The sequence below is a fragment of the Methylophilus sp. DMC14 genome, assembly GCF_056314085.1.
This window is the reverse complement of the sequence record NZ_JBQUZA010000005.1, coordinates 1-230,686: the sequence shown is the minus strand read 5'-3', so window position 1 is coordinate 230,686 and position 230,686 is coordinate 1. Positions and strand designations below refer to the sequence as shown.

Here is a 230,686-nt window from a genome sequence, read left to right as displayed (position 1 = left end):
GGCATCAATAATAAAAAAGGCGCGAATCTTTATCATCGCGCCTTTTTTATAGTTTGCCTGAAATAGCTTCTGATGGGGAATCAGCTCATTCACTAGCCTGCTGCACGTGGGGCCGGTCGCACCCATTGCATTTTGAGGTTGGGCGCACGTGAATCTAAGTCGGCGACCAGCTTGCAGCTCAAAATTTCGCAACGCCAATACATCTGGCGAATTTTCTCATCCGCTTCGGCACGGGATTTACCGTACACCTGCAGATTCTCTACCAACACCCCATTGGCGCTACGTATGGAGTACAAATATTTTCCAGATCTTTTAGCCATAATCGAATTTACCCACCCCGGGAACAATGCGTTGTAAAACATCGTAATTCTTTTAGTTATAAACACCATAACAGAGTTTTTTGCTGATGTATACACCGCTAAGCTGTAGATAAGTGATTCAATTCAATACTTTAAGGGGCTATTTGCATAAAACACCTAAAATTTAGTGCCTAAGTTGAACTTTATGGCTCGAAGATTGCGCGCCTATCCTAATAGATAATGCTATATTTACATTAATTAACAATATCGCATCACACGTTTGGCAATTGCTTGCGTTTGTACTATTTAAGGGTATAGTTTATGCTCACCATCGTTGAGACCAGCATCTTTATCAAGTACGCCAAGATGGTATGGAATGATGAAGAGCGCGTTGAATTTATCAACTGGATTGCCGCAAACCCACTTGCTGGCGATGTGATTCCAAACAGTGGTGGTTGTCGCAAAGTGCGTTGGTCGCGCGATAGCATGGGTAAGCGCAGTGGCGTACGGGTGATTTACGTTAACCAGCTCGAGAAGGGAGAAATTGGCTTGCTGATCGTGTATGCAAAAGCCAAATTTGACAATCTCCCCAGTGAGTTCTTGAGTGCTTTAAAACAGGAGTTCATCAATGACTAAAGTTGATCAAGAGATGGCGCAATTCAAGGCAGACTTGCTGGCATCAGTCAAAGAGCTTAAAGCTGGCAAGGTGGCGCGTAGCACGCAGGTAGATGTTTCCTTTGTGGTTTCAGCACGCAATCAGGTGGGGTTGTCGCAAAGCGAGTTTGCTCAATTGTTGGGGGTATCCGTGCGCACTTTGCAAGCCTGGGAGCAGGGGCGGATTAAACCTTCAGGTGCGGCGCAAACCTTGATGCGCATTGCGCATAAACATCCAGAAGTGCTGTTAGAGGTGCGTTGAGATCGCCTCAACTATTTGTGCAAACTCATGTTGATCGTTATAAAGAAGTTCAGTGAGTATCTGTTCACGTATTGTATGCTTAGCCACATGACGCCCCATAACAGCTCATAAAAAGCTGTGCTTGAGTCCGAAAGTCTTTACTCCAATCTCCCTTCTGTTTAAACTAAACTAACTAAACTTAGTTTAATTTGGACATCATGCAAATTATCAATATTCACGAGGCAAAAACACAACTCTCTAAACTGGTTGATCAGGCTGTCAATGGGGAGTCTTTCATTATTGCCAAAGCGGGTAAGCCGTTGGTAAAAGTCACCCGGTTAGAGGCGACTGAGCCGCCCGCAATCAAGCGTATTGGCTTTATGCAAGGTCAAATTCAGGTGCCTGCAGACTTTGACGAGATGGGCAAAGCCGAAATTTCAACCCTGTTTGGCCTCGAGTAAGATGAAGCTGTTACTCGATACCCATATTTTGCTTTGGGCAGCGGCGGGGGTAGACCAGCTGCCAAGCAAAGCAAAAGCCCTCATTGAAGATACAGGCAATCAACTCTACTTCAGCAGCGCCAGTCTGTGGGAAATTGCCATCAAAAACACCCTGGGCCGGGCGGACTTTAAAGTGGACTTGGCCGTATTGCGGCGTAACTTGCTGGAGAACGGTTTTGAGGAGATCGCGATCAATAGCAGCCATGCCATGAGCGTCGCTACCTTGCCAGAGGTGCATAAAGACCCCTTTGATCGCATGTTGCTTGCGCAGACGCAGGTCGAAGGGGTGACGTTAATGACGGCAGATCGCCAGCTCGGCGGCTACCCGGTCGCCTTAATCATGGTGTAGCGGCATATTGTTAGGCTGCACTCAGCAGCGTGATATCCATCTGCTGAGTGCAAGGCTGATGCTGTTGTGGCTTGCATTAAAAAATCCTTTTAAAAAATAGCTCATCATTTACAATCATTAAAAAAATAGCGCGCCAGACTGTTTGATCCACCGTGATTAAACGCATACAAAAAAACTAGGTGTGCAACGATTTCCTCATCTTGATTCGACCATGACTGGAATGGTTTTGGCTTTGGTGTAAAGGGGTAGGTAGCGCATGCGTGAAACATCTTTAGAGAACCTGATTACGCGGTCCGAAAGGCTGGCCGAGCAAAATTACAGTACCTATTTTGTCCGCGTCATCCTCGTGAGCCTGCTAGGCTTTTTGATTCTGGGATTTGCCATCTTGATGGCCTTGATCCCGCTGGCCTTACTCATCGGCTTGGTCGCGTTGACCTTTGTTGCTGGTGGTGCAGTGCTACTCATCTTGCTCAAACTGGGCAAATTGCTGATTTTGATGATCTTGCCCGCCTTCTTGATGCTTAAAGCTTCCTTCAAAGTCTTGTTCAGCCGCTTTGATAAGCCAGTGGGCACCGAGCTCACGCCCGCCCAAGCTCCCGCGCTGTGGCAAAAAATCAAGTCACTCGAAACCGCGCTCGCAGGCCCAAAAATCAGCCATGTGTTGCTCACTCACGATATCAATGCGGCGATTATTCAATATCCGCGCTTTGGCCTGTTTGGCTGGGAAACCAATTACCTGATGCTGGGCCTGCCGCTGTTGCAAGGCCTCACCGAAGGCGAGGCGATGGCGGTAATCGCGCATGAGTATGGGCACCTGTCTGGCGACCATAGCCGTTGGTCCGGCTTTATTTACCGCTTGCGCTCGACCTGGGCGCGCCTGCACGACATGGCCAGTGGCTGGCGTGACTGGGGCTCGCGCTATGTAGCCAAAATGTTTGGCTGGTATGCGCCTTATTTCAACGCCTACAGCTTTGTGTTGGCGCGCAAAAACGAATATCAGGCCGACCATGTCTCGGTCAAAATCGCTGGGGTAGAAAACACCGCCAGCGCCTTGTTACGCGTGCACGTGCTCTACCAGCTCGAAAAAGAATGCCTGCATGCGCAAATCCAGCAACGCGTTGCCACTGAGCCCACGCCCATGCAAGATAAAAGCGCCGTCTGGCAATCTATCGTCAACCAAACGCTAGAAACCGACACCCTGCATCGTTACATAGACCTCGCCTACACCTACGAGACCAACCATCTCGACACGCATCCCGCCATCAAAGATCGCCTGAAAGCCATAGGCGTTGAGCTTGAGACCCTGAAAACCCTGCCACGCGCAGACAACAGCACCTCCGCCGCTGATGCCTGGCTAGGGGCCGAGCTGCCACACTTCACCCACAAGCTCGATCAAGAATGGCAGTCCAGCATCGAGCAAAACTGGAGCGCACGCCATCAGGATATTCAGGCGCAAACCGCCACCGTGAATGAACTGCTCGCCAAAGAAACGCTGAGTGCCGACGAGCAATGGCAAGTCATCGCCATTAAAGAAGACCTGACGCCAGACGAACCGCAACGCGCGGCCATTGAAGCCTTTGTGCAGCAACACCCTGAGCATTTGCAAGGCCGCTATAGAGTAGGGGTGTACAAACTCCTCGACGACGATGAAACCGGCATTGAAGATTTAGAGTACGTCATGGCGCAAGACGAATCCGCCATCCTCGCCGCCTGCGAGCAAGCCTACCATTACTACGCCGCCAAAAACCCGGCACGCGCCGATGAATACCTGCAACGCTACCAAGCCCGCGCCAACAAGTTGCAAGCCATCCACCAGGAGCTCTCCACCTTAACCCCAGCCGCCACGCTGGCACAACACGACCTCGACGACGCCACCGTGCAACAAATCCGGGCCGTCATCGCCAGCGACGCCAAAGATATTAAAAGGGTTTACTTGCTCAAGCGCGTGTTAGATGCCGACAACACCAAGGGCGACTATTTGCTCGCCTTTGAAATGCCTACTTTTTCACTCACCGACCCCTCGAAAAAAGTCATCGAGCGCCTGGTCAGCAAAGAGTTTCCCATCCATTTGTTTATTGTTTCGCTCAAGTCTGGCGCGTTTAAGCCATTTAAGAAAATGATCAAAAAGCTGGGAGTGGAGCCGGTTTATGAAAAGCGGTAGTTTTGTTGAGTATTGATAGCCAGCGCTACCCAAACTTCCGATTTATTGATCAAAAGCGTCATTGATTAGTTTAAGTAATCTGTTGGTCAAGAATGTTGATAGTTGTTTTTCACATTAATTTTTAAATTCTTAAATTTACAATATTTTAATTATTGTTGAGTTCGTCTCTGTGGACGTTTGTGTGGTGTACATGCTAAATTTTTTAAAAATATTATTAATTAACGTGGGAGGCTAATATGAATAAAAGAAAATATCTTTTGCCTTTGGCTGTATTGGCGAACGCATTAACCGCAACTCAATCGCACGCGAACTCCATCGATAGCGTTTCAATTGATAATCAGGAAAAGTCTAAGTTACTTGAAATTGAGACCGCAGAAATCAATAAGTTCGACTTTAGTGATAAGAGCGCATTGAAATTTATTCTTAAACCTAATAGTGACGGTATTTTTTACGCTGATCACTACTCTCATTCGTCGCATAGCTCACATTCCTCGCATCGTTCACACTCATCTGGTTATTAAGTGAGTAAGACTACAACAACGCTCACATTTGATGAGCGTGTTTATTCTGTTGAAACAATACAGAAAGCGGCATATCGATTTATCAATAAACTTTCGGTTGATTTTGAGTTAAAGGATAAATCGATACTTTGCCGTATTACCTTTGATGGGGATCACACAGAACTACACCTCAAAAAAGTAGAGGCGGATTTTAAGAAGGAAGTTCTTGATCAGCACTTACGTCAATTGATTTCTAAAGAAACCGAGACGGTTAGAAATTTAATACTGAGTGCGACTTTCTTGAATACGGATTTGCAACAAATTGAGTAAATTTAAAGGGATTGAAAGCTATTCCGCAAAAGACTCGTCTTATGAGTTGCTACCCTTTAAATTTGATAGATTTAATGATGAGCGTTACATCATAACTAATCTTGTTGGCGAGTATCTGCTCATCGAACATGATGATTTAGAAGATTTGGTTCATCGGAAACTAGATGTTACTAGTAGCCTATATTCTCAATTAAGATCCAAGCATTTCATAAGATTGCCGAAAGAAAAGTCACCAATTGAATTATTGGCATTGAAACTGAGAACGAAGTTATCTAGGCTTTCTCAATTTACTAATTTACATATCTTTGTCGTCACACTTCGCTGCGATCATAGTTGCCCATATTGCCAAGTTTCTAGGCAATCAGAAGATAAATCTTCATTTGATATGACTAAGGAAATGGCTGACAGATCTCTTGATTTTGTATTCAAGTCCCCATCTCCAGCTATAAAGATTGAGTTTCAAGGCGGTGAACCATTACTGAATTTTGAACTTATCAAATATATTGTTGAATCTGCTGAGGTTAGAAATCAGATTGCAAATAGAGATCTTGCTTTTGTAATTGCCACAACTCTTTCGTTAATAACTGATGAAATGCTAGACTTTTGCAAGTTGCATAAGATTCAGCTTTCAACTTCACTAGATGGTCCTGAGGTTCTGCATAACTCAAATAGACCAAGACCAAACAAAGATAGCTACCAAAGATTCCTTTCCGGATTAGAGCAAGCAAGAAACAGGCTTGGCTATGATCAAGTCTCAGCTTTGATGACAACAACAGAGTCGAGTCTAGATAAAGTTAAAGACATTATCGACGAATATTTAAAGCTAGGATTTAAGGGTATTTTTTTAAGGCCACTGTCACCTTACGGTTTTGCGATAAAAACAAAAAAATTTATGGCATACAACACCGAGCGATGGTTACAGTTTTATAAAGCTGGCCTTGATTACATCATTGAGCTGAATCGAAATGGAGTTGAGTTCTCAGAGTATTACTCTAGTTTAATTTTGAAGAAAATTCTTACTGCCCAAGAGTCTGGGTATGTTGATTTAATGAACCCTGCTGGTATTGGAATTGCAGCAATTGTTTTTAATTATGACGGCAAAGTTTACGCTTCTGATGAAAGCAGAATGCTTGCTGAAATGGGGGATAAGACTTTTGAGTTAGGTAATATTTTGTCTGATTCCTACGAAGATATCATTCTCTCAGATAAGTTACTTGATGCAATTGAAGAGTCTTTTACGCTAAGTGCTCCAATGTGTTCTGAATGTGCATTTGAGCCATACTGTGGCTCCGAGCCAGTTTATCACCATGCAATACATAAGGATTTTTTGGGGCGGAAGCCTGAGTCAGAGTTTTGTAAAAAGAACATGAGTATTTTTAAACACTTAATTACCCTCATGGAAAATGATTCTGATACAAAAAAATTATTCCTCGGATGGGCTAACCGATGATCAAACTTGGGGGTAAAGTAATCCAAGTTCATGAACTTACTTCTGAAAAAGCAAAGTTATTTTCGTTAAGCTCTAATCCAAACCTACCTCAGGTTTTAAGAAGCGATAAAGCATTCATTACTAGGGCCAAGAATGCACCGAAGGGATTTTCTCATTACATTACGTTTGAGTCTCTAGCCGAAGATATTGAGTTCTCTCAGGGGGAGAATTTTACTGTTTTGCCAGATGAGTTTAGTTACTTGAACGATGAAGATATTGTTCGTATCACACCAAATAAAGAACACATACGGGTTCTATACCGTAAAAGGGCAACAAATAATACGATTATGATTACAGAGCAATGTAATCATTATTGTTTAATGTGTTCACAACCTCCTAAAAATCACGATGATTCCTATTTATTAAGTGAAGCTTTCAATCTCATCAAGTTAATACCCAAGAACACCAAGGAAATCGGTTTTTCTGGAGGGGAGCCCACGTTATTTGGAGAGAGGTTTTTAGAGTTATTAGAGTTTACTAAAAGCCATTTACCTCAAACTGGTATTCATATTCTTTCCAATGGTCGATCTTTTAAAAACATAGATTTTGCTAAAAGATATGCCGACATCAATCATTTTGACATGATGGTAGGTATCCCAATTTATTCAGCAAATCCCTCAACACACAACTATATAGTTCAAAGTTCAGGTGCGTTTGATGAGACCCTGGCAGGTGTTTTAAATCTTAAGAAGCTCAATCAAAAAGTCGAAATTAGAGTTGTTATTCATAAACAATCTATTGATGGCTTATTGGATCTCTGTGAATTCATTGGCCGGAATTTATTGTTTGTTGATCATGTAGCTTTGATGGGGCTTGAAATGATGGGGTTTACTCGTGCAAACTTGGATAGTCTATGGATTGACCCGTTTGCGTATAAAAATATCTTGAGTGATGCGGTGAATGTCTTGGCTAGTTATGGATTAACAACCTCTGTTTATAACCACCAGCTTTGTACTATAAACGAGGATGTTTTGCCTTATTATCGTAAATCAATTTCTGACTGGAAGAATGAATTTGCACCTGAGTGTGAAGGATGTAAAAGAGCACACGAGTGTGGAGGGTTTTTCTCATCTAGCTTGCTTCATAGATATAGTGATCACATCAAACCTTTATGAGGCGCTTTCGTAGCAAGTCTCATGAATCTACCTTTTCTAAAGCTAAAAGCTTTTTAGAGGTTATTAAATATCTCGTTGAGATACTTGCAATACTTATTGCGGGGGCTTGGGCTTATTCTAAATATGTAAAAATAGAAAAGCCTTTAGAAATCAGAACTGCTTCAACGGGTTTTCTTAATTGGAGCAAGTTACCAACAAAAGAGATCTGCTTAGCAAGCTTAGGAGTAACGATAAGGAACATTGGTACCCTTCCATTTGAGGTGAATAAAGTTGTCATCGAGTCTTGGTCGCTTGATGATGCATCACTCAAAAATGCGCATAATTATTTCTCACCTTTTGGCGATAAGAATAAAAAGTTACTCGTTAGGAAAGAGTTTAAAGGGGCGGACTCTACGAGTTTGATTGGAACGTATGGGGTAAACGAAGAAAATGCTACTGACTTTAGTTTCACTTTTAAATATCAACCAAAGAGTGCTGTGTATTTTCTTGCAACAGTTACTGGGCCATACGTGAATATAAAAGAAGGGCGCTGGGGCTTTGTGTGTGATGTCGGGGCAAACTAGGCGGCTTAGCAAATTCATGAGTAATCTGGTCTTTTGCCAAAACCTTAAGTAAATTCATTCTTCACCAATCACATCGCCTTTAATCGGCGCTTGCCCACCTGATTTATTCATAATGGCATCAAATTTTTCATAGTCTGCCTGTAGTTGCCGCGCTCTAAAAAAACTCGGCGGGTTTTAAAGCGTCTTTGACTGATTTTGAGAAAGATGGCGGGTTGGTCGATGTATTTTTCATTCAAAGTCCTTCGCTATTTTCATTAATGAATGATAGCACCGACGAGGTTGTTACTTTTAAAGTTCAGATTTATCAGCTTGTAAAAAACTCGTTTAATCATATATTTAGCAATTAGTTTTAGGCAGCATGTCTGTGTTGAGGGATAATAGCGCCCTCAACATTTTTTGCAGCACATCTGGAATATCTCAATGGAAGTTAAAGTCAATTTTCTCGATAAGCTCCGCCTTGAAGCCAAGTTTGATGACTTCACCGTGATTGCCGACCAGCCTATCCGCTACAAGGGCGATGGCTCGGCGCCGGGGCCGTTTGATTACTTTTTGGCTTCGTCGGCGCTGTGTGCGGCGTATTTTGTGAAGCTGTATTGCAGCACACGCAATATTCCGACTGAAAACATCCGCTTGTCGCACAACAATATTGTGGACCCGGAAGACCGCTACAAGCAGATTTTTAAGATACAGATTGAGTTGCCTGCGGATATCTCTGAAAAAGACCGCATTGGCATTTTGCGCTCGATTGACCGCTGCACGGTGAAAAAAGTAGTGCAGACCGGGCCTGAGTTTGTGATTGAAGAAGTGGCAAGCCTGGATGCCGATGCGCAGGCCTTGCTGACGGTGAACCTGGCGGCGGAAACGCAGACGTATATCACCGGCAAGGATTTACCGCTGGAGCAAACCATTGCCAATATGACGGGCTTGCTGGCGAGCCTGGGCATCAAGATCGAGATCGCTTCCTGGCGCAATATTGTGCCTAACGTGTGGTCGCTGCATATCCGTGATGCGCATTCGCCCATGTGCTTTACCAACGGCAAAGGCGCGACCAAGGAAAGTGCGCTGGCCTCGGCGTTGGGTGAGTATATTGAGCGGCTGAGTAACAACCATTTTTATGCCGGGTCTTATTGGGGCGAAGACATTGCCAATGCCGACTTTGTGCATTACCCGAACGAGCGCTGGTTTAAACCGGGGCGCAAGGATGCGCTGCCGAAAGAGATTCTGGATGACTACACGCGGGCCATTTATAACCCGGATGGCGAGTTGCGTGGCTCACATTTAATTGATACCAACTCTGGCAATCGTGAACGCGGCATTTGTGCGCTGCCGTTTGTGCGGCAGTCAGATGGCGAGGTGGTGTATTTCCCGTCTAACCTCATTGAAAACCTGTACGCCAGCAATGGCATGAGCGCGGGCAATACGCTGGCCGAGGCGCAGGTGCAATGCTTGTCCGAGATTTTTGAGCGCGCCGTGAAGCGCGAGATTATTGAAAGTGAAATGGCATTGCCGGATGTGCCGCCAGCGGTGCTGGCGAAGTACCCTGGCATTGTGGCGGGCATTGAGGGGCTGGAGGCGCAGGGCTTTCCGGTGCTGGTGAAAGATGCGTCGTTAGGCGGACAATATCCGGTGATGTGCGTGACGCTGATGAACCCGCGCACCGGCGGCGTGTTTGCCTCATTTGGGGCACACCCGAAGCTGGAAGTCGCGCTAGAGCGCAGCCTGACCGAGTTGCTGCAAGGCCGCAGTTTTGAAGGCCTCAACGACTTGCCACAGCCGACCTTTGTCAGCGAAGCGGTGACCGAGCCGAATAACTTTGTTGAGCATTTTATTGACTCTAGCGGTGTGGTGTCGTGGCGCTTTTTTAGTGCCAAATCGGACTACGAATTTGTCGAGTGGGATTTTTCAGGCAAGGGCGACAATGCCAACGCTGAAGAAGCCGCGACCTTGTTTGGCATTTTGGCCGAGATGGGCAAAGAGGCCTATGTGGCGGTATATGACCAGCTGGGCGCGACGGCATGCCGCATCTTGGTGCCTGATTATTCTGAGGTGTATCCGGTGGAAGACCTGGTGTGGGATAACACCAATAAAGCGTTGTTGTTCCGCGAAGATATCCTGAACCTGCATCAGCTGGACGATGACAGCCTGCAGGCCTTGCTGGAGCGGCTGGAGAATAACGAGCTGGATGACTACAGCGATATTGCGACCTTGATCGGCATCCAGTTTGACGAGAACACGGTATGGGGCCAGCTCACGGTGCTGGAGCTTAAGCTACTCATCAACCTGGCGTTGCAGCAGTTTGAGGAGGCGCAAGATCTGGTGGGGGCGTTTTTGCAGTACAACGACAACACACTGGAGCGCGGTTTGTTTTATCAAGCCCTGAATGCCGTGCTTGAGGTGGAACTAGACGAGGAGCTGCACCTGGCCGATTACGAGCTAAATTTCCGCCGCATGTTTGGTGACGCGCGCATGGATGCGGTGCTGGGCACTGTCGATGGCAGTGTACGTTTTTATGGCCTGACCCCGACCAATCTGCAGCTGGAAGGGCTGGACAGACACCATAGACTGCTGGATAGCTACCGTAAATTGCATGCCGCGCGCGCCAAGGCTGCGGCCGCTTAGGCGCGCTGACCAAGTGCAATTGGCGAATACTTAGGCATGAAGCCCGTCAGTTCTTCATCTGCATTGCACCCACGCAATTTGCATCGCGAGGGCTATGACTTTGCGCTGCTGGTGCAGGTGCATCCGTCCCTGGCGCCCTATGTGCGCCCGAATGCCTATGGCGATGACTCGATAGACTTTGCTCATCCGCAGGCAGTGAAAACCTTAAACCAGGCCTTGCTCAAGCAGTATTATGGCGTGGCGGTGTGGGATATTCCCAAGCATTACTTATGTCCGCCTATCCCTGGCCGGGCGGATTATGTGCATTACCTGGCGGATTTGTTGACAGAGTCTGGTCATACAAAATCTGTGCGTTTGCTCGATATCGGCACCGGCGCCAACCTGGTCTATCCGCTGATTGCGGCTCAGGCTTATGGCTGGCAGTGCTTGGGCGTGGATATTGACGCCAAGGCCTTGCGCAATGCACAGCAGCTGATTGAAGCCAATCGCTTGCAGCCACTGATTTCTGTGCGCCAGCAGCCAAATATGGCGGCGATTTTTAAAGGTGTGATCTTGCCGGGCGAGCAATGGACGCTGACCATGTGCAACCCGCCTTTCCATGCCTCTGCGGCTGAGGCACAGGCGGGCACACAGCGTAAATGGCGCGGGCTGGGCAAGCGGCCGCCGCAGGCACTGAATTTTGGCGGCCAGGCCAATGAGCTGGTTTACGAGGGTGGTGAGGCGGCCTTTTTAACCACCATGATTCATGAGAGCAGGTATTTTGCCCAACAGTGCGTATGGTTTACCACGCTGGTCTCTAAAGCCAGCAACCTGCCGCTGGTGATGCGTGAACTCAAAAAAGCGCGGGCACTGACGGTAAAAACGGTGGAGATGGCGCAAGGCCAGAAGCAAAGCCGCTTTGTGGCGTGGACGTTTCGCTAGTCCGGCAAAAGCCAAGGCGATTAGCTAGGTGGTCATTAACTAGGTTAAAGCGATATTAATCGCCAAATTTATCAAGCAATGTCAGTGCCGTGTTCGCATCTCCCTGCTTTGCTCTGGCTTCAAAGCGTGTTTTTGCATCAAAGTTTGCAAGGGCGACAGTCGCTAACTCATCCACCAGTTTGTTGACGCTGACCTTATGCGCTTTGGCGAGGGATTTCAGTCTTTCGTGTTTGTCATCCGGCAGACGAATCGTCAATATGCTCATGTTGACTCCTTAGGGGTTCTGATCATCTTTAAAAAATACTCTGGACCTACAATTTGCAGTTGATTAAAAATCAGCTCACCTCTTGTGAGGTCCTTCAGGTTGCGTGTCACAATAAAGTCTGCCTGGCCGGCAATGGCGAGTTCAATCAAGTGGTTATCCGCTTCATCTGGCAGATTCGGCCGCCATGCATAAAAAACCTCTGACCATTTGCACACAGACAAAAAGCCATTTAAAACCATGTCGCGCTCTTGTTTATTGAGTTTGCTGCCTTGAAACAGAAGTTCACGATTTAAAACATCTTCGTACTCTGCAAACAGAGCAGCGCCTATCAGGGGTTGAATCTGACCATGCAGGCATAGACGCAGAATCGCTCTGGCGACACTGCCTTCATTTTGCAAGGCTGCAACCATGATATTGGTATCCAGAACAATCTTGATGGTCATGGCTCAATGATAGCGCATACGCTATCATGAATAAAGTGCGGCAGACTTGTCCCTCTCACAAAGCAATTAAATATATGAGTCGTTAATAAACCACGTATAATGTAGCTACCCTGTGAACTACCAATCCTCACAGCGGCCTTGTCATAAATCATCGATATAATCCTCGTTTGTCCAGATTGGTGTTGCTGCGGCAACAGACCAACGCCCAATAATTTGTTGCATGTCTGTCGTTTGTGATGGGCGATGCACACTATTAAAGTTGAATAACCTTGTCACAAGAAAATACCCCTGCAAACACGACGTTTGCTGATTTGAATTTGTGCGCGCCTTTGTTGCGCGCGATTGCCGATGCCGGCTATACCTCACCGACGCCGATTCAGGCGCAGGCGATTCCTTATGTATTGCGCGGTGGCGATTTACTGGCCGGAGCGCAAACCGGGACAGGCAAAACCGCTGGCTTTACCTTGCCGATTTTGCATCGCTTGTCTGAAACCCCGTTAAAACAAACCGCCGCAGGCAAGCCGCGTTGTCTGATTCTGTCGCCAACGCGCGAGCTGGCGGCGCAGATCGGCGAGTCAGTGACCACTTACGGTAAATATCTGCCGCTGAAAAGCATGGTGGTGTTTGGCGGGGTGGGCATTAACCCGCAAATCAGCCGCTTGAAAAAACCACTCGATATCATGGTAGCGACGCCGGGTCGCTTGCTCGACCTCACCAACCAGAAGGCGCTGGATTTGTCTGGCATTGAAATTCTGGTGCTGGATGAAGCCGATCGCATGCTGGATATGGGCTTTATTCACGACATTAAAAAAGTGCTGGCCTTGCTGCCCAAGCAGCGGCAAAACCTGCTGTTCTCGGCGACGTTTTCCGATGAAATCAAACAGCTGGCAGACAATCTGCTGAATAACCCGGATCTGGTGGAAGTGGCGCGGCGGAACACCTCAAACGCGCTGATTGAGCAAAGCGTGCATATGGTGCCGCAGTCGCACAAGCGTGAGATGGTGAGCTTTTTGATCAAGCAACATCAGTGGGAGCAAGTGCTGGTGTTTACACGCACCAAACATGGCGCGAACCGGCTGGCGGAGAAGCTGGTAAAAGACGGCATCCCGGCGATGGCGATTCATGGCAACAAGAGTCAGAATGCCCGCACGGCGGCGCTGGCCGAGTTTAAAGCCGGGGGAATCACCGCGCTGGTGGCGACCGATATTGCTGCACGTGGCCTGGATATTGACCAGCTGCCGCAAGTGGTGAATTTTGAGCTGCCTAACGTGCCCGAAGACTATGTGCACCGCATCGGCCGGACTGGTCGTGCTGGTGCCACTGGGGCGGCGGTGTCGCTGGTGGATAGGGAGGAACTCAAATTGTTGAAAGACATTGAGAAGCTGATCAAGCGCGAGATCCCCAAGCTGCAGGTAGAGGGCTTTGTCGCCCCCGAAAAAAGCAGTGAAGAGCCGGATCGGCCATCACGGACTCAGCCGCGCGGTCAACGGCCTGCGCCTAAATCGGGCCAGGCGCCCCGTGACGCATCGCGTAGTCAGAAACCAGGCCAGCCCAGACAACATCAGCCTAAACAAGGCCAAACCCATTCCGCGACAAGCAACCCGCGCAACGCTGGACAACACGCTGGCCAGAAAAAACCGGCGAATGCATCTGGTCATTCTGCAGCCCAGCAAAAATCTGCGCGGCAGCCTAGCGGCCACAAACCACAAGGCGGCGCGTTATTTAGCGCCAGACCGGTGCCGAAAGCCGGTTAATGCGGATTTGGGTGGATGCCGATGCCTGCCCGGGCGTGATAAAGGACATCTTGTTTCGGGCGGCGGAGCGTAGTCAGGTCATGACTACCTTTGTCGCCAACAAAGTGCTCTATGTGCCGCCCTCAGCCTATTTGCGCGCCTTGCAAGTCGCCAAGGGCTTTGATGTGGCAGATAACGAGATCGTGGCGATGCTGGAAGCGGGCGATTTGGTGATTACGGCAGATATCCCGCTTGCCGCGCAGGTGATTGAAAAGCAAGCGCATGCGTTGAATCCACGCGGCGAGTTTTATTCGGCAGAAAATATCCGCGAGAGGCTGGCTATGCGCGACTTTATGGAGTCACTGCGCGCCAGCGGGGTGGAAACGCAGGGGCCCAATGCCATGCAGGCGTCTGACCGCCATGCGTTCGCGCGGCAACTGGATCAGTTTTTGGCGCGTGCGCGCCGGCCCTAGCCGTTTGGCGCCAGCATGTGGGTGCTCATGCGTTGGCTTATGGTGCTTTGGGCACTAAGTACATCACTCGCGCGCGGGACGCTGGTATAAATGGTGTTGCTGGATGTATTGCAGTACGGCTGCAGGCATGTCTGCGATCGTGCTTAATCCATGTTGTGCCAGACTGGCTCTTAATCCGGTGGACGAAATCGCTGGCGGCGTCTGCGTTAAATAGCTGATCAGCCCATGTGCATGAGTTGAGAACGCCGTGTGCGCCTCTTCAATATTGATCAGCTTACCCTTATGCCCGGCATGCAAGGATAAGGTTTTCTCTGCTTCAGCACGGTGAATAACCAAGAGGTGAGCGTAATCCAGCAGTGCAGTCCAACGGTGCCAGGTCGGCAGTTTCTGGTAGCTATCCTGGCCCATGAGCAGGCACAATGATTGGTGGGGGAAGCGCTGGCGGAGCAGGTGCAGCGTCTCTATGGTGTAAGAGGGGCCTTGGCGATCCAGTTCACAGGTATCCAGCACGAATTGGGGATGACCCTGAATCGCCAGCTTGACCATGGCTGCACGGTGCTGGGCAGTGACTGCCGGGGCAACTTTATGCGGGGGCAGGGCGGCGGGCACAAAGCGGATTTGCGTGCAGTGCAGTGTCTCCAGCACGCTCTGAGCCAGAGCCAAATGCCCGTTGTGGATGGGATTAAAGGTGCCGCCGAAAATGCCTATCAGTTCCATCATTAAGATTCTTTGGCCTTGTGGAGGCATCGCGCGTCTGGCGTAACATTCGCCAAACGGCTGCAAGTATGGTTACGCGCGGACGTGGCCGTCACCCAGAACCACATATTTCAACGATGTTAACCCCTCGAGGCCGACCGGGCCGCGCGCATGCAGCTTGTCGGTAGAAATACCGATTTCTGCGCCAAAGCCATATTCAAAGCCATCGGCAAAGCGGGTTGAGGCATTGACCATCACGCTGCTGGAGTCTACCTCACGCAAAAACTGGCGTGCTTTGGTGTAGTTCTCGGTCACAATCGCTTCGGTGTGCTGGCTGGAATACTTGTTGATGTGCTCAATCGCTTCATCCACACCACTGACCACCTTGCATGAGATAATCGCGGCCAGGTATTCGGTGTAATAGTCTTCTTCAGTCGCTGCTTTGGCTTGAGGCACGATGGCGCGGGTTTCTTCACAGCCGCGGATCTCGATGCCTTTGCTGATCAGCATCTCAGCCAATTTCGGCAGCGCGGTGCTGGCAATACTGCGGGCGACAAGCAAGGATTCTGCCGTGTTACAAGTACCCAGGCGCTGGGTTTTGGCGTTCTCAAGAATGCGAACGGCTTTGGCCAGGTCAGCTTCGTCATCCACATAGACATGGCAGTTGCCGTCTAAGTGCTTGATCACTGGAATACGGGCATCGTTGCTGATGCGTTCAATCAGGCCTTTGCCACCGCGTGGCACAATCACATCGACGTATTGTTTCATGGTGATGAGCTCACCCACCGCGGCACGGTCAGTCGTCTCGACCACCAATACGGCGGCTTGTGGCAAGCCCGCCTGTTGCAGGCCTTGATGTACGAGTTTAGCCAGGGCCTGGTTGCAGTGAATCGCCTCAGAACCTCCGCGCAAAATACAGGCGTTGCCAGATTTGATGCACAAGCCAGCCGCATCGACCGTCACGTTTGGACGGGCCTCATAAATAATGCCGATGACCCCGAGCGGCACACGCATTTGACCGATCTGGATGCCGGAAGGACGGTATTTGAAATTGCTCATTTCGCCTATCGGGTCTGGCAGGCTGGCGATTTGTTCCAGGCCTTCTGCCATGGTCGCTACCGATTTCTCGCTTAACGTTAGGCGGTCCAGCATGGCGGCTTCCATGCCATTGGCTTGGGCGGCTTGCAGGTCTTGCTGATTGGCCGCGAGCAAAGCTTTTTCGTGCTGACGGATCAGGGTGGCAATGTTGCGCAGTGCCTGGTTTTTGGTGTTGGTGTCGGCTTTTGCCATCAAACGGGAGGCGGCACGTGCCTGCTCACCCAGTTGCTTCATGTAGTGTTGAATGTCCATAACTTCTTATTCTATCCTAAACCCGATGCCGTCCAAATTGCTGGCGTTTTAACGTGCTCTTACCCTGGCTGATTTATTGGCTGCCATTCTGGCAATCCCGATACATAACCGTGACAGCTCCAGCCAGGCATCACCATCGCCCACGCCTTTTGCCATGCGGTCTATGTCAGACAGTTTTTGCAAAGCAGCTTCGATATGTTTTTGCGGTAAAAATTCCAGTGCACGTCTGACCAATTGCTGGCGATCACCAAATAACCTGGCCTGACTCAAGGCCGCTTGCATGGCAATGCCTTGCTGCATGGCTAGCCTGACTTGTAACAGCGGCCGGAACAGCCAGATGAGTGGGTTCATTACCGCCACTGCGGTTTCCCCTTCTTCGCGCAGGCCTTCCAGCATGCGCATCACGCGTTGCGGGTCCCCTTGCAGCATGGCTTCACCCAATTGCGAGACGTCAAAGCGGGCCACGTTGAGCACGCACTGCCGGATCGCTTCTTCACTGAGCGGGCCGGGCGGGTATAGCAAGCCCAGTTTTTGGATCTCCTGGTGCGCGGCTAATAAATTCCCTTCCACCTGCTCGGCGATAAAGCGGCGGGAAGCTTCATCCGCTGTTTGCTGTTGCATGGCCAACCGCTGCGCAATCCACTCAGGCAATTGCGCCAGCGGGACCTGATTCAATACCAGCAGCACCCCATGTTGCGACAGGGCTTCATACCAGGCGCTAGAGGTCATGTCACGGTCTGGCGCGGGCAGGGTAAGGATAATGGTGGTATCGGCAGCAGGTTGCTCTGCCAGTTGCTGTAATGCCTTGGCGCCTTCGACGCCAGGCTTGCCAGTGGGGATATTAATTTCGAGGATGCGTTGTTCGGCAAATAGCGAAAAGCTCTGCAAAAACTGGCTGACTTGCCCCCAGTTGAAGTAGCGCTCTACCGTAAAACTGGCGCGCTCTTGCGCACCATGCTGACGCGCAGCGGCGCGGATGTGGTCTATCGCCTCGGTGATAGAGAGCGGCTCATCGCCTGCCAGCACAAACAAATGCTGCTTGGGAGGCAAATATTGCGTCAGTTGCGCCGCCTGAATGCGCATGCTTAATCGGCTTTTTTAAGCGCAGACAGTCGCCGCATAATGCCATTGAGGACATCCAGCTGCATGCTGTCGTTGAGCATTTTCTGCTCGGCTTGTTTGGCCAGCAGGTTGGCGTCGTTATAGGTATAGTCACGACGGCCTTCCATGATCAACGGTAGTGCCCAAGTTGGCTCACCGGTGACTTTGGTACGGTATTGCACGCGGTAGTACAGCTCGTATTCACGCACTACACCGGTCCCGCTCAGAGACAGAATACGTTGTTCGTTTTCTTCTTTGAGCAGTTCCAGCTGTAGTTCAGCTTCTTCTGCGTCGGTCACAACCTTGACACCCTGTTCTACCAAGGCCTTTTTGAGCGCAATGTTGATTTGCGTAGAGCCCTTGATGAAAATGGTTTTAAAGGCAATCGGTGACGGTTGGCGCAGGTGAAACCCACACGCAGACAGGAGCGCCGTCAGCACGGCGATGCTGCACCACAGGGTGATCGCGTGAATCCAGCGGGTAGGGGTTGTCTGCTGCACAATGCGCTCCTCGAAAGAAAGGGCTAAGCCACCACAATATTAATCAGTTTGTTGGGCACGACGATGATTTTTTTCACGCTGCCTTCGTTCAGGAATTTTTGAACGAAATCCTGATTGACGGCAGTCGCTTCAATCTGCTCTTTGGCCATGCTCTTGGGGATGCTGATGCTGCCACGCAGCTTGCCATTGACCTGCACCACGTATTCCACTTCGTCCTGTACCAGGGCTGAGTTGGCCGGTTCTGGCCATTTGGCAGACAGAATGTCTTCGCCGAGTTTGAGCGATTGCCACATCACTTGCGTGATGTGCGGCGCAATCGGCGATAACAGGCGCAGCAGGATGCTGTAGCCTTCAAATGCCACGGCGATCCAGTCTTTTTCTGCCTCTTTTTGCACTTTCTCCAGGGTGTTGAGGATTTTCATGCAGGCAGAGGCCACCGTGTTGAACTGTAGCTTGCCCAGATCGACATTGGCCTGTTTGAGCACGCTGTGCACTTCACGTCTGTGGTTGGCCAGCTCGCCGGTCAATTTGTTCGGCAGGTCAGCAGGCGTTTGTTGGGACAAGGCATGGCCAAAATTCCATACCCGTTTCAAGAAACGGTGTGAGCCTTCCACGCCACTGTCTGACCACTCCAGCGTTTGTTCTGGCGGCGCCGCAAACATCATGAAGAAGCGGGCAGTATCCGCACCATATTGTTCAATCAGCGATTGCGGGTCGACGCCATTACGCTTGGACTTGGACATGGTGCCTATGCCCTGATAGTCAATAGCCGAGCCATCTTTGAGCAGCTTGGCACCTGTCACCTTGCCGTTGTTATCGTGTACCAGCTCGACTTCTTCCGGCGCAAAATATTCAATACCGCCTTTAGCCGTACGGCGCGAGAAAATATGATTCAGCACCATGCCTTGTGTCAGCAGGTTGGCAAATGGCTCATCATAATTGACCAGGCCGAGGTCGCGCATGACCTTGCTCCAGAAGCGGGAGTAGAGCAGGTGCAGAATCGCGTGTTCAATGCCGCCAATATACTGGTCTACCGGCATCCAGTGATTGGTCTGTGCATCCACCATGGCTTCATTGCTAAAGCCTGAGGCATAGCGTGCGTAGTACCAGCTGGAATCGACAAAGGTGTCCATGGTGTCAGTTTCGCGCTTGGCGGGCTGGCCACATTTGGGGCAGGTGCAGTTTAAAAAGTCTTCGCGCTTGTTGAGCGGATTGCCTGAACCATCCGGGACACAGTCTTCCGGTAATTTCACCGGCAGCTGGTCGTCGGGCACAGGCACATCGCCACAGCTGTCGCAATGAATGATCGGAATCGGGCAACCCCAGTAGCGCTGACGGGAAACGCCCCAGTCGCGCAGGCGCCAGTTGGTCTGCTTGCCGCCCAGATTTTTTTCTGCCAGATCTGCTGCCACAGCCTCAACTGCTTCTGCATAGCCCAGATCGTTATATTTGCCAGAGTGGATGCAGACGCTTTTGGTTTTATCGCCGTACCACTCTTGCCAGGCTGCCAGATCAAATTCCTGACCGAGCACGCTGATTACTTGTTTGATCGGCAGATTGTATTTTTTGGCAAAGCCGAAATCACGTTCGTCGTGCGCAGGCACGGCCATGACGGCGCCTTCGCCATAGGTCATGAGGACATAGTTGCCTATCCACACCGGCACTTGCTCGCCGGTCATCGGGTGGGTGACGGTCAGGCCTGTGTCCATGCCTTCTTTTTCCATGGTGGCCATGTCGGCTTCCATGACGGAGCCATGCTTGCATTTGTCGATAAATGCTTGCAGCGCCGGGTTTTGTTGTGCAGCTTGTGTCGCCAGCGGATGCTCGGCTGCCACGGCACAGAAGGTCACGCCCATGATGGTGTCGGCACGGGTGGTGAATACCCACAGTTTGCCGTCATCAATCAATTGGCCATCATTGTTTTTGATGTCGTGCGTAAACGCAAAACGCACGCCCACGCTCTTGCCTATCCAGTTGGCCTGCATTGTTTTGACACGCTCTGGCCAGCCTGGCAGTTTGTCCAGGTCATCCAGCAATTGCTGTGCATAGCCGGTGATGTTGAGGTAGTAGCCAGGGATTTCGCGTTTTTCTACGATCGCCCCCGTGCGCCAGCCGCGGCCATCAATCACCTGCTCATTGGCGAGCACGGTCTGGTCGACCGGGTCCCAGTTCACCACCTGGGTTTTTTTGTAGGCGATGCCTTTTTCCAGCATGCGCAAAAACAGCCACTGGTTCCATTTGTAATAGTCAGGCTGGCAGGTGGCCAGCTCGCGGCTCCAGTCAATGGCAAAGCCCAGTGACTTCAACTGCTTGCGCATGTAGGCAATGTTGTCATATGTCCATTGCGCTGGTGGCACGCTATTCTGAATCGCTGCGTTCTCGGCAGGCAAGCCAAACGCATCCCAACCCATGGGTTGCAACACGTTAAAGCCTTTCATATGGTGATAGCGGCTTAATACGTCGCCGATGGTGTAGTTACGCACATGCCCCATATGCAACTTGCCACTTGGGTAGGGGAACATCGACAAGCAATAGTATTTTGGTTTTGGGCTGTCAGCCTTGGCTTGAAAGCTAAGCTTGGTGTCCCAGTGTTGTTGTGCCTGTTGTTCGACTTCTTTAAATGGATACTGCTGTTGCATGTTAGCGGCAATGGAGTGATAAAAAAATCATTATACCTTGAAGCGCTTTAAATGACTGCTAGCCGGGTGTTTTTAAGACACAAAAAAGCCCGCAGCTGCGGGCCTTTTAGAGAGGAGATGCGCTTACTTCAAGGCCGCAAAAATCTCTTCTTTAATGGCATTGAGTTCGCCCAGGCCGTTGACCTTGACGTATTTGGGCGCGCCGCCCTGGCCGGAATTGGCCCAGTCTGAGTAGTAGCCGATCAGCTGTTCGGTCTGATTGTGGTAAACCTCCAGACGCTTCAATACCACTTCTTCCTTGTCATCATCGCGTTGTACCAGCTCTTCGCCGGTGACATCATCTTTGCCTTCCACTTTTGGTGGGTTGAATTTGACATGGTAGGTACGACCTGAAGCCGGGTGGCTGCGGCGGCCACTCATGCGCTCAACGATGGCGGCGTCCGGCACATCAATCTCAACCACGTAGTCAATGCCTACACCGGCCTGTTTCATGGCTTCGGCTTGCGGAATGGTGCGCGGAAAGCCGTCAAACAGGAAGCCATTGGCGCAGTCGGCATCTTTAATGCGTTCTTTGACCAGGCCGATAATGACTTCGTCTGGAACCAGGCCGCCTGCATCCATGAATTTTTTGGCTTCAAGACCTAATTGGGTGCCTGCCTTGACTGCTGCGCGCAACATATCGCCGGTGGAAATTTGCGGAATATTGAATTTTTCTTTGATAAAGGTGGCTTGTGTCCCTTTACCGGCACCAGGGGCGCCCAGCAGAATCAAACGCATAACATGCTCCAAAAATGGGTAAGAATAAAAAAAAGAATTATATCAGGCTCTGTTTTAAAGCAGATTTAAAATCAGCTTAAGGCTGCACACAATCGCAAATTGGCCAGCCTCTGCTAAGTGACTATTTTGTTATTAACTTGTTGATATGAATGGTTTTATGATTGATTTTGGCTTGCCAGATAATTGCTGATCGCCACAAACTCGGCCACGCTGAGATTTTCGGCGCGTAACTGCGAATCGATATTCAACGCGCTGAAGCCCGCATCATCCAGCAGTCCTTTCAGTGTGTTGCGCAAGGTTTTGCGGCGCTGGCCAAACGCGGCGGTGACCACTTTGGCAAACAGGGCTTCGTCCGTCGCCGGGAAAGGCAGGCTGGCGTAAGGCACGCAGCGGACAAAGGCAGACTCGACTTTCGGCGCCGGATCAAAGGCTTCGGGTGGCACGGTGACCAGATATTCCATCTGCAAGCGGTATTGCAGCATGACCGACAGGCGGCCGTATTCAGGGTTGGAGGGGGCGGCGACCATACGCTCGACCACCTCTTTTTGCAGCATAAAATGCATGTCTATGATTTGTGCCGTGTTTTCGAGCAGCTTGAACAGGATGGGGCTGGAGATGTTGTAGGGCAGGTTGCCGACGACGCGGATGCGCTCCCCAATGGTGCCGAAGTCAAACTTGAGCACATCTGAATTGTGGATGGTAATTTTTTGCGCCGGGTAAAAGCCTTGCATCCATTGAATGATGTCACGGTCAATTTCGACGACATGCAAATGGTTCAGCTGTTTGAGCAAAGGCTGTGTCATGGCGCCCAGCCCCGGGCCGATTTCCACCATCAGATCCTCGGCTTGTGGATGAATGGCGTTGATCAGGCTCTGGATAATGCTCTGGTCGATCAGGAAGTTCTGACCAAATTTTTTCTTGGCGATATGTTTCATTTGTGACGAGTCTTGCGGGTATGCGAAAGTGCAATGGCGAGCTGGATGGCACTCAGCATGCTGCCGATATCGGCTTGACCGCTGCCCGCAATATCCAGCGCCGTACCGTGATCGACCGAAGTGCGGATAATGGGCAAGCCCAGCGTCACATTGACGCCTTGGCCAAAACTGGCATGTTTGAGCACGGTCAGGCCCTGATCATGGTACATGGCCAGAAACGCATCGGCATGGGCCAGGTTTTTCTGCGAAAACATGGTATCTGCGGGCAGGGCGCCCACCAGTAGCATGCCCTCTGCGCGCAACTGTTTAAGCACCGGGTTAATCGTGTCGATTTCTTCCATGCCCAGATAGCCATCTTCCCCTGCATGCGGATTCAGTCCGGCGACATAGATGCGTGGTTGCGGGATGCCGAAGGTGTGTACCAGATCATGGTGCAAAATACGCAGCGTGGTGGTGAGCGAGGCTTGCGTAATGGCGGCGCTCACTTGGGTCAGTGGCAAATGGGTGGTCGCCAGAGCCACGCGCATGCCACCTCCCACCAGCATCATCACTACTTGTGCGGTGCCTGTTTTTTCTGCCAGATATTCGGTGTGGCCGGTAAATGCAATTCCGGCTTCGTTAATGATGCCTTTGTGCACGGGGGCGGTCACCATGGCATCAAATTCCCCGGCCTGGCAACCTGCCAGCGCGCGGTCCAGCATCTCTAGTACGGTGCGGCCATTCCGGGGATCTAGTTTGCCTGCCACGACGGGGGCGGCCGTTGGGATGGGCAGCACGGTCAGCGTACCATCGCCTGCGTGGGAGTGAAGTGGCCGGGCGTCCGTGTGTATGGTGAGTGGCATGCCCAGTTGCGCAGCGCGTGCCTGTAAAGCTTGCGGGTCGGCCAGTACCACAATCTCTGCTGGCAGGGCGGTATGCGCCAGCTTGACGCAAACATCCAGGCCGATGCCTGCAGGCTCGCCAGACGTAATGGCAATTTTGGGCAAAGCGTTCATGGATGGTGCAGATGCACCGGTTTCAGTGCGCTGCACTTAAAACTTGTCTTCCAGCCGCATTTCGACAAACGCCTTGTCGCGCAACTCATGGATCCAATCGTTGTACGCTTCCTCCGCCTTGCGCGCACGGATTTCCTGACGCGCTTTCAAGCGTTTGGATTCTTTGGACATGTCCTGTTTACGTCGCTCCAACACCTGGATCAAATGCCAGCCAAACTGGCTGCGGATAGGGGCACTGACTTCGTTGATGGCCAACTCTGCCATGGTTTTTTCAAACACCGGCACGGTGTCACCCGGGCTGATCCAGCCTAAGTCACCGCCGTTGGAGGCGCTGCCATCGTCCGAATACTGACGCGCCATGTCCTGGAATGGCGTGCCGTGGTCTATACGCTCTTTAATGCCTTCAATTTTCTGTCTGGCTTCTTTGTCCGATAACACCTCGTTCGGTTTGAGCAGAATATGGCGGACATGGGTCTGGTCAACAATCAGCGTGCTGGCACCCGCACGTCTTTCATTGAGCTTTAGAATATGCACACCGCTTGCACTACGAATCGGGCGAGATATACCACCTGGTTGCATGGTTTTAACCAGTTCAAGAAACTGGGCAGGCATCTGCTGACCACTGCGCCAGCCCAAGCCACCGCCGTCCAGCGCGTTGGGGGCATCCGAAAAGTTGGCCGAGGCTTTTTCAAAACTCATGCCATTCGCCAGCGCTTTCATGATTTGTTCGGTACGTGCTTTGGCTTTTTGAATGTCTTCCGGGCCACTGTCTTCTGGCAGACGAATCAAAATCTGCGAGATGTTAAATTCATCCAGTTCACCTTCTTTTTCTTGTGTCGTCAGGTAGTTATCAATTTCCGCTTCAGAAACATTCACTTTGTTGTCGACATCGCGCTCACGCAGACGGGCGATGATGATGTCATTGCGGATATCTTCACGGAACTTGTAAAAGTTGGTGCCATCTTCTTCGAGTGCTTTTTTAAACGCCGGCAAGGTGAGGTTGTTTTGTTCGGCAATCCGGTCTATGGTTTTATCCAACTGTGCATCGTCGACCTTGATCCCGGTTTGCGCTGCCATTTGCAACTGCAGGCTATCGACTATCAGTCGCTCCAGTATCTGTTTCTGCAGCGCTTCATCGGGTGGCAGGTCAGCGCCTTTTTTGAGCATTTGTGCTTTCACGTATTCCATACGGTTCAGCATTTCACGCTCGGTAATCACGGATTGATCGACCACGGCAATAATGCGGTCCATTTTTTCAATCGGTTTTTTTTCTGCCGCGAATAAGGCTGCAGACTGTCCTGTGATGAGCAAAGCGGTACTCAACGTGAGGATTAAATTCAGTATATGTTTCATCATTGCGCGTTCTGGTCTCTGTAAATTGCCGGGATATCATAAGTGCGCATATAAGTCGGGATATTGCGCTTGATCACATTCAGCGGGTTGGCACCAATAGAGGTCAGCCCACCGAGTTCGAGTTGAAAAAACATGCCGTAGTTCGCATTGGCCGTCGCTGTTTGCACACGCTGCATGACAGCGCGTGCTTGCCAGCAGCCTGCGTCATACTCCAAACCACCTAGGAATTGTACAAGATTGGAATCACGCATCGAGTAGTTTACACGGCTGATCCCATACCAGCCCGAGCCTAATGGCCATTGTGCAGAGGTGTCGATTTGCTCAAGGATATTTGCAGTGTAGCGGTAGCCGAAAGTAAAGGACTTGCCTGGCTCAGGGTTGTAGCGTAACAAATAGTTATTACGCTGCATATTGCTGTTCTCTGTATCATACTGCCAGAATGTGTCTAGGTTTAGTCGGCTTGAGAGTCGTGCCGTGAAGCCCGCCAGAATGTCCGAAGATTTACTAATATTGGCAACGGTATTAGGCAGCGTGACTTTCTGGTCTTCAAAATAATAGCGCTGTGCCAGCGTGCCGCTCAGGCGTTCAATGCCGGTTTCGCTATCAATCAGGCGGCTGGTGAGCGCCAGTGTCATCTGGTTGGCATTGTTGACACGGTCATCCCCACTGAATTGATTTTCATAAAAAATGGAGTTCTGGTTCAATGTGTTGAGCGAGGTGTCAAAAATTGGAATTTTGCTCTGGTCTTTGTAAGGGATATACACATAGTATGCTCGTGGTTCCAGCGTATGCGTATAGGATGTATCAAACAAGTTGGTCTGACGATCAAAATACAGGCCGGAATCCAGACTCATGATAGGCAGTGTACGACTCAACTGATTGTATTCCTGAGAATATCCCACCGGCGTATTGTTATTCAGGCTGTATTGCGTACTTTGCACGCCAATTTTTGGCGTCACGTAAGCGTAAGAGTTCTTCATCGGATATGAAATCGAAGGATAGACACTCATGCGGCTACCGCTAGGCATGTTTACCATGCCATCCATGGTTTGAAAGTTAACGTACTGCGCCCCTGTCTGGACATGAAAGCCTTTGAAATCATCATTGTAAGTTAATGTAAGCTGGGGTAGGCGCTGATAGACAAAGGACACGTTATCCAGGTTTTGATAGCGTTGAATCATCCCGTTGAACGTGATGTGTTCGCTGTTGTAGTTGGCAAAAACAGCCTGTTGCAGGTTTACGCGGGAAGTCACCTGAATCCGGGTCGCTAAGTCAGAAAAGTAAGTGTCATCCGAGACCTTTTCAAAACTGTAGCCGCCAGACCAGTTGCTGCCAAAGCTTTGCAAATGCGTAAGCTTGGCGTAGTAACGGGTTTGCCCCGTCATGTTGTCTTTATCCAGATACTCCAGGTTATTGATGCCGGAATAGTTTTCTCCCAGATAGCGGAACTCTCCTTGCAGTTGCAGGCCGCGTTTGCTGAAGTAGTTGGTGGATACCGTGGCATCCATATCCGGGCTGATATTGATGTAGTAGGGCGTTAAAAGCTGAAAACCGCTCCGGGAGGTTGTGCCCCACAAGGGCGCCAGAAAACCGCTTTTACGTTGGTTATTATACGAAAAGCTCATCCAGGGCGTGTAGAGGATAGGCACCCCTTTAAACTCCACATAGGCGTTGGTTGCCACGCCGGTTCTGGAGTAATCGTTCAGTTCCAGGCTATTGGTCTTGATATACCAGTCATCCACATCCGCCGCACAAGAAGTATAGCTGGCGCCTTTAAGGCGCTTGATGTTCTGGCCTTCAAACAGCACCTGTTTAGCGGTGGCGCGAATGTTGTCAAATGCGTTGCTTTTGGTGCTGGTCTGGGTGCTGTAAGACTGATTGTCTTCCAGATATCTTTTCGGGTCACTGAGCAAAATTGCCTGGTCATTCAGCAAGGGACTACCGTCCTCATCGTTGGGCGGTGGCGGGCTACTTTTGAACTCAATCGACACGTCGCGCATTTCACCGATGTTTTCGCTCAGGCGCATGCGCAACATCGGGCCGGTGATTTTGGTTTGACCGGCGGTAATCACCGCATTGCCTTCGACTTGCAATTCATCGTTCTGGATATCGTAGCGGATATCATCGCCCGTGACCTGTTGCCCGTCTTTGCGCATCACAGCGTTGCCCGTCGCACGCATTTGACGGTCCATGCGCAGTTGCAGGGTGTCGCCTTCAATCTCAATCGCACCTGGCAAGGTGACCGCCTCTGCCAGCTGAATTTTTTCAGGGGCAGCCTCTTCCTCAGCGCGCAAGTGCTCAGGCGAGAGTGTGCCTATGGCCAGCAATGCCAGAATCAGGCGGATCCCGCGCTCCTGAAAAGTAGATGAGTGAACGTGCAAGTTATTCAAAGAGTGATCGTTTCGGTCAGGCCTGCCGTTGGCAGCGTAATTATTACGGCGAATTTTGGGATGTTAGCCCGATGCCTTGTTTCAATTGCGCTATATTATTCATGAAAACGCTTAAAAAGTCATTTTTCCCTTAAAATGGCTGCCGCATTTTCATCGCAGCGGCCACCAGACAGGCCTATTCAAGATTCGGGATATTTTGTGGATAGAACACAGCACCTTCAGCAATGGCTGACAGACGTACTTCAGCAACCCTTTACGCTCAGCACGGCTTCCGCCGATGCCAGTTTCCGTCGCTATTTCCGCGTACATCTGGCCGCAGAAACCCTGATTGCCATGGATGCGCCACCGCCCCAGGAGGATTGCCGTCCTTTTGTCCGCGTGGCCGAGCAGTTGCTGGCCGCGGGGCTGAATGTGCCCAAGATTCTCGCGCAAGACCTGGAACAAGGGTTTTTGCTGCTCAGTGATCTGGGCAATGACACCTATTTGTCGCAGCTCAATGCCGGCAATGCCAAAGCCTTATATGCTGATGCATGCCAGGCCTTGATCAAGATGCAACTGGCGACCCAGCCCGCCGCCTTGCCGCCTTATGACAGTGCGTTGCTCATGCGTGAGTTACAGTTGTTCCCCGAATGGTATGTGGGCAAGCATTTGGGCAAAACGCTGACCCCGGAGCATCAAGCGGTGATGGACAAGACATTTGCCTTGCTGGTCGACAATATTTTGCAGCAGCCACAAGTGACCGTGCATAGAGACTATCACTCGCGCAACTTGATGGTTACCGCCGAGCATAATCCCGGCGTGCTTGATTTTCAGGATGCCGTGATCGGGGCGATTACTTATGACCTGGTTTCGCTGTTCAAGGATGCCTATATCCACTGGGATGAAGAAATCATGATGGATTGGGTGGTCCGTTATTGGCAGTCTGCCAAGCAGGCGGGATTGCCCGTGAATACTGATTTTGGTGAGTTTTATCGTGATTTTGAATGGATGGGCGCTCAGCGGCATATCAAGGTGCTGGGGATTTTTGCGCGGCTGTATCACCGGGATGGCAAGGCGGGCTATCTCAAGGATATGCCGCTGGTGATGCAATATCTGCAAGCCGCTTGCGAGCGCTATGTCGAGTTGCGTCCTTTCTTCAAGTTGCTGAAGACGCTAGAGGCGGCATGAAGATGCGCGCCATGATTCTGGCCGCTGGTCGCGGTGAGCGCATGCGGCCGCTGACCGACCACACGCCTAAACCCTTGCTGGCAGTGGGCGGCAAGCCCTTGATCGTCTGGCATATTGAGCGCCTGGCGCAAGCAGGAATCACTGAGATTGTCATTAATCATGCGCATCTGGGGGCGCAGATTGAAGCCGCGCTGGGCGATGGTGACCGCTGGCAGGTGAATATCCGTTACAGTGCAGAAAGTACGGCGCTGGAAACTGCGGGGGGGATTGCCTATGCCTTGCAGCTATTAGGGACGCAACCATTTCTGGTGGTGAATGGCGATGTCTATACCGATATTGACTATGCACGCCTGGCGCTCCCCGCCGGTAAACTGGCGCATCTGGTCATGGTGGATAATCCGCCACAACATCCGGCCGGAGATTTTGGCCTGGTCAATGGCCTGCTGCAAGAAGACGCCAGCCATAAGCTGACGTTCTCAGGTGTGGGGGTTTATCATCCAGACTTGTTTGTAACGGTGACTCGCGGGCAGCCAGCCAAACTGGCGCCGTTATTAAAAGCCGCCATGCGGCAGCAACAAGTCAGCGGGCAGCACCATGCGGGGGTCTGGCATGACATTGGGACGCCGGAACGATTAAAACAACTGGATGAATGGTTAAGCAGATCATAACAAGCAGCAAAAAGGGAGCATCATGAAACCACCGTACGAGCATAAAACAGACAAGCTGGCGCATCAGGCCTTGATGTGGATAGAGCGTTTAGGGTTGGGGCTGGTGACACTGGCCACCTTCTTTTCACTGGCGCATGAACTGTCGCGTATGTGGAACGCCGGCATGGTCGGCCTGGGCGATTTGTTGCAGTTGTTCCTGTATCTGGAAGTCTTTTCCATGATCAACAGTTATTTTGGCTCTGGCAAACTGCCGATGCGCTACCCGATTTATATTGCCATGGTGGCCCTGGCGCGATATTTGTTGCTGGATATGAAAGAAATGACAGAGACGCATATGCTGGCGGTGTCTGCCGCGATTCTGATTCTGGCCGTTTCGGTCTTGGTGATGCGTTTTGGCCATGCCCGCTATCCCTATGAGGATATTCCCCAGCAAAAACGGGATTTGTTGTAATTGGCCGCTGAGGTCCTCAGCGGCACGTCTTAGGCAGCAACAAGGGCTTCGCTGGACTGGGTGACACGGTTGCGGCCATTGGCTTTGGCCGTATACAGGGCCTGATCGGCACGGCTGAACAGGTCCTCTGGCTGTTCGCCAGGCTGGTAGGCGGCCACGCCCAATGAGATGGTGATGTTGGAAATCATATGCTGCGTGATGGTGTTTTTGATATTGATCGCTGCAACTTTATGCCGGATTTGCTCGGCGATTTCACGCGCGGTTTCCAGCTGCGTATTCGGTAGCAGCAACACAAACTCTTCACCGCCATAGCGCGCCGCCGTGTAGCTGTTGCCGGCAACGGTTTTAAAAATGCTTGCAACTGCCTGGATCACCTTGTCGCCAAACAAGTGGCCATAGCTGTCATTCACCTTTTTAAAGTAATCAATATCCGCAATAATCAGGCTGGTATCGACGGTGTGCTGTTGCAGGCAATCGTGCAGCGCCACGTCAAAGCCTTTGCGGTTCATGAGGCCAGTCAACCCGTCTTGCAAGGCTTCTTGTCTGGCCTTGATCATTTCGTTTTTGAGCGCGTCCACCTCTTCCAGGCTTGAGCTCAATTTGCCTTGCAAATGGTTGAGGCTATTGGTCATCATCAGCGTTTCTGACAGCAATGAGTCCAGTTGCAAAGCCAGTTGCGGTTCCTGCTGCTGGATCTCGTTAGACCAGGCATCCAGGGTTTTAGTGTATTCGCTTGTTTGCAGCCCGGTTTTTTCGGTCGAGCTGCGCATTTCGGTGACGACTTGGCTGAAACGTTCTACCAGTTTTTTCGCATGATCGGTATCAATGCCGGCAATATGCTTGTTAAAGACATGGGCCGTGCTTTTTTCATTGAGTTTTTTTTCTTTTTCAATCAGTGCGTTGACCTCATCAATCAGGCGCGCATGTTCGCCGGACGAGTATTCATACCAGACTGCATAGCTGACTGGATGAAAGGCGGCATCCTGCATCGACATATGGTGGATGGCTTGCCGCAGGTGCTCTGCACTTTTTTCTTTGGTGACTTCGTATTGCATCATGGTTTTCCGCGATGTTCAGTTCAACACTAGGTAATCTTTATTTTTGATTAGGGCATACTGGATAACATATCGGCAGCTGCACAGAATTCTTGAGGCCAGGCCCTTTGCCTGCGAGGGCCGACAGTTTTTTTAGTAGAATAGCCACGATGATTCCAAGTTGATCCCGCATCAAGTAGCCCCATGAAAAACGAAGATTTATTACAACTGGTCAGCGTCAAAATGCCTTATGGCAAGTATCAGGGACGCTTGATTGCCGATTTGCCCGGTCACTATTTAAACTGGTTTGCCCGTGAAGGCTTTCCACGCGGTGAGTTGGGGCGGTTGCTGCAATTGATGCAGGAGATCGACCACAATGGTTTGTCGCCATTACTCAACCCCTTACGCGAAACGCACAGGCATGACGATGTTTAAAGGGATTGTTTTGCTGATTGCGCTATTGTCTGTGCAGGCCAGCAAAGCCGAAGAGGCTTGGCAGTCGCCGGAGTACCTGCAGCTTGCCTTTGTAGAGGTCGCGTTACACAACGAATACCGGCCGGGGGAGTTTGGGGTGCGCAAGTGGTTAAAGCCGGTCAAGGTATGGCTGGTTCACCATGCCGACGAACAGGAAAAGCATACAACACTGACGCGCTACCACCTTCAGCATCTGGCGCAAATTACCGGGCATGCTGTGGGTTTTGCCAGCAGTGCGGCTGACGCCAATATGATCGTGATTTTTAGCGAGGCGGCACAGTGGCAGCAGGATTTGAGAACGGTGAGTGGCAATCCAAACATGCAGCCGCCAGACGACGCGGTCTGTATGTTTGGGTCTACCGCCGATGCCGGGCAGGCGCTCAAGCGGGCTTGGGTAGTGATTCCGGTAGATCATGCGCAAGCGCACCGGTCACTGGTCTCCTGCATCGTCGAAGAAATCACCCAGGCCATGGGCTTGCCCAATGATTCCGAGCGCGTGTTTCCTTCGGTTTTTAACGATAAAACGCCCGAAGCTTTGCTGACGGGGCTGGATGCCTTGTTGCTCAAAATGCTGTATTTACCCGCCATCAAGCCTGGCATGCATGCTGCCCAGGTGCGACCCATCCTGGCACGTCAACTGCAACAATGGCAACAAGATGGCACCATAGAACAAGCTGAGCAATCGGTCAGGCGATCACCACTGTATGAGATGATGGGATTTTGATTGCGGGTGCCTGGCAGGCAGGGGGAACCAATCCAGCAATCGCCGACCAAATACGCTACAATGCCCAACCATCCAGGATTAGCTTTGAGTGTTTCCATGCAAGAGTTTTCTCGCCGCCGCCAGCAGTTGATCAACCACATGCAGGCCGGTATTGCGATCATTCCTACCGCGCCCGAAGTGACACGCAACCGCGACAGTCACTATCCCTACCGCTTTGACAGCTATTTTTATTACCTGACCGGCTTTAAAGAGCCGGAAGCGGTGTTGGTGCTGATGGCCGGACCCCAGCCCAAAAGTATTTTGTTTTGCCGTGACAAAGACCTGGATCGCGAAATCTGGGATGGTTTTCGCTATGGCCCTCAAGCTGCCAAAACAGTGTTTGGCTTTGATGAGGCTTACTCGATCACGCAGCTGGACACCGAACTGCCCAAGCTAATGGCAAATCAGCCTGTCTTGCATTTCAGTCTGGGCGCAGACAGCGCCTGGGACAGCAAAGTCACTGCTTGGTTGAATGCGGTCAAAGCACAAACCCGCTCTGGCATGCAAGCGCCCGCCCAACTGCTTGATGTGCGTCAAGCGCTGGATGCCATGCGTCTGCTTAAATCGCCCGAGGAGATGGACCTAATGCGCCAGTCAGCACAGATTGCGGCCACCGCGCATAACCGTGCCATGCAGCACACCCGTCCCGGGCAATGGGAGTATGAGGTCGAAGCGGAGTTTTTACACACGTTTTATCGCCATGGTGCGCAAGCGCCTGCTTATACCAGCATTGTGGCCGGTGGCGCCAATGCCTGCACCCTGCATTACAACTTTAACAATGCCCAGCTCAAAGACGGGGATTTGCTGTTGATTGATGCGGGCTGTGAACTGGATGGTTACGCCTCGGACATCACGCGCACCTTCCCGGTGAATGGCCGCTTCAGTGGCCCACAAAAGGACTTGTATGAATTAGTGCTGGCAGCCCAGGCAGCCGCCATGGGCAAAGTGAATACGCAGCAGCACTGGAATGCGCCACATGAAGCTGCGCTCGAAGTGTTGGTGGATGGCTTCATTCACTATGGCTTGTGCCAGGGCAGCCGCGACGCGGTGCTCGAAACTGGCAGCTACCGCCAGTTTTACATGCACCGCACCGGGCACTGGCTGGGCCTGGACGTGCATGATGCCGGTGAGTACAAAACAGCCGACGGTGCATGGGTCATGTTACAGCCTGGTCATGTGTTGACCGTAGAGCCAGGGTGCTATGTGCGTCCTGCAGACAATGTGCCGCCGCATTTCTGGAATATCGGTATCCGTATCGAGGATGATGTGCTGGTCACCGAGCACGGCCATGAAGTGTTGACGGCCGCTGCGGTCAAAACCGTCGCTGATATCGAAGCGCTGATGGCGCAACGCTGATCTTTTGCAGTGGATGTCGGCTAGGTCTAAAAAACTGTTCTAAAAAATGTATTTTTTGAGTGTATTTTTGTCATACAAATGGATGCAGCGTGCAATTGATTAAACATCCCGTCGTGATTGGTGGCGGCCCGGTCGGGTTGGTGCTGGCCTTGTCTTTGCAGCAGGCTGGTGTGCCGGTCACCGTGCTTGAAGCGCAGGCGCCAGGCGCCATGTACGGCGATGGCCGCGCCTTGGCCTTGTCTTTTGGCACGCGCCAGGTGCTGGAGCAATTGCAAGTATGGTCCATGTTGGCCGATGCGGTCACTGCCATTGAAACCATTCATGTGTCACAGCAAAAAGGTTTGGGCCGCACCGTGCTCAAAGCACAAGAACATCAGCTACCGGCGCTGGGATATGTGGTGTCTTATGGCGTGTTGATGCGGGCGCTGGATGCGCGCCTGGCGCAATTGACCACTGGCATTAAGCTGCATTATGAAGCCCCGGTGACGGACTTGCAGGTGCATGCCAGTGCCGCCGATATTGTATATACGGCAGCCGATGGGCAACGGTACTCACTGTCTACGCCGTTGGCGGTGGTTGCCGATGGCGGCCGGAGTCTGGAGGCTATTCCGGGCTTGCAGCGCGACACCAAGCATTATGGGCATGATGCACTGGTGGGCCTGGTGCAAACTGAACTGCCACACCGGCAGATTGCCTACGAGCGCTTTACGCCACGTGGCCCGATGGCGCTGCTACCGAATGGCGACCAGTTTTCACTGGTGTGGACGGGCGAGCAGGCGTATATCGACGAGATTGCTGCGCTTGATGATGCCGCCTTTTTGCACGCCCTGCATGCTGCCTTTGGTGACCGCGTCGGCCGCTTTCTGCATGCCGGAAAACGCTTCAGGTTCCCGCTTAAATTAAGCAAACTGGAACAGACGTTTGCGGCGCATTGCGTGGTCATCGGCAATGCGGCGCAAACCATGCATCCAGTCGCCGGACAGGGCTTTAATGTTGGCATCCGCGATGCGGTGGCGCTGGCCGAGAATGTGGCGTCTACGGCATCGCATGAGTGGGGTGCCGACCACCGCTTGCTCGCCTACCAGGCGTCCAGACAGCGTGATACCGGGCGTGGCTTGCAGTTTACCGATTTTCTGGTCAATGTATTTTCAAATGATCTGATCGGGGTCGGCGTGTTGCGTGGCGCGGGGCTGGGGATGCTTAGCATGTTGCCGATGGCCCGGCGGTTTTTGGTGGAAAAAATGAGTTATGGTCGCTGAAAAGCACTTGATGCGGGCAGACGTAGTGATTGTCGGCGCTGGCTTGGTGGGGCTCACCGCTGCCATCGCCTTGTCCCGACTGGGCAAGCAGGTGGTCCTGACGGATGCCAAGCCAGCATTTGAGCTGCCAGCAGGCTGGGCCGACGATCAGTTACACTGGGACAGCCGGATTTATGCACTGACCAATCAAACCATGGACTGGTTAGCTAAGATTGGCGTCTGGCAGCATGTGCCTGCGCAGCGCGTGAACCCGGTCAACGCCATGCATTTATGGTCACCGACGCAGCATCATGTCCAGCCCAGCCTGAGCCTGACAGCCAAGGAAGCGCATCTGGCCCAAATGGGCTGCATTGTCGAGAGTCAGGCCTTGATGCAGGCGTGCTGGACTGTGTTGGTAGACGCCGACGTAACGGTGATCACCGACGCACCGGCGCAATCCTTGCAACAATTTGGTCATCAAATCCGTGTAGCATTGCCGCAGCAAACGATAGAAGCACAATTATTGATAGGCGCAGACGGCGCGAGTTCATGGGTGCGCTCGCAGTGTGGCATCGGCGTGGAGCAAGTGGACTTTGCGCAGACGGCGCTGGTCACCAATTATGTTGCCACACATGCGCATCAACACGTGGCCAGGCAGTGGTTTGGTGCCCATGAAACGCTGGCCTTGCTGCCGATGCCTGAGCAGCAGGTGTCATTGGTCTGGGCCTTACCTCACGCGGAGGCCGCCCGCATGCAGGCGCTGTCTGCCGGTGAGCTGGCAGTCGCAGTTGAACACCGCTGTGGTCAGGTCTTGGGCCCACTGACGCCCAATGGTGCTGTGGTGGCGTTTCCCCTCAGGCAGAATACAGCTGAAACCATGGCGTTACCCAATATCCTGTTGCTCGGTGATGCCGCACACCAGGTGCATCCCATGGCCGGGCAGGGGGTCAATTTGGGCTTTGAAGATGTGCAAGCCTTGTGTGCAGAAGTCGCACGCTTGCCGGGCATTAAGCCCTTGGGGGATGTTAACGTGCTGCGGCATGTCATGCGTGGCCGTCAACGCGATATCCGTAGCATGCATGCACTGACGCGGGGACTGGATTTTCTGTTTGCGCGCCCACAGGCGCTATGGACGCATGCCGCCTTGCTTGGCTTACGCGGCGTTGAAAACAGTGCTATGCTGAAACGTTTTTTAATTCGCACCGCGACGCAAGCGTAGCGCCCGGTGCACGTTCGAGAAAGAGTTGGTATGAAAAAATACAACGCAACGGCTGTCATCAAGGCCTTAGGGGCCCTCTGTCTGCTGTGGTCTATGGGCAGCGTGGCAGATGAAGCCAGCCTGAAGAAACAGATCGAGAGTGCCTATCCAAAATTCAAGGTGGATAGCGTGACCAAAACGCCTTATGCCGGATTGTACGAAGTGTACATGGGAGGCCAGATCATCTATACCGATGATAAATTCAGTTTTTTGATAGCTGAAGGCCGCCTGGTAGATCCGAAAACCAAAAAAGACCTGACCGGTGAGCGTATGGACGAGCTCACTAAAATTGATTTCAATACGCTGCCTCTGGATCAGGCCATCAAGGTGGTCAAAGGCAATGGCAGCCGCAAGCTGGTGGTGTTTTCGGATGTGGATTGCCCATTCTGCAAGCGCCTTGAGCAAAAAGAGCTCACCAACATTAATGATGTCACCATCTATACATTCCTGTATCCGATTGAACAGCTGCACCCGGATGCGGCCAACAAATCGCGCAGTATCTGGTGTGCCAGCAACCGTGTAAAAGCTTGGCAAGACTGGATTATGAACAACAAGCTGCCGACCACGACGGCCAAGTGCGATGTGCCGTTGGAAAAAGTCGGCGAACTGGCGCATAAAGTCGGGGTCAACAGCACGCCGACCATGTTCTTTGAAAACGGTAAACGCATGCTGGGTGCGCAACCTTACGATGAGATTGAAAAGTCCTTGCAGGCCGCCAGCAAGAAAACCATGTAAGCATATTGAATAATCAGCTGAGTTAAAAACAAACAAGGGGCGTACAGCCCCTTTTTTTACACGGTTGTTTTATCACGCAGGCGCGTGTATTTGCCTAGCCGCCACCACTGACCACTTTACCCATTTTGAAGATGGGCATGTACATGGCGACCACCAGCCCGCCAATCAGCACGCCGAGCACCACCATGATCACCGGTTCCATCAGGCTGGAAATCGCTGCGACTGCATCATCGACTTCGCCCTCATAAAAATCGGCCACTTTGGTCAGCATGCTGTCCAATGAGCCAGACTCTTCACCAATCGCGGTCATCTGGATCACCATATTCGGGAAGACATTGGTGTTTTGCATGGCCACGGTGAGACTGGTCCCGGTACTGACCTCGCTTTGAATCTTTTTGGTAGCATCAAAATACACTTGATTGCCCGAAGCCCCTGCCACAGAGTCCAGCGCTTCTACCAGCGGCACGCCCGCGGCGAACATGGTGGAGAGCGTACGCGCAAAGCGGGCAATGGTGGCTTTGCGGATGAGTTCACCAAAAATCGGCAGGCGTAGCATTAGCCGATCCATGGTCGCCTGTAGTTTTGCCGAGCGTTTCCAGGTATAGAAAAAGAACCACAGGCCGCCACCCAGACTACCAAAAATAGCCCACCACCATTTTACAAAAAAGTCTGACAGGTTAATCACTACCACTGTCGGGCCAGGCAAGTCTGCGCCAAAGCTGCTGAACAGCTCTTTGAACGAGGGCACCACAAAAATCATGATGACGGCGGTAATGACAAACGCCACCACGATAATCGAGGTCGGGTATACCAGCGCTGATTTGATCTTGCTCTTGATGGCGAGGATTTTTTCCTTGTAGGTTGCCAGGCGTTCCAGTAAGGCATCCAGAATCCCGGCCTGCTCGCCAGCGCCCACCAGATTGCAAAATAACTGGTCAAAATGTAGCGGGTATTTTCGGAAGGCCGCGCTCAGGCTGCTGCCTGTTTCAACATCGGCCTTGATGTCGCCCAACAGTTTGGAGACCGCAGGGTTGTGGTGGCCCTTACCGACAATGTCAAATGCCTGCAGCAAAGGCACGCCAGCTTTCATCATGGTCGCCAGCTGGCGGGTGAACAGCGTGACATCTTTTTCTGACACCTTGCCTTTGGTCGCCAGCGAACTTTGCTTTTTCACTTTGCTGACACTGATGCCCTGGCGGCGTAAGGTCGCATTGACGACGGCCTCGCCGTTGGCGCGCATCTCGCCCTTGACCAGCTTGCCTTTGCGGTCTTTACCTTCCCACAAATATACAGATTGTTTGATATTGCCAGTCGCCATAATGTCTTCTTAAAAAGTGAATGCCTACCCGTGTTACTCGTTGGTGACTGCTTCGACTTCCTCAATCGAGGTGAGTCCCTGTTTAACCTTGAGCAAGCCAGACTCGCGCAGATCTTTCACGCCTTCGCGTTTGGCCTGCGCGGCAATGTCCATGGCGTTGCCATGAGACATGATGATGCGCGCGATTTCCTCGGTGATCGGCATCACCTGATAAATCCCCACCCGTCCCTTGTAGCCATTGTTACAATGTTCGCAGCCCCCTGGTTTGGCACCGTATAACTGCCAGCTGCCATCCAGATCAGCTTCAGTAAAGCCCACTTTCAATAGTGCTTCCTTGGGGACATTCAGCGGCACTTTGCAATGCTTGCACAACCGTCTTGCAAGGCGCTGTGCAGTAATTAACGTCACGGCAGAGGCAATATTGAAGGGGGCGACTCCCATATTTAACAAACGGGAGAGGGTAGTAGGCGCATCGTTGGTATGCAGGGTGGACAGCACCATATGCCCGGTCGATGCGGCCTTGATGGCCATATCTGCAGTTTCCAGGTCGCGGATCTCACCAATCATGATGATGTCCGGGTCCTGACGCAAAAAGGATTTAAGGGCTGCAGCGAAGGTCAGCCCCTGTTTGTCATTGACGTTGACCTGATTAATGCCCGCCAGCGGAATTTCGGCCGGATCTTCTGCGGTTGAGATATTGACGCCGGGATCATTGAGTAAATTCAGACAGGTATACAGCGAGACGGTTTTACCCGAACCGGTGGGCCCGGTGACCAGTACCAGACCGTATGGGCGGTGAATGGCCTTGAGTAGCGCCTCCTGTTGTGGTGCCTCGTAGCCGAGCGCTTCAATGCCCAGCGTGGCACTGGAGGGATCCAGAATCCGCATGACAATTTTTTCGCCATGGATCAGGGGCAAGGTGCTGACACGGAAATCAATTGCGCGTGTTTTTGACAGGATCAGCTTCATGCGGCCATCCTGCGGAATTCTTTTTTCCGAGATGTCCAGGTTAGAAATCACCTTGATGCGTGAAGCCAGCTTTTCCTTGATGGCCAGCGGAGGCTGCGACATATCCCTCAACACGCCATCGACGCGAAAGCGGATACGGTAAAATTTTTCATAAGGCTCAAAGTGCAAGTCAGACGCGCCCATATTGATGGCGTCCATCAAGATTTTTTGCAGGAACTTGACCACAGGGGCATCATCGACTTCCTGCATGATATCCGCTTCGGGCTCTTCGCTGCTTTCCTCCAGGCCAAGATCAAAATCATCCCCCCCTGCATTGAGTGCAGACATGCTGGTGTCTTTGGATTCGACAATTTTGTCTATCCATTTGCCCAGTTTGTCATCTTCCACCACAATCGGGAACAAGGTTGCACCCATTTGAAACTGGATGGTGTCCAGCGCATGCAGATTGGTCGGGTCAGACAGGGCAATATAGGCCACATTGCCCTTTTGTTGCAGCAGCAGCACGCGATGCGACTGCATCAGTTTGATATCAATGCCTTTGTCAGGCAGCAGATTCTGTTCAAGCGCATCCAGGTCAAAAAAAGGAAAACCAAACGCTTGTGAGGCAGAGAGCGCGATTTCTTTGGGTGAGATTTTCTTTTGTGCCAGCGTCGCGGCGAGGAAGCTGGCTTTTTGGCTCTGACATTTTTCTTGCAGGGTGGCCGCTTCTTCTTCACTCATCAGCGAAGATTGCACCAGCATGCGGGCCATGCCGCCCAGTTTTTTTGTGCTTTCCAGTGTGGCCATAGCGTTCTGAGTCTGTTTCCAAAATCCTTAAATACGCCGTTTAATCGACTGATATAACAATACTTTCTACCTCAGTATATGGGGTCCAGGCGGGATTCAAATCGCAGAAAAGACGCGTTCTGATGCAGCTTTTGTGCAAATTTTAGGGAGTTTTCTTGACTTAACTCAAAAGATACAAAAATAGTCTTGACTTTTAAATTATGCTCACTTATAAATCCTTAAGGCGTTTGGGTTCAGGTTTTTTGTGGCCGTCTTTAAGTAAAGCAAAGCTTGTTTATTGCGACTGGAGTACTTGAGACAAACTTTTGGGGGCGCCTCCCTGTTAAGTAAAAAAGTAAGGAAGTAAAATGGCAACAGGTACCGTAAAGTGGTTTAACGACTCTAAGGGCTTTGGATTCATTACTCCGGATGATGGTGGTGACGATTTGTTTGCACACTTCTCCGCAATCGTTGAATCTGGTTACAAAAGCTTGAAAGAAGGTCAGCGCGTATCCTTTGATGTGACTGAAGGTCCAAAAGGGAAGCAGGCCTCCAATATACAAAAAGCATAATTTTTGTTTTAGGGGTAAAAAATACAAAACGGCTCGCCATAGCGAGCCGTTTTTTTATGCTGGGCCTTGCGTGTCTGCTTACGCCATCTGTTTGATAATCTCGTCACCAAACTCAGCGGTGCCCACTTGCGTCGCGCCTTCCATCTGGCTGCTGAAGTCGCCGGTCACACGTTTGCTGGCAATGGCCTTGGCCACACCGTGCAACACCAGGTCTGCGGCTTCCACCCAGCCCATGTGGCGTAGCATCATTTCGGCTGACAAGATCAGGGAGCTGGGGTTGGCCAGGTTTTTACCGGCGATTTTAGGCGCGGTACCATGTGTAGCTTCAAACATGGCAACGGTGTCGCTCAAGTTCGCGCCTGGGGCAATGCCAATGCCGCCGACTTGGGCTGCCAGCGCATCACTCATGTAGTCACCGTTCAGGTTCAGTGCAGCGACAACATCATAATCTTCTGGATGCAACAGAATCTCTTGCAGGAAGGCGTCGGCGATACAGTCCTTGATGACGATGCCGTTCGGCAGTTTGCACCATGGGCCACCATCAATCAGTTCTGCGCCAAACTCTTCTTTGGCCAGCTGGTAGCCCCAGTCACGGAAGCCACCTTCGGTGAACTTCATGATGTTGCCCTTGTGGGTGATAGTGACTGATTTGCGGTTGTTATCAATCGCGTATTGAATGGCTTTGCGGATCAGGCGCTTGCTGCCGTCGATAGAGACTGGCTTGATGCCGATGGAAGAAGCCTCTGGGAAACGGATTTTCTTGCGTACGCCCATGTCGCTCAAGAAGTTGATGACTTTTTTCACTTCCTCCGTGCCAGCTGCCCATTCGATGCCGGCATAAATGTCTTCGGTATTTTCACGGAAAATCACCATGTCGGTTTTTTCAGGGTGTTTGACCGGACTAGGCACGCCTGTGAAATACTGAATAGGGCGCAGACACACGTACAAGTCTAGCTCTTGGCGCAAAGTCACGTTGAGTGAACGGATGCCGCCGCCAACCGGAGTCGTCAGCGGCCCTTTGATTGAAATCACATAGTCTTTGAGGGCTGCCATAGTTTCGTCAGACAACCAGGTGTCTTTGTCATACAGCGTGGTGGATTTTTCACCGGCATAGACTTCCATCCATGAAATCTTGCGTTTGCCGCCATAGGCTTTTTCAACCGCAGTATCCACAACTTTGATCATGGGGGGCGTGATGTCAACGCCGATGCCATCGCCCTCGATAAACGGGATAATAGGTTGGTCAGGAACATTTAGGGTATTATCAGCATTGACGGTGATTTTGCTGCCAGTGGCGGGCACCTTGATTTTAGACATAGCACTTTCCATGTTATTACTGTTTAACAAACCCTTTAACGTCGTATGCCAGTTTACTGCGCATGAAAAACACCCGACGCTCAAGGACTATATTCCGATTCCCAACGTTTATGCCGCCGGGCGGTTAGATACCGATTCTGAGGGATTGCTTATTCTAACCGATGACGGCGCATTACAACATCGTTTGAGCCATCCCAAGCACAAACAGGTCAAAACCTATTGGGCGCAAGTGGAAGGCGCTCCTACACAAGCAGATTTGATGCCATTGCTGCGCGGCGTCGATTTGGGCGATTTTGTCACGCAGCCGGCGCAGGTCAGAATCATCGATGAACCTGACCATTTATGGCAGCGTGACCCGCCTATTCGGGCGCGCAAACAGATCCCGACCACCTGGCTGGAGATTAAAATCAGTGAGGGCAAAAACCGCCAGGTACGGCGGATGACCGCGCACGTCGGCTTTCCGACCCTGCGCCTGATCCGTTATGCGATTGGGCCTTACACATTGGACGGAATCTTGCTTGGGCAATATCAGGAAGTCAGTTATAAGAAGGTAATGTCATGAAACAGGTGGTGGTATTCAGGCACGCTTGCTGCGAGGGTGCTGGTTATTTGGGCACTTTTTTAGCGCAGCATGCCATTCCTTGGTGCGAGGTGCGCATTGATAAAGGCGAGCCCGTGCCTGACTCAGTCGAGGCATATAGTGGCATTGTGTTGATGGGCGGCCCCATGAGTGTCAACGATGACCTGCCCTGGATTCCGCCTTTACTCCAATTGATTCGCCAGGCAGTAGAAAAAGATGTCCCTTTGCTTGGGCACTGCCTGGGAGGGCAGTTAATCAGCAAGGCGTTGGGCGGTGTGGTGAGTAAAAACCCGGTCAAAGAAATAGGCTGGGGACAAGTGCAGGTGGCAGACGATCCTGCCGCACGAGACTGGTTTGGTGACTTGCAAGTGTTTAACAGCTTTCACTGGCATGGCGAAACGTTTTCGGTGCCGCAAGGGGCAACGCATGTGTTATCCAGCCCGTATTGCGTCAACCAGGCTTATGTCATGGGCAAACATATCGGTTTGCAATGCCATATTGAAATGACACCCGACATGGTCAAAATGTGGACGGAGCAATGGAAAAACGATATTGCCACCTCGGCCGCCAGCCCAGCGGTCCAGTCTGCAGAGACCATGCTGGCAAAAGTCAACGAGGATTGTGACGTGTTACACACGGTTGCCGACAGAGTCTATAGTCGCTGGATGCAGGGCCTGGTCTAGCGTCATCCTCACTCGGCGCTGGTTAGTGCTCGTCCTCAATGCGGACCTGGTGCGGCTGCAGTTTTTGCATGGCATAACGCCTTTGTTTGTAACGGTTGTATTGCCACAGGTATTGCACCGGGCATTGGGATACCTGCCGCTCAATCGCCTGGTTCAGCAGTGCGGGCGTGTGTATGTCTTCGACTTTGGATAGATGAATATGAAAGCCTTCGCCTGCGGGTAAGCGTTCACCAAATGCCATAATGACGGTTGCGCCTGATTTCACCGCCAGTTTGCTGGCCAGCCCCATGGTATAAGCCGGTTTACCAAAGAAGTCGGCCCATTCGCCTTCACCATTTCGCGGAATCTGGTCAGGTAAAATGCCAATGGCTTCCCCACGTTTGAGCGCTTGCAGCAGTTTTTTGACCCCGGCGGCGTTGGCGGGCGCCAGCGCAACCTGGCCTTTTTGCCTGCCTTCTTGTAGCAGGCCTTCCAGCCAGGTCAGTTTTGGGGGGCGGTAGAGCACGGTGATCGGGTGTTGGCTACCATAATAAATAGAGGTGATCTCAAAGCAACCCAGATGTGGTGTGAGAAAAATCAGGCCTTTGCCCGCACGTTGTGCTGCTTCAACCAAGTGCCAGCCAGTCGTCGCTTTTACCAGTGGCAGCAAGCCGGATTGTGGGGCGCCCCAGATAAACAGGGATTCCATCAGGGATTTACCGGCTTCTATCCGGCTATCTCTGGCAAGTTGCTGTACACCTGTTTGGTCATTGCACAGGCCACTCTGGCGGATATTTTCGATGGCGATACTGATACTTTTTTGATCAATATGCCAGCTTAATCGACCAATCACCGCGCCCAGACGGTGGACGTAGCTTAAGGGTAACTTTGAAAGCCATTTGCAAAAAAACACCAACATCAAAAAATCTGCCTCGTGGAAAATCTCACTCAGGGTGCATTCTGTTAAAATCCACCCCCTAATCCTGCCATATTAACAAATCGTCGTTTGCTAACCCGTCTATTCGCTGATTAATTTTGAAAATAAGTGAGATTCAAACCGAAGAGGGCCGTGTCCGCGATGCCCTGATTGCGCAGCGCATGGACCACTTTGATGCCTGGTGGCAACTGGCGATTGCCTGGCTGGAGCCACCCAATTTGGAAAGAGGCGGTTGGAGTGGGGTCGGGCGCTGGCAATTGCCATGTGCTGATCATCAACTGGTTGAACTCTATGTGAAACGCCAGCAGAACCATACCCGCTTTAGCTGGCGCTATCCCTGGCGTGGCTTGCCGACCTTTATGGTTGAATATGACATGCTCAAGTATTTACGGGCGCAGGGGGTGAGGGTGCCCGAGGTGGTTTACGCGGGCGTGCGCGATGTGCCAGCGGGCCGTCAGGCCATCCTGGCTACGCAGGCACTGCAAGGCTATGAGGAGCTCACTCCGTATTGTACGGCGGCCAATATGACTGCCAATCCGCCTTTGCTGATCGCTGTCGCACAGGCGTTAAAAACATTGCACGCTGCGGGCATACAGCATCGGGCGCTATACCCCAAGCACCTGTTTGTCCGCGCGCTGCCTGAGCACAAAACGTCTGGCGCTTATGAGATTGCATTTATTGATCTCGAAAAAGCCAAGCATATGTGGCTGCCAGCCTGGCAACGCTTGCGGGATTTGCGGCAATTCATGAGCCGTTTGCAGGATTGGCCGGACAGCCTGTTGTATCAGCTGTATCAAGCCTATGCAAGCGAGTATGGCCAGTGTTACCAACGCTGCGGCTGGTGGTGGCTGCGCTGGGGATTGAAGCGTTTAAACAAGAGATAATGAAACATGGTTAATTCACTGTTAATACTGACATCGAGTAGCACGGGCAACAATATCTTCTGTACGCCGGCTATCCGGTTTTTGCGCAAGCATCTGCCACAGGCACGCATTGATGTAGTCGCGCTGAATGCCCTGAGCGCACAGGTGTTTGAACACAACCCGGCCATCAACAATCTGTGGGTGACCAGTAGTCTCCGCCGCGTCAATAAGCTCGCGCAAGACTATGACGCGGTACTGGCGTTTAATAAAAATGCGCTCAAAAAGCTGCCTTTTAATGATCCGCGCCTGCAACTGGCGACCATCGATAAAACCGATGTGCATTATGCCGAACAGCTGCTAGGCTTTTGTCAGCAATGGTTGAGTCAGCAGCTACAGCGCCAGATTGAAATCACCGATGAAGACCGTTGCTATGCAATCTACAGCGCGCCCGGTCAGGTGAGCTTGTTGTCACGCTTTGAGGTGCAGCCTGCAGACACCGTGATCAATATTCACCTGGGCTGTGGCACCACGCTATTGCATGGCTGGAAGTTTTTTTACGCCAGGCGTGCCGATGATAAAAAACTGTGGTCGATTGATGCCTATATTGAATTGGGACAATTGCTGGTCCAAGCCATCCCGGGCGTACGGCTGGTGATTACCGGCACCAGCAATGAAGCCTTTCTGGCAAAGAAATTCGTCAAGGCGGTGCCTAACAGTATTAACCTTGCAGGCAAAACCACGGTGGCAGACTTGCGCCAGCTGATGGAGCGCTCCAATTTGTTTATCTCACATGATTGTGGTGTATTTCACGTCGCGGCTGCCGCCCAAGTGCCGATGCTGGGGCTGTTTGGCCCGACCAATCACTTGTTGACCGGACCTTATCCGAACCGCGCCAACCGGCAATTGATTAAAAAAGACAGCATGGCGGACATTCGTCCGCAAGAAGTATTGCAGCAGGCGCTCTTGCTGTTAGGACGACCTGCGCAAGCATGACCCTGCACCAGTTCACTTCGCCGGGGCCCATCCGCCTTGGGTTTGCCATGGATGCCCAGCCGCCCTTGCAATTGGACACGCTGGTTCGCGTGCTCAAGGAGCGGCGCTGGGTGTTGCGGGGGACTTGGGATGGCCAGGCGATCTATGCCAAGCTATTTGCGGGCAAAGAAGCGGCACGTTACGCCGGGCGGGATGCGGACGGCGCGCGCCGCATGCTGGCTGCGGGCATCCGTACGCCAGCCTTGTTATGGCAAGGCACGCTGCATGACGGCACCCAGCCGCTAGCCGCATTGATTTATGCCGCTGTTCCCAATGCGGTCAATGCCGCAGAAGCTTATTCCGCAGGCCCTGCAGAGGGCAGATATGCTTTGCCAGCGCTGCTGGTTGAGGCCTTGGCAGCACAGCATGTCGCAGGATTATGCCAAACCGATTTGCATTTAAAGAATTTTTTATTGGCAGACGGCGTGGTGTGGGCCATAGATGGCGATGGGATCCGTCAGCAAACGCTGAGTCGCAAACAGGCGCACCTGCAGCTCGCCGAGTTGATTTCGAAGTTGCAGGTACTGGATCAGATGCAGTGGACGCAACGCCTACTGGATGTCTATTTGCATGCACGCGGCTGGCCGCGCAGCCTCACCGCTGCACAAGTGTTGGCCTGGGCGCAGCAGATGAAGGCGCGTGAGGTGGAGCACTATGTCACGCGTAAAATTTTCCGCACCTGTAGCGATGTGACCTGGCAACAGACGGCTCAAAGTGTGCAGGCGGTCAGTACCGCTGGCGGATTGCATCCCACGGACTTGCCTGCGCTGGAAGTGGCCATGCATGTGGGACAAACCCTGAAGGCGGGCAACACCTGCACCGTAGGACATACCCAGTTGCAAGATCAGCCTGTCGTGATCAAGCGCTATAACATCAAGCACTGGCTGCATGCCGTGAGCCGAGCCTGGCGGCCCAGCCGGGCGGCCGCCTCGTGGCAAAATGCACACCGCCTGCAATACTACGGTATGCTGACCCCGCAACCCATGTTGATGTACGAACGCCGTTACTGCGGGCTGCGTGGCCGTGCGTATTTTGTCTCCGCATTTAGCCCCTGGCCCGATGTGCTGTCCTTTTTTCAGCAGTCTCGCGATCCTGCGCTTGAGGCGCAGGTGGTGGAGCAATTGGTCATGCTTTGTTATCAGTGGTATCTGCTCAAAATATCGCATGGCGACCTCAAAGGCAGCAATTTGCAGGTCACCGATCAAGGCCAGATCGTGGTGATTGATCTCGACAGCATGCGCCAGCATCACTGCGCGCAGAGTGCCTTGCGCGCACATGCCCGCGACCTGCGGCGGCTGCTGCAAAATTGGAAACCGGATAGTTCACTGTATAATGCGCTGGTGGATAGATTTAAAACGGTTTATCCAGACCATACGCCACTCACCCTGGCGGGCATTTCTATTTAATCCATTCGATTGATTTGATCGTTACGCGAGTTTCTGCATGATTGTGTTAGGTTTATCCGGTGCCTTGGGGCATGATGCTTCGGCTGCCATTCTGGTAAATGGCAAAATTGTCGCTGCGGCAGAAGAAGAGCGCTTTATCCGCGACAAGCACGCCAAAAACCACTGGCCTTACGAAGCGGCCAAGTTTTGCCTGAAACAGGCGGGCATTTCCCCTGAACAAGTCGATATCGTGGCTTTCCCTTATGGTGAAATTCCACTGACGTCGGCTGCGCGCTGGCATTACGCCAAGCGCTACTGGTACGCGCCAGACCGTGCACTGGATGCCATTTTTAATGGTAACCGCCGTTTCCGTCGCAACCGCGACAAATCACTCAAACTGATGGAAGAGCTCGGGCTGACCAAAGCCAAATATGTGCCGGTTGAACACCATCTGGCGCATGCTTCCAGTGCCTACCATCTGAGTGGCTTCAAGGAAAAAACCGCCATTGTCGGCATTGACGGCAAGGGGGAATATGCAACCACGTTTTTTGGCTATGGCGAACATGGCAAGATTCACAAAATCAAGGAATTCTATGACCCGGATTCACTGGGTGGCCTATATGGCGCGATCACCGAGTTTCTTGGGTTTGAGATGCTGGATGGTGAATTTAAGGTCATGGGCATGGCGCCGTATGGTGACCCGAACAAATATGATTTGAGCCGCCTGGCCAAGTTTGAAAACGGTGAGCTCATCATCAACACCGAATACGTCAACGTGGTCGGTTTGCGCCGTTACAAAGAAAATGGCAAAGGCTACTACTTCACGCCCAAACTGATTGAATGGCTAGGCCCCAAGCGTGAGGGCGACGAGATTGACGACCCGTATATTCATTACGCTGCCAGTGTACAGAAGCTGCTGGAAGACCTGGCTTTGCAGATGATTGAATATTATCTGGGCGATATTCTGCGCGAGACCGGCAAGATTGTGATGGCAGGCGGCGTTGCGCTCAATGTCAAACTGAATCAGCGCATTATCGCCTTGCCACACGTGAAAGAATTATTTGTACAGCCTGCTTCTGGCGATAACGGCAGCAGCCTGGGCGCAGCCACTTACGCTGCACACCTGGCGGGCGAAAAAATCCATAAAATGGAACACGCTTACCTCGGGCCTTCTTACACCAATGAAGAATGTATTGCCGCATGTGAAACGCATCCGTCCAAGCCTGTTTTTACCCGTGTAGAAGATGGCCCACGTAAAGCGGCAGAATTACTGGCCGCGGGGAATCCACTCGCCTGGTTTCAGGGGCGCATGGAGTTTGGCCCGCGTGCCCTGGGTTGCCGCAGTATACTGGGTGACCCTAGCTTTCCTGGCGTGGCGGACCGCATCAATGCCCAGATCAAATACCGTGAGCGCTGGCGGCCATTCTGCCCCAGCATGCTGGACCGCGTGGCGGAGGATATTCTGCAAACCGACCATCCGGCGCCCTACATGACCTTCACCTTTGATGTGAACCCGGCCTGGAAAAACCGCATTCCGGAAGTGGTCCATGAGGACGGCACCGCGCGTGCGCAGGTTGTGACCAAAGCCACCAATCCACGCTACTACGCGCTGATTGAGCATCTGGAACAGCTGCGTGGCAATGGCGTGGTGCTCAATACCTCGCTTAACAGACGCGGCGAGCCGATGATTTGCAGCCCGACTGATGCCCTGAATATGTTTTATGGCTGTGATCTGGAATATCTGATGCTGGAAGATATTCTGGTGACCAAATCTGCTTGATGTCTGGCTACATTCCATGAGTGTCAATGCACTACGCGAAAAAGAGGTATATTGTTTTAAGTCATTGAATCCTCTGAAAAAATGTTGGATTCGGGTAATTCAATTTGACGTAGTGCAGCAGTTTGGAGATAATCGGGGGTAGGGAGCCTGTTTGGATTCATATATCTTCACCCTATACTGTGACGCAATAGCAAGTTCAAAGCAGTTCACCAGGATAGTTCATCAGGTAGTTAAAACACAGTTGAGCGATAGTCAATGAAACAATCTCACATTGAAGTAACAGAACGCATCATCGAGCGTAGCCGTCCGACCCGCAAGGCGTATTTGCAGCGCATTGATGATTACCTGAACCGTGAAAAAGGCCCGGACCGCTTGGGCTGTGCCAACGTGGCACACGCGTTTGCGGCCATGCCACAAAACGACAAATTCAAGATTTACGCCGAGAAGCCGACACACGTCGGCATCGTCACTGCTTACAACGAAATGTTGTCCGCGCATCAGCCCTATGTGAACTATCCGGATATTATTCGTGACGAAGCGCGCAAACATGGCGCCACTGTGCAGGTCGCCGGTGGCGTGCCTGCCATGTGTGATGGGATTACCCAGGGCGAGCCAGGCATGGAGCTAAGCCTGTTCAGCCGCGATACCATCGCCATGAGTACGGCGATTGCCTTGTCTCATGACGTGTTTGATGCGGCATTGCTGTTGGGCGTCTGTGACAAGATCGTGCCAGGCCTGTTAATCGGAGCATTGCATTTTGGGCATTTGCCCTGTGTATTTGTGCCAGCGGGCCCGATGAGCACCGGCATTGATAACACCTCTAAATCCAAAGTGCGTGAAAAATATGCACAAGGCCTGTGTGACCGTGATGAGCTGCTGGCCAGCGAATCTGCGGCCTACCACGGTGCTGGCACCTGTACCTTCTACGGTACGGCCAACAGTAACCAGATGTTGCTGGAAGCCATGGGCTTGCACGTGCCAGGGGCGGCTTTTATCCACCCGCATGATGGTATGCGTGAAGACCTGACGCGTGAAGCGGTGCGTCTGGTAGTGCAAAACGCCAAAAAAGAAAAATATGTGCCGATCGGCCGTCTGGTTGATGAGCATGTGATCGTCAACGCCATGGTTGCCTTGCTGGCCACGGGCGGTTCCACCAACCATTTGATCCACTGGGTAGCGGTTGCGCGTGCTGCTGGGATCATCATTGACTGGACCGACTTCCATTATCTGGCTAAAGGGACGCCTCTGCTGGCCAGTGTTTATCCAAACGGTAAGGCAGACGTCAACGAATTCCAGGACGCCGGTGGCCCAGGCTTTGTGATCCGCGAACTGATCGAAGGCGGCTATATGTACCCGGATGTCTACACCGTGAGTGGTGGCGGCATGCGCGATTACGGTAAAAAGCCGGAAAAAGAAGCGGACAAGCTGGTGTGGAAAGACTACCCGGCCGAAAGCGGCGATGAAACCATCGTGCGCACAGCCGCGCATCCGTTTAACGAGTCTGGCGGCCTGCGTCTGCTCAAGGGTAACCTTGGCCGCAGCGTGATCAAGATTTCTGCCGTCCCTGAAGACCGCCACATCATCGAAGCACCAGCCATTGTGTTTGATGCGCAAGAAGAGTTGCTGGCCGCGTTTGACCGCGGTGAGCTGGAGCGTGACTTCATTGCTGTCGTGCGCTTCCAGGGCCCTAAAGCCAACGGCATGCCAGAGTTGCATAAATTGACACCACCACTTGCTGTGTTGCAAAACAAGGGCTTCCGTGTGGCGATTGTAACGGACGGCCGCATGAGTGGTGCTTCAGGCAAGATTCCTGCTGCGATTCACTTGAGTCCGGAAGCCAGCGCGGGTGGCCCGATTGCCAAAATCCGCAACGGTGACATCATCCGCCTCAATGGGACCGTCGGTCAGTTGAATGTGCTGGTGGATGAAGACACCTGGGCTGAGCGCGAGGCTGAAGAGTTAAGCGATGCCAAACGTCATTACAACGCCCATGGCTTGGGCCGTGAGTTGTTTGGTGGCATGCGCAGGAATGTGCTGTCTGCAGAAGAAGGCGCCGTTACCTGGTTGTAAATGCACATTGCGTCGCAATACGTCGTTGCAGTTTGCTTGCCGTACTATTCGTACTGTCTACGCGCCTGCGCCTAGTCTTGCTTAGCAATCTTCATTTACATAAAGCAAACGATTAAAAAAACAATTTTTTTATTTATTAGGTCAATATTCAAAACATGAGCACATTAGAGTTAGCAAATCATGGCCCGGTGATTCCGGTGATTGTCATTAACAAAGTGGAAGATGCGGTGCCGATGGCCGAAGCGTTGCTGGAAGGCGGTATTAAGGTGCTGGAAGTCACATTGCGTTCCCCGGTTGCCCTGCAAGCCATGGAAGAAATTGCCAAGCATGTGCCGGACGCGATCTTGGGTTCCGGGACCGTACGTAACCTGAAAGATGCGAAAAACTCCAAGGATGTAGGTTGCCAGTTTGCGGTCAGCCCAGGCTACACCAGCGAGTTAGGCAAATATGCCCGTGAAATCGGCTTGCCACTGTTGCCAGGTGTGTCTACCGGCTCAGAAATCATGATGGCGAATGCCGATGATTACTACTTCCTGAAATTGTTCCCAGCGGTGGCGGTGGGGGGCATTAACCTGCTCAAAGGCTTTGCCGGCCCATTTGCAGACGTGAAATTCTGCCCGACCGGTGGTGTCAGCGTTGAAAGCGCCCCACAATTCCTCGCGTTGCCTAACGTGGTTGTGTGCGGTGGTACCTGGTTGACGCCTGCCGATGCCGTAGCCAATAAGGACTGGGCACAGATCACCAAGCTGGCGAAAGAGGCTTCTGCGATCGTGGCGGCCAAATAAGTATAGCGTTAGACAAATCGTCTATAATGAAGGCTTGTAGTGATACAAGCCTTTTTTATTTGCCAAGCCCACTCCGTTATGCCCCAAAGACCAGACCTCTCCCTGTATAAAACCATTGTGCTCGATTGCGATGGCGTTGTCCTCAATAGCAACCAGACCAAAGTGGATGCCTATTACAACACCGCCAAGCGGATGGGGGGGACGGAGGCACAGGCGCAGGCCTTTGTGGACTATCATATCCAGTTGGGCAGCATCCCGCGCAATGACAAAATCCGTTATTACATCACCGAGATTATCAAACAGCCTTTAACGGCTGAGCGGTTTCAGGCCTTTATGGATACGTTTACCGAGATTCTGGATGAAACCCTGATGCAGTGTGAGGTTGCGCCTGCACTGATGGATTTGAAAAAAGAAACCGCAAACGCCAAGTGGATGCTGCTGTCTGGCGGAGATCAAGCGGAATTGCGGCAAATTTTCCCGCGCCGTGGCCTGGATACGCTGTTTGAACTGGGCATTTATGGTGGACCGACTAAAAAGAATGAGCACCTGGCCAGCATGATTGCCGATGGGACCATCCAGTTCCCGGCCTTGTTTATTGGCGATAGCCGCTTTGATCATCAGGCTTCGACTGGCGCCGGGCTGGATTTCATTTTTGTGGCTGACTGGACCGATATGCCGGACTGGCAAGCCTACTGCCAGACGCATGGGGTGACCGTTTGTCATCAGCTTGAATTGTCGCCTGTAACGGCTTTCTGTGCGCCCTAATCGTCGCCTGACTGCTTAAAGATGAATGCCGCCATGAAGAAAATTTCACCACTCAAACTGTTTTTAGGCCTGACTACACTGCACATGCTAGCCACCTGCTGGGGGTTCTTCAGCATTGCTGCGCAAGCCACCACGGGCGCAGCCTTCTGGTTTCATGTCTGTGCCTGGTTGTTTTACAGTTTTGCCTATGCCGTCGTGACCTTGATCCCGGCCTGGCTGCAATCGCTGCTGGCGCGCACCATCAACCGCTACACTGCGCTATTGGCGCTCACGTTTTCCGTGATAGGCATTTTACTGGTCAGATCGGATTTAATGATTTATGACTTGTATAACTTTCATTTCAACGGCTTTATCTGGAATCTGGTCACCACCAAAGGCGGCCTGGCTTCGCTGGGCACCAGCGACGAGACCTATGTGGCGATCGGCATATCGGTCGCAATTGTCATCCTGATTCAGCTGTTGGCCTGGTGGTTGAGTACGCGCATGCAGTCATTCAAGCACGCAGTATTGCTGACGCGGCCTTTGTACCTGGTTGTGCTGCTGGCCTTTGTCGCGCAAGCCGTCCTGTATGGCATCAGTGATGTCAAAAATAACGGGGCGATTCTTGATTCGGCGACGGTGTATCCCTTCTATAAACGGATTACCTTCCGCAGCTGGGCAGAAAAAATGGGCGTGCAAACGGTGCGCCATAGCAGTAACCATCTCAATGTGGATACTTCCAGAATTCAGTATCCTTTATCGCCGGTGACGTTTAGCGCCGTCCAACAGCCGCCCAATATTGTCATTCTGGTGGCAGAGTCTCTGCGCTGGGATCGTTTAACGCCTGAGATCATGCCTAATGTCTGGCAATTTGCGCAGCAAGGCTTGTATTTTAAAAACCACTATTCCAGTGGCAACGGTACGCGAGAAGGCCTGTTCGGCATGTTTTATGGGCTATATGGCTCTTACTGGTCCAGCTTTTTACATGCACAACAACCGCCTTTGCTCATGCAGCGCGTGCAGGCCTTGAACTACCAACTCGACCTGCGTACCAGCGCACTGTTTTCTTATCCCGAGTTTAATAAAACCTTATTCGCCAGCGTACCGCTTGCACAGCTGCACGAGGCGGAGGAGAAGTTAACCCCCTGGCAGCGTGACCAACAAAATGCCTCTGAGCAAATAGCCTTTTTGCGTGCGCGGGACAAGCAGCGGCCATTTATGAGCTTTTTCTTCTTTGAGTCTACGCATGCGCGTTATGACTTCCCCGAGCAAGCCGTGATTGCCTCCCCGTATTTGAAGGATGTGAATTACTGGGGCATGAGCCGCGAGTCGCTCAAGCCCAAGATCGGCGAGTTCAAAAACCGCTATACCAATGCTGCCCATTGGGTAGATCAACAGATGGGGCGGGTGCTTGATGAACTGCGTGCGCAGGGCGCATTAGACAATACCATTGTCATCATCACTGGCGATCATGGAGAAGAGTTTCTGGAAAAGGGCTTCTGGGGGCATAACTCAAGTTTTGTTGAGGAGCAGACACATACGCCCATGGTGGTGTGGATGCCGCAGCACGCGCATGCCGAGATTGAGCGCATGACCAGCCATCTGGATATTTCACCAACGTTATTACAGGCCCTGGGTGCGCCTGAGGATAGTAGCAGCTATTCGCTGGGCCTGTCGTTGCTGACCACGCAGTCACGCCCATTTGTTGTGGTCAGTGACTGGCACTCTATTGGCGTGCAAACAACGGATATGAAGTACCGTATTCCATATTTGCATCATGGCGTGGATCATTTTGTGCCGACCGGGCCGCACGATGAATCATTATCTGCCAGCGCGCAAGACAGCCTCATGGCCAAATATCAACCATTGTTATTGCAGGCGATCCAGAATTGCAGCCGCTTTTTGGCCTTGCACAAAGACAAGGCGTCATGAGTACGACGGTACAATTTAAAGCAGAAAATCCGCTGCCTGCCGAGATTCGGCAACGACCGGATGTGTTTGATTTTTTTATGCAGTTGCCGGGCAAAAGTTTCCGCAAGGTTGCCGAACGCGAGACCTTGCGGATTGCGCTGGCGGGCCAGCATTTTTTTATTAAACGGCATTTTGGTGTGGGATGGGGCGAGTTGTTCAAAAACTGGCTCAGCTTTAAACGCCCGGTGGTGAATGCGCAGAATGAGGTGGCGGCCATCGCCGCCTTGCAGCGCTTGCATATTCCCACCACGCCTTATGTGGGGCATGGCATCCAGGGCTGGCTGCCCGCCACTCAGCGCTCATTTGTGATTACCGAGGATTTGGGCGAGATTGTCACGCTGGAGGATTTGGCGCTACAGTGGAAAATCACATCGCCCACACTGCGGTTCAAGCGTGCGCTGATCCGCCGGGTGGCGGAGATTGCACGTCAGATGCATGCGTATCAGCTCTACCATCGTGACTTTTATATCTGCCATTTCTGCTTTAAAGCGGCTGAATTGACGCTGCTGCCGCCACGATTGCATGTGCTGGATTTGCATAGAGCAGAAATTCGTGCACAGCCTTCGCAACGTATGCAAATGAAAGATCTGGCTGCGCTGTATTTTTCAGCCATGGATGTTCAATTGACCCGCGGAGATCTGCTCACATTTCTTCGGCATTATGTTGGTGACGACCGTCAGTTACTGCGTGGGGAGTCGGCAATTTACCGTGCCATTGCGCAGCGTGCGGACAAGCTTTACGCCAAGTACCAGCGCAAACGCCGCGCTGGCGTAGCCATGTAAGCGCGGCGTGAATGATTTGGCGGTGAATTAAATCGTACCGTGTAGCTTGGTGTAAATCATGCCTGCCAGCTCGAAGTCTTCATGGTAGTCAATATCGACCACCATATGGTTGGTTTCAAACAAGTAGGGATTGACGCCGATATGGTAGTGAAAGCGGTTGACCGTCTCGCGTTTGAGAATAAACAGGCTCCACAACACCGAATATAACTTGGGCAAGTCTTGCGAGACCTTGTGCCAGTAACCAAACCCATAGTTGACCGGATTGCCCTTGCCATCCAGCAAATGCCCTTTGAACGGTTTAACGGCAACCAGCGAATCATAATCGTTGCGGACGTCTTTCCAGACCGCCAAAGCTTCCTTGAACTGATTAAATAAGGGCGAGGTGACCTGAATCCACATAATGTCATCGTCACCAGGCAGCGGGTCGGTTAGCGCTTTGACCAGGTCAGGCTGATAAATCTTGTTGCCGGTCAGGGAGGCATCGCGCTGCATAAAGTGAAAGCCATACTTGTCACATAACGGTTTGACCAGTTCCACGCTTTCCGATGACACATAGACATTTTCTGGCGCTTCAAAGGTCAGGATTTGCTTGGCCTTGATGTCGAACAGCGAATCGTCCTGATAAAAAGGGCGAATGTTTTTATGCGGAATACGCGTGGAGCAGGTTTGCAGCGGGATAATAATTTTCATAACTTAAATCATTTCTTGACGGATGCCGTCTCGGTAATTTGTTGCAAAGCCTCGGCAAACGACATTTTTGGAATAATCTCGGCAGGCAAGGCGCTCTGTAGCGACAGATTATATAGCTTAACCCCTGTTTTTTCACTGGCCAGACGCGCCAGCTCAAAGCAGCCGCGAATATGCGGTTCGTAATAGCGCAGAAAATCTGGTGAAGGATTGTGCTGGTCGGCATAAAAGTGGGCTTTACCGGTGCCGCCCAAATCCATGCCCAGAATATAAATCGCCTCATAGCCCAGGGCAAACGCCAGTTGTACTGCCCAGGTGGCCACCGTTTTCCCGGCAAACACGCCTTGTTGTAAATTGTGGCTAAAGCCAATCGAGCGGCAGTAGGGCAATAAGTCCGGGGCCAGCAGAATCTCAGGCGATTGCGCAAATGCCTGCAAGTATTGCTCGGCACTGCCTCTGGCCACCCCATATTTGCGACTCACCGATTCAATCAGGTAGAGATTGCCTTGCTTCAGCAGTTCCGGCGCCCGCTCAGCAATAATACTCAGCCCTTCAAAGTTGAAGAAACAGCGCGCGCCCGAACGCACAGATTCGACGACACAATCCCACTGGCGCTCAAATACGCGGTGATCCACAATCACGCAGTCGGTCGGATGGAGCTTGGCCGCGCTAAATTTTTTAATCGCGCAATTGAGGCTGATGGTCGGATACGAGGCGATTTTCTGCAGATCAATCTCGGCCAGCGAAGGGCCGGAAGCGACGATCCAGCATGGTCCCCGTTGTTGTTGGCTCAGCGTATGTGCAAAAGGGATGGTGGCTATTGGCTGCTTTTTCCAGAGGATGGTGCAGCTGTGTTCCCCGCGCTGCAGGTCAAAGTCCGGGTGGCAGTTGTATTGATGCTTGAAGGCGTCACCCAATTGCCAGCGCCGGTAACCCATGCGCAATTTATCTACGAATCTCATGCGTGCGTAATCACTTCTGGTCCAGCCACTGCCTGAAGTTTGAAAACCCATGAATCAGGATGATGTACAAGGCGATCATGCTCAGCGAGAAGTTTCTGAACTCATCCTTGGTGGTGAAGTTCAGGAACAGCAGCAGGTTAGGAATAAAAATCCCCAATGTATACCGTTTGAGCATGTCATCCATTTGTTGCCAGCCAGCGCGTATCCAGTAGGCCAGCCATGGAAACAGCAAGACGTGCTGCAACGTGGGCGAGAACAATCCCAGTGTATAAAAATCACTCAATTTGAAGTAATTGACCGGATTGAGCCAGAATTTTGCGTTATCAAGCAAGTGAAAATGCAGCGCAGAATCCGTGTTCCCGGTATACGGTGCGATGATCCATTGCCGGATCAGGAAGCAGGCAATGAATTGCAGCGCAAAGTAAGCCACGCGCTTTTGCATGGGGTAGTCTTTGGCATGTAAAAAGAAAAATCCGAATGCGGCAACGAAGGCGGTTTCTTTGTTAAATGCCGTGAGCATGAGCAAGATGGACGCCAGAAACTTGCGGTCAGTCAGAAAGTAATAGGTGCTGACTGTGATACCAAGCAGTTCAAAGAAATCATAAAAATAGCCGCCACGCTTGAAAGTCAGCGGGTAGATCAGGCTAAACAGCACCACGGCGAGGATAGAGGCCGAGTAGTTGTCAGAAAAATGCAGAAAAATCTTGCGCAGGTAAATCAGCGTCAGCAGAAAACTGAGCAAAGTCAGGCCATACATCAGGTGGTAGTCCAGCGCCACGCGAGGCGTCCATTCCTCGGCAGGTACATCGTGAAAGAAATGGTTTTTCAGTTTGTCGGAAGAGATGATGCGTTCAAACAGCTTTTCCTGTTTCTTTTCGGGAATCTGCTGCACGGCCAGGTCAGCCAGACGCGGGACCGTTGAGCGGTAAACATAGGGCTGGTAAGCCGTGCCATCAATCACCCCTACTAGCGACGCATAGCGGGAGTCGTCGCGGAAACCCCATTTAATGAAAAAGCTGTTGCAGACGTTTGCGGTACATGCCACCAGAATCACCCAAAGAATGCTTAAGCGCAGCAAATGTTTGAACGGTGGTTGCCAGAGGTTAAGAATGGGAAATTTTTGGGTCAGCGAATGAATCATGAGGAGGCCTGAACGAATAGTGAATTATTTTTATGAATTTTAACGTATTGCATCAGGGTGTCACGGCCTGTTTGCTAAAAATCATGACTTTAGATTTACCGCGCCAACCGTAAAAGGTTTTGACCAGTTTGAAATTGGCTTCTTGCAAGGTTTGCACAGCGAGCTGTTCATAAGCCACATCCACCGCATCCTTGCTGATAGTGATCATATAGTAGTCATACTTCGAGATCGCCTGCTGCTTGACCAGCTCGGGAAACAGTGTATGACCCAGTACTCTATCCTGATATGGTCGGTGGGCATAAAACCGCGCATTTTCGGTGTCATAAAACACCGGTTGCTGTTGTGGATTGATGGTCTGGATGTAGTCCACCGCCTGCCGATCAAGATCAGTCGGATTTCTATCCCATAAGGAGTAGGCGAGCATGGCAACCAGCAAGCAGGCAACCCCTCTGCTACTGAGCTTAGGCCAGCGGCTTTGCCATTCAGTCATGGCAAACGCGGCGAGGAAAATAAACACGATGCCACTGGCAATGACATAGCGGCTGGAGAGGACAAACACATTCAACAAGATCACCAGGCTGACGACAAAGCTGACGCTGAGTGTTGTCAGCCCCAGATGCCGGGCGAGTGCCGGTAAGCGCGACCACCAGCTCTGTTTGGGCCAGCAGATGGCAATCAATGCTGGCAGGCCGGCCGTTTTTAATGTTTTGCTGATGGCAATCAGGATCAAGGTCACCCAGAGGCTGAACAAGCCGTATTCATCCAGATCTTCACCTAATACCTGCTGGTTGATAATGGCGGCTTTTTGTTGAATAAAATCGATGCGTTCCCCAAACAGGCGCGTGACCTGAGTGACGATTTCTTGCAACCTGCCTAATTGATCCAGTCGCAATATGCCAGCGAATAAGGCGATGCCTAACATCAATGCTGTGAGCAGGCTCAGGCTATTGGCGCGCAGCCAAAGCTTGATTCGCCCTGAGGCGCTTAAGCCGGTATAGGCAAGCGCGCATAAGGGCAGGGCGAGCAAATAAACCGCCGCTTCGATCCGGAATAAGGTGGCGATGACCATGACGGCCTGAAACGCCAGCAGGTCCTGCCAACGTTGCGTTTTAAGGCTGCGTAGCCAATATACCAGGCCCCAGGTATAAGCCGCCCAAAAGCCCTCGTCGCGCAGCAACATGCCTAGCACACTGCCGACCATATATTGCGTGGAGAACAGCAGGCCATGCCCCCAGTGCAGCGTGCGCAACTTGGCGCCCGCTTCTAGCAGCAATTGTTGAAAGCCCGCGACAAACAGCACAAAGCACACTATATTCAGGCCGATGGCCGCGCTGTGTATCTCCAGACCCGTACTGCGGTGTATCAGTGCGAGCAGGCTTGGGTAGAACGGCCACGAGAACAGGCGATACGCCTGCTGCCATTGCCCGGCAGCAAGAAGTCTGGCCTGCTCAAAATACAACAGTGAGTCGTTGTTTACCCAGCCGTGCTGGTTATACATAATTTTGCTGACGATCAGAAAGGCGGCCAGCAAATACAAGGTTAACCACTGGGCTTGCGTGATTTTTTGCAGGTAAGAAAAGCGTTTCATGACGCAAACTCCACGCGCGTGAGTGCGAGTGTGGGTAAGACTTGTTCAGGGGACAATTGTCGCAAACAATTCAAATGACCGAGCGGGCATACACGCTTGAAACACGGGCTACATGCCAGCCCCAGATATTGGATCACTGCATCCGGGTGCATCGGTGGCGTATGTTTCGGGTCAGAGGAGCCATAAATCGCTACCAATGGCTTATCAAGTGCGGCAGCCACATGCATCAGCCCCGAGTCGTTACTGACCACCCGTTGGCACAACGACATCACGTCAATTGCATCCCCTAGGCTGGTTTTGCCCGCCAGGTCCAGGCATCGCTGCTGCGTGAGCTGTTGGATGGAGGCCGTCACCGGGGCATCTTTATCGGAACCAAACACCATCACTTGCCAGCCTGCATCTAGCGCATGATTGGCGACTTGCGCGTAATACTCGGCTGGCCAGCGTTTCGCTTCGCCATATTCGGCCCCTGGGCAAAGACCCAGCATCGGTTTGGAGGCATCGAGCTTGAAAGCGTGCAGTAATCGGTCAGCATTGGCTGCATCCGCGACCAATGCAGGTTGTGGCAAGGCGCTAGGGAGCACAGCTTGCGGGCTTAAACCCAGCGTCACAAAGCGCTCGACGGTTTTTTTGAGACGGGTTTTATCCAGCGGGCGCATGTCATTGACCAAGCCGTAACGCATCTCTCCTTTAAAACCGGTCCGTAATGGAATGCCGGCAGCCCAGGGCAAAATGGCTGATTTCAGACTGTTGGTGAGTAAGATGGCTTGTGTGTAGCCCTGAACCCCCAGGCCACGGCCAAAGCGCCAGCGCGCGCCTAAAGATAATTGCCCGTGTTTGAAGGGCAGGGCGATGGCTTGGGTGATTTCGGGCATGCGCGCCAGCAATGGCAGTGTCCACGAAGGTGCAGCGACATCAATCTGGCAAGCGGGACGGTCCGACTTGAGTTGCTTGAACAAGCTTTGCGCGAGAACCATGTCGCCTACCCACGACGGGCCGATGACCAGAATCTTGTCAGCACTACTCATGCATGCATTTTTTTAATCAGATTGGTGGTGCTTCGGCCTTCCACCAAGTCAATCAATGCAATTTCACCGCCCCAAGAGAGCACCTCTTTGCCGCCGACCACTTGGGCTGCGGTGTAGTCGCTGCCCTTGGCAATGACATCAGGTTGAACTGCCATGATCAGGTTCAAAGGCGTGTCTTCATCAAACAAAATGACCGCGTCCACAGACTCCAGGGCGGCCAGCACGCGCGCACGGTCATTTTCATTCACCACGGGTCGGGTCGGGCCTTTGAGCGCAGATACTGAACGATCGGTGTTGAGTCCCAGCACCAGCTTGTCGCCCCGCTTTTTGGCCGCTTCAAGGTAAGTGACATGGCCTGCATGCAATAAATCAAAGCAGCCATTGGTAAAGACGATTTTCTGCCCTTGCTGTTTCCAGCGGCTGACCTTTTGCTCAAGCTCTTCCAGGGCGCAGATTTTGTGCGCCTGTTCATTGCCTTGTGCCGTCATCAGCGCATCAAGTAATTCGGCCTTGGTAATTGGCACGGTGCCGACTTTGCCAACCACCACGCCAGCGGCAATATTGGCCAATGATAAGCTATCCAGTGCCGACAGCCCGTGCATCAGCCCGGCAGCCAGGGTGGCAATCACGGTATCCCCTGCGCCTGAGACATCAAATACTTGCTTGGCGGTGGCGTTCAGATGGTGGGTGCTGTCATCAATCAGCGTAATGCCTTCTTCGCCTCTGGTGACGGCTAGAAAATCCAGTTGCAAGCGTTGCTTGAGCGCCGTTGCTTTGGCGATTAGCGCCGGATCTTGCTGGCTGCTGTCGCAGGCTTCGGCGGTTTCTTTTTTATTCGGCGTGAGTGCAGTTGCCCCCCGATATTTGCTGTAATCGCGGCCTTTAGGATCTACCAATACCGGTATCTGCCGTGCGCGGCAACGCTGGATCACCTGCTGACAGACGGTTTCGGTGAGCAAGCCTTTGGCGTAGTCTGACAAAATCACCAGGGCAGGCTGCGCTGCCAGTGCAGTGTCAATATTGGCCAGAATTTCAGCTTGTTCTCGCTCGTTCAAACTCTGGGTATCTTCCTGATCCAGACGGAGCATTTGCTGGTGTCCGCCCAGAATACGGGTTTTGGCAATGGTTGGACGATGCTGGCTGGTGAGCATGGCTTCGGTCGTAATCCCATGTGACTGCATGGCTTTGAGTAAGGTCTGGCCTTCACTATCATTGCCCATCAAGCCAATCATCTTGGTTGAGATACCCAATAATGCCAGGTTGGCTGCCACATTGGCGGCACCGCCCACGCGCTGTTGTTCGGATTTGATCAGCACAACCGGGACCGGTGCTTCAGGTGAAATGCGGTTGACCTCGCCGAGCAGGTAGCGGTCCAGCATCACGTCCCCAATCACCAGGGCATGGGCACCCTGTTCACCAAACTGCTGCACAACTTTACTGAATGCAGGATTCATCAGACTTAAGACTCCAGAATCTCGCACAAACTGTGGCCGATAAAAATGTGCGCTTCCTGGATGCGTGCAGTCACGCTGGATGGCACCACAATATTGTGCTTGCACAGGGCATTTAACTTGCCACCTGTGCCGCCAGTCATACCTATGGTGGTGGCCCCAATTTCATTGGCGGTTTCAATGGCACGGACCACATTGGCGCTATTGCCGCTGGTGGTGAGGCCGATCAGCACATCCTCCGGGCGACAGAGGGCTTCTACCTGACGGGCGAATATATAGTCATAGCCATAATCGTTGCCTACTGAGGTCAGGATGGAGGTGTCTGTCGTCAGTGCAATCGAGGGCAGACCCTTGCGCTCTTTTTTAAAGCGGCCGACAATCTCTGCTGCAATATGCTGGCTATCTGCCGCACTGCCGCCATTGCCACACAGCAGAATCTTGCCCCCACGCGCAATACAGTCACGCAGCAAGTTGCCGACATCGCTGATGAGTGGAAACAAGGGCTCCAGCGCCTGAAACATCGCCATATGGGCGGCGTGTTCGCCTTTGAGGTATTCAATATGGTTCATATCGCTCACAATCTATCGCTCAATTGTTTGATGACTTATGCGTAAGGGTCGTCTTGCATCAAATAGTTTTGCACATAGTCTTTGACGCCTTCCTCCAGCGAGGTAAACGGCTTTTTATATCCCGCATCGCGCAGCTTCTTCATCTCCGCCTGGGTAAAGTACTGATATTTGCCCTGCAGGTCTTGCGGCATATCAATATACGTGATGTTGGGCTCGCGGCCCATGCTGGTCATCACGTTGGTTGCCAGGTCTTTAAAGCTGCGCGCCTGGCCAGTGCCTATGTTGTAAATCGCATTGGCCACCGGTTTGTTTTTTAATGCCGCTTCGAGGAAGAATCCCATCACATCCGCCACGTCTTTCACATAGACAAAGTCACGCAACTGCATGCCATCCTCTATGCCTTCTTTGGTGCCTTTAAACAGGCGCATGGTTCCGGTTTCGCTAAACTGGTTAAACGTGTGATACGCTACGCTGGCCATGCGCTCTTTGTGATATTCATTCGGCCCGTAGACGTTAAAAAACTTGAATCCAGCCCAAGCGGGCGGGGTAGCTTGCTTTTGTGCGACTTGCTGCAACACCCACTGGTCAAAAAAGTGCTTGGAGTAGCCATAGCCGTTTAATGGCCGCAAGTTCTCAATGCTGGCATCGTCATAGCCTTGTTCACCACCGCCATACGTGGCCGCAGAGCTGGCGTAGAAAAACGGCACCTCATACTCGGCACACCAGGACCACAAGTCTTGCGAATAATGCATGTTATCCGCCACCAGCTTGTTAAAGTCACGCTCGGTGGTTGCGCTGATCGCCCCCATATGAATCACTGCCGTGATCTCATCATTTTCTTCGAGAAACTCAAACAGCTGGTCTTTATCCAGGTATTCGGCATAGTGCCTGTGTACCAGGTTTTGCCACTGGTTTTCATGCGTGATACGGTCAACAATCACCAGGTCTTGCCGACCCAGTTTGTTGTTTAAATGCCAAGCCATGATAGAACCAATCATGCCTGCACCACCGGTGATAATGATCATAGGGGAACGATAAAAACGTTAAAACGCGATTATAACGCGTAATTGGGGAGGGCTGGCAGTGGAATAGGCGAGCGCTGTAAGCAAGACCAATGCGAATGGACGCTGAAATGAGTTTTTATACTTGGTGCAAAATGCTGGAGATAGATTTGCTATCTTTGTGCACGGTTCTCAGGCAGATAAATGCTGATACTAATTTTTTGACTCAACATCACGGCGCTCTCTCCACCAACACTGGCCATCTAGATAGCGAAGCTTTGGCCAGTGTTTTCATCCTTTTGACGTGCAGCCAAGTTAGATGCTGGAAAATGACATGTCAGTCATGAGGGCTTTTAAATGTTTAAAAAATGTGATGTTCGAGCCGCAGCGTTATTTTTCAGCGCCCATTGCCAAAGCGTGTTGTTTACTCGCTTGTGCTTCAGCTGATGCTTTTGCTGAGTCAAACTCATTACTCACCCAACCCTGCAAATGCTCCAGCGCAATATCGCGCATCGCTTCAATCCAGACCGCTTCGCTATTGAGTGCAGGGATATAGTGATACTCCCCACCGCCAACCGATTGGAATAAGTGTTTACCTTCCATGGCAATTTCTTCCAAGGTTTCCAGGCAGTCGCTGCTAAAGCCGGGACAAACGACATCTACGCGTTTGAGTTGTTGTTTACCCAAGGCGTCTAGCGTGTTGGCGAGGTAAGGTTGCAACCATTCCTGACGACCGAAACGGGACTGGAAGGCGATTTGATATTGGTCTTTGCTTAAGCCTAAGGCCTCTGCCAGCAAGCGTCCGGTTTTATGGCATTCGCAGTGGTAGGGGTCGCCTTTCATCAGGTGGAATTTAGGCACGCCGTGAAAGCTCATCACGAGTTTTTCTGGCTGGCCATGTTGTTGCCAGTAGGTTTTGATATGGCTGGCGAGTGCTTGAATATACAGCGGATGATCGTGGTAGTGCTTGATGGTGCGGATGGCGGGCACGTTGCGCATTTTTAGCAGTACACGCCACACGGCATCCAGCGCGGCAGCAGTGCTGCTGGCCGCGTATTGCGGGTAGAGCGGGAATACTAAAATGCGGTCGCAGCCTTGAGCTTTGAGGGAGTCAATGGCGCTTTTCATGCTGGGGTTGCCATAGGTCATGCCGAGTTCGACGGCAAACGGGCTGTTGATTTGTTTAGCCAGACTCTGTTGTAATAAGGTTTTCTGTTGCTGGGCATAAACCATGAGCGGTGACCCTTGGTCTGTCCACACACTGGCATATTTTTCTGCCGATTTTTTCGGGCGAATCACCAGGATGATGCAATGCAGAATCCAGCACCAGATAAAGCGCGGGATTTCGACCACGCGTCTATCCATCAAAAACTGCTGCAGGTAAGGCCGCAAGGCTTTCGCCGTGGGGGCGTCAGGCGTGCCCAGGTTAGCTAACAGGATACCCACTTTTGGTTGACTGCCGTGGGTGTAAGCAGGTTCTGGCTGGTAGTAAGTCATGAACGCATTTTAAGTGAAAAGTGCCTTTATGACTCACCTACTTTTGAAAAGTGCCGACGTTTGTTGTTGCGATAGTTAATATGGTCGCAAATCATGCGGCTGATTTGCGACCAGAATCTTTGTTTAGATCTAGGTTATTTCTTGTGAATCTGGTTACCAATCACGCCACCAACCGCCGCACCACCGACCGTTCCGATGGAGCTGCCACCAGTTAAGACTGCGCCCGCGACTGCGCCTACACCCGCGCCAATGGCAGTATTTTTACCGCGTGTGCTCATAGAGCCACAGGCAGAAGTGCTCAGAGTCAGGACCAGCAGGGCAGTCCAAACCAGGGATTTCTGAAGTGAGATAGGGGATGGTTTTTTCATGATTTCCTCTCCAAAGGGATTAAACATGTGTTTATTTTAAGTAAGTGAGCAGAGCGAAGGCAGTCAATCTAAGCTGATTAGTGTGTCAGAGGAATCTGACGGGAGAATATTTCCTATGAAAGTGAACGGAAACAAAATCGCCCTTGTTAGAGCATAACGTTGCCCTAACAAGGGAGGCTGAATCATGCTTAAGCTTGTCTTCTGCGTTTCAATCCTAAGAGGCCTAATCCCGCCAATATCAGCGCTGCGGACTCAGGTTCTGGCACTGCGTTGGCAAAGGTAATGGTCCCTGCATAGCTGGCATTTGTACCTGTACTCTGTCCAACGACTTGGAGATAGTAGCTACCTTGTTGAATGCTGTTTGTAAATCCAAAGGAAATATTGGAGCCGGAATTGAATACCGTACCATTCATGACCAGATTTTTGTTTTCATCCAGTAAGTTAAACTCCTTGAACTGAAAGGTGGCTCCTGTACCTGAAATGCTGGTGAGGATTTGTTGTAAGCCATCTGTGCTAAACGAAATATAGTCATTGAAGCTAGTATTGCCACTAAATGCATTGCTGAAAATATAACCACCGCCAGCTTGGGTTGCATTATAGGTGGCAGCATACGAGGGATTAATGACTAAAGTACTTAAGCACATAGCAACTAATAATGCGGATTTTTTCATAACAAACTTCCTGAGTGATTAAAAAAACGAGCTTGTGTCTAGCGTTTTGTGCAAGATTGACGAGCATCTAAATCAGGATTGTGAAAAAACAGCAGGAGAAAGTTTATCCGCCCGTGGCTGATATCTGTGTCGGAATGATTAACCTAGTATTGTCAGACAATATTATTTAGTTTGAGAGCGCGCTGGATAACAGCTTGGCCGTGATATCGACAATCGGGATGATCCGCTCATAGGCCATTCGGGTCGGGCCGATCACGCCCAGCGTCCCCACGACCTGACCATCGACTTCATAGGGCGCTGTGACCAGGCTGCATTCATCCAGTGCCAGATAGCCACTTTCGCCACCGATAAAGATTTGCACGCCATCGGCGCGTTGACTTTGATCAAGCAGTTGCATGAGCGCCGTGCGGCGTTCAAAAATCTCAAACAGTTTGCGTAAGCTGCCGACGTTGGTTGAGAGCTCATTCACTTCTAGCAGTTTGCGTTCGCCCGCAATCACCACCGCCTCTTTTTCTGAAGGCTCGGGTTGGCTGGCAGCATCCAGCGCAGCAGACATGAGGTGATTGATGTCTGCCTGCATTTGTTGTAGCTCCTGCTTGAGCTTGATCTGTACTTCTTCCAGGGTGAGCCCCTGACAGTGGCTGTTGACATAATTGCTGGCCGTGGTGAGCTCACTGGCACTAAATGCGCGGTCGGTCAGGACAATCCGGTTTTGTACCTGGCCGTCATCGGTCACCAGAATCACGAGTATTTTTTTGTCATTGATATGTAAAAACTCAAGATGTTTAAGCACGTTGCGGCTACGCTTGGGCGTCATGACCAGGCCTGCAAACTGGGTCAGTTGCGAGAGCATATCGGCCGCATTGTTAATGAGTGCTTGCGGGTCGGGCGAGGATAGTCCAGTTTTAAGCTGGGCGAGGGCGCGTTGATCAAGCGGCTGTACCGTCATCAGCGAGTCCACAAACAGGCGGTAGCCTTTTTTGGTGGGCACTCTGCCCGCAGAGGTATGTGGACTGGCAATAAACCCCAATTGTTCGAGGTCACTCATGACGTTACGTATTGTCGCAGGGCTGACATCCAGACCAGAATGCTGGAGCAGGGTGCGGGAGCCTATGGGTTGCCCTTCACTGATGTAATGCTCTACCAAGGTTTTAAGCAAAATTTGCGCGCGTTTATCCACTTTAGACGATCTCATTAGAATGAGTTAGATTTTGCATCATTTGCGCCTGGGATAACAGCCCCTTTAGCTTTTCAGTTCAGGGCTTCTATGCTTTAATGCGGCATGCAATCTACATTCCGCTCAGTTGCCATTGTCGGCAAGTATATGGACACTGCTGCCTTGCAGCAAATGCAAAGTGATTTGACCCGCTTGGCACATCACTTGTTAGCCAAGGGGCTGCATGTTTGTGTGGAAGCCAATACCGCAGCCTATGTGGAACAAGAAGGTTTTGAGCAGGCCTCGCTAGAGCAGATAGGCAGCAAAGCCGATTTGGTGATTGTCATGGGCGGCGATGGAACCATGCTGAGCGTCGGCCGTGCTTTGCGTGAAACCGGCGTGCCCTTGATTGGCATTAATCGCGGGCGGCTCGGCTTTTTGACTGACTTGCAAACGGACCAGATGCTGGACGAGATTGACGAGATTTTACAGGGTCATTTTCAGCTTGAGTCACGCATGTTACTGCATTCAGTGGTGACCAGAGCGGGCAGCCAGATTTTGCCTGTGGTTGCCTTAAACGATGTGGTGATTAAAAGCGCCTTTCGCCTGATTGAGCTTGAGGTGCATGTGGATGGTCAGTTTGTGTCAAGACAGCGTTCGGATGGCCTGATTTTGACCACGCCGACCGGGACAACCGCATATGGCTTATCTGCCGGCGGGCCGATTATGCATCCCGATCTGGAGGCGATTTCGATCGTGCCTATCAGTCCGCACACCCTCAGTTATCGGCCGATCACCGTGCCTGCGGACAGTGTGATTGAGGTGATTGTGGTCAGCGCGGCGGACGCTCAGATGAGTTATGATGGCCAAGGCCAATTCCCCTTGGCCGCCGGAGACCATGTGCGTATTGCGCGCGCTGAGCAGTCGATTCGGCTCGTGCACCCTCAAGACTACTGCTATTTTGATATGTTACGCAACAAACTCAACTGGGGCTAATGCGCCCGTTTAACCATCTATGTTACAAGCCCTATCTATTCGAGATTTTGTCATTGTTGATGCGCTGGAACTGGAGTTCTCGGCAGGCTACACGGCACTCACCGGCGAGACAGGTGCAGGCAAATCGATTTTGATTGATGCGCTGTCGCTGAGTCTGGGCGCCAGGAACGAAGGCGATGTGACGCGCAAGGACTGTGACAAAGCCGAGATTTCCACCACGTTTGATATTTCGGGTAACCAGGCGGCTGCAGACTGGCTGCGTGCACAAGAAATGGCCGTTGATGACAGCTTGATTCTGCGGCGCGTGATTTATGCCGATGGCCGCAGCCGTGCCTTTATTAACGGTGTTTCTGCAACCGTCGGGCAGTTGCGTGAAATCGGGGAGACGCTGATTGATATCTACAGCCAGAATGCACATCACTCCTTGTTAAAAATGGCCACCCAGCGAGAAATTCTGGATGCCTATGCGCAGGCAGTGCCTCTGGCCAAAGACGTGACTAAAAGTTATAAAGCCTGGTTTCAAGTGCATCAGCAACAGTTGGCATTCGAGAAAAATGCCAGTGAGTATGCAGACGAATTGGCCCTGTTGCGTGACAGTACGCGGGAGTTATCACAGCTAGGCTTTGCGGCAGAAGAGTGGCTGGCCTTGCAGCAAGAGCACGTCAGGCTCAGTCATGGTGCCAGTCTGCTGACTGGCATGGAGGCGAGCTTGCAGATGATGAGTGAAGGCGAGGAGGTCAATGCGCTGGATTTGTTGTCGCAAGTGCAAAGCAAGCTCGCTGAATTGCAAGTCATCGATGCCGGATTGCAACCAATTGCAGAAACGGTCGATTCGGCGGTGATTCAGCTCGAAGAAGCGAGTCGTGCACTCAATCGGCATTTGCAAAAAAGTGAACTTGATCCCGAGCGTTTGGCTGAGGTGGAGTCCCGTATTCAGACGATCCACACCGCGGCCCGCAAGTATCGGGTCAAGCCGGATGAGTTGCCAGCACTGTTGCAACAGCAGCAAAGCCGGATGGCTGAGCTGGAAAGGTTTGCCGATGATGGTGTCTTGGCAAAACAGGTGCAGGCAGCATGGCAGACTTATCAGCAACAAGCCGCCGCACTGTCTGCTATCAGACACCAGGCGGCGCAAGCCTTATCCGAGACCATCACCGGACAAATGCAGGTACTGTCACTCAAAGGCGGTCGTTTTGCGGTGAGTCTGACGCCGGGCGAACCGGCTGCCTATGGCCTGGAACAAGTGGAATTTATGGTGGCTGGTCATGCCGGGGTCGAGCCGCGGCCGCTCAATAAAGTCGCGTCAGGCGGCGAGTTGTCGCGGATCAGTCTGGCCTTGCAAGTGACCACCGCGTCATTAGGCACTGTACCCTGCATGATTTTTGATGAAGTGGATGTGGGCATTGGTGGCGGAGTGGCCGAAGTGGTGGGCCGTTTGTTGCGTGAACTCGGTCAACACAGGCAGGTGCTGGTCATCACCCACTTGGCGCAAGTGGCCTCGCAGGCGCAACAACATTTGCAAGTCAGCAAGTCTGAACAGCAAGGCGTGACCTTGAGCAGGATTCATGCGCTCAATGCACATGAACGGATTGAAGAAATCGCGCGTATGCTGGGTGGTTTGCAGATTACCGAGGCGACTCGCCAGCATGCGAAAGAAATGCTGGGTGTGACAGCCTGACTTGTAGCGTTTGCCATTGTGCAAGCTTTTGCGCAACACTCAGTCTGGCGTGGGCCGGGCTTGTTGAAGGCAGGGTGATCTGCGGGATCGTGGTCTCTAAAACAACATGCTTTTTAAAGAGCTTTGCCGCCGCTTGACCATTAAAGGCAATACATTCTATGGTTGGAATGTGTTTGAGTAAGCCTGGAATATCATTTGCAATCACAGACTTCGCGACAATCGCACTATCCAGGCTGCCAGGTCGGCTGGCCGAGTGACACACATCCCATACCGCCAATTTAATTGATTGCAACTGTTCACAGCGTTGCGCATAAGCCGTTTGTTTTGGAATCCCGAATAATGTTTCCATGATGTGCCAGAACGCGTTTTGCGGGTGCGCATAATATTGATGTTGCCGCAGGGAGGTCACTCCAGGCAGAGAACCCAGAATCAGGATGCGGGCGCCGGCACTGGCGATAGGTGGAAAACCAGCAGCACTATGCATGTGAATCTGTGGACTTAACATGCCTCTGATCGAGGCTGACAATCAAGCGTATCCAGGTCGGTGTTAAGACCTGAATAGTTGATGGTTTAATATCAGGATTCGTTACAAGACGTTTTTGTACATGTCCCATAAATAGTTAAAGAGTGGTCTTGCATGCTAAAGCCATATTTTTCGGCGGCAGCTTTCTGTCTCTTTTCGATCTCTTCATCATAAAACTCTTCTACCCGGCCACATTTGATGCAGACAATATGATCATGGTGAGTGCCTTCATTCATTTCAAACACGGCTTTGCCACTCTCAAAGTGATGGCGTACCAGCAAGCCTGCCTGCTCAAATTGCGTTAACACGCGGTAGACCGTTGCCAAGCCCACGTCTTCGCCGTTGGTGATCATGATCTTGTAGATATCCTCCGCGGACAGGTGGCGCTGCTCGCTGTTTTCAAATAGCTCCAGAATTTTTAAACGGGGCAGTGTTGCTTTGAGGCCTGCATTTTTGAGGTCTTTAGGATCATGCATAATTTTTGTCCGAGGGTTAAGTAGTATGGCGTACTTGATTCGCGAAACTACGTGGTATATTAATGTATGTAATGAATATACCGATTATAAAGTGAATCCAATGCGTAATTCTATCTTATTTGTGTTGGTTGTCGCATCTCTGGAGAGTGGGTGCGGCGCCAAGCTTCCATCAATGAAACCATTCAAGATGGACATCCAGCAGGGCAATGTGGTGACCTCAAAAATGCTAATGCAATTGCGGCCGGGTATGAACCGTTCGCAAGTCCGCTACATTATGGGGACACCGCTCATCGTAGATAGTTTCAGTGATAATCGCTGGGACTATTTTTACGAGTTACGCCAGCAAGGCCAAATTGTTGAGAAACGTCGGGTCATTCTGGATTTTGATAAGGACAGCCTGGTGGCTGTGCGTGGCGATGTGATTCCTTCGGCAGAGAACCCGGACATCAAAACCATTGTAGAAGCTCCGGTCAAAAAAGCTGAAGCGCCGAAAGAGGAGTCCTGGGCGGACAAGCTGAAATTCTGGGAGGGTGATGCTCAAGCGAACGAAGCTAAGCCAGCCAAAGCGGACTCAGCCAATAAAGCGGTCACTGCAACCCCTCCTGCACCAGCGCAACCAGCTGTCACTGCGCAGCAGATGGCCGATGAAGAAATTGTGCCGCATATCCCTGAGGGGGAATATAAGGCAGCCCCTGCGCCGCAAGAAATGGTGAAAGCGAATCCGGCAGAGGCGAGTACTCCGGCCCTGACGGCCAGTACGCAGGCCATGAATGAAAAAAACATGGCGGCCCAAATTGCAGACACCGTCGAGCCGCCACCTGTCTTTGAACAGGATGCTACACCGCCTGCTGCGGTAGCACCTGCGGCTGAATTGCAGCCCGCAGCAAGCGCAGCTTCCACCGCGAGTACTCCTCCTGCGATAAGCACACCTGTAGCAAAAGCACCTGTCGTAAGTCCATCGGCCGCGGTCGCCGCGACGGCCGCTACCGTTGCTGTTGCTGAGGCCGCCCCTAAGTCAAAAAACAGCAAAAAATCAATCGCATCTAAACCGCAAAGCAAGCCCGTGCCTGTTGCGCCGGTGGCTAAGCCAGCTCCACCTCCGGCGGCAGTGAGCATGACTGAAGATGACGAGGTTATCCCTTATATTCCTGAAGGGGAATATGTCGCGCCTGTTATCCCTACAGAACAGGAGATGATCAAGGGCAATATGGCTGAAGCCAATCTGCCTGCGACGGATGCCCAAGCGCATCAAGTGACTGAAAAAGGTGTTGCCCCAAAAGCAGAAGCAGCCAGCGAGCCAGCGCCTACATTTATTGCTGAGCAGTTGCCAGAACCTGAACCAGAGTTGCCACCTCCACCACCACCTTCGGTTTTAAAACCAGCTGTCAAAGAATCCGTTGCGCAAACGCCTTCAGCTAAAGAGCCTGTGACACCAAGCAGCCCTGCCGCCGCGATTGCAGTGGCACCTGTTGTTGCTGAACCCGCTGCCACTCCTCAGTCTGAAAGTCTGGCGGCTGCCCCTGTCACGCCTGTATTACCACCAGAAGCTGTGCTTGCCAAGCCAGCCGAGCCTACTGTGGCGACCGTGGCAGAAAATGCTGCTGAGCCTTCTGCCGCTGTCGGTGATGCTGAGATTAATCAGTCAGTCGCCAATTGGGCGCAGGCCTGGCGTAGTAAGAATATTAAAACCTATCTTGCTGCCTATGCGTCTGACTTTGTGCCAGAAAACTTGCCCAGTAAAGCGGCATGGGAGGCACAACGCAAGCAGCGTCTTTCTCCTGGTCAGGGCCCAATCACACTGGTATTGAATAATATTGTGGTGCAGCGGGATGGTATTTCTGCGGTAGTGCAATTTGAACAAAAATATTCGGCCAAGACTTACAAAGATGTGCTGAATAAGACGCTTGAAATGCGTTATGAGCCTAGCCAAAAACGCTGGTTAATTACGCGTGAGCGTACGGCAACGATTCCAGCCGTGGCTGCAGTAGCAGCAACGCCCAAGGTGATGTTGGCCGAAACGCCGACGGTTGCCCCTGCCATGGACCAGGCTGAAGTGGCAACACAACCTCCAGCCACTACCCCTGAAGTCAGTGTAGAGGCGGCCGTGGATGCCTGGGCGCAGGCTTGGCGAAACAAAAATGTGAATGCTTATTTTGCTGCTTACTCGCCTGAGTTTGTGCCAGACGGGTTGCCTAGTCGAGGAGCTTGGGAGGCGCAACGTAAAAAACGCCTGTCTCCACTGCAAGGTAAAATCACGCTCGAAATCAGTGATTTGAGCGTGGCACGGGAAGGGGATAATGCAGTTGTTACCTTCAATCAGAAGTATGCTTCTAAAGCCTATCGCGACGAAATGGTCAAACGTCTGCAGCTCAAGCTGGATAACGCTAGCAAGCGCTGGTTGATCGTGCGTGAAAGTGCTGGCAATGGTGCAGAACTGCCAGCCAGCAAGCAACAGGTGACGGCGCCAGAAGGTAGCGCAGAGCATCTGGATGGCGTATTGGAGCAAATCGGTTTTTAATCCGTTTGTCTAAAATAGTATATAAAACAGTAAGTTGAGCGAGTTATGTTGAAAGTGGTGATTGCAGGCGTGTCTGGACGTATGGGGCATGCGCTGCTCGAAGGCGTTTTTTCTGATCCTGGCTTGCAGCTGCATGCGGCCTTGGATCGTGCTGAAAGTGCCATGATTGGTCGAGATGCTGGTGAGCAGTTTGGCAAGTTGAGTGGCGTCAAGATTACTTCTGATGTTGAATCTGCATTGAAGGGAGCTGATGTGCTGGTGGACTTCACCCGTCCTGAAGCCAGTATGCAATATTTGCAAGCGTGTCAGCAGGCGCAGGTGAAGCTGGTGATTGGCACCACAGGGTTTAGCGAAACTGAGAAAGCTAGCATCGAAGCGGCTGCCAAAAATATCGGGATTGTGTTTGCGCCCAATATGAGCGTGGGTGTCACCTTGCTGATTAACTTGGTTGAACAAGCCGCGCGTGTATTGAACCAAGGCTACGATATCGAAGTCGTCGAAATGCACCATCGCCATAAAGTCGATGCGCCGTCTGGCACAGCACTGCGCTTGGGCGAAGCCGCTGCCAAAGGCATAGACAAGGCGCTGAAGGATTGTGCCGTGTATGCGCGTGAAGGTGTCACTGGTGAGCGTGAAGCGGGCACCATAGGCTTCGCAACCCTGCGCGGTGGCGATGTGGTGGGCGATCATACGGTGGTCCTGGCGGGTGTGGGTGAGCGTGTAGAGTTAACGCACAAGGCCTCCAGCCGGGCGACCTTTGCCCAGGGCGCGTTGCGCGCTGCCAAGTTTCTGGCACCCCAACAGGCCGGTTTGTTTGATATGCGAGATGTGCTTGGCTTTGACAAGAATTGATGGTTAAGCCGCTGATTTCACGCGGGCAATCATCATGCTTTAACATCCTCTGACAATACCTCGCCCTTGAGTGAGGCTTTAATCTAGGCTATAATGCCGCAATTCTGAACGGGAAGAGTCCAAAAAACTTTTCCCGTTTTGCACATCTACTCACCGCTGCATAGGGCCCTCGCAGGCATGTTGCGACCTTCAAAAGATGTGTTTCGATTCAAACTTAAGGAGCTAAAGGTGTCAAAAACAATTCCAGCGATTTTAGTGTTAGCAGATGGAACTGTTTTTAAGGGCATGAGCATTGGCGCTTCCGGTCATACAGTCGGTGAGGTGGTGTTCAATACTTCCATCACCGGTTATCAGGAAATTCTTACCGATCCTTCCTATACCGAACAAATTGTCACATTGACTTATCCGCATATTGGTAACTATGGTACCAATAGCGAAGATGTGGAATCTGGCAAAGTCTATGCTGCGGGTCTGATTATTCGTGACCTGCCCTTATTGGAAAGCAATTTCCGCAGTGAACAAAATCTTTCCTATTATCTCAAGACCAACAATGTAGTGGCGATTGCTGATATCGATACGCGCAAGTTGACCCGTATTTTGCGTCAGAAGGGTGCGCAAGCCGGCTGTATTATGGCGGGTGAGCATGTGGATGAGGCACAGGCATTGGCCCATGCACAGGGCTTCCCTGGGCTTGCCGGGATGGATCTGGCTAAAGTGGTGAGCTGTACACAAGCCTATGAGTTTACCGAGCAGGAATGGCAATTAGGCGCGGGCTTTAGCAAATCGGCTGAGCAACAGTTTCATGTAGTGGCGTTTGACTATGGTGTGAAACGCAACATTCTGCGCATGCTGGTTTCACGTGGCTGTAAAGTCACCGTTTTGCCGGCCCAGGCAACTGCCGAACAAGCCTTGGCCTATCAGCCAGATGGCATTTTCCTGTCTAACGGCCCTGGTGATCCTGAGCCTTGTGATTACGCAATTAAAGCGATCAAAACCTTGGTGGATTCAGGCATCCCCACTTTTGGGATTTGTCTGGGCCACCAGTTGCTGGCATTGGCCAGTGGTGCAAAAACCCTGAAAATGAAATTTGGTCATCACGGTGCCAACCATCCTGTACAGGATGTGGAAAGCAAGCGTGTGTATATCACCAGCCAGAACCATGGTTTTGCGGCTGACCCGGCGACGCTGCCTGCCAATGTCAAGGTGACGCATGTGTCATTGTTTGATGGCAGCCTGCAAGGGATCGCGCGTACAGACAAGCCCGCTTTCAGCTTCCAGGGACACCCGGAAGCCAGCCCAGGCCCGCAAGAAATGAGCGTGTTGTTTGATCGCTTTATCCAGTTAATGCAAGAAAGAAAGTCCATCTAATGGCAAAAAGAACCGACATTAAAAGTATTCTGATTATCGGTGCAGGTCCGATTGTCATTGGTCAAGCCTGTGAGTTTGATTACTCTGGCGCACAAGCCTGTAAAGCCTTGCGTGAAGAGGGTTACCGGGTCATTTTGGTCAACTCCAATCCAGCCACCATCATGACGGACCCGGAAATGGCGGATGCGACTTACATCGAGCCCATTACCTGGCAAATCGTCGAAAAAATTATTGAAAAAGAACGTCCTGATGCCTTGCTGCCAACCATGGGTGGGCAAACGGCATTGAACTGTGCCCTCGATCTGGACAAGCACGGCGTCTTGCAGAAATACAATGTGGAACTGATCGGCGCGACTAAAGAGGCGATTGATAAAGCCGAAGACCGCCAAAAGTTTAAAGAAGCCATGACCAAAATTGGCCTGGGTTCTGCACGTTCAGCGATTGCACACAGCCTCGAAGAAGCCTTGCAAGTGCAGGCCACGATTGGTTATCCGGCGATTATTCGCCCTTCGTTCACCATGGGCGGCAGTGGTGGTGGCATCGCCTACAATCGCGAAGAATTTATCGCCATTTGCGAGCGCGGCCTGGATGCCTCCCCAACCAACGAGTTGCTGATCGAAGAGTCGCTGCTGGGCTGGAAAGAATACGAGATGGAAGTGGTACGCGACAAAGCGGATAACTGCATCATTATCTGTTCGATTGAAAACCTGGATCCTATGGGCGTGCATACCGGTGACAGTATTACTGTTGCGCCAGCACAAACCCTGACCGATAAAGAATACCAGATCATGCGGAATGCCTCACTGGCCGTATTGCGTGAGATCGGGGTCGATACCGGTGGTTCCAACGTACAGTTTGCCATCAACCCGAACGATGGCCGCATGATTGTGATTGAGATGAACCCGCGGGTGTCTCGCTCATCTGCGTTGGCCTCCAAAGCAACAGGCTTTCCGATTGCCAAAGTCGCGGCCAAACTGGCGGTGGGTTTTACGCTCGACGAGTTGCGTAATGAAATCACCGGCGGTCAGACCCCGGCTTCATTTGAGCCATCGATTGACTATGTGGTTACTAAAGTGCCACGTTTTGCGTTTGAGAAATTTCCGCAGGCGGATAGCCGCTTGACGACCCAGATGAAATCTGTGGGTGAAGTCATGGCTATGGGTCGTAGCTTCCAGGAGTCTTTCCAGAAAGCGTTACGCGGTCTGGAAGTCGGTGTGGATGGTCTGGATTCGGTCACCGATGACAAAGACCGTATTGTCAAGGAAATGGGTGAGCCCGGTCCTGAGCGTATCTGGTACGTGGCGGACGCCTTCCGTTTGGGCATGAGTGTGGATGAAGTGTTTGATATCACCAAAATCGACCGCTGGTTCCTCGTGCAGATTGAAGAAATCATCAAACTCGAATTGTCATTGTCAGGTAAGTCAATGGGGGATTTGACCAAAGAGACTCTGTTCCGCCTCAAGCGTAAAGGCTTCTCTGACCGTCGACTGGCCAAGCTGTTGAGCACAGACCAGCATGCAGTGCGTGCTTTCCGTCAGGCGCTTAATGTGCGCCCGGTCTACAAGCGCGTAGATACCTGTGCGGCTGAGTTTGCCACCAATACGGCTTATATGTACTCGACCTATGAGGAAGAGTGCGAGTCCAAGCCGTCGGACAAGAAAAAAATCATGGTGTTGGGCGGTGGGCCTAACCGCATTGGTCAGGGTATCGAGTTTGACTATTGCTGTGTGCACGCGGCGTTTGCTATGCGTGAAGATGGTTACGAAACCATTATGGTCAACTGTAACCCTGAAACCGTCTCTACCGATTACGACACCTCTGACCGTCTCTATTTTGAGCCGGTGACACTGGAAGACGTACTCGAAATCGTCAACATCGAAAAACCGGTGGGTGTGATTGTACAGTATGGCGGCCAAACCCCGCTCAAGCTGGCGCGTGACCTCGAAAAAGCTGGCGTGCCTATCATTGGGACCACGCCTGATGCGATTGACCGTGCAGAAGACCGTGAACGCTTCCAGCAAATGCTGCATAGCCTGAACCTGAAGCAGCCGCCAAACCGCACGGCGCGTGCACCAGAAGAGGCGATTCGCCTGGCAACTGAAATCGGTTACCCGTTGGTGGTGCGTCCTTCTTATGTGCTGGGTGGTCGCGCGATGGAAATCGTGCATGAGCAAAGCCAGTTGGAGCGCTACATGCGTGAAGCGGTTAAGGTATCTAATGAATCTCCCGTCCTGCTGGACCGCTTCCTGAACGATGCGATTGAAGTAGACGTGGATGCTTTGAGCGACGGTGAAGATGTGTTGATCGGCGGCATCATGCAGCACGTGGAACAAGCCGGTGTGCACTCTGGTGACTCTGCCTGCTCACTGCCGCCTTACAGCCTGAGCGACGACCTGCAAGATGAGTTGCGCAGACAAACCGTGCAAATGGCGAAAGCGCTGGGCGTGAAAGGCCTGATGAACGTACAGTTTGCCGTGCAGAACAGTGGGCAGGGCGATGTGGTATATGTGCTCGAAGTTAACCCGCGCGCATCCCGTACCGTGCCGTTTGTGTCCAAAGCCTGTGGCTTGCAGCTAGCCAAAATTGCGGCACGTTGCATGGCAGGTCAGACGCTGAAATCTCAAGGCGTGACCAAGGAAGTGATTCCGCCTTATTACTCGGTGAAAGAAGCTGTGTTCCCCTTCATCAAGTTTCCGGGTGTGGATACCATCCTGGGCCCAGAAATGAAATCGACCGGTGAAGTGATGGGCGTAGGAAACACCTTTGCTGAGGCTTTTGTGAAGTCACAATTGGGGGCCTCTGTGAAGATGCCTACTGGTGGTAGAGCTTTTATCAGCGTACGTAACGAAGATCACAAAAAAGTGATCGATATTGCGCAGGACCTGGTTAAACTCGGTTTCACGCTAGTGGCGACCAAAGGCACAGCGCGGGCACTGGCCGAGCAAGGTCTGGAGGTGACACCGGTGAACAAAGTCGCTGAAGGCCGTCCGCATATTGTCGACATGATCAAGAACGATGAGATCAGTTTGATTGTCAATGTCACAGAAGACAAAAAGGCGATTACTGACTCGTATGAGATCCGCCGCAGCGCGCTTCAGAACAAGGTGACTTATTACACGACCCTGGCGGGTGCGCGTGCCGCTTGTATCGGCATGGCACAAAGCAAGGATATGGATGTCTACTCGGTGCAAGACTTGCACAAACGCCTTGGTTAACATACACTAGGCTTAGTTGATATTTAAATAAGCCACGCTCATTCGGGTGTGGTTTATTTTTTTTATACTCATTTTTTGAAGGTATTTTCATCATGGCAGTCAATCAGATTCCTGTCACCGTGAAAGGTGCAGAATTGCTCAAAGAAGAATTACAACGTTTGCGCGCGGTGGATAGACCCAATATTATCCAGGCGATCGCTGAAGCGCGGGCACAAGGCGACTTGTCTGAGAACGCAGAGTATGAGTCAGCCAAAGAGCGCCAGAGCTTTATCGAAGGTCGTATCGCCGAACTGGAGGCGAAATTGTCCAACCTGCAAATCATTGATCCAACCATGCTCAATGCAGAGGGCCGTGTGGTGTTTGGTGCGACTGTGAGATTTGAAGACCTGGATTCTGGCGATGCCAAAACCTACCAGATCGTGGGTGAGGACGAAGCGGATATCAAAAATGGCAAAATCTCGGTCAGTTCGCCAATTGCACGTGGCCTGATTGGCAAGTCTGAGGGTGAAGTCGTTGAAATCCAGTCTCCAGGCGGTGTGAAAGAGTACGAAATCATTGAGGTACTCTACGTTTAGTTCTTGCGATTGAATCATCTGGGATGCGTGAATAGCAGAAAATAGGAGCGTAGCAGCGATGGCCAAGCAATCAGGACTCACCGGATGGTTAAACCCGGTCTTACTTACGCTGTGGGTGGGGGCTTTGTGGATGACCGCCATCACCGCCAGTGTGCTGTTCAAAACCATTCCTGACCATATGCTGGCCGGAAACGTAGCAGGAAAGTTGTTTACCATTGTCAGCTACATTGGGCTTGTCAGCGGCTTGTGGTTGTTGATCCAGCGGCTGGCGAGTGACGGTTTTTCCGCATTCAAGCAAGGCCTGTTCTGGGTGATCCTCATCATGTGGATACTGGTCCTGATTGGCGAATTTGGCATCCAGCCATTATTGGCTCAGCTCAAAGCCAGTGCTCTGCCAAACGATGTGATGCAAAGTGTGTTCGCCAGCCGCTTTAAAACCTGGCATGGTGTGGCGAGTATTGCTTACATGATTGAGTGTTTGTTAGGCGTCTGGTTGGTGGTCAAGTCGAACTGAGGCCAATAAAAAAACGCGCAAAGGAATGCGCGTTTTTTGTATCAGGCGTGTTTGTGAGCCTGATTACAGCTTGGGGATCACGATCTTCGCTGAAGCTTTCACGGTTTCGCTGGCGCGATAAAACACCAGTTGTTTGCCGATATGGTGCACTGCGATGGCGCTCGCTTTATCGGCGATCTCTTCGAATAATGATTTACGCAAATCGCGGTCATCGCCCGCCACTTGAACTTTGATAAGCTCGTGGGCATTGAGGCTGACCTCGATTTCCTTGAGTACCGCGTCTGTCAGGCCATTGTTGCCTATCATGACTACCGGATTTAAATTGTGTGCCAGACCACGTAAATAAGCGATTTGTTTGCTGTTTAATTGCATGCAAAATATTCCTTGTAAACAGATCGCATTTTAGCATGAAGCAGGAATTCCCCCTATGAAACCCTCCAAAACCAGTAAAGCCTGGATGCAAGAGCATCTTAATGACGAATTCGTCAAGCGTGCGCAAAAAGACGGCTACCGTGCCCGCGCTGCTTATAAGCTGCTCGAAATTGACGATAAAGATAAATTGATCAAGCCTGGCATGACCGTAGTGGATCTGGGGTCTACACCTGGCAGCTGGTCACAGGTCGCGGTCCAGCGCATTAAAGGCCAGGGCCGCGTGATTGCACTGGATATTCTGGAGATGCATCCGATTCCCGGTGTGGAATTTATTTGCGGCGATTTTCGCGAAGAAACGGTGCTGCAGCAATTGGAGGCCTCGCTGAATGGCAAGCTGGTCGATCTGGTGATTGCCGACATGGCGCCTAACATCAGCGGACTCAAAGATGTTGACCAGGCAGGGGCGACGTATTTGACGGAACTCGCCCTGGATTTTTGTCAGCATTGGTTGAAACCGGGCGGCAACTTTCTGGTCAAAGTCTTTATTGGCAGTGGCTTTGAGGAAATTGTGAAACAAATGCGTGGCCAGTTTGCCAAAGTCGTCACACGTAAACCTAAAGCCTCGCGTGATCGTAGCAGTGAAGTGTATCTGCTGGGCTTGCAGCGAAAAGCTTGAATTGCAATGCTTTTTTGCGTTTAGTTTGATCGCACAAGCAAAAAAATGGGTATACAATGCCATTGAAGGCTTGAAATTATAGGCTTTGCCTCCATTATTTTCTTAGGGATTCTCCCTGCCTTTCGTTTTTAAAGTTAAGGAACCACTTTGAATAATCTACTGAAGAATATCGCGATTTGGGTAGCAATTGCCTTGTTGCTGATGACGGTATTTAATCAATTTAGCGGCACGGGAAGAAGCAGTGGCCAGGTGGTTTACTCTCAGTTCATGCAAGAGGTCAAGGATGGCCGCGTAGCCAAGGTGCAGATTGATGGTCGCTCCTTGCATGTGACTACCAACGAGGGCAAAAACTATGAGACATTCTCGCCTTCCGATCCATGGTTGGTATCAGACCTGCTTAAAAATAACGTTATCGTAGAAGCCAAACCAGAAGAGCATGAATCCATGCTTATGAGCATTTTTGTCTCCTGGTTCCCTATGATTCTCTTGATCGGTGTCTGGATTTTCTTCATGCGCCAGATGCAAGGTGGCGGCAAGGGCGGTGGCCCATTCTCGTTCGGTAAGAGCAAGGCACGTCAACTGGATGAATCCAACAACAGCACCACATTTGCTGATGTGGCCGGTTGCGATGAAGCCAAAGAAGAAGTGGCTGAGTTGGTTGAATTCTTGAAGGATCCAAGCAAGTTTCAGAAACTGGGCGGCCGCATCCCGCGTGGCGTATTGATGGTAGGCCCGCCTGGGACCGGTAAGACATTGCTGGCCCGTGCGATTGCCGGTGAAGCCAAAGTCCCGTTCTTCAGTATCTCTGGCTCTGACTTTGTGGAAATGTTCGTTGGCGTAGGTGCTGCGCGTGTGCGTGACATGTTTGAAACCGCCAAAAAGAACTCCCCTTGTATCGTATTTATCGATGAGATTGATGCGGTCGGTCGTCACCGCGGTGCAGGTACGGGTGGCGGTAACGATGAGCGCGAGCAAACGTTGAACCAGATGTTGGTTGAGATGGATGGTTTTGAGGCCAATTCCGGTGTGATCGTGATTGCGGCAACTAACCGTGCCGATGTCCTGGATAAAGCATTATTGCGTCCTGGCCGTTTTGACCGTCAGGTCATGGTCGGCTTGCCAGACATCAAAGGTCGTGAGCAAATCCTCAATGTGCATATGCGTAAAGTGCCGATTGATCCAGACGTGAGAGCGGATATTCTTGCCCGTGGTACACCAGGCTTTAGTGGTGCTGATCTTGCTAACTTGGTCAACGAAGCGGCATTGTTCGCTGCACGTCGTAATAAACGCACGGTAGATATGCAAGATTTTGAGGATGCCAAAGACAAAATCTTCATGGGCCCAGAGCGCAAGTCTATGGTGATGCGTGAAGAGGAGCGGTTGAATACGGCCTATCATGAGTCCGGGCATGCGGTGGTCGCCAAGTTGCTGCCGAAAGCGGACCCTGTGCACAAGGTCACCATTATGCCGCGTGGCTGGGCGCTGGGCTTGACCTGGCAGTTGCCTGAGCATGACCGTATCAGCAATTACAAGGACAAAATGCTGGAAGATATCTCGATTCTGTTTGGTGGCCGGATTGCTGAAGAAATCTTCATGCACCAGATGTCTACCGGCGCTTCGAATGACTTTGAGCGTGCGACTAAAATGGCGCGTGACATGGTGACCAAGTTCGGGATGTCCGATTCGCTGGGGACCATGGTCTATGCAGGTAGCGAGCAGGATTCCTGGATGGGCAGTATGTCTTCACGGACCGTCTCAGAAGCCACGCAGCAAAAAGTCGATGCTGAAATTCGCCGTATCCTGGATGAGCAATATGCGATTGCGCGCAAATTGCTTGAAGATAACCGCGACAAAGTGGAGGCGATGACTAAAGCCTTGATGGAGTTCGAAACCATTGATGCTGATCAGGTCAATGACATTATGGCTGGTTTGCCAGTGCGTCCACCCAAGCAGAAAAATGGACCTACCATCAGTTCTGGTGGCAGTGGTTCAGGCACCATGGTAAACCCGGCACCACAACCAACGGCAAAAGGCGATGATACTGAGACCTAAAGCCTAACTAAAGATTGAGGTTCAGGTTGGCCACAGGTTTGTGACAACCTGGCTTTCAGTTAAAATAACAAGGCTGGCTTTTGCCAGCCTTTGTTTTTTTGGAAATCAATGACCTATGCTCTTTCATTGTGGACGTTTTCGTCTCAATTTTGACCAGCCCCAAGTCATGGGTATCGTCAATGTTACGCCGGACTCCTTTTCCGATGGCGGTCAATTCCAGCAGGTGGATGCCGCGGTGCATCATGCGTTGACATTGATCGAACAAGGCGCCGCGGTGCTCGATATCGGTGGTGAGTCTACGCGGCCTAATGCGACACCTGTCTCCCTGACCGAAGAATTACAACGCGTGGTGCCGGTAATAGAAGCCCTGGTCGCACGCGATATTCCCGTTCCGATCTCCATTGATACTTATAAGCCTGCCGTGATGCAGGCCGCGATTGAGGCTGGCGCCAGCATCGTCAATGATGTAAGAGGCTTGCAGGAACCTGGCGCGCTTGAGGTGGTTGCAAAGAGCGATGCTGGTGTTTGCATCATGCATATGCAAGGGATGCCGCAAACCATGCAGCTGGATCCTCACTATGAGGATGTGGTGGCGGAGGTCAAACTGTTTTTGCAGACCCAGCGTGATATGTGTCTGGCGGAAGGCATCGCCCAAGACCGGATTATGCTGGATCCAGGCTTTGGCTTTGGTAAAACGCGCGCGCACAATATTGCCCTTGCCAAGGCTTTGCCTGAATTTAGCGAACTGGGCTGCCCATTGCTGGTTGGCCTGTCGCGTAAATCGGTATTGGGACAAATGACGGGCAACGATGTCGACGCCAGATTGCACGCCAGTGTAGCTGCTGCCGTAATTAGTGCCATGCAAGGGGCACATCTGTTACGCGTGCACGATGTCAAGGCAACGGTTGAAGCCCTCAAGGTGGTTGCTGCACTTAAATAGCCAGCTCAGCATGACCATATACAAGCATAACGATTAAAGGATACACACATGGGTAAGCAATATTTCGGTACTGATGGCATTCGCGGACGCGTCGGAGAGTCGGTGATTACGCCAGAGTTTGTCATGCGCTTGGGCTATGCAGCCGGACGTGTATTGGCCAGCCATGAACACTTGCCTGCGGGTAAACGCCCCACAGTATTGATAGGCAAAGATACGCGGATTTCTGGCTATATGCTGGAAGCGTCCCTGGAGGCCGGATTGTCTGCTGCTGGGGTGGATGTGCTGCTGACTGGCCCCATGCCGACGCCTGCCGTGGCTTATCTCACCCGCGCCTTGCGTGCGCAGGCCGGTATTGTGATTTCTGCTTCACACAACCCTTACTATGATAACGGGATCAAGTTTTTCTCTGCGCAGGGCACCAAGTTGCCGGACGAGATTGAGTATGCGATTGAGGCTGCGCTGGCCCAGCCCATGCAGGTCATGGATTCAGCGCAACTGGGCAAAGCCAAGCGTGTCGATGACGCAGCGGGCCGCTATGTCGAATTCTGTAAAAGCACGTTTCCCAATCACCTTGATCTGCGTGGCCTCAAAATTGTGCTCGATTGTGCGCATGGCGCCACCTACCATGTCGCGCCGCCGGTGTTCCATGAGTTGGGGGCAGACGTCATCGCCATAGGCAATCATCCTGATGGCCTCAATATTAACGAGCAGGTGGGTTCCACACACCCGCAAGCCCTGCAAAAAGCCGTGGTGGAACATCAGGCAGATTTAGGCATTGCCTTTGATGGTGATGGCGACCGTGTCATGATGGTCGATGGTGCAGGTAAGCTGCTGGATGGTGACCAGTTGCTTTATATTATTGCCATGGGCCAGTATGCCAAAGGCAAACTCAAGGGCGGCGTGGCCGGTACCCTCATGACAAATTTGGCCTTGGAACACGCCTTGCAAAAGCATCAGATTCCGTTTGGCCGTGCCAATGTCGGCGACCGTTATGTGTTAGAGCTGTTACAGGAGAAAAACTGGAAACTGGGCGGGGAGAATTCTGGCCATATCCTCACGCTGGATAAACACTCGAGTGGTGATGCGATTATTGCTGCCCTGCAGGTGTTGCAGTCCTTGCGTGAAAGCGGCAAGTCCTTGCAACAGCTGGGTGCTGACCTGACGCTATATCCGCAGGTGTTGATTAATGTAACCACCAAACAAAAGCTGGACTTGAACCAGGCGGCCGTGCAAACTGCTGTGCAACAAGCTGAGGCTGCGCTCAAAGGTGAGGGCAGGGTCTTGTTACGCGCTTCTGGCACTGAGCCCAAAATCCGCGTGATGGTCGAAGGGTTGAACCAGAGTTTGGTGCAGGCCCAGGCCGAGCATTTAGCACAAGTGATCCGTCAACTGACTAATTGAGCAAACAACATATAGACGAATTTTCTATTTTCACAAATGCCTCAGTTTGCTGGATGGGTCTGTGATATCTGAATTTATCAGCTACCTTCAGCCTTTCGGCTTGCATATTTTGTGGTCGAGTGTATCAGGTATTCTCTTGAGGTTGTCTTACCTGCGTTGTCCAAATATCACTTTGGTAGCCACAAGAAAGCGGAAGATTTTCCACTTTTTATCATGCGGCCTGTTTGCCTTGATAAACCGTAAGGTGTGGAAAGGGAATCTCAATACCTTCTGCATCAAAGGCATTCTTGATCCGTTTCAGGTACTCACGTTTGATGGTCCACTGCTGTAAAGGAAGTACCTTTAAACGACAGCGAATGACAACAGCAGAGTCTGCAAGATTGTCGACTCCAGCCATCTCCAGATTATCCAAAATAATAGGTTTAAATTCGTCGTCCATACATAAGTCTGCTCCAACTTGAAGCATGACTTGTATGACGCGTGCCACATTCTCTTTGTAAGCTACACCAATATCCATCACGGCATAGGCAAAGTCACGCGAGCGATTGGTTACCGTGCTGATCTGGCCATTGGGCACATAATGCACATTGCCTTCGTAATCGCGCATCTTCACATAACGCAGCGTAATTTCTTCCACCAAGCCAGCTTTGTCGGCAATTTCCACGACATCATCTTTGCGAATCTGGTTTTCGAGTAGCAGAAAAAAGCCATTAAAATAATCCTTGACCAAGCTCTGTGCGCCAAAGCCCACTGCCAAACCAACAACCCCGGCTGCCGCCAGTACCGGCGCAATAGAAATCCCAAGCTCATGCAGAATTTCAACCACGGTAATCGCCAGAATCACGGTGGTGACGATATACCGCAGCACCATGCTGAGCGTGTTGAGACGCTTGATCTCTTCCAGGTTGACTACTTGCCTGGAGTTTAGCTTATCCCTGAGTTTCACAATCAGGCTTTTGCTCAGCCGGTTGAGAAAATAAGCCACGCCAATAATGAAAAAAATACGCAGCAGGGTTTTTACCAGCGCCAGTATTTCCGCAGGTTGCTCTATTCCTAAGTATGTAAACCAAGACATGGTGTCAAACACTCCTTTCGATCAATAAAATAAATGTACTAACTGGATAGCCAGTAAGCGGTGAGGGTTGGGATTTCTAGAGTCTCCTGCTCGGTGGAGATCGTTGAACCACTGCACAAATCCGTCATCTTCCTGGCTTTAAACAGGCCTCGTTGCTTAAACTGCTGCAGGTTGACCTGTTGCGCTTGTGTGGCAAAGTTGGCAATTACCACCACGTTGGCATGCATGCCAGAGGGCACATAGCGGTGGAAGGCGAACAGGTGCGGATTGTCTTGTGTAATCAGCGCGCGGTTGTTTAAATCGGCAAAGGCTGAAGTCTCCTTGCGGATCGCAATCAGTTGCTTGATCTGGCTGAAAATCCGTTGTTCGACGGTGCCTGGCTGGTGACGGCGTGCCATCAACTCCCAGTCCAGCGTGGGTCTGTGTACCCAGCGGTTGTCGTGCATTTTGTTTTCATCTTGCAGATAACTGTCGTTATTGAGTGTACCAACCGCATCGCCATAGTAAATCAGTGGGATTCCGCCAAACGACAAAATCAGGTTATGCAACAAGACGATGGTTTTGATCGCATTTTCAATCGCCAGTGGGTCCTGTGTTTGCAGGGCCATTTCCAGCCCGGCCAGTGAGGCCAGCGCACCAGATATGCGGGCATCGCCGGTTTTTTTGTTGACGCCAAAGGCAAAGCCGCGTGCATTCGATTCAGGGTAATGTCCGGTGTAATAATCGACCAAAAAGCGGCGATGTGACACCGGTTCAAATCCGGCTTCGATAATGGCTTTATCACTAAAGCCCAGACCAATATCATCATGGCAGCGCACATAATTGAGCCAGGTTGCGCGGTCCAGTTTTTCCGGCAAGTCCTCCACGCCCTTGGTCAGTAATACGGTACGTTTGGTGGCGACTGCATCCCAAAGCAGTGCCATAAATGTGGCGTTATATGCAATTTCACATTCCTTGGCGTTGATGGCATCTTCACCAAAGTATTTGATAATTTCTGTCGGCGAAACTATCGCCTCGGCAATAAAGATCACACCGGGGGCTGCAATCTGGCAACAATCCTTGAGCAATTGCAAAATCAGGTGGGCTTCGCGCTCGTTCTGGCAACTGCTACCGATTTTTTTCCACAAAAACGCTACGGCATCCAGCCGTAGAATATCTACGCCCTTGTTTGCCCAAAACAGGATGATGTCCACCATCTCAATGAACACAGCAGGGTTGGTGTAGTTGAGGTCCCACTGGTAATGATTAAAGACCGTCATCACCCATTTGCCGGTGTCGGCGTTAAAGGTAAAACTGCCTGGGGCCTGTTCAGGAAACACTTCCGGCATGGCGCTTTCAAACAGGTCAGGCAGCGTGCGGTCAGGATACATGAAGTAATAATCTTGATAGGTCTGGTTGCCTTGTTTGGCTTGTTGCGCCCAGGCATGCTCATCTGAGGTATGGTTGACCACCACATCCAGCGTTAGCAGGATTCCGCACTGCTGCATGGCGGCAATCAACTGTTCCAAATCCTCCATGGTGCCATGGCGCGCATCCACTTTCCTGAAGTCGCGCACCGCATAGCCGCCATCATTCTCATGCGCCGGGCAGTCACAAATTGGCATGATATGCACGAGATTGATGCCGAGATCTTGCATATAGGGCAGCTTGTCACGCATATTGGCCAGGCTACCCGCAAAGCCTTGGCTGTAGAGCGCCATACCCACCCACTTTTGCTGCATAAACCAGTCATGGTTTTTTTCGCGCTCCAGGTCTTTTGCACGCAAATGTGGCGCGCGCTGTGCATATTGTGTCGCCAGCACTTCCACCAGCCGCCCCAGTTGTGGCTTAAAGTCTTCGCGCTGACCATACAGATGCTGAAACAGCGAATAAATGGCGTAAAAGTTAGCGCCCAGCCGAGTATAAAAATAGTGCCAGTCTTTGCCAGCCGGTTGTTTGAACGAAGACAGAATCTCGTTCAACACCGCGTGGGAAATTTGTTCGTACATGTATCGAGGTCCTTGTTGATCTGATTATTTCAGGCTGTTGCGCTGCCAAATTTATAATGGCGCATGCCCTCCAGAATGCCGTGCGCATGCGTGGCCTCGGCAAAAAAGATCCTTGGCATGCCTTTTAAATGTGCCAGTTCTTCGCTATGGTTACCCACTACGACGGCCATGGTGTCGCCCATCAGCATCTCAATATCATTGCCAGAGTCGCCTGCCACCAAGAAGTTGGCCAGTGGCAAATCCCATTTGTAAGACAAATAGCGAATGGCATGGCCTTTGGAAGCGCGAACCGGCAAGATATCCAGAAACTCACCGTGTGAATAAATGATTTGCGCGTGCAGCCCCTGCTTGCGCAGATGCTGGCGGATTTTTTTCACAGGCGGCATCTTGCTGGCATCCACCACATAAGAAATTTTGAATTCACGCTGGTTTTCAGCAGATTGCAGACGTAGCCCAGGCAACTCCGCTAACGCTTTCAGCAAGTCATCACGTCGCCATAAATGGCGGATATGGTTAGCCCAGCCGATATCTGGCGTGCGGTTGAGCCCATAGTGAATTTCCGAGCCGACGGAGGTAATGAGCACATCCGGGATAGGAATATTGTTTTTACGCAATATCTCAATCGCACTTTCCAGCGGGCGCCCGGTGGCGATGCCAAAAATGTTATAGCCGACATTGGCCACCAGCCATTCCACCAGGTCCAGCTGCCCCTGTTGGTTGCCAAGCAAGGTGTTGTCTATGTCTGTGATAAACGCATATTTTGCCAGCGGGATCGGTGACTTGCCTTGATGCAGCGCGGCCTGTTGCTTGCGCAGGTTTTTGCGTTGTTTCCTTAGCAGTTGGTGTACCTCTCTGACATATTTGTTCACATGACCCGCCCAGGTGTAATGGCGTTTGACGTTCAAGACGCCGCTCTTGGCCCATTTGCGCCAGCGTGCTTTATCCGTGAGGGCTGAGAGCAGTGCCTCTGCAATCGCATCGCTATCGAGCGTGTCTACCAGCAAGCCATGATGACAATTGGCCAGAATATCGCGAGGACCACCATCATCTGGCGCAATCACCGGCAGGCCGCAAGCCGCAGCTTCGAGCAAGGTCAGCCCAAACGGCTCAGTAAAGGCCGCGTTGATAAATACGCCACGGCTTTTGGCCGCCATGCGGTACAGTTCTGGGATATCTTCTTGCGCATGACTTTTGGGAATCGCTACTTTGCCCCATAAGTCATAGGCATCAATATCCAGCAGCAATTCATTCAACACCTGTGCCTGCGATTTTTCCAGGTCTCGAATGCGCTCTCGGCTACCGGCGACCAGCACCAGGTTAGCCTTCTTTTGCAGCGCCGGGTGGCTGCCATAAGCAGCTAGCAAGCCCTTGATGTTTTTGCGCACCTCGGGCCGGCAAATACACAAAATCATCGGTTTTTTCGGGTCGTGCAAAAAGCGATGGATACTCTGCTCCAGCGTTGCCGGTATTGCCCGGCGGCTTGGCGGCGAAAAGCGCGATGTGTCTGTGCCGGGCGGGATCACGCGGAAGCGCTGATGATCGGCTTGCGCATACATGCCATATTGAAGCTCAACCTCCTGGCGTGTGCTGGTCACGATCATAGAGGCATGCTGAATCAGCGCATCCTCCTCGGCAATACGGCGCTCAAAATTAAACTGCTTTTCAATCTTGTCTGACTTGCGGCCACTGGAAAGCAGGCGCGCCTGCTTGGGTTTGCCCAGTGAATGGCCGGTATGAATGAGCGGAATGCCCAGCAGCATAGACAACTGGCGGCCCACATAGCCAGCGTCGGCATAGTGGGAATGGATCACATCTGGCAAGCGGCCTTGCTGGCGCAAGTAATGCAGGCAACGGTCCACCATTTGGTCCAAGTGTGGCCATAACAGCTCTTTGCGTATATAGCGCTTGGGACCGCATGGAAAGCGGATAATACGCGCCTTATCGCTGAGTTTCTCTTCAGGCTGCGCATAATCGCTCGCCACTTGCGGGTCGTCGATCAACCGCGTCATCAGGTCGACCTTGCCGACCTGCGGATGCTCCGCCAACGCATTTGCCAAATCCAGTACATAAGTGCATTGCCCGCCGGTATCGGCATCCACGCCCAGCTCAAGTTGCTGGCCACGAATCAAACCATGTACGCTGATTAGCAGCACGTACAAGGATTCTGAGGGTTCTTTTTTATTCACACGCATGTGTACCTCCACTGGCTCACCACAAAGCAAGGCAATTGCACCTCAGGCCTGGCAACTGCAATTGATCATGATGAAAAATGCTGCAGGACTTCACGTCCATTAGATTGAAAGATGCTGCTTGCATCCATGTTTTCCGCGAGGGAAATAAGCGGGATATCAGGCCTGTAATACCCCTATTTCAACTACAGGCTAATAAATTGACATCAATGTAAAGTAAAAAGTTTCAACTTTTAACAAGATCGCAGGCAATAAAAAAGCCCTGACCAACAGGGCAGGGCTGATTTTTTGCATGAGTCTAGAGGTTAGCAGGCTTGGCCCGTGGCAAAGAATACGCCACCCGCAATATGGTGTATCGTACGCAAGTCGTCATGCCCCTCAAAATGCCATCGGCCGTCACTAAATACACGCGCATCGGCATGCGCCGCGATCACTTCAGCAATAAACAAGTCGTAAGTGTTCTGGTTATGCGGCTCGGGGATGATTTTGCACTCCAGCCACGCCACGCAATCCTTCACCAGCGGCGCGCTGATCTTGTCTGCAGCAAAGGTTTCGATGCCGTATTCAGAAAACTTGTCTGCGCCTGGCAAATCACGGCCGCTGATACTCCCCACCTTTTTTACCATCTCGATTTGCTTGACGCAGGGCAGGTTGATGGCAAAAGTCCCTTCCGCTTCCATCAGTTCGCGGGTGTAGGTTTTGCTATCAATGACGACGGTGACTTTGGCTGGATTAAAGTCTAAAGCGCAGACCCAGGCGGCGGCCATGATGTTTTGCTGCCCATGATGGGAAACAGTTACAATAGTGGTGGGGCCGTGGTTAAGTAGACGATAGGCATGCCTTAACTTTATTTCAGACATAATTAATGCGGGTAAGGCCAAATTTCACACAGTAATTTTGCAATAATCCCTCCCCGCTCCTCTATTTCTGATTCATTCCAGTCAGATATTCTACTGAAGTGCCGGTTTAAACGAAGAACTGAATTACCATATTCTTGCTGTTTTAATGCAAATGAACCATTGCTGGCTGCTGGATTGAGATATTTGTTTAATAGCGTAAGATTTCCTAAGGTATGTAATTTATTATTTCTTGAACGAATTGCATCACTAAATTCTTCAAATCCATCCTTAGCTAAGTAAGGATATTGCGCAAAGTTGTCAGGTATCGACTTGCCTGATAATGGCCAGTGAGCTGCCCACCTTTGGGGCAAAACATGCTCAATTTGTAAATCCCCAGGTAGGTGTTGTTCCTCAGATTTTTTACCTCGTAACGCTAACTCTAGTCTTTCAAGAATTATTCGCAATGATGGTGTTTTTAACTCTTTGAATATTGGACGACTCAAAACTTTTTCAAAAACTTGCTCATTTGTTGGCCAGCGACGGGTTGTGCCACCACCAGACAAAAGCTTTTTTTGAAGAGCAATCGGTACATCTGGCCCTTTACTTCCTTGAATGGCAGCAATCACTTCAATAAAGAGCTTATTGTATTCCTTAGTCTCTTCACCAGTAATAACGCGCCTAGCAATAAAAGACTCCAGAGTTGTAAGACAATTTCTGAGTTCAGATTCAGATAATTTTGCTTCCAATTGTAAATGCATCAGTAATGGTACTGTTGTGGAAACATCGAAATCCCATAATATACGACGCAAATCCGTACTGGGTAGCCCCCATACTCTTGTTTCATAATGTTCATAGATATCTGCGTGTTTGGAGAGGTCTGCTAATTCTTCTCGAACAGATTTGTATCTTGCTGGTTGAACACTGATCCATTTTTTATATTCTTCATTTACTCGTCTAGCATCAATAAGAAGAGCGGTTTTGGCAGTTAAGAAATATCGTAGGCCTAAATCTAAGCGAGAATATGAGCGGCCGCCTCGCTTTTCTTCACTACTCCAAAAGGTTGTTTCAAATTTACTCCAATAATCTTCAAAAATTGCATCTCTGTCTAATTGCTCTTTTTCTGCACGCATAAAAATTAAGCTGCGCAATAAATCTGATTGGGATAATGGCCGTCCTTGTGAATTGAGTGAGTAAAATATTTCTTGAGAGTCATCCCCCTCAGAAAGAGAAATTTCAACCACGCAAAAATCTTGTTGAAGCGCTTGAAGTAGTTTAAAAGCACAGTTTTCTTCTGAGTCACCAGATTTCACAGCTTGTGTTGTTACCCATAACTCAATAGATTTATAGAAAAATAGATAAGATTCTACTAATCCATTCCTAATCTCGGGTTTGCGCTTTCGGCCAATCCAAATAAGAGGATGTTTTTTCTCAACTTCATCTTTAGATTTTGCCGACAGAATATCTGTAAACACAGAGCGATTTAAAGTGGTAGGCCACAATTTATATAACTCTTCCTCGGGCTTCTCCATTACGTCCGAGTCGGCGTTTTCTAGGTACCTCGTTGTTGTTCTATCTAGAGTGTTCCAACCTTTACTTTTTGAGTAATCCCTATAAGCACATAGTAAAATCTGTAATGTGGTCAAGCGTTGCTGACCATCAATAACCAAAAACCGTTTTACTTCTCTTGGTGAGCTTGGCTTTACACCTTCAATAATTAGGGCGCCAAGATAGTGAGGGTTCGACTTTTTACCAAATAACTGAAGCTCTGCTTTTTCAGTTATATCCTCCCACAGTGTTTGCCATTGTGGATGTTCCTGCCATACATATAACCGCTGAAACATTGGTACAACGTACCGAAGCTGCGAATTAAATAAATCATCTAGAGTTCTGGGATTAGCTTGCATATCATGCCCCTTTTATTATTTCTACCAAGTATCCCGCGGTGTTACTTTTCCTAGAGTGGATTAGCGCGTTAGTACGGACTAGTTACTCAGTCCACCACAAACTATTGTTTATATGTAACAACCTGTTGTTGAAGCTTGTCATTCGTATGGCCTTGATAAACTACATAAGGCGTACCAGTTTGCTCTGCCAGTTTTTTTGCAGCTTGAGCTGCGCGCCATAGGGCTTGATCAATGCCCTCAAACTCTTTTTCTATTAACTTTTCTTTTTCATCCATAGATTTACGCCGCGAGAGATTAATTTAGGTTCATTGGCTGAATTGTCATACAAAGACCATGAATTTGCTAGAGCGCTGTAAAGCTGATGAAGGTTTGCTAAACCCGCTTTGAATCTACGCTTATTAGTAGGGGTTGGGATATTGTGGCCATCAGCGGTCGTTTCAGGGGAGAGGGGGGCCAACCCGGCCGCAATCAGGTCGGCATTGATAAAGATTGGACAATTGGCCTCATTAGGCAAGTATTCACGGGCAAAGGTAGTTTTTCCTGCGCCGTTTGGACCTGCAATAATGATGACTTTTTTCATCGGCCTAGAAGTTGGTCAATTCTTTCAAAAACGACTTCGGCTGGGATGGTTTTTACCTTGTTGGAAAGGATGTCATCCAGACGTTGCTTGGAAATAGTTAGCCACGCTTGCTCATCCAAGCTGAGTTCCCGCCTTTGAGGGAAAGATGAATGATTGGCGTGGCTCTTATCCATTATTTCTGCCAAGTATCCTTCAACGTTACCGTTCTGTTAAACACTGGCTTGCCAGTCACGCTATCTTTTCTGTCCGCGACAAAATAGCCATGACGCTCAAACTGGTAGCTGTCGCCTGGGTTGGCTTCCTGCGCGCTTTGCTCAAGCTGGGCGGTGATGACTTTGACAGAATCCGGGTTAATGTCTTCTAAAAAGTCTTTGTCGCCGCTGCCTGGGTGCGCGTCTTTAAACAGGCGGTCGTACAGGCGGATTTCGGCAGTGTAAGCATGTGCGGCACTCACCCAGTGGATATTGCCTTTGACCTTGACGCTATCAGCGCCCGGTGTGCCAGATTTGGTGTCTGGCAGGTATTCGCAATGCACGGTGGTGACGTTGCCAGCTGCATCTTTTTCACAGCTCAGGCATTTGACCACGTAGCCGTATCGCAGGCGCACCATGTTGCCTGGGAACAGGCGGAAGTAGCCTTTGGAAGGTTCTTCCATAAAGTCTTCGCGCTCGATCCATAATTCTTTGGAGAGTTTGACCACGCGTTTGCCCAGCTCAGGGTTTTGCGGGTGGTTAGGGGCGTAGCAATCTTCGGCTTGGCCCTCTGGGTAATTATCAATCACCAGTTTGATCGGGTCGAGCACGCCGATTTTGCGCGGGGCGGATTCGTTAAGGACTTCGCGCATGCAGTCTTCGAGGATGCTGTAATCAATCCAGGAGTCTGCCTTGGAGACGCCGATACGGTCTGTAAACAGCTTAAAGCCTTCTGGCGTGTAACCGCGACGGCGAGCACCGGCCAGCGTCGGCAGGCGTGGGTCATCCCAGCCAGAAACATGTTTTTCTTCGACTAACTGAATCAGCTTGCGCTTGGAGAGCACGACATAGGTCAGGTTGAGGCGTGCAAACTCATATTGGTAAGGCACCGGTTTGTTAATCATTCCGGCATCAGCCAGATTGTCCATCAGCCAATCGTAGAAAGGGCGCTGGTCTTCAAATTCTAGCGTGCAGATGGAGTGGGTTATGGTTTCCAGGGCATCCTCAATCGGATGCGCGAAGGTGTACATAGGGTAGATGCACCATTTGTCACCGGTGTTGTGGTGGTGGGCGCGGCGGATACGGTAAATCGCGGGGTCACGCATATTGATGTTGGGCGAGGCCATATCAATTTTCGCGCGTAACACCATGCTGCCATCGGCGTGCTTACCATCGCGCATTTCTCTGAAGATGCGCAGATTTTCTTCTGCACTGCGGTCGCGGAATGGCGAGTTTTTACCTGGCTCGGTCAGCGTGCCGCGGTTGATACGCATTTCATCGGCGCTTTGCGCATCGACATAGGCTTGTCCGCGTTGAATCAAGGCCTCGGCAGCGGCATACATAAAGTCAAAATAATCGCTGGCAAAGTAGAGATTGTCTTCTTTGCTGCCATCCGGGCGGGTATTGTCCCAGTCAAAGCCCAGCCACCGCACCATCTCAGTGATGCTATCTACATATTCCTGGCTTTCTTTTTCTGGGTTGGTGTCGTCAAAACGCATATGACAGATGCCGCCATAATCACGCGCTAACCCAAAGTTGAGAAACACCGATTTGGCATGGCCGATGTGCAAATAACCATTCGGCTCGGGCGGAAAACGGGTGCGAATTTTAGCAAAATCGGTTTGTCCGGTGGCGTGATGCGCGGCATCGCCTGGCGTACCAGCCCATTTCTTTTCGGCATATTTTTCTTCGGTAAGGTCTCTATCAACAATAGCGCGGATAAAATTGGAGGCGGCGGGGATCGGTTCTTTTTGTGTAGACATGGCGGTTCTTGAAGTTGCTAAAGTGTGCTTATTTTACACGGTTAGCGACCTGACCCAAAACGCTTAATACAGGGCGTTTCGGGCTTTTATCGCCCGGCCTGACAGGGCGGGTATGCTACACTGCGGGCTATGAATATACGCATGATTATCGCCACTCACCTGTTGTTATGAACAAGCTGGCATTTCCTATTCTGGCCGTGCTGGCGGATGGCAAATTTCACTCTGGTGAAGACTTGGCCCAGCGTTTTGGCGTCACGCGCGCCACGGTATATAACGCGATTCAATCTGCTGAGCAGCTAGGCATCAAGGTGTTTTCAGTCCGTGGACGCGGATATCGCTTGCCCAAGCCGCTGACCTTGCTCGATGCGGATCAAATTACCCAGGCCTGTGGTGACTATGCGCCCTGGTTTCATGTGCAAGTGCTGGCGCAGGTGGATTCAACTAACCGCTATTTAATGCAGGAGAGTGCGCGCGGTATTGCCCATGCGACCTGTGTGGCGGCGCATATGCAGACAGCCGGGCGCGGTCGACGCGGCCGTTCCTGGCATTCTCAATTGGGGGGTAGCCTGACTTTTTCATTGCTCTGGCGCTTTCAATGTGGCGCGGCTGGCTTGTCTGGCTTGAGCCTGGTAGTCGGTTTGGCTTTAGTACGGGCGTTACACGCGATGGGCTTAACCAGCGTGCGCTTAAAATGGCCGAATGACTTGCTGGTGTTGCAAGCGGGTAGTTGGCACAAGTTGGGCGGGATTCTGATTGAGCTGCAAGGGGATATGGAAGGCCCAAGTGCAGCGGTGATCGGCATAGGCCTCAATTTGGAATTGGAGGCTGACTTACAACAGCAGATTGACCAAGCGGCGATGGGCCTAAATCAGTTGGCGGGTGCGCCTGTAGACCCTAACCAGTTGCTCGGCCACTGCTTGAACCAGTTGGCGCAACACTTAAGCCAGTTTGCCGAGCATGGTTTTGCCTATTTTCAGCCCGAGTGGACGGCGTATCATGCTTTTGAGCAGCAAGCTGTGAATCTGCTGTTAGCCAATGGCCAGTCGGTTCCCGGTCGCGTGGTTGGCGTAGCTGAAGAGGGCAGTTTGCTGGTAGAAACCGCTGCCGGTATTCAGCGCTTTAACGCAGGCGAAATCAGCGTTCGGAGTGCGGCATGAAACTGCTGATTGATGCCGGCAATAGCCGCACCAAATGGGCCTGGTGTCCTGAGCAATCAAGCCAGCCGAAAGCGCTGCAGATCAATACCCTGGATAATCAAGACTGGTTTGAGGGCACCGCACAAGCGCAAGCCTTGCACGCCGCAATTGCTAAAGCGAGCCAAATCTATTTAAGCAATGTGGCGGGCGAGCGCTGGCTGCAAGCCTTGCCCGAGCGGGATCAACGTTTGCAAGCTATTGTCGCCACCTCTTCAGCCTTGGGTTTGCAAAACAGCTACAGTCAACCTTCGCAACTGGGTAGCGACCGCTGGTGCAGCCTGTTAGCGGTATGGCGTAGCGAGGGCCAATCAGCATTGGTCGTCAGCGCGGGTACCGCAATGACGATGGATGCGCTGCTAGTCAAGCAAGAAGTTAAGCAAGAGCTCAAACAAGCACAGGCGATGTTTGCTGGCGGCAGTATCCAGCCTGGCTTGCGACTGATGTGGCAAAGTTTGCAACAAGGGGCGGCGCAACTCGATTATGCCTATCCCGACCTTGACGCTGGCACGGATGGCTTTGCGCAAAATAGCCAGTATGCCATGTGGGTAGGCTGCGTGCAGGCGCTGGCTGCTTCGGTGGCTGCCCAATATGCGCGCTTGTGCCAGCAGCTGGATCATGTGCCTTTATTGTTCATGAGTGGCGGCGATGCAGATTTAATCGCCAGATATTTGCCGCACGCATTGTCAGCACAGGCGATTATTGTGGATAATCTGGTATTAAAGGGATTGGCCTGCCTGGCTGAGTGTTCAGACGAATGAAAAGTATAAGAGAATGAAAAAAATATTCTGGATATTGGTATTGCTGAATGTGGTGGTGTTTGCTTATTTTGAGCGCGATGCCCTGTCACCTGCCGTCAGTAGCCTTAAACCAGAGCTCCAGCCACAGCAAATTAAAATCCTCACCGAGCAGTCATTGCTGGCTTACCCCACACGCGCTCCAGAGGCGGCGGTAAACGAGCCTTCCGATTCGGTAGTGCAGCCTGCTGATAGCCATGTGCCTGCCAGTGAGCCAGTGTCAAAACCAGATGCCAAGGGTGCTGAAGCTAAACTGCCTGAAACCAAGCCATCTGAGCAAAAAACTCCTGAGCCTAACAAGCCCGTGAGCTCCAACCTGGTGGAAGCGAGACCCGCTGAAGCAAAGCAGGCAGAAAAAGCCCCGTCGGCTAAGCCCGCAGAACAACATACCGCGACGGCTGGCGCATGCTATGAGTGGAGCAGCTTCAACACGGCGCGCTTGAATGAAGCCTTGAGCCTGGCACAGCAACTCAATATCAAGACTCATACCAATCTGATCGGCAGTCCGCAGGATAATGTGCGTTACTGGATTTATAAACCGCCGCTACCTACTGCCGAGGCTGCGCAAATCAAAGCCGATGAATTGCGTAAACTCGGTGTGGAGGATTTCTTTGTTGTGCAAGACGACCCCAAATGGCGCCACGCAATCTCGTTCGGAGTTTTTCGTGATGAAAAACTGGCCGATAAGCTCATGCTAGACCTCAAAAATAAGGGGGTAAAATTGTTGATTAAAGCGACCCGTAATGGCGGTCAGGCGGTCATCAAAATGCAACAGGTCTCGCCACAACAACTTGCCGGTTTACAAAAAGCGCGTTCGCAGTTTCCAGATGCCGTGCTTAAAGAAATACCTTGTAATTAAAATTCACAAGGCGTTAAAACGATAGACATCAAAAAACCCGCATTCGCGGGTTTTTTGATGGTGATGACTGCTAATAATTAATAAGTACTGGTATGTTCATCGCTTTTTCGGTGGCAGCATATCCGTAATGGTGCCTTCCTTGAGTTCAGCGGCAAAGCACACTGTTTCAGACAAGGTGGGGTGAGCATGAATGGTCAGACCCAGGTCATGCGCATCGGCGCCCATTTCAATCGCCAGCACGGCTTCTGCCAGCAATTCGCCAGCATTGACGCCAACGATTCCGGCACCAATCACACGGTGAGTGTCTTTGTCGAAAATCAGTTTGGTTGCGCCTTCGGTACGCGCGATAGACAAGGCGCGGCCACTGGCAGCCCACGGGAAGCTGGCTTTTTCGATCTCAATGCCTTTGGCTTTGGCTTCGGTTTCAGTGAGGCCTACCCAGGCGACTTCGGGATCCGTATAGGCGACGGAAGGGATAACACTGGCGACAAATTCGACCTTGTGACCGGCAATCACTTCTGCGGCTACTTTCGCTTCATGCGTGGCTTTATGGGCCAGCATGGGTTGGCCAACAATATCACCAATCGCAAAAATGTGTGGGACATTGGTACGCATTTGTTTGTCCACGCTAATAAAGCCGCGGTCATCGACGGCCACACCAGCATTTTCGGCACCAATATTTTTACCATTCGGGCGGCGACCAATAGAAACGAGCACGCGGTCATATTTTTGCGTCTCTTGCGGCGCATTAGCACCTTCAAAGTCTACATAAATCCCATCCGCCTTGGCTTCGATCTTGGTGACTTTGGTTGACAACATAATGCTTTCAAAACGTTTTTCCATGCGTTTTTGCAGTGGACGCACCAGGTCGCGGTCACAACCGGTAATCAGGCCGTCCATAAATTCCACCACGCTCACTTTAGAGCCCAGCGCGTCGTAGACCGTCCCCATTTCGAGGCCGATAATGCCGCCGCCAATCACCAGCATACGGCCTGGGATATCGGCCAAAGCGAGTGCGCCAGTGGAGTCCATGATGCGTTCATCTTCAGGCGCCCCCGGAAATTTGGTGGCTTGTGAACCTGCGGCAATAATCGCATTCTCAAAACCGACCAGGGTGACTTTGCCATCGGCGCCGGTGACGGCAATCTGGTGTGGGCTGGTGAATTTACCGACGCCATTGACCACCGTGACCCCACGCGCCTTAGCCATCTGGGCCAAACCACCAGTCAGCTTGCCGACGACATCGTTAGCTTTCCAGTTGCGCAGTTTGTCGAGATCAATGTCCGGTTTGCCAAAGCGCAAGCCATGGTGTTCGGTTTCTTGCGCTTCAGTGATGACTTTAGCCGTGTGTAACAAGGCTTTGGAAGGGATGCAGCCTACATTGAGGCAAACACCACCAAGTGTTGGATAGCGTTCTACCAGAACCACTTTCAGGCCCAGGTCGGCTGCACGGAAGGCGGCAGTGTAGCCGCCAGGCCCGGAGCCCAATACCATGACCTGACAGGTGACATCATGATTACCTGTCGGTACCGCTGGGGCAGGGGCTGCCGCAACTGGGGCAGCGGGCGCCGCCGTGGCGGTGGTTTGTGTGGCGGGTGTAGCAGCAGGTGCTACGGCAGGTTGTGCTGCGGTCGTGGTTGATTCAGCACTTTCCAGCAGCAAGATCAGGCTGCCTTTGGCGACTTTGTCACCCACCTTGATTTTTAACTCCTTGACCACGCCAGCATGTGAGGAGGGAATGTCCATGGAAGCTTTGTCAGACTCCACGGTAATGAGGGAATCTTCTTTGGCCACGGTATCGCCGACGGCGACCAGCACTTCAATCACATCGACACTGTCAAAATTGCCGATATCCGGCACCACTATTTCAACCATTTGACTCATGAAAACCTTATGTATGCGTTAGTTTTGCTATTTTATCACCAAAAGAACAACCGCACTTTTGGCTTGTCACTGCTTGATTGTCCCGATAGATGTTTCAATCACATCGTGCATCAGCGTTTGGCGGGGGCGGTTGTGACCGGTTTAACCGCTGTGGCTGGCTTCATGGTGCAGGTTTCATGGCCGTAATTGCCGCCCGTATCATCTGGTTCGTAATAATCGTTTTTAAAGGTCCAGCCGGCCTTGCCCACTTTGCTGAATTGACCCATGCCGGTGGAGAATTCTGCATATTTGGCATCAGACAGTTTAAAGGTCATTGCCAACTGTTTGCCACGGGTAATGGCCTGGCCAGTGTAGCTTTGCTTGTTTTCCGTGTGTGTTGCCAGCTCGTAGACGGAAACTTGTGCTGTGCTGTTGCGGCGGTTCTTTTTGAGATAAATGGTCACTTCATAATCGCCGACAGCAATATTGTTGCCTTTGCACAAATATTCACCACTGTAATCCGGTGACGCGGCAGGGGCTGAAAACGCAGTGGATGAAAAGATTGCGAACAGACTAAAGGTGATTAAACAGGATTTAACGTTCATATGACTTCTGAAATAAATTTTTGGCGTGAGAAAGTTTAAAAGCCTGAGTTTTTTGCGAGACTTTTGAATACATTTCATCATAATTGCAATTACATAATTTACCAAGTCTCTTTTAGTGTTTTTGTCGCTTGCAGCTTGTAAAAGCAGGGCGCAAGCCTAGGTGATTTATGAGAGAATAGCCGCTATTTTTAGCAACCTCGTGACAAGGTGACCATATTGCAGCGTTTGTTATCAAGAATTTCACCCATCGTCTGGCTGACCTTGTTTTTACTTGGCTCCGTTTACTACGTCTGGCGATTGCAGCAACCACAAGTGTTGCTTGAGGTGGATGCGGATGCGTTGCCCCTGCAATGCATCTCTTATTCGCCTTATTACAAGCCTGGCATGAGTCCGCTGGTCAAGGATATGCATGTCGATCCGCTGCAGATTGAGCAGGATTTACAAGCCTTGTCCAAAGTCACGCGCTGTGTGCGCACTTATTCCGTCGGCCAGGGGATGGATTATGTGCCCAAGGCTGCGCAAAAACTGGGCATGAAAGTCATTCTTGGCGTCTGGATCGGTTGGCTGGAAGATCTCAACCAGGCAGAGCTCAAGCTAGCGGTGCAGCAAGCGAACCAGTATCCGGAGACCGTGCGTGGCATTGTGGTAGGGAACGAGGTCTTGTTGCGCGGCGAGCAGTCCGAGCCCAAGATGCATGGCTACCTGCAATGGGTGAAAGCCAATACCAAGGTGCCAGTCACGTATGCCGATGTGTGGGAGTTTTGGCTCAAGCATCCTACTTTAGAGCAGGACGTGGACTTCGTCACCGTGCATATTCTGCCCTATTGGGAAGATAAGCCGGTTGCCATTGATCAGGCGGTTGCCCATACTGCTTCGGTGATGGGACATTTGGGCACAGTCTTTAAAAAACCTATTTTGATTGGTGAAACCGGCTGGCCATCGCAAGGTCGTCAACGCTTCTGGGCCAAGCCGAGCGCGATCAATCAAGCCAAATATATGCGTGGTTTTTTGCAGGCCGCCAAGCAGAGTCAATGGCAATATAACGTGATTGAAGCCGTGGATCAGCCTTGGAAGCGTGAGCTGGAGGGCACGGTCGGGGGGTATTGGGGCGTGCTTGATACGGACCTAAAACCCAAATTCAGCTTGCAGGGAGCGATGGCTGAGCGTGCAGATGGCTTGCAACCCTATCTGGCCGCGCTCGGCCTGGGACTGCTATTCGTTGCCTATGGATTTTATCGCCATCGCCCAGCGAATCAATTGGCGGTACTCGCATTAAGCGGCATGCTGCTGGGCTTGCATGCCTATCTGCAACTGGAATATGTACACTTGGCGGCCCGTAATTCTCTAGAGCTCAGTATGCTGGCTGGGCTTGCCGTGCTGGGGTGGGGACTGCTTGGCTTGCAGCTCAGGCAGTGGCTGGGGTTGAACGCAAAAGCTTGCCTGGAACAAGCCGCGCTCCGACTGCTGGCGGTCGGATTCTTGCTGACCAGTGGCGCGCTTGCAGTCAATGGGCGCTATCTGGATTTCCCCATCATCTTGGTCTGCCTGCCATTGGTCGCGATCACGATTTCTTTATTAATGCCACTCGCTCAGACTGGTCAAACAGGGGCCGTCAATGCTGGATTCTGGCTGGTGGCTGCACTGCTGGTCATGGCTGCCAATTGCGCCGTGGCCGTGGCGATCATGGAGCCAGGGAATACCATGGCCTGGTGGTGGACTGCTGTCTGCGGTGTTGCCTTGCTGATATTACCTCTCAGAAGCCTACAAGTAGGTATTCCGCTGACAGCCAACGCTGCTGATTCAGCGTATCATTCAGTTTAAAACAATAACTCATCAATAACGGGAAGTGTGAGAAGTGATCGTTTCATGGTTTAAAAAATTGCTGCCAAGTCTGGCGTTTGCGATAGTCTTTTCAGCGTTGCATTTTGGCCTCTGGACGCTGGCCAACCGGGCGCTGCCACTGATCAGTGTCAAGCCGGAAGTCAATGGATTTGCCTACACCGGCTACCGGGCCAACCAAAGCCCGCTCGAAGGGCAGCATCCGAACACCGCCGAACTGGCGCAAGATCTCGACCTCATGCATAAACATACGCGCCACATTCGTATGTATTCATCACTGGATTTGAACGAGGTGATCCCGCTGGCCGCCAAGCGCAATATGAATGTAATTGCGGGGGCCTGGATAGATGCAGACAAGCAGAAAAATACGCGGGAAGTGTCTGCCTTGCTCGAAAAGCTGGAAAACTACAGCAATATTGACCGTGTGATTGTTGGCAACGAATCGCTGTTGCGTAATGATTTGCCGGTTCCGTCCTTGATTGAATACCTGGATTTTGTCCGCGAACATAGCAATGTGCCTGTGTCTACCGCCGAGCCTTGGCATGTTTGGCTCAAACACCCGGAGTTGGTGAAGCATGTGGATTATATTGCGGTACACCTGCTGCCTTATCATGAAGGCGTGCCGGTTGAAAAAGCTGTGCAATACACCATTGAACGCTATAACCAGCTCATGGAAGCTTATCCCCGTAAAAAAATCGTGATCACCGAGGTAGGCTGGCCCAGTCGTGGTCCAGCGATTGGCGCTTCTGTCGCCAGCGAAGTCAACCAGGCGCGTTTTATCCGCGAGTTCCTGGCCCGTAACTCCATTGAGGATCTGGATTTTTACCTGATGGAGGCGTTTGACCAGCCCTGGAAAGTTGCGCTGGAAGGCTGGGCGGGTGCCTATTGGGGCATGTATAACGCTGATCGCCACCAGAAATACTCCCTGCAAGACGCGGTACCACCGAATACGCGCTGGATTGCCAAAGCCACTTGGTCTACGGTGCTGGCATTTATCCCGATGATGTTTATTGCCTGGCGCTTTAAGCACTGGGGCATAGGGGGCGTATTGTCGATGGCGGTGTTGTTTCAGGCCTGTATCACGACCTTGACCATTGCCTGGAATCTGCCAGGGGACTACTACTACACCTTGCGCGATTTTGTGGTTCTGATCGGGCTGATATTGGGTATTGCACTGACCTCGATGGTGTTGATGATCTACGCCGCCGAATTTAGTGAGGTCATGTTTAAACCTTACTGGCGGAGGTTCTTTAAACGCGCCCAGCCATTACCTGCCGATCAGGAGTTATTTGTCTCTATCCACCTGGCCTGTTACAACGAGCCGCCAGAAATGGTCATTGCCACGATTGATAGCCTGCGCAATCTGAACTACACGCATTATGAGGTGATCGTGGTGGATAACAACACCAAGGATGAGGCGAAATGGAAGCCGCTTGAGGCTTATATGGCAAATATGCCGGATAACTTCCATTTTTATCACTTGCCTTCCTGGCCAGGCTTTAAAGCGGGTGCGCTGAATTTTGCGCTGGATAAAACCCACCCGGATGCGCAAGTGGTGGGGGTAGTCGATGCTGACTATGTGGTGACACCAGACTGGTTGTCCGACCTCGTCCCTCATTTTCAGGAATCGCAAGTGGCGGTCGTACAAGCACCACAAGCCCACCGTGAATGGGAAAATCATTTCTTCCACCGCATGTGTAACTGGGAGTTTGAAGGTTTCTTCCGCATTGGCATGCATCACCGCCATGAGCGTAATGCGCTGATTCAGCATGGCACCATGACACTGATCCGCCGTGAGTCGTTGCAAACGCTGGGCGGCTGGTCTGAGTGGTGTATTTGTGAGGATACCGAACTTGGGTTGCGATTGCTCGAGAGAAACATGGAGTTGCGTTATATTGATGAAACCTTTGGGCGTGGCTTAACACCGGCCAACTTCAAAGCCTTGAAATCACAACGTAATCGCTGGGCATTTGGGGCGATGCAAATACTTAAACATCACATGCCAAAGTTGTTGGGTAAATCATCACTCAACTTTAGTCAGCGCTACCACTTTTTGACTGGCTGGTTTGGCTGGTTTGGGGAGGCCTTGCAACTGATATTCACCATCGGTTCTATCGGCTGGACGATTGCCATGTTGGCATTCCCTAAATACTTCAGTTTGCCGGTGGTGGTCATGATTGTTCCCATACTGTGTTTCCTGGCGATCAAGGCCATTCTGGGACCAGTCTTGTACCGCAAAACCATGCATTGCAGCTGGATGGATATCTTTGGCGCTTCACTGGCCAGCTTGGGTTTATCACATGCCATTGCTCGGGGTATCATCAGTGGCCTGACACACAAGGCAGGCGTCTTTGTCGTGACGAATAAAACCAAAGCCAAACTTAGTAATTGGCAGCTGATCGCGCCAATCAAGGAGGAGTTGACGATTCTGATCTCTCTGTTGCTCAGCGCAGCAGCCATGTTGTATTCGCGCGGTTTTAGCAACCTGGATGCGCAATTGTGGGTTTCCATGCTGGCGCTGCAATCCCTGCCGTACTGGAGTGCGTTGGCATGCCAGTGGATATCGGAACGCAAGTAGACCAATTAGCGCAAGACCATCTTGATGCTTTTCCACCCGAGCGGGTGGAAAAGCCACTTATATACAAAGGGCGTGCGGCCAGCAGCAATCAGATCAGCCGCTTTGATCCACATCGCCGCGAAATCATAGATGACGGCTGGGGCAGTCTGGATGAAGAGGCGCCTGCCCTACGCACAGAAGTCATGCTGGATGCGGCTAAAAGCATCATCAATTACATTCAATCTCCAGACCTGCCGTTTGATCGTACCCTGAATCATTACCGTGGCTGTGAGCATGGCTGTATTTATTGCTATGCCAGACCCACGCATGCCTATCTGGGGCTTTCTCCCGGCCTCGATTTTGAGTCACGCTTGCTCATTAAGGCGAAGGCTGCCGAGCTGCTGAAAAAGGAATTGGCACACCCCGAATACCGATGTGCGCCGATTGCCATCGGTATGAATACGGACAGCTACCAACCCATAGAGCGTGAATATCAACTGACGCGCCAGGTGATTCAGGTGCTGAGTGACGCCAATCATCCCTTTAGCCTTGTCACCAAGTCCTCACTGGTTGAGCGTGATATTGACCTGATTGCGCCTATGGCTGCCAAGGGGTTGGCCAGTATTTATCTGAGTATTACCACGTTAGATCGTCAGATTGCCAGACGACTGGAACCGCGGGCAGCCGCGCCTGAGCGTCGTTTTGAAACACTGCGTAAACTTAGTACAGCAGGTATTCCAACCGGCGTGATGGTGGCGCCGGTGATTCCGGCCTTAACAGACTGTGATATGGAAAAGATTCTTGAACAGGCGTATCAGGCAGGCGCGCGCAAGGCGGGCTATGTGTTTTTGCGCTTGCCGCATGAATTAAGTGATTTATTCCAGGCGTGGTTGCAACAGTATTTTCCACTCAAGGCCGACCATGTCATGAGCTTAATCAAGCAAAGCCGCGGCGGTAAAACCTATCAAAGTGGTTTTGGTCAGCGCATGCGTGGTGAGGGCATATTTGCCGACCTGCTGGCGCATCGTTTTAAACTTAGTTGCCAGAAATTGGGCATGTCAGGCGAGCGGCTTGATTTGCGCACGGATTTGTTTTCTGCAGATCCTAGCTGGGGGTGTGCTACTAAGCTTCAACAGCAATTCTCATTGTTCTAAAAAATATTGATCACTATCGTCGGTATGCGTTGATTGAGGTATAATTGCGTCTTATTCTCAATTAATAGCAACCCGAAATGTTTTATCGAAAGACACGATTGTCGCTGGTTGAGATTTTCCCATCATTCTCAGAAAGCGCTTAGTGCAACATCCACGCCAACTCTCAGCCAATGCCCAACGTGCAAAAACCATCCGCTGGTTACGACAGGTGCATGGGTGGTTAGGTTTATGGGGAGCATTACTGGGGTTGCTGTTTGGCGTCACCGGGATTCTGCTGGATCACCGCAATACCCTTAAAATCCCTGCAGTTCAAATCGAGCAAAAAGAAATTCAGCTGACAGTTCCTGCTGCTTATACCGCGACAAAGCAGGACTTTGTTCGATACCTGCAACAGACATTTGAGATTGACCATACGCCTTTTCAAAAGAAGGCCAAGCCTGCATTCAAGACCAAATCTTCCGCGCGGTTTATGGGTAAAACCTTAGCGCAGCCAGAAAAATGGGAAGTCGAATTCCGTATGCCGCAACTAAAACTCACCGCAGAGTACGTGGTGGGTAATGAATATGCGCTGGTACGCAAGGAAGAGGTAAATGCCTGGGGATTTTTGACCAACCTGCACAAAGGGACGGGCGCAAGTGTGGGTTGGGTACTCATGGCTGATACGTTGGCGGGTGGGCTGATTGTGTTGTCTATCACGGGTGTATTGCTCTGGACCAAAATGCGTCAGTCAAGATTGATATTGGCGGGATTGATGGGGAGCTCTTTGATAGTGGGCGTGTGGTTGACACTGGCGATGTTGTAACCATTGCTTGGAAAGTATTTAAGTAGCGCTTACGCTGTGGTAAGTTGGATTTGTGTTAATATATTTAATGATAATGATTATTATTTAATATAGAGGGTGATCCATGAAGTTCCAGACCGCGGCCCTGGTCGCAGCCACCTTGTCTACATCCATGGCAAGTGCAGAGGCGTTGCAGCCCGACCATCAAACCTTGCCAGAGGTGGCCGTCAAAACAAACAAAATCGCAGAGTCAACCACTGCCCCGATTAAAAAATATCGAGCCAGTCAGGCACGTACCGCAACAAAAACTGATCTGCCAATTAACGAAACCAGCCAATCCATCTCGGTGGTCAGCAGTGAGCAAATGCGCGATCAAGCGGTGCAAACGCTGGCGGAATCGCTACGTTTTGTGGCGGGGGTGGATGCCGGGCAACGAGGCCGGCGCGGGCTGGATGACTTTTCGATTCGTGGCTTTGTGCAAAGTGATTATGTGCTCAGAGATGGGATGCGGATGGCGTATGACCTCTCCTGGATACAAGCTGAGCCTTTCGGTCTGGAGCGGGTAGAAGTGCTTAAAGGGCCTTCTTCTGTGCTTTATGGCCAGACCGGTCCGGGTGGCTTTGTCAATTTAGTCAGCAAGCGTCCAACCGATACCCCTATGGCCCGTTTTGGCATGGCTTTTGGCAATTATCAGCAACAGCAATACACGGCAGATATTTCTGATGCGCTGAATCAGGATAAAACCCTGCGTTACCGCTTGGTGGCCTTGACTGCCAGCAGTGATGACCAGGTCGATTTTGTCGATAGAAAGCGCCAGTATGTGGCCCCTTCACTGACTTGGGATATCAGTGACAATACCAGTTTGACGGTATTGACCAGCTATCAAAAGAGCAGTTATGTGCCGATACGCGGATTACCTGCCGATGGCACCATCTTGCCTAACATAAATGGCGATATTTCCTTCAAACGTTTTGTCGGTGTGCCCGGCCTGGACCATTACGATACAGAACAAACTTTGCTCGGTTATGAGTTCTCGCATGCTTTTAATGCGCATTTGAGTTTTAGGCAAAACGTACGCTATAACACCCTCAATTTGAACGGCACCTTTACCGAACCACGGACGCTTTCGGCCAATCAGCTCAACTATAATCGCAGTGCGTCTATTCGTGATTTGTCTGCCCAAATGTGGACCTTGGATCATCAATTGTCTGCCAACTTCACGACTGCAGCTTTTAGTCATCAAATGCTTTTTGGGTTAGACCACATCCGTTATTATTTAAACCGCTTTTATGCGACTCGAAGCGTCTCGGCTTTAAATCTGTTCAATCCCAATTACAGTAATGTCAGTTTGGGCAATGTGACTGTGACCGGGAATAGCACAGGTAGTGACGAGTTATTGCAACAAGGGGTTTATTGGCAAGATCTGGTTAAATTTGGAGAGGGCTGGAATCTGCAACTGGGCTTGCGTCATGACCGCTCCGAAATTAATCAGAACCGGATTACAGGCAACAATAGCCAAAGCAATGCACACAAAACCACTGGCAAGCTGGGCCTGCTATATGCGTTTGAAAATGGCTGGTCGCCTTATGTCAGTTACAGTGAATCGTTTGTGCCTTTGGTTGGGAGTACCTTTGCGGGAACACCTTTTGTGCCAGAAACCGGACAGCAAAAAGAAGCCGGTCTTAAGTACGCCTCTCCTGATCAGCGCTTTTCCACAACCTTCTCTGTGTATGAGTTAAAGCGGCAGAATGTGACCACCAATGATCCGGTTAATGGCGCCAGCTTTAGTGTGCAAACAGGCGAACAGCGCCACCGCGGTTTTGAGTGGGAGGCGACGGGACAAGTGACTGATGATCTCAACCTGGTCGCCAGCTATACCTACATTGATGCGGAAGTGACCAAAAGCAACTCGACTAATCTGGGTAAGCGGCCCATTCTGGTCGCAAATCATATGGCGAATGCCTGGCTTAATTACAATCTGAGTGCAATTTTGCCAGGCTTAAGCGCCGGAGCAGGGGTGCGTCATATCGGTAAACAAGCGGGCAATGAGACCAATACATTTGATGTTCCCGACTACACCTTGTTTGATGCGGGCATTTATTACACACGAGACGCATGGCGATTTGCACTCAACGGCAAAAACCTGGCCAATAAACGCTATATGGCTGGCTGCTCCAGCCAATCCGTTTGTTTTACCGGCGACCCGCAAATGTTGTTACTGACTGCAAATTACGCATTTAAATAATTTAGGCAAGACATGATGCAGGCTGACCATGGATCAGCGCATTAAACGCAGTTAATATCGCAGCATGAATGATTTATTGTTTGTCTATGGCACCCTGCGTCAGGGTAATACCCATGCGATGTCGCTGTATCTGGCTCAGCAGGCTGATTTTGTCGCCTATGGCTGGTTTCAGGGGCTAATGTATCAGATCAGCTTCTATCCTGGCGTTGTGGCTTCTAACGACCACTCTCATCGTGTATATGGAGAGGTATATCGCCTCCGCGATGCGCAAAGTGTGTTGGCCATGCTGGATGAGTATGAAGAATGCAGTGTCCGGCATCCACAACCCGCCGAATATCAACGGGTTCAAACACAGATTATCACGATAGATGATCAGCTGCTTGAGCCAGTATGGATTTACCTCTACCAATGGCCCCTAGCGGATAAGGCGAGAATAGAGACCGGAGACTTTATGCAGCCGATGCAGATGGCTTAAAACAACAAAGGGCGCTCTCCGCGCCCTTTGTGTTTTTACTCGTCTAAAAATTAGAGCAACAAGCGTCTCACATCACTCAGCATCACACGCAGATGGCTGGTGAAGCGTGCGCCGTCGGCGCCGTCGATGACGCGGTGATCGTATGACAATGACAACGGCATGATCAGGCGTGGGTCAAAGCCGCCCGTGTCTTTGTTGTACACTGGCTGCATGGCCGCGCGGGAAACCCCCAGAATCGCGACTTCAGGGCAGTTGATAATCGGCGTAAACATGGTGCCGCCAATGCCACCGAGGCTTGAAATGGTAAAGCAGCCGCCTTGCATTTCCTCAACTTTCAGCTTGCGTTCACGGGCCTTGGCAGACAGGTCCGCCAGATCACGTGCAATGTCCATCACGTCTTTCTGGTTCACGTCACGTACCACAGGCACGACCAAGCCGTCCGGTGTATCACAGGCGAAGCCAATATTGTAATACTGCTTGAGGATCAAGCTATCGCCTTCAGGGGATAAGGAGGCATTAAAGTTAGGGTAAGTACGCAGGGCGTTGACCACTGCTTTCATCAGAAAAGCCAGCAAAGTCAATTTCACGCCACGCTTCTCGGCTTCGGCCAGCATGGACTTACGGAAGTCTTCGAGGTCGGTAATATCAGCCTCATCAAACTGTGTTACATGCGGCGCGGTGACCCAGTTGCGGTGCAAGTTGGCGCCAGACAGCTTCTTGATGCGGGAAAGCGGTTTGGTCTCAATATTGCCGAACTGGCTGAAGTCGATCACCGGCATGGGTAAGGTGCTTAAACCACCGCTAGTACTCATGCTTTCAGAGCGTGGTTTAGACAATTCGCCTTTGACGTAGGCTTGTACATCGCTTTGCAAAATACGGTTTTTAGGGCCGCTGGCTTTCACCAGTGACAGGCTCACCCCCAGCTCACGCGCAAACTTGCGGACAGACGGGCTGGCATGTGCCAGTTTGCCGCTGCTGGCTACGGTGCTGGCAGCCACCGGGTTAGGCGTGGCTTGCGGCTGGATGACTTGGGGAACTTCAGCCACCGGGCGGGTAGGCTCAGGAATCGCAACCTTGGCTTCATCCACCGTTACAGTAGCCACCACGGGTGTGGCGGTCGGCTGCGGGGCCACTTTTTCTGCCGGTGCCGCTTCGCTAGCGGTATCCAGTGTCAGAATCAGGGCGCCTTGCTTGGTTTTGTCGCCCACTTTGATGTGAATTTCCTTGACCACGCCAGACAGCGAGGAGGGGATATCCATAGAGGCTTTGTCAGACTCTACGGTGATTAATGAATCTTCCTTGGCGACGGTGTCACCGACGCTAACCAGGACTTCAATGACGTCGACGCTGTCAAAGTTGCCGATATCCGGCACCAGTACTTCTTTGATAGACATATTGTGTATGTTCCTTATGTCGTGACCTTAGATCGTAGCCGGGTTGGCACGACTAATGTCGATATTGTATTTTTTAATGGCTTCGGCGGCCTTGCTGGCTGGCAGTTTGCCCTCGTCCGCCAGGGCTTTCAGTGCGGCCAGCGTCACATAGTAACGGTCAACTTCAAAGAAGCTGCGCAGGGCTTCACGAGAGTCAGAGCGGCCGTAACCGTCTGTACCCAGGGTCACGAATCTGTTGGGTACAAATGGACGAATCTGGTCGGCAAAGCTGCGCATGTAATCCGTAGAGGCAATCACAGGGCCCTCTGCTTTTTGCAGCGAGGCTTCAACATAGCTCAGTTTAGGTTTGGCTTCTGGATGCAGCAGGTTGTGACGCTCGGCGTCAATACCGTCGCGACGCAGCTCGGTAAAGCTGGTCACACTCCAAACATCCGCAGACACGCCCCAGTCTTGTTCCAGCAACTCGGCGGCAGCAATCACTTCACGCAGAATCACACCGGAACCCATCAATTGTACTTTCGGGCCTTTGGCTTTCGACTTGCTGAAGCTGTACATGCCTTTGAGGATGCCCTCGGCACTGCCTTCCGGCATGGCCGGATGGCTATAGTTTTCGTTCATCAGGGTGATGTAGTAATACACATCTTCCTGATTTTGTACCATGCGGCGCATGCCTTCCTGGATGATCACGGCCAGCTCGTAAGCAAAGGTAGGATCGTAGGAGATACAGTTAGGAATGGTCGCGGACATCAAGTGGCTATGACCGTCTTCATGTTGCAAGCCTTCACCGTTGAGGGTGGTACGGCCAGCAGTCGCGCCCAGCAAGAAACCACGGGCACGGCTGTCGCCCGCGGCCCAAGCAAAGTCGCCAATACGCTGGAAGCCAAACATGGAGTAATAGATGTAGAACGGAATCATCTGCGTGCCGGTAACGCTGTAAGACGTCGCCGCGGCCAGCCAGCTGGCAAAAGATCCGGCTTCGTTAATGCCTTCTTCTAAAATCTGGCCGCTTTGAGATTCCTTGTAGAACATCACCTGGTCAGAATCTTGTGGCTCATACAACTGGCCGACAGAAGAGTAAATGCCCAGTTGGCGGAACATGCCTTCCATGCCAAACGTACGCGCTTCATCCGGCACGATAGGCACCACATATTTGCCCACTTGCTTGTCACGCACCAGCGTAGACAAGATACGCACAAAGGCCATAGTGGTGGAGATTTCACGGTCACCGGTGGCGCCCAGCATGTTTTCAAAGGCTGACAGTTCAGGCACGGTCAGCTCGTTACCTTTACGGCGGCGGCTAGGTACAAAGCCACCTAAAGCTGCGCGGCGCTCCATCATGTACTTGATTTCCGGGCTGTCTTCAGCCGGACGGTAGTAAGACAGGTTTTCTACCTGTTCATCGGTCAATGGCAGGTCAAAACGGTCACGGAACGCCTTCAGTGAGGCAATATCCATGCTCTTTTGCTGGTGGGTGGTATTCTGGCCTTCGCCGGCTTCGCCCATGCCATAACCTTTAACAGTTTTGGCGAGGATGACAGTAGGTTGACCTTTATGAGTCACTGCAGCCTGGTAAGCCGCAAATACTTTGTGCGGATCATGACCACCACGGTTCAGGCGCCAGATGTCGGCATCTGACATCGCAGCCACCATTTCACGCAGTTCTGGATATTTGCCAAAGAAATGCTCGCGGGTATAGGCGCCGCCTTTTTGTTTAAAGTTCTGGTATTCACCGTCCACGCACTCTTCCATGCGTTTGCGCAGAAGGCCGTCTTTATCCATGGCCAGCAGCGGATCCCAGTAAGAACCCCAAATGACCTTGATCGCGTTCCAGCCCGCGCCGCGGAAGTTGGATTCCAATTCCTGAATAATCTTGCCGTTGCCGCGTACCGGGCCATCCAAGCGCTGCAAGTTACAGTTGATCACGAAAATCAGGTTATCCAGACCTTCACGCGCCGCCAGCGAGATCGCGCCTTGTGATTCTGGCTCATCCATCTCGCCATCGCCACAGAATACCCAGACTTTGCGGTCTGAGGTATCGGCAATGCCACGGTTATGCAGGTACTTGAGGAAACGTGCCTGGTAAATCCCGGCCAATGGCCCTAAACCCATGGACACGGTAGGGAACTGCCAGAAATCCGGCATCAGCCACGGGTGCGGGTAGCTGGACAGGCCATTGCCACCGGTTTCCTGACGGAAGTTATCCATCTGCTCTTCAGTGATGCGGCCTTCAAGGAAGGCACGTGCGTACACGCCTGGTGAGGAGTGCCCCTGGAAATACACACAGTCGCCACCAAAACTCTCGTTGGCTGCACGGAAAAAGTGGTTAAAGCCCACGTCATATAAAGTGGCTGCAGACTGGAAGCTGGCGATGTGACCGCCAATGCCGGGCGATTTTTCATTGGCACGCAACACGGTCATGATCGCATTCCAGCGGATCAGGGCACGGATACGGCGCTCCATCTCGGGATCGCCTTGCAGTTTAGCCTGCAAGTGGGTGGGGATGGTATTCACATAAGCGGTGGTCGCTTTGTAAGGCAAATGGCCACCAGAACGGCGGGCCTGATCAATCATTGCTTCCAACAGAAAGTGGGCACGTTCTGGCCCTTCATTCTCAATGACTGCGCTGAGGGCTTCTAACCACTCCTGGGTTTCTTGTGCGTCTGTTTCATTGAGGTGTGCTTGCGAATGCGTTGCCATGCGTGAGGATTCTCCGAGTTTTAAGTCGCTATGCGTATAATCTAGCTTCGAGCAATGCCTAGAGCTGAGAAAGTGTTGATTACCAAGAAGGGATTCCGAAATTGGACACTACTTTTATGGTATCACGTTGCTGCACTCAAGTGATGAGTCTCAGCAAGCTATCAATTAGCTGTAAGTGTCTCTTTTTTGACGCTTTTGGTCAAGTTTTGCATCAGCTAGACACGCTTGTCTACTGGCTTTTGCTACGTTTATTTAATATTTTATATAAGAGTGTTTTCTGACTGTATGCGCATCGAGTGGTCCCAAAATTCTGAAGTCAATTCAACCGTGTTGTCCGCATTTGCGCAGCATATTTTGCTGGTATTTGAAGAAAAATACTTTTCTACCCTGCCATTTGGCGAAGCATTAGCCGCAAAACTGGCGCGGGCTGGCCTCACTGCCGCTGATTTAGCAGAAAAGCCGGTCACGCTTGAATGGCCAGATGGCCGCCTGGTGAGTCTGGTACAGGTCGAGGCCAGTAGTCCTCGTTTTGCGTTGAATAGCCTGTTACGCAGTGCGGTAAAGCCGTTGCTGGAGGAGCATCCTGCGCGCATCGCCATTGGTGTGTATGCAAAAAAAAAGGCTACCGTGCTGGTCCGGCAGGCGGCGTATGTCACGCTGGTGAATGCGCAAGCTTTGCCGATGCTCAAGAAAAAGCACAAGGGTCAGTCCTTACGAGAAATCGGCCTGTTTGGTGTCGATGCCCTGGACTGGACGGAAGAAGTCACCGCCTTGGTCGCTGGCAATACCGTGTGCCGCGCCTTGACCATGACGCCGCCAAATATGTTGACGCCATCGCTGTATCAACAGTGCTTGCAATCGATGGCCAGCGAAAAAGGGTGGCAATATGAGGCGTTTGATATTGATAGGCTAAGGGCGTTGGGCGCAGGTGCTTTTGTGGCCGTCGCGCAAGGCTCGGAGCCGCAGGATGCCGCGATTGTGAGGTTGAGCTATCGCCATCCGCAGGCGAAAAAAACGCTGGCGCTGGTGGGCAAGGGCATTTGCTTTGATACCGGCGGCCATAATTTGAAATCGGCCAAATATATGCAAGGCATGCATCAGGACATGAACGGCAGCGCGGTGGCGGTTGGCGTGTTGCAGGCAATTAGCGCACAACAGTTGGCTGTGAATGTGGACTGCTGGCTGGCCCTGGCGCAAAACCATATTGGCCCCAACGCTTACAAGCAAAATGATGTGGTCACGGCGCTCAATGGCATGACCATCGAAATCGTGCATACCGATGCCGAAGGCCGTATGGTGCTGGCTGACACCCTGACCCTGGCCAGCCGCAGCAAACCGGATGTCATGCTTGATTACGCCACACTCACCGGCAGCATGCAAACCGCGCTGGGGTCGCGCATGAGCGGCATTATTGCCAACCAGCCCAGCCTGGCGCAGCAGATGGTCGAGGCCGGTACTGAGAGTGGCGAGCGAGTGGTGGCGTTTCCATATGCAGAAGATTACGACAGCGAGTTGGACAGCGAGATTGCCGACATCAAGCAGTGCACCATGGACAGTGATGCGGACCATATGCTTGCTGCACGGTTTTTAGGCAGGTTTATCGAGCATGAGGTCGATTGGTGCCACATAGACTTGTCGTCTTATACACACAAGGACGGTTTGGGTGCGGTCGCCAGTGAGGTGAATGGCTTTGGTGTGGCCCTCACCTTGCAATGGCTCAAGCAGTTTCTCGCCAGCAAAGCTAAACGTTAATTTGGGCGTGCGTGCTAGCCACACGCCCCGCATCTGGCCAGCCATTCGCGTCCTTTGAGCATCAGGTGCCAATAGACCTTTGGTAACAGGTATTTCTTGAGCCACCAGGCAGAACGGCGGGCTTTGGTTGAATCCCAGGGGAAGGTGGGGACAATTTTGCCACCATAGCCAAATTCGGCCAGGATGATTTTGCCTTTTTCAACCGTCAGCGGGCAGGAACCATAACCGTCATAACGCGAGGGCAATGCCAGGCCCGCCCGCGCCGCCAACAGGTTTTCTGCGGCAATGACAACTTGTTTGCGGGCAGCCGCTGCGGTTTTGGCATTGGGGGTGTTGGTGCAGTCACCCACGCCGAAAATATCTGGATAACACACATGTTGCAAACTGTGCTGATCGACTTCCACCCAGCCATCCGCATTCGCTAACGGGCTTTGCTTGATAAAGTCGGGCGCCGTTTGTGGCGGCACCACATGCAGCATGTCAAACGTTTCGCTGATGTGCTGCACGTTGCCGTCGGCATCCTTGATATTAAACCAGGCGGTTTTATTGGGGCCGTCCACTTCTACCAGCGTGCTATTCAAATGCAAATCCACCTGATAGCGACGGATATACTGCATCAGCGGCTCCACATACTCTTTCACGCCAAACAAAGCGGGTGCGGCACTGTAAAACGAGGCCTTGATCTGGCCTAGCCGACCCTGCGCCAACCATTCTGCACAAGAAAGATAGAGCGCTTTTTGCGGTGCGCCTGCACATTTGATTGGCATGGGGGGCTGAGTGAACAGGGCTTTGCCCGACTGTAATTGCTGCACCAGTTGCCAGGTGTAAGGAGCCAGGTCAAAGCGGTAGTTTGAGGTCACCTCATGTTTGCCCAGCGTTTCTGGCAAACCTTTAATGCCCTCCCAATGCAGTTTAAGGCCTGCGGCAACCACCAGTTGTTGATATTGAATCTTGCCCAGGCGGTCAGTGACAACGTGTTTTTCTTCAGGCATAAAGCCGGTCGCTGCCGCGTGTAGCCAGGTGACACCGTGCGGGATGCATTCAGCCATGGGGCGTACCGTATTCGCTGCGTCAAACTCGCCCGCGCCGACCAAGGTCCAGGCTGGCTGGTAATAATGCTGAGTAGCTGGCTCAATAATGGCAATCGCAAGTGTGTTATCGCGTTTTTTCAGGCTGGCAGCCATAGCACAACCCGCCGCGCCACCACCGACAATCACAATATCAAAGTTATTTTTTTGCATGGTGTGGAACCGTCTTCTCTTATTGATTTTACTCTTTGAACCAGCCTTTAACTTTATCCAGTAAGCCCTCTTTGGTCTCTGCTGATCCACCGCAACAAGCAGGTTTGCTTTGGGCAGCCACAGCGGGCGACTGTAAGGCCAGTTGGTAGACTTGATTGGCCCGGTTGCCAGTACGGCAAAAGCCGACGACGGGTCCCGGGTGGCTGGTCAGCAAGGTTTGCAGTTGAGCCACATGCTCGGTTGAGATCTGGTTGGGGACTACCGGGATGTACGCATATCCTATGCCTAGCGCCGCTGCTAGCGAGGCCAAGGCCTCGCTGACAGGCTGCGATTCGCCGCCCTCGCCATCAGGCCTGAAGTTGACCACCAAGGTCGTGCCTTGCGCAGCCAGCGCATTTAAATCTTCAGGCGTGAGTTGGTCGCTGATACTGTAATGTTGGTCGATTTGTTTGAGATTCATCGTGACGTCCTCGGCAATGATGCATGGTCCCCGCCGGATTATTTGCAAAACTCGTGGTGTAACACCTGGATCACCGCAAGCGCGGCGGGGCTGCCTATGCGGTAAAACACGTTTTTACCTTCGCGGCGGGTGGTCACCAGCTGCGCTTCGCGCAACACGGTTAACTGTTGTGACAAGCTGGGTTGCCTGAGATTCAGGCAGGCCTCTAATTCACTGACGGATTTTTCGCCTTGTGACAGTTGGCACAACAGCATCAACCGGTCTGTATTGGCCATGGCCTTCATTAACTGACTGGCTTGATCGGCCGAGGCCCTTAGCTGATCAAACAGATCCACCGCAATTTCTGAAGTTTGCATATTACCCCTTGCATAATCATTTATATTTTTATTTTCTTTGTACGTTGAAATTCAATCATAAACCTGTTGTCACAGATTGTGTACGCTTTAACACTTATCTGGGCATGACTTTTTGTGTGTTACGGGTGATGGACTGACGGGGTGCGTTATCAACTTAATCCAATTTGCATATTTTTGGGGCAAGCTTGCGGTAAATCCTATGACGATGACCCTCGACCTCTACCAAGTTGCCATCGCACGTTCACATGCCAAATCCATCTGAAACAGGGATGCAAATCAAACTGTGATAAAGTGCAGTACATAAAAAAGTGGCTGTCATGCAGGTATGACAAGCAAAAAAATGAACGAATGGGGATATTGGGATGATGCAATCATTAGGATGGATCAGTCTGTTTCCAGAACTGGAAGCATTGGAAGACTCTGCAAAAAAACTGGTTTCGCAGTATGCGCGCATTGTAGAGGCGCCGGTTCGTGCGATTGGCTATCGCGAAGGTGACCATTGCGGCGGCTATGTGCTGCGTTTAAAAGGGCGCTCGCGCGTTTATAAAATGTCAGCCAGCGGGCGTGAAATCGTGCTTTATCGCGTGGGTGCCGGTGAAACCTGTGTGATCACGACAACTTGCCTGTTAGGCAATAGCCAATATCCGGCCTCTACCGTGGTTGAGGATGACATTCAGGATGTGATTATCCCGGAAGCCATTTTTCATAAACTCATGATTGATTCGCCGGTGTTCAGGCAATACGTCATGCAGAACTACGGCGCACTGATCAGCGACCTCATTGTGTTGCTGGATGAAGTCGCTTTTCAGACGCTGGATGCACGCCTGGCCAAGTGGCTGTTGGACATGGGCAATAACACCATACAGCGCACCCATCAGCAGATCGCTGACGAATTGGGCACCGCGCGTGAAGTCATCAGCCGCCAGCTTAAGCGCCTGGAACAAAAAGGCTGGTTGACCATGGGACGCGGCGTGATTGAAATCCAGCAACGCGGCGAGTTGCTCAAGCTGGCCAATAGCAATCAATAACCTGCTTGTATCCACGCTGATACAAAATTTTGCTCACGGCGTCCTGTCTGTGCGTCATCGCACTGAACAGCCTGCACGTTATCAATCTCAACTGCCACATGCAGTGTGAATGTTGAGAGGAGAAACAACGTGCGTAAAACTATCGCAATCAGTGCCTGGATGTTGCTGGCCAGCCAGGCTGCATTTGCCGATGCCGAATATATAGACCGGGCGCGGGTGCTGTCGGTGGCACCCCAGGTGCAACAAGTCAATCAGCCACGTCAGGAGTGCCGCACTGAATACATCAATGAGAGTGTTTATCAGGCGCCAGCGCGATCTAACACCGGCGCCATTATTGGTGGCGTGGCAGGTGGTTTGCTGGGCAGCACCATAGGCCGGGGTGGTGGCCGCGTGGCAGCGGCCGCTGTTGGTGCCGGGGTAGGCGCCATTGTCGGTGACCGCGTGGACAACCAGAATCCCTATGGCAATGAACGTGTTGTCACCCGCCCCGTGCAGCAATGTGTGATGGTGGACCAGTGGCAAACCGTGACCACGGGCTATCTGGTGAATTATGAATATCAGGGCCGCCAATACGCTACCATGATGGACCGCGATCCCGGCCCAACGCTGGAAGTGGCGGTGATGGTGAGGCCAAATGTCGCACAGGTACAGCCGATGCCAGCACCAGTCTACCGTCCAGCCGCCATGAGAGGACATGGTCCGCGCCACCATCCATATCCACAATATTGGTAAGTTTCTGATTGAGGCTCATGACGCGTTGCCAGAGATGGCAGCGCGTTTATGCTTTGAGCAAGACGATCACGGCCCCGCTGCCGCCATCATTGGCCCGTGCCTGAGCATAGGCAATCACTTCGTCTTTTTGCATGAGCCAATTGCGTAATTTGTGTTTAAGCACAGGCTCTTTATTGCGCGAGCCCAGGCCTTTGCCATGCACGATGCGTACACAACGCAGCCCACGTTTTTTACAGCCGGCAATAAATTCAGAGACCGTGACCCTGGCCTCATCACTGATCAGGCCATGCAAGTCGATATGCGCTTGCACCACCCAATGACCACGGCGCAGTTTGCTTAACACCATCGGCGATTGGCCTTCGCGCAAATACAGTAATTCTTCGCCGCTTTCGAGTTCGTAGGCAGGGATGTAGTGGTCGCTGAGCGAATCGATCAGTGCCTGTTTTTCATCGCGGATCAGTTGGCGCGGAATCGGTTTGGGTTTTTTGGGCGCATGGGAAACGCGGTTGGTTTTGACCGGACGTGCGCCTTTGACTGCTTCGTAAAACAGTGACACATCATTTTCATCGTTGTCCGGATGTTCTTGTGACATAACCCGATTTTAAAATAAAAAAGCGCACCGGGGTGCGCTTCTTCACGATTGCTGCTGGATTTATTCCAGACTGGTCAGATAGCGCTCGGCATCTAGCGCGGCCATACAACCGGTGCCGGCGCTGGTGACTGCCTGGCGGTAAATATGGTCTTGCACATCGCCCGCAGCAAATACACCGGGGATGCTGGTGGCTGTGAAATTGCCCTGGCGGCCTGCCTGGGTGACGATATAACCACCCTCCATCTCCAGCTGGCCTTCAAAGATTTGCGTATTCGGCTGGTGACCAATGGCAATAAACACGCCTTTGAGGGGAATGTCTTTGGTGGTGCCAGAATTGACGTCTTTCAGACGCATGCCCGTCACGCCCGTGTTGTCACCAAGCACTTCGTCCAGCGTCTGGAAGGTTTCCAGCACCACTTTGCCTTCTTTCACGCGCTCCATCAGCTTATCCACCAGAATGGCTTCGGCCTTGAATTTGTCACGGCGGTGAACCAGGGTAACCTTGCTGGCAATGTTTGCCAGATAAAGCGTTTCTTCCACTGCGGTGTTGCCGCCACCCACTACGGCGACCTCCTGGTTGCGGTAGAAGAAGCCGTCACAGGTGGCACAGGCAGACACGCCCTTGCCAGCAAACGCTTCTTCGCTGGGCAGGCCCAGGTATTTGGCAGAAGCGCCAGTTGCAATAATCAGTGCATCGCAGGTGTACTCGCCACTGTCGCCCACCAAACGAATCGGTTTTTCTGTGAGATGGGTGGTATGAATGTGGTCAAAAATCATCTCGGTGTTAAAGCGCTCGGCATGTTGCTGAAAGCGCGCCATCAGTTCCGGACCCATGACGCCGTTGGCATCTGCAGGCCAGTTATCGACTTCGGTGGTGGTCATGAGCTGGCCGCCTTGGGCGAGCCCAGTGATTAAAACCGGGTTGAGGTTGGCGCGAGCCGCATAGACGGCTGCCGTATACCCGGCAGGGCCGGAGCCAAGAATCATTAAACGGGCGTGTTTAGTTGCCATGGTGAAAATTCCATTCAGGAAGGTTATTTTTATTCAGATGGGGATGACCATGGGTTTTTAAAATGGTCATCTTCCAGTCAAGTGATCAATATATAAAGATTTTTTCAGCAAGCTTCTTAGCATCCAAGCAGTTTTGTGGCTTAGGCCGCTTTGCTTAACATCGGTTACGCCGAGTGAGCCTACAACGAAAAACTGCATCCGTAGCTTATTTTTCTAATAAGCTACGTAACATCTATTCAGTTTTTTAGTTCCGACATCACCAGCAGGTTAGCCTACATTGAAAGACTGCTCGGAATTATTTTTCCAACAAGCTTCTTAGCATCCAAGCTGTCTTTTCATGCACCTGCAGGCGTTGGGTTAGCAAGTCAGCCGTGGCTTCGTCGGAGGCTTTCTCGGCTGCCGGGAACACGCTACGTGCTGTGCGGCAAACCGCTTCGTGACCAGCCACCAGTTCGCTGATCATGTCGTTGGCTTTAGGCACGTCCACGGTTTCTTCGATGGAAGTCAACTTGGAAAATTGTGCGTAAGTGCCTGGCGCATACACGCCCAGTGAACGGATACGCTCAGCCACCAGGTCTACGGCCAATGCGAGCTCGGTGTACTGTGTTTCAAACATCAAATGCAAGGTATTGAACATCGGGCCAGTGACGTTCCAATGAAAATAGTGCGTTTTGAGATATAACGTGTAAGTGTCTGCCAGCAGCTTGGACAAGCCTTGCGCGATTTCCTGGCGGTTTTCATTGTTAATTCCGATATCCATGAGCTCTCCTTGTGAGTGATTAGGGTATTTTAGAACCTCGTTCCCCTGTCTGCAATTTGATTTTGCTATAATCATTTAAGTTCACTCTTGCAGAGAAAGAGACAACATATTGTTTTTTAATAAGAAAAAAGCCGCTAATGTCCGTCTGGAAAAAGTCTCGACGGAAAAACAGCTGCGCGACGCCAAGCTTATCCGTGAAGTTGCCTGGATTGCGCTGGCGGCACTCGGTGTTTTTTTGGCGGTGATTTTACTGACTTACTCGCATGAAGATCCAGGCTGGACGCACGCAGTGGGCGAGAGTGACCGCATTCACAATGCAGGCGGCACGGTAGGCGCCTGGATGGCCGATATTTTTCTGTCTCTGTTTGGATTTTCTTCCTGGTGGTTTGTGGTGTTGGCTTTTTTTGTAGTGTGGCTCATGTATCAGCGGCTGCACCAGAATGCGGCTGAAAAGCAGGATTGGTGGTTGAATGCTGTAGGGTTTGCCTTGATGTTACTCGCTTCTGCAGCCCTGGAGTCTGGGCATCTGGTGAGTTTACCTGCTGATTTTCCACTCAAGCAGGGTGGGGTGATCGGTAGCGGCATCGACCATCTCCTGCGCAATATGTTTGGTTTTGCCGGATCGACCATGTTGTTGCTGGTGTTATTTGCAACGGCCTTTAGCCTGTTTACCGGCTGGTCGCTGATCACCATTAGCGAACGGCTCGGTGAGTGGGTCATTCAGTTTTACCAATGGAGCGTATTGAAATACCAGGACTGGCAAGACCGTCAAGTTGGCCGCCAGGTGTTGCAGGCGCGTGAAGAGTTTGTCGAAGCGGAACGCAAGCGCATTGAAGACCGCAAGCCAGTGGAGATTACTGTGCCTGAGGTTGCCATCGCGCCAAGCGAGCGCGTGGTCAAAGAGAAACAGGCGGTGTTGTTTGAGGCCATAGAGCAGGAAGGCCTGCCACCGTTGCATTTGCTGGATGCGCCTAACCAGTCGGTGGAGTTGCAATCGGCAGAAACGCTGGACTTCACCTCGCGCCTGATTGAGCGCAAGCTCATGGATTTTGGCATCGAGGTTAAGGTGGTCACTGCGCAGCCTGGTCCGGTGATTACGCGTTATGAGCTGGATCCGGCACCTGGTGTCAAAGGCAGCCAGATCACTAACCTGTCTAAAGATTTGGCGCGAGCCTTGTCCGTGATCAGCGTGCGGGTGGTCGAGACGATTCCTGGCAAAAGCTATATGGGGCTGGAAATCCCTAACCCCAAACGCCAGATCGTGTCACTCACCGAGATTATGGGTAGCCAGGCTTATGCCGATTTAAATTCGCCGCTCGCGATTGCCATGGGTAAAGACATTGCCGGCAAGCCGATTGTGGCCGACCTGGCGAAAATGCCGCATGTGCTGGTAGCGGGGACCACCGGTTCTGGTAAGTCGGTGGCGATTAATGCGCTGATTTTGAGTTTGTTGTACAAAGCGGAAGCCAGCCGCGTGCGCATGATCCTGATTGACCCGAAAATGCTGGAATTGTCTGTGTATGAGGGTATTCCGCATTTGTTGGCGCCGGTGGTGACCGATATGCGTCAGGCCGCCAATGCTCTCAACTGGTGTGTGGCCGAGATGGAGCGTCGCTATAAACTGATGTCTACGCTGGGTGTGCGTAACCTGGCTGGCTATAACCAGAAAATTGTCGATGCGAAAAAACAGGGTACTTCGATCCCGCATCCATTTAGTTTGACACCGGACGAGCCGGAGCCACTCGATGAAATGCCGTTGATCGTGGTCGTGATCGATGAGCTGGCTGACCTGATGATGGTGGTGGGCAAAAAGGTAGAAGAACTGATTGCACGCTTGGCGCAAAAAGCCCGTGCCTCAGGCATTCATCTGGTGTTGGCCACGCAACGCCCTTCGGTAGATGTGATTACCGGCCTGATTAAAGCCAACGTACCCACACGCGTGGCATTCCAGGTATCGAGCAAGATAGACTCGCGTACCATTCTCGACCAAATGGGCGCCGAAACTTTGCTCGGCCAGGGGGATATGCTGTATCTGCCGCCCGGTAGCGGCTATCCGCAACGGATTCACGGTGCATTCGTCAGTGATGGCGAAGTGCATAACGTGGTTAACTTCCTCAAGGCGCAAGGCGAACCAAACTACATTGAAGGCATTCTCACCAATGAGACCGAAGGCGGCGACCTGGATAGCCTGGGTGGTGGCGAGGCCAGTGCGGGCGGCGAAAAAGACCCGCTGTATGATGAAGCAGTGGCGATTGTGCTCAAAACTCGCCGCGCTTCTATCTCATCGGTGCAGCGTCAATTGCGCATAGGCTACAACCGCGCTGCCCGCCTGATCGAAGATATGGAACGTGCCGGACTGGTCTCTGCCATGCAAAGCAATGGCAACCGTGAGGTATTAGTGAAAGCCGGAGGAGACCATGAATAAAGTATTTACCCGAGTGCTGCTGGCGTTATGCAGCGTATGTTTCATTTCAACGGCATTTGCCGATGGTGTCGATGATTTAAAGCAGTTCTACCAGAGCACGCAAGCCATGCGCGCCAACTTCAAGCAGACCGTGTTTGACCAAAAAGGTCGCAAGCTGCAAGAGGTCAACGGCACCATGCTATTGCAGCGGCCCAACAAATTCCGCTGGGATTATCAAAAGCCTTACGAGCAGCAAATCATCAGCGATGGCCGACAGGTGTTTTTGTTTGATGTCGACTTGCAGCAAGTCACGCTGCGTACGGTAGATAAAGTATTAGGCACCAGTCCGGCGGCTTTGCTGGCAGGTGGTCCTAATGTGGAAGAGAGCTTCCGTCTCACTCGCTTGCTCGATTTTGAGGGCTTGCAACGGGTACAGGCCAAGCCAATTCAAAAAGACAGTGGTTTTCAGGTGGTGATCATTTCCTTCAGCCAAGGCAAGCTGGCTGAAATGCGTCTGGTGGATGCGTTTGGTCAAAGCACGCATATCGTGTTTTCAAACGTGGAAGTGAACCCCAACCTCAACGCCAACCAGTTTTTGTTTACTGTGCCCAAAGGGGTGGATGTCGTTGGCGAGTAGCCAGTAGACCGCGCCAGAATCATCATGTCATCCCTGTTTGAACCGCAAACTCCCTCCAGTATTCCACTTGCTGAGCAGCTACGACCAAAAACATTGTCTGAAGTGGTCGGGCAAACCCACCTGCTCGGTGAGGGCAAGCCGTTGCGACGCGCATTTGAATCCGGCAAGTTGCCCTCGATGATTTTATGGGGCCCACCAGGGGTGGGTAAAACCACATTGGCGCGCCTGATTGCGCAAACTGCGGATACCGAATTTGTGCCGCTCTCTGCCGTGCTATCCGGCATTAAAGATATCCGCGAAGCCGTTGAGCGTGCAGAACTCACCTTGCAACAAACGGGTCGCAATACCATTCTGTTTGTCGATGAGGTTCACCGCTTTAACAAAGGGCAGCAGGATGCGTTTTTGCCTTATGTCGAAAGTGGGCTGATCACCTTTATTGGCGCCACCACCGAAAACCCCTCATTTGAAGTCAATAGCGCGTTGCTGAGCCGGGCGCAGGTGTTTGTACTCAATGCACTTAATGAAGACGAGCTGGCGCAATTGCTTGAGCGTGCGCGCTTAAAAGTCGCACCTGCTGTTGCCCTAGATGAGGCGGTGCAAGAACAGGTGCTCGCCTATGCCGATGGTGACGCCAGACGCCTGCTTAATTTTGCTGAAGGCCTGTTTAACGGCGCCATTGCAGCCAAAGTCGATCGCATAGATGAATCCTTTTTGCAGTCCACCATGGCCAGCAAGCTGCGCCGCTTTGATAAAGGTGGCGAGGCGTTCTATGACCAGATTTCTGCCCTGCACAAATCCGTGCGCGGCTCCAATCCGGATGCCGCCTTGTACTGGCTCATGCGCATGCTCGATGGCGGCGCTGAGCCACTGTATCTGGCCCGTCGCATTATCCGCATGGCTTGGGAAGATATTGGATTGGCTGATCCACGCGCCATGCAGATTGCCAATGATGCCGCTTTGACGTTTGAGCGGTTGGGCAGCCCAGAAGGCGAGCTGGCGCTGGCGCAAGCCGTGATTTACCTGGCCGTAGCAGCTAAAAGTAATGCAGGCTATATGGCCTACAATCAGGCCAAGGCGTTTGTGGCGCAAGACAAGTCCCGCAACGTGCCCTTGCATTTGAGAAATGCGCCCACCAAACTCATGAAAGCGCTCGACTATGGCAAAGAATACCGCTATGCGCACAATGAACCTGGTGCTTACGCCGCAGGCGAACAATACTTCCCTGATGACATGGATCCGCCACAATTTTACCAGCCCACACCGCGTGGATTGGAAGGTAAAATAAGCGAGAAACTCAATCAACTTAAAGACCTTGATCAGCAATACTTAAAAAGCAAAGCGAAAAAATAATGTTAGACATTCAACAGCTTAGAAATGATTTGGATAACGTGGTTGCCCGTCTGGCGGCACGGAAATTTGTATTCCCCGCAGAAGAGTTTAAAGCGCTCGAGGCCCAGCGTAAAACCATTCAGACCAATACCGAAAACCTGCAGGCCAAACGCAATGCAGCCTCCAAGCAAATCGGCATCGCCAAATCCAAAGGCGAAGATGCCAGTGCGATTCTGGCCGAGGTAGCTGGTTTGGGCGATGCGCTGAAAGCGGCCGAGGCACAACTCAATGAAGTGCAAGCGAGCATGCTGGCGCTCATGCAAAACGTGCCTAACCTGCCGCATGAGAGCGTGCCGGTCGGGCAGGATGAAACCCAAAACGTCGAAGTGCGTCGCTGGGGCACGCCACGCCAGTTTGACTTTGCAGTCAAAGACCACGCTGATGTCGGTGCGGCACTAGGGCTGGATTTTGATACAGGAGCCAAGCTCTCAGGCGCGCGTTTCACCTTTATGAAAGGTCAGATTGCCAAACTGCACCGCGCGATTGCCCAGTTTATGCTGGACACCCAAACCGAGAAACATGGCTATACGGAGTGCTATACGCCGTATATGGTCAACCGCGAGACCTTAATTGGTACCGGTCAATTGCCCAAGTTTGAAGAAGATTTGTTCTCTACCGCCCACAATGACAGCAAGCTCTACCTGATCCCGACTTCAGAAGTTACGCTGACCAATACGGTGCGGGATGAAATTGTCGCCATGGACAGCCTGCCGATCAAGCTGACCGCGCATACCCCATGCTTCCGATCAGAGGCCGGGTCTTATGGTAAAGATACCAAAGGCATGATCCGCCAGCACCAGTTTGATAAAGTCGAGATGGTGCAGATTGTGCATCCTGACACCAGCTATCAAGCGCTGGAAGAAATGGTCGGCCACGCCGAGGCTATTTTGCAGGCACTCGAACTGCCATACCGTGTTGTCTCGCTTTGTACAGGCGATATGGGCTTTGGCGCTGCGAAAACCTATGACCTCGAAGTCTGGTTGCCCGCACAGAATACCTACCGTGAAATTTCATCTGTCTCCAACTGCGAAGCCTTCCAGGCGCGCCGTTTGCAGGCCCGTTTCCGTAATGCCAATGGCAAGCCTGAGTTGTTGCATACCTTGAATGGTTCTGGTCTGGCTGTGGGCCGTACACTGGTGGCAGTGCTGGAAAATAACCAGAACGCTGATGGCACGGTGAATATTCCCAAAGCCCTACAGGCTTACATGGGTGGCAAAACGCTGCTGACTTTGTAATTCGTCCGGTTTTGCAAACTCAAGATGCCCTGGCCAACAACCAGGGCATTTTTACGTCTGCAATTTTGTATGGGTCTACGCCAGGGTCGTAGGGCGGGAAGTATTTTTGCATGATCTGGTAATAGCTTCTGACCAGCTCGGTATAGATCACGGGCGCGCCGCAGCTACAGTAGCCATGTTTGGCGTTAACGTAGTGGGTGGGATCATTGAGCAGTTGGTAGCCGCGTTTGACGTCTGCCCAGCTATCGGGATTGAGGCCCAGGCGCTGGGCGATGATGCGGGCATCTTCGAGGTGGCCGACGCCGTTGTTATAGGCGGCCAGGGTCATAAAGGTACGGTCAGGTTCAGGGATGCGTGCGGGAATGCGGTCTTTCATCCATAGAAAAAACTTGGCGCCAGCCATCACGCTTTGCTTGGGGTCTAGCCGGTCGGTGACGTTCATCATGTTGGAGGTTTGTTCGGTGAGCATCATGAGCCCGCGTACATTGGTGGGCGAGGTGCTGTAATTATCCCAGTGAGATTCCTGGTAGCTGAGCGCGGCCAGCAGTCGCCAGTCGATGTCGGTGATTTCCTGCGCGTTTTTAAACAGGCGGACATACCTGGGCAGCAAGGTTTGCGACTTGGTGAGGAAGGTAACCACATCAACCGGTTTTAAACGTTTGGTATGGCCGTGATAGCGGTCAACCAAGTTGCGTAGTACGCCATTTTTTTCGATCTGCTTGAAAAAAGCCTGTACTTGTTTGAGCCGCGGTTCGCCATGCAGTTTGTTTAGTGCCCAGGCGATTTTGTCGGCCTGGCCCAGCATCATGCCAGCATCCAGCTGCGGATAGTTATATTGCAAGATCGCCAGCAGGTGATTGTCTGCCACGGTAAAGTCGATCTCATTGCGTGCCACCGCTTCAATCAGTTGCTCTGAGCTCATTTTGTCGGACTCTTTCCAGGTCAGGCCCGGATACTTGGCCTGCAGCTCGCGCATGCGTTCAACAAAACTGGTGCTTTTGGGTAGCACAATGCGTTTATTCAAAAGCGCATTGGCATGAGTCGGCTCACTGTTCTTGTCGCGGTTAAACACCACCATGGACTGCACCTGGTTAAAGGCCGGTCCAAACAACACTTGGCGTTTACGCGCAGGGGTGATACTAATGTCGGCGGCGGCAATGTCGGCGTCGCCTTTGAGCAGGGTAGGGAACACTTTGGAAAAGCTGTCTACCACCACGAATTCGAGCTTATACGGCGGCCCCAAAAACTCGACAAAGCGTTTGGCCAGGTCATATTCCAGACCGGCGTAATTGTTCTGGCTGTCGATAAAGTAGGTGCTGGGGCTGTTGATCGTGACAAAGCGAATGGTGTAAGGATCCGGCTTGGGTTTGGCGCGTGTGGCTGGCTTGGTATCACTATTATCGCTACACGCACTGAGCCCCAGGCAGAGCAGGGCCGTTAACCATACGGCGCGAACCAAATGGGCAGAGAGAAAACGCATGAGCCAGCAAAGCGGCAGTGAAATGCCGCCAGTTAAACCCGTGTTGCGATCTGACCCTGATCTGCAATCAGGATGGTTGTGGCTAGTTTGGCAAAAATACCATGCTCAACCACGCCGGGGATATTGTTCAGTGCTGCGTTGAGGCTATGCGCATCCAGGCCAGCCTCAAAGTGCATATCCAGCACCAGACTGCCGTGGCTGGTCATGCACAAGCCGTCTTTGGCCACATTGGGCCGTAGCTCTCCGGTGCCGCCGATGGCTTCAATGCTGCGCTTGGCCGCTTGCCAGGCAAAAGGCATCACTTCAATCGGGATAGGGTAGTTCTGGCCAATATGAGGCACCAGCTTGCTCTTATCTGCCACCACAATAAACTGTTTGGCCGCCTTGGCCAGCAGTTTTTCCATGACCAGATCATAGCCGCGGCCCTTGAGCAGCGTGTTGTCGGGCGTGATTTCATCCGCGCCGTCCACATAAAGGTCTATCTGGCTGAGCTGTTGCAGGCCAAGCACGGTCAAGCCAACGTTTTGCGCCTTGATCATGCTGATGGTGGAGCTGGCAACCGTGGTCACCCGCAGGCCTTGCTGCTGGCGTTGCGCCAGCGCTTCAATAAAGTAATTGGCGGTAGATCCTGTGCCCAGGCCTACGATCATCTCGTCTTTGACGTAGCTGGCAGCTTCCAGCGCGACGGCTTGTTTGTCATTCATCTTTATCATCTCCGTGCTGGGGTCATACATTTTATTCGCTCGGGCGTCTTAGGTGTCATTCAATGACAGCCGATCGACGCTTGCAGTTATAATAGCAAACTCGGCAGATTCGCCAACAAATACTCATCTAACCTGAGCAATAAGAGTCTAATTTTTTATGGCAGTTTCACTCCCCGTGATCGGGCATCCGCAGCGCTTTTCTTTTCAAAGTCAGGGCCTGGATAGCCAGGCATTAGCCGAGCTGGCTTGTGGTTTAAAAGCAACAAACACGCCCCTGGTCGTTTTAACGGCGAGTGCGTTTGAAGCACAACGGCTGATGGACGAAATCCCGTTTTTTGGCAAAGAGATTGCCGTGCACTTGCTGCCAGACTGGGAAACCCTGCCGTATGACGTATTTTCCCCGCATCCAGACTTGATTTCTGAGCGCCTGGCAACCTTGTATCAACTGAGCCAAAACCAGAGCAATGTGGTGATTGTGCCGATGGCGACCGCATTATTGCGCCTGCCGCCGGTGGCTTACCTGGCCGCGCACTCGTTTATGCTCAAAAAAGGCCAGCGGCTGGATGTGGAGGCGTTGCGCAATCAGTGTGCGCAGGCGGGTTACCACCACGTGAGCCAGGTGATGGCGCCGGGTGAGTTCAGCGTGCGCGGCGGGTTGGTGGATTTGTTCCCCATGGGCAGCGCCTTTCCCTACCGCATAGACCTGTTCGATGACGAAATCGAAACCATACGCACGTTTGATATCGACACCCAGCGTAGCGTCTATCCGGTGCCCGAAATTCGCATGCTGCCTGCGCGCGAGTTCCCTATGGATGAAGCGGCGATCACGCGCTTTCGCAGCCAGTTTCGCGAGTACTTTGAGGGCGACCCGCAACGCGCCAAAATCTATAAAGATGTGAGTAAAGGCACGCCCAGCGGCGGGGTCGAATGGTATTTGCCGCTGTTTTTTGAGCAGACAGCCACACTATTTGATTATTTGCCCGCGCAAACGGTCCTTTGCCTGCATGGGGACCTGGACAAGGCCGCACAAACATTCTGGGCCGATGCCAGTACGCGTTACCGCCTGATGGCGCATGATGCGGAAAAACCCATCTTGCGCCCGGAAACATTGTTGCAAAAAGCCGATGAATTTTTTAAGCGCACGCATGACTTCGCGCTGGTCACTCAGCAAATTGCCCAACAAACCGTTTTACCGCCTGTCGATGTAGATCGACGTGCCGAGCAGCCCTTGCACAAACTGCAAGCCTTTATCCAGCAATTTGACGGGCGGGTGCTGATTGCCGCAGAAAGCCTGGGCCGGCGCGAGACCATTGCGCAACTGTTCAGCGATCATGGCCTGAGTTTTTCACTGGCTGAAGACTGGGCCGCCTTTGCACAATCCAACTTCCCGGTTATGCTGGGCGTGGCGCCCTTGCATCAGGGCATGGTGGATAAGGATGCGCGCGAGGGCGCATTGGCGGTGGTCACCGAGGCCGAGCTGTATGCCAGCACCGTGCGCCAGCAGCGCCGCCGCAATCAGGAGAAAGCGCGCAATGCCGAAGGCATGCTCAAAGACTTGTCCGAACTGCGGCTGGATGACCCGGTGGTACATGAGCAGCACGGGGTGGGGCGTTACAAGGGCCTGGTCAATATCGATTTTGGCGAGGGCGAGACTGAGCTGTTGCTGATTGAGTATTTTGGCGAAGACAAACTGTATGTGCCGGTGTCGCAACTGTTTCTGATTTCACGTTATTCCGGTGGGCCGCCCGAGAGTGCACCATTGCACAGACTAGGTAGCGGCCAGTGGGAAAAAGCCAAGAAAAAAGCCCTCAAACAGATTCGCGATACCGCCGCCGAGTTGCTTAACCTATATGCGCAACGCGCTGCGCGCAAAGGCCATGCCTTTACCTTGGGCCTGCATGATTACGAGGCCTTTTGTGAAGGCTTTCCGTTTGAAGAGACGCCAGACCAGCTCGATGCTATCGAAGCCGTCATCAAAGACATGCAATCTGGCCGCCCCATGGACCGCCTGGTGTGCGGTGATGTTGGCTTTGGCAAAACAGAGGTCGCGCTGCGTGCCGCTTTTGTCGCAGTGATGGGTGGCCGCCAGGTGGCTGTGCTGGTGCCGACCACCTTGCTGGCCGAGCAGCATTACCAGAACTTTGTCGACCGCTTTGCCGAGTGGCCAATCAAGGTTGCCGAAATTTCCCGTTTCCGCACCGCTAAAGAGCAGGCCGAAGCCATCAAGGGGTTGGCCGATGGCAGCATAGACATCATCATCGGCACACACCGGCTGATTCAGAAAGACGTCAAATTCAAGAACCTGGGTTTAGCGATTCTGGATGAAGAGCACCGTTTTGGCGTGCGACAAAAAGAACAGATGAAAGCACTACGTGCCGAGGTGGATGTGCTGACGCTGACCGCCACGCCGATTCCGCGTACCTTGAGCATGGCCATGGAAGGCCTGCGTGAGTTCTCAGTGATTTCGACGCCGCCGCAAAAACGGCTGGCGATTAAAACCTTCCATACCCCGTATTCGGACGGCATTATCCGCGAGGCGGTCATGCGTGAATTCAAGCGCGGCGGCCAGGTGTATTTTCTGCATAACGAGGTGGATACCATCTATGTCATGAAGGAAAAGCTGGAGAAAATCGTGCCCGAAGCCCGCATTGTCATTGGCCACGGCCAGTTACGCGAGCGCGAGCTGGAACACGTGATGCGCGACTTTTACCAGCAACGCGCCAACCTGTTGCTGTGTACGACCATCGTCGAAACCGGCATCGACGTGCCCACTGCCAACACCATGATCATCAACAAGGCCGATATGTTTGGCCTGGCGCAATTGCACCAGTTACGTGGCCGCGTGGGTCGCAGTCACCACCAGGCTTACACCTATCTGCTGACCGATCCGCACCGTAATATCACGCCGCAAGCACAAAAACGGCTAGACGCGATTCAACTGCTCGAAGACCTGGGGGCAGGCTTTCACCTCGCCATGCACGACCTTGAAATCCGCGGTGCCGGTGAATTGCTGGGCGACAGCCAGAGCGGTGAAATGCAGGAAATCGGTTTTAACTTGTATTCCGATATGCTGAATCATGCTGTTAAACAGCTCAAGGCCGGCAAAGAGCCTGACCTTGATGCGCCACTGGGGGTGACCACCGAAATCAATCTGCATACCCCAGCCTTGTTGCCCAACAATTATTGTCCTGACGTGCACGAGCGGCTGGTGATTTATAAACGCCTGGCCAACTGCGACGACGACGACGCGCTGGATGCCATGCAGGAAGAACTGATCGACCGTTTTGGCCTGTTGCCTGAGCCCGGCGAGGCGCTGATTGCCTGCCACCGTTTGCGCATCGCCGCCAAAGCCTTGGGCATTATTAAAATCGATGCCTCTGACGCAGCCATTCAGTTGCAGTTTAATGTCAAAGCCGATCTCGATCCGCTCAAGCTGATCAATCTGCTGCAACGCGACAAGCGCTGCCGCATGAACGGGCCGGATAAATTACGTGTCACCGTGCAGCTTGGTAACCTCAATCACCGTGTAGAATTAGTGAAAACCCTTTTGAAGGAATTTATGTAATGTTAGAAAAATTAGTGGCTGCCGTGGCGGGCTGGATTATTGCCGTGATTGCCAGCATGGGCTATGGCGGCATTGTGTTGCTGATGGCGATTGAATCCGCCTGTATTCCTTTGCCTTCTGAAATCATCATGCCGTTTGCCGGATTCCTGGTCAGCAAAGGCGATTTAACGCTGTGGGGTATTGCGCTGGCAGGCGCTGTCGGTTGCGTCGTCGGCTCGATCCCTGCTTATTACCTCGGCATGTACGGCGGTCGTCCTCTGGTGGAGAAGTTCGGTAAATATGTGCTGATCAGCAAAAAAGACCTCGACATGGCGGACCGCTGGTTTGCAGATCATGGTGAAATCATTATTTTTATTGCCCGCCTGTTGCCCGCCGTGCGCACATTTATCGCTTTCCCGGCCGGGGTGGCGCGCATGAACATGACGCGGTTTGTGGCTTACACCTTTGTCGGCTCACTGATCTGGTGCTGGGTGCTAGGGTATGTGGGCATGAAAGCCGGTGAGCATTGGGAAGATTTGAAAGTGTACTTCCATGAGTCCCACTACGTGATTGCCGCCCTCGGCGTGCTATTTTTAGCCTGGTATGTGCGCCGACATTTTAAAAACGAGGCGGCGTAATCAGTCAGCTTGAGTGAGTGTTACAACGCTGCTGCCGCAAATCAAAACCGGATGCGAAAAAATAAAAAGGCCAGTGACTGGCCTTTTTATTTGCACGGCATGGATCTCACATCATTTTCGATATCCGCGAGCCCGTCCCTCGCGTCTGCAGGACTTGCGCAGATTTATGCGAGCATGGTTTCTGCATCCGAACTGTCAGCCTGCTCCTCAGCCGTAGAAGCCACCTTGTTCAAGGAGATGCTGGAATAGGTGTTTTTCGAAGCATCCAACACTAATGAGCATGTCGCATGGTCATGCTTGAAGCCAAGCTCAGCGTGCGATAACGCCCAGTGACCTGTAGTTGCATTGGCCGCAACACTTGCCAACATGAGCACATTGCAAGCGAACATATTTTTAAATACTGATTTCATCCGTCACCCCTTTATTTATTTTGAAATCAGACTGTAGCAAAGGGGGGCAAGTCATTTAAATAGCCCTTTGAGGCCAATGCTTGAAGCGTCGCCGTGCATGAACAATCAAGGTGTCACTGCGTAGTGTTCAGCAGGGGTATCCGAACGCTCCAAGTAAGCTCACTTCCAGGTGACTACCTGCGCCATGGCACGGCGTGTTTTTGCTTTGGGTGCATGTTTGCGGTAACCAAAGGCGACCATATAGGCCAGTCCATATTCTTGCAGGTTTACGCCAAACTGCTCTGCCAGCAAGGTCTCGGTTTCTTGTTGTTTAAAGCCTTCAATCGGGCAACTGTCTATGCCACGCATGGCGGCGACGGTCATCATGTTGGCCAGCGCGATGTAGCATTGTTTGCTGGCCCAGTCGAACAGTTTGCGCTCGTCTGTGAGGCCAAAGTCAGACTGTTGAAACTGTTTGTAAAAGCCCAGTCGCATGTTGGCGATGTCGTCCGGATGGTGCTGCACTTCACGCATGAATTGCGGCAGGTAGGGGCTGTCTGCGTCCAGAAAGGGAGATTTCATGGCCAGACACAAGACAAAGTGGCTGGCGGTATCCAGCTTGAGCGGCGCGCCCCAGGCATGCTGCTTCAGGCTTTCGCGTAGGGTTTTATCTTGCACCACAATAAAATGCCAGGGCTCAAAGCCGAATGAGCTGGGTGAGAGGCGGGCGGCTTCCAGGATCAATTCAAATTCTTCTGCAGGAATCTGTTTGCTGGCATCAAATTCTTTACAGGCATGGCGGAATTGAAATGCATCGAGAATCGCTTGTGTATCTATCATCTATCTGTCCTTCAAAGAATCTCCACAGGCACGAGTTTGCCTGCGCTTAAAAATAAAATAGCCGTTTTCACCGGCAAGCCTTCGGCCGCAAACAGCTGGGCATAGGCAGCTAATTGTGGCTTGAACGTGGCTGCCAGGCTGGGTAAAGCATCACTTGCTGTAACGGGGGCCGATTTGTAATCGACAATCCAGCGTACACCCTCGGCAACAAAAGTACGGTCTATGACTTTTTTACTGGCGGCAAGTTGCTCAATCGCCAGCTCAGAGGCTGCTTGCGGATGGTCAGCGAGCACCCAGCGGCCATCCGCTGATTGCAGCGTGGTGGTGAGTAGCGTCGCCACTTGCTGGCTGGCTGGCACAGCCTCCGCTTCAGCATAACCTTGTTGCGAAAACCAGCGTTGCATGGCTGCCAGCAATGACTGGCAACTCGTGCTGGCGTGGGCTTGCCAGGCGGCCAGGCCTTGCTCGGCGATCAGTTGCAGGTAAAGGTGGGCGAGGGTGCCGATATTGGCCTCCAGGCTGCTTGCGGTGCTGTCTGCGGGGGGCGTGGCATCATAAGCGCGCGCGAGATCGGTGCTGGGTTGCAAGAGGGCGGGACTGGTGGCTTGCGGCAAGCGGATCAGCTTGGGCACAAACTGTCGGATATCTGCCTGCTGGCTTTGTTGCGGGTAGCGGATCACGATATCTTGTTCGCGATTGAAATGCGTACTCACGGCTGGCCACAGCAGCTGTAAAAACGTATTTTTACGGGGTTGCGCGTCACCATTTTTATCCGGCCTGGCAATGCCGAGTAGATGCAACTGGCGCTCGGCGCGCGTGGCGGCGACATACAGCACGCGGGCGTCTTCATAGGCCGCACGGGTTTTGTCGAGGTCATTCAGGTAATCGTAGGGCGTGACACCGGAGTGCTGCCGCTTGAGGGCTGTGGGTACAAAGGGTGCCGCGACCAGTGCGACGTCACCATCGGCCGTCGTGACTTCTTCCCAAATCACCAGCTTGGCGTCATCGGGTGGGTTGCTGCCATCCAGGCCCGGCAGAATGACCGTGTCAAACTCCAGACCCTTGGATTTGTGGATGGTCATGAATTGCAAGCGGTCATCGGCTTTGGCATCGGGGGCGGCATACAGTTTTTTCACATCTTCGGCCAGGCTTTGCGGGCTGAACTGGCCGTGTTGCTCGAGCGCGGCAATACGGGCAAAAAACGCCTGCACATCTTGCACATCGTTTTCGTTCCATAAGCAGTGTGCGCCGCCCAGCCGCAACCAGGTGTTGTGCACCCAGCGGCTGGTGGCGGTGCGGGACCGCCATTGCAAGGCCGTTTGCATGATCTCACGCACATGGCGGGCGCGGGCCTGGCCATCTGCACTCAGGCGTGCCATCACTTGTTCGTCTTCGAGCAGACTCATGACGCTGCGTTGCCCGTCCTGGCCGATCAAGGCATGCAGGTCGGCCAGCGTCAGCCCGCACCAGGGTGCGCGCAGCAAGGCCAGCCAATGCACACGGTCAGCCCGCTGGTGCAGGGCGTAGGTCAGCGTCAGCAGGTCTTGCACAATCTGGCGGTTTGCCAGCTCTTCAATCTCCACCGCCTGAAAGCTCAACTCGGCATGGTTGCGCCGCATTTCGGTGACCAGCGCATGCAAGTGCTTGCGTGCACGCACCAGCACGGCAATGGTGGCATCTGGCTGTTCGGCACGTGTCTGCTGGATAATGCGGATAATCTGTTCGGCTTCGAGTCGCCGCAGGTCTGCCGGTTCCTCTTCTTCATGTTCGCTGACCGGCTGGATCAGCGGATGCACAAATACGCCCTCGCCAGCCAGGGACGGGCGCGTGGCGACAAAGGGACGATAGGCAATCGCCCCTTGCTGCGGGGCATCCTCAGACGGCAGCATGCCTTTAAAGGTCTGGTTGATCCACTCGACCACTGCCGGGCACGAGCGGTTATTACGCCACAATTTGAGCGGGGTCAGCGCGATGTCGCCGATGCCGAATTCGGCCGCATTCAAAAACAGGCCAACATTGGCTTTGCGAAAGCGGTAAATCGACTGCATGGGATCGCCCACGGTAAACAGGGTACGGCCATCGCCCGCTTGCCAGCCGCGCGTCAGCGCCTTGAGCAGGTCGATCTGCATCGGGCTGGTATCCTGAAACTCATCGACCAGCAGATGCTGTATGCGGTAGTCCAGCCGCATAGCCAGCTCGCTCGCTTCGCCGCCTTCTACCAGCGCTTGCAAGGCGCGCTGGGCGATCTCGACAAAATCGACTTCGTTTTGTGACTGAAAGTGCAGCCAGAGCTGGGCCGCCGCAATATTCAACAGCTGGCTCAAGTCTGCAATCAGCGCTTCGTCACGGGCGTTGGGGTCTGGCAGCATGCGGATGCGCGCCAGGCTGATTTCTGCGCGGCGATCTTGTGCCAGGCCGTCCAGAATCTCGGTCAAGGCCTCCTTGTAAGGCTTGGCTTCGTCGGTGGCAGGCAGTCCCATGTTTTTATCCAGCCGTTTGCGCAGCCCCCCCGTGCCGGTCAATAACAACTCGGCCAGGGCGCGCCAGTTCGGCAAATCGGCCAGGCGAGGTTGCAAGGCCACTTGCCAATCGCGTAGCAGAGCGATGGCGTGCGTGTCTGGGAGTTGACTGCCAGCATAGCGCGCAATGGGCATCAGCGCCTGTTGCAAACGGGCGGGCAGATGCTGGTGAATCTGCGCCAGCTCACCTTCAATTAAATGCACCAGTGCCATTTGCCCAGACAGTGTGTGCCCGGTCTGGCTGTGATGCAGCCATTGTTCGCGCTTGGCCAGCATGGACATGAGCAGGGCTTCCAGCCTGGCCTGGTCATTATCCATATAGCGCAACACTCGCCGCACCGGTTCGCCCAGCACCGGCTCATCCATGCTTTGCAGCGCCAGCCCGGCGGCTTCGCGGTAATAAGGCCAGGCATCTTCTGTCACCGCCGGTTGCGTGCCAAAGCGGCTCAGCAACGGCATTTGCCGCGCCAGGTTGGCACATAAGGAGTCTATGGTGTAAATCCGCAAACGGGCCGGACTTTGCAGCAATTGCCAGTTGAGCGCGGCCGAGCGCTGCAAGGCTTGCTGGCCCAGCGCAAACGTGATTTTCTTGTGCGCGGCTTCGGGCGCCACGCCACTGGCCGCCAGCAACAGGCTATCCAGAATCCGTACGCGCATCTCCGAAGCGGCCTTGTTGGTAAAGGTGATGGCGATAATTTCTTCGGGGGCCTGCACGGTTTGCAGCAACTTGAGAAAACGCTGGGTCAGCAACTCGGTTTTGCCCGCGCCCGCCGGGGCCTCGACAATAAAGGACTCCAGCGCCAGCGCGCGTTCACGGTTGGCGGCATCCAGTGTCAGCGCCTCTGACAAAACGGTCTCTGCTGTCATCGTTGATGGTGTTTCTGAGTGCATCATGCGGCACCTTTTGATTTCAAGTGCGCCGATTGCAAGAGGCCAGATTGCAAGTGCTCAAACTGCAATTGCCGCTCTGGCAGTCTGAGCAAAGGCAACACATCGCAATAATCCAGATCCTGCTCCGCCTCAAATAGCACTGCTGCCTCGCCCGCCTTGAGGGCTTGCGCGGTCAGCGTGATTTGCGTCCGCCAGTGCTGCAGAATCGACGGCCAGTCGGGAAAGTCTGCCGGGTCAAACAATTTGTTTTTTTCGTGATTAAACGCTTTGACGCCAGGCACAATATCTTCTTCGGCGGCGATGCCGGCAAAGCCACCATCCGTCAGCCGCAGCTTGCCAAAGCAAACCGCCGCAATCTCGGCGTCTTGCAAAATAAAGGCGGCATAAATGGGCAGTTGTGGTTCGGTGATTTTATCGCTGGCCCAGTTTTTGGTGTCAGGCATGCTGCCGGTTTTGTAATCAATCACCACCAGGCGGCCATCTGCCAGCGTATCCACGCGGTCTATCACCAGTTTGACCTGGATGCCTTCAATCAGCGGCTTAAAGGTTTTTTCAATCAGTGACACGGTAAACGATTGCATGCGCTCGCGTTCGACTTGCAGCAGCCAGGTTAGGGCGAGTTTGCTCAGGCGCTCGGCTTCGAGCTGGCAAAACACCTCTGTAAACGGCTGCGAAAACTCGGTATTGAATTCAGCCATGACTTGCGCGGCAAGGGCGTCCAGCTGACTTTTTAATTCCTCTTCAGCACAGCTTTTCCAGTCCTCGCGCGGTTGTTGCCAAAATGCCGCCATCACGCGGTGGATGAGGTCGCCGCGCTGCATGACATCCAGCCCGTTATGCGGCGTCTCCAGTTTGCGGGCTTTAAGCCGGTATTGGTAAAACGCCCACGCCGGGCAAATCGCCTGCGCACGCAGCAGGCCGGTGCCGCCGCTCACATGTTCGCCTTCTTGCACGGGCGGGGCCTGGTGGTCGTCTAACCATTGCCAGTGCTCGGGCTGGCTGGTGGCTAGCATCTCAGCCAGCGTGGCGACCCCGGCACTGGCAGCGACTTCGGCAATGTCTTGAATCAGCGGGCTCATGCGCAACAGGCGGTCACCTTCTTTTTGCGCATAAGAAAAAATAACCTGGTGCGCCGTGCCCAGCAGGCGCTGGTGAATCTGGCTGGCAAAGGCGATTTGCACCTCACTGCTGGCATTGGGCGTGCCTGCCTGCCGTTGCAGCTCGGCCGGGATCAAGGCATTGGTGCGCGACAGCGGGGGCCACACATGGTCGTTCATGCCCATTACCCACACCCCGTCCAGCGGCTGGGCACTGGCTTCCAGCATGCCCATGACGGTGAGGTTGGGCTGGCGCACGGTTTGCGGTTGAAAAATCTGTGCCTGACATAATTGTGTCAGCCGCTGGATGGCGGTGGTGGCCGGGATGGGGCCCAGCCAGGCATCCAGCGCACCGAGTTGCGCCATGACCTTGTAAAACGATTGTTGGCACTGGTACTCATGACTGGACAGGCTGCGCTCGCCTGGCCAATGGCTGGCGGTGAGCAGTGCCGTCAGGCTCTTGGCCCAGGCCGAAGGCAGTTGTTTGGCCGGCAGCTGTCTGGCCGTGGTCAGCAAGGCGTTGAGGTCTTGTAATAGCGCCGGACTATGAATCGCATGCTCATCTTGCTGCTTGCGGGTAATAAACCGCGCAAAGGTCGTGGCCTTGACTTGCAACGGCAACTGGCGGCGCATTTCGGCGTCCAGCGCGGCGCGCGCATCGGCTTCAAACAGGGCTTGTGACCAATACACATCCGCCAGCAGCGCTGACAGCTCGGTTTGTGCCAGCGGCGTGTGTTGAAACGCCAGCCGCAACAGGGTTAAGGCGGTATTCACCAGCGGCCAGCGCGTTAACGGCGTGCCCAGCGAAAACTCATAACAGCGGGGGATTTCGGCATGCGCAGGATGCAAGGCCTCAGGATGAAAGGTGTCATCCAGCAGATTGGCCAGTGTGTCGCGCACGGCTTCCAGGTCTGGCACCACGATGGCCAGCCTGGCCTGTTTGTGGGTGCTGAGTGTCTGCTTGGCCCAATGCACGGCAGCGCGCATTTCGTCCTGGCTCTCAGCAAAGGCCATGCGCTGCACCTGCTGCGCGGGGATGCGATGTTCAAAGGTCTCTACGGTCACCCCTGCGGCTTGCAAACGGTCGATCAGACGCTGCAAATGCGGATTGATACGGTCAAACCCGGCCAGGGCAATGCGCTCGGGCAACGGTAGCAAGCCCTGTTGCAGTTGCGCCAATTGCCAGGCTTGGTAACGCACGCCCTCAAGATAGCCACTTTGCTTGCATAGCATCTGAAATTGCTGGCGCCACTGCATGAACTGGCGGGTCTCCTCACTGGCTGCATCCATATCCAGGCTGATATTCCACTCAATCAGGTAGCGGTTCGCCTCCATCGCCGCACTGGCGAGGCCATTAGTGTTTAATAAATCGAGGTGGTCATGCTGACGCAGGCAATGCTGAATCGCTTGTTCCCACAGCAGCGCCTCCTGGGTTGAGGAAAGCATGCCTGCCGGGGCATCTGCCACGGCAATGCGGCCACATAAAATGGCTTGCTCCGTGAGTTGGTGCAGCCAGTCTTGCAGCGGGAACACCTGTGGCGCCTGCCATTGCGACAGCCCTTGCTGCTGATAGCTGGACGATAACCATTGCCGGATCCCTTGCGCCAGGCGGGCCGAAGCACAGAGGATGGTCGCCGCTGGTGTGGATGAGGGAGGGAGGAAAGCGCTAGGCATGTTCAGCAAAGTGTCATTAACCAACAGCCCATTTTATAAGATAATGTCCTTTTCGGGCACCTCTAATCATTCAACTTGCGTCGCGATACGGCGTTGCTTATAAAAAAATTTCTCCTCACATAGCAACGATATGCGGCGACTAACGTTTGTAATCGCGCCTTGTCTGGCATAGCCATTTGAATGATTAGCGCTGCCCTTTCGTCCGCGTTTTTGCCATATGAAGGATCACGCTATGCTGGCCCGTTTTTTGACACACGCTGTTTGCGCACAACCGGCGCGGTTTTCTGAGCGCTTTGCCAGCGACTGGATGACTGCAAGTTGGCTGTCTGTCTGTTGTGTGCTCTGGCAAGGGTTGCTGGCAGGAAATGTCTTAGCTGCAGACGCGGACACGCAAGCGCGCGTGACCTTTGCACCGCAAGGCGAGGTGAAGGCGGTCAGACAAGTCAGCGCCCGGTTTTCGCTGCCCATGGTGGCTTTTGGCGACCCGCGCTTGCCTGCACCGTTTGACATTCAATGCGATGCCAAAGGGCAGGGGCATTGGCTGGATGACAGGCAGTGGGTGTATGACTTTGAGACCGATTTACCGGCCGGTTTGCAATGCCGCTTTTCTGTTAAAAAAGGGTTGCAGACTATCGCGGGTACCCCTGTTCCGTCGCAATCTTTCAATTTTTCAACCGGTGGGCCAGCCATCGTCACCTCGCTGCCAGAAGAGGGCATCGAATATATCGATGAGTCGCAAGTGTTTTTGCTGGGGCTGGATGCCCCCGTCAATGAGGACAGTGTCAAGCAGCATGCGGCTTGCAGCATACAAGGGGTGGGCGAGTTATTTCCGCTCAAGTTGATCACGGGCCAGGCCCGCGAGCAGATTCTGCGTGAGCAAAAAGACCGCGCCAGCCAGTTGTTTTCGGTGTTGTTTAAAAATGCCCAGCAAGGTCTGCTCTCGGTCAAAGACCGCCGTATGCAGCAGGCAAACATTGTGGTCGCGCAATGTAGCCGCCCATTGCCAGCGGGCAGTGAGGTGAGTTTGCATTGGGATGCAGGCATCACCTCGGTTAGTGGCGTGGTTGCTAACAAGCCGCAAGTGCTGCGGTTTAAAGTCCGCGATGCGTTTAAGGTGAATGCAAGCTGTACACGCACCAATGCCAAGGCCGGCTGTATTCCAGTATTGCCGATACAGGTACAGTTTAATGCGCCCGTCAGTCGTCGCCTGGCTGAAGCCATCCGCCTCAAACTGCCGGATGGCAGCACGCAAAAACCGGTGATTGCAGACTCTGCACAAGGTGAGACCTTGGAGTCGGTGCAATTTAAAGGACCGTTTACCGCGAATAGCCGGGTGGTGCTGCAATTGCCAGGTGACTTTAAAGACGATGCCGGGCGCGTGCCGGTCAATGCGCGCGCTTTCCCGTTGGCGATGACAATGGATGTCGATCCGCCCTTGATCAAGTTCCCCGCAAAATTTGGCATTCTGGAGCGTTATGCCCAACCTGCCTTGCCGGTGACGGTGCGTAATGTCGAGGTTACCTTGCAAGGCGCGCGCATTACCCCCGGCGCCAATGCCGAGCAATCTGGCCGTATGGGCCGCTTGCAACCAGAAGATGATGCCGAATTAGCTGCCTGGTATTTTAAAGTCACCCAGCATCCTTATGGCAGTGGGGAGTCTGACGCCTTTTTGAAAGCGCATGACCGTTACCCGCGCGAGGGGGAAATCCCGTTGCTAATTGGCAATCAGGAGGTGACTTCCAGTGAGATCCGCCTGCCGCGCAGGCAAGGGCAGAAAACGTTTGAGGTGTTGGGCATCCCGCTGCAAAAGCCGGGATTCTATGTGGTCGAATTTGCCAGTGACCGCCTGGGTGCGGCTTTGCATGGCGAACAAAAACCTTATTTTGTCTCCTCTAGTGCATTGGTGACCAACCTGGCCGTGCATTATAAAAAAGGTCATGAGTCCTCGCTGGTATGGGTGACGCGGCTGGATAATGCCAAACCGGTTTCAGGGGCCGAAGTCAGGGTGTCCACCTGCGATGGCGTCTTGCTCTGGCAAGGCAAAACCGACCGCCAGGGCCGCGCAAATATTGCACAGGCGCTCGAAGACAATTACCGAAAAAGTTGTTACGGTCATCTGGTCACGGCACGCAAAGACGATGATTTGTCGTTTATGTTTTCACAGTGGGATGATGGCCTCAGCCCTTGGCAGTTTAACTTGGGCGGCGGCGAGACCGCAGGCCCGGTACTGGCGCATACGGTGTTTGACCGCCCCTTGTTCCGCGCCGGTGAAACCGTCTCCATGAAGCACTTTGTGCGCATGCATACTGGCAAGGGACTGCGTCTGCCCGAGCGTTTACCGGATGAAATTACCCTGACGCATCAGGGCAGCGGCGAAACCGAGACGCGCGCGGTGCGCTGGGCCAATGCGGCCGGGACGTCCAGCTGGGCAATCCCCAAAGAGGCCAAGCTGGGTACCTATGTCGTGACCATGAATGTCGATGGCATGGAGGTAACGATGGGGCATTTTAGGGTTGAGCAATACCGCGTACCCCTGATGCATGCCAGCCTCAAACCGCCTGCCGCACCCGTGATCAACCAGCGTCAATTGCAGGTCGATGTGCAACTCAACTATCTGGCGGGTGGACCTGCGGCAGGCTTGCCGGTCAAATTCCGCAGCCGGCTAGAGCCTTATACCCAGCAGTTTGGCCAGTATGAGGCGTTTAGCTTTGGCGGCGAGCGGCCACAGGAAGGGCTGCACGCCATACAACCTTTTTCTTATGACCCGGAAGAAGGCTGGAGTGATGGGCAATCCTCGGATCAAGCGTCTGCTGACAGTGACAAGCGCTACCCGCCCCGCACGCAGGCAGTGACGCTGGATGGCAGTGGCGGTGCGCGTGTCACGTTTGACCGTTTGCCCAGTGTACGTACCGCCCATGCCTTGCAGGTGGAGATGGAATATGCCGACCCCAACGGCCAGATACTGACGGCAGCCACGCAAGCGCTGCTGCTGCCCTCGGCTGTGAATCTGGGCATTAAAATGGACAGTTATTTTGCGACGCAGGAGAGCCTAGCGTTTAAGGTGCTGGCGCTGGATAGCACAGGCAAACCGCTGGTGCGGCAGACGGTCGCTGTTGAGGCCTACCAGCGGCATACCTATGCCTACCGTAAACGGTTGCTGGGCGGGTTTTATGCGTATGAACAAACCGCTGAAGTCAAACATGTGGGCGCGGTTTGCGATGGGCAAACCGATGGCCAGGGCTTGCTGAGTTGCAAGGGGGCAGCTCCAGCCAGTGGCGAATTGATTCTGGTGGCAACCACCAAAGACAGCAAAAAACAGCCTGCCATCGCCAGCCAGGAAGTGTATGTGGCTGACGAAGACGGCTGGTATAGCGCAGGCGCCAGCGACCGCATTGATATTCTGGCTGACAAGCGCGAATATGCCCCGGGCGAAACGGCGCAATTTGAAGTGCGCATGCCTTTCCGCGAAGCGACAGCCCTGGTGACGGTGGAGCGTGAAGGCGTACTGGCTTCGTTTGTCAGCAAGATCAGCATGAAGTCGCCCATCGTCAAGGTGCCGATTGCGGCCGAATATGGACCCAATGCTTATGTGTCGGTGATGGTGGTGCGTGGCCGGGTTGATCCGCAAGCGCCCGGACGCTTTGCCTGGCTCAAGCGCATGGTCTATCAGGTGGGCCAGTTTTTAGGCCTGGTCGATCATTTGCCGGTTGAAGTGGATACGCGGCCGACCGCGCTGGTGGATTTAAGCAAGCCTGCCTTCAAGCTCGGCATGACGCAAATCAAGGTGGGCTGGCAGGGGTATGCCCTCAAGGTCAAGGTGGAGCCTGAACGTACGGTTTACCGGGTGCGCGAGCAGGCCAAGGTGAAGCTGACGGTGACAGACCCGGCAGGCAAGCCGCTCTCGAATGCTGAGGTGGCACTGGCTGCAGTGGATGAAGGCTTGCTGCAACTGGCCAAGCCGGATTCCTGGCAGTTGCTGGAGGCCATGATGCAGCGGCGGCCGATTGAGGTCTATACCTCAACGGCACAGTCACAGGTAATCGGTAAACGCCACTTTGGTAAAAAAGCCGTCGCGCCAGGCGGCGGTGGCGGACAAGGCGCTAACGCACGCGAGCTGTTTGATACCTTGCTGCTGTGGAAGCCCGTGATCAAGCTGGATAAACATGGCCAGGCCAGTGTCAGCATCCCACTGAATGATGCCTTGACCAGTTTCCGGATTGCTGCGATTGCCCATGCCGGTGCATCCCGTTTTGGCTCAGGCAGTGCGCTGATCCGCACCACGCAAGACCTGATGCTGTTTTCTGGATTGCCGCCGTTTGTGCGTGAAGGCGACCAGCTGCAGGCGATGGTGACCGTGCGCAATGCCAGCCAGCGGCCCCTCACCACGCAAGTGACTGCTACTCCGTTAGGTGTTGAGGGCGCACCCAAACCGCAGCGCGTCAAGCTGGCCGCTGGTCAGGCGGCGACGCTGGCGTTTGCGGTCCGCGTGCCTTACAACCTGACCGGCCTGGACTGGCAAATAGACGCGGCGGTGGTCGGCGAGTCTAGCGCGCAACCCCCAAATCGCTTGCAGATCAAAGACCGCTTAAAAGTTCACCAGCAGGTCGGTGCCGCGTATCCGGTTCGTGTCTACCAGCAGACCATACAGCAGTTGCAAGCTGGTCAGCCCTGGCAGATGACGGTACAAGCGCCAGCGCAGGCGGTACCGGGCCGGGGTGGTATAGACGTGCGGCTTAACCGCTCGCTGGTCGGTAGTCTGGGCAGCGTGCGCGAATGGATGCAGCGCTATCCCTATATCTGTTTGGAACAGCGCGCCTCGGTGGCGGTGACGCTGGAGGATCAGGCCCGCTGGAATAGCGTGATGCTCAGTCTGGGGCAGCACCTCGATGGCGATGGCCTGGCGCGTTATTTCCCTATGGATTGGTTGCAAGGCGATGACAGCCTCACCAGTTATTTATTGCAAATTGCCGATGCTGCAGGCTATGACATCCCGGACACCGCGCGTGAGCGCATGCTCAAAGGGCTGGAAGATTTTGTCGCTGGCCGCATTCACCGCTATGGCAGCATTCAAACGGCAGATGTCGTGTTGCGCAAGCTGGCGGCGATTGATGCCCTGGCACGCTATGACCATGCCAGACCAGAAATGCTGGACGCGCTGGAGATTCGTCCCGAGCTGTGGCCGACCTCAGGCGTGATTGACTGGTTATCCATACTCAAACACATGCCAGCGCTGCCAGAGGCTGAGCAAAAGCGCGCCCAGGCCATGCAGGTGCTGCAATCGCGCTGGATGGTCTCAGGCACGCAGTTCACATTTTCGACTGAAAAACAGGATGACTTGTGGTGGTTGATGGTGTCGCCCGACGTGAATGCGGCGCGTACGCTGGACTTGCTGGCGGCAGACCCGCAATTGCCTGCCGAGGATGCGGGCCGTCTCGCCCGTGGCCTGTTGTCGCGACAACAGGCCGGCCATTGGCGGACCACCTTGGCCAATGCCTGGGGCGTGCTGGCGTTGCGGCATTTCCAGAAAGCCCATGAACAGACGGCGGTGACTGGCCAGGTCGAGCTTAGCTTGGCCGGGCAAAGCCAGCATTTGCCTTGGTCACGTGCCGCCTTTGCCAAGCCTGCTAAAGCAATGACTAGCGCCACCCAGCCAGCGCCTTGGGCCGAAGCGGGGGGATTGCTGACGCAGTATGCCTGGCCGCAGGCGGCAGCTCCGCTGCAAATCCAGCAACAGGGTGAAGGCAAGCCTTGGGCATTTGTCACCGCTAAAGCGGCTTTACCGTTGCAAGCCCCGCTGTTTGCCGGCTATCGCTTGCAACGTGAAGTCATGCCAGTGTCGCAAAAAACGGCTGGCCGCTGGCAACGGGGCGATGTCTACCGCGTCCGTCTCACGGTAGAGGCGCAAGCCGACATGACCTGGGTGGTCATCAATGACCCGGTGCCCAGTGGCGCGACCATCCTCGGCAGTGGCCTGGGCGGAGACAGCCAGCAACTGACGCAAAACGAGCAACGCCTGGGCTGGCAACGCCCGGCCTATGAAGAGCGCGCACTGGATGGTTTCAGGGCTTATTATGCCTACGTGCCCAAGGGTAAATTCACGGTCGAATATACGGTCAGACTCAATCAGCCCGGCCAGTTCAGCCTGCCTGGCAGCCGGGTGGAGGCTATGTATGCGCCAGAAGTGTTTGCCGAGTTGCCGGTGCCTGCCATGCAGGTACAGTGAGATTGATGCGACGTTTCCTCCTGCCATTGTGGTTCAGCCTGCGCAGTCGTCCGTGGCTTTGCGCAGTGCTGGCCCTGCTGGCCGGAATCTGCTTGCTGATCCTGTGGGTGGCGACAGTGAAGGTGCCAGACTTCGGCCAGTTTAAGCAACACAGCCAGAGTTCAGAGGCCTGGCTGCTGGATCGACATGGCGCACCGCTGCAACGCTTGCGCCTGAATCATGATTACCGCAGGCTGGACTGGGTGCCGCTGGCACAGATTTCCCCACGCTTGCAGCAGGCCATGCTGGTGGCCGAGGACAAGCGCTTTTATCAGCATGCGGGGGTGGATCCGTGGGCCCTGTTGTCTGCCATCTGGGATAACCTGCATCGCCCGCATCGACGCGGCGGGAGTACATTGACCATGCAGTTAGCCAAGTTATGGCTGCAAGACACCCAGCCCGGCTTTTCAAACACCTCACCATGGCGCTTCAAGCTGGCACAAATTCGCCTGGCACTGGCCATTGATCATGATTGGCAGAAAAACCAGATTCTGGAGGCGTATTTAAATCGGGTGACGTTTCGTGGCGAACTGGTGGGCATCGATGCGGCCGCGCGTGGCTTGCTGGCCAAAGGCCCGGCGGCACTGGATCGTCTGGATGCCGCCTTGCTGGCAGCGTTGGTGCGGGCGCCAGCCGCCAGTGCTTCACGTCTGGCCAGGCGTGCTTGCGATGTGCTGACGCATACGCACACGCAGGATGCACGCAAAGACTGCGAGCGCTTGTGGATACGCGCCGCCTTGTTGCCGAAACGGCCTTTCCCCATGGCCGGGCAGGATGATGCGCCTCATGTGGCCAGGCGGTTGCTCACACAGGCCGGACAGCGTGACCGCAGCAGCTTGGATGCCAGTCTGCAACGTTTTGCCCGGCAAACATTGCAAACCCATCTGGCTCAACTGGCCAGCCAGCATGTGACCGACGGCGCGGTGCTGGTGCTTGACAATACCAGTGGCGAGGTACTGGCCTATGTTGGCTCCAGCGGCGATTTATCCGGGGCTGCAGCGGTGGATGGCGTGGCCGCGTTGCGGCAGCCAGGGTCTACGCTCAAGCCTTTTTTGTATGCACTGGCGATAGATCAGGGCTGGTTGCAAGCCGCCTCGGTGCTGGATGACTCACCGCTGGCACTGACCACGCCCAGCGGCTTGTATATTCCACAAGACTATGACCGCCATTTTCATGGCGCGGTCAGTGTGCGCACGGCGCTCGCCTCATCGTTAAATGTACCTGCCGTGCGCGCGTTAACCCTGGTGGGTGTGGACCGTTTTTTACACACCCTGCAACAGCTGGGCTTGCAGGATTTGAAGCAGGACGCCGATTTTTATGGTTTTGGCCTTGCTCTGGGCGGTGCCGAAACCAGCTTGCTCCAGCTCACCAATGCTTACCGGGCACTGGCCAATGGGGGCCAGTGGCAGCCAATCCGTTTTCACACAGGCACCAAGCCTTTGTCCCCATCACGCCAGGTGTTCACTCCGCAAACCAGCTTTATCATCGGTGATATTTTGTCTGACCCGGTGGCGCGCAGTATGACTTTTGGCTTGTCCAGCCCATTATCGACGCGGGGATGGGCGGCGGTGAAAACCGGCACCAGCAAAGGCATGCGAGACAACTGGGCGATCGGCTACAGCCAGCGCTATACGGTAGGGGTTTGGGTCGGTAACTTTTCTGGCGAGCCAATGTGGGATGTGTCAGGCGTGACAGGCGCAGCGCCGGTGTGGCGTGACATCATGGAATATCTGCACCGGGACAGCGCGTCTACGCCGCCGGTGCCGCCAGCCGGTGTCGTGGCGCAAACCGTGCATTATGAGCCAGCCATCGAGGCTCCCCGGCAGGAATGGGTGCTAGGCAATGCGCCACTGCCAGCCACAACCACCCTTCGTCTGGCACCGCTACAAGCACAGCTGATTGCGCCACCGGCGGGGGCGGTGATTGCGCCAGACCCCGATATTCCCGACCGCAAGCAAGCCTTGCTGGTGCAAGCCGCCTGGAGCGGGCAGGGCTGTCTGTATCTGGATCAGCACTTGATCAACCAATGCCGTTTGCCACAACTGACGATTCCTTTGCCGCCCCCAGGCAAACATGTCTTAAGCCTGCGGGACAAGCACGGCCAGCTGTTGGATCAGCACCCGTTTGAAGTGCGGGCGATAGCCCTTAAAGCCCCGGCTTAAGTCTAGGGCCAGGCGGCCACAAGGCAAACTGTTAGCCATGACAATAAATATGGCTGTACAAGTGATTTATCCCTTATGATTCAGCCATACAATTCATCATTTACGGAAGAGCAGGATTTTAAACATGCGTGTATTAAAGTGGCTGTTATGGTTATTGTTGCCGGTGGCCTTGTTTGCACTCTATACCTGGGCCAGCTTGAGTTGGGTGTATTCATCGGGGGACAGGGTCGGCTATGTGCAAAAACTCTCCAATAAAGGCTGGTTGTGCAAAACCTGGGAGGGTGAGTTGGTGCTGGTCACCGTGCCCGGCACCCAGGCCGAGAAGTTTTACTTTACCGTGCGCGATCCGGCCGTGATTCCCAAAATCAATGCCTTGTCTGGTGAGCGCGTCCGGTTGCAATATGAAGAGCACAAGGGCGTGCCGTCAAGCTGCTTTGGTGAGACCAGCTACTACGTTTATAACGTGTTAAAGGTGAATGACGATTACAATTAACCGTGAAGCACAAAAAATGCGCCCAGGCCGGGCGCATTTTTTTTGACCATTTTTATGCCTGGAGCTAGGCAAGCTTCAGGCACTTAAGCGCCACGTCTGTTGTGGCAGGGCGAGTGTTTCTTCTGGTGTTGCCTCCAGTTTGAACTGATTGACGGAGGCCACCAGGGTGTGCACCTGTTCCAGCATGCTTTCTGCGGCCGCGGCAGCTTCTTCTACCAAGGCGGCATTTTGCTGCGTGGTCTCGTCGATGGCGGTCATGGAGGCATAAATCTGCTGCATGCCGTCACTTTGCTGACCGGCTGCCTCGGAGATAGCGCCTATGCTACTGGACACCTGTTGCACCGCCAGCACAATGTCCTGCATGGTGCGACCGGCTTGCCCCACTTGTTTGGCACTGATATTGGTTTGGCTGACCGAGGCGGCAATCAATTCCTTGATCTCTTTGGCTGAAGCGGCCGAGCGGGTGGCCAGGTTGCGCACTTCGCCTGCCACCACGGCAAAGCCACGGCCAGCTTCACCGGCACGCGCAGCTTCTACCGCTGCATTCAGCGCCAGGATGTTGGTCTGAAAGGCAATGCTGTCAATCACGCTGGTGATTTGGGCGATCTGGTCCGAGGTCTCATTGATACCTTGCATGGTGGACGACAGTGCTTTAAAGGCATCGCCGCCTTGCAAGGCCATCTGGTTGGCCTGACTGGCCTGCTGGCGGGCCTGACGCGCATGGTCGGCCGTTTGCTTGATATGGCTGGTCAGGGTTTCCAGGCTGGCTGATGTTTCTTGCAGGGCATTGGCTTGCGTCTCGGTGCGGCGTGACAGGTCGTTATTACCTTTTTCAATTTCTGCGGCAGCCACCTGTATGGTTTCAGCCGCTTGCTTGACGGTTTCTATCGGCGCCACCATGCGTTGCAGAATCTCTTGTGAGCCTTGCAAGGCCAGCCTGAAATCGCCAGCATGCGCCGTCACATCCACCAGGCTATACAGTTGGCCTTGCTGGGCTTCATCGGCAATCTGGCGCGTATCGGCTACCAGTCGCTTCACGGACAGGATGCAGGTGTTCAGATTGTTGATCAGCACCTTGAAGTCGCCATGGTACTGGTTATGGATAGGGGCGGGCAGATCTCCTGCCGCAATGCGTTTCACGCAGTCTGCCGCCACATGTAGTGGCGAGACCACCGCGTCCAGGGTCTGGTTGATGCCCTGGATAATCTGACGGAAATCCCCGGCGTGTGCTTCAACGTCTACCCGTGTATCCAGTTTGCCCTGTTGTGCGTCCGAGGCCAGGTGATGAACATCGCTGATCAGCTGGTGAATCGCCTGTGCGCAGTGCTGCAGGCTGGTTTGCATCAGGTTAAAGTCACCGGCAAACTGGGTGTCAATCCGGGTCGGAATATTGCCTGCCGCCATTTGATCCAGATAATGCGCCGTGGTCTGCAAGGGCGTGACCACGGCATCCAGCGTCTGGTTAAAGCCGGCCACAATCTGCCTGAATTCCCCCTGATGACGTGATTCATCCACGCGTGTGGAGAGTTGGCCCTGTTCCGCGGCGGCTGACAGCGTATGCACATCTTCCATCAGGCGTTTGAAGTTTTGGCGTACCTGCTCAATGCTCTGATTGATATAGCTGCGTTGACCAGGGAAAGCCGCCAGTGGCTGGTTGAAATCCCCTTCGCCAAAGGCTGTGACCACCTGCAAAGACTGGCTCTGCGCCTCAATATGCTCCTCGACCATCTGGTTAATGCCTGAAGTCAGTTGCTGATAGGCGCCCGCAAATTGGCTGCTGTCTATGCGGTAATCAATCATGCCGGCCCGGTGCTGGCTGGACATTTCATTCAGGGATTGCACGATGTTCTGAATATTGGCTTGCATGCGCTGCATTTCGTTTAACAGCCGGGCAGTTTCGTCGCTCCCTTGTGCCGCTGCCTGCACAATAAACTGACCATTGGCGATATGCTGCGACATGCTCAGTGCCTGATCGAGCGGTCTGGTGATGGAGTGGGTCATTTTCCAGGCGATGAGCATGGCCATGACTATCGCCACCAGTAATGCGATTTCGATCTGCTTGTTCGCGCTGGCAATGGTGGATGCAAATTGCGCAGAAGCATCCGACACGCCTGCAGTATTCATATCCATCAGCAGCCTGAGGGAATGATTTAATGGCTTGTCTGCGCCTTTGACTGTCGCATCAATCTCAGTCACGCCCATGCCTTCGTTTTTGAGCGCTTCGCAGCGTTTCATGGCGTCACGATAAGTGGTCAGGGCAAGGGTGATATTACCTAAAATCTCTTTTTCCTGGGCATTGAGCGCGCCGGTCGCGGCATAGGCTTGCATGGCTTGTTCAATATCGGTGAGGCCTTGTTCAAATTTGCGGGCTTCGCGGCCGCCTCTGAGGATGTAATTTTTAAAGTGATGTACCGCATCCCCCAGGCCTTTGCTGGCGTTTTCGATCTGGGTTCGTTTGGTCAGTTGTACGGTTTCAAACTGTTGCCAGGTCTGGTGGATATGATTAAACCCGCGCCAGGCAATCACAAAAATAAAGGTGGTAAATAAAATCAGCAATCCATAACTTAAAAACAAACGGGTGCCGACATTGAGATGGGCGAGAGACTTTTTCATGCAATTCCTCAGGGACAAACTTGAACAACGGCCAGTCATCAGGCTGGTGTGGGCGTGCAGATTGCAACGCTCAACCTATTTACGTAAAACAAGGTCTGAACTAAAGCGTTTTCATCAAACTTTCACAAATGTTTCACAAAGGGAGGATGCAACAGGCGAATGGCTGCTTGGCGGGTACTAGACGCATGATGTTGTATGATATGCTCGGCGAGCATGGGATTGCCTCTGAAGTCAGCGTGCGGGGCACAAAAAATGGATTTGGAATTGAATGGCTGAACAAAAAAACTATATTACGCCCGAGGGCTATGCCGCCCTGGAGAAAGAGTTTCAATACCTGATTAAAGTCGACCGGCCAGAGGTGGTCCGCGTGGTGAGCTGGGCGGCAGGCAACGGTGACCGCAGCGAAAATGGGGATTACATCTACGGCAAACGACGCTTGCGGCAGATTGATTCGCGTATCCGCTTTTTAACCAAACGCATGGAAGCAGCCGAGATTGTTTACAGCCATACGCAAACCAATACTGAAAAAGTGTTTTTTGGCGCCTGGGTGACCTTGTTTAACCTTGGTGATGACAGCGAAAAAACCATACGCATCGTCGGCCAGGATGAGTTGGATCCTTCACAAGGCTATATTTCGTGGGTATCGCCGATGGCGAGAGCGCTGCTGGGCAAAAATCTGGGCGATACCGTACATGTGGTGACGCCAGGGGCCGACACCGAGTATGAAATTATTGATATCCGTTATGCCTGATGGAAGCATCGCGCCGCTCCCGCTGCTGGCAGCGTCATGTAAAAGTATCGACAAAGACTTGAACTAATCATCGCCAGGCCTTATCCTAAAGACATGCGTAAACGTCTCTGCTTGTTCCTGATTTGCTGGTTGCCATGCTTTGTCATGGCTGCCAACGTCATGTCATTGCAGATGACCTTGGCTGACCAGGCCTTCAATCTGGCCGCGCATGCTGTGTCTTCTCATGACCGCTCTGCTCAAGTGCAATCGCAGGCCGAGGCCATGCCTTGCCACCATATGGCAGACGCGCATGAACATGCCATGCCTGAAGGGGATAGTGAAGTCGCGCCCGGTCATCAGTGCAGTGTCTGCGGTTTTTGCATGGTCAGCACCGGTGTGGCCGATCTACAAGCTTTTCCAGCGGTTGTCTTCTTCGCACAGTCTCATGCTGCCCCCTTGTTTGAGGCAGATCCTGTGCACTCACAAACTTACCCTCCCGCGATCAAGCCACCCATATTCGCTTAACGCCCAGGACAAATCCGTCCGTACCTAGCGTTTTTGCACAATGCGTTTTTGCATTTTGAATATGGAGGCTATATGTTTAAGCAACTTTATGTTGCCTGTGGCGCCTTCTTGCTCAGCCAGATTAGTTTGACCGCCCACGCGGCGGCGCTGATGGGGTTTGAGGACAGCGCCATGCTCATGACCGAGATCGGTCGCTACAACCAGGAATGGATGTTAAATTACTCGCCCACCTTTGGGCATGCCATTGGCGTCGAGCAAATGCGCATGTCGGGGAAAGGCGAGCAAGCCACCACCATTTCCGGGATCAATTACACCGGCATCATCAAACGCTGGAACCTGCCGTCTGCCCAGGCCAATGTCTGGTTTAACGGCAGCGTCGGCGAGGCAAGCGGTCATTATGATGGCTTTGCCTATACGCCCAGCCTGCAATTTGATGTGGAGTCTACCCGGCTGTATTTTCTCGCCAAGGCGCGCATGATCCGCGCCCCTCACATGAACTATGACACCGCCGCCGTGCAAGCCGGGTTTTCATTTTATGAAACCGGCTTTAACGAGACCCAGCCATGGTTTGTGATGGAGGTTAAAACCATGCGCAACAACGATCCGTCCGTGCAGGTGACGCCTGCACTAAGGCTCATCAACAAAAACTACTTTCTTGAGTTTGGGGTGACCAATCCCTGGCAAGGCGAGGGCTTTGCGCCGCGCCTGAATGCCATGTTTGTGTTTTAACCCTGATTGAATATTGAATAAAAGGAATCTGAATCATGAAAAAATTACTGATCACATTGATGTTGTCTGCAATGACCCCTGCGGCTTTTGCCGTGACCACGATCAAGGCCGAAGTCAACGGCATGGTCTGCGCGTTTTGTGCCAAAGGCATCGAGAAAAAACTCAATGCCTTGCCACAGAAACAGGCCGCATTTGTTGACCTGAAAAGCCGGGTGGTTGCCTTGCAACTCAAAGATGGCCAAGAGGTCTCCGATGCGGCCTTTAGCAAAGTGATTGAAGATGCTGGCTATACGGTGGCCAAGCTGGCCCGGGTGAACCAGACTGTTGAAGCGATTCAGGCAGAAGTGGCCAAGACGGATCACCAGGCAGGTAGCAAATGATGGCCGCAGAAATCAATCATTTGCAGGCGAGCAAGCGCTTGAATCTGCTGTCGCTATTCACCAGTGGCTCGACGTTGATTTGCTGTGCCTTGCCAGCCACGCTGGTGGCGATCGGCTCGGTGGCAACCTTGACCAGCCTGATCAGCCATTTTCCGCAACTGATCTGGATCAGCGAGCATAAGCCGCTGGTGTTTGGCCTGGCCGGCAGCATGTTGCTGCTGGCCGGCATCATGCAGTGGCGTGCGCGCAATTTGCCTTGCCCGGTGGATCCACAGTTAGCCAAGCTATGCCAGCAAACCCGGCGGCAAAGCCTGTGGATTTACGGGTTTTCTGTGGTCATCTTTTTGGTCGGCAGCTTCTTTGCTTTTATTGCCCCCTTATTGATCGCTTGAGTTGCATCCCCTGGTGTTGGATGAATCAGGGGGAGGACATTCAGCCGCGTTTATGCGGCTGAATGTCAATAAGCGGTTGAAAACAAATGCTTTTAATTCATTTGCACGTCATATTCCTGCGTATAATTCTGTTTCATTAAAGAAGTCCGTCTTTTTGACGATGACTTAATTAGAAAAACAATGCAGAGAGTTGCCATGAATCCACCTATCATCATCGACATTGAAGCCTCTGGCTTTGGCGCTGGCAGTTATCCGGTCGAAATTGGCTATGTGGATAAAAGCGGGCAGACCTGGAGTGCGCAAGTACAGCCGCATGCGGACTGGCTGCACTGGGATGATGAAGCGGAAAAACTACACCATCAATCCCGTCAGTCGCTGGAAACTTATGGCGCGACGGCACGCGAGATTGCCTTGCATTTGAATCATATGCTCAATGGCAAAACGGTGTATACCGATGGCTGGTATCAAGACTTTGTCTGGTTACACGGCTTGTATGAGGCCGCTGGCTTAAGCCCCAACTTCAAGCTTGAGGATTTGAGCCTGACGCTCACGCTTGACCAGAAAGCCATCTGGCATGAGACCAAGCAGCGTCTGCGTGAGCAAATGGCTTTGGAGCCCCATCGCGCGTCGACCGATGCCAAGCTGTTGCAATTGACCTGGCTGGAAACCGCTGAAATGACTACCGCCTCAGCGGCATAAACGCACCAGGCTGACGACCACAGGCAAGATCGGGTAGACTAGCGCTTCCTGAGTTTCAGCGGCATTCCCCCGTTTTATTCCTCCTATGTGTGCGACTCATATACACCCTGTTGCGTCACTTTCCCAAGCTGTGTCTGGCGCCCGCTGGGATATTTTTTGTAAAGTGGTGGATAACTTTGGCGATATTGGCGTGTGCTGGCGCCTGGCCAGGCAATTGGCCGATGAGTACGATATTGCACTGCGCCTGTGGGTGGATGATCTTGCGTTGGCCGAACGTTTTGCGGGTGCTGGGCATGCCCGCATTGAGATACGGCACTGGACTGCAGACGCAGATTTTTCACCAGCGGCCGATATCGTCATTGAAACCTTTGGCTGTGGTTTGCCTGAGACTTATCAGCAAGCCATGCTGCAAGGCGCTGCCACTTGGGTCAATGTTGATTACTTATCTGCAGAACCCTGGGTAGAGGGGTTTCATGCACAACCCTCACCACAAGCCAATGGTTTGATCCGTTATTTCTTTTACCCCGGGTTTACGCCGCAGACCGGTGGCCTGCTGCGTGAGGCCAGTTTGCCCGCATGGCAGGCGACGGCGCAGTGGTCAAGCTTTGAATTTGCTTCGCCGATAGCCGCATCCCCTCGCACACTGACGCTCTCCTTATTTTGCTACGCGCATGCCCCGCTGGCTGCATTGGTGACGTCGCTTGCGCAGTCTCTCCAGCCAGTGTTTGTGCTGGTGCCAGAAACCGTCGCGCCTATGCTGGCCGAGGTGCTAGGCAGCAGCCCATTGCGGGTGGGTGAGACGATCCAGCGCGAGCAGTGTACGTTTCTCGTCATTCCGTTTTTATCGCAAGCGGATTACGACCGCCTGCTTTACTTGTGCGATGTGAATTTTGTCCGTGGGGAGGATAGCTGGATACGGGCATTGTGGGCAGGCAAACCCATGGTATGGTTGCCGTATCAGCAAAGCGAAGAAACGCATCTGGTTAAACTCAATGCCTTTCTCGATCACTATCTGGCACAAGCCGAAGCCTCGGTTGCCGAAACCGTGCGTGAAACCATGCTGGCCTGGGCACGCGGGCACTGGCGTCCTGACTTGTGGCAATCGCTGGTCGCTGCATTACCCGCGCTTGCCAGCCATGCGCAAGCGTTTAAAGCGCAACAATCGCAGCAGCCAGATCTCGCCACCAACTTGGTGCGTTTTATTGAGAAAATCCGGCGTTAAGTGAGCGATGAGCATAAAGCGCAAGGCGCTAACAACGCAGCAAGCAAGGCAGTCGATGAGATACGGCTTGCGCACGGGTCCCGCGCAACACAGCAATTTGCAAGCGTGGTCACTTAATCCCTTGTTTTCTTGAGAAATGTCACGCATATCGGGTATAATCCGGCGTTTTAAAATCCCGCATACAAATTAAGGCTTATTATGAAAATCGCTCAAGAACTCCGCGTTGGCAACGTAGTGATGATTGGCAACGACCCGATGGTGGTTGTAAAGACTGAATACAACAAATCCGGCCGTAACGCGGCTGTGGTGAAAATGAAAATGAAAAACTTGTTGACTGAAGCGCCTAGCGAAAACGTCTACAACGCACAGGACAAGTTTGATGTGATCGTGCTCGAAAAGAAAGAAGTGACTTACTCTTACTTTGCTGATCCTACCTACGTATTTATGGATGCTGAATACAACCAATATGATGTGGACGCTGAGTTTATGGAAGACGCGCTGCCATACCTCGAAGACGGCATGCCCTGTGAAGTGCGTTTCTACGAAGGCAAAGCGATTTCTATCGAACTGCCAACCACTGTGGTGCGTGAGATCACTTATACCGAGCCTGCAGTCAAAGGCGATACTTCAGGTAAAGTCATGAAACCAGCAAAAATCGCTTCCGGTTTTGAAATTCCAGTGCCTTTGTTTGTGAACCAGGGCGACAAAATCGAGATCGATACCCGCACAGGTGAATACCGCAACCGCGTGATGAAATAATTCCTCTGCTTGCGATGGACAACCCCGGTTTTTCCGGGGTTTTTTATTGCCTGCCGCTGGAGATGACAGTGCGATGATGCCTGGTAGTGCGTCATTCTAGGAAATAATGCAACCGTTCAAGTGAAACATTCACTATCTGCGCTTAAAATTTTTCCATGACAATCGCTGACAGCTTTACATCATTTCAATCTTGGGGGTGTGCAATGCGTGATCAGCGAGTCAAAAAAACAAGCTTCTTCCTGTTGTCCGTGGTGTTGGGGGCGACGCTGTTCAGCAGTGTGTCTGTCCATGCAGAAGGAGAGGGCAAAGCAGACCCCAGATCACTCAAACATCCCCTGATCGGTTATTGGGAATCCAGATTGCCCGAGAGTGGTTGCCTCGAAACCTACTGGTTTAAAGAAGACGGCACAGCGGTTTTTACTAGCGGCGACGAGCAACTTGAAGCGCGTTATGAAGTCACCCCGCAACCGGATGAACATGGTTTTTTCAAGTTGAATCATCGCGTGACCTTAAGCAACAAGGCCCTGGATTGCACCAAACAACATTCTGAAATCAATACCGAGCAAACCAGTTTTGTGCTGTTTAAACCTGATGGCAGCAGTTTTATTTCTTGTGATGACGATGATCCTTCGCTTGAAAGCTGTTTTGGCCCCATAGAGTTAAAAAATAACGCTGCCAGAAGCTTGCACTAAGCGGTTTAACCCTGATGTGGTACATCAAGCAAGGCTTGCTCAGGCGGATTGCGCCTGTGCTCGTGGTGTGTCTGGGATTGACCATGGGCTATCCCACGCAAGCCATTATTCACGGGCTCACGTTTCCGGGTATGACGATCTCCACGGTCAAGCTCAGCATACAGCATGCACACTTTTTACAGTCTGTTGAAAAGTGGGAGTATTACGACTCGATTTGCAGTGCAGCGATTGTGGGCCTCAAACCATTGACGCTGATTACCGCTGCGCATTGCATGAAAGAAGTGCGGCTGACCGGCCCCAAAGATTTGCCCGTGGTAGGCATTGCGCAACCTGAACTGCTGGGGCTTGAGGACGTGCGCTTAAAACAAGCCTTCTACCGGCCCTTTGATCGTGTGGCTGAAGATTTGACTCAGGATGTCGCTGTGCTGGTATTTGATGCCAAAGTACAAAGCCTGATCCAACCGCTGCGCATTCGCATCGACGACCATGTGCCAGATGTCATTATGATTTGCGGCTATGGGCGCGGTTATGGCGAGGCGGATACGCGGCATCCGCGCTGTGGCGAACGCAAGCCGGTGCATGACCTGTCGGATTTTTATCAGATATTGCCCAAGCCCTATCGCGACATGGACGAGATGTTGCACCTGCAAGCACAGACCCAGTTTGCCTATACGCAAGAACTGGTGCATGCCGAAAAGGCGCTGCTGGCGGTAAACCGATTAAACGACCTCGACCAGTACGACCATACCATTCCCATGCCTACGGTGGGCGATTCTGGCGGGCCGTGGTTGGTGTTGAACGCACAAGGCCAATACGAGTTATTGGCGATTACCAGCCTGGTTGAACGTTTTTATAATCCAAGCGCAAACTGGCCGTTCTTCCAGAAACAGGTGCCGTTGTCGGAGTATCCATACGTGGCGTATGGACTCAAGTTAAGCCATCCAGAAGTGTTAGGATTTTTACAATATGCACAACATAGCGGTGCCGATATTCAGTTCACGTCGGCACCGTTAAATCATTATGGCAAGCGGCCTGCAAACCCAGGCCGCTGAGATTCAGGCATTCAGCTTGTGATCAATTTCTTTTTCAGCTTGTAGCCAGTAATCCATGTGGCTATCGCCAAAACCATTTTTCTCTGCGATATAGTAGGCCGCAACTTCAATCATCTTGTAACGCTCTTCGCTGGTGATAATAGAAGGTTTTACAGACTTTTTACGGGGGCTGGCAGATTTGGTTTTTGGGGTGTCAGTTTTAGGGGCCGCTTTTTTGGCGCTGGTTTTTTTTGCGGATACATCAGTGGTCTTGCTGGTTGCCATACATAACTCCTTGGTCTAGAGATGAATGAAAATAAAGCTTGTGGCCTTGTCATACTCATATTACAAACGGTAACCCGTCATCGTCAAGCGGCTAACTTCCTGAATATGCAGGGAATTTGATATGTGTCAGCTATTTTTGCTGTTTGAAGCAGTTTTCCCATGCAAGTTCACTGGATTTACAAAATCATGGAGGCTCTTCCAAAGTCAGCGCATCTATGGTGTAGTGACGGCAATTCATTATTTTTTAAAATAAATATGTACAAAAAAGCACTCACCTCGCTGACCATCCTGTTTTTTATGATGGGCTTTATCACCTGCCTGAACGATATTCTGGTGCCTTACCTGAAAGCCATCTTTTCCCTGAGCTATGCCCAGGCGGCCTTAATCCAGTTCTGTTTTTTTGCCGCTTATGGCCTGACCTCCATTCCTTTCAGCAAGTTGATTGAGCAAGTCGGCTACCAAAAGGGCATGGTGATCGGCTTTGCCCTGGCTGCACTGGGCTGCCTGTTTTTTTACCCGGCGGTGTTGTTGCATACCTACGCCTTGTTCCTTGGGGCCTTGTTCGTGCTTGCTTCCGGCATCGTATTGCTGCAAGTGGCCGCGAATCCATGCGTCTCCATCATCGGCCCTAAAGAAACCGCTTCTTCCAGACTGACCATGGCTCAAGCCTTTAACTCTCTCGGCACCTTTGTCGCCCCGTTTTTTGGCGCCTATTTCATCCTCTCTGGCTTGACCAACTCCAGCTATGCCGAAGGCGTGGTCTATCCTTATTTCCTGATCGCTAGCGTATTGATCGTGATCGCAGTCGTGCTATCACGCATCAACCTGTCAGGGATCGAAAGCGCAGAAGCAGACGAGAGCAGCTGGTCTGAAGTATTGCAAGAAAAAGGCCTGTTACTGGGCGTAATCGGTATTTTTGCCTACGTTGGCGCTGAAGTCTCGATAGGCAGTTTTCTGGTCAACTATGTGATGGAGATCAGCCATGTTGCTGAAACCCAGGCCGCACCGTTGGTGGCTTTGTACTGGGGCGGCGCCATGGTTGGCCGCTTTATCGGCATCTTCACCCTAAAGGCATTCGCCCCCGCCAAGGTACTCATCACCCACGCATTGCTCTCGGTCATGTTTATTCTGGTCTCCATGCAAAGCACGGGCAATCTGGCGATTGCCACCATGGTGCTGGTCGGCTTGTGTAACTCCATTATGTTCCCGACTATTTTCACACTGGGCATTAAAGGCCTAAAAGCCGGACAGGAGAAAAAAGGCTCAGGCTTGCTCGCAACGGCAATTGTAGGCGGCGCAGTGATCCCACTTTTGACCGGCTTGCTCGCTGATCGCTTGGGAATACACCATGCCTTTGTGTTACCGGTGATTTGTTATGCTTATATCGCTTACTTTGGCATGCATAATTTGAAGTCATAACCTCTAAGGCTGTATGGTGGGCAACTTGTTGCCCACCATACAAAACTACAAACAGTGAAAAGAGTGAAAGCTAATAGTATCTAGAATTAAAAGTACTTAGGAGGAATTGGTGTCAAAGACAAACTCTGTTAAGCGAAACCAACCTATCACGCACTGCATATTTTGTGGCGTTGAAAATCCTACTAGTGAAGAACACATATTGCCGGCATGGGTGTATCGAGCTCTCGATAAAGCTCAAATTCCTTATAACAAGATATCTAAATATTCACATATTACTTTGAGCGGAGTTGTTACTGATGAGTTGCACGTTAAATCAGACGATGCAACGTCCCCAATTCTTTGTGAAAAGTGCAATCACTCCTGGAGCGGGAATATACAGAATGACGCAGCTTCAATTCTCACACCAGTAATTCAAGGGGAGTGGAAACCATTAAACAAGAAACAAATTGCCAAAATACTACGTTGGTTTTCATGTTACTTAATGGTAAGAGAAATGATTCATGATTCGCATGAATCTCATTCCCAACAAGCAAGGACTGATCTCAGATTTAAAGGTTTATTCCCCAGATCTTTGAATGTTTGGATAGGTCAGCTTAATTTAACGGATCTAAATACAATCTTGAGAGGGCTTCGTAGCCAAGAGAAAGATGATAAATGGTACCGAATGCAGATTTCGGTCAGCACAATCGGACATTTCATCATTATAAGTTATGGAGCATTACCTAATGGACGTAGTGGTGTTGAGACACAGGCGTATATAAATGTTTGCAACTTCTTAGACACATTAGGCTTTGCTCAAATAATGAAATTTAATAGAGTGTTTACAGAATCAGTAATTGATCCACCTTTGCTTAATGAGTATGCAGGTGTATACGCTATGTGTGATGCAATAACTGAGACTTTATTTAATGGATATGAAACGTATCAGATTTTTGACATGCACCAGCCTGCTAGAATGATGTGGGCTTAAAAACAGATAATTGTTTAGGCGTAATGTGGAACTTGAGACTATTACGAAAAGTGTCGATGACAAATTAAATAGTATTAAAATGCAAGATAGAAAAATAACTAGCACAGCACTATTTTAATAATGTAATGGTAAATAACACGGAAAAGTGTTGCGTAGCTTTTATGCTAATTTGCTACTGACTCTAAGTTATTGAATTTCATCAAACTTAAAGTGGGTAAGTTGTAGTCCCCCGCGGCAACTCGAGCCCGATGGTCTAAGTTAATTAAATCTATAACTCTAACAGTTAAGCCGACGTCCCACCCACCGTCAATCCATCAATCTTCAAAGTTGGCTGCCCAACCCCCACTGGCACACTCTGACCTTCTTTACCACAAGTCCCTACGCCGCTATCCAACGCCATATCATTGCCTATCATGCTCACACGTTTCAGTACGTCAGGGCCGTTACCTATCAGTGTTGCACCTTTCACCGGATAGGTGATTTGGCCATCTTCAATCATGTAGGCTTCAGCGGCACTAAACACGAACTTGCCGCTAGTGATATCTACCTGGCCGCCGCCAAAGTTGGCTGCGTAGAGGCCTTTTTTGACTGACTTGATAATCTCTTGCGGGTCTTTGTCGCCGTTGAGCATATAGGTGTTGGTCATGCGCGGCATGGGGATATGCGCGTAGCTTTCGCGGCGGGCGTTGCCGGTGAGGCTCATGCCCATCAGGCGGGCGTTGAGCGTATCCTGGATGTAGCCGCGCAGGATGCCGTCTTCAATCAATACGGTTTTTTCCGGGGCGTTGCCTTCGTCGTCCATGGTCAGGGAGCCGCGGCGGTCTGCGATAGTGCCGTCATCGACAATGGTGATGCCTTTGGCGGCCACTTGCTGGCCGATCATATTGCTAAAAGCGCTGCTGCCTTTGCGGTTAAAGTCGCCTTCGAGGCCGTGGCCGATGGCTTCGTGCAGCAAAATGCCGGGCCAGCCGCTGCCGAGCACGACGGTCATGCTGCCTGCCGGGGCAGGGCGGGCATCCAGATTAACCAGGGCTTGATGCACGGCTTTTTGTGCGTAGTCTTGCAGCACTTCATCGGTGAAGTAGCTGTAATCAAAGCGGCCACCGCCACCGCTGGAGCCTTGTTCGCGACGGCCATTGTGTTCGGCGATGACTTGTAGGGAGACGCGCACCAGCGGGCGCACATCGCCTGCCATGACGCCGTCACTGCGGGCGACCATGACGACTTCGTATTCGGCGGCCATGGAGGCCATCACTTGCGTGACGCGAGGGTCTTGAGCCTTGGCGTAACGTTCTAGTTTTTCGAGCAGCTTGACCTTGGCGTCTGCACTGAGGCTGGCAATCGGGTCTTGCGGCAGATAGAGTGGCAGGTGGCTGCGGGTGACGATGCTGTGGCCGGTTTTTTCTTGCCCCAGGCTGGCGATGGCGCGGGTGGCACTGGCGGCTTGTTGCAGGGCGTCGAGGTGGATGTCATCCGAATAGGCAAAAGCCGTTTTTTCGCCGCTGACGGCGCGCACGCCAACACCCTGGTCGATATTGAAACTGCCGGATTTGACCTGACCTTCTTCCAGGCCCCAGGATTCGCTTCGGCTGTATTGAAAATACAGGTCGGCGTAGTCGATATTGTGCGTCATCATGCCGGAGAGCACATTGGTCAGCGCTTCTTGATCCAGTCCAGCAGGGCGCAGCAGTAAGTCGTTGGCTGTGGTCAGGTGTGTTTGCATAGTGGGTCTACTTTACTTTCAGCGTCTGGTGAGCGGGTTATTTTGGTTTGAGTGATTTTTCACCAAGGAGTGCCGCTTGCGTGCTCAGGGTTTTCATTAAATGGCTTTAATGGTTTTGTGTTTGAGCGCAGGCAAGCTTTCGCGCAGGTTTTTAATATAGTTGCGGTTAACATTGGCGATGACAATCCCGGAGCCACGCGGCAAGCGGTCAAGCACCACGCCCCACGGATCGACAATCATGCTGTTTCCATGGGTTTCGCGGCCAGAGAGATGGTAACCCCCCTGCGCAGATGCAACCACATAGCACAGGTTTTCTACCGCACGGGCGCGCACCAGGGTTTCCCAATGGGCTTTGCCTGTGGTTTCGGTAAAGGCTGAGGGCACTACGATCATATCCACATCGCCCATGGCGCGGAACAGCTCGGGGAAGCGTAAGTCGTAGCAAATTGAGAGGCCAATGCGGCCAAACGGGGTGTCTACGGTGACCACGGTATCGCCAGGTTCAATGGTGTTTTCTTCATGGTAATGCTCGGTGCCCATATCCATGCCAAACAGGTGAATCTTGTCATAACGGGCGACTTGTTCGCCTTTGTCGTTATACACCAGGCAGCTGTTACGCACTTTATTGGCGTAATTGCTTTCCAGCGGCACTGTGCCAGCGACAATCCAGATTTTGTAGGCTTTGGCGGTTTTGCTCAAAAACTGCTGGATAGGCCCGGTATTGGGCTTCTCGCGGATGGTGACCTTGTCAAAATCTTTAAGCCCCATGATGCAAAAGTACTCGGGCAGCACCACCAGCTTGGCGCCCGCCTTGGCTGCCATTTCGATGAGCCGCTTGGACTCGACCAGGTTGGCCGAAACACTGGGGCTGGACGCCATCTGGATCGCCGCAACTTTGACGATGTCATCATTGGCTGAGGATTTGAGTTTTTTGGTTTTATTGTCGGCCATGGCAAGTTTCCGGTTTAAATGCTTGATATTGACATTAATGCAGATTTTTTAAAGGTTGAACAGCAGGGGTGGCCGGGGCTTTTTTATCGGCGTCGGCTTCCTGCGGGTTATCCCAGGTGCCTGTAATCATATACTCACTGGCACTGATTTTGTTAAGTGGATCTTTGAGCAGCTTTTGCGCGACAAAGGCAGCCACCCCGACAATTGGCCCGCCGGCCAGTGCAGCGAGTGACACCGAGTCAGAAATATGCGGGACGACCCGCACTTTGAGGCGCTGCGTTTCGGCCTTAAGGTTGGTTTCCCCCTTGATTCTGGCCTCAGCGGCAGGGCCGGTCATAAACAGGTCATCGCTGCGTAAAATCCCGTCGCGAATGTTGGCGGTAGAGGTGATTTTGTCAAAGGCAAAGCCTTCGCTAAACAAGTCGTGGAAATCCAGCGTCAAGCGCCGTGGCAAGCTCTGCAAGCTCAACAGGCCGAGCAAACGTCCCACGCCGGGTTGCACTTTCAGGATCTGGCCTTTTTCAAGCTGCATGGTGAAGCTGCCATCCAGGCGTTCAACCGCAAACTCGTGCGGGCTGCCTGGCCAGCTTAGTTGGCCATTCATGTTGCCTGTGCCGCCCTTGACCATTTCACCTCCCGGTTGAAAGCGCTGCAAGGTCTTGCCCAGGTTGCTTGAGTTCAGGTTGAATTTGAGCTGGGTTTGCGGGCTGCGCACCGAGTTGCGCCAGGTGCCGTCTGCGGTGAGCTGGCTGTCCGGATTGGTAATGCTCATGCGCTGGATCACCCAGCTCTCGCCGCTGTTAAAAGCTTTCAAGTCCAGGCTGCCTAATTGCTTGTCGCCAAACTGGAAGTCCTGCGCAGTGATATCCAGCTCCGGGTAGGTCATGTCCAATCTGCGCGCCTCGGCGGGGGCTGGCGTATTGTCGTTATCCGGGGTGCGTGGCACACGCAGATAATTTAAACGGGCCACCAGTTTATTGGGTTTGCCAGCCAGCCAGTCTGCCTCGCCCGCTAGCTCCTGGCTTTGTATCAGCAGCTTGAGGCGTTCACTTTCGGGCGTGATATTCAGTTTGATCTGATGCAGATTGCGGTCAAACACATGTAAGGTGCCCGCGGTCAGTTCTACCTGATTGAGCGCCAGTGAAGAAGTGGCCGAGTTTTGGGGCGTGCCTGACTGATTAAGATAGGGCAGCCATTCATCAATGTTGAGCTTTTGAAAGTCTGCCCTCAAATTGATGCCATTGCCTGTGGGCAAGCGGGCTGGGGTGTTGATGGCAATTTCCCCTGCGGTAATGGTTGCCGTTTCGCCATTGACCTGGCGGAACAGGTTGGCGTGTAGCCACTCATTGTAGTCAATCGCAATTTTATCCGGCTGGTTGTTTTCCTGACGCACACGGATGATCAGGTTGGCAGGTGTGTCTGCCGTTTTCTTGGCGGGCTCGGGTAAATCAATCGTCATGCCTATCAGTTGCGAACGAATATCCAGCCTGAGATTCGGTGCCTGAATCAGCACATTGCTTTTCCAGTCGGTGGTGCCATGCAAGGCACGCGTTAACAGGTTGTTATCCAGTTTTCTGAGGGCGGCATCCGTGATGCGGCCGCTGCCCTGAATCATCACAGATTTGTCCGGTCGGGTACTCAAACTCAGGGTGGCCGGATTGTCGAACAGGCTGAGTTGTATGCCTTGCGCCTGCAAGCCCTTCTCGTTGAATTTGAGATGCCCGTTGATGTTGCCCATTTCGGGCATGGCTAGTTGCGTATTGGCGGCGATATGGCCATTTTTGATCGCATAGTCGCCCTGAAACTGGCTGGCATCCACGTTATTGAGCGGAATTTGTAACGCCAGCTTGAGGTCTGCCGCGCCGGTGGCTTTGAGCGTATCGGTAAAGCCCATGGTGACTTGCTTGACCGGGCTGGTGTTGATGAATTTAATGCCTTGCTCCAGGTTGCCTGTTGCGATGGCCTTGACGCTCAGAATGGGGTCATCTGCATCCAGTCTCGGAATCTCTACTTGTGCTTGCGTAATGTGCTGGCCGACCGTGGTGGCATTTTTAACGGCAATATCCATCCGCTTGCCTTCAAACTTGAGGAAGGCGTCGATGTCTTGCAATTGCGGCCAATCGGTCCCGTATTCCAGGCTGGCACGGTCAAGCTGGGCTGTGACCCTGAATAATCCCAGTGACGGATCTGAATGAAACGCTGCATTCACATAGGGGAAGTCTTTGACCCGGCCTTTGACAATCACTTCGCCGTGTCGGATCTGGCCACCGAGAATCGAGGTATCCAGCCAGTGCAGGGTGGCCTGATCAAGCACCAGGGGATAATAGAACGACGCAAATTTGGCATCGCCACGTTCAATCTGGCTTTGAAGCTGTATGGTATCGCCACCGGTGGCACCCAATTGGTATTCCATGTTGGTGCGTAACGCCAGATGCGGGTTGGCAAAATGCAGATTGTGTGTGCTGATCAACATTTTTTGGCCGTTATTGCGCCACTCTATTTCGCCTTGTAGCTGATCAATCGGTAGCGGCCAGCGCAATAGACCTGCCAATTCAAGCGTGGCTTCTCTTGTGTCCAGCTCCAGGTTGCCTGCATTGGGTTTGAGAGACAGCTGACCAGCCCAGTTTTGCAAGCCAGGAAGTTTTTCATACGCCTTGGTTTGTATATGATCAAAATTGGCTGTGATGGCGTAATCCTGCCATTGCTTGTCGTGGTATAGCCAGCGAGCCTTGACTTTGCTGGCATTGCCCGTGGGGACCATGTTTTCGAGATAGCGGGTGAGGGCAGCGTCTGCAGGCAGCCATTGTGCCAGCAGGTTGCTATGCGTCAGACCCAGCTGTTTGAGGCTCAGTGTGCCTTCATGACCGTGCTGGTCCCATTGCACCTCACCATTGGCATCGCTGAGCATGAGGCCGGGCTCAATGTCGGCAGAAAAATGCTTGAGTGTCAGCATTTGCCGTTGTTCTACGCGTTGCCAGCGCACTTCACCACTGACCGTTTTGGCGATAAAGGTTTGCGATGTCCGGGCGGGCGAGACTGCAACATGATTGAGCGCAACCTGTGCCGCCAGTCGCTGTAGCTGCAGCTTGTCAAAGGCCAGCGTCGCGGTCAGGTTGCCTTTGCCCGCTGTCAGCGCGACAGGCAGGTCAATCCAGGGGCTCCAGGCCGCCAAGTCTGTTTCAGGCAAACGGAGAGAGAGTTCGCCATGCCATGCTTCTGGCTTGGATACATCATCGCCAACCGCGACGGCTTCAAGATGAATACGTTGCTTGGTCCCTGTTGAAACCAGGCTATCAACATGAATGCTGTGACGGTGCAACAGGCGTTGCCAGACCGGTGTCAATATCTGGATGTTCAAATCCTTAAGCAGCAAAGGCGGAGCATGGCGTTGTTCATCAAGCCAGGTCACCGTGGCATTGGATATTTTGATGCGTCGTTGCGACAGCAGCCAGTTGGCAAACGCTGGATTCCCCTGTCCGGACATGGAAATGCCTGCCAAAAAGACTTGACCCTCTGCAGTTCTTCTCACTACCAGATTGGGTGCATCAATATTGAGGCTGACCAGAGAGGGTGAGAGTAGCGCCAGACTGCTCCATGACAGGCGGGTGGTGACCTGGGCCAGTTCAAGCGCCGGGCGTTGTTGCGTATCGTATAGCGTCACCTTGCCCAATGTGACTTGCGGTGCCAGGCCACGCCAACGGATGGCTATGCTGGCAATGGTGACATTTTGCTTGAGCGCGTCGCTCAAGGTGTGTTCGATCCGGCTGCGATAGTCGTCGATATGGGGAAACACGTAAAACTGGATAACCCCGACGATGCCTGCCAGCAGGATGAGGAGGCCGATCAACAAAGAGAGCAGCCAGCGTTTGATTTTTTGCAGGGGCATATTGAGGGATTTTGCAGGACAAAAAAGATATTATTTATTTATGTGACTATTTTACTCGAAAACAGTTGCGTCACTGTCAGCGTTACAACTACATTACGCGCTTTTATCTGGCGTCACCGCTATTTCAGCGGCGCTTCAAGGATTTATCCGCCGAGCGGGCATGATTCGTTTAAAATGCGATTCTTTTGCTGTTTGATGACGTTTAAAGGTATTCAAGAGTGATTCAGTTTAAGCAGCTGACTTTTTCGCGGGCAGGCAAGCCCTTGGTCGAAGGCGCCAGCTTTCAGTTGCATCCCGGCCATCGGGTTGGTTTAACCGGGGCGAACGGTGCAGGCAAATCCAGCCTGTTCGCCTTGTTGCGTGGCGAGCTGGTGGCCGAGGCTGGTGAGTTACTGATTCCGCAGCAATGGGTGATTGCCCATGTGGCGCAGGAAACGCCTGCGCTTGCGCAGTCTGCACTCTCCTACACGCTCGAAGGCGATGAAGAGTTGCATGCCCTGCAATTAAATCTGGCGCAGGCTGAGGCCAATGGCACACAGGATCCCATACAGGTGGCGGAGTGGCATCAACGATTGGCCGATATTGATGGCTACAGTGCCGAGGCCAGAGCCAGTGCCTTGCTGGCGGGGCTGGGCTTTACCCAGTCACAACTGAGTCAGGCTGTCAGTGATTTTTCGGGTGGCTGGCGGATGCGCCTGAATCTGGCACGCGCGCTGATGTGCCGCTCTGATCTGCTGTTGCTGGATGAACCGACCAACCACCTGGATATTGAAGCTGTGATTTGGTTGGAAGGCTGGCTGAGCGCTTATCGTGGCACTTTGTTGCTGATCTCGCATGACCGCGAGTTTCTGGATAACACCGTTAACCATATCCTGCATATCGAGCAGCGGCAACTGAGCCTGTACCGCGGCGGCTATAGCGATTTTGAACGCCAACGCGCTGAAAAACTGGTGTTGCAACAAGCCAGCTACCAAAAACAGCAGCAGCAAATCGCCCACTTGCAACAATATATTGACCGGTTTCGTGCCAAGGCCACCAAGGCGCGTCAAGCCCAAAGCCGTATCAAGGCGCTTGAGCGCATGGAGCGCATCAGTGCGGCACATGTGGATTCGCCCTTTAGTTTCGGTTTTCGTGAACTGGGCGCCGCGCCAGATCCTTTGCTGGTGATTAATCAAGCAGCCCTGGGCTATGGTCAGCAAACACTGGTCAAGTTGGCACATCTGGCGATTCGCCCCGGTGAGCGCATTGGATTACTTGGTAAGAATGGCGCTGGGAAGTCCACGCTGATCAAGGCGCTGGCGCAATCAGAAACCTTGCTGGCGGGCGAGCGGGTGGAGGGCAAAGACCTGCGCATCGGCTATTTCGCGCAACATCAGCTGGAGCAACTGATCGCCGAGGATTCGCCACTCATGCATTTGCAACGCCTGGACCCTAAAGCCAGGGAGCAGGAGCTGCTGGACTTTTTGGGTGGCTTTGATTTTAGGGGCGAGATGGCAAAAAGTCCGTGTGGCCCGTTTTCCGGCGGCGAAAAATCACGGCTGGCGCTGGCGATGCTCATCTGGCAACGTCCCAACCTGATTTTGCTGGATGAACCCACCAACCATCTGGATATCGAAATGCGCCATGCCCTGTCTATGGCCTTGCAGGCCTATGAAGGTGGGATGGTCATGGTTTCGCACGACCGCACACTGCTGGCGACGTGCTGCGAAAAATTTGTGCTTGTTGCTGAAGGCCAGGTCAGCGTGTTTGATGGTGACTTGGAAGACTACAAGCAGTCTTTGCTGCAATCTGCGCCGTCTGCCATGTCCGAGCCAACAAGCACGGCCACTAAACAGAATGCCTATCATCAGCAAAAAGCAGATCGACAGGCGCGGTTGCAAGCGCGCAGACCGCTGCTTAAAAGTCTGACAGCACTGGAGAAGCAGCTGGCCGAGCTGGAGCAAACCAAGCAATCACTAGACAGCCAACTGGCTGAGAGCGGTATCTATGAAGCCTCGCAACGGGAAGCTTTGCAAGCACTGTTGATTGCACAGGCACAAAACCAGAAACAGCTGGATACGGTAGAGAGTGAATGGTTGTCGCTACAGGAAGCACTTGAGGCATTGCCGGAAGTAGATTAACTGTTGTAGCAAACATATATATAGGAATCATTGATAAAGGAATAGTTATGGAAATGACATATGAAGAGCGGCTGAAGTGGTTATATCAGCTCTGTCAGGCCCAAGCCAATGCAGTACCGCTGTCTGCTGAAGCGGCCAAGTCTGCCTATGCAAATGCCGATGTGGAAGAGGCCGCGCATTACCTGGCAAGTTTTTTAACTTTTCAGGCCATACGTTCTGCAGAGCGCCATCCGGCCGATGAGTTGCAAAGCGACTTTGATATGCTGGGGGTGTATCAGTGTTTTGGCTTGATGTTGTACGCCTTTTTGCTCATGCCATTAACGCAGGATGGGCACCAGCCAGATTATGCCCGGGCACAAGTGACGATAGGCAAAACCTTGTTTGCAGGGCTGGCGCCAGAAATGCTGGCAGAGATTATCGAGTCTGGGTTTCATAAGTTTCAATTGATCGCAGAAACCGATTCCGAGCACTGGCTGACCTACCGCGAAAATCTGGATAAAGTGACCATCAGCTACCTGATTGCAAGCACAGACGATGACAGTCCGCATGGCCCTGAGGATGTATTGCCCCTGTTTGGTCAGTTGCTCAGCCAGTTGTGTGAGGCTTTTACTGCGGATTAAATTTTGCATCGAACATATTTGCGGTATACTTTAAATTGATTTAACATTTTCGATTCAGTTTGAAAACTTGGGTAAAATGTCTCGCTTACGCTTGTTATTGAATTTGTTTGTTCGTTAAGATTCCGTGGCTAAAGTACATTGAGCCTAATGCAAATCTCAAAAAGGACATAAATGAGCAAGCTGCTGTTGATTGACGATGATGTTGAACTAGCCAACATGCTAAAGGAATTTCTGACGCAGGAAGGCTACACCGTGACAACTGCACATGATGGCCTGACGGGTGAGCAATATGTTCTGGCTGGCAAGTTTGATCTTGCTATTCTGGATGTGATGATGCCTGGCCAGGATGGATTGCAAACATTACGCAACATCCGTCAGCATTCCGATATTCCTGTGTTGATGTTGACCGCCAAGGACGACAACGAAGGCCGTATTGAAGGGCTGGAAGCTGGCGCGGATGACTATGTTCAAAAACCCTGTTTGCCACGCGAGTTGGTCGCCCGCGTGCGTGCGATCTTGCGCCGCCATACCAGTGACAGTCCCAAGGGGAATGATATTGTGGTTGGTCAACTGGTGGTTTCCAGCGAGCGCAGAAAAGTGTTCTGGGCGGATAAACCTATCATTTTCACCAGTACCGAATTCAGTTTGATTGAAATTCTTGCCAAACATGCAGGCACCATCGTCAGCAAAGAGGATCTGTCAGTCAAGGCCTTGGGTCGTCCGCTGGTCAAGTATGACCGTAGCATTGATGTTCATTTAAGCAGTATCCGTCAAAAAATCTCTGAAGTTTCCGGCGGGGTCAATGTGATTCAAACAATTTACCGCGTTGGCTATCAACTGGTAAGAGAGTAATTCGTTATTGCGAGGCCTATGGGGCGCCTGTTCTGGAAGTTATTTGCAGCACTTTTTCTGGCGCTCATTTCAACCGATATTATTGTTGGAAACATTGCAGAGTGGGAGCTGAATCGCAAGCTGGTCGGCTACCATGAAGCGTTGCATACCGCGAGTGACCAGGTTAAAGCACAAGCCCCGACGCAACCCTCTAATGAGCTGATCGCAAAAACACTGTCACATGAACACCTGCCTATGGTGTTTAACCTTCCGGTTTGGGTGTTTGTTTTCGGCATTCTCGCCAATCTCGTCTTTGCCAGTTTGCTTGCCTGGGCCATCGCGCATCCTATCAAGCTGCTGCTGATTCATCTTAAAAGTGCAGCAGAGGGCGATCTGCTCGTACGAGTCAGCCCCAAGATCAAGGCCTCTTATGATGAGTTTTCCGGCTTGGGGCAGGCCTTTGATCTGATGGCGCTGCGCTTGAATAATATGATCAAAAGCCAGTCAAACATGATGCATCATGTTTCGCACGAACTGCGTTCCCCGTTGGCAAGAATACAGATGGCTGTTGGTCTGGCCATGCAAAATCCACAAAAAATTCAGAGCTCTTTGCAGCGCGTTGAGCTTGAAGCTGTGCGCATGGAGCGCATGATCTCTGAATTACTCGAAATTTTTCGCTTTGAGTCGGATATTCACAAGCTGCAAAAAGTAGAGGTGGATTTGCAAGCTCTGCTGACAGGCATTGTTGGGGATGTCCTGTTTGAAAAGCATGACGCCAAGCTCCGGTTGTTGATGCCAGATGAGCCCGTCATCCTGGATGGGCAACTGGAGTTGTTGCAACGTGCGATTGATAACGTGATCCGCAATGCGCTCAAATATGGTCCTGTGGATGGTGAGGTGACGATTGAGTTGCAGCATAGTCAGCGCACTGGCGAAATTATTCTCGAAGTACAGGATCAGGGGCAGGGCGTAGAGCCACAAGAGCTTGAGCAGATATTCAAGCCTTTTGTACGAGGTCGCCGTGCTTCGCAAGTCGAAGGTCATGGCATCGGCCTCGCCATGACCAAGCATATCGTTGAAGCCCATGGTGGCTTTGTCAACGCCACCAATCTAAGCCCGGACGGATTCATGATCCGTATTCATTTGCCCATCCAGCAAGAAACGACGTAGACGATCCTCTAAAAATCAGCGCTAACAATGCTAAAATAGCGCGTTTAAGATTACGCAGGCGAATGCCGGATACAATATGACAGCACAACACTCCCACCCAGATAACGCAACTGAGAGCGTGGTTGATGAAAATCATGTGATTGCAGAACGTCGCGAGAAACTACGCTTGCTGCGTGAACAAGCGCAGGCCAGCGAGACGGCCGTTTTTCCTAACGATTTCAAGCCAGAGCATAAAGCCGCTGCGTTGCAAGCCGCATATGCCGAGACTGACAAGGAAACCCTGGACCCTCAAGAAATCCCTGTGGTGGTTGCCGGCCGCATGATGCTCAAACGCGTGATGGGTAAAGCCAGTTTTGCCACAATCCAGGATAGCTCTGCGCGTATCCAGTTGTACATTGCCCGTGACGAAATCGGCGAAGCTTTGTATGACCAGTTCAAGCATTGGGACATGGGTGACATTTTAGGTGCCAAGGGTCGATTGTTTAAAACACGTACCGGTGAGTTATCTGTGCATGTCACTGAATTGCGTTTGCTGACTAAGTCCCTGCGCCCGTTACCAGAAAAATTTCATGGTTTGCAAGACCAGGAAATCAAATATCGCCAGCGCTATGTCGACTTGATCACTTCAGAAGAAACCCGCGAAACGTTCAAGGCGCGTTCTAAAGTAGTGGCTGCCATCAGACAGTTCATGAACGAAAATGAGTTTCTGGAAGTGGAAACGCCGATGCTACACCCGATTCCAGGGGGCGCCTCAGCCAAGCCATTTATTACCCATCACAACGCGCTGGATATGCAAATGTTTATGCGGATTGCGCCTGAGTTGTATTTGAAGCGTTTGATTGTGGGTGGTTTTGAACGTGTCTTTGAAATCAACCGTAACTTCCGCAATGAAGGTTTAAGCGTACGTCACAATCCTGAATTCACCATGATGGAGTTTTACGCTGCTTACACTGACTACCAATGGCTGATGGATTTTACTGAGCAATGTATCTGTGCCGCAGCGATGGCTGCCCGTGGGACGGCTGTCCTGAGTTATGCAGGCAAAGAGGTTGATTTAAGCAAGCCGTTTGAGCGTTTAACCATCGTCGGTGCAATACAGAAATACGCGCCGCAATACGCACTGGATCAACTGAACGATGCGGAGTTCTTGCGTAAAGAGCTTTTAAAGTTTGGTGTCAAACCATTTGATCATGCCGGTTTAGGTGCTTTGCAGCTGGCCTTGTTTGAAGAGACTGCTGAAAGCCAATTGTGGCAACCTACCTATATTATTGATTACCCGGTTGAAGTCTCACCCCTGGCACGTGCTTCCGATAAACATCCTGAGATTACCGAACGTTTTGAGCTCTTTATTACTGGGCGTGAAATGGCCAATGGCTTTAGTGAATTAAACGATGCTGAAGATCAGGCTGCACGTTTCCATGCGCAGGTGAAGGCTAAAGAAGCGGGCGACCAGGAAGCCATGTATTACGATGCCGACTTTATCCGCGCTTTGGAATATGGCATGCCACCGACAGGCGGTTGTGGTATCGGCATCGACCGTTTGGTCATGCTGATGACTGATAGCCCCAGCATTCGTGATGTGATTCTGTTCCCACACATGCGTGCTGAAGGGTAATATTTACACTCTCTTCTAAGCCACTGATTATCAGTGGCTTTTTTTATATTCAGATCGCTCGCCACTAGTACTTGGACATAATATTGTCATTAAGTTGTCATATTTGAACCTCAGAATACGCGCTATTGATTTAACCGTTGTTCAAATAGAGGATGAAATGAACGTAAAGCTGCGTAGTATTGTATTGGCGACCGTCACTGGGGTCATGTTTACGGCAACGGCGCCAGTATGGGCTGATGCTACAGAAGATATTATCAATGCACTGATTGTAAAAGGTGTGATTACTGAGGATGAAGGTGCATTGATCCTGAAAAGCCACACAGGTGAAAAGCAGGCTAAATCCAAAAAAATCGTGACAGTAAACGAGAACAAGAGTACCAATGTAGGTGATATCTCTCTAAAGCTGGGTGGTTTTATTGCTGCTGAATCGGCCTACCGTTCCCGTGCAGAAGGCGCTGATATCAATAGTACTTTTAGAAATATTCCTTTCCCTGTACCGGGCAACAATGTTGCTGCAGAAGGTACAAACTATAACCAATCTGAACTCAGAGGGACTGCTAGACAAAGCCGTATTTCTTTGCTGGCTCAAGGCAAGGTTTCTGACAATGTGAATGCTGAAGCTTATTATGAAAATGACTTCTTGGCACAGCCTGCAACGGGTAACCTGAACCAGAGTGATTCGTTTACTTTGCGTATTCGTAACCTCTATGGTGCAATTGATTGGAAAGACGAAGGTTTGCACTTATTGGCTGGTCAAAACTGGTCGCTGGCAACCTTACAGGGGCAAGGGATTACTCAACGTAAAGAAAAAACACCTTTAAGTATTGATGCACAATATGTCCCTGGTTTTACTTGGGCACGTCACATGGGTGTGCGCCTGGTAAAAGATTGGGATAAAAAATATTGGGCTGGTCTTTCATTGGAAAACCCGCAAACAGTTGGGGCTTCCGGCAGCAATATTGGTTCCAATATCTCTACCGTATCTGCTTTAGGTGGCGGTCTGCTCACAGGTACAAGTGCGATTTCTTCAAACAAATATCCTGATATTATCGCCAAATTAGCGACTGATAATGAGTATGGTCACTTTGAAATTTATGATTTGGTTCGTAACTTCCAAAGTACGTATGCTACCTCTGCAAGCGCTAATGCAAGTAATCAAAGTGAATGGACCAATGCAGTTGGCGGTGGCGTGATTATTCCATTGTTCGATAACAAGCTTGAGTTCATGGCGAGCGGTTTGTACGGTAAAGGTGGCGGACGTTATGGTACCTCACAGTTGCCAGATGTTACATTTGGTAGCGATGGTAGTTTAAAACCTCTTACAAATACTCAGTTCTTAACTGGTTTGGTCTGGCATACAACCCCAACTTTAGACCTGTGGGCTTATTTTGGCGAAGAAAAAGTCGATGGCGAAACTTACAGTGTTGCAGGTAAAACTTATGGTTATGGAAATGGGGTTGGCTCTGATGCCTTGTCTACCGGTGGTAATGGTGCAAGTACATTCAACCCACAGGTAAGTAAAATCACCAGTGGTACATTCGGATTCTGGTGGAATGCATACAAAGGTAGTTATGGTGTTGTGAAGTTTGGTACGCAATATTCATATGTTGGCGTGGATGCATTCAAGACCACTTCTGGTGCCTCTCCACATACACAGGAAAACATGGTGTTTTCAAGCTTTAGATACTACCCATTTGACTAATTGTCATTTAGTACGAATCTCTACTTTAAACCCGCCTTATAGGCGGGTTTTTTTATCAGCATGGCCTTATCAAAACATGCATGATATGCGCCTTTTGTCATAAAAAATTCATACATTCTCTGCAAAATAGCATCGCGATAAATACTCGCGAAGTAAAAATATATATATAAAATTTTGAGAGGATGTACCAATGAAATCTAAATTAAGCCAACTTTGTTTGGTGATGAGTACTATTTTGGAATGTAGCAGTCTCACTGCGCACGCTGATTATCATGATGATCTGGTCAATGCGTTGGTGACAAGAGGTGTATTGACTGAAGAGGAAGGGGCTTTGTTAAAGAAAGGCCGTGATAATGAGGTTGAAGTACAGAAGAAAAAAGAAAAGAAGAATTGGACCAGCCGTGTAAACATTCGTGGTTATGTACAAACACGAAACACTACCATGTTGGGTGGTGATGAAGGCGTTAACTTGTGGTCTGACCGTTCAGTTGGTGACGATAAATCACTGGGAGATGCTGATAAAAACTTCTTGATTCGCCGAGCACGAGTCATCATTTTTGGCGATTATGGAGATCATTTAAGCTATTATATTCAGCCAGATTTTGCGAGCTCAGTGGGGGGGACTACAAACTCAAACGCGAGCAGTTCGAACAATTTTGCTCAACTTCGCGACGCGTATGGTGATGTAAATATTGACAAAGAAAAAGTTCATCGCTTCCGAGTAGGTCAGTCAAAAGTGCCTTATGGTTTTGAAAACCTACAGTCTTCCTCCAATCGCCTTGCTCTGGACCGGAATGATGCCTTAAACAGCGCTGTGCGTGATGAACGTGACTTGGGTGTTTTCTACTACTACACTCCGACAAATATTCAGGCTTTGTTTGAAGAGATTAATAAGAGTGGTCTTAAGCATTCTGGTAACTATGGTATGTTCGGCATAGGTTTGTATAACGGGCAAGGAGCAAATGCACGCGACCAAAATGATAATTATCATGTTGTATCTCGTTTGACTTATCCATGGAAAACACAAAGTGGTCAGATCTACGAAGCGGGTATTCAGGCATATAAAGGTGAATATGTGTCTACAACAGGAGCGTACAGCCGTCGTTTAGCTAATGGATCGCTTACTTCAGCAACGCCTACCTTGGGTACAGGAACACCTCTTTCAGGTAGAAATGGGATTGATGATGAGCGTGTTGGTATCAGCTTCATTATGTATCCACAGCCTTTTGGCCTGCAAGCCGAATGGAACTGGGGAAATACACCCGGCTTGGATATCAGTAAAAACGTCATTGAAAAGAAAAGTCTCAATGGTGGTTATGTGCAAGCGATGTACAAAATTGACAACTTTCAGTTTCTGACCACGAACGGTACTTTGATTCCATTTATTAAATGGCAGTACTATGACGGTTACAATAAAGCCGAAACAAACTCTCCTGAAAACCATGTAAATGACTGGGAATTAGGTATGGAGTGGCAACTAGCTCCAGAGCTTGAGTTGACTGCTGTTTACCACCGCATGAACCGTACTAATTTGGTGACTGGTAATCGCTCAACAGCAAGTGCCGCTAATAACTTATCAGCAAGAGCTGATTACGAAAACTTCAAGGCAGAGGCTTTACGCCTTCAATTGCAGTACAACTTCTAAATTAATCTTTACTAATCTCACATTCAAATCCCGCAGTCATACGGGATTTTTTTTACCCCTTATATTCCTTAATGTAATATAAAAATAACAAATAATTATTTTTTAAAATATAAATAGTCTGAAATAATGCCGTTCATTCAATGTGATGAGAAGCAGCATGTCTACAGAACAACACAAAACTGATAGCGCAACAGATTCCGCAGTGTTGGCGGTGGTTGCTTCCGCGATCGCTGCGGTACAGCAGGATACTGGCTATGGTTCAATCGAAATCACGATACATGATGGTCGAGTGACACAAATCGAGCGACGCGAAAAAGTCCGCTTTGATCATCAAACCAAATCCAAAAAGTAATTAATAGTTTAGTAAGCACTGACCAGGCCGCTGGAGGTCATTTAATTTCGGGAGAATTACATGCAGTTAAAAAAAATTAGTCTCGCACTGGCGACCGCAGGCTTGTGGTGGTTGGGAGGGGGCTTGGCCTTGGCAGAAGAGGCACAGCTCGCTGAGACGCAAGTAGAGGATACTGAGCAACAGAAAAAAATCAAGGCACGGCTTGAAGAAATCAAGGCTGAGGAAAAGGCTGCTGCTAAAGCAGCGAATGGTTATTACGTTGAGCGTCGCAGCTTTGGCACACAAAAAGAAACCGAGCCACCGCGCTATGTCAAACAGCTGAATAAAACCTGGCTAAAGGATTATGACTCCTTGGCGGATGTGGATTGGCTCGATATTGGCTTTGAACATCGTGTGCGTTTTGAGAATCGCGAGAATGATTTCCGCCGTGCTCAGCAAAATACGGATGATCCAATTCTGTTGCGTACCCGTGCTTATTTGGGTTTAAAGAACATTCTTGATCCTTTCCGTTTTGCTGTTGAGGTGCAGGACTCCCGCCGGAATCACAGCGATTACAACGGTTTTAGCGACCCTCGAATTTCTAATGATCCCAAAGATATCGACCATGCGGACTTCATCCAAGGCTACTTGGAGCTCTATTTTAAAGAGAGCATTTTTGGCAAAGATGATTTAGGCAATAGCCGTCCATTTTGGGTGCGCGGTGGTCGCTTGGCTTGGGAAGATCTGGATCGTCGTCTGATTGCGCGTAACGAGTGGCGTAACACGACGAACTCATTCCAGGGCATACGCGCCAATATCGGTGAAAAGAAAAATGACTGGCAGTTAGAAGTTTTTGCGGTACAGCCAGTGCAGCGTTTTGCAAACCAGTTAGATCAGGTTGATCATTCCCAGAAGTTTTATGGCATTGTAGGGGATTGGCGTGGCTGGTCAGAGTACGTCACCATACAGCCATACTATTTTTATCTGAAGCAAGATGGCAACAGAGTGCAATATGATGGTAACGGTACCTCTTATAGCAATCGCAGCGTGTATACCGCGGTACAGCAAGCGCAAAATAGCATTGATAAAGAAATCAATACCGCTGGTATTCGTGTGTTTGGCATATTGCCAGGGACTCAGTTGGACTACGATGTCAGCTACAACAAGCAATGGGGCAACATACAACGCTTTGTGAATAATGGCGGAACGTTGACGTTAGCGAATGGCCGTTATATTACGGTTGACGATGATGCTTATGCTTACAATGCAGAGTTTGGGTATAGCTTTAATAAACTACTATGGAAGCCACGCTTTAGCGGATCCTATGGCGTCGCTAGCGGTGATCATGTTTCTGGCGGGAATGCCAATACTGATACTTCAGCCAATCAGGGTTTTGATCGTTTATTTGGTTTTGCACGTCCCTGGTCCAATAACGACTATATCCAAATGAATAATATTCGTGCGGTTAAAGTACGTGCAGAATTTGATCCTAAAGTGCCCTATTTGGATAACGTAAAGGTTGACACAGGCTTTAGCTGGTATCGATTGGACGATCCAACAGCAAGTTGGTCTGCAGGAAGTAACTTACGTGATGTCACCGGCAAGTCAGGGTCTGACTTGGGTAAAGAGTTTGATTTGAGAGTACGTTTCCCGATCAATCAATATGCCTCTCTTAACTTGGGATATGCATACTTTATGGCCGGGGATTTTGTCAAAAATGCGGTCAAGATTGCATCAAACAGAAATGATCCTACGCGCGCAATGACCTCCAACTTTTTCTATACAGAGTTAACCCTGCTGGGCTTTTAGCTTAAAGGATACACATGACACTTCATCAAAAATTTAAGCAGCTATTTGTCGTCGCGATCTTAGTTGCCCCGTTGGCAGGTTGGGCGGCCGATGTGAATCTTCTCAATGTGTCTTACGACCCGACGCGTGAGTTGTATCAAGACTACAACGAAGCCTTTGCCAAATACTGGAAGGCCAAGACGGGTGATAACGTCATCGTCAAGCAGTCACATGGCGGCTCTGGTAAGCAGGCACGCTCTGTCATTGATGGCCTGCAGGCCGATGTGGTGACGTTGGCCTTGTCTTACGACATCGACGAGGTTGGTAGCAAAGGCCGCTTGTTTGGCCCGGACTGGCAGAAACGTCTACCGCACAACAGTTCGCCTTATACCTCGACCATTGTGTTTTTGGTGCGTAAAGGCAACCCGAAAAACATCAAGGACTGGAGTGACTTGGTGAAACCAGGCACCTCGGTGATTACCCCTAACCCCAAAACTTCTGGTGGGGCGCGTTGGAATTACCTGGCGGCCTACGGTTATGCGCTCAAGCAAAACAATAACGACGAGGCAAAAGCCAAAGAGTTTTTGAAAAAACTGTTTAAAAACGTGCCGGTGTTAGATAGCGGTGCGCGTGGCGCAACGACGACCTTTGTGGAGCGTGGCATTGGCGACGTGTTGCTGGCTTGGGAAAACGAGGCTTTCCTCGCGCTCAAGGAGTTGGGGCCGGACAAGTTTGATCTGGTGGTGCCTTCACTGTCTATTCTGGCTGAGCCACCGGTGACTGTTGTCGACAAGAATGCCAAGCGTCATGGCACTGAAGCGGTATCCAAAGCCTATCTGGAATACTTGTACAGTGAAGAGGGCCAGGAAATTGCAGCCAAAAACTATTATCGTCCGACGCTGGAATCTGTGGCCAAAAAATACGAAAAACAGTTTCCTAAAGTCAATTTGATCAAGATTGACGAGGCGTTTGGCGGTTGGCAAAAGGCGCAGAAAACACACTTTGCCGATGGTGGTGTGTTCGACGAGATTTACCAGAAGTAAGCATTGAAATTCAGCAGCTCATTTTAGAAAAAGGCATTTACCCAATGCCTTTTTCTTTCTCTACAACAGGAGAATGTTTCATGTCAAAAGCATTAGTCATTGGTGGTGACCGTATAGAGGGCATCAAACAGGTGTTGCACGCGCAGGGGATTGATAAAATTGATCACTGGACGGGCAGAAAACCCGGCGACGTCAAGCGCGAGCTACCTGCTAACGTCAACGTGATTGTGCTGGTCACCGGCTGGCTCAATCATTCCATGATGTACCGCATCAAGCATGTCGCACATAAGCGCGGACTCAAAGTTGTGTATACCCGTAACAGTGCGGATGGCATGCAGCGTGTGTTAGAAGCGGCTTGATTCGTGCGTGGTGATTGCGATCGGCGAGACCAGCTTATTTTAATCTGCTCTAAATATATCCCCTTTATTGACCGTTAAAACAGGTAAGTTTTAAGGTTTAATGACATTGCTCACACATGTTTTTTAACATGTGCGCAACATTGAGTCATCAAGGTTTTTAAGGGTTGATAATGAGTCAGAACGGGATTGGCGAGCTGGCAGCGCCACTCAACGAAAACACCACACAGCGGCAGTTTATGCGGCATCGTCTTGTCCGAAAGGTGCAAGACAATACGCATTTTCTGGCGATGACCAGCATGGTGTGCGGCTTGTTAGGCTTTCCCCATTATTTGCTGGATGTAGATAACAATATCTGGCTCGCGCAATTGTTGACTTACCTGACCTTTATTCTGGTCAGCTACAATCTGCTGCTCGAAAATGGCCGCAACAACCTGGCCATGTTGACCATGTCGCTGGTGACCATCAGTTTGTTTGTGGTGCAACTGTCACCCTATGCCGCCGATTTTAACGATACTGCCAGCATCTTGCGTGCCTCAGGCCAAACCGGCCTGCATGCGCCTTCCAACAGTTGGGAGTTTATTGCCGGTGGTGTGTTGGCCTGTCTGATTGCAGTCTCCTATCTTTTCCAGCGGCATCATTATGTTGCTGCCAGTCAGGGCATGCTGTGTATTGCGGTCATGATTCCTTTGATTCCGTTGCTAGGGTTGCTCTGCGGCATTGCCAACCCTTATGGTGTGATGTCCCCGCTGACCACCTTGAGCGGCATGCTCTGTGCGTTTGGCTTGCTGGCCAAGCAGGCATCGCACCCGCCCATGAGTTACCTGTTGTTGATGGACGATACCGGTAAACAGATTCGCTCCAGTATCTTGTTGTTAAGTATCTGCGCCATCTTGCTGGCGAGGGCCGGTGTGATGTTTGGGGACAATATGCGCGGCTTGCCCCTCGTGGTACTGGTTTCCTTGATCGCCATCATTTATACCCTGTCGGTGACTTATTATCACCAGGGACAGGTCAGCGAAAAGGTACTGCCCGCAACCGATATGGATTTCGCCAGCCAGGTCGAGACCGCGCTGGATAATCAGCAGTTTTTTATGATGTATCAGCCGCAGGTCGATTTTAAGACGGGCAAACTGAAAGGGGTGGAAGCATTGGTTCGCTGGCGCCATCCTGAAAAAGGCATTATTTCCCCGGAGAAATTCATTCGGGTGGCCGAGTTGACCGGGTTGATTGTGCCTTTGGGCAAATGGATCATGCAAACGGCCTGTGCACAGGCTGCTCAGTGGAAGGATCATCCGGTGCTCGGCAAGATAGAGGTGTCTGTCAACGTCTCTGCATTGCAACTTAAGTCTGGCACTTTGGTAGAAGAGATCATGCAGATTCTGCAAGACACCGGGCTCGCGCCAGAACGGCTGGTGATTGAGTTGACCGAAAGCTCTTTTGTACAGGATGACGGTGAGAATGCGCGTCTGATGCATCAGCTCAAAGAAGCAGGCATCAAACTGGCCATTGATGATTTTGGGACTGGCTATTCCTGCCTGTCTTATTTGCGTGATATTCCGGGCGATTATCTCAAGGTAGACCGTTCATTCGTGATGGAGCTGCCTGGTCACAATAAAGCAGAAGCCGTGATTCAGGCGATCGTCAGCCTGGGCAAAAGCCTGGATTACCGCATTATTGCCGAAGGGGTAGAAACCCAGGCACAGGCTGATTTCCTCAAGTCAATCGGCTGCGATATTGTGCAAGGCTTTTTGTATGCCAAAGCCCTTGAAGCCGATGCGCTGCCACAATGGGTCTCTGTGGCACAACCTGAAACGCTCATCTGATTTGCATTGACTGATCATGACTTGACCTGCCATGGTCAGGACTTTTTCCCTCGTTTAGCTTGCTTCCATTCTGCTATAAAAACTATCTGTTTTATAGCGAATCACTCATGAGTATCAATTAATTTGATATAAAGAGTAGAAATGTGCCATTTTATTTTACTTTGGTATCCATTCGTTTCGCCTATAGTGAATGACATGGCCTGTGCCCGCACAGGATCAGAATAGATCAAGATTAGGGGGAGCACTATGTCAGTTTCCAGTATTGACTGGTCTACTGAGCGTCATCACGCAACTTCAACACAGCAGTTATATATGCGGCACCGGTTTTTAAGAACGGTGCAAAAGTTTGCTCCCTGGCTGGCAATTGTCAGTATTGTCACTGTGTTGTGGGGACTACCGTTTTTGCCAGTACACTCTGCGGCAAGCCTGTTTTTAGTGCAAAGCAGTGCATACCTGATCTTCATGTTCGCCAGCCTGGGGGTGGTGTACCAGACCTGGCATCAAAAGCGCGTGATTGGTGGCCTGATCCTGATTGTCGCTGCCGGTTTTCTGTGCCAGCTCTATGTCAGAAGCAGCGATGTCACATTCAACAACGGCTGGGCGACGCTCGCCACATTGTTCGCTGACCAGCAGGGCAATATGGTTTTTGATCTGGGCATGGCCATGTTAGTGTTGCTCGCAGCTGTGCTGCATCATCGCCATTGCAATCGCGCCAGCCAGGTCTTGCTGAGTATTGCCGTTTTGATGCCAGTCACTGGCTTGCTGGCCTGGGCTTATCGTATCCCGCACGCTTACGGTCAGCTCTCACTGTTGACCACGATTGGTGGCTCGCTGTGTGCGGCGGCCTTGCTGGCAAGGCAGATCACCGCTACCCCCATGAGTTACCTGTTGTTGCTGGATGACACTGGCAAGCATCTGAGATGGATCGTCTGCATCTTGATTACATGTGCGATTGTTCTGGGAGGGGTGGGCGTTTTTTTTGATAACGATCTTCGCCTGACGCCCATCATTATCACTGCTGCACTGATTTTAATCATCATTGTGATGACTTTGACCTATTATCACAAAGGGGTGATGCATGAGCAGGTGTTGCCCCCAGAAGACCTGGCTTTTGCCAGTGAACTGGAGGCTGCGATTGCGCAAGAAGCGTTTTATCTGGTGTATCAACCGCAGCTGGATTTTGAGACCGGTAAACTGGTGGGCGTTGAAGCCTTGATTCGCTGGCAACATCCCGAGCGTGGGGTCGTGTCGCCGAATCAGTTTATCGGTGTGGCCGAGTTGACCGGGCTGATTGTGCCCATGGGTGCCTGGGTACTCAAAGCCGCGTGTGCACAAGCGGCCTCCTGGACTACCGGTGAATTGAGTCGGGCCAAAGTCTCGGTCAACGTCTCCCCCTTGCAGTTAAATACCCCCTGTTTTGCCGAATATGTGTTGCTGGTACTGCAAGAGACTGGCCTGGCGCCTGAGCGCCTGGTAATTGAGCTGACCGAGAGTGCGTTTATTCATGCCGACTGCACGGGCAACGAGCGCCTGCAGAAACTCAAACAGCACGGCATTAAACTGGCGATTGATGACTTTGGCACCGGTTATTCCTGCCTGGCTTATTTGCGTGATATTCCGGGGGATTACCTGAAAGTGGATAGGTCTTTTGTCAATGACATTCCCGGCAAAGAGCGCTCAGAGGCGGTGATTAGTGCCATTGTGGTGTTGGGCAAAAACCTGCATTACCAGATTGTGGCCGAGGGGGTGGAAACCGAAGCACAGGCAGACTATCTGAAGGCACTGGGCTGTGATTTTGTGCAGGGCTTTTTATATGCCAAACCAATGACCGCACAGGCCTTGCAAGACTGGATGCGCAATCGGGCAGACCTTGCCTGAGCTTTGTGCGTTTAAAGCTTGTGCCTAAAACGTGCGCTGATTGAGTTTGGAGCGAACCAGCTCAATATGCGCACGCAACTCGTAAGCATATTGTGAAAAAGGCACCGGTAGCTTGACGTTGACCACCTTGGTTTCAATTTCATTGAGTTTATCCAGGCACTGACGGACATCTTCAGCCGATTTGATCTCTTGCAGCTGGGTATCCAGAAAGCGTAGCTCGCCGTAATAACGGAACAGTTTGCGCTTGACCAGCCACACATACACCATCGGGATAATTTTGGTGAGCGGGATCAGCAACGCCAACAAAGGCAAAATCACAATCAGCGTGCGATTAACAAAGGTGGCTGCCCAAAATGGCAGGTATTTATCAATAATCGGTAGGCCGGATTTGTAGAAATTCAGCGCCTGCGTGCTGATCGGAAAATCCGTATCCTTGGCAGAAGGGAATTCTCCCTTGCCGTTAAACATGCTTGGGCCACCATGCACTTCGGCAATCACTTTCATCATCAGGTAAATCAGCGCCGGATGCATGCTGTCCTTGATCACCAGCGTCGCGGTTGGCGCCACCAGATGCACATCGTGGCTGGGAATATTGCGCGCCAGGTCCATGGCGCCTTCTGGCAGCACCAGGTGATGCATAAACGCAAACTTGCGTGAAAAGGCTTCAGCGGTGTCCATACTTACCATGGTCAGATGCTTGTCTGCAATGAGCTCGCGGACCAGGCTGGAGTTGGCAACATCCACAAAAAAAGCGGCATCGAGCTTGCCTGACTGCAGGGCCGCCACTGCTTCTTCGGCACCTATGGTGACCAAGGTGCTGTTGCTGGCATTGATGCCACTTTCAGTCAACAGCGTATTTGCCAGAAAATGACTGCCGCTGCCTGGATAGCCGACGCCGATGCGTTTGCCTTTGAGGGCCGATAAATGGGTGGTTTCAGTTTTGCCGCGGCAAAAAATCCATACCGGCTGGTAGTACAGGCTGCCTAATGACAACAGTGAGCCTGCGCCTTCACTATGCGCCATGCCATCTTGAATGAATGCAATATCTACGTTGGAGTCAGGGTCCTTGAGCAAACGTAGGTTTTCATCATCCCCTGCCGTTTTGCGTATCTGCAGATGAATGCCTTCTTTTTTAAGATAGACGCCATAAATCGCGGCAAACGCATTGTAATTGAGGTCCGCTTCACCGGTGGCAATCACAATATTGCGTGGGGGCGCAGGGTCTATGAATTTGTAAGCAAAAAACAGTGCCAGGCAAATGAGCAGGAAGGAGGGGAGCGTGGCTTCCAGCATTTCGCGGGTGAAGATGGCGGTAAATTTGTTGTTGCGCGGATCAAATTTCATCGGTTATCTGGCGTCTGGTTATGGAAATCACACTCACAGCGAGCTATGCATTGCGATTCTACAGAGGCTTGCCGCGAATGTCACAATCTTGGCGGGCAACATAAAAACAATCCCCTGCCTTGGCAACGCGCACGCTGCACGGGCAGGGGATGAGCTATGTTACGCGGCTAGACTAGCCGTGATAGGACGCCAAGCGCTGTAACACCGCAATCATGCGGTCGATTTCATCATAAGTGTTGTAAAACGCCAGTGACGGCCGTACGGTGGTTTCAACACCAAAGCGACGCAAAATCGGCTGTGCACAATGATGGCCAGAACGTACGGCGATGCCTTCTTCATTGAGCGCTGCGCCTACCTCTTCGCTTTGATAGCCCTTGAGTGCAAAAGACAGCACACTGGCTTTATGTTTGGCTGTCCCGATCAGACGCAGATGGGGGATCTGGCACATGGCTGCCGTGGCATACTCCAGCAGGGCATGCTCATAGGCGGCGATATTTTCGATGCCTAGCCGTTCCACATACTGCAAGGCGGCACCTAATCCTACCGCATCGGCGATATTACCCGTGCCTGCTTCAAATTTGGCCGGGGCCGCGTGATACACCGTTTTTTCAAAGGTGACATCTTGTATCATGTTACCGCCGCCTTGCCAGGCAGGCATGTCTTGCAGCACATCGGCTTTGCCATACAAGGCACCAATGCCGGTGGGGCCAAAGATTTTGTGCCCTGAGAACACAAAAAAGTCAGCATCCAGCGTTTGTACATCGGTCCGCATGTGTGACACCGATTGCGCGCCATCCAGCAGCACTTTTGCGCCCGCCCTGTGAGCCATTGCAATCATTTCCTGAGCAGGCGTGACGGTCCCCAACGCATTTGACACTTGGGTAAACGACACCAGCTTGGTTTTTGCCGTCAGCAGCTTCTGGTATTCCTCCAACAGAATCTGGCCACTGTCATCCACCGGGATCACTTTCAGCACCGCCCCCGTTTCCTGACACAATTGCTGCCAAGGCACGATATTGGCGTGATGTTCCAGATGTGAGACCACAATTTCATCGCCTTGCCCCAGATGTTTTTTGCCCCAGGTTTTGGCGACCAGGTTAATCGCTTCCGTGGTCCCGCGTACAAAAATGACCTGATTCACCGAGGGCGCATTGATAAAACGACGCACGGTTTCGCGCGCTTCTTCATATGCATCCGTGGCGCGCGCGGCCAGGGCATGGGCGGCACGGTGAATATTCGAGTTTTCGTGCTGGTAGAAATAACTCACGCGGTCAATGACCACTTGTGGTTTTTGCGTGGTCGCCGCATTGTCAAACCAGACCAACTGGCGGCCATTCACCCGCTCATTGAGGATGGGAAAGTCACGCCGTACCGCATGCACATCGAATGCCGGATGCGCGGAAGCCGGCAGGCTGCCCGTCAACCCGGGTTCGGCTTGCAAAAAGTAAAACGATTGCGCGCCGGCTACCGGTGGTTTAGCCGCAGTTTGGGAGGAGTCCGCAGACGGTGGGGACTGTATTGCACCCGCCCCCAGCCAGCGATCCAGCTCCTGCTGGTAAGGAATCTCAATGCCCGTCCCGGCAAATGAGCCAGGAGTCAGAAAAGCAGCCTCGGGCTGCAATACATTCAGGTGGGCCGGATGGTTATGTAACGGGTCGCTACCCAAGGCTTCAATGCCAGGCACATACGTGAGCTGCTGCGCTTGCGCCTGCTGGGTGACGGGTTGCGCCTGCGTTTGCGCATAACTCGGTGACGCCACACCACCTGTGCCACCCACATTGACCAGCTTGGTGGTCAATGAGTCTGTAGGCGGGACAGATGGCTGTGGGGCATGCGAAGCCGCCAACGATTGCGCCAGGTCAGCTGCCGCAAATGGTGCCGTCGCCGGAAACCCTTCAGCGTAGAGGTCGTTGACCAGTTGCGTCAGCGTGGCGGTATCCAGCAAACCTGTGTTTTCCAGTTCGCGTCCTACACCCAGCGCAGCTGTCATCTTGGGATGCTCACCCGGCAATGAGGCCAAGATGGCCTCAGGCTCAAAACTGGCGCCATCAGTTAAAGTCAGGCCGAATGAATTACTTGTAGTCATAGTAATGATCAACTCCGACATCTTCCAGGACGGCAATCGCGTCTTCGGTCAGCACGGCCAGTGAGCAATACAGCGAGACCAGGTAAGAAGCAATCGCTTTATGGTTGATGCCCATAAAACGTACTGACAGGCCCATGGTTTGCTGGCCTGGCAAGTTCGGTTGATACAAGCCGATCACACCTTGCTTGCTCTCGCCTACACGCAGCAGCAAGATTTTGGATTTGCCGTTGACGATAGGCAGTTTGTCGCTAGGAATCAGTGGAACGCCACGCCAGGTCAAGAATTGTGAGCCGAATAAGGAAACGGTTGGGGGTGGCACGCCACGGCGGGTGCACTCACGGCCAAAGGCGGCAATTGCTTTCGGGTGCGCCAGGAAAAACGCAGGTTCTTTCCAGACTTTGGTCAGCAGCTCATCCAGGTCATCCGGTGTTGGGTAACCATTACGGGTTTTGATGTTTTGTGATTTGGCCACATTGTTGAGCAGGCCGTACTCTTTGTTGTTGATCAGTTCGCTTTCCTGGCGCTCTTTGACTACTTCAATAGTCAGGCGCAGTTGCTCTTTGATCTGGTTGTGCGGGCTGCTATAAAGGTCAGACACCCGTGTATGCACATCGACCACGGTATTCACCGCGTTTAGCACATATTCACGGCCCCATTCCTCATAATCGACAAAGGTTGCTGGCAGCTCTTTTTCATCTTTGTTGGAGCAGTCGACAGTAATGGCGTTGGGGTCTTTGGCCTTGTTGACACGGTAAATACCGGCTTCTACCGGTACCCAGTTGAGCAAATGCACCAGCCAGCGCGGGCTGATGGTGCTGAGCATGGGCACCGATTTGGTGGCATTGGCAAGCGTGCGGGCGGCGACATCGCCCAAAGCGCTTTGAAAAGGTTGTTCTGACATGAGGTCTCCTTAAAGTGCAACTATGAATAGGTTGCAATAGTTAAAAATCAAGCGGCAGCCGGAATCGGTTTGGCATCCGAATGCGCTTGTGTGAGGTGACTGTTGGCAGGCACGCTGCGCGTAACCCAGACATTGCCGCCAATAATCGAATGTTTGCCGATGGTGATGCGGCCAAGAATGGTGGCCCCGGCATACACCACCACGTAATCTTCCAGAATGGGGTGGCGTTCAAATTTCTTCACCAGGTGGCCATTGGCATCTTTGGGAAAGTTTTTTGCACCCAATGTCACGGCCTGGTACAGGCGGACGTGGTGTCCAATAATCGCCGTCTCCCCAATGACCACGCCAGTACCATGATCAATAAAAAAGTAATCGCCGATATGGGCGCCAGGATGAATATCAATACCGGTTTGCGAATGGGCGATTTCGGTGATCAGGCGTGCCGTAATGGTCAAACCCAAGCCGTGTAAAACATGCGCCAGCCGGTAATGAATCAATGCGAGAATGCCAGGATAGCTGACCAGAATTTCATCCACGCTGTCCGCGGCCGGATCGCCTTGATAAGCGGCTTCAAGGTCGGTATCCAACTGGCGGCGAGTCGCAGGCAATTGCTCGGCAAAGGTCTGCGTGAGGGCATGTGATTGTGCATTGAACTGGCTGGCGGCGGTCCCCGGGGCTTTAAACGCCAGTTCAAGACGAATTTGTTGCTGCAATTCCCGCAAGGCTTTATCCAGCGTCGTCCCCACATAAAAGTTAATGGCATGTGGTTGAATGTCTGAATCACCCAGCCGGTTGGGGAACAGCGCCGCAGCCAGGCCTTCCACGCATCTGGCCAGCACCTTGCGTGAAGGCAGCTTAGGTGGTTGCGTCAAGCGCTGGCGTTGTTGCAATGCATGTTCGCGGATGCCCGCCAGTTGTTGCACGATGTGCTCGATGGCAATTTCTTGCATCGTGGATTCCTTGTCATAGTAAGTACGCGATCGCTGACGGCAGGCGAAAAAAAAGCCAGTGGCCCGGTGGGACACTGGCTTCCAGTTGACTGGTCAGCATGAATCTCTTTCCACTATAGAATAATCCGCAGCAAATGAACAGGGTGGCTACTAGAATCGTTGCTTATTTGATTATGTGTTTCGGTTATTAGCAGGCCCTAGCCAGCTTCATATAACTATTAAATATATTTATCTCTTAAAAAATTATTTTTAAATTACTTCTGCGCTTTTTAAACTAAAGTCACTGTTTTTAGTTAAAGAGCCCCTTATGTCACACTGGTTTAACGACAATGCACAATCCATCGGCAATACGCCCTTAGTGCGCCTGAACCACCTGACCGCCCCTGGTCAGGCCACCATTTTTGCCAAAATTGAAGGCCGTAATCCGGCTTACTCCGTCAAGTGCCGGATTGGTGCGGCGCTGATCTGGGATGCAGAACAAAAAGGCTTGCTGGGTCCTGGGAAAGAAATCGTAGAGCCTACTAGCGGCAATACTGGCATCGCACTGGCCTTTGTCGCCGCTGCACGGGGCATCCCCATTACCTTAACCATGCCGGAAACCATGAGCCTGGAGCGGCGTAAATTGCTGATTGCATATGGTGCCAAATTGGTGCTGACTGAAGGCGCCAAAGGCATGAAAGGCGCTGTGGCCAAGGCAGAAGAAATTGCCGCGGCGGATCCAGCACGTTATGTGTTGTTGCAACAGTTCAAAAATCCGGCCAATCCGGCCATTCATGAACAAACCACAGGCCCCGAAATCTGGCGCGATACCAATGGCGAGGTGGATATTCTGGTTTCAGGGGTGGGCACCGGCGGCACCATTACCGGCGTTTCCCGCTATTTCAAACAGACGCAGCATAAGAACATTCTCTCTGTTGCGGTAGAACCGGCAGCCAGTCCGGTATTGACCCAGTTTAGGGCGGGTGAAGCGCTCGCGCCATCACCACACAAAATCCAAGGCATAGGCGCAGGCTTCGTGCCGGATATTCTGGATTTAAGTCTGGTAGATGACATCGCACAAGTGACAAATGAAGAGGCCATTTTATTCGCCAGACGGCTGGCGCGCGAAGAGGGCATTCTGGCTGGCATTTCTTGCGGAGCAGCGGTTGCGGTGGCCGTGAGATATGCGGCACTGCCTGAGCATGCGGGTAAAAATATCGTGGTGATTTTGCCAGACTCTGGCGAGCGCTATTTGAGTTCAGTGTTGTTTGATGGGATATTTGACGAGCAAGGGCTAAGTGTTTCTGCTTAAAGTGTCTCGGCTTAAATGTGTCTCAAGTTAAAGTGTCACAGTATTTGCTGAGGTCCTGTTCAGGCCTTAATTGAAAACGCCAGTGCTTGCACTGGCGTTTTTTATGCCTAAGAGTTTTATTATTCTTTTAAATTATAATTATATTTTATTTTATTCTTTTTAAAACTATAAAATTCCCGCTATAGTGCCTCCCTATTGAGATCAGGGAGTTGCTTATGTCGTCTTTTATCCGTCACTTATTGCTATGGGCTGCACTGGCACATGCGCCAGTACAAGCTGCTGAATTATTGAATGTGTCTTACGATGTGACGCGTGAGTTTTACAAAGAATTCAACCCTGCATTCATCCAGTATTGGAAAGAAAAAACCGGCGAAACGGTGACCATTAACCAGTCACACGGCGGTTCAACCAAGCAGGCCCGTGCCGTGGTCGACGGTTTACCTGCAGATGTGATTACCATGAACCGTAGCGCCGATATTGATATTCTGGCGCAAAAAGCCAAATTGATCCCGGCAAACTGGCAGAGCAGATTACCCAATAACAGCGTGCCCAGCGCTTCACCCACAGTGTTTCTGGTCCGTAAAGGCAACCCCAAGCAGATTAAAGACTGGGATGACCTGGTCAGGCCCGGCGTGGCAGCAGTGATTCCTAACCCAAAAACGTCAGGCAATGGCAAGTATAGCTATTTGGGCGCCTGGGGTTTTATCACGCAAAAAGGCGGTGATGCCAGCAAGGCGCGCCAATTCGTGACCCAGGTATTCAAACATGTGCCAGTGCTGGATACCGGTGGCCGTGGCGCAACTACCACTTTTGCCCAGCGCGAAATTGGCGATGTGTTGGTGACCTTTGAAAACGAGGCGTATTTGCTGCAAAAAGAATTGGGCGAAGACAAGTTTGAGTTGGTGTATCCGTCTATCACCGTGCTGGCCGAGAACCCGGTGGCATTGGTTGACAAAGTGGTCGATAAAAAAGGCACGCGCAAGCTGGCACAAGCCTATCTTGAGTTTCATTTTTCGCCAGCGGGTCAGGCCTTGGCGGCCAAACATTATTTACGGCCACAAGTGGCTGAAGGGGCCCAACCAAGCTTTAAAAAGCTGAATACGTTTACGGTCAAACAAGCGTTTGGCAGTTGGAATGAAGCCGAAAACACGCATTTTAGTGATGGCGGCATCTTCGATCAGATTTATCAAAAATAGCGTTTAAACATTATTGCCTGGCGGAAACCATAGCTTAGCGCAGGCATGCCTAAACGCAGAAAGGAGTCATGATGACACAAAAACAGTTACCCCCGGAACCGGAGCACATTGTGCAATTGCGCGCCGAACTCAAGCAGGTGCTTGCGCTGGACTTGGAAGAGTTGGGCTTGCTGGAAGCCAGCTCAGGCGAATATGAAAGTACCTTTATCGGCGTGCATCTGAAAACCGCTTTTCAGCCGATCTACGATGCCAAGCAAGGGGATATTTATGGCTATGAAGCTCTGATTCGTCCCTCATTGTTTGGCACCCTGGGCAGCACCCCCGAGTTTGCGTTTACCTATGCCGAGCAGTCCGGCAAGCTGGTGCAGTTTGACCGCGTATGCCGCTCGCAGCACGTGCTCAATTACCGGGCCATCCATCAGGAAAACGGCTTGCTGTTTTTAAACGTGCATCCAAAATTACTGCTGGAGGTCAGCGCCCACGGCAAGGTGTTTGAGCAGATCCTGCATAAGTATTCGGTGCCTACGCATCGCGTTGTGCTCGAGATCAACGAGTCGCTGATCGAGCAGGACAAGCACCTGATCGCTGCCGTGGAGAACTATCGCGCCTTGGGCTACCAGATTGCGTTTGATCATGTCGGTGGCCACCAAAGCAAGTTATACCGCTTGTGGAGTGTGCAGCATGACTTTATCAAGTTTGATGTCTCTGTGATTCACCAGGCCGCGCAACAACCGGGCTTGGCCAAGGCACTCAAGGGGCTGGTATCCAGCGTGCAGGATCTGGGCAGCACGCCGGTGATTGTGGGCATTGAAACCCAGCAGCAACTGGATATTGCGATCTCGGCCGGGGCGACCGTGTTGCAGGGCAACTTGCTGGCTGCACCGGTGGTGGCCAAGGTCATTAATGACCAATACCAGCACCGCACGCCAAAAGTTGCCTAATCCATCACGCTTTATATAACAGGCGCTTATAAATTAATGATTATTCATTCTTTAATGATTTAAAAGAATGCAGCTATATTAGCGCCTGTTTAACGGATCACCATACACCATGGCATCACAAAAAAAGAAACATTTACTCCCCGGCTTTGGCTTGTCACTCGGCTACACGCTGGTCTACCTAAGCCTAATCGTTCTCATCCCTTTAGCCGCTGTTTTCCTGCGCACCACCGAGCTCAGCTGGCATGAGTTTTGGGCGGTGGTCACCACGCCGCGCGTGGTTGCTACCTATAAACTAACCTTTGGCGCCTCATTGATTGCAGCGCTGATTAATCTGGTATTTGGCCTGCTCACTGCGTGGGTCTTTGTCAGGTATCAGTTTTTTGGCAAAAAAGTGTTCGATGCACTGGTCGACTTGCCGTTTGCCTTGCCGACGGCTGTGGCCGGGATTTCACTCACAGCGATTTATGCGCCGAATGGCTGGTTAGGCCATTGGCTGGAGCCGCATGGCATTAAAGTCGCCTTTACCCCACTTGGCGTGGTGGTGGCGCTCACCTTTATTGGCTTGCCGTTTGTGGTGCGTACCGTACAACCGGTGCTCGAAGACTTTAGTGCCGAGGCCGAAGAAGCCGCGGCCAGCTTGGGCGCCAACCGCTGGCAAACTTTTTACAAAATTATTCTGCCCGCCATCTGGCCGGCGCTACTCACCGGTTTCTCGCTGGCATTTGCCCGCGCGGTGGGGGAGTATGGGTCGGTCATCTTTATCGCCGGCAATATGCCGATGATTTCCGAGATTACGCCGCTTATGATCATCACCAAACTTGAACAATATGATTATGCGGGCGCCACGGCCATTGCCGTTGTGATGCTGGTGATTTCGTTTGTGTTGCTGTTATTGATCAACTTGCTGCAATGGTGGAGCAGTCACCGCCATGGCGCTAAATAATCGGTAGCCGCTCAAAGCATAGCGTTGCGTATATTTTGATAAACCATAGGTAGGATGATGCAAACCACACAATTTCAACAATATCAGGGCAAAGTGGCCTACAAACGCGCCACCTCTGAACCCACCTGGATCCGCTGGGGCTTGATTGGCCTGGCGCTGGCGTTTTTAGGGCTGTTTTTGCTGGTGCCGCTGGCGGCCGTTTTTACCGAGGCCTTGCGCAAAGGCTGGGACGTCTACCTGGCTGCGATCACCGAAGCTGATGCCTTGTCCGCGATGAAGCTGACTCTGATCGCCTCGTTGATCTCGGTGCCTCTGAATCTGGTATTTGGCGTGGCCGCCGCCTGGGCGATTACCAAGTTTGACTTTAAAGGCAAAAGCTTTTTGATCACCCTGATTGACCTGCCGTTTGCCGTCTCGCCAGTGATTGCCGGGTTGATCTTTGTGCTGATTTTTGGCCTGCAAGGCTGGTTTGGCGAATGGTTGATCGATCACGATCTAAAAGTGGTGTTTGCCGTGCCAGGCATTGTGCTGGCGACGATTTTTGTGACCTTTCCGTTTGTGGCGCGCGAGTTGATTCCGCTCATGCAGGCGCAAGGCAAAGAAGAGGAAGAGGCTGCACTGGTGCTGGGCGCCTCTGGCTGGAAAATGCTGTGGCATGTGACCCTGCCCAATGTGAAGTGGGGCCTGATTTACGGCGTGATCTTGACTAACGCACGGGCCATGGGCGAGTTTGGTGCCGTGTCTGTGGTGTCTGGCCATATCCGCGGCCTCACCAACACCATGCCTTTGCATGTTGAGATTTTGTATAACGAATATAACTACGCGGCGGCCTTTGCTGTGGCTTCATTACTCACGCTGCTGGCCCTTGTAACCCTGATTTTGAAAACCTATGTTGAATGGCAGGCATCCCGCGATGCCGCCGCGATTGAAAAGGAAGTGACGGCTTAAGATGAGCATTACCATACAACAGATCAATAAAGGGTTTGGCCAGTTTAGTGCCCTGCGCGATATCAATCTGCAAGTCCCCTCAGGCGAGCTGGTGGCCTTACTTGGGCCTTCAGGCTGCGGCAAAACCACGCTGTTACGCATTATCGCTGGCCTGGAGACCCCGGACAGCGGCCAGGTGCTGTTTGATGGTGTAGACACCACCCACCGTGATGTGCGCGAGCGCCAGGTTGGTTTTGTGTTCCAGCATTATGCGCTGTTCCGCCATATGACCGTGTTTGAAAACGTCGCCTTTGGCCTGCGCGTGCGCCCCAAAGAAACGCGCCCGTCAGAAGCCGAAATCAAAAAACGCGTGCATGACTTGCTCAAGCTGGTACAGCTCGACTGGTTGGCTGACCGCTATCCACCGCAATTGTCTGGCGGCCAGCGCCAACGGATTGCCTTGGCACGTGCCTTGGCCGTCGAGCCAAAAGTACTGTTGCTGGACGAGCCATTTGGCGCGCTAGACGCCAAAGTGCGTAAAGACCTGCGCCGCTGGTTGCGCCGCCTGCATGACGAACTGCATGTGACCAGCGTATTCGTCACGCATGACCAGGAAGAAGCGCTCGAAGTCGCCGACACCATCGTCGTCATGAATCACGGTCAGGTTGAGCAGGTCGGGTCACCGCAAGCGGTGTATGACCAACCCGCCACGCCCTTTGTGTATGAGTTTTTAGGCAATGTGAACGCCTTTGAAACCCCGCAAGGCAAAGGCTTTGTGCGTCCATATGAGATTGCCGTAAGCCGAGAAGCAGACGCGCAAAGTATTGCCGGATCGCTCACCTACGTGCATTCAGTCGGCTCACTGGTACGTTTGGAAATCAAGCGTGCAGACAATGAGCAATATGTGGATGTGGAGTTGGGCCGTGAGCAGTTTAACCAGTTAAGTTTCAAGCAGGGGGAGACGGTTTACCTGAAGCCGATACAATTGCGGGTGTTTTAATTTGACTTAGTAAATACAAAGGCGCAGCGATTATGGCTGCGCTTTTTTGCATTTGTGGTAATCAACGATTATTAAATGGCTGAAAGCAACTCATCGTTTGTCGAGAATGATTTCAACGCGTGGGCAACAAGTTGCCCACCCTACAAACTGCATGGCGAATGGACATCATCGTTCGCCATGCAGGTAAATCTCACTTCTCGCGTACGATAGCCCCTGAAATCACATAGCGTTCCTTGCCATCAATAATGGTCGAATACACCTTCATGGTGTTCAGGTTGACTACCTGAGTGACGGTGATTCCAGTTTTCTCAACCCAGCTAGCAAAGTAAATCTTATCGGCTATTTTAAAGCGATCAGGGCGCTCCTTGCCGCTGGCACCTTTCTCTGACCCTTCTACGCAGGTCCATGTCATGAGTTGCGGGTCTTTGACCTCCACCCGGTAAATGCTTCCGCCATCATATTTGTAAAGAAACTGCCCAATAAATGCCTCAGCGGCATGCGCTGCAGGTATCCAAGTTGAAAAGAGTAAAGAGCTGAACAAGAGATATAGCGATTTCATGCGTACTTTCCTAAAGTGTGTTTTCTGTCAGTGTCATCGGTTAAAAATGTAAGTATAGTAGGGTGCGCAACTAGTTGCCCACGCGTCACAATACCCAAACGCTCTAACTATCCCCCAATTCACGCTCTTCAAAAGCTAACTTACTTTCCCAACTTTCAGCAAAAATATTCACCTTTGAGTCGCGATGAAAAGTGGAGTAAGGCTACCCTCAGTGCCCTTGCCAAATCCTGAGCATTAGCCAGCATCTTGATGGTTTTGGCCTGCTAAGGAATAAAAAAAACCGCCCAAAAAACAGGCGGGTAACACAGAGAGATTTAAAATCGTTTTCTAAATCAGGCGTTAGTCAGGGTTATGCGGTGCAACATATGGTCGTTTACCAATAAAATTCATTTGATGTTGATTATGTTTCATCAATTTCTTTTCGGCTTGTTCAGGGTCTTCAGCCACTAAACCAGTGCCTTCCCAGGCTTGATCAGCTCCCTTGGCTGGTTTATCAAGAATTTTGTTGTAGGGACGTTTCCCGATAAAGTGATTGTGATGTGACTGGCCTACACTTTGCTCGTTATCTGGTAAGTCAGCTGCATTTACTTGCGCCACAAAGCCTAAAGCCAATATGGTTAAAAATAATTTTTTCATTTGTAATCTCCTAAATTTGTCCTAAAGCAATTGGGGCGCTTCACTTTTCGCGTGGACCCTATGCCGTGGATTAAAAAGCGCGTTTACCAAGCATGTGCAGTTTTTGCACTTCATGAACGTTCGCACGTCCGCTGTTACCATCCACCACCAGTGTCGCACCTACCCAGGGTTGCTCAATTTCAGCTTTGGCAACCACTGGTTGAGCATATGGACGCTTGCTCAAAAAGTGTTGAGCAGTTTGTACTTTTTCAATTCCACCATTTTGTTCAACCGCCACTACTGGGGCAGCAACAATAAAACCACTTACTAAAGCAATTGCAGAAATAACGTTACGCATGTTTGTTCTCCTATCTGTTAGTCAATGTGATGGCAATCTGTTAAAAATTTGCTCAATCACTATGGTTTGCATTATGCGCGGACTTTTTCCATAAATCGTCTATAGATATAGGTAGGTTGGTATATACCAAGCGGCATACTTGGATTGATTTAAGGATAAGAAAAATCAGGGCTGAGATCAGCTATTTCCTAGTCTCAAGGAGGATTCGATGATCACAATAACGGTGTAGCAATAGGGTAGCTTCCCGCAGCGCAAAGCGCACATCGTCATCACATAAAAACCGTTGCTTACGGTAAGTGACTACTCTGAAAGGTAACTTGCTTTAGGAGGGGTGACGCGGCGGTGATGCAATATTGAATCAATTTGCGAGGGATTTAACGCGTGGGCAACAAGCTGCCCACCCTACAGGGCTAACGTCTGAATTCAGCGGCAGCCGAAGGCTGTCCGCTGGAATGGTGGGTTAGCCGTCACAATGAAGCTCCTGCAACTATGGCTGAGATGTCCTCGGCCGAGAGAAAGGCCTTGCCTGACGCCAAGTCCGGCAGAACTTGAACCAGCCGCGCCAGCCCGACACGGCGAAGCTGCAGCTCAAGTTCCTTCCGGTCTGCTGAGCGCACGAACTCTGCAGGCGAGAAGTCGTAGTAGAGCTCGTTAAATGATGAGCCGTACGAGACCTCGAACCGGTGAGTTCCTTCCTGCATGCGATGGGCAAGTTCGAACGTTGCGAACTCCGGTGGGTTTGAAAGCAGCGTCTTGCCTCTCATGATGGCTAACGTTTGAATTAAGGGGCGCCGTTAGGCGTCCCGCTTGAATGATGGGTTAGAGCGATATTTAAATAGCAACAACCCAATAACCAATATATTAAATAACGCCAAACATGAAACAAGCCAAATACTAGGCAACTGACTTATTATTTGCGAGCGCCCCAAAGAAGCAGACTTAATAAGAGCAGCTTGAACTTCCGGTTGTGAACAGGCTGAGCACGATATTTCTTTGGGCACAATTTGAGCCCAAGTAACAAAGCCAGTACCCACCGATGTAACCACCCAAATTAAATTGGAAATTACAGTTAGTAGAAATAAAATCCAGCGAACCATATGTAGCTCTAACGTTGGAGGTAAGGGGCTGGCGACACTCTTCGCTTAACCCTCGTTATTAATAAACAATTCATAAAAGCATCTTCTCGCCAGTCCCGCTTGAATGATGGGTTAGGTGTTTGTTTTAACATGGCGAGACCTTATAAGTAACCCTAAGCCAGCAAAAGTTAAAATAAGAAAAGGACTGAACCAGCTAACAAAAATGTAAGTGCTACTGGCTTCTTGCGCAATAGCTGCTCCCATGTATGGGTCATTAACTTCGAATAGCCCAGATAATGTTAGCAGCCCTAACATTGGTAAGACAATAAGCAATAGCGTGGGGTTAAAACGAGCTGACAAATACGATGCAATGACACCAACAACCATTGTTATTGAAATTGATAAAAGCGAAGGCATTTTATCCATGACTTCGGCATTGCAGATTGCCGGGAATAGCAAAAATATGATTAATGCAACTCTCATGACACCTAACGTTAGAGGTAAGCGGACTGCCGAAGGCAGGTCCGCTTGACCGAAAGGTTAGAGGTTTGCATGTGCAACCCGGGAGTTAGCTGGCTCCCAGTAACCACCACTGCCGTGATAGGTCTCGGCGTGAAGCAAAAACTCTTCGCCGCAGGAGTTGCATTTGAAACGATAGGAGAGCACATCATCCCAGTGACCCCCAGCAATAAGTTCGGAGAAGGTTGCTTGACATATTGAGTCTGGGTCTTTGATTTCAGAAATCGTTTGATCGGCTAAATTTTGGCCAGCAATCTTGATGGCCTCTTTAAGCTGACTCGGTTGCCGTATGGCGAACCGAACACAAAGATCGTGACACTTTTCACAGGCCATGGACTAGCTACACCTCTAACGCTTGAATTAAGGGGCTGGCTTTAGCCAGTCCCCCTTGAATGATGGGTTATGCATTTTGTGCATGCGATATTAATTGCTGCCAAAAGGAAAAGAGCTCGTCTTTCACCACCGTGAATGACTGCTGGATTTGCAAAAGATCATGAATATGAAGCCTTGAACCCTCTGATGGTTTTTGAGGATTGGCGATAAACAGTTTTCTTTCACCAGAGCCAGAGAGGCGACCGAAAAATATAGTGTTGTGAGCCAATTCGTTTCTACGACGTGAGTACTTTGATATTTTTTCATTCAGAGCGGACCAAACTTTTTTATCTTCTTCTGCAACTCTTTTAGAGCTAGAAACGATAGCGCTAACCATATCAAGTTTTGCACGAAACCCAGTTGTGGAATAAAAAACCGCTGCTGCTGCTTCATAATCGGACGAGCCCAATAGAAACATATATACGCTTAGAAGATTTACCTCGACACCAGACCAAATTGAAAAGCATTCTCCGTAAGCTGTATAAAAGCATACATACGCTGACTCATCTGGCCTTGCTTCCATTGATGATTCCCTGTCCGATGTCGGACCAATAGGCATAAAGTGCATGGCTTGCTTTTCAGGATTTTTAAAATGCATAACGTAATATAGACACCGAAATCGGTGTATAACTTATTTTTTGTATGTGATTGTTTATATGAGTGTCTAGCATATCTTTTTGTTTTTATTGATGATTTTTATTTAAATATCATGCATGGAACACACCTGATGGTTGCACCATTTAAAGCTTTTTATGATTACTAAAGTCAAACTGATTATCTTCAAGCTTTTACAAAAATGCAATATTAAATATTTGCTGTTAAAAGCAGTGGCGACTGTTCAGCCACGATTGGATTGCTGTTGATAACCGATCGTTGGAAAGCAGCTATGTGCTGATAATTTAAGAAAAAAGCGCAGCATTGCTGCTGCGCTCGCATAGTTGCTTTTAATGCCAAAAACCGACATGGTCACTTTTTGACCACCTTTACACCTTAGCCAACGCCTGTTCCAAATCCGCAATCAAATCATCAATATGCTCAATGCCTACCGATAACCTGACCATATCTTCACTCACGCCTGCACGGGCCAGTTCTTCGGGATTGAGTTGACGGTGGGTGGTGGTGGCCGGGTGGCAGGCAAGGCTTTTTGCATCGCCAATATTGACCAGGCGGGTGAACAGTTGCAGCGCGTCAATAAAACGGGTGCCGCCTTCGAGTCCGTCTTGCACGCCAAAAGACAAGATGCCTGAGGCGTGGCCGTTGAGGTATTTTTTTACCAGTGCATGATCGGGGTGGTCTGCAAGCCCGGCGTATCTGACCCATTTTACTTTGGGGTGTTGTTTGAGGTATTGAGCGACCGCGAGGGCGTTGTTGCTGTGGCGCTCGATTCTGAGGGCCAGCGTTTCCAGGCCTTGTAGAATCAGGAAGCTGTTAAACGGGCTGATGGCGGCACCGGTGTTGCGCAGTGGCACGACGCGGGCGCGGGCGATGTAGGCGGCGGGGCCTAATGCCTCCACGTAATTGACGCCATGGTAGCTAGGGTCGGGGGTGTTGAGGCTGGGGAAGCGGGCGGCATGTTCTGCCCATGGAAACTTGCCGCTATCGACAATGACGCCACCAATCGAGTTGCCGTGGCCGCCAATATATTTGGTTAGCGAGTGCACCACAATATCCACGCCATGCTCAAATGGCCGCGACAGAATGGGCGTGGCGACGGTGTTATCGACGATCACCGGCACGCCGTGTTTATGGGCTGCCGCGCTAATGGCCGCGAGGTCCACCACATTGCCTAACGGGTTGCCTATGGTTTCGGCAAATACCAGTTTGGTGCGGCTGTCGATGAGTTTTTCCAGTGACGCCGGATCGCGGTAATCAAAAAACCGGACTTCTATACCTTGTTTGGGCAAGGTGTGCGCAAAGAAGTTATAGGTGCCGCCATACAGCGTCGAGACGGACACAATATTATCGCCTGCCTCGGCAATGGTTTGAATCGCGTAGGTAATCGCGGCCATGCCAGACGCTAGTGCCAGCGCGCCAATGCCGCCTTCCAGTTGTGCCAGGCGCTCTTCTAGCACGGCGGTAGTCGGGTTCATGATGCGCGTATAAATATTGCCTTGTACTTTGAGGTCAAACAGGTCAGCGCCATGCTGGGTATTGTCAAAGGCGTAAGAGGTGGTTTGGTAAATGGGCACCGCAACCGCCTTGGTAGTGGGGTCCGGGTGATAGCCGCCGTGAATGGAAAGGGTTTCTTGTTTCATCGCTCAACTCCTTTATTAATTATTTGAATTTATTATATTGGTATTAAAGTATAACCCCGGTGCGCGGCCGGGGTTATATCATTTGCTTACATGCTTATAACCACGGGTGACGCGGCGGATTCACTTTGTTGAGGTAGTAATTGCCAATGGCGTGAAACTTCCAGCGGACCGGATCATGCAGGGTATGCGTGCGTGCATTGCGCCAGTGACGGTCGAGATTGAGTTCTTCGAGCGTAGAACGCGTACCGCTGAGCTCAAACAGTTTGTTGCCGGCTAATAGCGCGATTTCGGTGGTCAATACTTTGGCTTCTGCCACTGCAATGGAGGCCGCTGCCACCGTGGTTTCGTTGGCTTCTTTCGCTGCCTGGGTCAAGGCATCGGCGGCGCGGTCCAGCAAGGCTTCTGCTGCGTGCAAGCGCAATTCCAGGTCGCCAATTTGCTGGATGGTGTAGGGGTCATCGCTGGCATGCTGGATATCCTTGGCATCTATCCATGGCCGCGCGGACTGTTTTACGTAGTCCAGCGTCGCGGCTATGGTGCCTGCGGCAATGCCTGCATCGACGGCTGCCTGAATAAACTGCGAGCTGGGTCCGGCGATGGTCGGGCGGGCAAAGGCTTGGTAAATCGGCACCACATGTTCTGCAGGCACTTGTACGGTTTCAATCACCACGGTTCCGCTGGCGGTGGTGCGTTGACCAAAGCTGGACCAGTCATTGATCACTGTCAGCCCAGGGGTACCTTGTTTGGCTAGCGCCAAGTACGGCAGACCTTCTTCTGTGGCCGCCACAATCGGAATCCAGTGGGCAAGCAAGGCGCCAGTGGCAAAAAACTTGGTGCCATTGACGACAAAACCTTCGCCATGCGGGGTGATGCGGGTGGCAAACTCGACCACCGTGCGGCTGCCTTTTTCTGAGAAGGCATTGCCAAAGCGGGCGCCTTTGAGCACCAGCTCAAAAAAGAACTGCTTCTGGCTCTCGCTGGCATCCAGGATCAGATGCTCGATAATGACAAAATGGTTTTGCGGTAATTGGCCCAGTGAAGGGTCCGCCGCAGAAATAATTTTTATCACTTCGCCCAAGGTGCGATAAGAGACGCCCGCGCCGCCGTAGGCTTTGGGGATGGTGATAGCCCACAGGCCGCTTTGCGAATATGCGTCCAGTTCGGCCACTGGTAAACGGCGCTCTCGGTCCCGCGCAGAGGCTTCCTTGGCAAAGGTCTCTGCTAACTGTTTTGCAACGGCAATCGCCTCTTCGTCACTGCGAATGCGGTGTGCCGCCGGGAGAGTGTCTAATGCTGGTATGGCAAGTGTATTGGATTGACTCATGAGGGTTCCTTTCACGGGAGATTAAAAGCGATAGCCGACAGTAAGGCTGTAAACCGTGGGGTTGATCTCCACTTTGCCAACATTGGCGCCATTGATTTCTGTGCGCGTATCAATGCGTGCATAGCGGATATCACCGCCCACAGACCAATGCTCGTCAATGGCAACATCTACCCCCGCTTGCACTGCGGGCCCCCAGGAGCTGCCGAGTGACAGTTTGGCGCCGCTATCGAGTTTTTCATCAAGAAAACGCGTGTAGTTGATGCCAAGCCCAACAAATGGCCGTATGGTCGCTTCTGGCCGGAAGTGGTATTGCAGGCTGAGGATGGGCGGCAAATGTTTGGTAGAGCCAGCACGCTCGCCATTGACGTTGATCTGGTGCTTGAAGGCGAGTCCGCCCAGCAGATCGATTGCCCAGTGCGGCGTCAAGTAGTAGCCAATATTGAAGGTCGGGCCGGTTTGACTATCCACCGTCACAGCAGCGGTGTTTTGGATAATACGGCCATTGTGGGATTGAGGATCAATCAATGAAATCCCCGCACGTAATTGCCATGGCGACAGGTCTGTGTCCGCGTGCACGGTGGCAGTAATCATCGACAGAGAGAGGCCGATGGCGATTAAAGGGGAATGGGTAAAGAATGGAAATGCATGTTTCAAGATAAAACTCCTTCTGGTTTTCAAGTCGGCTGTCATGCAGGTACTGCACCACTCGTACGTCAAGAAGGTGACCTAGCTTAACTATCCTTTGCAGAAAGTGTGCCAGGGTAAGATTTTATTAAAAACAAAGACTTATAATTTTTTTGCGTATGGATGACATGCTTTTTGAAAAGCAGCTTGCTGTCAGCGTGCCCTGACAAAGGCAGGCCGCATGCGGATTGAATAAGCGTTTAAGACTGAAACAGGCGTTGCCGACGTCGGCAAATGCTGGGAAGAAGGGCGGTAGATAGAGGGCGATGAAGCGGGTTGCCTTTAAGCAGGTAAATCTGGCAGTAAATGCCCTAACTTGTTGACCTTGGTTTGCAGGTACTTCAGATTGTCAGGCGTAGGCGGCGTGAGCAATGGCACTTGCTGCGCAACGCTGATGCCTAGCGATTGCAAGGCCGTGCGTTTTTCCAGATTGTTGGAAAGTAGCTGGATCGTGTTGATCTCAAAGTATTGCAGCATCTCAGCGGCCGCTTCGTAGGTGCGGGCATCCACCGGCAGCCCGAGGGCGATATTGGCCTCCACGGTATCCAGACCTTGGTCTTGCAGCGCATAGGCGCGCATTTTGTTATTGAGGCCAATGCCGCGGCCTTCGTGGTTTTTTAAATACAGGATCAGGCCCAGGCCGGTTTGCTGGATCAGGCGTTGCGCGTGGTGCAACTGTTCACCACAATCACAGCGTGTTGAGCCAAACACATCGCCAGTTAAACATTCGGAATGCACCCTGACCAGCGGCGACTGCGCGCCTTGCAGGTTGCCGCAGGCCAGCGCAACATGTTCGAGGCCATTGCGGCTATCGGTAAAGACATGGATATCAAACTCGCCAAACTGGGTAGGTAAGCGGGCGGTGGAGCTGTGAGATAAAAATTGCATGATGCGTTGGGCGTTGGATATGTGTGCCAAATCAATATTGTAGCTGCAACCGGCTTTTTAAAGGGCGGGTTTTGAAATAATCCGTCGTCTGTGGCCATGCAGCCAGGTCATGGCCCAATTTAAGCTTGGTTTAAGATGAATGCTGTTAAACTTTTCGGCATAGTCTTTGTTTGCAGGAGTTGAATACGCATGGTTGGGATGCCCCGTCGCGCCAGGAGAGTACTTCTCGCGCTTTTGATCATGTGCGCTACATTAGCCTGCTTGCCGCAGGCCGATTCAGGGGAAAGCCCTGCCAATGCCGGCCGATTGTCTGCCAAAGGTGAAATTCTGAGTCTGGAAAAAATTTCTCAAAAAGCCAGAGCTTACAAACCAGGTGAAATTCTCGAGGTTGAGCTGGAGAAGAAACATGGCCGCTACGTGTATGAGATCGACATACTGGATGCGGGTAGCCAGGTGTGGGAGCTGAAACTGGACGCCAAGACCGGGCAGCTGCTAAAAATGGAGCAGGACGACTGATGCGGTTGCTATTAGTAGAGGATGATGCCTTATTGGGCGCGCAGCTACAGCAGTCACTTGCGCAGGCGGGCTACGCTTGCGATTGGTTGCAAGCGGGTGTTGAAGCCGCGATACAGGGTAGCCTGGAACCTTATGATCTGGCGATTCTGGATTTGGGCTTGCCAGACCGTCCGGGCCTGGACATTCTGGCCGAGTGGCGGCGCAAGGGGCTGGCGTTGCCGGTGATTGTCCTGACCGCGCGTAGCAGCTGGCAGGAGAAAGTCGAAGCCTTTCATGTGGGCGCCGATGACTATGTGACCAAGCCCTTTCACTTGCAGGAGCTAATTGCCAGATTGGCGGCCGTGCATAAACGCACGGTGGGGGTGGTCAGTGGTGAGTTGGTGGTGGACGATCTGCGTTTGGATGAGCAAACGCAAACGGTGTGGCAAGCGCAGCGCGCGCACGTGTTGACGGGCACTGAGTTCAGGCTGTTACGGTATCTGATGCTGCACCCCGGGCGTATTTTTTCTAAAACCGAGCTCACCGAACACGTGTACGCCTATGATGCAGACAAGGACAGTAATGTGATCGAAGTCTATGTGAACCGCTTGCGGCACAAGATCGGCGCTGACCGTATCCAGACCCGGCGCGGTCAGGGCTATGTGTTGGTCGTGCAGGCAGCATGAAGTCTTTACGCACGCAATTGTCGCTAGGGTTGACGCTCAGCCTGGTGGGGTTGCTGACGCTGCAATGGGCGGTGGCGACGTTTACCATAGATCACCTGATTCAGTCGCAGATGACGGCGCGCATGCAGCAGGAAGCAGAAGGAGTGCTCGCCGGTGTTACAGTCAATGCGCACGGTCAATTGGTCTTGGCACCGCATGTGATGACGGCGGCATACCAGCGTCCTTTTTCCGGGCGTTATTTTATTGTGATGCTGGATCAGTCTAAAACCCAATCCCGCTCGTGGTGGGATGTGAACTTGCCGGTGAGCGCGCTCAAGGTGGGTGAAGAGCGGGTCATGCACGTCACCGGCCCCGAGTCGCAGCCACTGTTGTTATTGGGCCATGGCTACCGCAAGCAGCAGCGAACCATCACGATTTATATCGCCGAGAGTCTTGTCGAGTTGCAGCAAAGTTTACGCATGTTTCATTGGTTGTATGGCGTGTTTTCCTTGCTGGGGTTACTGGCACTGCTCGCCTTGCAGCGCTGGATTGTCGTGAATACGCTCTATCCCTTACAGCAGATCAAGGAAAGCCTGGCAAAAGTGGCCAGCGGCGAGTTGCAGCAGATGAATGCCAGCGGTCCGGCTGAAGTCATGCCGCTCATCAATGAGTTTAACCGTATCCTCAAAAGTGCCAGCCAGAAAACCCGGCGCTCGCGGCTGGCTATCGGCAATCTGGCCCATGGGCTTAAAACTCGTCTCGCCCAGCTGCAATTGTTGTCAGGGGACGCCTCACTAGAGAGTGATGCTCAGTTGCGGCAAAGGGTACAGAGCTGTGCCGATGAAATTTATCAGGATGTGGAGCGCGAATTAAAACGGGCGCGCTTGATGGGCGATGCCTATACCAGCCAAACGACGGACCTGGAACTGGTGCTACCCACGCTGGTGGCGACCCTGCAAAAAATCTATAGCGAAAAGACCGTAGGATTTGCCTGGCAGCACGACGGTCAGCCGCGCGTGATGATAGATCGCGAAGACATGCTGGAACTACTTGGGAATGTGCTGGATAACGCATTTAAATGGTGCCACAGCCAGGTTCAGTTAAATATCTCGGTGCAGGCGGAGATACACATCATTGTTGAAGACGATGGGCCCGGTAGCCAGGCTTCAGAACTGGCGGCCTTGCTGCAACGTGGCATGCGTATGGACGAATCCAAGCCGGGCAGCGGATTGGGTCTGGCCATCGTGAAGGATATTGTGCAGCATTATCAGGGCAGCATCGTGCTCGACCATTCGCCACGGCTGGGCGGTCTGCGGGTGACATTCACGCTCAGGCCCGGCGTACAGGCCTAAGCGCTTGAGTCGACCCGTTAAAACCAGTCGCGGTTGAGGCTATTCACTTTGCCAGTCTTGGCATCCAGCGTGACTTCCCACTCTTTGCCCTTGGCATCGACGATTTCCACTTCGTAGTCCCAGCCATCTCTAAATTTGCGGCGTTCCAGCTCTATCTCCTTTACCACGCCAGGCTTGGCTGCCAGGGCTTTGGTCTGTGCCTCCTGCTGCGAAATCAGGCCGAACGCTTTTACCATTTGTTCCATTTTCTGCATATCGTCTTCATCGTCGTCGTCAGCCCAAGCTGGCTGCAACAAGCTGCTGGCAATTAGCAGGCTACTCAATACATAAGGCAGTATTTTGTTCATTTGGGGCTCCTTGTTTCACAATGAAACCTCAAGATACGCAGCTCGCCTTAACTCAAGCTGAAAACGGCTTTTTAATAAAATTATTTTTTAACGCACATTTTTTTAAAGTTTGCAAGGCTGATGTAAGGCATTCTGTACAAAATTATAGTTACCTAATCCGTCTAGCCATATCCATGCTGCAAGACGGCCCTGGTAACCACTTAAATACAGGAGATCAATATGAAAATTTCTAAATCATTGGTTGTAATGGGGATGGCATTATTCACTGTGACAGGGACTGCATTGGCTGATCAAGTCACCTCTATGCAGCAGCAAAATTTTGGTAAACGTCCATTGACAGTAGATGTCGCGGCTGAAAAAGCAGACCAAGCCTGGGAAGGGACCAGTATGAAAGTGACTGATCCAGCACAAAGCGTTGCGCAAACCCAGCGTCAACAGATCAATCTGCGCTTTGCCAGCAAACGCGCTTATCAATAAGCGGTTTGTTTAATGATAGCCCGGCAATTGCAAATCAGGCTGATGTTGCTTGAGCTGGGTGAATAACCAGCGCGTCTCCAGCAGAATCCAGACGCGTAACATGGCCTCCATGGGGTCAAAAGGTTTGGTTAAAAAATCTTTTGCCCCCAGGGCCAGCGCCCGTCTACGGGTGGCAATCGTCGCATCCGCAGTCAGCACCAGCACCGGCAAGTATTCATTGTGGCCGACATGGTGCGAGAGCTGGTCGAGCACGGCAAACCCGTCCAGTACCGGCATCATCAAATCCAGCAAGATCAAATCAGGTTGAAAGGCGTTGACCAGATCCATGGTCTTGGTTGGATCTGTGGTGCTGATCACCTGCTCAAACCCTTCTTTGGTCAGCAGCTCTTCGAGTAAGCGCAAGTTGGCTTCAGCATCATCAATAATCAGAATTTTGGACGCACGCAGTTGTTCTATGTTCATGAGGCAGACTCTGGTAATAATTTAAGCAATAGCTGGTTGAAACTGGCTACATTTAATGGCTTGGTAAAATAATGTGTAATGCCCAGCTGACTCAGGCGCTCCCTGGTTTCCGGCAAGGCATCCGCACTTAACACGACGATGGGCATGGACCGCAAGGACTGCCGCTCGGCCTGTATGTGCTGAATCAGTCTCTCCCCCGAACCGTCTGGCAAATTGAGATCCAGCAATAGCAAATCTGGCTGCATATCCCTTAACCAAACCATGCTTTCCTGCAGGTTGGCAGCCAGATGCAGCTTGAGGTGACGATGCTTGCTCACAATCGCTTCAATCAGGGCCTGGTTACTCGGGTTGTCTTCCACGTACAAAATAGGCCGTTTGCCGGTGGAAGGGGTGGTGACCGGCTGCACAGGCGCGCCTGGCTCCACCGGCGCAGACACATGCATGGGCTGGGGGGGTGCATTAGGCTGTGCCGGCAGGCTGATCCAGAATAGGCTTTTATCTTCAGCGACCCCGATTTGCCCGCCCATGGCGTCCATCAGTTGTTTACTGAGCACCAGCCCCAAGCCGGTGCCTTCCGTCACGGTACGTTCGGCGCCGAGGCGGTCAAATGGCGTAAACAGCCGTGAGCGCATCGCGAGCGGAATGCCTTTGCCCGCATCCTCGACCTCTACGCGTACCTGACCATGCTGGGGATAGGCCCTGAGCTTGACCACACTGTTTTCGGGGCCATATTTCAAGGCATTCGACAGCAGATTGAGCACCACTTGCAGCAGCCGCTGACGGTCAGCCTGTACGGTCAGGGCTGCTGCAAACTCGGTCTGAATCGTGATATCACGCACCTTTTCCAAGGGCTTGAGGTAGTGGTAAGCCTCTTCTAGCAGACCATTCACCGAGACGTGTTCCAGCGCCATGTCGATATCGCCACTTTCAATACGCGAGATGTCCAGCACCTCGTTAATCAGCTTTAACAGATGCTGGCCCGCATTGTGAATCAAGGTTGCGCTGTCTTTTTGCCGCCCCTCGGGCAAGTCATTTTCCAGGATCTGGGCAAAGCCTAAAATGGCATTGAGTGGCGTACGCAACTCATGACTGGTGCGCGACAAGAAATTACTTTTTGCGGCGCTGGCTTCTTCGGCTTCTACCCGTGCCAAATGTGCCTCCTGTGCACTCTTTGTCAGCAATTGTGAGGCATGCTCCAGCTCACTGGTCAGCTCACCGAGCTCGTCGCGGCTTATGCTGGGCAAGGCCAGTGGTTCGCCTTTGACCAGATGGGTGGCACTGTCACGGATGGTCCGCACCCTGGCGACGATGGTCTGGCTGAAAAGCCAGACACCAATCAGGGAGCCTGCTACCCCGGCGATGACCGCCATCAGCGTAATGCGCAAATTGCGTTTGCGCTCAAAAATCACTTCTTTCTTGTCTTGCTCGACGATGGCTGATTCGCGCGCGCTCATCTGATTCAAATGGTTGCGCAATTGATTCAAGGCTTTGCCTTGTGAGGAAAACTTTGTAATCAGCGCCTGGTCGGCTTCCTGTGCTCGGTGACTGGCCATCACGGCCAGGTCTTCCAGGTTTTGGGCGACCAGCGGATGAATGACATTGAGCAGGTGTTGTTGCGAGGCATCGTCCAGATTGGTTTCGAGTGAGTGCAGCAAATGCGGCATACTTTGCTTGGCGCTTTCGTAGCCAGTCAGAAATTGCCGGTTACCCGTGAGTAAAAAGTCTCTTACGCCAGTGGAGGCTTCCAGCAACAAGGTTTGCAGGGTCTGGATATCCTGCTGGATTTGCAAGGCATTCTGTACCCGTCTTTCGAGCAGGGCTGCTTGCTGTTCACTCTCGAAAATCAGCGCCAGTGATGCCAGCAAGACCGTGAGCGGCAAGGCATTGAGCACGATCCCCTTGGTGGTGAGCGATAAATCCTGCCACAGCCGGTTCATGCGGTTGCTGAATTGGTGTAGGCCTGCCACGATCCACTGCATGCTTATAGTCCGTCGCTGCTAAAACCGGCTTCAACCGCCTTGACTGCCGCTTGGGTACGGTCCCGCAAGTCCAGTTTGCTTAAAATACGTTCTACATGAATCTTGATCGTGCCCGGTGAAATGCCCAGCTTTTGCGCCAGGATGGCATTGCTGGCGCCGGAAGGTAACAAGGCAAAGACCTCGCGTTCGCGCGGGGTCAGTTTTTGCAGCACGCTGTCATCAATGTTAGTGGCAGTGCGGGTGGATTGTTGCAGGGCAAATCCGATCAATCCGCACAGGCTATACAATAGCTGCAGATTGGCGGGGCTAAGTGGATTGCTGGTCATGAGTGCCAGCAGGCCAACCGCCCGCTGCTGGACGGCAATCGGCAGATGATAGCAATGCAAGGTGGGTGCTGTGCCTGCGGGCGGTTGTAGCGTCCATAAGCTGGCGACATATTGAGTATGCACTTCAAACGTGATGGGTTCCTTGAGCCATAGCGCCAGCGCACCCAGCATAGGGATACGCGCACCCACCGGATAGGTATTGCCTCTTTGTGCCAGAATTTTGAGCGCCCCGGCATGCTGCTGGCTGATCAGGGCATGCGGCGCACCAAATTGTCCGCTTAATTCATCCAGTACCCATTGCAGCAGGCTCTCTGACCAGCCATGACTGAATAATTGCTGCCCGAGCTTTTCAAACAGGCGTTCATGCGCGATTTGTAACTGATTTTGTTTGAGGGCGTTGCGCAGGGCAAATGCACTTTCCGTGGCAGGGGAGTTTGCAGTATGGGGTATGGGTGAGTGAGCACTGTCGTTAGGCATATGCCATTTAGTATATACCGAACTCCGTATATTGGTTGATTTTTTATTGTCAGGCCCCGTGCACAATGCTTGATCTGGTTATCAGGCAACGCATCGTGGTGCAGGAGATACCCGGCGTCATTGAGATGAATCAGTGACACGAAAAGGATAAACAATGAAAAAATTATGGTTGGCAGTCATCGCTGCATTTGGTTTAATGGGTTCAGTCCATGCGGATGATGTTGATCAGGCGCAAGCGGTGAAGCAACAGCATCATCACAACTTTTTGAGCAAACGGCCTTATGCAAAAGTGCCAGTTGCCAAACAGGATGCCGATGGCAAATGGATTGGCGCAGGCATCGTGACTGACAAGCCTGAGAAGGGCTTTGACAAGCACCAGCAAATGCAACTGCATTTTATCGGCAGGCGTCCTTACACTGCGCCCATGGCTGACTAAGGCGGCACTGAACAAGATCGGGTGGGAACAGGTCAGCGATGGCCGTATTCCCTCCGTTGCACACTGGTGATCGTACATCCCGCATACAGGCGGGGCTAGTATTTAAAAAAATGATGATAAAAACGAATAAATTAAAAGAGGACTGATACACCATGTCAACCGATACTCAACGGTCAGGGCCGTTGTCATTTTTAGCGCATTTGAACCGCGACCTGCCGGCTTCGATTGTCGTCTTTTTTGTCGCCTTGCCCCTGTGCCTGGGTATTGCACTGGCTTCTGGCGCCCCTTTGTTTTCCGGCGTGATTGCCGGGATTATCGGTGGCATTGTGGTTGGCCTCGCCAGTGGTTCGCAACTGGGGGTGAGTGGACCAGCGGCCGGCCTGGCGGTGATTGTGCTGGCCGCCATCAGCAACCTGGGCTCTTATGAGGCATTTCTCGCTGCGGTCGTACTGGCCGGGGTGTTCCAGTTTTTGCTGGGCCAGTTTAAAGCCGGCTTCATTGCTTATTTTGTGCCATCTTCGGTGATTAAAGGCATGCTAACCGGCATCGGCTTGCTGATTATCCTCAAGCAGATTCCGCATGCCTTTGGCTATGATGCGGACTTTGAAGGGGACGAAGCCTTTGAGGAGGCAGGCGGCCACAACACATTTAGTGATATTTTGCAGGCCTGGGATTTATTGACGCCAGGCGCCATCCTGATTGCCGCTGTTTCCTTTGCCATCCTGATTTTTTGGGATGTCTATTTGAGTAAAAAGCATCGTGTGTTTCAAGTGCTGCAAGGGCCGATTGTGGTGGTGTTAACCGGTATCGCGCTCAACTGGGCGTTTATGCATGAATGGCTGGACTTTAAACTGGCGGCAGACCAGATTGTGAGCTTGCCCGTTGCCAGCACTCTCGGCGACTTCGCCAGTTTTTTCACCCACCCGGATTTTAGTCAGATGGCTCAGCCTTTGGTGATCAAAACCGCATTGGTGATGGCGATTGTGGCCAGCCTGGAAACCCTGCTGTGTGTGGAGGCGACGGACAAACTAGACCCGCACAAGCGTGTGACGCCGACCAACCGTGAGCTCAAGGCGCAGGGGTTAGGCAATGTTTTGTCTGGCCTGATTGGCGGTTTACCCATCACACAGGTGATCGTGCGTAGCAGTGCAAACATTACCTTTGGTGCACACACAAAAATGTCAGCGATACTGCATGGTTTCTGGTTACTGTTGAGTGCCATCACCATCGCCAGCCTGTTGAATATGATTCCGCTGGCCAGCCTGGCAACCATTCTGATTATGGTCGGCTATAAGCTGGCCAAACCCAGCCTGTTCAAGCAGATGTATGCCTTGGGTTGGGAACAGTTTGTGCCGTTTGTGGTAACGATTGCCGCGATTGTGTTGACTGACTTGCTGACCGGCATCGGCTTGGGCCTGGTGGTGGCTATTTTCTTCACCTTGCACCATAGCTATCGTAATTCGCATTACATCAAGCAAACGCGCTCGAACGAAGAGGGCCGCGAAGTGTATCATCTCGTTTTGGCCGAAGAAGTATCGTTTTTTAATAAAGCGAGCATCCTCGAAGTCCTGGCATCCATCCCGCGCAATAGCAAGGTGGTGATTGATTGCACCAATAGCAAATCCATCGCCTATGATGTGGTGGAGTTTATTCAAGACTACCAGCAACAGGCCAAACTGAAAAATATTGAGGTTGAAACCATCCAGTTTAACCCGCCCAAATTTATGCTTGGCCATTAAGATTTTGGCTGATCAATAATAAAAAACTGATTATTAAGGATAGATTGATATGTACAAACATCCCTTGCTCGACCGTGACAAAATGACCCCGCGCGAAGCGCTGGAGATTCTGGTCGAAGGCAACCACCGATTTACCAGTGATCTCGAGCAGGACAAGGACTTCAAAAGCCTGATTCAAATCACCAAAGATAAGCAACACCCGTTTGCTTCATTCCTCAGTTGCAGTGACTCCCGAGCACCGGTGGAGTTGTTGTTTGATCAGGCGCTGGGCGATGTGTTCAGTGTGCGTCTGGCAGGCAATATTGCCTCGGATAAAGCGATTGGCAGTCTTGAATTCGCCAGTAAATACCTCGGCAGCAAACTGATTGTGGTCATGGGGCATAGCTCTTGCGGCGCAGTCAAAGCGGCTTGTGACGATTTTAAAGACGGGCATATTGGTGAGATTATCAATCTGATCAAACCCTCTATCCGTCACGAAAAAACAGTCTCCGACCCGTCGCAGCGTAATTCCAAGAATGGCGACTTCGTGGAAAAGATTTGTGCACTCAATGTGAAATATCAAATCGATACCATCATCCGCTGCAGTGATATTGTCGATGATATGCTGCAAAGCAAGCAAATCGGTATTGTTGGCGCGGTTTATGATATCTCGAATGGTAAAGTGGACTTCCTTGAAGAGACATTTATTGGCTAGTCGTTGGTCTGGTACAAATAAAAAGCCGATGCATGCATCGGCTTTTTTTGTGGGAGCGCAGGAGTCAGGCGCTTAGTGGTTACCCTCTTTGGCCAGATTGATGCTGTATTTCGGAATCTCGACCGTGACATCCTGATCTTGCAACACAGCCTGGCAAGACAAGCGTGAATGCGGTTGCAGGCCCCAGGCACGGTCCAGCATGTCTTCTTCATCTTCTTCGATCTCGTTCAGGCTGTTAAAGCCAGCGCGCACAATGACATGGCAGGTGGTACAGGCACACACGCCGCCACAGGCATTATCAATGTCTATGTCGTGCTTCAACAAGGCGTCGCAAATCGAAGTCCCTGAGGCTGCTTCAATCACGGTGCCTTCCGGGCACAGTTCAGCGTGGGGAAGTATGGTAATTTTAGGCATATCAGAGTTCCAGTGAATCCAGGTTTTTACCGGCCAGCGCTTTTTTGACAGACGCATCCATGCGTCTGGCGGCAAAGGTTTCGGTGGCATGGTTGAGGGTTTCGGTCGCTTGCTTGATGGCTTGGCTATCGTGTTCATTACACAGGGCACGTAACGCCTGGATAGACGCTTCTATCTGCGCGCGCTCCGCCGTATCGAGCAAGGTATCGCCACTCTCTGCGAGGGCGGCTTCAATCGCTTCAATCAGGCGCTGGGCATCGACTATCGCTTCACGCAGCATGCGTGCCTGTTTGTCTGCTTCGGCGGCGCCAAACGAGTCTTTGAGCATACTGGTGATTTGTTCTTCGTTGAGGCCATAAGATGGCTTGACGGTGACATTTGACTCGACGCCACTGGTCTGTTCGCGCGCGGAGACCGAGAGCAGGCCATCGGCATCAATCTGAAAGGTGACGCGGATACGGGCAGCCCCGGCCGCCATGGGCGGAATGCCACGCAGTTCAAAGCGTGCCAGTGAACGGCAGTCGCTGACCAGCTCGCGCTCGCCTTGTACAACGTGGATCGCCATTGCCGTTTGGCCGTCTTTGTAGGTAGTGAAATCCTGGGCACGTGCAATCGGCAAGGTCGAGTTGCGCGGAATGACTTTTTCAACCAGCCCGCCCATGGTTTCCAGTCCTAAGGACAGCGGCGTCACATCCAGCAGCAATAAATCATCGCCACTGCGGTTGCCTGCCAGAATGTTGGCTTGAATGGCAGCCCCCAGGGCCACCACTTTGTCCGGGTCCAGATTGGTTAAGGGTTCTTGCTGAAAAAAGGCTTGTACGGCATGACGGATATGCGGCATGCGCGTCGCGCCGCCAACCAGTACCACGCCCTTGATTTCATCGATGGCCAGCCCGGCATCGCGCATGGCTTTGCGGGTAGGGCTCAGGGTTTTATTGACCAGATGTTCAGTCAGGGCAACAAACTGGCTCACGCTCAGTGTTTCATCCACCAATGCACCATTACTGAGTTTGCAGACAATATTGGCTTCATGGTTATCGGTCAGCCACTCTTTCGCCTGGCGCGCTTTGGTCAGCAACAGGCGCGTGTCTTCTTCGGTTAACGGTTTGAAGTCTGCCGTTTTGCTACGCACCTGATCAAGCACCCAGCAGTAAATCCGGTGGTCAAAATCATCCCCGCCCAGGGCAGAGTCGCCATTGGTTGACAGGACTTCAAACACCCCTTTGCTCAAGCGCAGGATGGAAATATCAAATGTACCGCCGCCCAGGTCATAAATCACATAGACGCCTTCTGCCGCGTTATCCAGGCCGTAGGCAACGGCGGCGGCCGTCGGTTCATTGAGCAGGCGCAAGACATGCAAGCCTGCCAGTCGGGCCGAGTCTTTGGTCGCCTGGCGTTGCGCATCATCAAAATAGGCGGGCACGGTAATGACTGCACCGGTGAGTTCACCGCCCAGCGCCTTTTCAGCGCGCACTTTCAGTGTCTTTAAAATCTCGGCAGAAATCTCGATCGGGCTTTTGAGCCCGGCACGGGTTTTCAGCTCCAGTATGCCGTGTGAGCTGTCGTTCTCGACAAAATGGTAGGGGATATGTGCGCGGTCGGTGATGTCGTGCAGGGCCCGGCCCATAAACCGTTTGACCGAAACAATGGTATTCACCGGGTCCTGGCTTTGTGCCGCTTGCGCCTCATGGCCGACGACGACAGCCTCTTCGAGGTAACGTACCACAGAAGGTAACAAGGCATGCCCGTGTTCATCGTGCAACACGGTGCTCATGCCGCTACGCACGGTCGCCACCAGCGAGTTGGTGGTGCCTAGGTCTATGCCCACCGCCAGTTTGTGCTGGTGTGGGTCTGGGGAAAAACCTGGTTCTGAAATCTGTAATAGGGCCATGAAATTCTAATCTTCCAACTGGGCGATGATCTGGTGGATATCCTCAGTCACTTTGTCAATAAAACGCATTTTACGCACGGTCATCGCCGCCGCTTGCGGGGCATCAGCCAGCTCGGTTTTCACCTGTTGCTGCAAGTCTTTGGCCGCCAGATGCATTTCTGACAGCAAGCGTTCCAGTGCTGGAATGTCTTTGCCAAACTTGGCGTCTTCCATCGCCTCGCGCCACTCCATTTGTGACATCAGAAAATCCGCGGGCATGGCGGTATTCTGTTCCTCATCGGTAGCAATGCCCTGCAGTTGCAGCAGATAACGGGCACGGGCGGTCGGCTGCTTCAAGGTTTGATAGGCCTCGTTTGCCAAGGTGGCCATTTGCATGGATTGCATGCGTTCAGCAGGGGAGGCGTTCACAAACTTGTCAGGATGCACTTCAGCTTGCAGTTTGCGGTAGTGCGCATCGAGTGTGGCCAGATCAATTTCAAATTGGGCTGGCAGCTGAAACAGCGAGAAATGGTTTTGCATAAAGTCATCAGCCGCAGAAAACGAAGGTTATCTGCGGCAACAATTAAACCGTAAAAGACTCACCACAACCACATTCGTCCTTGACGTTGGGGTTGTTGAACTTAAAGCCTTCATTGAGGCCTTCTTTGGCAAAGTCGAGCTCGGTGCCATCGATGTAGACCAGACTCTTAGGGTCTACAATCACTTTAATGCCATGGCTTTCAAACGTCGTATCCTCTGGCTGCAGATCATCCACAAACTCCAGCGTGTAAGCCATGCCTGAGCACCCTGTGGTTTTGACACCGAGGCGCAAGCCTATGCCTTTGCCACGGTTCGCCAGAAACTTTTCAACACGTTGGGCCGCGGCTTCAGTCAGGGTAATCGCCATATTACGCGCCTTGCTTGGATTTCAAATCGGCAATCGCGGATTTGATCGCATCTTCGGCCAGCACTGAGCAGTGAATTTTCACAGGCGGTAACGCCAACTCTTCCGCAATCGCAGAGTTCTTGATCTCTTGCGCCTGATCCAGGGTTTTGCCCTTGAGCCATTCTGTCACCAGTGAGCTCGAGGCAATCGCAGAGCCACAGCCATAGGTCTTGAATTTGGCGTCTTCAATCACGCCCGCATCATTGACCTTGATCTGCAATTTCATCACGTCGCCGCAAGCGGGCGCACCGACCATGCCGGTGCCGACATTCGGGTCATTTTTGTCCATAGAACCCACGTTACGTGGATTTTCGTAGTGGTCTAATACTTTATCTGAGTAAGCCATGCTCTTGCTCCTATCAATTAAATCGCGGTAATCAGGCTGATTTTCGCGTTTTAATTATTAAAAATATTTCTTTAATGAATAAAAATTGCAGATTTCATTGTCTGGCAAGGCGGAGGCATGCGCCGTTTAGTTTAATTTAAACAAGCATGTCGACAACGCCGCCAGGCGATGAAAGATCACATTAATGCTCTGCCCATTCAACTTTGGACAAATCAATCCCATCCTTGAACATCTCCCATAATGGGGACAGTTCACGCAGTTTTCCAATCTTGCTCTTCAACAAATCTATCGTGTAATCCACATCGGCTTCAGTGGTAAAGCGGCCAATGCTGAAACGGATGGAGCTGTGAGCCAACTCGTCAGAGCGGCCCAAGGCGCGCAAGACATAGCTTGGTTCCAGGCTGGCCGAGGTACAGGCAGAGCCCGAAGAGACGGCGATATCCTTGATTGCCATAATCAGCGATTCACCTTCTACAAAGTTGAAGCTCACATTCAGATTGTGGGGGACGCGGTGATCCAGATCCCCATTGACGTAAGTCTCTTCAATTTGCAGCAAACCATTGAGTAGGCGGTCACGCAACATACGGATACGCTCGTTCTCGCTGGCCATTTCTTCATTGGCAATGCGGAAAGCTTCCCCCATGCCGACAATCTGGTGGGTGGCCAGCGTCCCGGAACGCATGCCACGCTCGTGACCGCCGCCATGCATCTGCGCTTCAATGCGGATGCGTGGTTTACGGCGGACATACAAGGCACCAATCCCTTTAGGGCCATAGGTTTTGTGCGCAGAAAAGCTCATCAAATCCACAGGCAGTTTTTCCAGGTCTATCGTTACTTTGCCGGTGGCTTGTGCGGCATCCACATGAAAGATCACGTTATTGGCACGGCAGACATTGCCCAGCGCTTCGATATCCTGAATCACGCCGATTTCGTTATTCACCAGCATGATGGATGCCAGCACGGTGTCAGGGCGAATGGCTGCCTTGAATTTTTCCAGTGAAATCAGGCCGTCGGCTTCTGGTTGCAAATACGTGGCTTCATAGCCCTCGCGCTCCAGTTCACGCACGGTGTCCAGCACCGCTTTGTGCTCGGTGGCCGAGGTAATGATGTGTTTGCCTTTGCTGGCAGCATAAAAATGCGCAGCGCCTTTAATTGCCAGGTTATTAGACTCGGTCGCACCTGAAGTCCAGACGATTTCGCGTGGATCCGCATTCACCAGTTTGGCAACTTCTTCACGTGCATGCTCAACCGCCTGCTCGGCTGTCCAGCCGTAAGGATGGCTACGCGAGGCCGGGTTACCAAAATCCTCGGTCAGGTAAGGGATCATCTTTTGTGCAACACGAGGATCCACAGGGGTGGTCGCAGAATAATCCAGATAGATCGGCTTTCTTTCAGACATATTTCAATGCTCTTTCCATAAAATACTTATGCCGCGATGGCACTTAACCCTTTGAGACGTTGCACTTCTTTCTGCAACGCGGCTAAAAATTCGCTGATTTCTTCGGCGGTGTTACTGTCGCTCAAACTTACGCGTACCGCACCGCGCGCAAGGTCAGGTTCTATCGCCATGGCCAGCAGGACATGACTGGGCTCTGTACTGTCACTGGAGCAGGCGGAGCCGCTGGCGACAGCAAATCCAGCTTTATCCAGCGCGGTGACCAAGGTCTCACCCTCAATGTTGGGGATGGCAAAAAAACTCGTATTGGGCAGGCGTGGTACATTCTGCGCAAAGATCACTGCACCCAGACGCTGCAATCCGGCTTCAAGCTGAGACCGCGAGGCTTGGGTCGCCTGGCTGCGGCTATGCAGCGTTTGCATGGCAAGCTGGCAGGCCTGGGCAAAGCCGACTATGCCGGCGACATTCTCGGTGCCGCTACGCAAGCCTTTTTCTTGTCCACCGCCGTGCAGCAAGGGCGCAATGTCCACCCGTTTGTCCAGAATCAGCGCACCGACGCCAACCGGACCACCCATTTTATGGCTGGAAATCGTCATCGCATGCACGCCCAAAGACGTGAAATCCACAGGCAACTTACCAAACGCTTGTACGGCATCGGTATGGATCAGCGCGCCACGCGCTTTTGCCAGCGTTGCCAATTCAGCGACCGGCTGTAAGGCACCTGTTTCGTTATTTGCCAACATGCAAGATACCAAGCCTGTGCGTGTGCTCAGCGCTTGTTCGGCTTGCTGCAGGTCCAGTGTGCCTTCGGCCGTGACCGGCAGCGTTGCCACTTTCCAGTCATGCCACGCCAGCGACTGCGCCGGTTTGGTGACACAGGGATGTTCAATGGCACTGATCAATAATTGCGTGGCACTCAAGTTGGCCGCCATGCCCTTGATGGCAAAGTTATTGGCTTCGGTACCCCCGGAGGTAAAAACCACTTGCGACGGTTGCACACCCACACATTCGGCAATCTGTGCTCTGGCCAGTTCCATGGCATCACGCGCATTGCGCCCATACACATGGCGACTGGTTGGATTGCCACTCACTTGACCCAGCCATGGCAACATGGCGTCCAGCACTTGCGGTTTCAGTGCGGTGGTGCTGTTGTGGTCAAAGAATGCGGTGGTCATGGACTTGGTGTGCCTTGATGCCCGGCCTTAAGCCGCAATGCTGGCTTCAGAGCCACATTTTCGCGGGGCAAAGATCACCTGGCCGGTAGATTTGTTGCGTTGCATGTCTACCATGTCGGCCAGAGTGACGCCTGACAGGTAGTCCAGAATTTTGCTGTTTAAAGAAGCCCATAGCTCATGCGTCATGCAGCGGCCTTCTTCATGGCAATTCTCGTTGCCACCACATTGGGTCGCGTCAATTTGCTCATCTACAGCAGTGATAATGTCAGATACAGAAATCTCATGATGCGCTTTGGCAATACGGTAACCGCCGCCGGGACCGCGCACGCTTGAAACCAGGCCTTGTTTGCGCAAGCGACTGAATAACTGTTCAAGGTAAGATAATGAAATGCTTTGGCGCTCACTGATGCCGGCCAATGTCACTGGTTTATCCGCTTCATAGAGCGCGATATCCAACATGGCGGTAACGGCAAAACGACCTTTGGTAGTTAATCGCATCTTGAGATGACCTTTAAAAACAGTATTGAATTATAGAATAACCTACTGTTTTAGTCAATTATTATGCTGTAAAAGTTCAGTCTGTTTTTATCCATCTAATCAAGGCCTCAATGCGGGCCCGAGGTCAGGCTGGAAAGGCCTGTTCGCTGCCTTTATTCCGGCTTTTTGGCAAACGCCTCACCGACATTGCTGTCGTTTTCCACATCATTGAGCCTGGCGACTTGCGCCTTCAGCTCGGCAATTTCTGCTTCTTGCTTGTGAGCGTGATCGAGCAAGCCGTTGATCGCCTTGATCATCGGGTCATTTTCATCATTGCCCACCGCATAGGCGTTGAACCCCATTTTCTGTGCGACATCATGGCGTTGCTTGGCTTTTTCCTCCTCGAGGATACGTGCCGGAATCCCTACCGCAGTGGCGTTTTCAGGGACGTCTTTGACCACCACGGCATTGGAGCCGATTTTGGCGTTCTTGCCGACGGTGATGGGCCCCAAGACTTTAGCTCCAGCGCCAATGACCACACCAGATTCCAGTGTCGGATGACGTTTGCCCTTGTTCCAGCTGGTGCCGCCCAAGGTGACGCCATGGTAGAGGGTGCAGTCATCGCCAATAATCGCTGTTTCACCAATCACCACGCCCATGCCATGATCAATAAACACGCGCCGACCAATGGTGGCGCCGGGATGAATCTCGATGCCGGTCAGCCAGCGGCCAAGATGCGACAACGCGCGCCCCAGCCAATAGAGCCGGTGGCTCCATAACCAGTGACTGAAGCGATGCAGAATCAGCGCGTGGACGCCAGGGTAGGTGGTCAGAATCTCGAAATGTGTCCGTGCGGCCGGGTCACGGTCAAACACAATCGAAATATCTTCTTTAAGATGTTTGAACATGCGCGCATTATGCCACAAGTCTTGGCTTAGGCTTGCCGGGTTGTTGCTTGGGAGGGATGGTCAGCCACCGCGGGCTAAGAGATCGCAGAGGAAACCCATGAAACACACGCTTTTGTCTCTCTTTGCCTGGTATAGGCGTTGTGGCTAAAAAAGAGAAAGCCGTTAAAATAGCGAGCGTTTTTATTAGAAATTCGTGTTGAATGTCAGATCATTGCCAATCCTGCGGCGCCTGTTGTGCCAGTTTCCGCGTCTCGTTTTACTGGGCTGAGACTGACGCGCATCCACTGGGGACGGTGCCGGCAGCCATGACGAAAAAAGTCAATGAGACCTATGTCTGTATGCAGGGCACCGAGATCAAGCCGGTCCGTTGTGTCGCCTTGCAAGGCGAGGTCGGGCAAGCCGTCGGGTGCAGTATTTATGCCTTGCGCTCGAGCACCTGCCGCGAGTTTGAAGCAGGCTCGGTCGTTTGCAATGAGGCGCGGGCGAAGATCGGGTTGGCGGCGATTTGATGGCGTATGGGGGACAAATATTCACCGCCGATAAACGCAGATAGACGCGGATGAAAAAGCAATCGGCATTTTGCTTCGTTATCTGAGCTCTGCTCGTCCTTTTGTGCTGAACGCAGCCACTAATACTTGCTGTGTTTCTTGGGATTGACCGTGAGCGTCAAAATCCCGCGCAACAGGTTCACTTCTTCTTTTTCGAGCCGGGTACGGCCATACAGGCGGCGCAAGCGCTCAAACAGTTTTTTCGGTGCACGTGGATTGATATAGCCGATATGCTCCAGGACTTCGCGCATGTGCTCATAAAAACGCTCCAGGTCTTCCTGCGTCGCCAGTTCCACCGGTTTTTCCTGGTAATGCAGTTCACCGGTCGTCACCGCCATGCGGGTTTCATAACACATCACCTGCACGGCTTGCGCCAGATTGAGCGAGGTGTATTCCGGATTGGCCGGAATCGTAGCCAGCACATGGCAGCGGTCCGCTTCGGCGTTGCTGAGTCCGCTCATTTCGGTGCCAAACACCAGCGCGACCTCGCTATGGCTGGCGACAGTTTTGACTTCCTGTGCTGCTTCACGCACGGTCATCACCTGTTGCGACAACGAGCGCTCTTTGCCGCTGACGCCAATCACAAACTGGCAATCAGCCAGCGCTTCTTCCAGGGTTTGTGTGACCACGGCGTGGTCCAGCACATCACCTGCATTCACGGCCAGTGACTTGGCTTCGCCATCGGGAAAGTGCTTGGGACGCACCAGATAGAGCCGGTTCAGGCCCATGGTTTTCATGGCGCGCGCGGTCGAACCGATATTGCCAGGATGGCTGGTTTGGCATAACACGACGCGGATATTGTTAAAAATGGGGGATTCAGAGGTAGAAGACATGCGTATATTTGGTCGTTGTGTTTGTGACACAGCGCTTAAAAAGCTAAAATAGCATTTTATCAGTGTAATCAAGAATCCCACAGCATGCATCCAACCCTCAATGTCGCCATCCGCGCCGCGCGTGAAGCTGGCAAAATCATTAACCGTGCCGCCATGGATATTGGCGCCCTCAAAATCGAGCAGAAAGACACGAACGACTTCGTCAGTGAAGTGGATCGTGGTGCCGAGCAAGCGATTATTGCCGTACTCAAGGACGCGTATCCCACCCACGGCTTTTATGGCGAAGAGAGCGGTAAATCCAACAGCGAGTCAGATAGCATCTGGATCATCGACCCCTTGGACGGAACGACCAACTTTTTGCATAGCTTCCCGGCCTATTGCATCTCAATTGCCTTGCAAGAAAAAGGCGTGCTGACGCAAGCCGTGATTTACGACCCGGTGCGTAACGACCTGTTTACCGCCACCAAAGGCAGTGGTGCGTTCCTGAATAACCGCCGTATCCGCGTCACCCAGCGCGCAAAACTGCAAGAAGCGTTGCTGTCTACCGGCTTCCCATTCAAAGATTTCAGCTACTTTGAAACCTACATCAATATTTTCCGCGACATGGCCAAGAAAACCTCTGGCTTGCGCCGTCCTGGTTCGGCAGCACTCGACCTGGCTTACGTTGCAGCGGGGTACAGCGATGGTTTCTTCGAGATTAATCTCTCCCCTTGGGATATTGCTGCAGGCGCTTTGTTAGTGCAGGAAGCTGGCGGGATCGTCGGTGACTTTGAAGGCAACGAAAGCTGGTTGCGTACCGGCAATATTGTTGCGGCTAATCCTAAGGTATTTAGCCAAATGTTGCAGGTGATTGCACCGCATTTAACCGAGCGGATTAAAACGCCGACTTTGTAATTTTGTATTGCGTAAAGGCTTGTTACAAACCCGGAGTTGAATCCGGGTTTGTTTTTTTTCTGGCACGACAATCCGCATCAAGGTTGTTCTCCTCACTTGAGAGAATGACTTTTTTATAGATTTATTGGTCACGGTTGTATTCGTCATGCCGCTGGCCGGACACATGATCATCCTGCATCCTTTTGTTGTAAGATGCCAAGGCTAAACACACTTATTCACTCAACCCATACTCGCACTGATTTATCCGCATGTCTTTCGAAAACCACACCCCCATGATGCGTCAATACCTGACGCTTAAAGCACAGTATCCAGATATGCTGCTGTTTTACCGCATGGGTGATTTTTACGAGCTGTTTTTTGAGGATGCAGAAAAGGCAGCACGGTTGCTGGGCATTACGTTGACTCGCCGTGGCGCCAGCAATGGGGAGCCGATCAAGATGGCGGGCTTGCCATACCATGCCGCCGAGGGTTATCTGGCAAAACTGGCGAAAATGGGTGAGGCGGTTGCGATTTGCGAGCAAGTGGGCGATCCGGCGACTTCCAAAGGGCCGGTGGCGCGTGAGGTGACCCGTATCTTGACGCCTGGTACGCTCACCGATGCGGCGTTATTGGATGAGACGCGCGATAATACCTTGCTGTGTATTGCCAGAGGGGAGGGCGTGCTAGGCCTGGCGCGGCTCAATTTAGCCTCAGGTGAGTTTGTGTTGAGTGAAATTGCACCTGGCTATTTGTTGCAAGAGCTGGAGCGCATCCATCCCGCCGAGCTGGTGATGGCTGAGGATCATACCGTTGAGGCTGTGCAGTCGCTGCGTTGTGCGAAAAAGCGCTTGGCCCCATGGCAATTTGATCTTGAGACGGCCAACCGCAGCTTGACCCAACAGTTTAATACGCATGACCTGGCTGGTTTTGGCTGTGGCGAAATGCCTGCAGCCGTGACGGCGGCGGGGGCCTTGCTTGAATATGTGAAACATACGCAGCGTACGGCCTTGCCGCATATTGTCGGCTTGCGTGTCGAGCAGAGCCATCATTACCTGCAACTGGATGCGGCCACGCGGCGCAATCTGGAAATTGACACCACCATACGTGGTGAAGCCAGCCCTACTTTATATTCCCTGCTAAACTCGACGCAGACCGCCATGGGTGCGCGTTTGTTGCGGCACTGGTTACACCATCCTTTGCGTAACCAGCAGGTCATCCAGCAGCGGCACTTGGCAGTTGCCGAGTTATTTGAACAGTTTTTAGATCAAGCCTTGCAGCAGGCTTTGCACCACGTTGGTGACATTGAGCGCATGACCGCCCGCGTGGCGCTCAAGTCGGCCAGGCCGCGCGATTTGTCTGGCCTGCGTGATAGTTTGTTGCAATTGCCCGCGCTGGTCAGTAGCTTGCCACAAGTACACTCTGGGTTGTTACTGAGCTTGCTCACCGAGTTGCAGGTGCCTGCTGAAGCCTTGCAGATATTGGTACAAGCGATTCAAGCCGAGCCTTCTGCCGTATTGCGCGAAGGGGGCGTGATTGCAACAGGTTACGATGCCGAGTTGGATGAGTTGCGGTCCATCCAGACCGACCATGGCGACTTTCTGTTGCAGTTTGAGGCGGCAGAAAAAGCCCGCACCGGCATTGCCAACCTCAAGGTGGAATACAACAGCGTGCATGGGTTTTACATTGAAATCAGCCGCTTACAAGCGGAGAGTGCACCGCCAGAATACCGCCGCCGCCAGACCTTGAAAAACGTAGAGCGCTTTATCACCCCCGAGTTAAAAGCGTTTGAGGATAAAGTGTTGAGCGCCAATGAGCGTGCGCTGGCGCGTGAAAAAATGCTGTATGAACAGGTGTTGGAGGCCTTGCTACCGCACATCTCGCAGTTGCAGCGTATTGCCACCGCCGTGGCAACGCTGGATTTGCTGGCCTGTTTTGCCGAGCGCGCACGGTCACTCAATTATGTGCAGCCACAATTCCGAGCTGACACCGGCCTGGATATTCAGGGTGGCCGGCATCCGGTGGTCGAGAGTATCGCCCAGCCCTATGTGGCTAACAATGTCGCGCTGAATCCTTATCGGCAGGTATTGCTGATCACCGGCCCTAACATGGGTGGTAAATCGACCTTTATGCGGCAGACCGCGTTGATTGTATTGCTGGCCTACTGCGGCAGTTTTGTGCCTGCGCAAAGCGCAGTGATTGGCGAGATAGACCGTATCTTTACCCGTATCGGTGCCTCTGACGATCTGGCAGGTGGCCGCTCGACCTTTATGGTAGAAATGACCGAGACTGCCAATATTCTCAATAATGCGACTGCCAATAGCCTGGTGCTGCTGGATGAAATTGGCCGTGGCACCAGCACTTTTGATGGCTTGAGCCTGGCTTGGGCAGTCGCCAAACAATTGCTGGAAAAAAATAAATCATTGACCTTGTTTGCCACCCATTATTTTGAACTGACCCGCATCGTTGATGAAGCCAAGCATGCCGCCAATGTGCATCTGGATGCGGTTGAACATGGCCAGGGCATTGTCTTTTTGCATAAAGTTGAAGAGGGTGCTGCGACCATGAGTTATGGCATACAGGTGGCACAGCTGGCCGGCATTCCAAAGTCTGTCGTGAATTTGGCCAAACGCAAATTGCAGCAACTCGAAAACCAGACGATTATCGCTACCCCGCAAAATGATTTATTTGCCAGTGCCGAGGCGCCCGAGGAACCGCCTGCGCATCCGGTGGTCGCACACCTAGAACGCATTCAGCCTGACGACCTGACACCTAAGCAGGCGCTAGAGTTACTTTATCAATTGAAAAAACAACTGTGAGGATCCCCGCATGCAAAAACCAGCTATTACCCAGCAGCCTATTCACGATCTGATAGCCCAACGTTGGAGTGGCCGCGCCTATGATGCCAGCCAAGGTGTGAGTAAAGAGCAAGTCATCAGCCTGCTAGAAGCAGCCCGCTGGGCGCCTTCCTGTTTTGGTGACCAGCCATGGCGCTATGTCGTTTGCAACAAGGCAGAGAACCTGCAAGCCTGGCAAGCCGCATTTGACTGCCTGGTGCCCGGCAACCAGAGCTGGGCTGTGAACGCACCGGTATTACTACTGATTTGTGCGGATACCTTGTTTAGCCATAACGACAAACCTAACAAATGGGCGCCATACGATACCGGCGCCGCCACTGAAAACCTGTGCCTGCAAGCTACCGCACTGGGTTTAATGGCCCACCAGATGGGAGGCTTTGACGCTGATAAAGCCAGAACTGCATTTAAAGTGCCTGAGCGTTACCAGATTTTGGCCATGGTCACTGTCGGCTACCAGGCGGATGTGGAAAGCCTCACGGGTGAAACCAAAGAGCGTGAAACCGCAGCGCGTAGCCGTAAGCCGCTCAATGAGCTGTTTTTTAATGGGCAATGGGACCAAAGCATTGTTTAAACTTTGCGCGTTTGCAGCAAAAGCGGTTAGCGTGCCTGCCATCCTCTGCTAAAATGCTGGCGATAAAAATATAATTGAACGGATTGGAGATCATATGGCAGTCGTTACGCTGACCAAAGCAAATTTTAAAGAAACCATCGAGAATAACGCGTTTGTGATTGTCGATTTCTGGGCCCCGTGGTGTGATCCTTGTGTGGCTTTTACGCCCACCTTCGAGGCCGCGGCAGCAAAAAATCCTGATATCGTGTTTGGCATGGTCAATACCGAAACCGATCCTGAAATCTCAGATTATTTTGAGGTCAAGCAGATTCCAGGCTTACTCGTGATACGTGAACGCGCAGGCATACACGCACAAGTCGGCGAGATTGGCGCGCCAGCGCTGGATGAAATTATCAAATGGGCACGTGATTTTGATATGACGCCGGTGCGGGAATATTACAAAGCCGAAGACGCCAAGCAATAATTGGTGCGTTTGCCGGAGATTAAAAAGCCATGCTAAGCATGGCTTTTTGCTTTTCTGCGACGATTAATTTTTATCACTGCTTGTATGTCGCATCACTGGTTGAAAGTTTGCCCCTATCGACTACAATCACAAAAACAGTAACGCTCTGTCTCTATATTAGTAATTTAATAAGGAGACGCATAAACAGTAAAACCAAGTAAAGAGCAATGGATTCCAGCCATGTATATCAAATATCCAATTCTTAATATAGAGACCCATGGGTCTCTATAATTACTGTTAGGCATTTATGTCTTATGGTTATGTAAATGAAGATGGGGCTTGGCCAAAAGAACCTAGATTTATTAAATGGCTTCTCTGGTTTATTCCGCGGGCCAATCCTGACATTGAGTCACTATTCCCTATGGTACGTCGTTGGGCACTTGAGCTGGATAGCAGTGGCAAACCTATACGTGAGGTCGGTTTAGGTGATGAAAATAGAGTTTTGTTTAAAGCGCCAGATCATAGAAATCGTGGCATGTGGACAGATAGCTCTGTGTTAATACAAAATATTGAACCCATGAATGAAGAGAGTTTTAACAGTCTCTGGGAAAATGCGCCAAATAATCATGCCTAACCCATCCATCAAGCGGGACTGGCGAAAACAAGCTTCTATGAAAATAATTTTAATAACTTTGGCTGTGCCACCATTCTCGCCAGCCCCTTATCTCAAACGTTAGGGCTCTACCCGCATGCGAATGCCAAATCATCTCCTTCTCGCTTGGCTGGCACCGGCATTGGCCTTT

Annotated in this window: 202 protein-coding genes; 112 read left to right on the top strand and 90 right to left on the bottom strand. The window is 52.0% G+C overall.

Going from position 1 to position 230,686, the window contains the following annotated elements:
- Positions 1-92 precede the first annotated feature (92 nt).
- A complete protein-coding gene (locus ACT53C_RS11735; RefSeq protein ID WP_476146344.1) occupies positions 93-320 on the bottom strand; it encodes a hypothetical protein in 228 nt (75 codons plus the stop codon).
- 300 nt (positions 321-620) lie between these two features.
- Here ACT53C_RS11735 and ACT53C_RS11730 point away from each other — a divergent pair, with 300 nt between their 5' ends.
- The 12 genes from ACT53C_RS11730 (at position 621) to rlmF (ending at position 11,741) form a co-directional block, all read left to right on the top strand.
- The gene (locus ACT53C_RS11730; RefSeq protein WP_476146342.1) at positions 621-935 is read left to right on the top strand and encodes a transcriptional regulator; all 315 of its coding nucleotides are present in this window, start codon (positions 621-623) and stop codon (positions 933-935) included.
- Positions 928-1,215 carry a helix-turn-helix domain-containing protein gene (locus ACT53C_RS11725; RefSeq protein WP_275356985.1) on the top strand — a complete coding sequence of 96 codons (288 nt, stop codon included), beginning with the start codon at positions 928-930 and terminating at the stop codon, positions 1,213-1,215. Before ACT53C_RS11730 ends, ACT53C_RS11725 begins: the two co-directional genes overlap by 8 nt.
- Positions 1,216-1,412: 197 nt before the next feature.
- The gene (locus tag ACT53C_RS11720; RefSeq protein WP_194747195.1) at positions 1,413-1,655 is read left to right on the top strand and encodes a type II toxin-antitoxin system Phd/YefM family antitoxin; all 243 of its coding nucleotides are present in this window, start codon (positions 1,413-1,415) and stop codon (positions 1,653-1,655) included.
- 1 nt (position 1,656) lies between these two features.
- Positions 1,657-2,043: a type II toxin-antitoxin system VapC family toxin gene (locus tag ACT53C_RS11715; RefSeq protein ID WP_476146339.1), complete on the top strand. Its 387-nt coding sequence runs from the start codon at positions 1,657-1,659 to the stop codon at positions 2,041-2,043.
- A 256-nt stretch (positions 2,044-2,299) separates the two neighbouring features.
- Entirely contained in the window at positions 2,300-4,204 is a 1,905-nt protein-coding gene (locus ACT53C_RS11710) for a M48 family metallopeptidase (protein WP_476146337.1), read from the top strand.
- Positions 4,205-4,440: 236 nt separating this feature from the next.
- Complete coding sequence (gene hxsA2, locus ACT53C_RS11705) at positions 4,441-4,725, top strand: His-Xaa-Ser repeat protein HxsA2 (protein WP_194747192.1); 285 nt, start codon at positions 4,441-4,443, stop codon at positions 4,723-4,725.
- Complete coding sequence (gene hxsD / locus ACT53C_RS11700; protein ID WP_194747191.1) at positions 4,726-5,034, top strand: His-Xaa-Ser system protein HxsD; 309 nt, start codon at positions 4,726-4,728, stop codon at positions 5,032-5,034. It begins immediately after the preceding gene.
- Complete coding sequence (gene hxsB, locus ACT53C_RS11695; RefSeq protein ID WP_194747190.1) at positions 5,027-6,484, top strand: His-Xaa-Ser system radical SAM maturase HxsB; 1,458 nt, start codon at positions 5,027-5,029, stop codon at positions 6,482-6,484. Before hxsD ends, hxsB begins: the two co-directional genes overlap by 8 nt.
- The gene (hxsC, locus tag ACT53C_RS11690; RefSeq protein ID WP_194747189.1) at positions 6,481-7,638 is read left to right on the top strand and encodes a His-Xaa-Ser system radical SAM maturase HxsC; all 1,158 of its coding nucleotides are present in this window, start codon (positions 6,481-6,483) and stop codon (positions 7,636-7,638) included. The genes hxsB and hxsC overlap by 4 nt, the downstream gene beginning before the upstream one ends.
- Positions 7,635-8,201 carry a hypothetical protein gene (locus ACT53C_RS11685; RefSeq protein WP_194747188.1) on the top strand — a complete coding sequence of 189 codons (567 nt, stop codon included), beginning with the start codon at positions 7,635-7,637 and terminating at the stop codon, positions 8,199-8,201. The genes hxsC and ACT53C_RS11685 overlap by 4 nt, the downstream gene beginning before the upstream one ends.
- A gap of 420 nt (positions 8,202-8,621) precedes the next feature.
- On the top strand, positions 8,622-10,820 hold the full coding sequence (locus tag ACT53C_RS11680) for an OsmC domain/YcaO domain-containing protein (protein WP_476146334.1): 2,199 nt from the start codon (positions 8,622-8,624) through the stop codon (positions 10,818-10,820).
- A 36-nt stretch (positions 10,821-10,856) separates the two neighbouring features.
- Positions 10,857-11,741, top strand: a complete 885-nt coding sequence (rlmF, locus tag ACT53C_RS11675; protein WP_476146332.1) for a 23S rRNA (adenine(1618)-N(6))-methyltransferase RlmF — start codon at positions 10,857-10,859, stop codon at positions 11,739-11,741.
- 55 nt (positions 11,742-11,796) lie between these two features.
- Here the strand turns inward: rlmF and ACT53C_RS11670 are convergent, their stop codons facing one another.
- Together ACT53C_RS11670 and ACT53C_RS11665 are read right to left on the bottom strand one after the other, a co-directional pair.
- Positions 11,797-12,006, bottom strand: coding sequence for a toxin-antitoxin system HicB family antitoxin (locus ACT53C_RS11670; RefSeq protein WP_194747181.1), 210 nt, complete (start codon positions 12,004-12,006; stop codon positions 11,797-11,799).
- Entirely contained in the window at positions 12,003-12,449 is a 447-nt protein-coding gene (locus ACT53C_RS11665; protein ID WP_476146330.1) for a putative toxin-antitoxin system toxin component, PIN family, read from the bottom strand. Before ACT53C_RS11665 ends, ACT53C_RS11670 begins: the two co-directional genes overlap by 4 nt.
- A gap of 269 nt (positions 12,450-12,718) precedes the next feature.
- On the opposite strand from ACT53C_RS11665, the gene ACT53C_RS11660 reads away from it, so the two are divergent.
- Entirely contained in the window at positions 12,719-14,203 is a 1,485-nt protein-coding gene (locus tag ACT53C_RS11660; RefSeq protein WP_476146328.1) for a DEAD/DEAH box helicase, read from the top strand.
- Positions 14,203-14,655 carry a YaiI/YqxD family protein gene (locus ACT53C_RS11655; protein WP_476146326.1) on the top strand — a complete coding sequence of 151 codons (453 nt, stop codon included), beginning with the start codon at positions 14,203-14,205 and terminating at the stop codon, positions 14,653-14,655. The genes ACT53C_RS11660 and ACT53C_RS11655 overlap by 1 nt, the downstream gene beginning before the upstream one ends.
- A gap of 63 nt (positions 14,656-14,718) precedes the next feature.
- Here the strand turns inward: ACT53C_RS11655 and nadD are convergent, their stop codons facing one another.
- The 10 genes from nadD to ACT53C_RS11605 all read right to left on the bottom strand — a co-directional run bounded on the left by nadD (position 14,719) and on the right by ACT53C_RS11605 (position 27,391).
- Complete coding sequence (gene nadD / locus ACT53C_RS11650) at positions 14,719-15,375, bottom strand: nicotinate-nucleotide adenylyltransferase (protein WP_476146324.1); 657 nt, start codon at positions 15,373-15,375, stop codon at positions 14,719-14,721.
- A gap of 69 nt (positions 15,376-15,444) precedes the next feature.
- Complete coding sequence (locus ACT53C_RS11645; RefSeq protein ID WP_476146322.1) at positions 15,445-16,701, bottom strand: glutamate-5-semialdehyde dehydrogenase; 1,257 nt, start codon at positions 16,699-16,701, stop codon at positions 15,445-15,447.
- Between the two features lie 48 nt (positions 16,702-16,749).
- Positions 16,750-17,784 carry a DNA polymerase III subunit delta gene (gene holA / locus ACT53C_RS11640; RefSeq protein ID WP_476146320.1) on the bottom strand — a complete coding sequence of 345 codons (1,035 nt, stop codon included), beginning with the start codon at positions 17,782-17,784 and terminating at the stop codon, positions 16,750-16,752.
- Between the two features lie 2 nt (positions 17,785-17,786).
- Entirely contained in the window at positions 17,787-18,302 is a 516-nt protein-coding gene (locus ACT53C_RS11635) for an LPS-assembly lipoprotein LptE (protein ID WP_476146318.1), read from the bottom strand.
- Between the two features lie 23 nt (positions 18,303-18,325).
- Positions 18,326-20,941, bottom strand: a complete 2,616-nt coding sequence (gene leuS / locus ACT53C_RS11630; RefSeq protein WP_476146316.1) for a leucine--tRNA ligase — start codon at positions 20,939-20,941, stop codon at positions 18,326-18,328.
- Between the two features lie 123 nt (positions 20,942-21,064).
- Positions 21,065-21,718: an adenylate kinase gene (gene adk, locus ACT53C_RS11625; protein WP_476146315.1), complete on the bottom strand. Its 654-nt coding sequence runs from the start codon at positions 21,716-21,718 to the stop codon at positions 21,065-21,067.
- Positions 21,719-21,873: 155 nt separating this feature from the next.
- On the bottom strand, positions 21,874-22,653 hold the full coding sequence (gene rsmA / locus ACT53C_RS11620) for a 16S rRNA (adenine(1518)-N(6)/adenine(1519)-N(6))-dimethyltransferase RsmA (protein ID WP_476146313.1): 780 nt from the start codon (positions 22,651-22,653) through the stop codon (positions 21,874-21,876).
- A complete protein-coding gene (gene pdxA, locus ACT53C_RS11615; protein WP_476146311.1) occupies positions 22,650-23,648 on the bottom strand; it encodes a 4-hydroxythreonine-4-phosphate dehydrogenase PdxA in 999 nt (332 codons plus the stop codon). The genes rsmA and pdxA overlap by 4 nt, the downstream gene beginning before the upstream one ends.
- Positions 23,649-23,684: 36 nt before the next feature.
- Complete coding sequence (locus ACT53C_RS11610; protein ID WP_476146309.1) at positions 23,685-25,004, bottom strand: peptidylprolyl isomerase; 1,320 nt, start codon at positions 25,002-25,004, stop codon at positions 23,685-23,687.
- Complete coding sequence (locus tag ACT53C_RS11605) at positions 25,001-27,391, bottom strand: LPS-assembly protein LptD (RefSeq protein WP_476146307.1); 2,391 nt, start codon at positions 27,389-27,391, stop codon at positions 25,001-25,003. The genes ACT53C_RS11610 and ACT53C_RS11605 overlap by 4 nt, the downstream gene beginning before the upstream one ends.
- 198 nt (positions 27,392-27,589) lie before the next feature.
- On the opposite strand from ACT53C_RS11605, the gene ACT53C_RS11600 reads away from it, so the two are divergent.
- The 3 genes from ACT53C_RS11600 to ACT53C_RS11590 are packed head-to-tail and all read left to right on the top strand — an operon-like array spanning position 27,590 to position 29,677.
- Positions 27,590-28,558, top strand: coding sequence for an aminoglycoside phosphotransferase family protein (locus tag ACT53C_RS11600; RefSeq protein ID WP_476146305.1), 969 nt, complete (start codon positions 27,590-27,592; stop codon positions 28,556-28,558).
- A 2-nt stretch (positions 28,559-28,560) separates the two neighbouring features.
- Positions 28,561-29,226: an N-acetylmuramate alpha-1-phosphate uridylyltransferase MurU gene (gene murU, locus ACT53C_RS11595; protein WP_476146369.1), complete on the top strand. Its 666-nt coding sequence runs from the start codon at positions 28,561-28,563 to the stop codon at positions 29,224-29,226.
- A 22-nt stretch (positions 29,227-29,248) separates the two neighbouring features.
- On the top strand, positions 29,249-29,677 hold the full coding sequence (locus ACT53C_RS11590; RefSeq protein WP_194747166.1) for a phosphate-starvation-inducible protein PsiE: 429 nt from the start codon (positions 29,249-29,251) through the stop codon (positions 29,675-29,677).
- 29 nt (positions 29,678-29,706) lie between these two features.
- Here the strand turns inward: ACT53C_RS11590 and ACT53C_RS11585 are convergent, their stop codons facing one another.
- Complete coding sequence (locus ACT53C_RS11585; RefSeq protein ID WP_476146302.1) at positions 29,707-30,735, bottom strand: diguanylate cyclase domain-containing protein; 1,029 nt, start codon at positions 30,733-30,735, stop codon at positions 29,707-29,709.
- 180 nt (positions 30,736-30,915) lie between these two features.
- Here ACT53C_RS11585 and ACT53C_RS11580 point away from each other — a divergent pair, with 180 nt between their 5' ends.
- The 6 genes from ACT53C_RS11580 to ACT53C_RS11555 all read left to right on the top strand — a co-directional run bounded on the left by ACT53C_RS11580 (position 30,916) and on the right by ACT53C_RS11555 (position 36,535).
- Positions 30,916-31,146 carry a DUF3820 family protein gene (locus ACT53C_RS11580; RefSeq protein ID WP_476146300.1) on the top strand — a complete coding sequence of 77 codons (231 nt, stop codon included), beginning with the start codon at positions 30,916-30,918 and terminating at the stop codon, positions 31,144-31,146.
- Complete coding sequence (locus ACT53C_RS11575; RefSeq protein WP_476146298.1) at positions 31,139-31,909, top strand: DUF2927 domain-containing protein; 771 nt, start codon at positions 31,139-31,141, stop codon at positions 31,907-31,909. The genes ACT53C_RS11580 and ACT53C_RS11575 overlap by 8 nt, the downstream gene beginning before the upstream one ends.
- 96 nt (positions 31,910-32,005) lie before the next feature.
- Entirely contained in the window at positions 32,006-33,304 is a 1,299-nt protein-coding gene (gene pepP / locus ACT53C_RS11570; protein WP_476146296.1) for a Xaa-Pro aminopeptidase, read from the top strand.
- Positions 33,305-33,393: 89 nt separating this feature from the next.
- On the top strand, positions 33,394-34,563 hold the full coding sequence (locus ACT53C_RS11565) for an FAD-dependent monooxygenase (protein ID WP_476146294.1): 1,170 nt from the start codon (positions 33,394-33,396) through the stop codon (positions 34,561-34,563).
- A complete protein-coding gene (locus ACT53C_RS11560; RefSeq protein ID WP_476146292.1) occupies positions 34,553-35,761 on the top strand; it encodes an FAD-dependent monooxygenase in 1,209 nt (402 codons plus the stop codon). Before ACT53C_RS11565 ends, ACT53C_RS11560 begins: the two co-directional genes overlap by 11 nt.
- Positions 35,762-35,854: 93 nt before the next feature.
- The gene (locus ACT53C_RS11555; RefSeq protein ID WP_409934463.1) at positions 35,855-36,535 is read left to right on the top strand and encodes a DsbC family protein; all 681 of its coding nucleotides are present in this window, start codon (positions 35,855-35,857) and stop codon (positions 36,533-36,535) included.
- A gap of 94 nt (positions 36,536-36,629) precedes the next feature.
- Here ACT53C_RS11555 and ACT53C_RS11550 read toward each other — a convergent pair whose 3' ends face one another.
- Positions 36,630-37,853 carry a type II secretion system F family protein gene (locus ACT53C_RS11550; protein ID WP_194747158.1) on the bottom strand — a complete coding sequence of 408 codons (1,224 nt, stop codon included), beginning with the start codon at positions 37,851-37,853 and terminating at the stop codon, positions 36,630-36,632.
- 33 nt (positions 37,854-37,886) lie between these two features.
- The gene (gene pilB, locus ACT53C_RS11545) at positions 37,887-39,608 is read right to left on the bottom strand and encodes a type IV-A pilus assembly ATPase PilB (RefSeq protein WP_194747157.1); all 1,722 of its coding nucleotides are present in this window, start codon (positions 39,606-39,608) and stop codon (positions 37,887-37,889) included.
- A gap of 347 nt (positions 39,609-39,955) precedes the next feature.
- Here pilB and ACT53C_RS11540 point away from each other — a divergent pair, with 347 nt between their 5' ends.
- Positions 39,956-40,159, top strand: coding sequence for a cold-shock protein (locus tag ACT53C_RS11540; protein WP_013441419.1), 204 nt, complete (start codon positions 39,956-39,958; stop codon positions 40,157-40,159).
- Between the two features lie 78 nt (positions 40,160-40,237).
- Here the strand turns inward: ACT53C_RS11540 and icd are convergent, their stop codons facing one another.
- Positions 40,238-41,476: an NADP-dependent isocitrate dehydrogenase gene (gene icd / locus ACT53C_RS11535; protein ID WP_445241985.1), complete on the bottom strand. Its 1,239-nt coding sequence runs from the start codon at positions 41,474-41,476 to the stop codon at positions 40,238-40,240.
- 10 nt (positions 41,477-41,486) lie between these two features.
- Here icd and ACT53C_RS11530 point away from each other — a divergent pair, with 10 nt between their 5' ends.
- Together ACT53C_RS11530 and ACT53C_RS11525 are read left to right on the top strand one after the other, a co-directional pair.
- On the top strand, positions 41,487-42,038 hold the full coding sequence (locus tag ACT53C_RS11530; RefSeq protein ID WP_194747155.1) for a pseudouridine synthase: 552 nt from the start codon (positions 41,487-41,489) through the stop codon (positions 42,036-42,038).
- Entirely contained in the window at positions 42,035-42,739 is a 705-nt protein-coding gene (locus tag ACT53C_RS11525; RefSeq protein WP_476146288.1) for a type 1 glutamine amidotransferase, read from the top strand. Before ACT53C_RS11530 ends, ACT53C_RS11525 begins: the two co-directional genes overlap by 4 nt.
- Before the next feature lie 22 nt (positions 42,740-42,761).
- On the opposite strand, the gene ACT53C_RS11520 is transcribed toward ACT53C_RS11525, so the two are convergent.
- Positions 42,762-43,637, bottom strand: coding sequence for a lysophospholipid acyltransferase family protein (locus ACT53C_RS11520; protein WP_476146286.1), 876 nt, complete (start codon positions 43,635-43,637; stop codon positions 42,762-42,764).
- A 116-nt stretch (positions 43,638-43,753) separates the two neighbouring features.
- On the opposite strand from ACT53C_RS11520, the gene ACT53C_RS11515 reads away from it, so the two are divergent.
- The 9 genes from ACT53C_RS11515 (at position 43,754) to rfaP (ending at position 55,067) form a co-directional block, all read left to right on the top strand.
- Positions 43,754-44,539 carry a lipopolysaccharide kinase InaA family protein gene (locus ACT53C_RS11515; protein WP_476146284.1) on the top strand — a complete coding sequence of 262 codons (786 nt, stop codon included), beginning with the start codon at positions 43,754-43,756 and terminating at the stop codon, positions 44,537-44,539.
- Between the two features lie 6 nt (positions 44,540-44,545).
- On the top strand, positions 44,546-45,511 hold the full coding sequence (locus tag ACT53C_RS11510) for a glycosyltransferase family 9 protein (protein WP_476146282.1): 966 nt from the start codon (positions 44,546-44,548) through the stop codon (positions 45,509-45,511).
- Positions 45,508-46,956: a lipopolysaccharide kinase InaA family protein gene (locus tag ACT53C_RS11505; RefSeq protein ID WP_476146280.1), complete on the top strand. Its 1,449-nt coding sequence runs from the start codon at positions 45,508-45,510 to the stop codon at positions 46,954-46,956. The genes ACT53C_RS11510 and ACT53C_RS11505 overlap by 4 nt, the downstream gene beginning before the upstream one ends.
- Before the next feature lie 37 nt (positions 46,957-46,993).
- Complete coding sequence (locus ACT53C_RS11500) at positions 46,994-48,715, top strand: carbamoyltransferase family protein (RefSeq protein ID WP_476146278.1); 1,722 nt, start codon at positions 46,994-46,996, stop codon at positions 48,713-48,715.
- Between the two features lie 255 nt (positions 48,716-48,970).
- Complete coding sequence (gene edd, locus ACT53C_RS11495; RefSeq protein WP_476146276.1) at positions 48,971-50,785, top strand: phosphogluconate dehydratase; 1,815 nt, start codon at positions 48,971-48,973, stop codon at positions 50,783-50,785.
- A gap of 155 nt (positions 50,786-50,940) precedes the next feature.
- A complete protein-coding gene (gene eda / locus ACT53C_RS11490; RefSeq protein WP_194747147.1) occupies positions 50,941-51,570 on the top strand; it encodes a bifunctional 4-hydroxy-2-oxoglutarate aldolase/2-dehydro-3-deoxy-phosphogluconate aldolase in 630 nt (209 codons plus the stop codon).
- Between the two features lie 78 nt (positions 51,571-51,648).
- The gene (locus ACT53C_RS11485; RefSeq protein WP_476146274.1) at positions 51,649-52,335 is read left to right on the top strand and encodes an HAD family hydrolase; all 687 of its coding nucleotides are present in this window, start codon (positions 51,649-51,651) and stop codon (positions 52,333-52,335) included.
- Between the two features lie 33 nt (positions 52,336-52,368).
- A complete protein-coding gene (locus ACT53C_RS11480) occupies positions 52,369-54,246 on the top strand; it encodes a sulfatase-like hydrolase/transferase (RefSeq protein WP_476146272.1) in 1,878 nt (625 codons plus the stop codon).
- Positions 54,243-55,067 (top strand): lipopolysaccharide core heptose(I) kinase RfaP, encoded by an 825-nt coding sequence (gene rfaP / locus ACT53C_RS11475; RefSeq protein WP_476146270.1) that lies wholly within the window; start codon positions 54,243-54,245, stop codon positions 55,065-55,067. The genes ACT53C_RS11480 and rfaP overlap by 4 nt, the downstream gene beginning before the upstream one ends.
- A 27-nt stretch (positions 55,068-55,094) precedes the next feature.
- Here rfaP and ACT53C_RS11470 read toward each other — a convergent pair whose 3' ends face one another.
- The 12 genes from ACT53C_RS11470 to hrcA all read right to left on the bottom strand — a co-directional run bounded on the left by ACT53C_RS11470 (position 55,095) and on the right by hrcA (position 67,225).
- The gene (locus ACT53C_RS11470; protein ID WP_194747143.1) at positions 55,095-55,757 is read right to left on the bottom strand and encodes a glycosyltransferase family protein; all 663 of its coding nucleotides are present in this window, start codon (positions 55,755-55,757) and stop codon (positions 55,095-55,097) included.
- Positions 55,758-55,765: 8 nt separating this feature from the next.
- Positions 55,766-56,716, bottom strand: a complete 951-nt coding sequence (locus ACT53C_RS11465) for a hypothetical protein (RefSeq protein WP_476146268.1) — start codon at positions 56,714-56,716, stop codon at positions 55,766-55,768.
- Positions 56,717-56,726: 10 nt separating this feature from the next.
- Positions 56,727-57,857 carry a hypothetical protein gene (locus ACT53C_RS11460; RefSeq protein ID WP_275356938.1) on the bottom strand — a complete coding sequence of 377 codons (1,131 nt, stop codon included), beginning with the start codon at positions 57,855-57,857 and terminating at the stop codon, positions 56,727-56,729.
- Between the two features lie 52 nt (positions 57,858-57,909).
- Complete coding sequence (locus ACT53C_RS11455; RefSeq protein WP_476146266.1) at positions 57,910-59,445, bottom strand: hypothetical protein; 1,536 nt, start codon at positions 59,443-59,445, stop codon at positions 57,910-57,912.
- Positions 59,442-60,473 (bottom strand): lipopolysaccharide heptosyltransferase II, encoded by a 1,032-nt coding sequence (gene waaF / locus ACT53C_RS11450; protein ID WP_476146264.1) that lies wholly within the window; start codon positions 60,471-60,473, stop codon positions 59,442-59,444. The genes ACT53C_RS11455 and waaF overlap by 4 nt, the downstream gene beginning before the upstream one ends.
- Complete coding sequence (gene hldE, locus ACT53C_RS11445) at positions 60,470-61,927, bottom strand: bifunctional D-glycero-beta-D-manno-heptose-7-phosphate kinase/D-glycero-beta-D-manno-heptose 1-phosphate adenylyltransferase HldE (RefSeq protein WP_476146262.1); 1,458 nt, start codon at positions 61,925-61,927, stop codon at positions 60,470-60,472. Before hldE ends, waaF begins: the two co-directional genes overlap by 4 nt.
- 5 nt (positions 61,928-61,932) lie before the next feature.
- Positions 61,933-62,493, bottom strand: coding sequence for a D-sedoheptulose 7-phosphate isomerase (locus tag ACT53C_RS11440; RefSeq protein ID WP_194747137.1), 561 nt, complete (start codon positions 62,491-62,493; stop codon positions 61,933-61,935).
- 35 nt (positions 62,494-62,528) lie between these two features.
- The gene (gene rfaD, locus ACT53C_RS11435) at positions 62,529-63,518 is read right to left on the bottom strand and encodes an ADP-glyceromanno-heptose 6-epimerase (RefSeq protein WP_476146260.1); all 990 of its coding nucleotides are present in this window, start codon (positions 63,516-63,518) and stop codon (positions 62,529-62,531) included.
- A gap of 366 nt (positions 63,519-63,884) precedes the next feature.
- Complete coding sequence (hemH, locus tag ACT53C_RS11430; RefSeq protein WP_476146258.1) at positions 63,885-64,991, bottom strand: ferrochelatase; 1,107 nt, start codon at positions 64,989-64,991, stop codon at positions 63,885-63,887.
- A 134-nt stretch (positions 64,992-65,125) separates the two neighbouring features.
- Positions 65,126-65,359, bottom strand: coding sequence for a glycine zipper 2TM domain-containing protein (locus ACT53C_RS11425; protein WP_476146257.1), 234 nt, complete (start codon positions 65,357-65,359; stop codon positions 65,126-65,128).
- Between the two features lie 188 nt (positions 65,360-65,547).
- A complete protein-coding gene (locus ACT53C_RS11420) occupies positions 65,548-66,030 on the bottom strand; it encodes an FxDxF family PEP-CTERM protein (protein ID WP_476146255.1) in 483 nt (160 codons plus the stop codon).
- 166 nt (positions 66,031-66,196) lie between these two features.
- Positions 66,197-67,225 (bottom strand): heat-inducible transcriptional repressor HrcA, encoded by a 1,029-nt coding sequence (hrcA, locus tag ACT53C_RS11415; protein WP_194747132.1) that lies wholly within the window; start codon positions 67,223-67,225, stop codon positions 66,197-66,199.
- A gap of 87 nt (positions 67,226-67,312) precedes the next feature.
- Between hrcA and ACT53C_RS11410 the strand changes: the two genes are divergently transcribed.
- Entirely contained in the window at positions 67,313-68,182 is an 870-nt protein-coding gene (locus tag ACT53C_RS11410) for an NAD(+) kinase (RefSeq protein WP_275356929.1), read from the top strand.
- Positions 68,183-68,201: 19 nt separating this feature from the next.
- Positions 68,202-69,860, top strand: a complete 1,659-nt coding sequence (gene recN, locus ACT53C_RS11405; protein ID WP_476146252.1) for a DNA repair protein RecN — start codon at positions 68,202-68,204, stop codon at positions 69,858-69,860.
- Here recN and ACT53C_RS11400 read toward each other — a convergent pair.
- Positions 69,808-70,344: a DNA-deoxyinosine glycosylase gene (locus tag ACT53C_RS11400; RefSeq protein ID WP_476146250.1), complete on the bottom strand. Its 537-nt coding sequence runs from the start codon at positions 70,342-70,344 to the stop codon at positions 69,808-69,810. The genes recN and ACT53C_RS11400 overlap by 53 nt on opposite strands.
- A gap of 92 nt (positions 70,345-70,436) precedes the next feature.
- Positions 70,437-70,859 (bottom strand): ferric iron uptake transcriptional regulator, encoded by a 423-nt coding sequence (gene fur, locus ACT53C_RS11395; RefSeq protein WP_194747128.1) that lies wholly within the window; start codon positions 70,857-70,859, stop codon positions 70,437-70,439.
- A gap of 100 nt (positions 70,860-70,959) precedes the next feature.
- Between fur and ACT53C_RS11390 the strand changes: the two genes are divergently transcribed.
- The 6 genes from ACT53C_RS11390 to ACT53C_RS11365 all read left to right on the top strand — a co-directional run bounded on the left by ACT53C_RS11390 (position 70,960) and on the right by ACT53C_RS11365 (position 79,901).
- Complete coding sequence (locus ACT53C_RS11390; protein WP_476146248.1) at positions 70,960-73,377, top strand: L,D-transpeptidase Cds6 family protein; 2,418 nt, start codon at positions 70,960-70,962, stop codon at positions 73,375-73,377.
- A 45-nt stretch (positions 73,378-73,422) separates the two neighbouring features.
- Positions 73,423-74,229 (top strand): 4-hydroxy-tetrahydrodipicolinate reductase, encoded by an 807-nt coding sequence (dapB, locus tag ACT53C_RS11385; protein ID WP_379077573.1) that lies wholly within the window; start codon positions 73,423-73,425, stop codon positions 74,227-74,229.
- A gap of 228 nt (positions 74,230-74,457) precedes the next feature.
- Positions 74,458-75,597, top strand: a complete 1,140-nt coding sequence (gene carA, locus ACT53C_RS11380) for a glutamine-hydrolyzing carbamoyl-phosphate synthase small subunit (RefSeq protein WP_476146246.1) — start codon at positions 74,458-74,460, stop codon at positions 75,595-75,597.
- Entirely contained in the window at positions 75,597-78,812 is a 3,216-nt protein-coding gene (carB, locus tag ACT53C_RS11375; protein ID WP_476146244.1) for a carbamoyl-phosphate synthase large subunit, read from the top strand. Before carA ends, carB begins: the two co-directional genes overlap by 1 nt.
- Positions 78,813-78,904: 92 nt before the next feature.
- Entirely contained in the window at positions 78,905-79,387 is a 483-nt protein-coding gene (gene greA / locus ACT53C_RS11370) for a transcription elongation factor GreA (RefSeq protein ID WP_194747123.1), read from the top strand.
- A 58-nt stretch (positions 79,388-79,445) separates the two neighbouring features.
- Entirely contained in the window at positions 79,446-79,901 is a 456-nt protein-coding gene (locus tag ACT53C_RS11365; protein WP_194747122.1) for a DUF4149 domain-containing protein, read from the top strand.
- Between the two features lie 63 nt (positions 79,902-79,964).
- On the opposite strand, the gene yhbY is transcribed toward ACT53C_RS11365, so the two are convergent.
- On the bottom strand, positions 79,965-80,273 hold the full coding sequence (gene yhbY, locus ACT53C_RS11360; RefSeq protein ID WP_476146242.1) for a ribosome assembly RNA-binding protein YhbY: 309 nt from the start codon (positions 80,271-80,273) through the stop codon (positions 79,965-79,967).
- 55 nt (positions 80,274-80,328) lie between these two features.
- On the opposite strand from yhbY, the gene rlmE reads away from it, so the two are divergent.
- The 4 genes from rlmE (at position 80,329) to glmM (ending at position 85,342) form a co-directional block, all read left to right on the top strand.
- Positions 80,329-80,949 (top strand): 23S rRNA (uridine(2552)-2'-O)-methyltransferase RlmE, encoded by a 621-nt coding sequence (rlmE, locus tag ACT53C_RS11355; protein WP_476146240.1) that lies wholly within the window; start codon positions 80,329-80,331, stop codon positions 80,947-80,949.
- Positions 80,950-81,096: 147 nt separating this feature from the next.
- On the top strand, positions 81,097-83,001 hold the full coding sequence (gene ftsH / locus ACT53C_RS11350) for an ATP-dependent zinc metalloprotease FtsH (protein WP_194747119.1): 1,905 nt from the start codon (positions 81,097-81,099) through the stop codon (positions 82,999-83,001).
- A 115-nt stretch (positions 83,002-83,116) separates the two neighbouring features.
- Positions 83,117-83,941, top strand: coding sequence for a dihydropteroate synthase (folP, locus tag ACT53C_RS11345; protein WP_476146238.1), 825 nt, complete (start codon positions 83,117-83,119; stop codon positions 83,939-83,941).
- Between the two features lie 48 nt (positions 83,942-83,989).
- Positions 83,990-85,342, top strand: coding sequence for a phosphoglucosamine mutase (glmM, locus tag ACT53C_RS11340; protein WP_476146236.1), 1,353 nt, complete (start codon positions 83,990-83,992; stop codon positions 85,340-85,342).
- 211 nt (positions 85,343-85,553) lie between these two features.
- Here glmM and ACT53C_RS11335 read toward each other — a convergent pair whose 3' ends face one another.
- From ACT53C_RS11335 to ACT53C_RS11300, 8 genes are all read right to left on the bottom strand, one after another.
- Entirely contained in the window at positions 85,554-86,417 is an 864-nt protein-coding gene (locus ACT53C_RS11335) for a mechanosensitive ion channel family protein (RefSeq protein ID WP_476146234.1), read from the bottom strand.
- A gap of 38 nt (positions 86,418-86,455) precedes the next feature.
- Complete coding sequence (locus ACT53C_RS11330; RefSeq protein WP_476146232.1) at positions 86,456-88,405, bottom strand: alpha-amylase family protein; 1,950 nt, start codon at positions 88,403-88,405, stop codon at positions 86,456-86,458.
- 29 nt (positions 88,406-88,434) lie between these two features.
- Positions 88,435-90,597: an HAD-IIB family hydrolase gene (locus ACT53C_RS11325; protein ID WP_476146230.1), complete on the bottom strand. Its 2,163-nt coding sequence runs from the start codon at positions 90,595-90,597 to the stop codon at positions 88,435-88,437.
- 302 nt (positions 90,598-90,899) lie between these two features.
- Positions 90,900-91,454: a flavin reductase family protein gene (locus ACT53C_RS11320; protein ID WP_476146229.1), complete on the bottom strand. Its 555-nt coding sequence runs from the start codon at positions 91,452-91,454 to the stop codon at positions 90,900-90,902.
- 2 nt (positions 91,455-91,456) lie between these two features.
- The gene (locus tag ACT53C_RS11315) at positions 91,457-93,337 is read right to left on the bottom strand and encodes a DUF262 domain-containing protein (RefSeq protein ID WP_476146227.1); all 1,881 of its coding nucleotides are present in this window, start codon (positions 93,335-93,337) and stop codon (positions 91,457-91,459) included.
- Between the two features lie 101 nt (positions 93,338-93,438).
- Positions 93,439-93,612: a hypothetical protein gene (locus tag ACT53C_RS11310; RefSeq protein WP_476146225.1), complete on the bottom strand. Its 174-nt coding sequence runs from the start codon at positions 93,610-93,612 to the stop codon at positions 93,439-93,441.
- Positions 93,591-93,917, bottom strand: a complete 327-nt coding sequence (locus ACT53C_RS11305; protein WP_476146223.1) for a hypothetical protein — start codon at positions 93,915-93,917, stop codon at positions 93,591-93,593. The genes ACT53C_RS11310 and ACT53C_RS11305 overlap by 22 nt, the downstream gene beginning before the upstream one ends.
- A gap of 172 nt (positions 93,918-94,089) precedes the next feature.
- The gene (locus tag ACT53C_RS11300) at positions 94,090-95,871 is read right to left on the bottom strand and encodes a glutamine--tRNA ligase/YqeY domain fusion protein (protein ID WP_476146221.1); all 1,782 of its coding nucleotides are present in this window, start codon (positions 95,869-95,871) and stop codon (positions 94,090-94,092) included.
- Between the two features lie 167 nt (positions 95,872-96,038).
- On the opposite strand from ACT53C_RS11300, the gene ACT53C_RS11295 reads away from it, so the two are divergent.
- Genes ACT53C_RS11295 through ACT53C_RS11285 form a run of 3 tightly spaced genes read left to right on the top strand, consistent with a single transcriptional unit; the run spans position 96,039 to position 98,720 of the window.
- The gene (locus ACT53C_RS11295) at positions 96,039-97,028 is read left to right on the top strand and encodes a biotin--[acetyl-CoA-carboxylase] ligase (protein WP_476146220.1); all 990 of its coding nucleotides are present in this window, start codon (positions 96,039-96,041) and stop codon (positions 97,026-97,028) included.
- Positions 97,025-97,825 (top strand): type III pantothenate kinase, encoded by an 801-nt coding sequence (locus ACT53C_RS11290; RefSeq protein WP_476146218.1) that lies wholly within the window; start codon positions 97,025-97,027, stop codon positions 97,823-97,825. Before ACT53C_RS11295 ends, ACT53C_RS11290 begins: the two co-directional genes overlap by 4 nt.
- Positions 97,826-97,838: 13 nt before the next feature.
- Positions 97,839-98,720: an SPOR domain-containing protein gene (locus ACT53C_RS11285; RefSeq protein WP_476146216.1), complete on the top strand. Its 882-nt coding sequence runs from the start codon at positions 97,839-97,841 to the stop codon at positions 98,718-98,720.
- A gap of 96 nt (positions 98,721-98,816) precedes the next feature.
- Here ACT53C_RS11285 and lpdA read toward each other — a convergent pair whose 3' ends face one another.
- Both lpdA and ACT53C_RS11275 read right to left on the bottom strand, forming a co-directional pair.
- The gene (gene lpdA / locus ACT53C_RS11280; RefSeq protein WP_476146215.1) at positions 98,817-100,604 is read right to left on the bottom strand and encodes a dihydrolipoyl dehydrogenase; all 1,788 of its coding nucleotides are present in this window, start codon (positions 100,602-100,604) and stop codon (positions 98,817-98,819) included.
- 110 nt (positions 100,605-100,714) lie between these two features.
- On the bottom strand, positions 100,715-101,188 hold the full coding sequence (locus ACT53C_RS11275) for a hypothetical protein (RefSeq protein WP_194747104.1): 474 nt from the start codon (positions 101,186-101,188) through the stop codon (positions 100,715-100,717).
- A gap of 207 nt (positions 101,189-101,395) precedes the next feature.
- Here ACT53C_RS11275 and ACT53C_RS11270 point away from each other — a divergent pair, with 207 nt between their 5' ends.
- The 6 genes from ACT53C_RS11270 (at position 101,396) to ACT53C_RS11245 (ending at position 110,239) form a co-directional block, all read left to right on the top strand.
- The gene (locus ACT53C_RS11270) at positions 101,396-103,009 is read left to right on the top strand and encodes a glycoside hydrolase family 17 protein (RefSeq protein WP_476146213.1); all 1,614 of its coding nucleotides are present in this window, start codon (positions 101,396-101,398) and stop codon (positions 103,007-103,009) included.
- Positions 103,010-103,043: 34 nt separating this feature from the next.
- Positions 103,044-105,605: a glycosyltransferase gene (locus ACT53C_RS11265; RefSeq protein WP_313983962.1), complete on the top strand. Its 2,562-nt coding sequence runs from the start codon at positions 103,044-103,046 to the stop codon at positions 105,603-105,605.
- A complete protein-coding gene (locus tag ACT53C_RS11260) occupies positions 105,584-106,738 on the top strand; it encodes a PA0069 family radical SAM protein (RefSeq protein WP_476146367.1) in 1,155 nt (384 codons plus the stop codon). The genes ACT53C_RS11265 and ACT53C_RS11260 overlap by 22 nt, the downstream gene beginning before the upstream one ends.
- Before the next feature lie 142 nt (positions 106,739-106,880).
- Positions 106,881-107,540 (top strand): PepSY-associated TM helix domain-containing protein, encoded by a 660-nt coding sequence (locus ACT53C_RS11255; protein ID WP_476146211.1) that lies wholly within the window; start codon positions 106,881-106,883, stop codon positions 107,538-107,540.
- A 103-nt stretch (positions 107,541-107,643) separates the two neighbouring features.
- Positions 107,644-109,764: a TonB-dependent siderophore receptor gene (locus ACT53C_RS11250; RefSeq protein ID WP_379077623.1), complete on the top strand. Its 2,121-nt coding sequence runs from the start codon at positions 107,644-107,646 to the stop codon at positions 109,762-109,764.
- Positions 109,765-109,828: 64 nt separating this feature from the next.
- Positions 109,829-110,239: a gamma-glutamylcyclotransferase family protein gene (locus ACT53C_RS11245; RefSeq protein ID WP_476146208.1), complete on the top strand. Its 411-nt coding sequence runs from the start codon at positions 109,829-109,831 to the stop codon at positions 110,237-110,239.
- 50 nt (positions 110,240-110,289) lie between these two features.
- On the opposite strand, the gene aceF is transcribed toward ACT53C_RS11245, so the two are convergent.
- Together aceF and aceE are read right to left on the bottom strand one after the other, a co-directional pair.
- Positions 110,290-111,633, bottom strand: a complete 1,344-nt coding sequence (gene aceF, locus ACT53C_RS11240) for a dihydrolipoyllysine-residue acetyltransferase (protein ID WP_275356902.1) — start codon at positions 111,631-111,633, stop codon at positions 110,290-110,292.
- Between the two features lie 27 nt (positions 111,634-111,660).
- Complete coding sequence (gene aceE / locus ACT53C_RS11235; RefSeq protein ID WP_476146206.1) at positions 111,661-114,330, bottom strand: pyruvate dehydrogenase (acetyl-transferring), homodimeric type; 2,670 nt, start codon at positions 114,328-114,330, stop codon at positions 111,661-111,663.
- A gap of 285 nt (positions 114,331-114,615) precedes the next feature.
- Between aceE and ACT53C_RS11230 the strand changes: the two genes are divergently transcribed.
- Entirely contained in the window at positions 114,616-116,082 is a 1,467-nt protein-coding gene (locus ACT53C_RS11230; protein WP_476146204.1) for a M17 family metallopeptidase, read from the top strand.
- A 14-nt stretch (positions 116,083-116,096) separates the two neighbouring features.
- On the opposite strand, the gene ACT53C_RS11225 is transcribed toward ACT53C_RS11230, so the two are convergent.
- From ACT53C_RS11225 to ACT53C_RS11215, 3 genes are read right to left on the bottom strand one after another with little or no spacing between them, the layout of a single operon-like run.
- The gene (locus ACT53C_RS11225) at positions 116,097-117,323 is read right to left on the bottom strand and encodes an NAD(P)/FAD-dependent oxidoreductase (protein ID WP_476146202.1); all 1,227 of its coding nucleotides are present in this window, start codon (positions 117,321-117,323) and stop codon (positions 116,097-116,099) included.
- Between the two features lie 28 nt (positions 117,324-117,351).
- A complete protein-coding gene (locus tag ACT53C_RS11220) occupies positions 117,352-117,783 on the bottom strand; it encodes a protein tyrosine phosphatase family protein (RefSeq protein ID WP_476146200.1) in 432 nt (143 codons plus the stop codon).
- A 38-nt stretch (positions 117,784-117,821) separates the two neighbouring features.
- Entirely contained in the window at positions 117,822-118,139 is a 318-nt protein-coding gene (locus ACT53C_RS11215; RefSeq protein WP_194747095.1) for an ArsR/SmtB family transcription factor, read from the bottom strand.
- 362 nt (positions 118,140-118,501) lie between these two features.
- Here ACT53C_RS11215 and ACT53C_RS11210 point away from each other — a divergent pair, with 362 nt between their 5' ends.
- Both ACT53C_RS11210 and ACT53C_RS11205 read left to right on the top strand, forming a co-directional pair.
- On the top strand, positions 118,502-119,167 hold the full coding sequence (locus ACT53C_RS11210; protein WP_476146198.1) for a Crp/Fnr family transcriptional regulator: 666 nt from the start codon (positions 118,502-118,504) through the stop codon (positions 119,165-119,167).
- Between the two features lie 129 nt (positions 119,168-119,296).
- Positions 119,297-119,899, top strand: a complete 603-nt coding sequence (locus ACT53C_RS11205) for a glycine zipper 2TM domain-containing protein (RefSeq protein ID WP_379077639.1) — start codon at positions 119,297-119,299, stop codon at positions 119,897-119,899.
- Between the two features lie 46 nt (positions 119,900-119,945).
- Here the strand turns inward: ACT53C_RS11205 and ACT53C_RS11200 are convergent, their stop codons facing one another.
- The 3 genes from ACT53C_RS11200 to ACT53C_RS11190 form a co-directional block, all read right to left on the bottom strand.
- On the bottom strand, positions 119,946-120,491 hold the full coding sequence (locus ACT53C_RS11200) for a Smr/MutS family protein (RefSeq protein WP_194747092.1): 546 nt from the start codon (positions 120,489-120,491) through the stop codon (positions 119,946-119,948).
- 60 nt (positions 120,492-120,551) lie between these two features.
- Entirely contained in the window at positions 120,552-121,502 is a 951-nt protein-coding gene (gene trxB, locus ACT53C_RS11195) for a thioredoxin-disulfide reductase (RefSeq protein WP_194747091.1), read from the bottom strand.
- A gap of 295 nt (positions 121,503-121,797) precedes the next feature.
- Positions 121,798-122,262 carry a Dps family protein gene (locus ACT53C_RS11190; RefSeq protein WP_194747090.1) on the bottom strand — a complete coding sequence of 155 codons (465 nt, stop codon included), beginning with the start codon at positions 122,260-122,262 and terminating at the stop codon, positions 121,798-121,800.
- 109 nt (positions 122,263-122,371) lie between these two features.
- On the opposite strand from ACT53C_RS11190, the gene ACT53C_RS11185 reads away from it, so the two are divergent.
- Genes ACT53C_RS11185 through serS form a run of 4 tightly spaced genes read left to right on the top strand, consistent with a single transcriptional unit; the run spans position 122,372 to position 127,927 of the window.
- Positions 122,372-124,687: a DNA translocase FtsK gene (locus ACT53C_RS11185; protein ID WP_476146194.1), complete on the top strand. Its 2,316-nt coding sequence runs from the start codon at positions 122,372-122,374 to the stop codon at positions 124,685-124,687.
- Positions 124,680-125,303: an outer membrane lipoprotein periplasmic chaperone LolA gene (gene lolA / locus ACT53C_RS11180; RefSeq protein WP_476146192.1), complete on the top strand. Its 624-nt coding sequence runs from the start codon at positions 124,680-124,682 to the stop codon at positions 125,301-125,303. Before ACT53C_RS11185 ends, lolA begins: the two co-directional genes overlap by 8 nt.
- A 24-nt stretch (positions 125,304-125,327) precedes the next feature.
- On the top strand, positions 125,328-126,653 hold the full coding sequence (locus tag ACT53C_RS11175) for a replication-associated recombination protein A (RefSeq protein WP_476146190.1): 1,326 nt from the start codon (positions 125,328-125,330) through the stop codon (positions 126,651-126,653).
- The gene (gene serS, locus ACT53C_RS11170) at positions 126,653-127,927 is read left to right on the top strand and encodes a serine--tRNA ligase (protein WP_476146188.1); all 1,275 of its coding nucleotides are present in this window, start codon (positions 126,653-126,655) and stop codon (positions 127,925-127,927) included. The genes ACT53C_RS11175 and serS overlap by 1 nt, the downstream gene beginning before the upstream one ends.
- Positions 127,928-127,946: 19 nt before the next feature.
- Here the strand turns inward: serS and mltF are convergent, their stop codons facing one another.
- Positions 127,947-129,407, bottom strand: a complete 1,461-nt coding sequence (gene mltF / locus ACT53C_RS11165; RefSeq protein ID WP_476146186.1) for a membrane-bound lytic murein transglycosylase MltF — start codon at positions 129,405-129,407, stop codon at positions 127,947-127,949.
- A gap of 32 nt (positions 129,408-129,439) precedes the next feature.
- The gene (rpiA, locus tag ACT53C_RS11160; RefSeq protein WP_476146184.1) at positions 129,440-130,111 is read right to left on the bottom strand and encodes a ribose-5-phosphate isomerase RpiA; all 672 of its coding nucleotides are present in this window, start codon (positions 130,109-130,111) and stop codon (positions 129,440-129,442) included.
- A gap of 157 nt (positions 130,112-130,268) precedes the next feature.
- Here rpiA and mfd point away from each other — a divergent pair, with 157 nt between their 5' ends.
- Together mfd and ACT53C_RS11150 are read left to right on the top strand one after the other, a co-directional pair.
- Positions 130,269-133,676, top strand: a complete 3,408-nt coding sequence (mfd, locus tag ACT53C_RS11155; RefSeq protein ID WP_379077656.1) for a transcription-repair coupling factor — start codon at positions 130,269-130,271, stop codon at positions 133,674-133,676.
- Positions 133,676-134,293 carry a DedA family protein gene (locus ACT53C_RS11150; RefSeq protein WP_476146182.1) on the top strand — a complete coding sequence of 206 codons (618 nt, stop codon included), beginning with the start codon at positions 133,676-133,678 and terminating at the stop codon, positions 134,291-134,293. Before mfd ends, ACT53C_RS11150 begins: the two co-directional genes overlap by 1 nt.
- A gap of 164 nt (positions 134,294-134,457) precedes the next feature.
- Here the strand turns inward: ACT53C_RS11150 and ACT53C_RS11145 are convergent, their stop codons facing one another.
- The 4 genes from ACT53C_RS11145 to ACT53C_RS11130 all read right to left on the bottom strand — a co-directional run bounded on the left by ACT53C_RS11145 (position 134,458) and on the right by ACT53C_RS11130 (position 141,703).
- Entirely contained in the window at positions 134,458-134,703 is a 246-nt protein-coding gene (locus ACT53C_RS11145; protein WP_476146180.1) for a hypothetical protein, read from the bottom strand.
- Between the two features lie 159 nt (positions 134,704-134,862).
- On the bottom strand, positions 134,863-135,522 hold the full coding sequence (locus ACT53C_RS11140; RefSeq protein WP_194747080.1) for an NAD(P)H-dependent oxidoreductase: 660 nt from the start codon (positions 135,520-135,522) through the stop codon (positions 134,863-134,865).
- A gap of 11 nt (positions 135,523-135,533) precedes the next feature.
- A complete protein-coding gene (locus tag ACT53C_RS11135) occupies positions 135,534-138,935 on the bottom strand; it encodes a UvrD-helicase domain-containing protein (protein ID WP_476146178.1) in 3,402 nt (1,133 codons plus the stop codon).
- Positions 138,932-141,703 (bottom strand): PD-(D/E)XK nuclease family protein, encoded by a 2,772-nt coding sequence (locus tag ACT53C_RS11130; RefSeq protein ID WP_476146176.1) that lies wholly within the window; start codon positions 141,701-141,703, stop codon positions 138,932-138,934. Before ACT53C_RS11130 ends, ACT53C_RS11135 begins: the two co-directional genes overlap by 4 nt.
- Before the next feature lie 232 nt (positions 141,704-141,935).
- On the opposite strand from ACT53C_RS11130, the gene ACT53C_RS11125 reads away from it, so the two are divergent.
- From ACT53C_RS11125 to ACT53C_RS11115, 3 genes are all read left to right on the top strand, one after another.
- Positions 141,936-147,926 carry an alpha-2-macroglobulin family protein gene (locus ACT53C_RS11125; protein ID WP_476146174.1) on the top strand — a complete coding sequence of 1,997 codons (5,991 nt, stop codon included), beginning with the start codon at positions 141,936-141,938 and terminating at the stop codon, positions 147,924-147,926.
- A gap of 5 nt (positions 147,927-147,931) precedes the next feature.
- Positions 147,932-150,127 carry a penicillin-binding protein 1C gene (pbpC, locus tag ACT53C_RS11120; RefSeq protein WP_476146172.1) on the top strand — a complete coding sequence of 732 codons (2,196 nt, stop codon included), beginning with the start codon at positions 147,932-147,934 and terminating at the stop codon, positions 150,125-150,127.
- Positions 150,128-150,251: 124 nt separating this feature from the next.
- Positions 150,252-150,620 carry a hypothetical protein gene (locus tag ACT53C_RS11115; protein ID WP_275356879.1) on the top strand — a complete coding sequence of 123 codons (369 nt, stop codon included), beginning with the start codon at positions 150,252-150,254 and terminating at the stop codon, positions 150,618-150,620.
- A 75-nt stretch (positions 150,621-150,695) separates the two neighbouring features.
- Here ACT53C_RS11115 and ACT53C_RS11110 read toward each other — a convergent pair whose 3' ends face one another.
- Complete coding sequence (locus ACT53C_RS11110; protein ID WP_476146170.1) at positions 150,696-153,233, bottom strand: methyl-accepting chemotaxis protein; 2,538 nt, start codon at positions 153,231-153,233, stop codon at positions 150,696-150,698.
- Positions 153,234-153,501: 268 nt separating this feature from the next.
- Between ACT53C_RS11110 and greB the strand changes: the two genes are divergently transcribed.
- The 10 genes from greB (at position 153,502) to ACT53C_RS11060 (ending at position 160,413) form a co-directional block, all read left to right on the top strand.
- Entirely contained in the window at positions 153,502-153,984 is a 483-nt protein-coding gene (greB, locus tag ACT53C_RS11105; RefSeq protein WP_194747074.1) for a transcription elongation factor GreB, read from the top strand.
- Between the two features lie 93 nt (positions 153,985-154,077).
- A complete protein-coding gene (locus ACT53C_RS11100) occupies positions 154,078-154,488 on the top strand; it encodes a hypothetical protein (protein WP_338657244.1) in 411 nt (136 codons plus the stop codon).
- 72 nt (positions 154,489-154,560) lie between these two features.
- Positions 154,561-155,217, top strand: coding sequence for a hypothetical protein (locus ACT53C_RS11095; RefSeq protein WP_476146167.1), 657 nt, complete (start codon positions 154,561-154,563; stop codon positions 155,215-155,217).
- 35 nt (positions 155,218-155,252) lie between these two features.
- Complete coding sequence (locus ACT53C_RS11090; RefSeq protein WP_476146165.1) at positions 155,253-155,597, top strand: heavy-metal-associated domain-containing protein; 345 nt, start codon at positions 155,253-155,255, stop codon at positions 155,595-155,597.
- Positions 155,597-155,989 (top strand): hypothetical protein, encoded by a 393-nt coding sequence (locus ACT53C_RS11085; RefSeq protein ID WP_275357220.1) that lies wholly within the window; start codon positions 155,597-155,599, stop codon positions 155,987-155,989. The genes ACT53C_RS11090 and ACT53C_RS11085 overlap by 1 nt, the downstream gene beginning before the upstream one ends.
- A 195-nt stretch (positions 155,990-156,184) precedes the next feature.
- The gene (locus tag ACT53C_RS11080; RefSeq protein ID WP_275356874.1) at positions 156,185-156,688 is read left to right on the top strand and encodes a 3'-5' exoribonuclease; all 504 of its coding nucleotides are present in this window, start codon (positions 156,185-156,187) and stop codon (positions 156,686-156,688) included.
- A gap of 85 nt (positions 156,689-156,773) precedes the next feature.
- Complete coding sequence (gene earP, locus ACT53C_RS11075; protein WP_476146163.1) at positions 156,774-157,910, top strand: elongation factor P maturation arginine rhamnosyltransferase EarP; 1,137 nt, start codon at positions 156,774-156,776, stop codon at positions 157,908-157,910.
- Between the two features lie 198 nt (positions 157,911-158,108).
- Entirely contained in the window at positions 158,109-158,669 is a 561-nt protein-coding gene (gene efp, locus ACT53C_RS11070; protein ID WP_018986563.1) for an elongation factor P, read from the top strand.
- Between the two features lie 203 nt (positions 158,670-158,872).
- A complete protein-coding gene (locus ACT53C_RS11065; protein ID WP_476146160.1) occupies positions 158,873-159,361 on the top strand; it encodes a hypothetical protein in 489 nt (162 codons plus the stop codon).
- A gap of 14 nt (positions 159,362-159,375) precedes the next feature.
- Positions 159,376-160,413 (top strand): trypsin-like serine peptidase, encoded by a 1,038-nt coding sequence (locus ACT53C_RS11060; RefSeq protein ID WP_338657255.1) that lies wholly within the window; start codon positions 159,376-159,378, stop codon positions 160,411-160,413.
- A 3-nt stretch (positions 160,414-160,416) separates the two neighbouring features.
- On the opposite strand, the gene ACT53C_RS11055 is transcribed toward ACT53C_RS11060, so the two are convergent.
- Complete coding sequence (locus tag ACT53C_RS11055; RefSeq protein WP_275356870.1) at positions 160,417-160,677, bottom strand: DUF2934 domain-containing protein; 261 nt, start codon at positions 160,675-160,677, stop codon at positions 160,417-160,419.
- A 255-nt stretch (positions 160,678-160,932) separates the two neighbouring features.
- Between ACT53C_RS11055 and ACT53C_RS11050 the strand changes: the two genes are divergently transcribed.
- Positions 160,933-162,096, top strand: a complete 1,164-nt coding sequence (locus ACT53C_RS11050; protein ID WP_476146158.1) for a sugar MFS transporter — start codon at positions 160,933-160,935, stop codon at positions 162,094-162,096.
- A 109-nt stretch (positions 162,097-162,205) separates the two neighbouring features.
- Positions 162,206-163,066 (top strand): hypothetical protein, encoded by an 861-nt coding sequence (locus ACT53C_RS11045; RefSeq protein ID WP_476146156.1) that lies wholly within the window; start codon positions 162,206-162,208, stop codon positions 163,064-163,066.
- A 283-nt stretch (positions 163,067-163,349) separates the two neighbouring features.
- On the opposite strand, the gene tldD is transcribed toward ACT53C_RS11045, so the two are convergent.
- From tldD to ACT53C_RS11030, 3 genes are all read right to left on the bottom strand, one after another.
- Positions 163,350-164,789: a metalloprotease TldD gene (tldD, locus tag ACT53C_RS11040; protein WP_476146154.1), complete on the bottom strand. Its 1,440-nt coding sequence runs from the start codon at positions 164,787-164,789 to the stop codon at positions 163,350-163,352.
- Between the two features lie 96 nt (positions 164,790-164,885).
- Complete coding sequence (locus ACT53C_RS11035) at positions 164,886-165,740, bottom strand: carbon-nitrogen hydrolase family protein (RefSeq protein WP_194747063.1); 855 nt, start codon at positions 165,738-165,740, stop codon at positions 164,886-164,888.
- A gap of 34 nt (positions 165,741-165,774) precedes the next feature.
- The gene (locus ACT53C_RS11030) at positions 165,775-169,626 is read right to left on the bottom strand and encodes a YhdP family protein (RefSeq protein ID WP_476146152.1); all 3,852 of its coding nucleotides are present in this window, start codon (positions 169,624-169,626) and stop codon (positions 165,775-165,777) included.
- Positions 169,627-169,844: 218 nt separating this feature from the next.
- On the opposite strand from ACT53C_RS11030, the gene ACT53C_RS11025 reads away from it, so the two are divergent.
- The 13 genes from ACT53C_RS11025 (at position 169,845) to ACT53C_RS10965 (ending at position 186,551) form a co-directional block, all read left to right on the top strand.
- Positions 169,845-171,746 (top strand): ATP-binding cassette domain-containing protein, encoded by a 1,902-nt coding sequence (locus ACT53C_RS11025; protein WP_476146150.1) that lies wholly within the window; start codon positions 169,845-169,847, stop codon positions 171,744-171,746.
- Between the two features lie 47 nt (positions 171,747-171,793).
- Complete coding sequence (locus ACT53C_RS11020) at positions 171,794-172,366, top strand: hypothetical protein (RefSeq protein ID WP_476146148.1); 573 nt, start codon at positions 171,794-171,796, stop codon at positions 172,364-172,366.
- A gap of 171 nt (positions 172,367-172,537) precedes the next feature.
- Positions 172,538-173,218: a response regulator transcription factor gene (locus ACT53C_RS11015; RefSeq protein ID WP_194747059.1), complete on the top strand. Its 681-nt coding sequence runs from the start codon at positions 172,538-172,540 to the stop codon at positions 173,216-173,218.
- 18 nt (positions 173,219-173,236) lie between these two features.
- Positions 173,237-174,367, top strand: a complete 1,131-nt coding sequence (locus ACT53C_RS11010; RefSeq protein ID WP_476146145.1) for a sensor histidine kinase — start codon at positions 173,237-173,239, stop codon at positions 174,365-174,367.
- Positions 174,368-174,443: 76 nt separating this feature from the next.
- Positions 174,444-175,982, top strand: coding sequence for a lysine--tRNA ligase (gene lysS / locus ACT53C_RS11005; protein WP_476146143.1), 1,539 nt, complete (start codon positions 174,444-174,446; stop codon positions 175,980-175,982).
- 157 nt (positions 175,983-176,139) lie between these two features.
- Positions 176,140-177,684 (top strand): hypothetical protein, encoded by a 1,545-nt coding sequence (locus ACT53C_RS11000; protein ID WP_476146142.1) that lies wholly within the window; start codon positions 176,140-176,142, stop codon positions 177,682-177,684.
- 190 nt (positions 177,685-177,874) lie between these two features.
- Positions 177,875-179,329, top strand: a complete 1,455-nt coding sequence (locus tag ACT53C_RS10995) for a porin (RefSeq protein ID WP_476146140.1) — start codon at positions 177,875-177,877, stop codon at positions 179,327-179,329.
- 157 nt (positions 179,330-179,486) lie between these two features.
- Complete coding sequence (locus ACT53C_RS10990; RefSeq protein ID WP_476146138.1) at positions 179,487-179,681, top strand: YezD family protein; 195 nt, start codon at positions 179,487-179,489, stop codon at positions 179,679-179,681.
- Between the two features lie 60 nt (positions 179,682-179,741).
- Entirely contained in the window at positions 179,742-181,469 is a 1,728-nt protein-coding gene (locus ACT53C_RS10985; RefSeq protein WP_476146136.1) for an alginate export family protein, read from the top strand.
- 14 nt (positions 181,470-181,483) lie between these two features.
- Entirely contained in the window at positions 181,484-182,491 is a 1,008-nt protein-coding gene (locus tag ACT53C_RS10980; RefSeq protein ID WP_476146134.1) for a sulfate ABC transporter substrate-binding protein, read from the top strand.
- A gap of 80 nt (positions 182,492-182,571) precedes the next feature.
- On the top strand, positions 182,572-182,850 hold the full coding sequence (locus ACT53C_RS10975; protein WP_029146612.1) for a DUF2325 domain-containing protein: 279 nt from the start codon (positions 182,572-182,574) through the stop codon (positions 182,848-182,850).
- 170 nt (positions 182,851-183,020) lie between these two features.
- Positions 183,021-184,673 (top strand): putative bifunctional diguanylate cyclase/phosphodiesterase, encoded by a 1,653-nt coding sequence (locus ACT53C_RS10970; RefSeq protein ID WP_476146131.1) that lies wholly within the window; start codon positions 183,021-183,023, stop codon positions 184,671-184,673.
- Between the two features lie 246 nt (positions 184,674-184,919).
- Positions 184,920-186,551 (top strand): putative bifunctional diguanylate cyclase/phosphodiesterase, encoded by a 1,632-nt coding sequence (locus tag ACT53C_RS10965; RefSeq protein WP_379077779.1) that lies wholly within the window; start codon positions 184,920-184,922, stop codon positions 186,549-186,551.
- A gap of 24 nt (positions 186,552-186,575) precedes the next feature.
- Here the strand turns inward: ACT53C_RS10965 and ACT53C_RS10960 are convergent, their stop codons facing one another.
- The 4 genes from ACT53C_RS10960 to epsC all read right to left on the bottom strand — a co-directional run bounded on the left by ACT53C_RS10960 (position 186,576) and on the right by epsC (position 191,832).
- Positions 186,576-187,895, bottom strand: a complete 1,320-nt coding sequence (locus tag ACT53C_RS10960) for a TAXI family TRAP transporter solute-binding subunit (protein ID WP_313984098.1) — start codon at positions 187,893-187,895, stop codon at positions 186,576-186,578.
- Between the two features lie 172 nt (positions 187,896-188,067).
- The gene (locus tag ACT53C_RS10955; protein ID WP_476146128.1) at positions 188,068-189,981 is read right to left on the bottom strand and encodes a family 2A encapsulin nanocompartment cargo protein cysteine desulfurase; all 1,914 of its coding nucleotides are present in this window, start codon (positions 189,979-189,981) and stop codon (positions 188,068-188,070) included.
- A complete protein-coding gene (locus ACT53C_RS10950) occupies positions 189,968-190,882 on the bottom strand; it encodes a family 2A encapsulin nanocompartment shell protein (protein ID WP_476146126.1) in 915 nt (304 codons plus the stop codon). The genes ACT53C_RS10955 and ACT53C_RS10950 overlap by 14 nt, the downstream gene beginning before the upstream one ends.
- 47 nt (positions 190,883-190,929) lie before the next feature.
- A complete protein-coding gene (gene epsC / locus ACT53C_RS10945) occupies positions 190,930-191,832 on the bottom strand; it encodes a serine O-acetyltransferase EpsC (RefSeq protein ID WP_476146124.1) in 903 nt (300 codons plus the stop codon).
- Between the two features lie 307 nt (positions 191,833-192,139).
- On the opposite strand from epsC, the gene cysK reads away from it, so the two are divergent.
- The 6 genes from cysK (at position 192,140) to ACT53C_RS10915 (ending at position 198,130) form a co-directional block, all read left to right on the top strand.
- Positions 192,140-193,123, top strand: coding sequence for a cysteine synthase A (gene cysK, locus ACT53C_RS10940; protein WP_476146122.1), 984 nt, complete (start codon positions 192,140-192,142; stop codon positions 193,121-193,123).
- A gap of 215 nt (positions 193,124-193,338) precedes the next feature.
- Entirely contained in the window at positions 193,339-194,319 is a 981-nt protein-coding gene (locus tag ACT53C_RS10935; RefSeq protein WP_476146120.1) for a sulfate ABC transporter substrate-binding protein, read from the top strand.
- A gap of 71 nt (positions 194,320-194,390) precedes the next feature.
- Entirely contained in the window at positions 194,391-195,260 is an 870-nt protein-coding gene (locus ACT53C_RS10930) for an EAL domain-containing protein (RefSeq protein WP_476146365.1), read from the top strand.
- Between the two features lie 109 nt (positions 195,261-195,369).
- Entirely contained in the window at positions 195,370-196,203 is an 834-nt protein-coding gene (gene cysT, locus ACT53C_RS10925; protein WP_194747044.1) for a sulfate ABC transporter permease subunit CysT, read from the top strand.
- 57 nt (positions 196,204-196,260) lie between these two features.
- On the top strand, positions 196,261-197,151 hold the full coding sequence (gene cysW / locus ACT53C_RS10920) for a sulfate ABC transporter permease subunit CysW (protein ID WP_476146118.1): 891 nt from the start codon (positions 196,261-196,263) through the stop codon (positions 197,149-197,151).
- Between the two features lies 1 nt (position 197,152).
- Positions 197,153-198,130, top strand: coding sequence for a sulfate/molybdate ABC transporter ATP-binding protein (locus ACT53C_RS10915; RefSeq protein ID WP_476146116.1), 978 nt, complete (start codon positions 197,153-197,155; stop codon positions 198,128-198,130).
- Positions 198,131-198,320: 190 nt separating this feature from the next.
- Here the strand turns inward: ACT53C_RS10915 and ACT53C_RS10910 are convergent, their stop codons facing one another.
- The 10 genes from ACT53C_RS10910 to ribA all read right to left on the bottom strand — a co-directional run bounded on the left by ACT53C_RS10910 (position 198,321) and on the right by ribA (position 206,780).
- Positions 198,321-198,689 carry a phenolic acid decarboxylase gene (locus tag ACT53C_RS10910; RefSeq protein ID WP_476146114.1) on the bottom strand — a complete coding sequence of 123 codons (369 nt, stop codon included), beginning with the start codon at positions 198,687-198,689 and terminating at the stop codon, positions 198,321-198,323.
- A gap of 339 nt (positions 198,690-199,028) precedes the next feature.
- Positions 199,029-199,325, bottom strand: a complete 297-nt coding sequence (locus ACT53C_RS10905; RefSeq protein WP_476146112.1) for a hypothetical protein — start codon at positions 199,323-199,325, stop codon at positions 199,029-199,031.
- Between the two features lie 70 nt (positions 199,326-199,395).
- The gene (locus tag ACT53C_RS10900; RefSeq protein ID WP_476146111.1) at positions 199,396-199,662 is read right to left on the bottom strand and encodes a hypothetical protein; all 267 of its coding nucleotides are present in this window, start codon (positions 199,660-199,662) and stop codon (positions 199,396-199,398) included.
- Between the two features lie 467 nt (positions 199,663-200,129).
- Complete coding sequence (locus tag ACT53C_RS10895; RefSeq protein WP_338657306.1) at positions 200,130-200,426, bottom strand: hypothetical protein; 297 nt, start codon at positions 200,424-200,426, stop codon at positions 200,130-200,132.
- 444 nt (positions 200,427-200,870) lie between these two features.
- A complete protein-coding gene (locus ACT53C_RS10890) occupies positions 200,871-201,221 on the bottom strand; it encodes a hypothetical protein (RefSeq protein WP_338657308.1) in 351 nt (116 codons plus the stop codon).
- 436 nt (positions 201,222-201,657) lie between these two features.
- Positions 201,658-202,227 carry a hypothetical protein gene (locus tag ACT53C_RS10885; protein WP_476146108.1) on the bottom strand — a complete coding sequence of 190 codons (570 nt, stop codon included), beginning with the start codon at positions 202,225-202,227 and terminating at the stop codon, positions 201,658-201,660.
- Positions 202,228-202,612: 385 nt separating this feature from the next.
- Positions 202,613-203,884 carry an O-acetylhomoserine aminocarboxypropyltransferase/cysteine synthase family protein gene (locus tag ACT53C_RS10880; protein WP_476146106.1) on the bottom strand — a complete coding sequence of 424 codons (1,272 nt, stop codon included), beginning with the start codon at positions 203,882-203,884 and terminating at the stop codon, positions 202,613-202,615.
- A gap of 94 nt (positions 203,885-203,978) precedes the next feature.
- Positions 203,979-205,208 carry an SfnB family sulfur acquisition oxidoreductase gene (locus tag ACT53C_RS10875; RefSeq protein ID WP_476146104.1) on the bottom strand — a complete coding sequence of 410 codons (1,230 nt, stop codon included), beginning with the start codon at positions 205,206-205,208 and terminating at the stop codon, positions 203,979-203,981.
- 21 nt (positions 205,209-205,229) lie between these two features.
- Entirely contained in the window at positions 205,230-205,862 is a 633-nt protein-coding gene (locus tag ACT53C_RS10870) for an OmpW/AlkL family protein (RefSeq protein WP_476146102.1), read from the bottom strand.
- A gap of 312 nt (positions 205,863-206,174) precedes the next feature.
- Complete coding sequence (ribA, locus tag ACT53C_RS10865; protein WP_476146100.1) at positions 206,175-206,780, bottom strand: GTP cyclohydrolase II; 606 nt, start codon at positions 206,778-206,780, stop codon at positions 206,175-206,177.
- Between the two features lie 189 nt (positions 206,781-206,969).
- Between ribA and ACT53C_RS10860 the strand changes: the two genes are divergently transcribed.
- From ACT53C_RS10860 to ACT53C_RS10850, 3 genes are read left to right on the top strand one after another with little or no spacing between them, the layout of a single operon-like run.
- Complete coding sequence (locus tag ACT53C_RS10860) at positions 206,970-207,296, top strand: PepSY domain-containing protein (protein WP_476146098.1); 327 nt, start codon at positions 206,970-206,972, stop codon at positions 207,294-207,296.
- Complete coding sequence (locus ACT53C_RS10855) at positions 207,296-207,961, top strand: winged helix-turn-helix domain-containing protein (protein WP_476146096.1); 666 nt, start codon at positions 207,296-207,298, stop codon at positions 207,959-207,961. Before ACT53C_RS10860 ends, ACT53C_RS10855 begins: the two co-directional genes overlap by 1 nt.
- Positions 207,958-209,292: an ATP-binding protein gene (locus ACT53C_RS10850; protein WP_476146094.1), complete on the top strand. Its 1,335-nt coding sequence runs from the start codon at positions 207,958-207,960 to the stop codon at positions 209,290-209,292. The genes ACT53C_RS10855 and ACT53C_RS10850 overlap by 4 nt, the downstream gene beginning before the upstream one ends.
- 17 nt (positions 209,293-209,309) lie before the next feature.
- Here the strand turns inward: ACT53C_RS10850 and ACT53C_RS10845 are convergent, their stop codons facing one another.
- Positions 209,310-209,639, bottom strand: a complete 330-nt coding sequence (locus ACT53C_RS10845) for a PepSY domain-containing protein (RefSeq protein ID WP_275356836.1) — start codon at positions 209,637-209,639, stop codon at positions 209,310-209,312.
- A 219-nt stretch (positions 209,640-209,858) separates the two neighbouring features.
- On the opposite strand from ACT53C_RS10845, the gene ACT53C_RS10840 reads away from it, so the two are divergent.
- A complete protein-coding gene (locus tag ACT53C_RS10840; RefSeq protein ID WP_476146092.1) occupies positions 209,859-210,116 on the top strand; it encodes a hypothetical protein in 258 nt (85 codons plus the stop codon).
- A 9-nt stretch (positions 210,117-210,125) separates the two neighbouring features.
- Here ACT53C_RS10840 and ACT53C_RS10835 read toward each other — a convergent pair whose 3' ends face one another.
- The 3 genes from ACT53C_RS10835 to ACT53C_RS10825 are packed head-to-tail and all read right to left on the bottom strand — an operon-like array spanning position 210,126 to position 213,360.
- Positions 210,126-210,578, bottom strand: coding sequence for a response regulator (locus ACT53C_RS10835; RefSeq protein WP_476146090.1), 453 nt, complete (start codon positions 210,576-210,578; stop codon positions 210,126-210,128).
- Positions 210,575-212,557, bottom strand: coding sequence for a hybrid sensor histidine kinase/response regulator (locus tag ACT53C_RS10830; RefSeq protein WP_476146088.1), 1,983 nt, complete (start codon positions 212,555-212,557; stop codon positions 210,575-210,577). The genes ACT53C_RS10835 and ACT53C_RS10830 overlap by 4 nt, the downstream gene beginning before the upstream one ends.
- A 2-nt stretch (positions 212,558-212,559) precedes the next feature.
- On the bottom strand, positions 212,560-213,360 hold the full coding sequence (locus ACT53C_RS10825) for a LuxR C-terminal-related transcriptional regulator (RefSeq protein WP_476146086.1): 801 nt from the start codon (positions 213,358-213,360) through the stop codon (positions 212,560-212,562).
- A 154-nt stretch (positions 213,361-213,514) separates the two neighbouring features.
- Between ACT53C_RS10825 and ACT53C_RS10820 the strand changes: the two genes are divergently transcribed.
- From ACT53C_RS10820 to ACT53C_RS10810, 3 genes are all read left to right on the top strand, one after another.
- A complete protein-coding gene (locus ACT53C_RS10820) occupies positions 213,515-213,796 on the top strand; it encodes a hypothetical protein (RefSeq protein WP_313984150.1) in 282 nt (93 codons plus the stop codon).
- A 152-nt stretch (positions 213,797-213,948) separates the two neighbouring features.
- On the top strand, positions 213,949-215,535 hold the full coding sequence (locus tag ACT53C_RS10815; protein WP_476146084.1) for a SulP family inorganic anion transporter: 1,587 nt from the start codon (positions 213,949-213,951) through the stop codon (positions 215,533-215,535).
- 49 nt (positions 215,536-215,584) lie between these two features.
- The gene (locus tag ACT53C_RS10810) at positions 215,585-216,229 is read left to right on the top strand and encodes a carbonic anhydrase (RefSeq protein WP_476146082.1); all 645 of its coding nucleotides are present in this window, start codon (positions 215,585-215,587) and stop codon (positions 216,227-216,229) included.
- A 72-nt stretch (positions 216,230-216,301) separates the two neighbouring features.
- On the opposite strand, the gene fdx is transcribed toward ACT53C_RS10810, so the two are convergent.
- From fdx to cysE, 9 genes are all read right to left on the bottom strand, one after another.
- The gene (fdx, locus tag ACT53C_RS10805) at positions 216,302-216,643 is read right to left on the bottom strand and encodes an ISC system 2Fe-2S type ferredoxin (RefSeq protein ID WP_194747020.1); all 342 of its coding nucleotides are present in this window, start codon (positions 216,641-216,643) and stop codon (positions 216,302-216,304) included.
- 1 nt (position 216,644) lies between these two features.
- Positions 216,645-218,534 carry a Fe-S protein assembly chaperone HscA gene (gene hscA / locus ACT53C_RS10800; protein ID WP_476146080.1) on the bottom strand — a complete coding sequence of 630 codons (1,890 nt, stop codon included), beginning with the start codon at positions 218,532-218,534 and terminating at the stop codon, positions 216,645-216,647.
- Positions 218,535-218,540: 6 nt separating this feature from the next.
- Complete coding sequence (gene hscB / locus ACT53C_RS10795; protein ID WP_275356831.1) at positions 218,541-219,053, bottom strand: Fe-S protein assembly co-chaperone HscB; 513 nt, start codon at positions 219,051-219,053, stop codon at positions 218,541-218,543.
- A gap of 43 nt (positions 219,054-219,096) precedes the next feature.
- Positions 219,097-219,420, bottom strand: coding sequence for an iron-sulfur cluster assembly protein IscA (gene iscA, locus ACT53C_RS10790; protein WP_194747017.1), 324 nt, complete (start codon positions 219,418-219,420; stop codon positions 219,097-219,099).
- A 1-nt stretch (position 219,421) separates the two neighbouring features.
- The gene (gene iscU / locus ACT53C_RS10785; RefSeq protein ID WP_194747016.1) at positions 219,422-219,805 is read right to left on the bottom strand and encodes a Fe-S cluster assembly scaffold IscU; all 384 of its coding nucleotides are present in this window, start codon (positions 219,803-219,805) and stop codon (positions 219,422-219,424) included.
- Between the two features lie 181 nt (positions 219,806-219,986).
- The gene (locus ACT53C_RS10780) at positions 219,987-221,204 is read right to left on the bottom strand and encodes an IscS subfamily cysteine desulfurase (protein WP_476146078.1); all 1,218 of its coding nucleotides are present in this window, start codon (positions 221,202-221,204) and stop codon (positions 219,987-219,989) included.
- A gap of 26 nt (positions 221,205-221,230) precedes the next feature.
- Entirely contained in the window at positions 221,231-222,376 is a 1,146-nt protein-coding gene (locus ACT53C_RS10775; RefSeq protein WP_476146076.1) for a cysteine desulfurase family protein, read from the bottom strand.
- A 27-nt stretch (positions 222,377-222,403) separates the two neighbouring features.
- Positions 222,404-222,874: a Fe-S cluster assembly transcriptional regulator IscR gene (gene iscR, locus ACT53C_RS10770; RefSeq protein ID WP_194747013.1), complete on the bottom strand. Its 471-nt coding sequence runs from the start codon at positions 222,872-222,874 to the stop codon at positions 222,404-222,406.
- Positions 222,875-223,026: 152 nt separating this feature from the next.
- Entirely contained in the window at positions 223,027-223,761 is a 735-nt protein-coding gene (cysE, locus tag ACT53C_RS10765) for a serine O-acetyltransferase (protein WP_275356828.1), read from the bottom strand.
- 200 nt (positions 223,762-223,961) lie between these two features.
- Between cysE and ACT53C_RS10760 the strand changes: the two genes are divergently transcribed.
- Complete coding sequence (locus tag ACT53C_RS10760) at positions 223,962-224,270, top strand: YkgJ family cysteine cluster protein (protein WP_476146073.1); 309 nt, start codon at positions 223,962-223,964, stop codon at positions 224,268-224,270.
- Positions 224,271-224,389: 119 nt separating this feature from the next.
- Here the strand turns inward: ACT53C_RS10760 and ACT53C_RS10755 are convergent, their stop codons facing one another.
- On the bottom strand, positions 224,390-225,142 hold the full coding sequence (locus ACT53C_RS10755) for an RNA methyltransferase (RefSeq protein WP_476146071.1): 753 nt from the start codon (positions 225,140-225,142) through the stop codon (positions 224,390-224,392).
- Positions 225,143-225,226: 84 nt separating this feature from the next.
- Here ACT53C_RS10755 and ACT53C_RS10750 point away from each other — a divergent pair, with 84 nt between their 5' ends.
- From ACT53C_RS10750 to ACT53C_RS10730, 5 genes are all read left to right on the top strand, one after another.
- Positions 225,227-226,036 (top strand): inositol monophosphatase family protein, encoded by an 810-nt coding sequence (locus ACT53C_RS10750; RefSeq protein WP_476146069.1) that lies wholly within the window; start codon positions 225,227-225,229, stop codon positions 226,034-226,036.
- 248 nt (positions 226,037-226,284) lie between these two features.
- The gene (mutS, locus tag ACT53C_RS10745) at positions 226,285-228,831 is read left to right on the top strand and encodes a DNA mismatch repair protein MutS (protein ID WP_476146067.1); all 2,547 of its coding nucleotides are present in this window, start codon (positions 226,285-226,287) and stop codon (positions 228,829-228,831) included.
- Between the two features lie 10 nt (positions 228,832-228,841).
- Positions 228,842-229,441, top strand: coding sequence for a nitroreductase family protein (locus ACT53C_RS10740; RefSeq protein ID WP_476146065.1), 600 nt, complete (start codon positions 228,842-228,844; stop codon positions 229,439-229,441).
- Positions 229,442-229,535: 94 nt separating this feature from the next.
- Positions 229,536-229,904 carry a thioredoxin family protein gene (locus ACT53C_RS10735; RefSeq protein WP_313984185.1) on the top strand — a complete coding sequence of 123 codons (369 nt, stop codon included), beginning with the start codon at positions 229,536-229,538 and terminating at the stop codon, positions 229,902-229,904.
- A gap of 286 nt (positions 229,905-230,190) precedes the next feature.
- The gene (locus ACT53C_RS10730; protein ID WP_476146063.1) at positions 230,191-230,517 is read left to right on the top strand and encodes a hypothetical protein; all 327 of its coding nucleotides are present in this window, start codon (positions 230,191-230,193) and stop codon (positions 230,515-230,517) included.
- The last annotated feature ends 169 nt before the right edge of the window (positions 230,518-230,686 follow it).

What these genes read in the sequence shown, in the direction of transcription:
- ACT53C_RS11735 (WP_476146344.1), bottom strand. Translation starts at nt 320, where the DNA reads ATGGCTAAAAGATCTGGAAAATATTTGTACTCCATACGTAGCGCCAAT.
- ACT53C_RS11730 (WP_476146342.1), top strand. Translation starts at nt 621, where the DNA reads ATGCTCACCATCGTTGAGACCAGCATCTTTATCAAGTACGCCAAGATG.
- ACT53C_RS11725 (WP_275356985.1), top strand. Translation starts at nt 928, where the DNA reads ATGACTAAAGTTGATCAAGAGATGGCGCAATTCAAGGCAGACTTGCTG.
- ACT53C_RS11720 (WP_194747195.1), top strand. Translation starts at nt 1,413, where the DNA reads ATGCAAATTATCAATATTCACGAGGCAAAAACACAACTCTCTAAACTG.
- ACT53C_RS11715 (WP_476146339.1), top strand. Translation starts at nt 1,657, where the DNA reads ATGAAGCTGTTACTCGATACCCATATTTTGCTTTGGGCAGCGGCGGGG.
- ACT53C_RS11710 (WP_476146337.1), top strand. Translation starts at nt 2,300, where the DNA reads ATGCGTGAAACATCTTTAGAGAACCTGATTACGCGGTCCGAAAGGCTG.
- hxsA2 (WP_194747192.1), top strand. Translation starts at nt 4,441, where the DNA reads ATGAATAAAAGAAAATATCTTTTGCCTTTGGCTGTATTGGCGAACGCA.
- hxsC (WP_194747189.1), top strand. Translation starts at nt 6,481, where the DNA reads ATGATCAAACTTGGGGGTAAAGTAATCCAAGTTCATGAACTTACTTCT.
- ACT53C_RS11685 (WP_194747188.1), top strand. Translation starts at nt 7,635, where the DNA reads ATGAGGCGCTTTCGTAGCAAGTCTCATGAATCTACCTTTTCTAAAGCT.
- ACT53C_RS11680 (WP_476146334.1), top strand. Translation starts at nt 8,622, where the DNA reads ATGGAAGTTAAAGTCAATTTTCTCGATAAGCTCCGCCTTGAAGCCAAG.
- rlmF (WP_476146332.1), top strand. Translation starts at nt 10,857, where the DNA reads ATGAAGCCCGTCAGTTCTTCATCTGCATTGCACCCACGCAATTTGCAT.
- ACT53C_RS11670 (WP_194747181.1), bottom strand. Translation starts at nt 12,006, where the DNA reads ATGAGCATATTGACGATTCGTCTGCCGGATGACAAACACGAAAGACTG.
- ACT53C_RS11665 (WP_476146330.1), bottom strand. Translation starts at nt 12,449, where the DNA reads ATGACCATCAAGATTGTTCTGGATACCAATATCATGGTTGCAGCCTTG.
- ACT53C_RS11655 (WP_476146326.1), top strand. Translation starts at nt 14,203, where the DNA reads ATGCGGATTTGGGTGGATGCCGATGCCTGCCCGGGCGTGATAAAGGAC.
- nadD (WP_476146324.1), bottom strand. Translation starts at nt 15,375, where the DNA reads ATGATGGAACTGATAGGCATTTTCGGCGGCACCTTTAATCCCATCCAC.
- ACT53C_RS11645 (WP_476146322.1), bottom strand. Translation starts at nt 16,701, where the DNA reads ATGGACATTCAACACTACATGAAGCAACTGGGTGAGCAGGCACGTGCC.
- holA (WP_476146320.1), bottom strand. Translation starts at nt 17,784, where the DNA reads ATGCGCATTCAGGCGGCGCAACTGACGCAATATTTGCCTCCCAAGCAG.
- leuS (WP_476146316.1), bottom strand. Translation starts at nt 20,941, where the DNA reads ATGCAACAGCAGTATCCATTTAAAGAAGTCGAACAACAGGCACAACAA.
- adk (WP_476146315.1), bottom strand. Translation starts at nt 21,718, where the DNA reads ATGCGTTTGATTCTGCTGGGCGCCCCTGGTGCCGGTAAAGGGACACAA.
- rsmA (WP_476146313.1), bottom strand. Translation starts at nt 22,653, where the DNA reads ATGAAACATATCGCCAAGAAAAAATTTGGTCAGAACTTCCTGATCGAC.
- pdxA (WP_476146311.1), bottom strand. Translation starts at nt 23,648, where the DNA reads ATGAACGCTTTGCCCAAAATTGCCATTACGTCTGGCGAGCCTGCAGGC.
- ACT53C_RS11610 (WP_476146309.1), bottom strand. Translation starts at nt 25,004, where the DNA reads ATGATGAAACATATACTGAATTTAATCCTCACGTTGAGTACCGCTTTG.
- murU (WP_476146369.1), top strand. Translation starts at nt 28,561, where the DNA reads ATGCGCGCCATGATTCTGGCCGCTGGTCGCGGTGAGCGCATGCGGCCG.
- ACT53C_RS11590 (WP_194747166.1), top strand. Translation starts at nt 29,249, where the DNA reads ATGAAACCACCGTACGAGCATAAAACAGACAAGCTGGCGCATCAGGCC.
- ACT53C_RS11585 (WP_476146302.1), bottom strand. Translation starts at nt 30,735, where the DNA reads ATGATGCAATACGAAGTCACCAAAGAAAAAAGTGCAGAGCACCTGCGG.
- ACT53C_RS11580 (WP_476146300.1), top strand. Translation starts at nt 30,916, where the DNA reads ATGAAAAACGAAGATTTATTACAACTGGTCAGCGTCAAAATGCCTTAT.
- ACT53C_RS11575 (WP_476146298.1), top strand. Translation starts at nt 31,139, where the DNA reads ATGTTTAAAGGGATTGTTTTGCTGATTGCGCTATTGTCTGTGCAGGCC.
- pepP (WP_476146296.1), top strand. Translation starts at nt 32,006, where the DNA reads ATGCAAGAGTTTTCTCGCCGCCGCCAGCAGTTGATCAACCACATGCAG.
- ACT53C_RS11560 (WP_476146292.1), top strand. Translation starts at nt 34,553, where the DNA reads ATGGTCGCTGAAAAGCACTTGATGCGGGCAGACGTAGTGATTGTCGGC.
- ACT53C_RS11555 (WP_409934463.1), top strand. Translation starts at nt 35,855, where the DNA reads ATGGGCAGCGTGGCAGATGAAGCCAGCCTGAAGAAACAGATCGAGAGT.
- ACT53C_RS11550 (WP_194747158.1), bottom strand. Translation starts at nt 37,853, where the DNA reads ATGGCGACTGGCAATATCAAACAATCTGTATATTTGTGGGAAGGTAAA.
- pilB (WP_194747157.1), bottom strand. Translation starts at nt 39,608, where the DNA reads ATGGCCACACTGGAAAGCACAAAAAAACTGGGCGGCATGGCCCGCATG.
- ACT53C_RS11540 (WP_013441419.1), top strand. Translation starts at nt 39,956, where the DNA reads ATGGCAACAGGTACCGTAAAGTGGTTTAACGACTCTAAGGGCTTTGGA.
- icd (WP_445241985.1), bottom strand. Translation starts at nt 41,476, where the DNA reads ATGTCTAAAATCAAGGTGCCCGCCACTGGCAGCAAAATCACCGTCAAT.
- ACT53C_RS11530 (WP_194747155.1), top strand. Translation starts at nt 41,487, where the DNA reads ATGTTATTACTGTTTAACAAACCCTTTAACGTCGTATGCCAGTTTACT.
- ACT53C_RS11525 (WP_476146288.1), top strand. Translation starts at nt 42,035, where the DNA reads ATGAAACAGGTGGTGGTATTCAGGCACGCTTGCTGCGAGGGTGCTGGT.
- ACT53C_RS11520 (WP_476146286.1), bottom strand. Translation starts at nt 43,637, where the DNA reads ATGTTGGTGTTTTTTTGCAAATGGCTTTCAAAGTTACCCTTAAGCTAC.
- ACT53C_RS11510 (WP_476146282.1), top strand. Translation starts at nt 44,546, where the DNA reads ATGGTTAATTCACTGTTAATACTGACATCGAGTAGCACGGGCAACAAT.
- ACT53C_RS11505 (WP_476146280.1), top strand. Translation starts at nt 45,508, where the DNA reads ATGACCCTGCACCAGTTCACTTCGCCGGGGCCCATCCGCCTTGGGTTT.
- ACT53C_RS11500 (WP_476146278.1), top strand. Translation starts at nt 46,994, where the DNA reads ATGATTGTGTTAGGTTTATCCGGTGCCTTGGGGCATGATGCTTCGGCT.
- edd (WP_476146276.1), top strand. Translation starts at nt 48,971, where the DNA reads ATGAAACAATCTCACATTGAAGTAACAGAACGCATCATCGAGCGTAGC.
- eda (WP_194747147.1), top strand. Translation starts at nt 50,941, where the DNA reads ATGAGCACATTAGAGTTAGCAAATCATGGCCCGGTGATTCCGGTGATT.
- ACT53C_RS11485 (WP_476146274.1), top strand. Translation starts at nt 51,649, where the DNA reads ATGCCCCAAAGACCAGACCTCTCCCTGTATAAAACCATTGTGCTCGAT.
- ACT53C_RS11480 (WP_476146272.1), top strand. Translation starts at nt 52,369, where the DNA reads ATGAAGAAAATTTCACCACTCAAACTGTTTTTAGGCCTGACTACACTG.
- rfaP (WP_476146270.1), top strand. Translation starts at nt 54,243, where the DNA reads ATGAGTACGACGGTACAATTTAAAGCAGAAAATCCGCTGCCTGCCGAG.
- ACT53C_RS11470 (WP_194747143.1), bottom strand. Translation starts at nt 55,757, where the DNA reads ATGAAAATTATTATCCCGCTGCAAACCTGCTCCACGCGTATTCCGCAT.
- ACT53C_RS11465 (WP_476146268.1), bottom strand. Translation starts at nt 56,716, where the DNA reads ATGAGATTCGTAGATAAATTGCGCATGGGTTACCGGCGCTGGCAATTG.
- ACT53C_RS11460 (WP_275356938.1), bottom strand. Translation starts at nt 57,857, where the DNA reads ATGATTCATTCGCTGACCCAAAAATTTCCCATTCTTAACCTCTGGCAA.
- ACT53C_RS11455 (WP_476146266.1), bottom strand. Translation starts at nt 59,445, where the DNA reads ATGAAACGCTTTTCTTACCTGCAAAAAATCACGCAAGCCCAGTGGTTA.
- waaF (WP_476146264.1), bottom strand. Translation starts at nt 60,473, where the DNA reads ATGAGTAGTGCTGACAAGATTCTGGTCATCGGCCCGTCGTGGGTAGGC.
- hldE (WP_476146262.1), bottom strand. Translation starts at nt 61,927, where the DNA reads ATGAATCCTGCATTCAGTAAAGTTGTGCAGCAGTTTGGTGAACAGGGT.
- ACT53C_RS11440 (WP_194747137.1), bottom strand. Translation starts at nt 62,493, where the DNA reads ATGAACCATATTGAATACCTCAAAGGCGAACACGCCGCCCATATGGCG.
- rfaD (WP_476146260.1), bottom strand. Translation starts at nt 63,518, where the DNA reads ATGATCATTATCACCGGTGGTGCAGGCATGATTGGTTCTATCATGGCT.
- hemH (WP_476146258.1), bottom strand. Translation starts at nt 64,991, where the DNA reads ATGACTTACTACCAGCCAGAACCTGCTTACACCCACGGCAGTCAACCA.
- ACT53C_RS11425 (WP_476146257.1), bottom strand. Translation starts at nt 65,359, where the DNA reads ATGAAAAAACCATCCCCTATCTCACTTCAGAAATCCCTGGTTTGGACT.
- ACT53C_RS11420 (WP_476146255.1), bottom strand. Translation starts at nt 66,030, where the DNA reads ATGAAAAAATCCGCATTATTAGTTGCTATGTGCTTAAGTACTTTAGTC.
- hrcA (WP_194747132.1), bottom strand. Translation starts at nt 67,225, where the DNA reads ATGAGATCGTCTAAAGTGGATAAACGCGCGCAAATTTTGCTTAAAACC.
- ACT53C_RS11410 (WP_275356929.1), top strand. Translation starts at nt 67,313, where the DNA reads ATGCAATCTACATTCCGCTCAGTTGCCATTGTCGGCAAGTATATGGAC.
- recN (WP_476146252.1), top strand. Translation starts at nt 68,202, where the DNA reads ATGTTACAAGCCCTATCTATTCGAGATTTTGTCATTGTTGATGCGCTG.
- ACT53C_RS11400 (WP_476146250.1), bottom strand. Translation starts at nt 70,344, where the DNA reads ATGCATAGTGCTGCTGGTTTTCCACCTATCGCCAGTGCCGGCGCCCGC.
- fur (WP_194747128.1), bottom strand. Translation starts at nt 70,859, where the DNA reads ATGCATGATCCTAAAGACCTCAAAAATGCAGGCCTCAAAGCAACACTG.
- ACT53C_RS11390 (WP_476146248.1), top strand. Translation starts at nt 70,960, where the DNA reads ATGCGTAATTCTATCTTATTTGTGTTGGTTGTCGCATCTCTGGAGAGT.
- dapB (WP_379077573.1), top strand. Translation starts at nt 73,423, where the DNA reads ATGTTGAAAGTGGTGATTGCAGGCGTGTCTGGACGTATGGGGCATGCG.
- carB (WP_476146244.1), top strand. Translation starts at nt 75,597, where the DNA reads ATGGCAAAAAGAACCGACATTAAAAGTATTCTGATTATCGGTGCAGGT.
- greA (WP_194747123.1), top strand. Translation starts at nt 78,905, where the DNA reads ATGGCAGTCAATCAGATTCCTGTCACCGTGAAAGGTGCAGAATTGCTC.
- ACT53C_RS11365 (WP_194747122.1), top strand. Translation starts at nt 79,446, where the DNA reads ATGGCCAAGCAATCAGGACTCACCGGATGGTTAAACCCGGTCTTACTT.
- yhbY (WP_476146242.1), bottom strand. Translation starts at nt 80,273, where the DNA reads ATGCAATTAAACAGCAAACAAATCGCTTATTTACGTGGTCTGGCACAC.
- rlmE (WP_476146240.1), top strand. Translation starts at nt 80,329, where the DNA reads ATGAAACCCTCCAAAACCAGTAAAGCCTGGATGCAAGAGCATCTTAAT.
- folP (WP_476146238.1), top strand. Translation starts at nt 83,117, where the DNA reads ATGCTCTTTCATTGTGGACGTTTTCGTCTCAATTTTGACCAGCCCCAA.
- glmM (WP_476146236.1), top strand. Translation starts at nt 83,990, where the DNA reads ATGGGTAAGCAATATTTCGGTACTGATGGCATTCGCGGACGCGTCGGA.
- ACT53C_RS11335 (WP_476146234.1), bottom strand. Translation starts at nt 86,417, where the DNA reads ATGTCTTGGTTTACATACTTAGGAATAGAGCAACCTGCGGAAATACTG.
- ACT53C_RS11330 (WP_476146232.1), bottom strand. Translation starts at nt 88,405, where the DNA reads ATGTACGAACAAATTTCCCACGCGGTGTTGAACGAGATTCTGTCTTCG.
- ACT53C_RS11325 (WP_476146230.1), bottom strand. Translation starts at nt 90,597, where the DNA reads ATGCGTGTGAATAAAAAAGAACCCTCAGAATCCTTGTACGTGCTGCTA.
- ACT53C_RS11320 (WP_476146229.1), bottom strand. Translation starts at nt 91,454, where the DNA reads ATGTCTGAAATAAAGTTAAGGCATGCCTATCGTCTACTTAACCACGGC.
- ACT53C_RS11315 (WP_476146227.1), bottom strand. Translation starts at nt 93,337, where the DNA reads ATGCAAGCTAATCCCAGAACTCTAGATGATTTATTTAATTCGCAGCTT.
- ACT53C_RS11310 (WP_476146225.1), bottom strand. Translation starts at nt 93,612, where the DNA reads ATGGATGAAAAAGAAAAGTTAATAGAAAAAGAGTTTGAGGGCATTGAT.
- ACT53C_RS11305 (WP_476146223.1), bottom strand. Translation starts at nt 93,917, where the DNA reads ATGAAAAAAGTCATCATTATTGCAGGTCCAAACGGCGCAGGAAAAACT.
- ACT53C_RS11300 (WP_476146221.1), bottom strand. Translation starts at nt 95,871, where the DNA reads ATGTCTACACAAAAAGAACCGATCCCCGCCGCCTCCAATTTTATCCGC.
- ACT53C_RS11295 (WP_476146220.1), top strand. Translation starts at nt 96,039, where the DNA reads ATGAACAAGCTGGCATTTCCTATTCTGGCCGTGCTGGCGGATGGCAAA.
- ACT53C_RS11290 (WP_476146218.1), top strand. Translation starts at nt 97,025, where the DNA reads ATGAAACTGCTGATTGATGCCGGCAATAGCCGCACCAAATGGGCCTGG.
- ACT53C_RS11285 (WP_476146216.1), top strand. Translation starts at nt 97,839, where the DNA reads ATGAAAAAAATATTCTGGATATTGGTATTGCTGAATGTGGTGGTGTTT.
- lpdA (WP_476146215.1), bottom strand. Translation starts at nt 100,604, where the DNA reads ATGAGTCAAATGGTTGAAATAGTGGTGCCGGATATCGGCAATTTTGAC.
- ACT53C_RS11275 (WP_194747104.1), bottom strand. Translation starts at nt 101,188, where the DNA reads ATGAACGTTAAATCCTGTTTAATCACCTTTAGTCTGTTCGCAATCTTT.
- ACT53C_RS11250 (WP_379077623.1), top strand. Translation starts at nt 107,644, where the DNA reads ATGAAGTTCCAGACCGCGGCCCTGGTCGCAGCCACCTTGTCTACATCC.
- ACT53C_RS11245 (WP_476146208.1), top strand. Translation starts at nt 109,829, where the DNA reads ATGAATGATTTATTGTTTGTCTATGGCACCCTGCGTCAGGGTAATACC.
- aceF (WP_275356902.1), bottom strand. Translation starts at nt 111,633, where the DNA reads ATGTCTATCAAAGAAGTACTGGTGCCGGATATCGGCAACTTTGACAGC.
- aceE (WP_476146206.1), bottom strand. Translation starts at nt 114,330, where the DNA reads ATGGCAACGCATTCGCAAGCACACCTCAATGAAACAGACGCACAAGAA.
- ACT53C_RS11230 (WP_476146204.1), top strand. Translation starts at nt 114,616, where the DNA reads ATGCGCATCGAGTGGTCCCAAAATTCTGAAGTCAATTCAACCGTGTTG.
- ACT53C_RS11225 (WP_476146202.1), bottom strand. Translation starts at nt 117,323, where the DNA reads ATGCAAAAAAATAACTTTGATATTGTGATTGTCGGTGGTGGCGCGGCG.
- ACT53C_RS11220 (WP_476146200.1), bottom strand. Translation starts at nt 117,783, where the DNA reads ATGAATCTCAAACAAATCGACCAACATTACAGTATCAGCGACCAACTC.
- ACT53C_RS11215 (WP_194747095.1), bottom strand. Translation starts at nt 118,139, where the DNA reads ATGCAAACTTCAGAAATTGCGGTGGATCTGTTTGATCAGCTAAGGGCC.
- ACT53C_RS11210 (WP_476146198.1), top strand. Translation starts at nt 118,502, where the DNA reads ATGATGCAATCATTAGGATGGATCAGTCTGTTTCCAGAACTGGAAGCA.
- ACT53C_RS11200 (WP_194747092.1), bottom strand. Translation starts at nt 120,491, where the DNA reads ATGTCACAAGAACATCCGGACAACGATGAAAATGATGTGTCACTGTTT.
- trxB (WP_194747091.1), bottom strand. Translation starts at nt 121,502, where the DNA reads ATGGCAACTAAACACGCCCGTTTAATGATTCTTGGCTCCGGCCCTGCC.
- ACT53C_RS11190 (WP_194747090.1), bottom strand. Translation starts at nt 122,262, where the DNA reads ATGGATATCGGAATTAACAATGAAAACCGCCAGGAAATCGCGCAAGGC.
- lolA (WP_476146192.1), top strand. Translation starts at nt 124,680, where the DNA reads ATGAATAAAGTATTTACCCGAGTGCTGCTGGCGTTATGCAGCGTATGT.
- ACT53C_RS11175 (WP_476146190.1), top strand. Translation starts at nt 125,328, where the DNA reads ATGTCATCCCTGTTTGAACCGCAAACTCCCTCCAGTATTCCACTTGCT.
- serS (WP_476146188.1), top strand. Translation starts at nt 126,653, where the DNA reads ATGTTAGACATTCAACAGCTTAGAAATGATTTGGATAACGTGGTTGCC.
- mltF (WP_476146186.1), bottom strand. Translation starts at nt 129,407, where the DNA reads ATGCGTTTTCTCTCTGCCCATTTGGTTCGCGCCGTATGGTTAACGGCC.
- rpiA (WP_476146184.1), bottom strand. Translation starts at nt 130,111, where the DNA reads ATGAATGACAAACAAGCCGTCGCGCTGGAAGCTGCCAGCTACGTCAAA.
- mfd (WP_379077656.1), top strand. Translation starts at nt 130,269, where the DNA reads ATGGCAGTTTCACTCCCCGTGATCGGGCATCCGCAGCGCTTTTCTTTT.
- ACT53C_RS11150 (WP_476146182.1), top strand. Translation starts at nt 133,676, where the DNA reads ATGTTAGAAAAATTAGTGGCTGCCGTGGCGGGCTGGATTATTGCCGTG.
- ACT53C_RS11145 (WP_476146180.1), bottom strand. Translation starts at nt 134,703, where the DNA reads ATGAAATCAGTATTTAAAAATATGTTCGCTTGCAATGTGCTCATGTTG.
- ACT53C_RS11140 (WP_194747080.1), bottom strand. Translation starts at nt 135,522, where the DNA reads ATGATAGATACACAAGCGATTCTCGATGCATTTCAATTCCGCCATGCC.
- ACT53C_RS11135 (WP_476146178.1), bottom strand. Translation starts at nt 138,935, where the DNA reads ATGATGCACTCAGAAACACCATCAACGATGACAGCAGAGACCGTTTTG.
- ACT53C_RS11130 (WP_476146176.1), bottom strand. Translation starts at nt 141,703, where the DNA reads ATGCCTAGCGCTTTCCTCCCTCCCTCATCCACACCAGCGGCGACCATC.
- ACT53C_RS11125 (WP_476146174.1), top strand. Translation starts at nt 141,936, where the DNA reads ATGCTGGCCCGTTTTTTGACACACGCTGTTTGCGCACAACCGGCGCGG.
- pbpC (WP_476146172.1), top strand. Translation starts at nt 147,932, where the DNA reads ATGCGACGTTTCCTCCTGCCATTGTGGTTCAGCCTGCGCAGTCGTCCG.
- ACT53C_RS11115 (WP_275356879.1), top strand. Translation starts at nt 150,252, where the DNA reads ATGCGTGTATTAAAGTGGCTGTTATGGTTATTGTTGCCGGTGGCCTTG.
- ACT53C_RS11110 (WP_476146170.1), bottom strand. Translation starts at nt 153,233, where the DNA reads ATGAAAAAGTCTCTCGCCCATCTCAATGTCGGCACCCGTTTGTTTTTA.
- greB (WP_194747074.1), top strand. Translation starts at nt 153,502, where the DNA reads ATGGCTGAACAAAAAAACTATATTACGCCCGAGGGCTATGCCGCCCTG.
- ACT53C_RS11100 (WP_338657244.1), top strand. Translation starts at nt 154,078, where the DNA reads ATGCGTAAACGTCTCTGCTTGTTCCTGATTTGCTGGTTGCCATGCTTT.
- ACT53C_RS11095 (WP_476146167.1), top strand. Translation starts at nt 154,561, where the DNA reads ATGTTTAAGCAACTTTATGTTGCCTGTGGCGCCTTCTTGCTCAGCCAG.
- ACT53C_RS11090 (WP_476146165.1), top strand. Translation starts at nt 155,253, where the DNA reads ATGAAAAAATTACTGATCACATTGATGTTGTCTGCAATGACCCCTGCG.
- ACT53C_RS11085 (WP_275357220.1), top strand. Translation starts at nt 155,597, where the DNA reads ATGGCCGCAGAAATCAATCATTTGCAGGCGAGCAAGCGCTTGAATCTG.
- ACT53C_RS11080 (WP_275356874.1), top strand. Translation starts at nt 156,185, where the DNA reads ATGAATCCACCTATCATCATCGACATTGAAGCCTCTGGCTTTGGCGCT.
- earP (WP_476146163.1), top strand. Translation starts at nt 156,774, where the DNA reads ATGTGTGCGACTCATATACACCCTGTTGCGTCACTTTCCCAAGCTGTG.
- efp (WP_018986563.1), top strand. Translation starts at nt 158,109, where the DNA reads ATGAAAATCGCTCAAGAACTCCGCGTTGGCAACGTAGTGATGATTGGC.
- ACT53C_RS11065 (WP_476146160.1), top strand. Translation starts at nt 158,873, where the DNA reads ATGCGTGATCAGCGAGTCAAAAAAACAAGCTTCTTCCTGTTGTCCGTG.
- ACT53C_RS11060 (WP_338657255.1), top strand. Translation starts at nt 159,376, where the DNA reads ATGTGGTACATCAAGCAAGGCTTGCTCAGGCGGATTGCGCCTGTGCTC.
- ACT53C_RS11055 (WP_275356870.1), bottom strand. Translation starts at nt 160,677, where the DNA reads ATGGCAACCAGCAAGACCACTGATGTATCCGCAAAAAAAACCAGCGCC.
- ACT53C_RS11050 (WP_476146158.1), top strand. Translation starts at nt 160,933, where the DNA reads ATGTACAAAAAAGCACTCACCTCGCTGACCATCCTGTTTTTTATGATG.
- tldD (WP_476146154.1), bottom strand. Translation starts at nt 164,789, where the DNA reads ATGCAAACACACCTGACCACAGCCAACGACTTACTGCTGCGCCCTGCT.
- ACT53C_RS11035 (WP_194747063.1), bottom strand. Translation starts at nt 165,740, where the DNA reads ATGGCCGACAATAAAACCAAAAAACTCAAATCCTCAGCCAATGATGAC.
- ACT53C_RS11030 (WP_476146152.1), bottom strand. Translation starts at nt 169,626, where the DNA reads ATGCCCCTGCAAAAAATCAAACGCTGGCTGCTCTCTTTGTTGATCGGC.
- ACT53C_RS11020 (WP_476146148.1), top strand. Translation starts at nt 171,794, where the DNA reads ATGGAAATGACATATGAAGAGCGGCTGAAGTGGTTATATCAGCTCTGT.
- ACT53C_RS11015 (WP_194747059.1), top strand. Translation starts at nt 172,538, where the DNA reads ATGAGCAAGCTGCTGTTGATTGACGATGATGTTGAACTAGCCAACATG.
- ACT53C_RS11010 (WP_476146145.1), top strand. Translation starts at nt 173,237, where the DNA reads ATGGGGCGCCTGTTCTGGAAGTTATTTGCAGCACTTTTTCTGGCGCTC.
- lysS (WP_476146143.1), top strand. Translation starts at nt 174,444, where the DNA reads ATGACAGCACAACACTCCCACCCAGATAACGCAACTGAGAGCGTGGTT.
- ACT53C_RS11000 (WP_476146142.1), top strand. Translation starts at nt 176,140, where the DNA reads ATGAACGTAAAGCTGCGTAGTATTGTATTGGCGACCGTCACTGGGGTC.
- ACT53C_RS10995 (WP_476146140.1), top strand. Translation starts at nt 177,875, where the DNA reads ATGAAATCTAAATTAAGCCAACTTTGTTTGGTGATGAGTACTATTTTG.
- ACT53C_RS10990 (WP_476146138.1), top strand. Translation starts at nt 179,487, where the DNA reads ATGTCTACAGAACAACACAAAACTGATAGCGCAACAGATTCCGCAGTG.
- ACT53C_RS10985 (WP_476146136.1), top strand. Translation starts at nt 179,742, where the DNA reads ATGCAGTTAAAAAAAATTAGTCTCGCACTGGCGACCGCAGGCTTGTGG.
- ACT53C_RS10980 (WP_476146134.1), top strand. Translation starts at nt 181,484, where the DNA reads ATGACACTTCATCAAAAATTTAAGCAGCTATTTGTCGTCGCGATCTTA.
- ACT53C_RS10975 (WP_029146612.1), top strand. Translation starts at nt 182,572, where the DNA reads ATGTCAAAAGCATTAGTCATTGGTGGTGACCGTATAGAGGGCATCAAA.
- ACT53C_RS10970 (WP_476146131.1), top strand. Translation starts at nt 183,021, where the DNA reads ATGAGTCAGAACGGGATTGGCGAGCTGGCAGCGCCACTCAACGAAAAC.
- ACT53C_RS10965 (WP_379077779.1), top strand. Translation starts at nt 184,920, where the DNA reads ATGTCAGTTTCCAGTATTGACTGGTCTACTGAGCGTCATCACGCAACT.
- ACT53C_RS10960 (WP_313984098.1), bottom strand. Translation starts at nt 187,895, where the DNA reads ATGAAATTTGATCCGCGCAACAACAAATTTACCGCCATCTTCACCCGC.
- ACT53C_RS10955 (WP_476146128.1), bottom strand. Translation starts at nt 189,981, where the DNA reads ATGACTACAAGTAATTCATTCGGCCTGACTTTAACTGATGGCGCCAGT.
- ACT53C_RS10950 (WP_476146126.1), bottom strand. Translation starts at nt 190,882, where the DNA reads ATGTCAGAACAACCTTTTCAAAGCGCTTTGGGCGATGTCGCCGCCCGC.
- epsC (WP_476146124.1), bottom strand. Translation starts at nt 191,832, where the DNA reads ATGCAAGAAATTGCCATCGAGCACATCGTGCAACAACTGGCGGGCATC.
- cysK (WP_476146122.1), top strand. Translation starts at nt 192,140, where the DNA reads ATGTCACACTGGTTTAACGACAATGCACAATCCATCGGCAATACGCCC.
- ACT53C_RS10935 (WP_476146120.1), top strand. Translation starts at nt 193,339, where the DNA reads ATGTCGTCTTTTATCCGTCACTTATTGCTATGGGCTGCACTGGCACAT.
- ACT53C_RS10930 (WP_476146365.1), top strand. Translation starts at nt 194,391, where the DNA reads ATGACACAAAAACAGTTACCCCCGGAACCGGAGCACATTGTGCAATTG.
- cysT (WP_194747044.1), top strand. Translation starts at nt 195,370, where the DNA reads ATGGCATCACAAAAAAAGAAACATTTACTCCCCGGCTTTGGCTTGTCA.
- cysW (WP_476146118.1), top strand. Translation starts at nt 196,261, where the DNA reads ATGCAAACCACACAATTTCAACAATATCAGGGCAAAGTGGCCTACAAA.
- ACT53C_RS10915 (WP_476146116.1), top strand. Translation starts at nt 197,153, where the DNA reads ATGAGCATTACCATACAACAGATCAATAAAGGGTTTGGCCAGTTTAGT.
- ACT53C_RS10910 (WP_476146114.1), bottom strand. Translation starts at nt 198,689, where the DNA reads ATGAAATCGCTATATCTCTTGTTCAGCTCTTTACTCTTTTCAACTTGG.
- ACT53C_RS10905 (WP_476146112.1), bottom strand. Translation starts at nt 199,325, where the DNA reads ATGAAAAAATTATTTTTAACCATATTGGCTTTAGGCTTTGTGGCGCAA.
- ACT53C_RS10900 (WP_476146111.1), bottom strand. Translation starts at nt 199,662, where the DNA reads ATGCGTAACGTTATTTCTGCAATTGCTTTAGTAAGTGGTTTTATTGTT.
- ACT53C_RS10895 (WP_338657306.1), bottom strand. Translation starts at nt 200,426, where the DNA reads ATGAGAGGCAAGACGCTGCTTTCAAACCCACCGGAGTTCGCAACGTTC.
- ACT53C_RS10890 (WP_338657308.1), bottom strand. Translation starts at nt 201,221, where the DNA reads ATGAGAGTTGCATTAATCATATTTTTGCTATTCCCGGCAATCTGCAAT.
- ACT53C_RS10885 (WP_476146108.1), bottom strand. Translation starts at nt 202,227, where the DNA reads ATGCATTTTAAAAATCCTGAAAAGCAAGCCATGCACTTTATGCCTATT.
- ACT53C_RS10880 (WP_476146106.1), bottom strand. Translation starts at nt 203,884, where the DNA reads ATGAAACAAGAAACCCTTTCCATTCACGGCGGCTATCACCCGGACCCC.
- ACT53C_RS10875 (WP_476146104.1), bottom strand. Translation starts at nt 205,208, where the DNA reads ATGAGTCAATCCAATACACTTGCCATACCAGCATTAGACACTCTCCCG.
- ribA (WP_476146100.1), bottom strand. Translation starts at nt 206,780, where the DNA reads ATGCAATTTTTATCTCACAGCTCCACCGCCCGCTTACCTACCCAGTTT.
- ACT53C_RS10860 (WP_476146098.1), top strand. Translation starts at nt 206,970, where the DNA reads ATGGTTGGGATGCCCCGTCGCGCCAGGAGAGTACTTCTCGCGCTTTTG.
- ACT53C_RS10855 (WP_476146096.1), top strand. Translation starts at nt 207,296, where the DNA reads ATGCGGTTGCTATTAGTAGAGGATGATGCCTTATTGGGCGCGCAGCTA.
- ACT53C_RS10850 (WP_476146094.1), top strand. Translation starts at nt 207,958, where the DNA reads ATGAAGTCTTTACGCACGCAATTGTCGCTAGGGTTGACGCTCAGCCTG.
- ACT53C_RS10845 (WP_275356836.1), bottom strand. Translation starts at nt 209,639, where the DNA reads ATGAACAAAATACTGCCTTATGTATTGAGTAGCCTGCTAATTGCCAGC.
- ACT53C_RS10840 (WP_476146092.1), top strand. Translation starts at nt 209,859, where the DNA reads ATGAAAATTTCTAAATCATTGGTTGTAATGGGGATGGCATTATTCACT.
- ACT53C_RS10835 (WP_476146090.1), bottom strand. Translation starts at nt 210,578, where the DNA reads ATGAACATAGAACAACTGCGTGCGTCCAAAATTCTGATTATTGATGAT.
- ACT53C_RS10830 (WP_476146088.1), bottom strand. Translation starts at nt 212,557, where the DNA reads ATGCAGTGGATCGTGGCAGGCCTACACCAATTCAGCAACCGCATGAAC.
- ACT53C_RS10825 (WP_476146086.1), bottom strand. Translation starts at nt 213,360, where the DNA reads ATGCCTAACGACAGTGCTCACTCACCCATACCCCATACTGCAAACTCC.
- ACT53C_RS10820 (WP_313984150.1), top strand. Translation starts at nt 213,515, where the DNA reads ATGAAAAAATTATGGTTGGCAGTCATCGCTGCATTTGGTTTAATGGGT.
- ACT53C_RS10815 (WP_476146084.1), top strand. Translation starts at nt 213,949, where the DNA reads ATGTCAACCGATACTCAACGGTCAGGGCCGTTGTCATTTTTAGCGCAT.
- ACT53C_RS10810 (WP_476146082.1), top strand. Translation starts at nt 215,585, where the DNA reads ATGTACAAACATCCCTTGCTCGACCGTGACAAAATGACCCCGCGCGAA.
- fdx (WP_194747020.1), bottom strand. Translation starts at nt 216,643, where the DNA reads ATGCCTAAAATTACCATACTTCCCCACGCTGAACTGTGCCCGGAAGGC.
- hscA (WP_476146080.1), bottom strand. Translation starts at nt 218,534, where the DNA reads ATGGCCCTATTACAGATTTCAGAACCAGGTTTTTCCCCAGACCCACAC.
- hscB (WP_275356831.1), bottom strand. Translation starts at nt 219,053, where the DNA reads ATGCAAAACCATTTCTCGCTGTTTCAGCTGCCAGCCCAATTTGAAATT.
- iscA (WP_194747017.1), bottom strand. Translation starts at nt 219,420, where the DNA reads ATGGCGATTACCCTGACTGAAGCCGCGGCCCAACGTGTTGAAAAGTTT.
- iscU (WP_194747016.1), bottom strand. Translation starts at nt 219,805, where the DNA reads ATGGCTTACTCAGATAAAGTATTAGACCACTACGAAAATCCACGTAAC.
- ACT53C_RS10780 (WP_476146078.1), bottom strand. Translation starts at nt 221,204, where the DNA reads ATGTCTGAAAGAAAGCCGATCTATCTGGATTATTCTGCGACCACCCCT.
- ACT53C_RS10775 (WP_476146076.1), bottom strand. Translation starts at nt 222,376, where the DNA reads ATGACCACCGCATTCTTTGACCACAACAGCACCACCGCACTGAAACCG.
- iscR (WP_194747013.1), bottom strand. Translation starts at nt 222,874, where the DNA reads ATGCGATTAACTACCAAAGGTCGTTTTGCCGTTACCGCCATGTTGGAT.
- cysE (WP_275356828.1), bottom strand. Translation starts at nt 223,761, where the DNA reads ATGTTCAAACATCTTAAAGAAGATATTTCGATTGTGTTTGACCGTGAC.
- ACT53C_RS10760 (WP_476146073.1), top strand. Translation starts at nt 223,962, where the DNA reads ATGTCAGATCATTGCCAATCCTGCGGCGCCTGTTGTGCCAGTTTCCGC.
- ACT53C_RS10755 (WP_476146071.1), bottom strand. Translation starts at nt 225,142, where the DNA reads ATGTCTTCTACCTCTGAATCCCCCATTTTTAACAATATCCGCGTCGTG.
- ACT53C_RS10750 (WP_476146069.1), top strand. Translation starts at nt 225,227, where the DNA reads ATGCATCCAACCCTCAATGTCGCCATCCGCGCCGCGCGTGAAGCTGGC.
- mutS (WP_476146067.1), top strand. Translation starts at nt 226,285, where the DNA reads ATGTCTTTCGAAAACCACACCCCCATGATGCGTCAATACCTGACGCTT.
- ACT53C_RS10740 (WP_476146065.1), top strand. Translation starts at nt 228,842, where the DNA reads ATGCAAAAACCAGCTATTACCCAGCAGCCTATTCACGATCTGATAGCC.
- ACT53C_RS10735 (WP_313984185.1), top strand. Translation starts at nt 229,536, where the DNA reads ATGGCAGTCGTTACGCTGACCAAAGCAAATTTTAAAGAAACCATCGAG.
- ACT53C_RS10730 (WP_476146063.1), top strand. Translation starts at nt 230,191, where the DNA reads ATGTCTTATGGTTATGTAAATGAAGATGGGGCTTGGCCAAAAGAACCT.